Here is a 224132-nt window from a genome sequence, read left to right as displayed (position 1 = left end):
GCATCCCGGCGCTGTGCTACGGGCCCTACGGCATCGGTCCGCACGCGTTCGACGAGCGCGTCGATCTCGACAGCGTGCGCAAGACCACGCTGTCGATCGCGATGTTCGTCGCGCAATGGTGCGGACTGCGGCCGGCATGATCACGGTCGCGCTTCTCAGCCGTCCCGGGCTGATGGATCCGATGCGGGCGCTGCTCGCGCGCGAGCTGCCGGGCGTGACCGTCGCGTCATGGCCGGAAGCCGCGGCGCGCGACGCCGAGCTTGCCGTGTGCTGGAAGCCGGAGCCCGGTGCGCTGGCGGCGATGCCGAAGCTGAAGCTGATCCATTCGATCGCGGCCGGCGTTGACAATATCCTGTCCGATTCCACCGTGCCGGATGTGCCGCTGTGCCGGATCGTCGATCCCGACATCTCGGCGGCCATGACCGAGTTCGTGCTGTGGGGGACGCTGTATTTCCACCGCGATTTCGATCGCGCCGTCGGCAACGCGCGGAACGGCGTGTGGCGGCGCTACGAGCAGCGTGCCGCCAGGGACCGTCGGGTCGGCATTCTCGGGCTCGGAGAGCTCGGCTCCGCGGCCGCGATCCGTCTGGTCGAGCTGGGCTTCGCGGTGAGCGCGTGGTCGCGCTCGCCCAAGGCGCTCGCCGGCGTGCGGACCCATTGCGGCGCCGCTGCGCTCGACGACTTCCTGGGCGAGACGGAGATCCTGGTCTCGCTGCTGCCGCTGACGGCCTCGACCGTGGGGCTGCTCGATGCCGAGCGTCTGGGCCGGCTGCCCAAGGGCGCCGCGCTGATCCTGTGCAGCCGCGGCGAGCACCTGGTGACGGAGGATCTGGTTGCGCTGCTGCGCAGCGGCCATCTGCGCGGCGCCGTGCTCGACGTCTTCGCGCATGAGCCGTTGCCCGCGGACCATGCGCTGTGGCGCGAGCCGGGCGTGCTGGTGACGCCGCACATGGCGGCGATCGCATCCTGGGAGGTGATCGCGCAGCAGGTCGCGGAGAATGCCCGGCGGCTGCTGCGCGGCGAGCCGTTGCTAAACGTCGTCGATCGCGCCCGCGGCTACTGATTAGTCAGCTACTCGAGTGTCTGCACCGGGGGCGCCACCGGACCGCGCGGTGCCGGCGGTGCGACAGCGACGGTCCGTGCAGGCGATGGTGCGCTGCGCGGCGCGGCCTGCGGTTGCTGCTGAGACTCGGTCATCGCAGCCTGGCTGTCCCTGACCGGACGCCGGACCTGCTGTGACCGCGCCGCGCGCGAGCGGCGGAAGCCCCAGGAGCGCGCGATCGAGGGACCTGCCGTGTAGCCGACAACGGCGCCGGCAACCGCTCCAACCGGTCCGAACACGACGGCGCCCGACAAGGCGCCCAGCGCGGCATCGCCGCCGCGGTGCTCGTCGGCCATCGCCGCCGATGCCGTCAGTGTCAGCGCCAAGGCCGCGGTCGCCAGCAGTCTGGTCATGAGATGTCCCCTCCGTCGCAACAGCGCCGAAATGGCGGACAAATGTGGCGAGAAGAATGCGGGGAGTGGAACCTGTCAGGGAACCGGTAACCCTAATGCGGACACAATGTCTCAGCGCCGCGGCATGGCGCGCAGCGTCGTTCAATGCATCGCGCCGAGCACCGACGTGAACGGCATGGCGATGATTTCCTCGCCGAGATCATCGGAGATGTGGAGTACCCAGTCGCGCCAATCCTCGTCGCTTTCGGAGGAAATCAGCGAATGCATGACGCGCTCGGCGTGATCGCAGGCCTCGGCGAGATCGACGACCGCGGTTCCACGCCGATCGACGAGAAACTCCTCGGGATTGGAGCAGTGGAAGAAGACCTGCGTCATGTCCGTCTCCTCAATCGCCATCCGGCGAATCTCAGCCAGGAGTAACAGTATGGCGGCGCACGCGAAATCGGATTGATCACGTAAGGTAAATTACGGGGAGAAGTCTAAGCCTGGGGAACCGGGCCCGCAGTGATCCATCTCACGGAACGCATCGGTATGGAGAAAGTTGACTTGGGTTATTCGATCCGGCGACAGGAGCTCGACATGATGTCTGAAGTCCAGATCCACGCGATCGCCCGGCAGATGCTCGAGATGCACGGCGCCTCGGCCGTCGCGCAGGCTGCGCAGAAGGCGCAGCAATGCGAAGCCAGCGGCGAGGCCGAGGAGGCCCGCGAATGGCGCCACATCTCGGATGCGATGCGGATGATGCGCGGCCCGCACCAGAGCTGACATCGGTTTCCATTTTACCGAATATTGCCGCGCGTTCCGCCGGATCGACCGACTCTGCTCCGCAGCAGCCGGCGGTGGATACGTTCCGTCAAGGGAAACGTGTGCCGCATCTCATCCTGGTTTCCGACCCATTTTCCACGCAAGAATCGGGCAACATGATTCGGCGGTGGATTCGCCGACCAACGTTTGCCGGCGCGCCCGCCGTCCAGGGATTATTGCCATGGTCTTCTTCAAGCGTGAGCTGAGCCCCGTCGAGATCTTCGAGCGTGCGCTGAAGGACAAGCAGGCCGCGCGGCAACGGCTGACGGATCGCCTCCGCGTGGCCGAGGCGGCGCTGGACGAGAAGAAGGTTGCCGCAGAGCGGCTCGCCAAGGCCGGCGCCAGCAACGGGCAGCTCGATCGTGCCGAATCCAAGATGCAGGCCGTCGAGCAGAAGGCCAAGGCGCTGCGCTCAGCAGTCGCCGAATGCGATGAGCAGATCATCCTGGCCGAACGCGCCTTCGCCGACGCGGTGGCGCAGCGCGACCGCGACCGCGCCGCCAACGACATCGAGGCCGTCGCCACCGCGATCGAGCAGGCGGTTCCGCGCTTCGAGATCGGTGCGGCGGCGCTCGTCGATGCGGTGACGCGCGGCCGCGCGGCGCTGAGCGAGGCCAGCCGCTTCGCGTCCGATGTCGACGACATCCGGCGCGAGGTGATGTCCGCCGCGGAGCTGATCTGCTGGGAGCTGCGCGCGGCCGCGAGCCGCACGCGGGCCGGCAACATCAACGTGGCCCTGCTGGCGCCGCCCGAGATGCGGCAACTGCCGGCGCCCGAGACCGACCGCCAGATGATCTATACGCTGAGCCCGCTGACCTGGCGTGAGGGCGAGGAGGTGAAGCGCGTCGCCGCCTTTACCATGACCGCGCTGCCCAAGGCCCTGCTGCCGCTGGCGCTGGCGCATCAGCACGTCGACTATCTCAACGCGCGCCGGGTGCAGACGCTGATGCACGTCCATGGCGGCGGACAGCAGCAGAGCGAGCCGATGCCCGACGATCCGGCGCTGGTCGATCTCGATGCGCTGGGTACGCAGGCCGAGGAAAGCCCGCAGGCTGATGTCGCCTGAGCGCGTCCCTGCGCGCAGGCGCGCCGGAGCGCAGCTGGGGCTTGTTGGATCGGCCGTGCTGCTGCTGATTATCATCAGCGGTGCACGGGCGGAAAATCTCGATGCCGGTAAATCCGGCGCGCGGCTGTTTGCGGACAGCTGCGCCACCTGTCATCGCTCGGCACGTGGGCTCGCCAAGGGACGCTTCCGCCTGACGCTCTATTTGTTCCTGCAGAAGCACTACACCAGCAGCGACGACGCCGCGTCGGCCTTGAGCACCTATCTGCAGTCGGTCGATGCGCCGGCAGCCGCGCCGGCCCGTCGTCCTGCTGCGCGGCGACGGGATTATCGCGGTGAGACGCGACCGCCGCGGCCGCCGCTGCCGGTCCGGGGACGCTAGTCCGGCGGGCCGCACGACGATCTCCGCTCGCTTCGTCCTGCGAGGGGAACGGGCCGCGGCGAGTGAACGTGAGCTGCTCAGGTTCAGCCGCTCGGCCCGCAGTTTTCCGGTGTGCGCTCGTCCGGGTGTGGCCGATATCCGCAACCTGGGCTATGCTCGTCGGCCAAGGTGCTCGACGCCCCGGGGGTGCCGATCTCGTGCGTGTCCGTGCGAAGCTGGCCGCCCCGAGCCGTATCGTGACGTCTCAGTCGTTCCACGAGCCGCGTTATCGTGATTGTGTTTTCGGGCGTTATGTCTTTTGACGTTGTGTTAGGGCTGTCTGAGGCAGGGCAGCGGCGATGATGACCTTACCGGAGCTCGCGGCAGCGGCGTTGGAGCGTTTCCTCAGCTCCTATATGCGACGCCGTTTCGGATCGTCTCATACCCAGTTGACGGAGATGCTTCCGGCGGCTGCGCGCATTGCACTGGAATGCATCGGCAACAGCGATGCGCTGTATCACAACGTCGAGCACACCTTGCTGGTGACGCTGGCCGGCCACGAGATCCTGCGCGGCCGTGCGCTGCACAGCCACATGACGGCGGACGACTACGTCCACGTCATCCTGGCCTGCCTGCTTCACGACATCGGCTATGTCCGCGGCCTGTTCAGGGAAGACGATGTCAACGGCTTCGTCGTCGATCGCGGCGGCCGCAAGATCTGCCTGCCGCGCGGCTCCTCCGATGCCAGCCTGATGCCGTATCACGTCGACCGCTCGAAGCTGTACGTGATCAACCGCATCGAAGGCATGGCGCCGCTGGACAAGGACCGCATCGCCCGCGCCATCGAAGGCACGCGCTTTCCGCCGCTCGCCGGCCAGCACTTCGACGAAGAGCAGTCGATCGTGCGCGCCGCCGACCTGATCGGACAGCTCGGCGACCCCAACTACATCCGCAAGGCCAACGCGCTGTATCACGAGTTCGAGGAGGTCGGCATCAACCGGCAGCTCGGCTATGAGTCGCCGGCCGACATCGTCAACCGCTATCCGCAGTTCTATTGGAACAGCGTCGCGCCGCACATCCAGACCGAGATCCGCTATCTCAACATGACCTCGACCGGGCGCCAGTGGATCGCAAACCTCTACGCCAACGTGTTCCGCGCCGAACGCGACATCTCGCTGTCGGGCCCGCAGAGTTGACTGGCGGGAGTTAGCGCCGGCCGCCGACCTCGTCGATGTGGTCGAACAGGTCGGCCGGATCCTCGTAGACTCGGATGGCGCCGGACTGGCGCAATTCCTCCGAGCCATAGCCGCCGCTCAACAGGCCGACTCCGAGCGCCCGGCAGCGGGTTGCGGCGAGCATGTCCCAGATGCTGTCGCCGACCACGACCGCGCGCTCGATCGGCATGTCGAGGCGGGCGGCGGCGGCGAGAAACAGATCGGGATCCGGCTTGGCGTAGCGGACCTCGTCACGGGTCACGACGGCGCTGGTCTTGGGATCGACGCCGAGCGCGGCGAGATTGACGGCCGCCGTTTCCATTCTGCCGCTGGTCGCGATCGCCCAGGGGATGCCGGCATCGGTCAGGAAGCCGAGCAGCTCGCGGGCGCCGGGCAGGGGGCGGACCTGGCCTCCGAGCTTCTGATAGGCAGCCGCATGCGCCTTCCGCAGCCGCTCGATCCGCTCGGGCTCGATGGCATAGCCGGTCTCGCGCAGCAGCTGGTTGGTGAACAGGCCGCCGCTCATCCCGATCTTGCGGTGGATGCGCCAGACCGAGAGCTCGATGCTCTCGGCATCCAGCGCCGTCTTCCAGGCCAGCACATGCTGGTAGACGCTGTCGACCAGCGTGCCGTCGAGGTCGAACAGGAAAGCGGTTTCGATGCGCATGGCTCGCTCCGGGCTGGACATCTGCTACGCAGCAGCCGCTACGGCCAAGCGCCAGCGGCCATTCTGGTTCCTGGCCGCTGCGAGAGCTGTGCTGTGCCTGCGCCGCGAGCCCGGCTCAGCCCTTGGGACGGATGAAGCCGGCCAGCGTCTTCTTCTGCTCCTCGCACCAGTTCGTCATGCCGAGGCGGCGCTGATCCATATCGATGGCCTGCGTGGCGACGGCGACCTCCGCCATCAGATCATCGTCCTGCTTCTCGCCCATCTTGCCGCCGGTGTGCATATAGGCGATCGCCTTGCGTACCTTCTCGGTCGTTCCGTCAGGCATCTTCATGTCCTGCGCCTTCTGGACCAGATCCTGATAGACGACATCGACGCCGGGACATTCGACCTTGGTGGCGAACGCCTCCAGCACCATGGTCGTATACATGTGGCGTGGCTCGGCGCTGCCCGGTGTCAGCGCCGCCAGCAATGCCGCAATGGTCAATGTCGCAAGGGTTGACGTGTAGAGCAGACCGTTTCGCATCCTCTGGCTACCTCCCGCTTGTTTTCGGCGAGGCTAGCCTGTGACCGAAGCCCGGGCAACAACGAGCGCAGTGCAGCACGCGCGAATTGATCGAAGGGGCCGCCGGCTACTTGTTCAGCCGCCGCTCCTGCTCCTTGAGCAGAACGTCGAGCTCCTCGCTCTGCTGCGCGAGGCGGTCGGCGTTGCGCTCCTCGTCGGCGGCACCCGACTGCGAGGCGGCCTGCTCGGTGATCTGGCGGATGTTGTCGCGCAGGATCGCGATGCGGTCTGCGAGGTCGGAGGCGGACAGGATGGTCGGATCGGTCAGGCTCATGAACCCCTCGGGATGCGCATTGTCAGGCGCAGCTCCTTAGCTCGGAAAGCCGCGTCGCGACAAGTGGATCGACGACATCGATCACCCCCGCGCCAATCGGCGCGGACCGGCGCGGGCGCCTGTGCGGATCCCTCAGCGCACCGGCATTGGCGGACGCACCACGGGCTGGTCCGGATCGACCGGCGCCGACGGCAGCGGCATCGGAGCGGGCGGCGGGGGTACCATGTTGGCTGCAGCCGGCGGCGGCATGCGCGGCCGGTGCGGCACCGCTGCTCCGGGCTGTGCCGGGGTCACGGCCGCCGTCGCAGGGCGCGCGGCCGGGCGCGGCCGGATCGTCTGCTCGATGGCGCGCGGATCGAACGACCGTGCTTCCGCGGTCCGCTCGCTCGGCCGCTCGGCGGGCCTGTCGCTGGATTTGGCCTCGGCGACCCGCGCCATGTCGCGGACCATCTGCTCCTGCCCGGCCTTCAACTGTGCGAGGCTCGTCTTCAGCTCGCCGATCTGCTGGCTCAAGGCAGCCAGGTCGTGGGCCATCGATTGCAGCAACTGCGCCTGCTCCTGCGACTCGGTCGCGCCAGCCACGCTCGTTGCGTGCTCCTGCGCCTCAGCCGGCGCTTCTGCGGCCGTCTGCTGGGGCGCGGTCGCGGCTGGCTGTGCCGCGGCATCCTTGTCGGTGTTCGATGCCAGCGAGATCCGCGGCATCCAATGCGCGATCATCTCCTGGGCCTGGTCTCCGTAGCTCTGCCAGGCGGCTGCGGCGACCGCGCTGCCGACCGCGAACAGCACCGCCAGAATGGTGCGCACGGCCCAGGTGGCGAACGTGCTGCGCTCTCCGGTGACCGCGAAGTCGCTCGTCGCCTGCGTCCTGTAGTCAGGGTCGATCTTCGGCGAGGGCACATCCGGTGGCCGTTGCGAGCTGCGCCTGTCCGCTTCGGCGGCGGTGCGATCGGCGCGGGCCGCCAGCACGATCTCGGGATCGATCATGGCATGAGGCTGCTGATCGCCGTCTTTGGTCGTCGTTGCAAGCATTGACGCTCCGTCCTCCGTTGTCGTCCGCCTCGCAGGCGGCGCTCGGCTCTGTTCCGATGCGTCGTCCTACCAACGCCTCGTGCACCAACGCTTCGCGTACTCACGCCGCATCGTACTGACGCCTCGTGACACCAACGTCGGATGACGACTGCGCCACGGGACGTTCGGCCTCTCCGGCCGCATCAGCACAGAACCTGGATACCGGTTGTCCCTCGTGCCCACGCATCTGCATGTTCACGGTCATCCATCTTGGCCAGAGCCGCATGCTCAGGAACGTCCCATCATCGTTCCGTCGCGACGCTCGGCTGATTCCTAATCTCATCGACACTTGGTCATATCCGCCCGAACCAAGGCGAAGACATGGCGGTTGCGCGACCCATGCGACCTCCACCTCAGGCCGCAGGCGGAGCATACCCCGAATGCACCGCGAAGGCTATGCCGACGGCGTTCGCCGTGCCGGCGAGATCCCCGGCCGTTGTGACCGACCGGTGCCGCGGAACGAAGCTTCGATCGGCCCGTCAACGCTTGAGAATGTCGCGTGTGGGCAACCGGATTTGGCAGCAGAGGCCGCTCGGCTCAAAGCGCCGGACGACGCGGGCACCGACCTCGTACGGCAGCATCTGTTCCAGCAGTACGGTTCCAAAGCCCTGGCGCTGCGCAGCCAGCGGACGGCCGGACATGCCGGTCTCGGTCCAGTCGATGACCAGCCAGTCGGCCGCGTCGCGCTCATCGAGCCGCCATTCGATCCTGATGAAGCCCCGCGGCACGGTCAGCGCGCCGTATTTCAGCGCATTGGTCGCGAGCTCGTGCATGGCAAGCCCGATGCTCTCGGCCGCCTTCGGCCTCAGTCGCACCTGGGGGCCCGACAGCGAGAATTGCCTGTCCTCGCGCGCGGCTCCGGCGCGCAGCTCATCGGCGATCAGCTCCGCCAGATCGAAACCGGCGAGGGGATCGCGCGTGACGACCGCCTGGATGCGCGACAGCGCCGTGATGCGGCCTTCGAGGTGACTGGCGAAATCCTCGACGCTGTCGCTCGAGTCGCCCGTGCGGCGGATGATCGAGCGGATCACGGCGAGCATGTTGCGGACGCGGTGCTGCAGCTCGGCGAGCAGCAGCTTCTGGTGCTCGGAGGCCGAGACCAGCGCCGTGATGTCTTGGGTGATGCCGCCGATGCGCTGCACCCGTCCCAGCTCGTCGACCATGGGAAAACTACGGATGCGCAGCCAGCGCGCGACGTCGTCCGGCTGCGTGACGATACGGACATCCAGGCTGTCGCGCTGGCCGCGCCGGGCGCGCTCGAGGCTCTCGACGGCGCGGGGCCGGTCCTCCGGCAGCATGAGCTCGGTCCACGATGCGAGATGGTCGCCGCGGAGCACAGCGGTGCGCGGCACGCCATAGATGGTCTCGAATGCGGGGCTGAGATATTCCCAGTGCAGGGTCTCGGCATCGCGGATCCACACCACGTCGGAGGATGCTTCGCCGAACTGGCGGAAACGCGCCTCGCTGTCGCGTAGCGCGGCCTCGGTGCGCTTGCGGTCGTCGATGTTCATCGCGAGCTCGACCAGGGTGCCGTCGCCGAGGTCCCGGCCGGCGAACATCATCCAGGCGCGTTCGCCGTCCTTGCGAAAATACTGCTTCTCATAGGGACCGATCCGGCCGGTCTGCCGCAGCAGCTCGATCTGGTCGCTCGATGTACCCATCCATTCCGGGGGGGTCAGGCTCTTCCAGGTCAGCTGGCCGCTGTCGATGTCCTGACGCGAATAGCCTGTCATCGCCAAGAAGGCCTCGTTGGCGTCGACCAGGGTGCCGGCGGCATGATCGAAGAACAGCACGCCGACCGAATCGATCTCGAGGAGGCGGCGCAGCCGATGATCGCTGGCATCGCTGCCGTTCGAATGCGGCTGCGGTGCGGACGGCCCGGCCTCCGGCAGCTCGCTGCAGCCGAGGCAGACGGCGAGCTCGGGATCTGTCCGTGCGAGGGCAAGCACGTCCGAATCGATCGCGAGCAGGTGTGCATCGGCCCAGAAGTGGGCTGTGCGCAGATAGGCGAGGAAGGCCGCCAGCAGATCGAACCTGGTGTCGCCGAAGGCATGTCGGATTGCGCGCCGCGAGCGGTCGAAATCAGCACGCTGCATGAACAGCACCGACGCGGCCTCGAACAGGTCCGCCTCACCGTCGCTGCCCGGCTCCGGGATGTCGAGCGGGGGCTGGATGAGTTCGAGCCGGTCGAGCGCCGCCGCGGTGCGCGCGGGATCCGCGAGCGGCCGCGCGAGCAGGTGACGCGCCCGATCGATCGGCTCCGGGCGGGACGTCGAGTCACCCGCGGGCTTGCCCGATCCAACCAGAAATCCGAAATGCCGGGTCAGACAATAAGGCGAACGGTTGAGGCGCGACAGATGGACGGCGAGCCGCTCCTTGAAAAGGGCCGGAAGCGGGGTGTCGAGATAGGCGCATTTGGCGAACTGCCAGAGCTGTCGGGTCGCCTCAGGCGCAGACGGCGCCGACCTGAACAGGTTGGGCATCAGCCCGAGGCGCTGCACGATCTCCTGCTCGAAGGGTCCGTCCACCATGCGCTGTTCGACCATCGCCGTTTCCCCGGCAGAGTGCCGAGACAGTCAGCATAGCGCAAGCGCCAGCGCTCCGAACCTCTCACTCATTCGCATCGAGCTGACGGCCTTCGCGGTCCAAATGCAAGTAATTCGCGTTGAACAGGCCGGCGCTCATCAAGCGCTCGAGGTCCGGAAGTACCAGCATCTTGCCCTTGAGCACGATCAGGTTGCTGGCGCGCAGTTCCTGCAGCGTGCGGTTGACGTGGACCTTCGACAGGCCTGTCGCCTCGGCGAGATCGGCCTGAGTGAGCGGGAAGCTGCAGCTGCTGTCGTCGGCCAGGCCCGCCAGGCGTAGCCGGAAGAACAGTTCGCACAACAGGTGAGCCATGCGTTCGGACGCCGTGCGTTGCCCGAGATTCATGGTCCATTCGCGCTGGATTGCGGCGTTGACCAGTGTCTCCCACCAGAACGCCGTTGCAATGCGCGGATAGCCGGCGCTGATCTCGTCGAAGAACTCGCGCGGCAGATCGGCGATCGACACCGGCGTGATGGTGCCGATCGAATGGTCCATCTCGCGCAGGATGAAGATGTTGAGATCACAGATATCGCCGGGCAGGAAGAACGAGACGATCTGGCGGCGGCCGTCCTCGAGCTGCTTGTAGCGGCAGGCCCAGCCGTTCAGGATCAGATGCACGTCCTTGGGCTTCTCGCCTTCGCGCGCGATGTCGGTGCGTGGCGCGAAGGTCCTTACCCGTTGAGCCGCAGCGCGGTTGAGCATCAGGCGGTCGGCCGCAGAAAGGCGGACGAAATTCTCAAGCTTGCGGACCAGATGACTCAAAGAGTGGTTCCCCCGAATTAGTTTATTGGGGTTCCAAGCGGCGCGACTTCAATAACTTATGTTAGCATGATACCGCGTTGACCGCTGATCTTTCTGCACCTGCGCAAGGAACCAACGCGTTGTTGGTGTGCGTGGGTCTGCTGCCGCAATCTCGGTGATGATTTCGCCATCGCGCGATGGTCGGAGCATGAGCGACATCGCGCGAGTCAGACCTGCACTGCGCGCTTCTGTCGTCGAACTCTCATGAAAGTCGATGATGAATCACTGTCGAGGCCCGTGAAAATACGGGAATCGACGTGCGGCCGCGACGATTTGCCCTCGGCAGCGTGCCTGCGCAAGTTAATAGCCTCTTAGACTGCGCTTCCTAAGTTGACCGAAACAATCAACTGGAAATGCACGATGCGAGTCGGTCAGCTCTTTGCGGTATCGATGCTCTCGGTCACGGCGCTTGCCTGTGTTCTCGGGGGCGAGGTGCTGGTATCTCACTATCGCGCCTACGCGAGCAGAACCGAAGCGATCAAGTCAGTCGACGCGTTCGCTGCCGTGCTCCTTGCAGGCCAGGCCGTCGCGGGATTGCGGGCGCCGTTCGTCACGCCGATGTTCCAGGACGTTCCGGCCACTCCTGTGCAGCTGGACGCCGTCGACAAGGCCGGGCAGCAGGCCGACGCCGCCTTCGCCAAGGCGAAAGCGGCCGTTGAGACGCTCTCCGACAGCCAAGCCATCTTCGACGGACTGAACGCCGCCAAGGCAAAGCTCACCGACGTGCGCACGATGGTCGACCGCGCCGTGAGATTGCCGCTGAATGCGCGCGACCCGGCTGCGATGAAGGGATTCCTGCCCGGCTTGACCGACGTGCTGAAATCGGTCGAGCCGCTGCTCAACCGCCTCGAGAACCGCGTCGCGACCGCCGATGCATCGCTGACGCCGCTGCTGTCGATTGCGCGCATCACGCAGGATCTGCGGATCACGGCCGGCGGCCGCGCCGCGATGCTGGCCCCGGCGCTCGGTGCCAAGCGTCCGCTGGCTCCGGCCGAGTATTCCAACATCGATCGTGCGCAAGGCCGGATCGAGGTCGATCGCGAACGGATCGAGTCGAGCATCGATCAACTCGGCAATCCTCCGAAGGTCGCGCAGGCGATGTCGGAGGCGGTCGAAGCGTATTTCAACAACGCTGCGGGACTGATCGAAAAGGAGATCGCGGCGTCGCGCAGCAATGCCGGCTACACGCTGTCACCGGAGCAGTTGGGCGGCACCGTCGTGCCGCCGATCGGAAAATTCCTGACCGTTCGCGACAATGCGCTGGCCGAGGCACGGACGCGCGCCGAGACGGCGCGGGACGATGCACTGGTGATGTTCGGGATCGGCAGCGGCGCGGTGCTCGCGCTGCTCGGCATGCTCGGCGTCGTGACCTTCATGCTGCGCCGTCGCGTGATCGCGCCGCTGGCTGCGCTGACCGGCGTGGTCGGCGACCTCGCGGCTGGCCGTGACGACGTCGTCGTTCCGGCCAGCGATCGGCAGGACGAGATCGGCACGCTCGCCGCCTCGCTGCAGGTCTTCAAGGATGCGCTGCTGGCGAAGAAGGCGGCAGACCGGGCCGCAGCGAGCGAGGCGGAGGCCAAGATCCAGCGTGGACAGCGGGTGGATACGATCACCCGCGAGTTCGAGGCCGTCATCAGCGAGATCGTCGATGTCGTGTCCTCGGCGTCGACGGCGCTCGAGAGTTCGGCAGGAACGCTCACCACCACGGCCGAGCAGTCCGAGCGGCTCGCCACCACCGTCGCTTCGGCGTCCGAGGAGGCCTCGACCAACGTGCAGTCGGTGGCATCAGCGACGGAGGAAATGTCATCGTCGGTGACGGAGATCGGCCGCCAGGTTCAGGATTCGGCGCGCGTCGCCAATGAGGCCGTGCAGCAGGCGCAGCGTACCAACGACCGTGTCGGCGAGCTTGCCAAGGCCGCAGCCCGCATCGGCGACGTCGTGGAGCTCATCAACTCGATCGCCGGCCAGACCAACCTGCTGGCGCTCAACGCCACCATCGAGGCGGCACGCGCAGGCGAGGCGGGGCGCGGCTTCGCCGTCGTGGCCTCCGAGGTGAAGGCGCTGGCCGAGCAGACCGCGAAGGCCACCGACGAGATCAGCCAGCAGATCAACGGCATCCAGGCAGCCACGCAGGAGTCGGTGAACGCGATCCGCGATATCGGCGAAACCATCGAGAAAATGTCGGAGATCGCCTCGACGATCGCATCCGCGGTGGAAGAGCAGGGCGCGGCGACGCAGGAGATCTCGCGCAGCATCCAACAGGCGGCCCGTGGCACGCAGGAGGTCTCGGCCAACATCACGGATGTGCAGCGCGGCTCCAGCGCCACCGGCCAGGCGTCGGCGCAGGTGCTGAATGCGGCGCAATCGCTGGCCGGTGAAAGCACACGCCTGAAGCGCGAGGTCGCGCGCTTCCTGGGCTCCGTGCGCGCTGCCTGACGACGGGACTGCACGGCACTGCATCTGAGCATCATGAGCGCCGGCTCGGACCGGCGCTCATATCGTTCGCTCACTTGCCCTTGTCGAGGGTCTGCGCCATCTCGAGATGATGCTGCAGGGCCGGCAGGGTCTTGCCGGCCCAGTCCTCGGTGGCGGATCGTCGCCGCCCTTCGCATAGCGCTCGAACAGCGACACCGGGTCGCAAACCTAAACCGAGAGATGTGCACGATGTCCCGACGAACTGGCGCGCGCGGCGCGGCGTGCCTGGTGAGAAGATGCCGCGAGCAGCCGGCGTAGCCGCAGAGCGTCGGCGGGCGCCGCGCTCTTCTGGTCGTTGTCGAAATAGACGTAGACGTCGATGCCGTGCGACGCCCAGGCGCGAATGCGCTTGGCCCAGGCTTCGAGTGTCGCGTCCGGATAGTTGTCCTTGTAGCGGCCGCCCGGGCCATGGCCGCGCACATAGACGAAATCGGCCGTCCGCCTCCACGGCGCCGGCGCGTCGTGATGGTCCGACAGGCAGAGCGAGATGTTCGCGTCCCTCAGCAGGCGCATGATCGCCGGTGTGTACCAGCTCGGGTGACGGAATTCGAAGCTGTAGCGCCGGTGCGTCGGCAGCAGCGGGAGAAACGACTCGAGCCGTTCTCGATTCGCTTCGAATTGCGGCGGCAGCTGGAACAGCACGGGGCCAGCCTTGTCGCCGAGCAGCGACAGCCGGCTCTCCATCAGCGCGATGCTGTTGACCGAGCGCGCAGACAGGCGCTTCCAATGCGTGATGAATTTGGAGGCCTTCCAGGCGAAAACGAAATCGAGCCCGGTCTGATCGCGCCAGCCACGGACGGCAGCTTCCGTCGGCGTCCTGTAGAACACGCCATTCAGCTCGGTGGTCTCGAACTGGCTGGCGTAGTAGGGCAGCTGATGTCTGATCAGCAGTCCCGGCGGAAAGAACGCGCCGCGCCAGGACCCGTAGTGCCATCCCGATGTGCCGATCACGACCCGGGTCATCATCGTCCTCTCGCCGAGACCAGACCTCGAAAGCAAAGCGTCGTGAGGGCGTTCGGGTTCCTTTCAAAGCCGCAGCAGACGATACGGCGCGCGCTCTAGCGCTCGGCGGCGTGCAGCACCGGGGCGCTCAACAGCTCGTTGATATGCGCCGCCGTCTCCGCCTGCATCGCCTTCTTCAGCATGATGTCGCGCTCGGGGCCTACGGGAAGACGTGCTGCCGCTTCGCGGGCAGCTGTTGCAGCCTGCTGCAGCCGCTGGCCGAACGACACTGTCTGCTTACGCCGGTTCCGGGTGACGCTCATGGCGAACTCCTGTTGCTTCAAACAGGAGTCTGCGAGCCTGCCGGCCTTGTGTCGCTAACACACGTTAGCGTGCAGTTCACTATCCCTGGAGGTCCTGTTGGAACAAGACGACAGCGTCGTGGTGCTGATTAGTTGTTCGATCGATCTGGGTCATTGCCCGGAACGCTGAGATGCACCTCGTGGCCTTGCTTGATGGCCAGCGTCGCGGCTGATGCAGCGGATTCGAACGCAGCCTCCTTGGTCGCGTAGTCGCCATGGGCGTTGCCGTCATGCAGAACGCTCCAATGATCGTCGACCGCGACGATGGCGTATTGAGCCAGTCCCATGTCCTCCTCCATTCTTCGCGTCATTGGGTCGAAACGCTCCTGGCTGCCCGATGCCGTGCCGCGGGCGCGGCTCGTCTCGGCGGGCACGAGACCAACCAGAGCAGGTTGCATCCGTTCCTGTGCATGCGGACCAACCCTGGCCGGATGCGCCCGCTTCCCGATGCCGGCGAACCGCGGGGCAGCCGGCCCGTTCTCAGCCCTTGCGTTGGGTCTACCCCGCGGGCCGATAGCCTGTTAAGCAACGGCGCAGGACGGGGCGGTCCCCGCGGAAGAGACTGAGAGGAAACGGCAATGATTCAGACGGTCGGCATCATCGGAGCAGGCACCATGGGCAACGGCATCGCGCAGGTTTGCGCGGCCGCGGGCGTGCCGGTCGTCATGGTCGACATCTCCGAGCAGGCGGTGGCGCGCGGGCTCGCCACGGTGGGCTCCAGCCTCGATCGCCTGGTCAAGAAGGAGAAAATGACGGCCGCCGACAAGGACAAGGCGCTGTCGCTGATCACCGGCACTGCCGACAAGGCGAAGCTGTCGAGCTGCGACCTCGTCATCGAGGCCGCCACGGAGAACGAGGAGCTGAAGCTCAAGATCCTCAAGGACCTCTGTGCCGGCCTGAAGCCCGAGGCGCTGATCGCGACCAACACCTCCTCGATCTCGATCACCAAGCTGGCCACCGCCACCGATCGGCCCGACCGGTTCATCGGCATGCACTTCTTCAATCCGGTGCCGATGATGGCGCTGCTCGAGCTGATCCGCGGCCTGCAGACCTCGGATGCGACCCATGCGGCCGCCGCCGATTTCGCCAAGCGGATCGGCAAGGTCGCGATCACCGCGAAGAACAGCCCGGGCTTTGCCGTGAACCGCATCCTGTGCCCGATGATCAACGAGGCGATCTTCGCGTATTCGGAAGGCATTGCGACCGCGGCGGACATCGACGAGGGCATGAAGCTCGGCTGCAATCATCCCATCGGTCCGCTGGCGCTGGCCGATCTGATCGGACTCGACACGATGCTGTCGGTGATGGAGGTGTTCTACAATGGCTTCAACGATCCGAAGTATCGGCCGGCGCCGTTGCTGAAGGAAATGGTGGCCGCAGGCCAGCTCGGCCGCAAGACCGGCAAGGGCTTCTACGACTACGGCAAGTAGCTACGGCCAAGTAGCTACGGCCAAGTAGCTACGGCATTGTGCGACGCGAGCGGCGGGTGGCCCATGCGCCCGCCGTGCCTCGGTTGACGATCGACTACGCGGACGACGGATTGGCTGACGACGGATTGCGTTGACGACGGATTGCGTTGACGACGGATTGCGTTGACGATGGATTGCGTTGACGATGGATTGCGTTTCGAGGCGCGTGGGAGGACTACAGAACCACAGCTCCCCAAATGAGAGCTGCCGAGTTCGCACTGATCCGATGATCCAGATTCACGGCACAGCGCCGGGTGGGCAAGGGGCCATGCCTCGCTGATGCAGCCCACAAAGCCGCGACCCGGCGTGCCGTTCGTGATTTGCCGCTATGCGATGGTCCGAGCGATTACCGTCGCACTCAGCGGGCCTGGTACGGAGGTGGAGTCATTGAACCTCCCTGCAATCAGATGGATCGTCGTCGTTCCAACATCATCGGCACCATGAACGGCTACCGCAATGGACGACGGCAACGATCGTCCTCCCGGCGGCCGGCGCTGTCAAGGCGCAACATGACGCATTGATGAATTCGGCGTGACGGGTCCGGTCGATCCTGCGCGCGCGGAGAGACTGTGGTTCGCCTTGGAGTGATGACAAACCCGTGCAAATCATTACATGAGGGCAGCCGGTCGATGAGGCTATGCGGTTACGTCTTGCTCGAGCTCGTGTAGGCCGCATCGGCCGACATAAGGATCTGCAGCGGCGATTCACAGAGTGTGGCTCGGGTTGCGGCCTTTCGGGGAACCAAAGAATTCGTGGTGTTTTGTTTGCCGCGAAAAGCAAGGCAGGAGAACAGCGATGAGAGCAGTTGGCATCATTCTGACGACGGTCGCCATGTTTGTGGGAACTCTGCCCGCTCTGGCAGCTGAGCAGGGTACGGCGGGCATGGTCACGGGGATCAACCGTCTCAACGGCACGATCGCGATCAAGCGCATTCCCGATGGAACCGTCGGCGCCAACACGGCCGGGGCAGCCCAGGAGTTCAAGATCAAGGACAACGCCATGATCGAGAACATCCACGCCGGCGATCGCGTGACGTTCTCGACGTCTGACGCCGCCACACCCACGATCGTCAAGCTCGATCGGCAGAAATAGCCGTCATAGCCGGATCGAGGGGCGCGATGAGACAGTGCGGTGCTCTCCGCGGACGGGGCGTATGGCGTCTCGGGCTCTGGATGATGATGGTCGTCGGGAACTGCACTATTGCGACTGCGGCCCCGACCGACCTGTACCAGGCGCAGACGGTCGTGACCGGTCAGGGCGAGGACAATCGTCGGGCGGCCTTTGCAGCATGTCTGGAAGACGTGCTGATCAAGGTGTCCGGTGCATTTCAGCTCAGAAACGATGCAAGGCTCGCACCACCCGAGGCGCGGGCCGCGGAGTTCGTCACCGGCTTCGATTATCACGATCAGATGTCGGGCAAGCCGAAGCATGACGAGCAGGGCACGCGCGACCGTCCATATGACCTGACCGTGTCATTCGATCGCGCGCGGATCGATCAGTTGCTTGCGAGCTTGAACATCAAGCCGTGGCCGGCGCCGCGCCCGTCGATTGCCCTGATCGTGACGATGACGTCGGGCGGTCGTACTTTCTTCGTTGCATCCGACGACCGGAGGTCCGATCTGCAGCGGGACGCGCTGCGCGCAGCGGCCGTCAAGCGTGGGCTCGAGATCGTTCTGCCAAGCGCCTCCGAGGTCTCGAAGGCCGCTATTGAGCGCACCAAGTCGAACGATGTCCAGCCCGCGGCGGTCGCGTCGTGGTTTCCCGGAGCCGATGTCATGCTCTTTGGCGATCTCACCTGGGACGATGCCGAACTGGGCTGGGTCACGCAATGGCGCCTCGATCGCGCTGGCAAGCAAGATCGGTGGCAATTCCGTGGCGTGACGTTCGACGAAGCATTTCGCCGCGCTCTCGGTGGAGCAGCGCAACTCCTCTCCGACAACGGAGCGCCGTGAGGTTGCCGCGATAATCTGCAACCATTCCTGTGGATCGGAGGCGTGAGCCGCGCATGCGGGCGCGAGAGTCTCGCGCCCGAGCTCGCTCCGGCAAACAGACAGGAGGGTGCCCGTGGTGAAACTCAGAACGTGTCTCGTTGCTGCGCTGTTGATTGCCACGCCCGCCTCGCTGGCGGTGGCTGCGCCGGGCCTGGTGCGTACTGCGGCCACCATGCGCGCAGGACCGGGCCCAGGTTTTCCCGTCGTCGAGCGCATTCCGGCCGGTGCCAGGATCACCATCCATGGCTGCATTCAAGGCGGCGCGTGGTGCGATGTCAGCTTCGGAGGCGAACGCGGCTGGGTCGCGGCGCGGACGCTCGCCTATCTGTATCGTGAGCAGTACGTTGAGCTGCCAGAATATGTCGAGTACGTGCCGACTGTCGGCTTCACGCTGACCACCTATTGGAGCAGCTTCTATTTCGGCCGGCCTTGGTATCATCGGCATGCGTTCTGGAATCGCTACTGGCATCGCCATCCGCCGGTCATGGCGCAAAATCCGCCTCAGCCTGGCATGACCCCGGGGATGCCGGGGCGCGGTCCCGGCGGGGTGATCCAGCCGGGCGCGGTCGCCGGCACAGGCCAACGATCCGGACCGCCTTCGGGCATGCAAGGTCGTGTGCCGCCTGCGACGGCCGCCGGCCCCGCCGCACCTCCGGTCGTGGCTGGTGGTCCCGCGCGAGTTGCAACGCCACCCATGGTGCAGCCGTTGATGAGCCGAAGCAGCGGTGCGCCGCAGAGCGCCCGCGCGCAGATGGGCGGCATGCGCATGATCGGGACTTCGCCGCAAATCGGTTTGGCGCATATTGGGGGCGGCCCCGCCATGGGTGCTGCGCGTGTGGGCGTCAGCGGCCCTCGCGGTGGCGGGCGTTCCGGCCCGGGCGGTGGTTTCCGCCGGCACTGAGTCTTCAGCACTGGCGTGGTGTCCGGATTGTGAAGGCGGCGTGCAGGCCGGCGCTGGCGACGGCGGGTGCGATGACTACATGGATGTCATTCCTCGATGCCTCCCCATTGTTCTCGCCTATCGTGAAAAAGCCCGTGCTCGCTTTCCTGCTGCTCATCTTCGTGCCCATCTCGCTGTCGGCCGCGAACTATCTGCGCGGCGATCGCCGCGGCAGCTGGCAGACCGCGGACCGTTCGAGCGCGGGCCTGCTGCCATCGCCAGCTCAGCATGCCGACGCGGTGGTCCGCGTATTCGCTGCGCGCACGGTGCGTTGGCGTGGCATCTTCGCGGTCCACACTTGGATCGTCGTGAAGGAGAAGGGCGGCCCGCGCTATACCCGCTACGACTACACCGCGTGGGGTGAGCCGATCCGGGTCGATGGCTTCGCGCCCGATGGTCGCTGGTTCGGTGCGTTGCCGGAGACAGTGCTGGCCGTCGACGGCGAAGAAGCCGAGCGGGTGATTCCGAGGATCCGCAGCGTGATCGAGAACTACCGCTTCCGCGCCTATGGCGACTACAATGCCTGGCCGGGACCGAATTCGAACACCTTCGTGCAGGCGGCGCTGCACGCGGTTCCTGAGCTGAACGCCGTGCTGCCGCCGACCGCAATCGGCAAGGACTTCCCTTTTGACGGCTGGTGGGGGCGCACGGCGTCCGGGACCGGTCTGTTCGTATCGCTCGGTGGCTATCTCGGTGTCACCGTCGGCTGGATCGAGGGCGTCGAGCTGAACTTCTTCGGGGGAGTTCTCGGCGTCGATCTGCGCCGGCCGGCGCTGAAATTTCCCGGGATCGGCCGCCTCGGCATGCCACCGGCCTGAGGCCCACGATCTGCCTGTCAGGCACTGGCTGGCATGCTGCTTGCTGCGAGCCTCTTCAGCGCGCCTGCGATGTCGCGGATGCGCCAAAACGCCAAGCGAGGCGAGAAGAGGCGGACGATGAGCACGCTGTTTGCGATCTGCGCGACCTATGAGGTGGACGATGGCGCGGCGCGTGGCTTTGTTCTCCAGCGCCGCGAGCCCGACGGCAGCGCCAAGCCTTGGCCGATCCTGGTCACGCGCAAGGGCAACAACTTCTACGGCTTCGAGAATGCCTGCCCGCATCAGGGCGCCCGCCTCGACAAGCATCCGGGCGAGTTCATGGACGAGGAAGGTAATTTCCTCGTTTGTGGCGAGCATGGTGCCCAGTTCGACCTCGATACCGGACAATGCTTCATTGGGCCCTGTCAGGGCCGGACGTTGTCTGTGGTCGAGCTTGTGATCGACGACGGTGACATCTGCCTCTCCGGGATCGATCTGGACGAGGAGGACGGCCTCGACATCGACGATCCCGAGGATGACGTGCCGGAGGTGCAGATCACATCGGATTGAGGCTGAGCGCCGGCCCCCGACCGGGTCAGCGTTTCTTCCGTTCAGCGCGGCTGTAGTTGCTGAAGTGCCCCTCGCGTGCTGCCTGGCTGCGAGCGGCCTTGATCAGGCCGGGGCTGCGCGCCGGCGGCGCCGGCAGCGAGGGAAGGCGGGTCAGCTTGCGACTGCCGCAGGTCGGACAGACAGGCCTTTCAGAAATCCCGATCAGCAACTCGACATCCTCTGCGCAGGCCGCGCAATGGAAGCTATAGAACGGCATGACGTCATCCCCTCATTGTCGCTGAGGGGCGTTGCACGAAGCGGGCCAGCTCCATTGCGCATCGAATTCGCCGATTCAGGGCTCGTTTGCATGCGAACGGCAGCAGTTTTTTGCTGCGGTGTCCCGAATGCGACGCGGCTGGGGGCGAACATTCGACAGCCGTGCAGAGCTCCTCCGTCCGGCCGGCCCCGGATATCCGGTCGCCGGCCGGACGGACAAAGCGGATCAGGCGCTGGTTTTCGGCACGTACTTGCCGGCGACACACTTGTAACTCTGCAGATGCCACTCGTGATAGGGACTCTTGGACATCCAGTCTGCGATTCCGATCTGCGCGCTGACGGCGCAGGATGTCATCGTGATGCCGGACATCTCGCTGTTGGTGACGACCTTCTCCATGCAGAGCTGGCCGTTGCATAGCATTGCGACGAGAGTGACGAGCACGTTGATTCTGCCTCCAAAGAGTGGGACCCGGTCAGGATCGAGAAAGCAGAGTTCATGCCAAGTTATGAATCCAGGTCGTGCTGCTACGGGACGGATTGCTACGGGTGTCACTTCATGGCGACAGAAGCGTGATGGATTCACTGCTTGGATCACGCAGCGTTCGGCAACTGGCCCGTGTTTGCTGCTCGATCATTTGGCGATTTGCTCGTGTTGCGTGGTTCGGCCTGAGTGCCGAGGCTGAGCGGGGCCTATTGCGTCAAATAACAGGCAGCGCCTGCGCAGTCCTGCGGCGCTCGCGGACATTGGCTTCGGGGGCTTCGGGCGGAGTATCGCCGTTCATTGGCTGAATCAGAGTTCGGTTCGCACGGGCGTCCGCAGACGAACCGTCGATCCCCAGGATGATATCCGGCCTGATGCCAGACTTCCGGTGGCGCTGATATAGACGCCCCGACGCCCGGTGCTGGGAGCCTCCGCGTCGTCAGGCCTCGTTCAATCCGGCACCTCGATCGGTCAGTATCTTCTGCCCCTTCGCCGTCAGCTCGTAGATGTCGCCGTCCTTGGCGACATAACCCTCGCGGATCAGTCCATCGAGTTCGTCCTGCCGGTCGGGTGAGAAGGCGATTGCCTGGCCGATATCCGAAAGCATCGCGATCTGGTCGTCCGTCAGCATGGCCATCCTCCCGTTGTTGATCCGAACGCCATGGCGTCGCGAATGTTCCGGGAGCACGAGACCCTACGCCTTGCGCACGAACTCCGACTTCAGGTTCATCTGGCCGATGCCGTCGATCTTGCAGGCGATGTTGTGGCCGTCGCTCGCCTCCTGCAGGCGGATGTTGCGCACCTTGGTGCCGCCCTTCACGACGGACGACGATCCCTTCACTTTCAGGTCCTTGATGACGATGACGCTGTCACCGTCGGCCAGAACGTTGCCGTTGGCGTCGCGGATGCTGGCGTCGTCGCCGGCCGCTGCCGCAAGGGCGGCGTCGCCGCTCCATTCATGGCCGCATTCGGGACAGACCCACAGCGCGCCGTCCTGATAGGCGTGCTCGGAGCGGCATTGCGGGCAGGTCATTGCGTCGGTCATCTCATCCTCGGGCGCGGCAGAAGCATGGCGCAGCGTTAGAGGCTCGGATGGAACCGGGCAAGAAAAATCCCGGGGGAGGGCAGCGCGCGGCTCAGATCGGCTGCGCGCCGCCTTCGTCGGTCGGCAGCGTCACGCCGCCTTGCGCTCGGGGGTCTTGCTGGCCGGCCCGGTCTCGGCCGCTTCCATCGCCCGGAGATAGGTGTCGAGCAGCGTCTCGTGCTCGTCGCGCTCGTCCTGGTCCTGCTTCCTGAGCTTGATGATCTCCTTCAGGATCTTGACGTCGAAGCCTTCGCCCTTGGCCTCGGCGAACACTTCCTTCTTCTGCTCGTTCAGCTCCGCCAATTCGCCGTCGAGGTGCTCGATCCGCTCGATGAAGGACCGGATGCGCGCGCCGGGAATGCCGATCTCTGACATGGTGACTCCTGTACTAATGGGACGGAGAAAATGCGCGGCAGTTCGTTGCCAATGTCTTAACGGGCGCGCTTTGCCCACATCAGTGAATCCGACGTGCTTAACGCGGAACCGGGCCGGCTCTCGATGTCGCCGAGCGGGCGCCATGCGCTAGCTCCGCTCCGCCGCCGAGAGCTTCTGAAACTGCTTCTTCATCGCATTGACGCGGCCGAGATAGCCCGCGACCGAATGGTCGCCGCAGCGCTCGCCATCCGCCGGCTTGAAGCCGCGCCGCGCGAATCCGGCCGCCGGCCCGGCGCCGCACAGATGAATGACGGCTGCGAGATCCTGCCGCTGCTGCGCGCTCGGCTTGGCGCTAGGCTGCCGTGCGAGCACGGCGGCGACCTGGCGGTCGAGCGAGATCACCGTCAGCGCCACCGCATGCGCCGGCCATGCGCGGACGTACAGGCTCGGCGACCCGCAGCCGTCGCTGACCACCTCGTGCTCCCGGATGCAGAACCGTGCGGCGTCGGCAAAGGCGCCGTCGGTCATCTGGAACAAGCCGACGGCGCTGGAAGCCGGCTGATACAGCGCGAACGGATTCCACGCGAGGCGCCAGCGCCAATAGGTGCGCGCCACCGGATTGCCCGAGCTCTCGGTCTGCGCCAGGGCGGCGAGCAGCTCCGGCGTGATCGATCCTGTCGAGCTCTCACGGAACAGCGCGCCATATTGGCGCCACGTCTCCTCCGGCTCCTTGTCGAGCGAATGACCGGTCACCACGAACAGCTCGGTCGGCTTGCGCAGGACGTGATAGGCCAGATTGACCAGCGCGAAGGTCAGGAGCAGCACCAAGGCGCCGCAGGTGATCTTGATCCACCGCGGCGCCGCGCCCACCGTCCGGCCCAGCCGCTGCGCACCGCGCCCTGCGATTCGCTTCGCATCGCGCCGCAGCGCGCGCCAACGTCTGCCGCGTTGCGGCTTGCGCATTTTTTGTTGGCGTGGAGCAGGGGATTTCGGCAACTGATTACCTCGGGCGCCGGTGTGCCGGTCCATGGTTAAGGAAGAATTTGTGCAATCGCGTCATCCTGCCACTTTCTGGTGTGGGGCGGCGCGTGATGAAGAAATCGGTCAGTACTCTGCTGATGGTGCTGTTGTCGGTGCTGGCGGCGGGCATCCTGGTGTCCACGGCGATCCTGATGAGCGGCGCCGCGGGCCGCTATCGCGAGAGCGTCGCGACCGAGCATTTGACCGCGGCCGACAAGGCGATCTTCCAGAACGTGCTGGTCATGCGCGCCCACCGCGGCGACATCCAGAGCGTGCTGCTGAGCGAGGACGATCCGCGCGCCAAGCTCACCGAATATCAGGGCATCGAGGCCAAGGGCTATGACGGCATCGTCGCCGCGCTCGCCGGCGTCGACATGCCCGAGCGCGACGACCTCCTGGCCGGGTTGAAATCGAGCTGGGACGCCACGGTTCCGCAGTTCAAGCTGCTGTTCGATGAAGCCGCGAAGCCGCGTGCCGAACGCGTGCTGGCGCGTACGCAGGCCTGGTACCAGGCAATGACCAAGACGCTGGACGTCGCCAACGCCGCCTCGCTCGCCGTCTCGAACCGCGCCTGGATGACCGATCCGGCGATCGCCAAGATGGTGCAGGCGCGGCGGCTGGCCTGGCAGGTCCGCGACCGCTACGGCCTGCAATGCTCGGCGCTGCGTCCCAACATCAACGCCTCCAAGCCGCTCGACGACACCCAGAAGGGCGCGGTCGCGCAATGGCGCGGCACCGTCGCGGCCGGCTGGTCCGGGCTTGACGACCTCTTGGCGGGGGGCGGCAGCACCGCGCTCGCCGGGGCCGTGAAGACCTCGCGCACCGAGGTCGAGGCCGCCCATCAGCGCATGGACCAGCTCACCAAGGGGTTTGACGGCAGCGGCAAGCCGGCGATGCCGGCGCCGGAATGGAACGCGTTCTGCCAGGGCCCGTTCGCCGGCATCATCGCCGTCGGCATGACCGCGCTCGACGGCTCGATCGCGCGCGCCGAGGAGATCAGGACCGCCGCGCTGAGCAGCCTGGTCGTCCAGTCGCTCGCCTTCCTGGCCGCGCTCGCGGTGGCCGGCCTGGCGCTGCGCGCGGTGCGCGTCCGCCTGATGCGCCCGGTCGGCGTGCTGATGCAGGCGATCCAGCGCATCGGCCAGCGCGACTACCAGACCCCGGTGCCGCAATTCGCTCATGCCGATGAGTTCGGCGCCATGGCTGCCGCCCTCGAGGGCCTGCGCGAGAGCGCCGCCACCGCCGACCGGCTGTCGCGCGAGCGCGAGCTCGACCAGGGCCGCCGGCTGGAGCGCTCGCAGGCGATCGACAGCGCCTGCAAGAGCTTCGACGACACCGTGCAGGCGGTCATCGTCAGCATGGGCAACTCGACCGGCCAGCTCGATTCCAGCGCCGGCGACGTCCGCAAGCTGGTCGACGAGTCCACCGAGCAGACCGCCGCGGTCGCCAGCGCCGCGGAGACCGCGACCAGCAATCTCGAGACCATCGCCGCCGCCACCGAGGAGCTGACCGCATCGGTCTCCGAGATCGCCGCGCAAGTGCAGGCCTCCGCGGCCGATGCGCGCCAGGCGGTGGAGAAGGCGGCGCAGACCAACGCCACCGTCGAGATGCTCGACCGCGCCGCCAACCGCATCGGCGAGGTGGTCAAGATGATCACCGCGATCGCCGCGCAGACCAACCTGCTGGCGCTCAACGCCACCATCGAAGCGGCGCGCGCCGGCGAAGCCGGCCGCGGCTTCGCCGTGGTCGCCGGCGAGGTCAAGAACCTCGCGGCGCAGACCGCGACCGCGACCGACGACATCACCCGCCAGATCGCCGAGATCCAGGCCGCCACCGGCGAGTCGGTCGAGGCGATCCGCGCCATCAGCCACAACATCTCCAGCATCGACGAGAAGATGACGGCGATCGCCGCGGCGGTCGAAGAGCAGCGCGCCGCCACCACCGAGATCTCGCGCAACTTCCAGCATGCCGCCCAGGGCACCCGCGCCGTGACCGACACGATCGGCTCGGTCGCAGCGCTCAACCGCCAGACCGGCAATGCGGGCGCGGCCATGGTCGACTCCGTCCGCCGCATGTCGACCGATGCCGATCGTTTCCGCGTGGCGGTGGAGGGCTTCCTCGGCACCGTGCGCAAGGCCTAGCATCGGCCAAGCGGGCGCGAGCCCGCGGCGCAGATGGCGCCCGAGCCTTGCCGGTCGTCGGCCCTCTGAAGGGAGAGGGCGCGGGGAATGCCGGGCGCTGGCCGCACCCATGGCCCGCCTGCAGAAGATAAGCAGGCGGCAGTCACCACAGGTTCAGCCGAGGCATCCCGGCATTCCCCGCGCGATGGTTTTCACGCTTATAACGCGATCTCCCCGGTGTCCGGCTTGTAGCCACCGTCGCACGGCGGGATCATCGTCACCGCCGCACTTGGCGCCAGCTTCGGGGCGCCAGGACCACGCGTCTTCACGTCCGCAAGCGTGCCGTTCGTCGGCGGGCCTGAAGCCCGCTGCGGCACGTCCGCGGCCACCGCATCTCCGGCCCACGTCTCGTGACGATCGCGATGCGCCCCTCTCGGCGGGCCGGGATGGGCGTAGACAATCATAAATTCAGAAAAATAGAAAGCAATTTATTTTTATCGGAAGGTCTGGACACGACCGATCAGCCTGATGGCGTTGGCGAAATCAGCCGCGAGGCGCAGCAGGATTTCGCCGCGCATGACGCTGTCGGAGGGGGGGGCCAAGCGACGCCGCTGGCGGCGCGTGCCCACCATCGGCGCCGGCGGGTGCGGACGGTGGGCACGGCGCGCGAACGATGTTGCGCGACGAGATCGAGCCGGGCGGGCCTTTGCCCACCCTGCGGCTGCGTCTGCGCGGAGGCGCGTCGCGGAACACATCTCCCATCCGCCGGTTGAAGCTGCTTCCACATCAGCCACGGAGCACCCGCGCCATGCAGGACATCAGGGAACACATGGAAGTCATCGGCGCCGACGGCGCGCATGTCGGCACCGTCGACCGCGTCGACGGCAACCGCATCAAGCTGACCAAAAAGGACAGCGGCGAGGGCAGCCACAAGGGGCATCATCACTTCATCGACAAGGGCCTCGTCGCCGGCGTCGAAGGCGACAAGGTGCGGCTGTCGGCCATCGGCGCCGTCGCGGTGACGATGGAGGAGGAGAAGTAGGGGCGGGGATACTCCTGTCTCCGTCCTCCGCTCGCAGTGATGCGCCCTTGCTCTCCTACGCGACCGGCCCGTGACGTGTAGGGTGGGCAAAGCGGCGCCGTCAGGCGGCGCGTGCCCACCATCGACGGCAGGCACGGTGGCGTGCGCATTTGCTCCAAAGCTTGTCATTGCGCGGTGGCGTCGAACCAATCATCGGATGCCGACGACACATGAAGATGTGATCGACGCGTGACCACGCGGAACTTGTGATGGCCAGGCGAGACAGCTACTCCCTGCGGAGCACATCAGCGCGAACGCACAGAATGGACGAACGTCGACGTCATGGACGGTGCAGACCTTATCGGCTTGCTGATTGCGTTCCTGCTGCCGCAACCGATGTCCCACGCCGAGCTGGCGCCCACCGGCATCTTCAAGTCGCCCTTGTACTACACCTATAACGGCCTTCTGCTGGCGCTGTTCGCGCTGATCTTCACGCCCATGTTCGTCCGCTTTCCGTCCGCTGCGCTCAAGGCCGATTTGATCGCTTTGGCCATCGTCGCGGTGGCCGCCTTCTTCGCCCGTCGCGCGCTGAAATGGCGCTATCCAATCTGACCTAACGGCTGCGCTCGCATGACAGTGAACCGTAGGGTGGGCAAAGCGGCGCCGTCAGGCGGCGCGTGCCCACCATCGACGCTGGCGGGTGCGGGCGGTGGGCACGGCGCGCGCAAAATGGTGCCCGACAAAACCGACGCTGGCGCGCCTTTGCCCCGCCCTACGTTTCGGCTACTCCGCGTAGCCCAGAATCGTCTTTAACAATTTCGGGAACCGGGCATTGAGGTCGGCCTCGCGCACGACGTTGCGATGCTCGACGCCCTGCTTGGTGGTGTGGATCAGGCCGGCCTCGCGCAACACCCGGAAATGGTTCGACAGCGTCGATTTGGCGATGCCGGGGCAGGGCGCGGCCTCGGTGCAGGACATGCAGTCCTTCCGTTCCATCAGGCTCCTGACGATGCGCAGCCGCAAGGGATCGGCGAGTGCGGCCAGCACTCCCGCTAATGTGATGTCCTCGCGCGACGGGTGAAACAGCTGCGCCATGAAAAACATATAGCGACGGCCTTGCGCGCGTTCAATAGTTCACTAGTTCTGAACGATTGAACCGAACGCCGCAGGCGGCGCAATGTGGAGAGCAAGATGAGCAAGCGACTTGAGGGCAAGGTGACGCTGGTGACCGGCGCGTCCAAGGGGATCGGCGCCGCGATCGCGGCCCGGCTGGCCGAGGAAGGCGCCGCTGTCGCCGTCAACTACAGCTCCAGCCGGGAGGGCGCCGACCGCGTCGTGGCGGGGATCACCGGCAAGGGCGGCAAGGCGGTGGCCGTGCGCGGCAACCTCGCCAATGCCGGCGACGTCAAGACCATCGTCGCCGAGACGGTGAAGGCGCTCGGCCCGATCGACATCCTCGTCAACAATGCCGGCGTCTACGCCTTCGCGCCGCTCGACGGCATCACGCCGGAGCACTTCCACAGCCAGTTCGACGTCAACGTGCTCGGCCTGCTGCTGGTGTCGCAGGAGGCCACGCGGCATTTCAATCCGGCCGGCGGCAGCATCGTCAACATCTCCTCCGGCGTGTCCACCCTGACGCCGCCGAACACCGCCGTCTACACCGCGACCAAGGCCGCCGTCGACGCCATCTCTTCGGTGCTGTCAAAGGAGCTGGCGCCGCGCAAGATCCGCGTCAACACCATCAATCCCGGCATGATCGTGACCGAGGGCGTCGTCGCCGCCGGCCTGCACGAGGGCGACATGCGCAACTGGATCGAAACGGCCACGCCGCTCGCGCGCGTCGGCAAGGCCGAGGAGATCGCCGCCGCGGTGGCATTCTTCGCCTCGGACGATGCGTCCTACGTGACCGGCGAGACGCTGCACGTGACCGGCGGGCTGCGCTGAGCGATCACGTCACTTCGGTCGCAGTCGCGAGCGGTGAACCGTAGGGTGGGCAAAGCGCCGCCGCAAGGCGGCGCGTGCCCACCGTTCCGGTGTTTGGACGAAGCCAAATTCCCGTCTCGCCCCCCGGCGCCTATCGCGCTATGATGACAGCCGCGGGAAAGGAAGGCAGCCATGACCATCAAGGTCGCCGTCAGGTCAGAGGTCGTTCGTGATCCGACGGTCATGAGCGGCGATCCGGTGGTTCGCGGGACACGGGTGCCCGCCGAAACCATCCTGGCCTACCTGCGCGCCGGCTATCCGGCGCAGGAGATCTTCGCCGACTATCCGAGCCTGCCGATCGATGGCATCGACGCGGTGATCCGCTGGGCCGAGGTCACCTATGGTGCCGATTGGCGATCGGCGGAGAACGCGGCAGCCACCCGTTGAGCGAACGATTCCTGATCGACGAGTGCCTGAGCGGCGCCTTGGTGGGAGTGGCAAAGGCGCGCGGCTATCAGGCGGACTACGTCACCCATCTGGGCAAGAGCGGCTGGCAGGACTGGAATCTGGTGCGGTTCGCAAGCGCGAACGACTACATCATCGTCACCGACAATCGCAGAGATTTCCTGAAGGAATATGCCAAGCTCGACGTACATGCCGGGCTGGTGATCCTGATCCCGAAGGGCACGCGGGATGAGCAGATGAGTCTGTTTCAGAAGGCGCTCGATCTCTATTCCGTCCGCAACGCCGATCTCGTGAACAAGCTCATCGAAGTCGCGCGCGACGGCTCGGTCCATATCCGCGAGTGGACCGCCGACGATCACGACATCAACCATATCAACGATCCGAAGTGGCGGTGACCGTAGCCCGGATGAGCGAAGCGATATCCGGGGTCTGCCGCAGCGCCAGCGATGAACCCGGATGTCGCTTCGCTCATCCGGGCTACGCGGCAACGGTGATTTTTGGCAACTATAGGTTGATGAATCGTCCGATATAGGATCAAATCGGGCTTGCCGAATCCGTGATGCGCGCATCGCGGACGAGCTGCGTTTCAACCCACCGGTCGGGCGCATGGCGTTTTGCCATGGCGCAGTCCTGGCCGGCTGAATTTCAAATCACCAAAGGAGTTTCTCATGCGCATCGGTTTTGCATTGTCGACCATGTCTGTCGTCGCCGCATCGGTAGCCCTCGGCTGGGGCCTGACCGCGCCGCGCCCCGCGCACGCGTTCCTGGAGGACATCTGCATCCCGCGCGTGAAGGACGGGCTGAAGAATTGTCTCGCGCCGGCGAGCGCCTGCAAGGATCCGGCGGAGGCGCTGAACCGCGGCTGCCTGCTCGAGGCGGTGCAGTTCGCCGTCATTCCGCCCGGCCGCAGCATGATCCATGCGGACTCGACCTATTTCATCGCCCAGGCGCTCGGCTACCGCGCCGACGTCGCCTATTGGATCGCCGCCTACAACGAGAATTCCGACTACGCGCAATATGCGCCGATCGACCAGTGCGGCGGGCAGGCGACCTCGACCAATTCCGGCGCCAGCTACATCACCGCCAAGTTCAACGGCTTCCAGCGCACCAACAACACCACCGACGGGCCGCTGTATCACTATCTGCTGAACTTCTCGCCGAACGGGCAGGGCACCGACGTGCACGGCGCCAGCGGCGTGCAGGCGGTGTATCCGTTCCACTATCCGCCGCCCGGCTATCCCATCACCATCGACAGCGTCTATCAGGGCACGCTGTACGACCTCCGGCAATGGGCGATGAAGCCCGACGACGGCCCGGGCCTGCTGTGCACCGCCGGATACACCACGCCGAACGGCTCGTCGAACTTCAGCGGCCCGCAATGCCTGGCGAACGTCCCGATCAGCGGCAACGTGCCGCTCTTGGAGAACTACGCCATCGGACCGGCCATCAACATCACCTCGGGGCCGAAGGTGCTCGACAACAGCAATGGCAACGTCGACTATACCCAGCTGAAGTCCTGGCTGGACGACAAGAGCCGGACCACCGGCGTGCTGTTCGACGACCCCAAAAAGCCGCCGGTGCCGGTGCAGATCGCCAGGATCGGGCTCTATCTGCACTCCCTGCAGGATGCCTCCTCGCACGGCACCTTCTGCGGCGACGACGCACCGTCGCCCCCGGGCGGCTCGGATGTCGGCAGCTACATGGTCATGAGCTCGGGCAGCATCAAGCTCAGCTTCGGCACCTATTGCGCGACGGGGCCGCATCTGGCGAGCCACGTGCAGGAGACCGGCACCGGTGACGCCAGCCTGCCGCTGCGCGACTATGTGGCGCTGAACAACACGGTGGACGAGCTGATCCTGTTCGGCAACAATGTCGCCAAGCCGCGCGGCTGGATCGTCAACCCCAGCCTGCTGCCGCCTGATGTCGTCGGGGCTAAGAGCGCCGCCGGCGACAGCGCCGCCGATTTGAAATCGCGTCTCGTCGGCCGCATCGTGCAGGGCGTGCAATGGTCGCGTGCCGAGGTCTACAACTCCGGCGTCATCACCGCGCCCCTGCAACGCACCGAGGCGCAGGATCGGCTGAACACGATGAATGCGGCGCTCGGCGCCTATTCGAAGCGTCTGCTGGCCGCCAATTCCAAGCTGACGCCGCTGCGGCCGATGCCGGGGAACTCGTTCGCGCCGGGCGACAAGTCGGTGTGCTTCAAGTAGGGCCGCGGGCTGAGTTGGTGTGATGACGCCAGCTCTCTCCCCACGTCATTCCGGGGCGCGCGAAGCGCGAGCCCGGAATCCATACCCACAGGCTGTTGTTGGCCGACGCGCTCGTCGTGGCCTCATCTCTCAACTCGTAGCCGCTCGTGGTTATGGATTCCGGGCTCGCGCTTTCGCGCGCCCCGGAATGACGGAGGAGAGAGACGTCCCAGCCGCTCCCAGTCGTAGGGTGGGCAAAGCGCCGCCATCAGGCGCGTGCGCCCACCGTCACCCTCAGCTGAATTAACGCTCCTCGTCCCTCGGCGGCCGAACATGCGCTCGGTACGCCGGATCAGAGGCGCCGCAGTCCTTGAAATTCCGCCGTGCATCATGCTCGTCCTGCCCATCATCCTCCCAGTAGCACACGGGGCACATCTCAAAGCCGCCGCGTTCGCGTAACGTAAGGAAGCGGCAGCATGGACAGCGGTAGCCGGAGTCGGACGGCGGCTCGTTGATGTCAGGGAATGTCATGGGTTGGAGAATGCTGGGCGGGGTCAATCACGTCAACGTCACGATCGCGCGTGCTCATCCTTGCCACCGCAGCAAGATGCGGTGGTCACGTTACGACGCGGCTTTGCCTACGGAGCTGTCCCGCTCATTCGAGCCTGCTGATGTCTTGTGCGCCGTTCTAGGAGGCTTCCGTCGTCGAAAGCGTCTTCCAGAGCAGATATCCGCCCAGCACGATCAGGATCATCGGCATGAGCGGCAACGGCAAGGCAAGAAGATCCCACAGGCCGGCCGCAAGAATGATGACCCCGATGACCACGCCGAACCGGTCGACCTTGAGGCTCCGTTGCGTCCGCACCATCTGTGCGCCCAGGATGAGGACGCCGACGCCCACCAGGAACCAGCCCCAGGGAAGCCCGGCGAGCATGACGACGCCGAGCCATATGAAGAAGACGGCCCAAGCGGCTGAATCGATTTGACGGTGCGGATCGGGTGTGTCGTGGGATGGGACGAGAGACGCTTGCGTATCGGCCATAGTGCTGCCTCGTGCTGCCTCCGCTTCTCTGACGGCGACAGTCTGATGCGGATCCACCTCGATGCTGTTGATGCAAGTCAACCAAGGCGCCCCGGGATGGGCGGAGTCGCATAGTGGAACAAACGGCCTTCGGTCGAGGGCGCAGCCCGGATGAGGGCAGCGATATCCGGGGTCTCCCGCGCCACAGTGATGAACCCGGATGTCGCTATCGCTTACGCCACTACGCCGAGATGGTGGCGTGGGGCTATCCGTGTGGCAGTAAGTCTGTGACGTCAGACATGATCAGATCAGCTAAGTCGTCGTACTGGGAAATAAGCGCGACCGGTCGGACGGGTACCTGAGGGTAGCGAGCGTAATGGACGATATGAAGCTCCGAAATATGGGGAAGTTCGTCGAGGATTTGCTGACGGGGCTTTAATCCATAGGCCACCGCATAGGCATACAGCGCGTTCAGATCGTGATTGCCCGGCTCCGACCCCGAGGGCTTTTCCTTGCCAAGTTCTCCGTAGAATATTATGGCCGCCTTAAGGGCTAACTCGATGGCATGGAACAATAGAGTGTACTTCGGCCAGTTCGGGCGTCCATTGATGATGTCGACCATCGGGAGTGCCGCGCCGCGATATTGTCGTGCTCGGGCGAGCAATTCTTGCGATTGCATCGGCAATCTGGATTCCCCGAACGGCGTAGGCGTGATCATGGCAAGCAACCCACTATGTTTTCGCCAGCCGGTCGTGGGCCAAATAGGGCGCGTTAACCAATGACGCGCGGACCGTCGAACGGCGCACTATGCTCCGTCAATCTGCCCTGCGCTTTTCGACACAGATCCGGCAGGCCGGTCGCTATTGTTAAGGATACGCAACAGTTCAGTTACTCCTGCCGCGCCTCCAGCAATTGCTCTCGCCGCGGGCAAAGGACAAGGGGCAAATGGCCGACACTCATCCAGGATCTCTATGAGGGCGCGATCCGCTGAGATGACGAGGTCCGTATCAAGGAAATAAGTGAATAGTTGCGAGTCTGCTGGCGAGCCTGGCGTTACTTTGCGGAAGCGCTGGGCAAACGAATGTGCCCATCGCATCCACTGCCTTGGCACGTTACGGCTTTCGACGGAATAAAGCCAGAATTCCACCCAATCCGTGCTTCTGAGTAACCCGCGGTCCAACTCGATGAATGGGCCGAGCCAGTCACGATAGGGATCGCCGCGTATGCCAAGACTATAACTCAGGGCGGCCAATGCATCAACTCGCCAAGCCTCAATGTCGTCGCCCCGCCAACCGGGAACTGGGTGGCTGAACCTCACCAAGGTTTTGTCCATTGGCGGATTTGTTTTCCACCCAGCTTCAATCATTTCCTTGCGAGCAAACTGAGCTTGGCCCCGCGCGTTGTCCATCATCGGTCCTTCGAGCCGCTGAATAAATTGTGCTTCGCTCTGCGGAGACCGTGCGCACCTTACCCAAAATCCTCCGGTTTTTCGCGTCCAATCTTTCTCGAGGCGGCGGATAAGCGTCAGCTGTGGACTGGTACGAAGCCAATCTGGTCTGAGGCGCTCAACTTCGTGCAATATCTCGACACTTTCAGAATATGCCTCGGGCATAAGGCGCCGGAAGCGCAAGTCGGTCATCAGCTTTATCAGGGCAGATCGTAAAGCACTGTCACCTATTCTAAAGGCCTCATACAGAACTGCTGGTGCAATTTGAATTGCGTACCCGCCGGTGCGGGCCACTCGAAGAAGGGCTCCTTGACATTTGCTATCGATAACATATCGCCATACGTTGCTGTCGAGCAGCACACGTTGCTTACCAGCGAATTTGGCTGTCTCGGTGTCAGCCACCATTCCCGTCCGATCGCTCTACTTGATGGAGGCAACGCTATGCCGAACAGCCACATGATAGTAGAGCGACGCAAAATCAATTGTAAAGCAATCATCCGATGATTGATAGGTATCACCCTTCATTTCTGTGCAGGGCGGGCCATCTTTGGCGCGTTCCTGTAGATCACGTCAAGTGGCGGATTGCGCTACGCTAATCCGCTCTACGCTTGCTCGCTAGTCCGCCTGCCGCCCTTGCTACTTCAGAACATCGGTAGCTGGACGGGCGGTCAGTAGATCATTTGAGGGTTGCAGTTGATGCCAGCCTGTCCAGACGCCGCTCGGGGCTAAGCTTTTAACTTGCTCTGCGTAGGGTCCACCAGGGTCGATCATTGCGTTGTTCAACCAGCCCGCCAAGTTGTCTGCTAACAGATCACCAGAGAAATCGTCGCTGACTTTCGATCGGGTAATAGTGACTTGTACGGCGTTATTTTCAGGATCAATGAGGTTTCGTAAATTCGCCTCGCTTTTGTGGCGAAGATCATCATCTCCGCTAAGCTTATCGGACACGACAGTTAAACGTAACTCGTCAAAACCGCATGTTCCGCACGTGACTAGTTGGTGGTAGTAAAAGCGGTATTGATCGGCAATGAACCAAGCCATGAATAAGAGAACGAGTATCTGATTTTCAAGCCCTTCAATCTCGTGATAACCAGTGCGCCAGTGCACGAAGGAATGTTTGAGGCGTCTTCGGCCTCTATCGTCAAAGGACTCTTCGAATCCGATGCCGCGACCTTCTATGCCTCCGAGGTGGCGATTGTAAGATGCCATCAGCGCTTGCTTGGAGGATCTAAGAGTGCGTTCCTGAAATGAGCAGGCTGAGATCATAGGCGTTGATTTAGTTAAAACACCCGCAAATGCGCGGCAGAACCGCGCCTTGTATTGGGGGCCTGTGTTCCACTTTCTTAGCGTGTGAGACGGCAAGCCTGACGAAATCGATTCAATGATCGTGTTGTAGAAGGGGTCTTGTGGCAAGAGTTCTTCGTGAGACGTGCCACGTTTGATGTCTTCGATACGAGCGGGATCCGATTGAACAACTAGATTGGCGATCGTGTGCCAACGCTCATCAAGCCCGTCGACGAGCCAGTCTTCAGGGCTACCATCGCTAAAGATGTAAAGATGGGCGGCTGGCAACGACGCACTCTGGCGAAAATGTCTGCTACGACGGTAGGTGCCCGAGCCGCTGACGGCTCGGGCACAAGAATAAGACAATCCCTGCCGTTCCTACGAACACCCCGTCGTGCTGCCGCACGTATCGCACTTCATGCAGGTGCCGTTCCGCACCAGCGTGAAATTCCCGCACTCCGAGCACATCTCGCCTTCGTAGCCCTTGGCCTTGGCTTCGGCGCGGCGTTCGGCCTTGGAGGCGACTTGCGCGTTGGCGGTGCCGGCCTTGCTCCATTGCAGGGCCTCGAGCTTCTCGGTGGGCGAGAGGTCGTGCTGCGCTTCCTGCTTCAGGGCGACGGCGCCGTCGATGGCGTCGCCGGCGCGGGAGCCGGAGAGGGCGGTGACGCGGCCCGAGGGGCCGGCGTCATGCGGGGCGGAGACCGCCGCCGTGCTCGACGACGTGCCGCCGCGCATGACGACGAGGTTGTCGGTGCGCGAGCGGGTCAGGCCACGCGAGACGTATTTCGCCGCCTGCTGGCCGGGGCCGTCCTCCGCCATCTTGCCTTCGTCGACGCCGCGGCCGAGCGCATCGAAATTGCTCTCCGAGGGGTCGACATGGGCGAGGTCGAAGCGCGACATGTAGCTGACGGCGAGCTCGCGGAACACGTAGTCGAGGATCGACGTCGCGTATTTGATCGAGTCGTTGCCCTGCACAGGGCCGGCCGGCTCGAAGCGGGTGAAGGTGAAGGCGTCGACATACTCCTCCAGCGGCACGCCGTACTGGAGACCCAGCGACACCGCGATGGCGAAGTTGTTGATGAAGGAGCGCAGCGCCGCGCCCTCCTTGTGCATGTCGATGAAGATCTCGCCGAGGCGGCCGTCATCATACTCGCCGGTGCGCAAGTACACCTTGTGGCCGCCGACGACCGCCTTCTGGGTGTAGCCCTTGCGGCGATCCGGCATCTTCTCGCGCTCGCGCATCACCACGATGCGCTCGACCAGCTTCTCGACGATCTTCTCCGAGACCTGGGTGGCGCGCGCCGCCATCGGCTTCTCGTAGAAGGACTCGACCGCATCGTCCTCGTCCTCGTCGTCGGAGATGAGCTGCGAGTTGAGCGGCTGCGACAGCTTCGAGCCGTCGCGGTACAGCGCGTTGGCCTTCAGCGCGAGCTTCCAGGACAAGAGATACGCCGCCTTGCAGTCCTCGACCGTGGCGTCGTTCGGCATGTTGATGGTCTTCGAGATCGCGCCCGAGATGAACGGCTGCGCCGCCGCCATCATGCGGATGTGGCTCTCGACCGAGAGATAGCGCTTGCCGATCTTGCCGCAGGGATTGGCGCAATCGAACACCGAATAGTGCTCCGCCTTCAGATGCGGGGCACCCTCGACCGTCATCGCGCCGCAGATGTGGACGTTGGCAGCCTCGATCTCGCGCTTGGTGAAGCCGATCGCGGCGAGCAGCTCGAAGGCCGGCTGGACCAGCGCCTCGGCCGAGACGCCGAGCTGCTTCGTGATGAAGTCCTCGCCCAGGGTCCACTTGTTGAACACGAACTTGATGTCGAACGCGGTCGGCAAGGCCTTCTCGACCTTGGCGATGGCCTCGTCGGTGAAGCCCTTCGCTTTCAGGGTCGAGGCGTTGATGCCCGGCGCGTTGGACAGCGAGCCGTGACCGACGGCATAGGCCTCGATCTCGGCGATCTCGCTCTCGCGATAGCCGAGCGCGCGCAGTGCCTCAGGGACAGCGCGGTTGATGATCTTGAAGTAGCCGCCGCCGGCCAGCTTCTTGAACTTCACCAGCGCGAAATCCGGCTCGATGCCGGTGGTGTCGCAATCCATGACCAGGCCGATGGTGCCGGTGGGGGCGACCACGGTGACCTGGGCGTTGCGATAGCCGTTGGTCTCGCCGAGCGCGAGCGCGTCGTCCCAGGCCTGGATGGCGTGGCTGACGAGCGAGACCTGCGGGCAGTGGGCGTGGTCGAGCGGCACCGGGGCGACCGAGAGCGCCTCATAGCCGGTCGCTTCGCCGCGTGCGGCGCGGCGATGGTTGCGGATGACGCGCAGCATGTGCGCGGCGTTCTTCTTGTAGCCGGGGAAGGAGCCGAGCTCGCCGGCCATCTCCGCCGAGGTCTTGTAGGCGATGCCGGTCATGATCGCGCTGAGCGCGCCGCACAGCGCGCGGCCTTCCTTCGAGTCGTAGGACAGGCCCATGGTCATCAAGAGGCCGCCGATATTGGCATAGCCGAGGCCGAGCGTGCGGAACTCGTAGGACAGTTCGGCGATCGCCTTCGACGGGAACTGCGCCATCAGCACGGAGATCTCGAGCACGACCGTCCAGAGCCGGCAGAGATGCTCGTAGGCGCCGACGTCGAAGTGCTTGGTCTGGGTGTTGTAGAACGTCAGCAGGTTGGCGGAAGCCAGGTTGCACGCCGTGTCATCCAGGAACATGTATTCCGAGCACGGATTGGACGCGCGGATGTCGCCGGACGCCTTGCAGGTGTGCCAGTCGTTCATCGTGGTGTTGAAGTGCAGGCCGGGATCGGCCGAGGCCCAGGCGGCGTGGCCAATCTTTTCCCAGAGGTCGCGCGCCTTCAGCGTCTTGACGACCTTCTTGTTGGTGCGGCCGATCAGGCTCCAGTCACCGTCGGTCTCGACCGCGCGGAGGAAGTCGTCCTTCAGCGACACCGAGTTGTTGGAGTTCTGGCCGGACACGGTCAGATACGCCTCGGAATCCCAGTCCGTGTCGTAGATCGGGAAGTCGATGTCCTTGTAGCCCTGCTTGGCGAACTGGATCACCCGCTTGATGTAGTTGTCGGGCACCAGCGCGCGGCGCGCGAGCTTGATCTCGCGGCGCAGCGCCGGGTTCTTCTCGGGGTCGAAGCAGTCGTCGCCGGAGCCCTCGCAATTGACGCAGGCCTTCATCACGGCCTTCAGGTGCTTCTGGTTGATCTTGGAGCCGGTGACCAGGGCGGCGACCTTCTGCTCCTCCTTCACCTTCCAGTCGATATAGGCCTCGATGTCCGGATGGTCGGCGTCGACCACCACCATCTTGGCGGCGCGGCGGGTGGTGCCGCCCGACTTGATGGCGCCGGCGGCGCGGTCGCCGATCTTGAGGAAGCTCATCAGGCCGGACGAGCGGCCGCCGCCCGACAGCCGCTCCCCTTCGCCGCGCAGCCGCGAGAAGTTGGAGCCGGTGCCGGAGCCGTATTTGAACAGGCGCGCCTCGCGCACCCACAGGTCCATGATGCCGCCGTCATTGACGAGGTCGTCCTCGACGCCCTGGATGAAGCAGGCGTGCGGCTGCGGATGCTCGTAGGACGATTTCGACTTGGTCAGCTTGCCGGTCTTGTAGTCGACGTAATAATGGCCCTGGCCGGGGCCGTCGATGCCATAGGCCCAGTGCAGACCGGTGTTGAACCATTGCGGCGAGTTCGGTGCGACCATCTGCTTGGCGAGCATGAAGCGCAGCTCGTCGTAGAACGCCACCGCATCCTCCTCCGAGGAGAAGTAGTTGCCCTTCCAGCCCCAATAGGTCCAGCAGCCGGCGAGGCGGTCGAACACCTGCTTGGCGGAGCGCTCGCTGCCGTAGCGCTCGTTCTCGGGCAGAGCGGCCAGCGCGTCGGTGTCGGGCACCGCGCGCCACAGCCAGGACGGCACGGTCTCTTCCTCGACCTTCTTCAGCTTGGCGGCGACGCCGGCTTTGCGGAAATATTTCTGCGCCAGCACGTCGGAGGCGACCTGCGACCAGAACTCGGGCACTTCGACATTCTCGAGCCGGAACACCACGGAGCCATCCGGATTCTTGATCTCGGACGTGGTCAGGCGGAAGTCGATCCCCTGATAGGGCGACTGTCCTTCGGTGGTGTTGCGCCGTTCAATCCGCATCGCGAGCCCCAATAGTTCTTGCCGGACCGCGTCGTTGGCGGCCGGGATCATTGCATCCAAGGGCGGCGGCTGGAAGTCCCCGGACGCTGCCGGGAAACTCGTCTGCCGCCGCAGTTCAACCGGTTGCCCGGTCCGCATCTGTTCAGCCTCGAAGCCGAAGGCCTTGCGCCGTTGTCCGGCGTCTCGCCCCGTCTTCCTGCGCGGCGCGTGCAGCCCGTCCGCTGCCTGCGCCGCCTGTTCTCAACGCGTCACTTCCGCCGCTCTGCTCCGTCGTCCCTGCAGGGGAGACCCCACATCTAGTGGGTTCCCCGCCGGAGCGCGGCGGCGCAGCGATGGTACACAGGGCAGACGGCGACCCACGCCCGCAGCCGTACGGACGGCGGCGTGGTCGTCTTCGAACCCTCTCGAGGGAAGCGGCCGGCCAGACCCGAAACATGACTGTGCGCCGAACCGGGCCGGAAGCTAGGACGACTCCGCTTCCCCCGTCAAGGACTAGTGGGGGTTCCCTAACCAAACACTAAATATGGGGGAAAGTACGGGATAACCAGGGCGTGTGCCGGTATCGTGATGGCCGTAACTATCGGCGAGTCCTCGCGGATTCGAAACCGGAAAAATTTGTTCGGAGCGCTGTCCACAGGGCTTCGTCCCGCTGTTCACAGGGGCAGATTTATTCGCGTGCAAACGACGTGTTTTGCTTGCATCAGCGGGACTCACGGGCGCCTACGGAGCGTTCGCGGGGCAGGCATGCCCCACAATCCCTGGTGTGGCCGGGAAAACGCCGGCAAGGTCGTCCTCCCACGGACGGCGCCGGTGATTCCATGACAGACAAGCCAGTGGCCAGCGGGCGGATCACGCCCGCCGGGCTGATGTTCCTCGCCATCACCTCGCTCGGCTGGGGCTTCAACTGGCCGGTCACCAAGCACCTGGTGGGCGTGCTGCCGCCCTTGACCCTGCGCGGCACCACCGGGGTGGTCGGCGCGCTTCTCCTGGCTCTGCTGGCCGTCATCCGCAGCCAGAGTCTTTACGTGCCGCGCGAGGTCTGGCCGAGGCTGATCCTGGCCGGGATGCTCAACGTCACCGCCTGGATGGTGCTGATGGGGCTGGCGCTGCTGTGGCTGCCGGCGGGCGAGGCGGCGCTGATCGCCTACACCATGCCGGTGTGGGCCTCGCTGCTGGCCTGGCCGATCCTCGGCGAGCGGCCGACGCTCTTGCGCGTGCTGGCGCTGGTGCTGGCGTTCGCGGGGCTGGCCGCGATCATGGGCAGCAACGGGCTGAACGCGAGCCGCGACAAGCTGCCGGGCATCCTGATGGTGCTCGGCGGCGCGTTCGGCTTCGCGCTCGGCACGGTGATGGCCAAGAAGCTCCCGATCAGGCTGCCGCCTTTGTCGGCCGCGGCCTGGCAGATCGGCATCGGCTGCGTGCCGATCGTGATCGTGGGCTTCGCGGTCGAGCATTCCGACTGGACGAAGCTCGATCGGCTCGACTGGGCGCTGATGTTCTATTCCACCGTGATCCAGTTCTGCGTCGCCTATGTCGCCTGGTTCGCGGCGCTGTCACGGCTGCCGGCGTCCGTGGCGGCGATCGGCACGATGGCGGTGCCGGTGATCGGCGTCGTCGCCTCCGCGATCGCGCTGCGCGAGCCGCTCGGGGCAGGGCAGGTGGCCGCGCTGGCCTTCACGCTGGCCGCGGTGGCGATGGCGACCCGCGGCTAGCGCCAGCCGGCTTGCCGTCCAGCGCGCGTCGCACCATCTGCGCAAGCTCGGCGCGGCGATAGGGCTTGGTCAGCAGCAGCGCGTCCGGCACGAGCTGCTGGTTCTCGACCATCTCATCGCCGGTATAGCCGGAGGTGTAGAGCACGGGGAGCGCGGGGCGCGTCGTCATGATGGTTTCGGCGAGCTGCCGGCCGCTGATGCCGCCGGGCATGATGACGTCGGTGAACAAGAGGTCGAAGGGCTGGTTCTGCGCGGCGATCGCCAGCGCCTCCGAGGCCTGCGAGGCGACGAGGGTGGCGTAGCCGAGGCCTTGCAGCTGGGCGAGCACGAAGTCGCGCACCAGCGGATCGTCCTCGACCACCAGGATCGTCTCACGGCCATGCGGCAGTGCCTGCTCGTGCTCCGGCTCGGTCTGTTGCGCCGCCTGCGCCGCCGGCAGATAGAGCCGGATCGTCGTGCCGCGGTTCTGCTCGCTCTGAAGCCTGACGTGGCCGCCGGACTGCCTGACGAAGCCATAGACCATGCTGAGGCCGAGACCGGAGCCCTTGCCGGCGTCCTTGGTGGTGAAGAACGGCTCGAAGGCGCGATCCTTCACCTCGGCCGGCATGCCGCTGCCGGTGTCGCTGACCGCGACCATGACGTAGGAGCCCGGCACGACGCCGGGATTGGCCGCTGCATCGGCCGCGTCGAGCGTGGTCTTCGCCGTCTCCAGCAGCAGTCTGCCGCCGTCGGGCATCGCATCCCGCGCATTAATCGCCATGTTGACCAGCGCGTTCGCGAGCTGCGCGGAGTCGACATGGGCGATGAGATCCCCCTCGGCGAGAACGGTCCTGATCTCGACCTGCTCGCCGAGCGTCGGCCGCAGCAGCTTGGCGATGTCCTCCACCGTGGCGTTGACGTCGATGTCGCGTGGACGCAGCGGCTGCTTGCGGGCGAAGGCGAGCAGATGCCGGATCAGCTCGGTGCAGCGATCGGTGGCCCTGCCGATCAGGGCCGCGAACTCGGCCGCCGCCGGCCGGTCCTGCACCGCGTCGATCAGGACCTCGATCGACCCGGTGATGATCGTCAGCATGTTGTTGAAGTCGTGCGCGACGCCGCCGGTGAGCTTGCCGATGGCATCGAGCTTCTGCGCCTGCTGCAGCAGGCGCTCGGTCTCGTGCACGTCCGTGACGTCGTGATACACCAGCGCCGCGCCGCTGATCGCGCCTGCGGAGTTGCGCAGCGGCCGCCCGCTGACCATCAGGCGGAACTGCGGCCGGCCGTCGGTCGGCTTGACCACGACCTCGCGGCGGTCGAACGACCGCCCGCACAAGGCGCGCGCGATCGGGAGCTCCTCGTCGACAATGCGGGTGGCGGCGTCGCTCTCGTAGAACTGGTTGGCGGCCAGCATCTCGGCGAAGGTCTTGCCCACATTCGTTCCCAGGAAACGTCCCATCGCCTGGTTCGACAGCATGATGGTCCCTTCGGGATCGACGACGAGGACGCCCTCGGCCATGCTGTTGAAGGTGTTCGTGAGAATGGCGGAGAAGCGGCGCAGCTCGTCATAGGCGGCGGCGAGATCGCTGCGCTGCTGCACGGCCTGGGCTTCCAGCGAGGTCGCGGTCTCCCGTGACAGGGTGAGGGACGAGCGCAGCGCCCGGTCGGAAAGACGAGCGCGCCGGACGAGATAGGCCGACATCAGGAGCAGCAGGCCGACGCCGGCGAGGTCGACCGCCAGCAGCCAGGACCCGGTTCGTCGCGAGATCGTGGCGCGGTCCGCCAGCAGCCGGCGCTCGTCGTCGGTAAAGGCGTCGAGCGTCTGGTTGATCGTCGTCATCGCCGCCGGACCGGCCGCGCTCGCCGCCAGCGCCTGCAGGCCGTCGCGATCGTTCGCCGCGTGGCGACGGATCAGCTCGCCGGCAAGCTGGATGCGCCGCTGCACGATGCCATAAATTGCTCGCAGCCGCTCGCTCTGCGAGGAATTGTCCCGGACGAGCCCTCGCAGGTCGGCCCAGGCCGCAGGGATGAGTCCGCTTGTCTCCTGAAACTCTGCGATGAACCGGTCGGCTCCGGACAAGGCGAAGCCGCGCGAGGCCGCTTCTGACTGACGCAGCAGGACGCGGAGCTCGGAGGATTTCTCCAGCACCTCCATCGTGTGCTCGACGAGGGCGGTATCGTTGCGCGCCTTGATGTCCAGTGCCGTCGACGCGGCGCCGATCGCGAGCAGAGTTCCAAGGCCGAGCCCCAGCACCACGCGCCGGCGGATCATCGGTGGCCTCCAATGGCGCGGGATGCCGTCGTGTCCTGCCAACTGCATGGGAAGGTTTCCATCGGAATTTTTTGGCGCCGAGCTCCGGGACGATCGCAGTTCCGATCCGCGCGATGGTCGAGTCAGGAGAAGTGAGCGCGCGTCGGCACGTCCTCGGAAAAGGCATTCTCGGCCAACGCATCATCGGCCAGGGCGTCATCCGCGGGGCCCGCCAGCGCGAGCCGCACCATCTTGGCGAGCTCCGACTTGCGATAGGGCTTGGTGAGCAGGAGCGCCGCCTGGTCGAGGCGGCCGTGCTCGACCATCGCGTTGTCGGTATAGCCGGAGGTGTACAGCACCTTGGTGCCGGGCCGCTGCCGCAGCGCCTCCTCGGCGAGCTCCTTGCCGTTGACGCCGCCGGGCATGATGACGTCGGTGAAAAGGAGATCGAAGCTTTGGCCGGAGTCGATCTTGGCCAGCGCCTCGACCCCGGTCGATGCGGTGATGGTCTTGTAGCCGAGGCTCTGCAACTGTGAGACGACGAAATCCTGCACGAGTGGATCGTCCTCGACGATAAAGATCGTCTCCTCGCCGCGCGGCGGCGGCGGCTCGGGCGGAGCAGGGCTCGCAGCCTGTCCCTTGGGCACGGGGATGTAGAGCCGGATCGTCGTGCCCCGTCCTTCCTCGCTGTAGATCTTGATGTGGCCGCCGGATTGCTTGACGAAGCCGTAGACCATGCTGAGGCCGAGGCCGGAGCCCTTGCCGGCTTCCTTCGTCGTGAAGAACGGCTCGAAGGCGCGGTCGCGGACCTCCGGCAACATGCCAGTGCCCGTGTCGCTGACGGCGACCATGACATAGGGCCCGGGCGTCACGCCGGCGTTGGCTGAGGCATAGGCCTCATCGAGCACCACCCGGCGCGATTCCAGCAGCAGCTTGCCGCCATTGGGCATCGCGTCGCGGGCGTTGATCGCCATGTTGACCAGCGAGTTGGCGAGCTGCGCCGAATCGATGTGCGTGATCAGCGTCTCGTCTTCGAGGATCGAGTTGATCTCGATCTGCTCGCCGAGCGTCGGACGCAGCAGCTTTGCGATGTCGAGAATCGTGCTGTTGACGTCGCTGTCGCGCGGATGCAGCGGCTGCTTGCGGGCAAAGGCGAGCAGATGCCGGATCAGCTCGGTGCAGCGGTCTGCCGCCTGTCCGATCAGCGCTGCGGTCGCCGCAGCGGCGGGGCGGTCTTTCACCTCGTCGGCCAGCGTCTCGATGGTGCCGGTAATGATCGTCAGCATGTTGTTGAAGTCGTGTGCGACGCCGCCGGTGAGCTTGCCGATCGCATCCAGCTTCTGCGCCTGCTGCAGCAGCCGCTCGGTCTCGTGCGCCGTGGTGATGTCGTGATAGACCATCGCCGCGCCGGTAATGCCGCCCGCGGCGTCGCGCAGCGGGCGGCCGGAGATCATCAGTCGCAGCGTCTCGTCCCGGTCGGGCCGGTAGACGATCAGCTCGCGGCGGTCGAAGCTCTCGCCCCGCAAGGCTCGCGGCGTCGGCAGGTCGTGGGCTGCGACAGGCGTCACGCCGTCGCTTTCGTAGACGCGGAGGCGCGCGCGGACGTCGGCCAGATTCTTTTCCGGGCTGTAGCCAAGCAGATGTTCGACCGCGGGGTTCGAGAATACCACGGTGTCCGCGGCATCGATGACGAGCACGCCCTCTGCCATGCTGTTGAACGTGTTCTGCAGGATCTCGGCGGAATGGCGCAGCTTCTCATGGGCGGCGATCAGGTCGAGATGCTGCTGCTCGGCCTTTTCCGCCAGCGAGATGGCCTCGGCTTCGGACCGGACCAGCGACGCGCGCAGCGCACGATCGTGGAGATAGGTCCGCCGGATGAGGTAGAAGGCGATGATCAGCAGCAGCGCGAGGCCGCACAGGTCGATCGTGAGCAACAGCGATCCGGTGGCCTTCGACGTCATCGAACGCTGCGTCAGCAGCTCGCGCTGATCGGCAACGAAACGGTCGAGATGGGCCGTGATCTCGCTCATGGTCGCCGGGCCTTCGGCGCGGCTTCTGAGCGCTTCGAGCCCCGCACGATCGGAGGCGGCGCGCAACCGGATCAGCTCCGCGGCGAGCTCGACCCTGCGGGCAACCAGGGCTTCGGTCTCGGTCAGAAGCTTCAGCGGTTCGGGATTGTCGGCCACGGCGCGCCGCAACTCGGCCATGGCGACCGGAATTTTCGTGCTGACATCGGCAAACTCCGTCCTGAACTGATCTTCACCGACGAGTGCGTAGCCGCGAGAGGCCGCTTCCGCTTCGCGTAGCAGCAGGCGCAGATCGGAGGTTTTCTGCAGGATGTCGAGCGATGAATTCACCCAGGCCGCGTCGTGGCGCGACTTGATGTCGAGCGCCGTGGACGCGGCGCCGATCGCCAGCAGCGTTCCAAGACCGAGCCCCAATGCGAGGCGCTGATAGGTCATCTGCGTTTCTCAATCATCGACATGTCCGCCAGCTGGGCCGGGGATCATCGCGGCCAGCCACATGCATCCGAGTTTCGATGCAGCTGCTTCCAAGCAGTGAAGATATGTCGGCAAGGCGCGCCTCCTTGTTCCAAGTTCTTGGCGCGCTCGCGGGCGGCAGGCCCAAGCCGCTCACCCGCGGCGTTTGCACTGCGCGAGTCCCGCGAAAATCCATGTGTCCATCAACTGCTATCAACCAAGCCTGCGAAGCGGCCAAACGGGCAGAATCACGAGCTGAAACGATATTGGACCGGAACGGGGCGATCATCTGCACGTCGCGGGGCACATTTTGAAATATGGGCGAAAATCAGCCTGCAACGTGGCGCATTAGACACAAAACAAACAATAATACGGCACGAAAAAGGCGGCGAGGATAGCCTCGCCGCCTTCTGTTGTCGTAGCTACGATGTCAGACTCTTACGGGCATGGGTGGCGAATGCCATCATAGCCAAGATAAGTTCCCGAAGCCGGATCATACGAGCGGTACCTGCGTGCGCAGTAGCTCGGGTCGACGCCTTCGGTTCCAACGACGGCGACAGGCGCGGAGTCGTCATAGTACGAGTAGTCGGAGTAATAGTCGGGTCCGTAATAATACGGATCATTGTAGTAGGCATAGCTGCTGCCCAACCCGATTCCGACGCCAACGCCGACGCCCGGCCAGAAGCCGCCGCCGCGGTGATGCCAGCCGCCACGGTGGCCGCCATGCCAGCCGCCGCCACTCCAATTGCCGCCGCTCCAATTGCCGCGGGCGCCACCCGTGTTGACGGCGACGTTGGCGCCGGCCGCCGGACCGCGACCCGCCAGCGCTGCACCGCCAACGGCTGCGCGTCCCGCGAAGCTGCCGCCGCTCATGCCGCCGCCACCCGGACCGGCCGCAAAGCCGCCGCGTCCGCCGCCGCCGATCGCACCGCCACCGCCCCCGCCGATGGCGGCACCACCGCCGCCGCCCGGACCACGACCGCCGCCGCCCGGACCCTGGGCAAAGCTCGTCGTCGCTGCCGCCAGCGGCAGAATCAGCGCCACTGCCGCCGCCGTGCTCCACGTCTTCAGTCTGGTCATCGTTATCGCTCCATCAGGGGGAAAATGACCTAACCGCAGGCCGCGGATGTCGTTCCCCGCCGTGAACCGATACATCGTCGCGGGCGGAGGCGGTGCAACACTGGACAAGATGCGGGCGGGGTGGCATCAGAACCGGGACCTTCACAGAACCGGCCCCAAGCCCATGAAACAGTTCTTTCTCAAGCTCTTCACGTGGTGGAACGGCCAGACTTTCGGCACCCAATTGTGGACCTGGCGCTTCGGCGAGCTCGTGGGGCAGGATGCACAGGGCAACCGCTATTATCGGACCGCCGGCGGCAAGATCGATCCGGTGCTGCATTTCGAGCGGCGCTGGGTGATCTATAACGGCCTGGCCGAAGCGAGCCGTATTCCGCCCGAATGGCACGGCTGGATGCATCACATGGTCGACGTGCCGCCGACTCAGGACGGCTACAAGCCGCGCGAGTGGGAAAAGCCGCATCAGCCGAACCTGACGGGGACCGCGCTGGCGTATCGCCCGGCCGGCTCGACCTTGGGCAGCGGTCGCAGGCCAAAGGCCACCGGTGATTATCAGCCCTGGACTCCTGGCGGCTGATTCGATTTCGCGCGAGATGACCCGATCGGAAGAGGCCGCCCGAACTCCGGGCGGCCGCTTTGCTTTCGGGAGCTTGGCAAGCCTGCGCTACGACGGGTTGGTCCGGAGGGCGGCCGCCGCATGCTCCGCCGCCTCGATTCGCCGCTTCCGGAACGGCGCGATCCGCTCCAGCATGCGTGACACCACCTCCGGCGGCGCCGTGTCAGGGGAACCAGCGGTGAAAGGGGGCGCCGGATTGTATTCGAGCCTGAGCTGGATGGCCTCCGCCGTCTGACGATCGACCAACTGCGCCACCAGGGTCAGCGCGAAGTCGATGCCGGCCGTGACACCGCCGCCGGTGATCCGGTTACGGTCGATGCAGACGCGCTCTGTGCTGACGGTGGCGCCGAACAGCGGCAGGCACTCGCGCGCGCTCCAATGGGTCGCCGCGCGATAGCCGTTCAGCAGGCCGGCGGCGCCGAGCGCCAGCGAGCCCGTGCACACCGACGTGACGTATCTAGCCCCTTCGGCCTGGCGGCGGATGAAGCCGATGACCTCGGCGTCGTCGAGGAGGGCGTCGACGCCGAAGCCGCCGGGAATGCAGATCACGTCCGCCTGCGGACAGTCGGTAAAGGTCGTCGTCGGCAGGAGTGTGAGAACTGAGTCGGTCGGGATCGGCTCGATCTTCTTCCAGACCAGGTGCAGCGTCGCACCGGGCACGCTCGAGAACACCTGTACCGGTCCGGTGAGATCGAGCTGGGTCACCTGGGGAAACAGAACGAGAGCGATCGAAATCGGTTGGTGCATGGCGGTGCTCGCAGGTCTGGTGCTTGACGGCGGTCATTCTGCATGGTCCGTTGGATGGCTCATATGCCAAAGTTCCCTCGTTTCCGGACAGATTTGAGATTCCATACTTGAGGTCTCAAACTTAGGATCACGGACTTGGGATCACCGACTTGGGATCACGGAGCCATCCACCATGATCGGCGTGCTCATCTATCCCGATTTTCAGTTGCTCGACGCTGCCGGGCCGATCTCGGTGTTCGAGATCGCTTCGCGCTATGCGCGCGCCGTGCCATCGATCAGGGTCATCGCCGCCACGCCCGGACCCGTGCGGTCGTCATCGGGGGCTGAGATGCTGGCGCGCAAATTCGGTCCGGTGTCGGCGCTGACCACGCTGCTGATCGCCGGCGGCGAGGGTGTGGAAGCCGCGAGCCGCAACACATGCACGCTGAACTTCGTTCGCAAGGTCGCGCAGCGCGGCACCCGGCTTGCCAGCATCTGTTCCGGCGCCTTCGTGCTGGCCGAAGCGGGCCTGCTGGACGGGCGGCGCGCGACCACACATTGGCAGCGCACGCGGCAGTTCCTGCGCGCCTACCCCCATGTGAAGCTCGAGCCTGACAGCATCTATGTCCGCGACGGCAACGTCTGGAGCTCGGCTGGGATCACTGCCGGCATCGATCTCGCACTCGCCATGGTCGCCGACGATCACGGCGAGGAGATCGCGCAGAAGACCGCACGTCAGCTCGTGCTGTACCATCGCCGCAGCGGCGGGCAGTCGCAGTTCTCCTCGCTGCTGGAGCTGAAGGCGCCGAGCGGCCGCTTCGCCGAACTCCTGACCTGGGCGCGCGAGCATCTCGATGCGCCGCTGACGGTCGACGACCTTGCCGAGCGTGCCGGCATGAGCACGCGGCATTTCACCCGCGCCTTCGTGGCCGAGACCGGCACGACGCCGTCGAAGGCGATCGAGCGTCTCAGGCTGGAGGTGGCGCGCGATCGGGTGCAGGCTTCGCATCAGCCGATCGAGTTGGTGGCCGAGGCGACCGGCTTTCGCGATCCTGAGCGGATGCGTCGCGCCTTCATTCGCGCCTTCGGCCAGCCGCCGCAGGCCCTGCGGCGCGCGGCACGCCTCACCGGCTGATCTGCATCAGTGGATGAGCGGTCGTGGGCGACGATCGTCGATGGCAATTGAAACAATTTAAAGTTGTGTCTCGCGCGTAGAGTGCGCATACTGAATGTATTGCCATTGTTCATGGAGGATACGATGCGCGTATTTTTGTCCCTGATTTTGTTTGCTGCTGCCGCGGTCGGCGGTGTCGACAGCGCCTTTGCGGCAAAAGCCGAAGTCACCGGAATGTGCGTCTGCAAGAAAGGCGCCAGCACGATCGAGACCTATAGCGAGACGATCTGCGTGAAGAACGATCATGCGGGCTGCACATCCGCGAAGGTCGCCTGCGTGAATGCCTATGCCGCCACCTGCAGCGGCAAGGGCGGCACGATTTCCCAGTCGACCAACAAGTGCAGTGTCGGCGCCAAATGCTGAACAGCTGATCAGCTAGACGTTTCCGAACGTCTGTGACACGCAGACCCGCGCGGCGGACATCGGTGCATGTCCGTCCGCGTGTTGGCATCGGCAGGTGTGAGACCTATAGTCCGCCCCGCGAAACCGAGGGGTAGACTAGGCACGATGCGTGTCACCATCATCACCGGCAGCGGAGCCGGCATCGGCGCGGCCGTGGCGCGCCGCCTCTCCGCGCCGGGACAGGCCGTGATGCTGCACGGGCAGGGGGCCAACGAAGCGGGTCTGGCGCGTCTGCGGGACGTCGCCGCGGCGTGCCGAGAGGCCGGTGCCGAAGTCGAATTTCACTGCGGCGACTTGGCCAGACAGGGCGTTGCCACCGAGCTGGCGGCTGCGGCCCGAACGCGGTTCGGCCGGATCGACGCGGTGGTGCATGCCGCCGGCTTTGCCGACCGCCGCAGCTTTCGCGATCTGCCGCGCGACGGGCTCGACCGCTCGCTCGCCGTGATGCCGGCGGCTTTTCATGAGCTCGCCAGCGCCGCACTCCCCGACCTCATGCGTAGCGCGGACGCGCGCGTCGTCGCGATCTCCAGCTTCGTCGCGCATCGCTTCGTGCCGGGCGGCACCTTTCCCGCCTCGGCCGCCGCCAAGGCGGCGCTGGAGGCGCTGGTGAAATGTCTCGCCATCGAGCTGGCTGCGTGCGGCGGCACGGCGAATGTCGTCGTGCCCGGCTACACCCGCAAGGATGCGGGGCGGCTCGGCTCGCTCGACCCGGCCGCGTGGCAGACGGCGGCGGCGGCCAATCCGCAACAGCGCCTCGCTGAGCCCGATGACATCGCCGCGGCCGTGACCTTCCTGCTGGCGAAAGACGCCGGCCACGTCACCGGCGCGGTGCTGCCGGTCGATGGCGGCCTGACCCTGATGTAAGCAGCAGATGGATCGAGTGACGATGGAGAGCGTGCAGCAGACAGCCGACGTGGTCGTGCTGGGAGCGGGGATCGTCGGCGTCTCCTCCGCCTACGCCATTCGGGAGCGCGGGCTTTCGGTGATGCTGGTCGACCGCAAGGCGCCGGGCGAGGAGACATCGTACGGCAATGCCGGCATTCTGTCCTCCGGCTCGATCCTGCCGCTCAACAGACCCTCGCTGTTCTCAGCGCTGCCGTCCTATTTCGGCAACCGGAGTGCAGCCCTGCGCTGGGATCCGGCATGGACTCTACGTAACGTCGAATGGGTGCTGCGCTTCCTCGCCAATGCCGTGGAGTCCCGCGTCAGGCCGCGTGCCACCGCCCTGCACGGCCTGATTGGCGCGTCGCTGAAGCTGCATCGCGACTGGATCGTCAGGTCGGGCGAGCCGCAGCGCATCCGCGAGACCGGCTGGCTCAAGGCCTGGCGCAGCGACGCCGTCGGAGCGGCCAAGGCGGAGCAGGCTTTCCTGGCCGAATACGGCATCGAGAGCGAGCTGCTCGACCGCCAGGGCATTTCGGCGCTCGAGCCGAACATGCTGCCGGTCTACAAGGTCGGCCTGCTGCACAGCCAGACGGCGTCGGTCGACTCGCCCGGCAACGTGACAAAGGCCTATGCGCGGATGTTCGAGGGCGCGGGCGGCGTGCTGCGGCAGTCCGAGATCAGGGCCCTGCTGTCGGACGGCGACGGCTGGCGCGTCGTGCTCGGCGACGGCGAGATCCGCGCCCGCCATGTCGTGGTCGCGCTCGGACCGTGGTCGCCCGACATTCTCAGGTCGCTGGGCTACCGGGTGCCGATGGCGTTCGAGCGCGGCTACCACCAGGAGTTCACGCCCAATCCGGCGCGCATGCTGCATCGTCCGATCCACGACGCCGAGGGCAGCTTCCTGATGACGCCGATGGAGAACGGCGTGCGGGTCACGAGCGGCGTCGAGCTGACCGATCGCGATGCACGCTCGAATTTCGCCCAGCTCGAGCAGGTGGTGCCGCTGGCGCGCGGCGTGGTCGAGTTCGGCGAGGCCGTGGCGCAGCCCTGGCGCGGGTCGCGGCCGACCTTGCCGGATTCGCTGCCGATGATCGGGCCGGCGCCGCGGCATTCCGGCCTGTGGCTTGCATTCGGCAACCAGCATATCGGCTTCACCACGGGGCCGGCCACGGGCGCGGCGATCGCCGCGATGATCGCGGGCGAGGCGCCGCCGTTCGACGCCTCCGCCTTTGCTCCGAGCCGGTATCTGTGAGGGGCCGCGACCGCGTCACGCCGGAGCTGCGATGAACTACACCTGGGATTTCGCCATCCTCGCCAAGTACAGCCATCTGTTCTGGGTGGGGCTCGGCTGGACCATGGCCTACACGCTCGGCACCATCCTGCTCGGCTCGGTGATCGGGCTCGTCGTCGGCATCGTCAGGCTGCGCCGCCCGGTCGTGATCGACTGGCTGCTGATCGGCTATATCGAGCTGTTCCGCTGCACCCCGCTGCTGGTGCAGATCATCTGGTTCTACTACGCGTTCCCGGTCGTGATCGGCGTCAACATTCCGGCGCATGTCGCCGCGGTCACCGTGCTGTCGCTCTATGCCGGGGCGTTCTATGCCGAGATCGTGCGCGGCAGCATCGAGAGCGTGCCGCGCGGGCAGTGGGATGCGGCGCGCGCGCTCGGTCTGCGTCCGTGGCGGATGATGCGGCTCGTGATCCTGCCGCAGGCCTTGAAGCCGATGCTGGCGCCCTACGTCAACCAGTCGGTGACGCAGTTGAAGAACACCTCGCTGGTGTCGGTGATCGCGGTGCCGGATCTCGTCTACAACGCGACCTTGATCAACGCCGACACCTACCGGCCGCTCGAGGTCTACACCATCATCGCGCTGATCTACTTCGCGATCCTGTTTCCGGCCACCCTGCTGGGCCGCCGGTTCGAGCGCGGTATGAGCTACGACAAGGCGTGAGAGGCTCGGCGTAGCAACATCCTCTCCGTCATTGCGAGCGCAGCGACTTGTCCGCCATAGCCTGAAGGGCGACGGAGGAAGCAATCCAGGGCGGCACGCGTAGGCCTGGATTGCTTCGTCGCTGCGCTCCTCGCAATGACGGCGGAGAGAGCGCAGCTTCGCTTAGATATTCACCTCGACCGGCACGTCCTCGGCCTTGACGCCGGCCAGCCCGAGGCCCTTGACGAACCATTCGCGCATCTGGCCGATGCCGCGATTGTAGTCGATCCACACCGCGAGGAAGTCGCGCCAGCGCTTGTCGGCCTCGCGGCGCACGCCCATGCTGGAGGGGATCGCGACCGACGGCGACTGCAGGATCTTGTAGGTGCCGAGGTTGGGGTTCTTGGCGATCGCGGTGAGGCCGAGGATCAGTGCGTTGACGACGACGTCGACGCGGCCCGATGCCATCTCCAGCATCACCTCGTCGCGCGACTTCAGCGACTTGATCGTCGCGTTCGGCGCAAAGCGCCGCGCCACCGCCTCATTGGCCGAGCCGACGTCGACGGCGATCTTGACCTCGGGCTTGTTGATGTCGGCCCAGGTCTTCGCTTCCAGGCCCTTTTTCAGCATCGCGCCGAACGGATGCGGAAACACCGTGCCGCAGAAGTCGATGACCAGCGCGCGCTGCGGCGTCGGGTTGAGCGCGAAGCCGAGATCGATCTTGCCGGCCTGCAAATCGAGCACCGAATTGCCGTAGGTCGACTCGACATATTCGAGCTTCACGTCGAGCAGCTTGGCGATGTCGTTGGCCATCTCGATCGAGAAGCCCGACCACGTGCCGGAGGCGAGATCCTTGTTGAAATAGGGCAGCTCGCCCGGCAGCACGGCGATGCGCAGCACCTTGTTGGCGCGGACGCGGTCGAGCGTGTTGTCGGCGGCCGCCTGCGCCGAAGCCGGCGTCGTCGTCATGGCGGACGCGAGCGCGGCACCGGAGCCGATCGCGAGCGCGTAGCGCAGCGCCTCGCGGCGGTCTTCGGAAATTGTCTGATCGTCTGATGGGGTCACATCATCCTCCTGCACCAACAGGCGCGGAGCGTAGCGCCGGCCATGCACGCCAGCAACAACGATGTCGGCCTTGATAGTAAGCGGCTGGCCGTCGTCATGCCGGCTCGGCCAAACGCCGCTGCCTCATTCCGATGCAGGACTGATCAAGCCGTGATCGGTCCCGCCAGATGGAAGCGGCCTCGGGCGCAGGCGCTCGGCGACCGGCCGCAACAATTGTGGGGCCAGGTGAATCGGGAACTGGCTCATCGCGAAATACAGCCAGGTCGTGCCGGGGATCGCGCCCTCGGTCGCCGCGAGCATCAGCCCCATGTTGCGCAGCGACACCATCATGCCGAGCGCCATCGCGCGTTCGCGTCCCGCGCGGCGAAACAACAGCATCGTGGTACCAAGCAGCAGGAAGAACACCGCGAAGGCGAGCAGCGCCAGTCCCAGCATGCGGAACGGGCTCGCCGCCAGGTCGGCAAGAAAATGCGCCATGATGGCGGAGGCGAACACGAACAGGATGAGGACGTTGAAGCCGTCGATCGGCGCGCGGTGGCGGCGGATCGCAGCGATACCGAAGGCAAGGCGGATCGCGGTGGCCGCAGCCAGTGCGCCCGCAAGGATGGCGGCGAGCTTCAGCCCGAGTGCCGCCGGCGACAATGACAGCGTCTCGCCCAGGAACACATAGGCGAACAGCGGCGCCGTCAGCGGCACCAGCGCGGTCGACGTCACAAGCGTGATCAGAACGAGCGTCGCATCCAGCCCCATCAGCGCGGCGAGCGCGGGCGAGGCCATCATCGGCGAGGCCGTCGCCTGCAGCATCAGCGCGAGATGGAGGTCGGGCGCGGCGGCATCGACGCCCGTGGCGCGCGCGATCGTGCCGACCAGTGCCGGCACGGCGACCGTGGTCCAGGCCGTCGCGGCCACCACCAGCAGAGGCCGGCGCAGATGCGCGCGCAGCATCGCGACGTCGACGCGCATGAACGAGATGCAGAGCAGCAGGAAGATCGCATGCGTGACGTAGGGGCGCGTGAGCTCGCCGAGCGGCGGCACTGCGATTGCCGCGATCAGCACCGCCACGATGGCGCGGGTGCCCTGATCGCCGAGCCAGCTCAGGGCCTGCACGGGAAGAGCGAGAGGCCTGAAGGACGGCATCTTCATTCCGGACGATGTGAATCAATGAACGCGCGAACCATGCGTTGGCCGCGCGTTCATGCAAAGTCACATCTGGTTACGGACGATGTCGGCGCCCGCGCGTCATTGCGCGCTGGAGCCGCCGACCACGATCTTCTCGTTGAGCTTGAAGTCGACCGTCTGCACTGTCTGATCGATCTCGGGGTTGGGCATGCCGAGCTGCTGCGAGATCAGCTTCACCAGAAGGTCGACGCGCTCGATGAAGGGCGCGCCGGCGGCGACGGCGCGCGCGGCCGACGACGGCTTGAGCAGGCTTTCCGCCGCCTTGGCGTATTTCTCGAACGGCACCTGGTCGCTCGGATCGGCGCCGAGCTTGCGCGCGATGGCGTCGACGTGCTCGTATATCGATTTCGACTGGGCGAGGTTGCCGTGCACGGCGTCGCGGATCGCCTGCGGCTCGCCGCGGGTGATGCAGCGGTAGTTGCCGGTCAGCAGCATCGACCACTTCGCCAGCGGCACGAACAGCGAGTCGAACACCTTCAGCTTCACGGGCACGTCCTGGCCGTCGAGCCTGACCGCGTCGATGTCGCGCTCGAGCTCGCGCAGCAGCGCGTTGTGCGTTTCGTCCTCGAACGCAGCGGCCTTGAAGTTGGTCGGCAGGCCGACATGCAGCACGTTGGCGCCTTCCTCCGGCGGACGGAAGGCCTGCGGATCCGGCGAGCACAGCGTCACCAGTCCGGGCGTGAATCGTTCCCAGACCGCGGGATTGGTGTAGGCCTCGTCGAGGTCGACATTGGCGAGCGCCGGAATGCGCTTGAGATAGGGCAGCGGCGGCATGTTCATGATCGAGAGGCACGGCAGCCTGGCCTCGGCGATCTTCACCATCAGCACGCGAATGGTGTGGTTGGTGTATTGCGGCTCCTGCATCGCCAGGCCGACCAGGTCGTAGCGCGACAGGTCGACACTGTCCGGCGTGGCGGCGTCGAGCTTGCCCGGCAGGTCGCGCGAGAAGATCGAGCGGTGCGTCGGCTCGTCGCGCAGCTTGATGCGGACTTCGGTGCCGTCGCGGTTGATCAGCTCCGCCGTTTTCTTGCGGCAGACCAGCGTCACGTTGTGACCGGCCATCAGCAGCTTGGTGCCGAGGAGGGAGCCGTAGGAGGCCCCGAGAATCAGGATGTTGCGTGCCATGCCTTGGTCGTCCCCAGAGATCGGTTCGAGATTTCGCGTTCGCGTTTCTTATTGGTGATCCAGCCGGACCGAAGAGTCCGTCAGGCGCCCCGCAGGGGCGGACGGAGGCGGTAACCCATTGCCTCGGTTGCTGGCATACCAGAGCTTTCATCCCATGGAATGCGCCGTCTGGCAAGGTGCAGCGCACCCATGCGGCACCCGGCGCGTGTCGCGGCCGAGCCGGCCAGGCGCGATCGACCTTGCGCTTGGAAATCCGGCGGCTCAGCTCAGCGCCATATAGCGCCCGGGCTTGTGGTTGATCGCGATGATGACGTTGACGATCACGATGCCCAGGATCGACAGCGCCAGACGGTTGACCGGGATGACGAAGAACGCGGCGATCATGATGAGGAAGTCGACGGCGAGCTGGAAATAGCCGGCGCGGATCTTCCAGTGCTCCTGCAGATACAGCGCCAGGATGTTGATCCCGCCGAGCCCGGTGCGATGCCGGAACAGCATCAGCAGGCCGGTCCCGGTCAGGCCGGCGCCGATCACCGTGGCATAGATCGGATCGATATGGCTGATTTCGATCCATGACGTCGTCAGCCGTGAGAACAGCGCGACGAGCCCGACCGCGACGAAGGTGCGGATCGTGAACGGCCAGCCCATGCGCCGGACGGCCAACGCATAGAACGGCAGATTGATCAGGAAGAAGCTGAGCCCGAAGCCATAGCCGCTGATGTAGCTCAACAGCAGCGACAGGCCGGCGGTGCTGCCGACCAGCAGCACCGTCTTGCTGTAGATGAGCATGCCGAGCGACACGAACAGCGTGCCCAGCGTCAGCGCCATCGCGTCCTCGTAGAGCTTGTGCCGCTCCTGAGCGACGATCTCGGTCACGGCCTTGATCCTTGCAGGCGATGGCTCAAAGCGACTTGAACAGGCCGGCGACGCGCGCGACGTCGGCGAGCTTCAGGCCTGCGATGTTGATGCGGCCCGAGGTCGGCATGTACACGCCGTGCTTTTCGCGCAAAGCCATGACCTCGGCCGGCGTCACCGGCAGCAGCGAGAACATGCCTTCCTGGACGCCGATCGCGATCGTGTTGGACCAGCGCCCGCCGAGCGCCTCGGCAAAGCCGCGCCGCAGGCTCGCCAGGCGGAGCCGCATCGACTCGAGCTCCTCGCTCCAGTCGCGTCGCAGATCGGAGCTGTCGAGAATGGTCTTCACGATCGCCGAACCATGGTCCGGCGGCATCGAGTAGCTGGTGCGCGCGATCGCGACGAGATTGGAGCGCGCGGTGTCGGCGGCTGCCTGCGACGTCGCGACGGCATAGAGCGCGCCGGTGCGCTCACGATAGAGCCCGAAGGACTTCGAGCACGACACGGCCACGAGCGCCTCGGGGACGGCCGCGATCATCGTCCGCAGGCCGGCGGCGTCACCTTCGAGCCCGGCGCCGAATCCCTGGTAGGCGGAATCGATCAGCGGCACGAGCCCGCGCGCGGCGATCACGGCGGTGATGCGCGCCCAATCCTCCGCGCGCAGCGGGGCACCGGTGGGATTGTGGCAGGAGGCGTGGATCAGGACGGCGTCGCCGGGCGCGGCGCGCTGCAGTGCCTCCAGCATGCGGTCGAGCTGCAGCGTCTGCGAGGGCACGTCGAAGTAGGGATAGGTCTCGATCTCGAGCCCGGCCGCGGCGAAGATGCCGGCATGGTTGGGCCAGCTCGGCAGGCCGAGCCAGATCTTGCCGGTGCCGGCCTGGCGAACCAGATCGGCTGCGAGGCGCAAGGCGCCGGAGCCGCCCGGCGTCTGCACGCCGGCGGCGTGGACCGGCAAGGCCGTGCCGCCGACCATCGACCACAGCAGGTCGAGGAATGCCTGGTCGCCTTCCGGCGCCACATAGCTCTTGCTGTCCTGGCTCTCCCAGATGATGCGCTCGGCAGCTTTCACAGCGCGGAAGATCGGCGAATGGCCGGCCTCGTCACGATACACGCCGACGCCCAGATCGACCTTGTCCGCTCTCGGATCAGCCTTGAAGATGCCGATCAGAGCGAGCAGGGGGTCATCGGGTTGGTGGGTCAAGCGGTCGAACATCGGGGCGATCCTATTGGAGGATGGTCTCGCCAGACGGCCATGGGCCGTCCTTGCGGGCGACGGGACACTATCTTGGTTGCAGCGCAAAAACAGCGGACATTTCGGCGATGCTCCGCTTCGTCAGCTGCATGGGCGGCCGTTGCGCCCTCAGAACTGGCCCTGGCCTGCCTGAGCGTACTGAGCGACAAGCGTCAGCGACTGCCGTCTGAGCCAGAACGAGGCTCGGGAGACGGCTGTGGGGACTCGTTGCGGATCCTGCTCGCGCGCTTGGCGGCAAGCTGGGAGCGAACCCTGCCATCGACTTTGCGTCCGGTCGCACGCTGCCATGTCCGAAGCTCGGCGGCGGTCAGGATCACCTTCACGACACGCTGGTCTGGACGATCGCCGATCGTGTCGATGACCTCCTGAACGCTGGTCAGCCATTCTTCGTAGGTATCGTGCAGATCTGGGCAGATACGCCTGATATCATCCCACTCCTCGGGCTTGAACCAAGCCAGCGCAATCTCCAGAGTTGGCTCCATGTTCATCCTGCTCACCTGTCCGCTCCGAATGATATCTCAAACTCGCGGAGTCCCGAAGCTCTGACGTCTTTCGGCGAGTCAGATGCGCGGCTTGGGCGCGGGCACCCGGTCGGAGTCGCCTGAGTTCGGTTCGCCCTTGGGTTCGATCAGGAGCACCTTGACCTCTTTGGCCGCGCGCGGCCGATGGACGACGCCTCTGGGAACAACGAACAACTCGCCGGCCTTCACCGTTCGCGAGGGCTGACCTTCGATATCCATTTCCATCTCGCCTTCCAGGACGAGGAAGAAGTCATCCGTCGTGTCATGCTTGTGGAACGGGAATTCTCCCATGAACTTCACGACCATCACGTCATTGTCGTTGTAGTCCGCGACCACGTGCGGGTCCCAATGGCCTGAGAATTGGCTCAGCTTGTCGGCGAGGTTCACGGTCTTCATGCGCGAGTCTCCTGCTGCGAGGAATGAGATGTGGCTGTCCAGTCGTCCCGGCTGGTTTGCACGGGATGTAGCTGTTGCTCGAGCGCGAGCAAGCCGATCTCACACGAGACGACTTCGACCGCATGTGAGCGCGACCCGCGAACTCGCGGGTCGTTGTGTTCCGAGCTCAGCGCGGTAACGGCTCAGATGCCGCCGGGCCGATCGAGCTGCTTCAGCCAGACGCCGATGTCGCGCGCCGCGACATTGGCCTGGTCGAGCAGCTTGCCCATGGTGAAGAAGCCGTGGAACTGGCCGGGATGCGTCCGATAGGTCACCGGCACGCCGGCCTCGCGCAAGCGCCGCGCGTAATCGTCGCCTTCGTCGCGCAGCGGATCGGCGCCTGCGGTGAGCACATAAGCCGGCGGGAGCCCGACCAGGGTTTCCGCCTTTGCCGGCGAGGCCCGCCAATCATGGATGTCGGCGGCACTGTTGAGATAATGGTCGCGAAACCAGCGGATCACCGAATGCGTCAGCAGCACGCTGGTCTCGGGCTCGCTGTGCGAGGGATGGCTCATCGAAAAGTCGGTGGCCGGATAGATCAGCACCTGGCCTGAGAGCTTCGGGCCCTTGCCGTCACGCGCCGAGAGCGCGACGACGGCGGCGAGATTGCCGCCGGCGGAATCGCCGCCGACGCTGAGCCTGGCTGCATCGATGCCGAGCGCGGCGGCATTGTCGGCGATCCATCGTATGGCCGCGGCGGCGTCGTCGACCGCGGCCGGAAACTTGTGCTCGGGCGCGAGGCGGTAATCGACAGAGATCACGATCAGTTCGCCTTCGTGCGCCAGCGCGCGGCAGACCACGTCGTGCGAGTCCAGATTGCCGATCACCCAGCCGCCGCCGTGATAGAACACCAATCCCGGCGCAAGACCGTTGGTCTGCCGCACCGTTTTTGGCCGATAGAGCCGGGCCGGGATTGCGCCATGCGGGGCAGGGATGGCGAGGTCCTTGACCTCCGCAAGCTCGGGCGGCTCGGGATTGCTGACGACGCGCGCGGCCAGGTAGTAGTCCCGCGCCTCCTGCGGCGTCAGCGTCTCATAGGCCGGCCGACCGGCCTCCTGAAATGCCTTGTAGACGGCAGCGGCATCGGCATCGAGTTGCACGGGCATTGCAAAAACCTGTCGGGTTGAAAAGACGGTCGAGTGGAAGGGACGTCAGGCGGCGGTGCGGCCGCCATCGACGGTGTAGGCTGCGCCGGAGACGTAGCTCGCATCATCGGAGGCGAGGAAGGCGACGATCGCGGCGACCTCCGCGCCCTGGCCGAGCCGGCGCGCGGGGACGCGGTCGACGACCTTGTCGGCCGGCACGGGAGCGCCGCTGCGCCCTTCGATGATCGCGCTCAGCATGCGGCTCTCGATCAGCCCGGGGCAGATGCAGTTCACGCGCACATTGGTGCCGGTGCATTCCCACGATGCGCTCTTGGTCAGGCCGATCACCGCGTGCTTGCTGGCGCTGTAGACCGCGATCTGTGGCGAGCCGATCAGGCCGGCGATCGAGGCGGTGTTGATGATCGAGCCGCGGTTCTGGTTCAGCATCACCGGCAGCACGTGCTTGAGGCCGAGAAAGACCCCGACCACGTTGACGTCGAGCACGCGGCGGAACGCCTCCAGCGGATACGCCGTGATCGGCTTGATCTCGCCTTCGATGCCGGCATTGTTGAAGAACACGTCGATGGTGCCGAACCGATTGCAGGCCTGTCGGACATAGGCCGCGACCTGGTCCTCGTCGGTGACGTCGGCGGCCACGGCGAAGGTCTCGGCGCTTGCGGGCAGGCCGGCCGTCGCGGCGGCGAGATCGGCCTCGCGCCGGTCGACGGCGACGATGCGGGCGCCCCGCGCGGCCAGCAGCCGCATGGTCGCGGCGCCGATGACGCCGGCCGCGCCGGTAACGACGGCCACCCGGCCGTCGAGACGGATCGAATCAGACATCGGTTTCCTTCCCTTTGACGCCGGTTCCGTCCGGCTCTTGATCACGACTATCTCATTGGATGAACCGGCTGACCAGCACGCGGCGTGCTGGCAGCTCGCCCTTTCCCCGCCGTATTCGGCATGTTAACGGGAGGGCTGATCGAGAGCGGCGGATGGGTCATGACGCGATTTGATTGTCCCGAACCCCGATTCGCCTGATAAAGCCGCGCGAGATGCACCGAACAATCGTCCTGACCGGTATCGCGGCATTGCTGGCCGCCACATCCCTCACGCTGTCCGTGCCGGCGCGCGCGCAGATCGGTACCATTTTCTCCGATCCGGTTCCGCGCCCGCCGGGCAACATTCCGCGCCGTGGCGAGCCGATTCCGCCTCCCGAGGAAGAGGAGGAGATCCCCGAGCTGCCGCAGGGCCGGGTGCTGCCGGCGCCGACCCGGCCGCCGCCAGGGCAGGGCGCCGCCCTGCCGGGTCCGGTCCAATCCCAGCCGCTGGCGCCGCCGCCGGGAACGACGATCCTGCCACAGAACAATCCTCCGGTCGCGGCCGTGCCGCCGCCCGGCCAGCCGGGGGCTGCGCCCGGTCAGCGGCAGGCGCCGCCACGCGGCGCACCCCAGAATGCGGCGATCCCGCCGAACGGCGCGGTACCGCAAACCCCGGCCACCATCCAGCCGGGCGACGAGGTCGTGACCGAACCGCCGGCGCAGAAGATCGTCAACAAGAAGGCGAGCTTCTCCGGGCTCGACAAGATCACCGGCCGCATCATCAATTTCGACGAGGAAATCGGCGAGACCGTGCAGTTCGGCGCCCTGCGGGTGAAAACCGATGCCTGCTACACGCGGCCGGCCACCGAGGCCGCCAACACCGACGCATTCGTGGAGGTCGACGAGATCACCTTGCAGGGCGAGGTGAAGCGCATCTTCTCGGGCTGGATGTTCGCGGCCAGCCCCGGCCTGCACGGCGTCGAGCACCCGATCTACGACATCTGGCTGGTCGACTGCAAAGAGCCGCAGACCACGGTCGTCAGCGCCGCGCCGGATCAGAAGCCGGCCGCGGCGCCGCAGCCTGCGCAAAAGCGTCCGCCGCAGCAGCGGCAGGCGGCGCCCAGGTCGCCACCGCCGCCGCAGCAGTATCAGACCCAGCAGGTGCCGCCACCACCGCCGCCGCCCCAGGCGGGCGGACCGTTCGGCGGAGTGTTCAGATAACCGGCGCTCAGCCGCGCGCGGCGATGATCGCGAGTGCCTCGGCGCCTGAGATCGGCCGATCAACCGCCAGCCTGGCGAAATTGGCGGCCGGCCCCCTCAGGGCCTTTTCGAGCAGCACGGTGTAGCGCCGGCGCGGGATCTCGAGGGCGCCGAAGGTCTTGAGGTGCTCGGTGACGTATTGGGTGTCGAGCAGCTCGAAGCCGCCGGCGATCAGCCGCGCGACGAGATGCACCAGCGCGACCTTCGAGGCGTCGCGGGTGCGGTGAAACATGCTCTCGCCGAAGAAGGCGCGGCCCAGGCTGACGCCGTAGAGGCCGCCGACCAGCTCGCCATCCTGCCAGCATTCGACGCTGTGGCAATGGCCGAGCGCGTGGAGGCCGCTATAGAGCTCGCGGATGCGCTTGTTGATCCAGGTGTCCTCGCGGCCGGGCTGCGGCGCGGCGCAGCCATCCATCACCGCCTTGAAGGCCTGGTTCACCGTCACGGTGAAGGCATCCGACCGGACCGTGCGCGCCAGGCGCGAGGCGACGCGAAAGCCGTCGAGCGGAATGACGCCGCGCAGCTCCGGCTCGACCCAGAACAAGGTCGGGTCGTCGGCGCTTTCGGCCATCGGGAAGATGCCGCAGGCATAGGCACGCAGCAGGACCTCGGGCGTGATCTCTGACGCTGCGGAGTCGCGCGTATTCATGAGATCAGCATAGCAGGCCGACGTCGGCCGCGCGATGGTCGCGTTCCGTCCGCGCCAGCTCAACCGACCGCGGCAGAAGCGGGCTTGGGAGCATGCTTTTCGAAGCGGAATCGGACGACGATCTTGGTGCCGGCATGGTTCGGGTCCGGGCCGACGCTGGCATCGAGCTTGGTCGCCATGGCGCTGACGATGCGCTGGCCCATGCCGGTCGAGCGCGGGTCGCTGGTCGCGTTGAGGCCGACCCCGTTGTCGGCGATCGACAGCATGATGTCCTCACCCGCGAGCTTCAGCTCGACATGGATCGGGCCAGGGCCGTCGGGATAGGCGTATTTGACCGCGTTCATGACCAGCTCGTTGACGACGATGCCGATCGCGACCGCGCGATCCGGGTCGATCTCGACCGGCTCCGCCTTCAGGGTCAGCCGCGACATCCGGTTGCCCTCGGCCGAGCGGCGGAGGTCGTCGAGCAGCGAATCCAGGTACTGGTTGAGCAGCACGCTCTTGAGGTCCTGGGACGTGTAGAGGCGGCGATGCACCTGTGCCACGGCGGCGACGCGGCCCATGGCGTTGGTCAGCGCCGCCTTGACGTCGTCCTGATTGCTGGAGTTGGCCTGAAGATGCAGCAGCGAGGCGATGATCTGGAGCGAATTGCCGACGCGGTGATTGACCTCGCGCAGCAGGACCTCGCGCTCGGCGGCCAGCGCCGCGTAGCGGTCGCGTGACGCCCGCACCTCGGCCTCGGCCTCGTCGCGCGCCTTCTGCAGCCGTGCCTGCCGCACCGCGCCTTCGGCTGCGACCTGCAGCAGCGGGATGAACTCGCCCTGCACGTCCTTGACGAGGTAGTCGGCCGCGCCCGCCTTCAGGGCCGTGACCGCGATCTTGGAATCCTGTGAGGCGGTGACGAACACCACCGGCGGTGGTTCGGGCAGCGCCATGATGCGCTCCAGCGTCTCGAGCCCGTCGAAGCCTGGCATGTACTGGTCGAGCGCCACGACGTCGATGCCGCCGCGCTCCAGCCGCTGCAAGCCCGCGCTGCCGTCGCTCGCGTGTTCCACCGTGAAGCCCAGGCGCTTGAGCCCGCGCTCCACCAGCCGCGCCAGCGCCGCGTCGTCGTCAATGTAGAGCAGCGTGGGGGCGGCGGAGCTCATGCGGCGGGCGGAACCTGGATGACGGAGAAGAACAGGCCGAGTTGGCGAATGGCGTTGGCGAAGCTTTCGTAGTTGACCGGCTTGGTGATGTAGACGTTGCAGCCGAGTTCGTAGCACCGCTTGATCTCCTGCGAGTCGTCGGTCGTGGTGAGGATGACCACGGGCGCGCTCTTCAGGAAGCTGTTCTGCTTGACCATCTTCAGGATGTCGATGCCGGTCATGTCCGGCAGGTTCAGGTCGAGCAGGATCAGCAATGCGTGCCCCTTGTGATCGAGGCCGGTGCCGTCAGCACCCAGCAGATACTTCACGGCATCTGTACCGTTGGTGAACGGCTTGATTTCGTTGTTGACGCCGGAGCGGCGGATGTTGCGCTCGATCAGGCGGGCGTGGCCTTCGTCGTCCTCGATCATGATGATCGTCACGGGCATGGTCATCGGTCTGAATTCCGGTTTGAGGCGTTCCAGTTGATCGGGAGCGTGATGGTGAACGTGCTGCCCTGGTCGAGCTCCGATGCGACCGACATGGTTCCGCCGAGCCGGCGCACCAGGGCACGGACATGCGCCAATCCGATCCCCTGACCCGGACGGTCCTGGGTCCCGGCGCGGCGGAACAGATCAAAGATACGTTGGTGATCCCGGGGATCAATCCCCCGGCCGTTGTCCGTGATCTCGAAAATGGCGAAACCGAGCTTGGTGCGGGCGCGAATGGCGATGTCGCCGGGAACGCCCGGCTTGAGATATTTGATGGCGTTGTCGATCAGGTTGGAGAAGATCTGCTCCAGAGCCAGGCGGTCGCTGACGATGGCCGGCAGCGGTTCCAGGCGAATGGTGGTGTCGGTTTCGGCCGCCTGATGCGCCAGGGTCGAGACGATGCCCTCGATCAGCTCGCGCGTATCGACCCGCACCGGCACGAACTCGCGGCGGCCCTCGCGGGTCAGGTTGAGGATGGCCGAGATCAGCCGGTCCATCTTGGCGATCGAGGATTTGATGAAGCCGAGCGCCTCGGTGAAATCCTCCGACAGCTGCTGGTCGGCGCCTTCGAGCTCGGGCTCGGTGCCTTCCGCCGGCGGCGGCGCGTCGGAGGCCGCCCGCGCCAGCGTCGCGATGCGCCGGAAGATATCGTTGCGCAGTTCGTCGAGCTCGCTGGTGAAGCCCATGATGTTGACCAGCGGCGAGCGCAGGTCGTGGCTCACGATATAGGCGAAGCGCTGGATCTCCTCATTGGCCTCGCGCAGATCGGCAGTGCGCTCGTCGACGGTGGCTTCCAGATTGAGATTGCTCTCGCGCAGCTGTGCCTCGGCATCGTCGCGCGCGCGGGTCGAGCGGCGCACCAGCAGCACCGAGATGATGGCGAGCACGACGACCAGCGCCGAGCCGGTGATGGTGACGATGGCGGCGAGCTGCTGGCTGGCATCGGCATTGGCGGTCCGCAGCGCCAGCAGCCGCTCCTCCTCGAGACGCATCGCCTCGGCGGTGTCGCGCATGGTCTTGCTGCTGCTGGTCGAGCCCGCGTCGCGGACCAGGGCGATCGCGGCGGCGAGGTCGCCGCGCGCGACCAGCAGCTTTTCGCGGTCGAATTGCGACAGCCGGGTCTCGATCACGCTGCGCAGCGTGGCGAGATTTTCAACCTGGGCGGGGTTGTCCGCGACCAGCCCATGGAGCTTCTCGAGCACCGGCCCGATCGCCGCGACGGCCGCCTCGTGGTCGTTGAGGAACTCCTGTCCCTGGGTGAGAAGGTAGGCCCGCGCCGCGCTCTCGGCGCGCCGCACCTCGAGCAGCAGGGCGTTGATCTGGTTCTCGGCCTCGACGGTGTGCACCACCCAGGCGCTGTCGCTGCGGGCCTTGTTGACCAGCAGAACCGACGCCGTGCTGACCGCGACAAGCACGAGGAAGCCCGCTGACAGCAGCAGGACCTGTCCCAGCGTGCGCCTTCGTCTCACCTCAGGCGCCACCGCATACTCGCACGTCGTTGAAAATCACTGCCCCCTGGCGGAACTGATCCGACCCACCAGAACGCGGCTGCGGCCGGATGGTTCCGCTTCGGATGACAGTTTTCTGAATGCGGCCGCTCAGTCGGTCTTCTGGCCGGCCAGATACTGCTCGAGCCAGTGGATGTGATAGTCGCCGTCGATGATCGCGGGCTCGCGGACCAGGGCGCGGAACAGCGGCAGCGTGGTCTCGATGCCGTCGACCACCATCTCGTCCAGCGCGCGCCGCAGCCGCATCAGGCACTCGACCCGGCTCTTGCCGTGGACGATGAGCTTTCCGACCAGCGAGTCGTAATAGGGCGGGATCACATAGCCCTGGTAGACGGCGGAATCGATGCGGACCCCGAGGCCGCCGGGCGGATGGTACTGCTGGATCTTGCCGGGCGAGGGCCGGAAGCTGACCGGGTTCTCTGCGTTGACGCGGCACTCGATCGAGTGGCCGTTGATGACGACCTGGTCCTGGCTCATCGGCAGGTCGCCGCCGGCGGCGATGCGGATCTGTTCCAGCACGAGGTCGATCCCGGTGATCATCTCGGTGACGGGATGCTCGACCTGGATGCGCGTGTTCATTTCGATGAAATAGAACTCGCCGTCCTCGTAGAGGAATTCGATGGTGCCGACGCCGATATATTTCAGCTCCTGCATCGCCTTGGCGACGGTATTGCCGATCTTGGCGCGTGCGGCCGCATCGAGCACCGGGGAGGGGCCTTCCTCCCAGACCTTCTGGTGGCGGCGCTGCAGCGAGCAGTCGCGCTCGCCGAGATGGATGGCGCCGCCGCGGCCGTCGCCGAGCACCTGGATCTCGATGTGGCGCGGCTTCTGCAGATACTTCTCCAGATAGACCGAGGCGTCGCCGAACGCCGATCTCGCCTCGTTGGCCGCTGTGGTCAGCGCCAGCTGCAGATCGGCCTCGGTGTGGGCGACCTTCATGCCGCGGCCGCCGCCGCCGGCGGCAGCCTTGACCAGCACCGGGAAGCCGATCTCCTTGGCGATCGCCATCGCGTCCTGGTCGGGCGTCACCGCACCGTCGGAGCCGGGCACCACCGGAATACCCAACCGCTTGGCCGTCTTCTTGGCCTCGATCTTGTCGCCCATCAGGCGGATGTGCTCCGCCTTCGGCCCGATGAAATGCAGATTGTGGTCCGCAAGAATCTCGGCGAAGCGCGCGTTCTCCGACAGGAAGCCGTAGCCGGGATGCACGGCGTCGGCGCCGGTGATCTCGCAGGCGGCGAGCAGGGCGGGGATGTTGAGATAGCTGTCCTTCGACGGCGGCGGCCCGATGCAGACGCTTTCATCGGCGAGACGGACATGCATCGCATCGGCGTCGGCGGTGGAATGCACCGCGACGGTGGAGATGCCGAGCTCCTTGCAGGCCCTGAGGATGCGAAGGGCGATTTCGCCGCGATTGGCGATGAGGATCTTGTCGAACATTGTGCCTCGGGCGCGAGTGGCGAGTAGTGAGCGGCGGACGTGGAATGGCGGACCATTCGCTCGTCGCCGTCCGCTAGTCGCGCTTATTCGATGATGACGAGCGGCTCGCCGAACTCCACGGGCTGGCCGTCCTCGACCAGGATCTGCGTCACCGTGCCGGCGCGCGGCGACGGGATCTGGTTCATCGTCTTCATGGCCTCGATGATCATCAGGGTCTGGCCGACCGAGACCTTGGAGCCGACCTCGACGAACGGCTTGGCGCCGGGCTCGGGCGCCCAGTAGGCGGTGCCGACCATGGGCGAGGGCACCACGCCGGGATGTTTTGACAAGTCCGCGCCGGCGGCTGCCGCGGTGGCGGCCGCGACCACGGGAACGCCAGCGGTGGCGGCTCCGATGGCCGAATGGACGGCCGCCGCAACGGTCACGTTGCGGGCAACGCGGATGCGAAGGCCGGCACGCTCCAGCTCGATCTCGGTCAGGCTGGTCTCATCCAGCAGCGCTGCGAGCTCGCGAATGAGCTGGCTGTCTTCGGATTTCGCGATGGTCTTGTCGTCGGGCTGGGGCGCCATGATCTGATCCGGAACGTTGGGATGCGTGAGGACTGTGACGTCAGGCTTGCGCTAGATGTCGGTCTGCGTGACGGCTTTGGCGCCGATCTTGGCGGCGAGGCCGGTAATCGCCAGCCGGTAGCCGTCGATGCCGAAGCCGCAGATCGAGGCAAACGCGGCCTTCGCGGTGAAAGAATGGTGCCGGAAGCTCTCGCGGGCGTGGATGTTGCTGATGTGCACTTCGACGGTGGGAATCTTCACCCCCATCAGCGCGTCGTGCAGGGCAATGGAGGTATGAGAGTAGGCGCCGGCATTGAGGATGATTCCGACCACACCGCGGCTGCGGGCCTCATGGATGTGATCGACGAGCACACCCTCATGGTTCGACTGCCGGCACTCCGCCGTCAGGCCGAAGCGGGCGGCCGTCTCGACGCACAGCCGTTCCACGTCTGCCAGGGTGGCATGGCCGTAGGTCTCCGGCTCGCGGGTGCCCAACAGGTTGAGGTTGGGTCCGTTGAGGACATAGATCGTGTTGTGCGCGGCGTCGGCCATTCCCATCCCGGCGGTGTGGCGGCAGTGGGCGGCGTTATAGGTAACAAAGCCGCCAAGGGGAAGCCTTTCGGCAGCCGGGTAGACTGACCGAGGCTTGGTCCGTCACACGAAAAAACCGTCTTAAGAGTACGAAATTGCTGAACAACCGGCTTTGTCCACGGGACTGCACGCGTTGCGTGTGATGGCTCCCGCGCGCGCTTTGCGCAATAGGTTGGGGCGGGCATTGCTGCCCGCCCCTCGTTCTCGTCGCCTGCCTGGTCGGGATCAGACGTTGAGAACCGCGACGATCTCGTAGGTGTGAGGATCGATCACGACGATCTGCTCGCGAACCAGGATGAAGTCATATCCGCGCCACTCCGGATAGATCGTCACGACTTCGGTCGGCAGCGGGTGGAAGTGAACCTCGCGCGGCACCCTTGTGCCGACGGAAATGTTGAAGTTGACGTTGGTCACCGGCTCGACGCGCTGGCTGCGGATCACCGTGGTGATCTTGGTGCGCTGCTCGGTGGTGAGCTTGGCAGCGGCGCCGGCCTGTCCGGTGGTGGTCTGCGAACGCTCGGTGCCGGTCTTGGTTTCGGCATTGGTGCTGGTGCCGGTCTTGCTGTCGCGACCCTCGGCCTTCATGTTGTTGTCGCGACCCTCGCGACCTTCGGCCTTCATGTTCTTGGCGCCGCCCTTGCTGTCGCTCTCGGTGCTCGCGCCCTTGGTGGCCGGGCCCTTCATGCCGTCCTCGGCGTGCTGGCTCTTGGTCGCACCGGGCTTCTGTTCCGATTGACTGGAGCGCATGTCGGACGCGCCGCCGGCCGCAGGCGAGGCGCTGTCGCGATGCATCGCGCCGCCGGGCGCGTTCATGCCGCCGCTCGATGCTCCGCCGGCAGCACCACCGGTCGCACCGCCCTGCATGGCTGCGCCGCCGGACTGTCCAGCTGCGCCGCCCGCACCGCCGGCACCTTGCGCATGAGCAAAACCTGCACCCGCCAGGAGCGCGATTGCAGCAACTGATACCATCAAGCGATTGGTCATCCTCTATCCTCCTCGTATTGGCACTGCCCGCGCCGACAACGGCAGGAAGTAGGAGTCGTTCCGTGCGTCTCCGATCGTTCCGGAAAAATGTCGCAGATCGCAACCTTATGAACGGATGCTCAGGGTCATGAACGCCGCATGACCATCGTGGCGATCAGTCGCGCTCGCATGAGCTACGCGCCGTGACGTTCGCGCGCGTAGCGGACGAGAGCCAAGAATCGATAGAGGCCGTGCACGAACTTGCCGTAGGGCATCGTGATGAAGAGCGCGAATACCGCACCGAGATGGAGCGCGAGCAGCAGGCCCATCGTGCTGGTCTCGCGTAGCAAGAGGAGGGCGAGACCGGTTGCGCCGGTGAGCACGAGCATCGCCAGGAACGCGACGTCCATGGCGAGACTGCCCGCATCCATCATCGCAGGCTCACGCCTGCGCTTGGCGGTGTAGAGTCCGAGCGGGCCGACCACGATGCCCAATCCGCCGAGCGTGCCGAGCACGACCGGCAGATCCCACAATGGATACGGCGCCTCACGGTGCAGAAGATAGTGATAGAGCGTCGCAACGCTGGTCGATGCGACGCAGAGCATGAAGCCCCAGAACGTCAGCTGGTGATAGAACCGCCTGGTGTCGCGCGGCCGCTCGTCCTCGTTGTAGCAGCCGACACCGCCGCCATCGAGATAGCGCAGGCTGGCTGCGTCGCGGACGGCGCGCAGCAGTGGACGTGGGCGCGTCAGGGTCGAGCTCGGCTCGCCGATGTCATTCCAGAAGGCCCGGGCGCCCATGATGAAGGCGATGATGGCCCACAGGAAGGCCGCGCCGAACAACAGTGCCAACGCGTTGTGGGGCATGAGCGCGTAGAACGAGCCGGGGCCGTGCCGGCCTGCAAACACCGCGGCCGGATCGTTGAAGGCCACGATGCCGAGGATGGACGCGGCCATGCTGATCACCGCGATGAGCGACACCGCGAGGCCGTTGCGCCTGAACAGCGGCGCCAGCGCGCGCGGCCAGGCATAGTCGGCATAGCTCTCGTGCCGCACCCGGGCCAAGACGGAGGGGACGCGAACATCGAACTCGTGCGGTGGCGCGAACTGGCAGTCGACGTAGCAGGCGCCGCAGGCATGGCAGAGATTGGCGAGATAGTTGAGGTCGCCGCCCGTGAAGGCGCGGCGCATCTCCATCGCCGGAAACACGGCGCAGAGTCCCTCGCAATAGCGGCAGGAATTGCAGATCGTCATCAGCCGATCCGCCTCGGTCAACGCCTCACTGCGCTGCATGTGTCGCTGCTCCCCGGCCGGCGATGCGCCCGAACACGCTGCCGATCGTCATGCCGATTCCTGCGGCGTAGCCGCGGCCGAGCACGTTGCCCGCCATGATCTCGCCTGCGGCATACATGTTGTCGGCGGGACCGCCGGACTTCATCATCATTTTTGCGGCGTGATCGACCCGCACGCCGAGATAGGTGAAGGTAATGCCGGGCCGAACCGGATAGGCGTAGTAGGGGCCGCTGTCGATGCGGCGCGCCCAATGCGATTTCGGGGGGATCAGGTTCTCGGTGCGGCAATCGTCGAGGATGTCGGGATTGAATTGTCCGTCGCGCACCGCCGCGTTGAAATAAGCGACGGTGGCGGTCAGCCTGTCCGGATCGAGGCCGAGCTTGCCAGCGAGCTCGGCGATGCTGGCCGCCTCGATCGCGGGGTAGAGCGACGGCATGAACAGGTTCGCCGATTTCGTGTCGAAGATGATGTAGGCGATCTGGTCCGGCTGCGCAGCCACCAGGCGTCCCCAGATCGCGTAGCGCTTCGGCCAGACGTCCTCGCCTTCGTCGTAGAAGCGCTCGGCGTTGTTGTTGACGACGATGCCGAACACGACGCAGTCGAGCCGCGTGATGATGCCGCCGTCATATTTGGGGGCGCGCGCATCGATCGCCACCGCGTGGCACTGGGTCGGATCGCCGATGCTGTCGACGCCGGCGCCGAGCAGCATGTCGAGCACCGTGCCGCGATTGTTGGGCGTGCCGCGGATCAGGAAGTTGCGCGCGATCTCGCCCCAGCCCTCGACCAGCTTGTCGATATTGGCTTCGAAGCCGCCCGCAGCCGCCACCAGCGCTCTGCCGGCGATGCGCATCCGGCCATCGCCGTGCCGCACGATCGCCGCGCGGAAGCGGTTGCCGTCGATCTCCAGCCCCACCACCTCGGCCTCGTAGCGCACCTCGACGCCGAGCCGCTCGGCGGTCAGATACAGCGCATTGAGCATGGCCCGGCCGCCGCCCAGGAAGAACGAGTTGGTCCGTCCTAAGCTCAGCGTGCCGCCGAGCGAGGGCTGGAAACGCACGCCCTGTTCGACGATCCAGTCGAGCATGTCCTTGGACTCGCGGATCATCAGGCGCGCCAGTTGCTCGCTGGTCTGGCCCTCGGTGACCCGCAGGAGATCGTCCCAGAACTCGTCCTCGGTGTAGGGGCCGCTCAACGTCGTGGTTGCCGCGTCATGGGCGCAGCGCATGTTGCGGGTGTGGCGCGTATTGCCGCCGCGATAGAACTTCGAGGCGGCCTCCAGCACGATGACCGAGGCCCCGCCGCGCCGTGCCGCAATGGCGGCGCAGAGGGCCGCGTTGCCGCCGCCGACCACGACGACGTCGTAGGTCTGGGGATGGTCGGCGATATCGCTCTGATCAGTCATCGCAGGCCCTCGCGGACGCAAGGCGGCAGGCCCTGGATCGGCTTTGGTCGCACAGCCACGCCATCGGCCGACCGGCAATAGAGGGTACGGAAGTGCGGGCTACAGTGGGCATGGAAATCGTATACTATTGTATACAAAAATATGCAAGATATGCTGTTGTTCGGAGCGAGGTTGTGAGATCGTGACCCCCATGTCCTCGGAAGCGCCATCGCTCACCATCGATCGTGACAACGTCTCTCTCGGCGAAGCGGTATTTCGTGCGCTGTGCCATGCGCTGGAGAACGGTTTCTATCGCTCCGGCGATCGGCTGCGGGAGGACGAGGTCGCCCAGAAGCTGAACGTCAGCCGGACGCCGGTCCGTGAGGCCTTCGGCAAGCTGGTGGCCAAGGGGTGGGTGCAGCCGGCCGGTGGACGCGGCCTGATCGTGCGCAGTCTCGACGAGAACGAAGTCCTCGAGCTGTACGCGATGCGGGAAATTCTCGAAGGCGCCGCGGCCCGGCTCGCCGCGCAATATGCCGTGCCGGCCGAGGTCGCGGCGCTCCGCGACATTCATGCGAGCTTTGTCAGCGCGGGGGACGCCGCCGAGCTGGCGCGGCTGAACCGGCTGATGCACGGTGCGATCCAGCGCGCCGCGCGCAACCGCTATCTCGACGCCGCCCTCGAGGACATGCATGTCGCGACGGCGCTGCTGGGAACCACGACGTTTGCGGCCGAAGGACGTGCTGCAACAGCCGCGGCCGAGCATGGTGAGCTGATCGAGGCGATCGCGATCCGCGATCCCGATCGGGCAGAGGCGATTGCACGCGGGCACATCCGCGAGGCACTTCGAACCCGGCTCGGCATGAGGCTGAAGGGATAGGCGAGGGCGCTGCCGCCACCGGTCTGTCGCTTCTTCACCGGCTCACGGCAAAGAAGAAGGCCGGCTGAGACAGCCGGCCTTCGATTGATCCCATGATGGCGAGACGCTTTGGCAGATATGCTCAGCAGCTCGCCTTGCCGCAGCGGGCCGTGCTGATCTTCTCGCGCAGGCCCTCGACGCCGACGGCGCCGATCACGACCTGCTTGCCGATCACGTAGCTCGGCGTCCCGTTCATGCCCATCTCCTCGGCGAGCTTGAAGTTTTCCTCGATCGTCGCCTTGGCCTCGGGGCTCGCCATGTCCTTCTCGATGCGCGCCATGTCGAGCCCGAGATCCTTGGCGACGGCGAGCGCATGGGCCTTGTCGGCTTGGCCGCGGCCGCCCAGCAGCTTCTGGTGGAAGTCGAGATATTTCTGCGGGGCCTGCATGCGAACGGCAACCGCGACCTGTGCGGCCTCGACGGAGCCCTGGCTCAGCACGGGAAATTCCTTGAGCACGACCTTCAGCTTCGGGTCGCTCTTCATCAGCTCCATCATGTCGGCCATCGCGCGCTTGCAGTAGCCGCAATTGTAATCGAAGAACTCGACGAAGGTGACGTCGCCATCCTTGTTGCCGAGCACGACGCCGCGCGGCGAGTTGAAGATGGTCTCGGCGTTCTTGCTGACGCTGGCCTCGTGCTTGGCCGCCTCGGCCGCCGTCTGACGCTTCTGCAGCTCGGCCATCGCCTCTTCGAGCACCTCGGGATGCGCGATCAAATAGTTTCGGACGATGGTCTCGATCTCGCCCCGCTGGCTGTCGGAGAAGCTCTCCGCCGACGCGAGCTGAGGCACGCCGCAGAGCGAAAGCGCGAGCAACATCGCGGGAATGAGCGTGCGGACTGACGGCATGAAGGAGGTCCTCTGGGTCAAATGATCGGGTCCTTGTCGATGGTCGTGACGGTATTCTGATATTCTGGATCGGATGATAGCAGTAGTTCAAACCTTCAGCGGGCGCCAACCCCCCGCTGTCCGACACCCTACTGGCCGGAAAGCGGCTTTGCCGTGACGATGTCGTCGGCCCTGACCCAGCCCGGCGAGCCGACCGCGAAGCGGGTTTTTGCACGCGAGGCAAGCTCGCGCGCCGTCTTGTTGTCGCCACGCAGGAAGGCGGCCTGCGCCGAGGCCAGATCCGCCTCCGCATAATCGCCCTTGCGACCGTAGGCCATCGCGAGCTGGGAATAGCCGAGCGGCGCCTCGGATTCGCGCGCGACCGCCGCGCGCAAGATCGAGATCGCCTCGTCAGTGTAGGCTTTGTTCTCGGATGCCACCAAGGCCTGACCAAGTAACATCTCGATGAGCGGGGCGTTATTGGACAGGTGCACCGCCTTGCGCAGCGGGGCGATCGCCTCAGTGGGGCGGCCGCCCTCCAGCAGGGCCTGGCCGCGGACCTCGTAGAAATAGGGGTTGTTGGGCTGCACCTGGATCAGGCCATCGATCTGGCTCAGGGCGCTGCGCAGGTCGCCATGCAGGTAGGTGGAGATTGCCCTGGCGTAGCGGGCGGGCAGGCCGGTGTCCGACAATGGATAGCGCCGTGCCACCGTGTCCGGCCGTTCCATGAAGGCCGAGATCTTGGCACGGACCATGTCGTGGCGGAGCTGCAGTGCGGGGTCGTCCTTCTTGTCCCAATAGGGGCTTTGGCGCGCGAGGCCCTCGAGCGCCTCGACGCGATCGGCCGGCATCGGATGTGATTGCAGATAGGGGTCGGCGCCGCGCGCGGCGAACAGGCTCTCATTGGTGAAGCGCTTGAACGTCTCGTACATGCCCTTCGGCGATTGCGCTGTCGCGGTGAGGAATTTCACCCCGGCACGGTCGGCGTTCTCCTCCTGCTGGCGCTGATACGACAACAGCGATCGGCGGATGACCTCGCCCGGGGCCGACAGCGTCGCGGCGCCGGCATTGGCCAGGCCGCTGCCGCCGCCGCGCGCGCCAACGGCGAGGGCGCCGGCCCCGAGAATGGTGGCGATGATCATCTGGGTCTGCGCGGTGGCGAGCTGCTGGCGCAGCTTGGCGAGATGACCGCCGGCGAGATGGCCCGTCTCGTGCGCGAGCACGCCGATCAGCTGATTCGGATTTTCCGACTGCAGGATCGCGCCGTAATTGACGAAGATGCGGCGGCCGTCGGCAACGAACGCGTTGAAGGACGCATCGTTGATGATGACCATCTGGATGTTCTGCTTTTCGAGCCCAGCGACGCGCAGGATCGGCCGCGTATATTCGCGCAGCAGCACCTCGGTCTCGGTGTCGCGCAGGATCGGCGGTCCCTTGCCCTGCTGCGCCGACGCAGGCGCGAGCGGCGCCAGCGTCACGGCCGCCGCGACGACCGCGGCAAGCCCGCCGGACAGTTTCTTGCGAAGAACGATACGGAGCGACATCAGGCGATCTTTGCAATTGGCGCGAGGCGCGAGACGGGCTATTGCCCACCAAACGGCGGAATGCGGCTCATCTGCGGCGAACGAGGCCCATGGGCTGACCTCGACCGGTTCACGGAGCGGGTCCGGACAGCCGGGGTCAATAGCAGATATCGATGGTGGATGCGACAGTGATACCGACATTGGAACAGCGGATCGCCAACCTGACGGCGCCGTCCGCGCGCAGCAATGTTCCACCGTTCATGGTGATGGACGTGATGGCTGCGGCCGAGCGGATCGAGTCGGGCGGCGGACATGTCATCCACATGGAGGTCGGCCAACCGGCGGCGGCTGCGCCACGAGCGGCCATCGCGGCCGCGCATGCCGCGCTCGATCAGGCCCGCATCGACTACACCTCGGCGCTGGGTTTGCTGTCGCTGCGGCAGCGAATCGCACGGCACTATCGCGAGACGCATGCTTGCGAGATCGATCCGGCGCGGATCGTGATCACGACGGGATCCTCCGCCGGATTCATCCTGGCGTTCCTGGCGATGTTCGAGCCCGGTGACCGCGTGGCCGTGACCGTGCCGGGCTATCCGCCCTATCGCCACATCCTGACGGCGCTGGGCTGCGAGCCGGTGCTGATCGAGACCACGGCGGAGAACCGTCACGCTTTGACCGGCGAGGCGCTGCTCGCCGCGCACCGCAAGACGCCGCTGAAGGGCGTGCTGGTGGCAAGCCCTGCCAATCCGACCGGCACCATGATGTCGCGCGAGGCGCTGGGCGGCGTCATTGCAGCCGCACGCGATGCCGGCATCCGCTTCATCTCCGACGAGATCTATCACGGTCTGGACTACGCGTTTCCGGCGGTGACGGCGGCGGAGCTGTCGAGCGAGGCCCTGATCATCAACTCGTTCTCGAAGTACTTCTGCATGACGGGCTGGCGCATCGGCTGGATGGTGGTGCCGGATGCGCTGGTGCGGCCGATCGAGCGTCTGCAGCAGAACCTCGCGATCTCGGTTCCGACCCTGTCGCAGATCGCGGCGGAAGCGGCGTTCGACGGCCGGGCCGAGATGGAGGCCATCAAGCACGGTTACCAGGAGAACCGCCGCATCCTGATCGAGGGTTTCCCGAAGGCCGGCCTGACCCGGTTCCTGCCGGCCGACGGCGCCTTCTACCTCTATGCCGACGTGTCCGACTTCACCTCCGACAGTTTCGACTTCGCCAAGCGGATGCTGGAGGAGACCCATGTGGCCGCCACGCCGGGCGTCGACTTCGATCCGATCCACGGCCGCAGCTTCGTGCGCTTTTCCTATGCGCGTTCGGCCGAGGACATGCGCGAGGCGGTGGCCCGGATCGCGCGCTGGCTAGGCTAGGGCGCGGATGAGGTCGGTTGTGCACCCTTCGTCATTGAAGGGCACGAGCGGCGTTGACGTTGCCGTCTTCGTCACCTTGGCCGCAACGCTGTCGGTCGTGAAGCCGGCCCTGGTTCCGGGCATGGCGATCGTGTGCTCGACCGACGAGTTCATGCGCGAGCCGCGTGCGCCGACCAACATCACCGGCAACGGCACGGCCGCCGTGTTCGCCTCGTGGCGGGAAGACGAACGCGACCATGATCTCCTGCAGAGACGGCTCAATCAGCAGATCGATCCGTCGGATGTCGAGACGGCCGTGACGTGGCTTGAGCGGCCTCCGGTCGTCACGGCCAGGAACGATCGCCATACGCCATATGAAAAACGCCCGGCCATCTGGCCGGGCGTTTTGCATTGAAGCGTCGGAGAGCGGGGGCTACTGCCCGCCACCGAAACGGCGGGACCACCAGCCGGCCCGGCGCGGGGCCGCAGGGGACGAGGAATCGGTGGCCGCCGGCTCGGTGGCAACCGGTTCGGACGCCGCGACGTCGGCAGCCGGAGCGGGCGTGCTGCTCTCGGCGACGTTGACGGCCGAAACCGCGCTCTCCGGCCTGGGCTCGGTGAGGAAGCTGACCTTCTCGCGAACCGTCGAACGCCGCGGGGTCTTCTCGGATTCCGTCTTCGGAGCCTCGGTCTGCTGCACTTCGGGTTGACCGGGAGCAGCCTGGGGCATTGGCGCGGAGGCGCCAGCGAGGGGCTCATCGGCCTCGGTTGCGGCCGACGCCTGGACCGGCGCCGCGGGTTCTGCCGGCTCTTCCTCGTCGTGGTGGGAAGCGCCGTTGCCGTCGAAATCGGCCACGGCGGCTTCTGCCTCCGATGCCGAAGCTGGCGCGAGCTCGTCGCCGATCGACGCGGCGAGACCTTCTTCCGCGCCACCGCGCCGACGGCGACCGCCGCGACGTCCACGCCGGCGCGGACGCCGCTCGCCGCCAGGCTGATCCGTCTGCTCGCCCTGGGCGAACGCAGGCTGTTCCTCCGACTCGTCGTCTTCGCCGTCGGAGTCCTCGGCTGACTGGTCGGCGGCAGGGCCCGGCTCCGCGGGCTGCAGTCCGGCCGTTCCTTCAGGCAGCGCGCCCTCGCGGGTCTCGCCGCCGCGGCCGCGCCGGCGCCGGCGCCGCTTGCGACGCGCGCCGTCCCGCTCGCCTTCGACAGCGCTGCCGTCGGCCGTGTCCTCGGACAGGCCTTCGGTCTCCTCGGTCTCGAGCTCGGATTCCGTCTCGATGTCGAACGGTTCTTCCTCGTCGTAGATGTCCTCGGCCACCAGCGGCGGGGCTGAGGCCTGCGCCGCGAGCAGCGCCTTGGCGGCCTCGAGCGTATGCACCTGCTCGCCGCGATCGATGATGAAGGATTGCTGGCCGCTCACGCTCGGGTCGGCGATGACGGCGAGCGAGACCTTGAAGCTGTTCTCGAGGTCGCGCAGATGGCCGCGCTTGTGGTTGAGCACGTAGAGCGCCACCTCGGTGCGGGTGCGGACCACGAGGTTGTGGGTCGCGCCCTTCATCAGCGTTTCTTCGAGGCTGCGCAGCAGCTGCAGCGCCACCGAGGATACCGAGCGCACATGGCCGGTGCCGCCGCAATGCGCGCACGGCTCGGTCGAGCTTTCCAGCACGCTGGCACGGATGCGCTGGCGCGACATCTCCAACAGGCCGAAGTGCGAGATCCGGCCGACCTGGATGCGCGCGCGATCCTGCCGCAGGCAGTCCGACAGCTTGCGCTCGACGGAGCGGTTGTTGCGCTTCTCGTCCATGTCGATGAAGTCGATGACGATCAGCCCGGCGAGGTCGCGCAAACGGAGCTGCCGCGCCACTTCCTCGGCCGCCTCCATATTGGTCTTGAGCGCGGTGTCCTCGATGTGATGCTCGCGCGTGGCGCGGCCGGAGTTCACGTCGATCGAGACCAGCGCCTCGGTCTGGTTGAGCACGATATAGCCGCCGGAGCGCAGCTGCACGGTCGGAGAGAACATCGCGTCGAGCTGGCTCTCGACGCCCATCCGCGAGAACAGCGGCTGGCCGTCGCGATACTGTTTCACCGCCCGGACGTTGGTCGGCATCAGCATCTTCATGAAGTCGTGCGCCTCGCGGTAGCCGTCTTCACCGGCCACCAGGATCTCGTCGATCTCCTTGTTGTAGAGGTCGCGCAGCGAGCGCTTGATCAGCGAGCCTTCCTCGTAGACCAGCGTCGGCGCCTGCGACTTCAAGGTCATGTCGCGGACCGTTTCCCACAGCCGCAGCAGATATTCGAAGTCGCGCTTGATCTCGGGCTTGGTGCGGTTGGCGCCGGCGGTGCGCAGGATCACGCCCATGCCCTCGGGCACGTCGAGGTCCTGCACCACTTCCTTCAAGCGCGAGCGGTCCTGCGCGGAGGTGATCTTGCGGCTTATGCCGCCGCCGCGGGCGGTGTTGGGCATCAGCACGGCGTAGCGGCCGGCGAGCGACAGATAGGTCGTCAGCGCGGCGCCCTTGTTGCCGCGCTCCTCCTTCACGACCTGCACCAGCATCACCTGGCGGCGCTTGATGACCTCCTGGATCTTGTACTGCCGGCGCGGACGGAAGGTGCGCTCCGGCACTTCTTCCAGCACGTCGTCGCCGCCGACGGATTCGACGAGCTCTTCCTCGATCTCCTCGCCGTCGTCCTCGTCGTCCTCGTGGTCGCCGGACACGGCCTCAGAGCCGTTCTCGTCGCCGGGCACGATGGTGACGCCGTGATCCGCGTGCTCGGCCATGGGAGCGACGTCATCGTCGTGATCGTGCTCATCGTGATCATGCTCGTGATGGTCGTGCTCGTGATGATCGAGCTCATCATGCTCGTGCTCGCCATCATGATGCTCGTCATGACCGTGGCTCTCATGGTCATGCTCGTCGGCGTGCTCGTCCGCTCCGAGGACGGGGCTGGCTGCCTCGGTGGCGGGCGCGTCGCCGGTCTGCGCGACTTCGCCAGTGGGCTGCTCGGCGGCGGCGTCGTGGGCCTGCGCGGCGACGGCATCATGCGGTTCTTCGGCATGGCCGTGCGATTCGTCGGCTGCGCCTTGTTGAGCTTCGCCCGGCGCGTCCTGGTCGTGGGTCTCGACCGGGCCCTCGGAGAAGCCTTGCGCCTCGGTCGCGTCGGCGTGCGGCTGATCGTCCTGCGCATAGGCGTGGTGCTCAGGCGCCTCGTGGTCGGCCTCATGCCCCTCGGTCTGGGCAGGGAGGCCCGCCTCGGCGGCCTCGACGATCTCGCTCTGGACGCGTTCGCCGCTGCCGCGGCGCCGTGAACTGCGGTGCCGGTTGCGGCGGCGATTGGAGCGGTTCTCGCTTTCCTCTTCGGCTTCGCGGTGCGCGCGCTCCTCGGCTTCGATCAGAGCCTGCCGGTCGGCGACTGGGATCTGATAGTAGTCCGGATGGATTTCGCTGAAGGCGAGGAAGCCGTGGCGGTTGCCGCCATACTCGACGAAGGCGGCCTGCAGCGAGGGCTCAACGCGGGTAACCTTGGCGAGGTAGATGTTGCCGCGGAGCTGCTTGCGTTGGGCCGTTTCGAAATCAAATTCCTCGACGCGGTTGCCGCGGACGACAACGACCCGGGTCTCTTCCGGGTGGGTAGCATCGATCAACATTTTGTTGGGCATATTGGAACTCTTGGAGGCGACGGGCGCGATTGGCCGCGAGCGCGTGGCGCGCTGTCGGATGACGCGACGGTCCACCTGATTCGGGGGTGAGGGGAAGGCCTAAACGCAGCTGGTCGCGCCGCGCCAACCCTGATGCCGGCGGGGCGATTGGCCGGGCGGGGGTCTGGCCCCGCATCGGCGCGGATCGTCCGCTGGTCATGGTTGGCAACTCAGTCTGGCGCATCAAGCGTCGGCCCGTCTGGAATATGTGGGCGGCAGCGGGTGCCGCCTTCTCTGTTGCCGAAGGCCAGATTGCGCCGAAACGCTTGCCTGGATCGAATACCCACCCTGTCACAGGCGCGGTATCAGGCTATACCGTGTCTGACCTGGTGCCCGGGCGGTCTCTGCGAGGAGGCGCCCTGACAGGCGCCACTCGGCTCGTGACCGGCTCTCCGTTGCGGCCGCGCGGGATCGCGCAGGCTTTGGTGGAGCGTCGGAAAGGCGCTGGAATCTCCGCCACGATCAAGGACTCGATACCGAGCACCCCGATCACGAAGCTTCCGGCGTTTCACCGGAGGTTGAACGCGACACAACCGGCAGTAAGGATTAGCCTTCAGCCCTTCGTACATACGAGGAATGGTCAGGTCGCGCAAGCGAAGCGTCGCGGAACCGCAACAATCGGTGGCCTTTAACGAAAATGACAAAATTTGGCGATTAACCCCTGGGATTGGTTGCGGTAAGACGATCCCGCGGAGGCATCGATTTGGCAGTTGGCCGGGCGAATTACCTTTCCTTGCTGGGATGCGCGTCACTGTGCGTCACGCAAATGTTATGCGCGGCCGCCATTCCGGCCCGCGCCCAGAGCGGGCCGGTCGGCCAGGTTCCGCCTGCCGTAGTCGGGCCCGGGTTCCCGATCGCCACCGATGCACGGGTCGCCGGCGATTCCCGACAGACCCGATTCGTGCTCGATCTCGACCGGACGGTGCCGTTTCGAGCCTTCCTGCTCAGCGAACCCTATCGCGTCGTCGTCGACCTGCCCCAGGTCAGCTTTCATCTGCCCACGGGAGCCGGGACCAGCGGCCGTGGTCTGGTGAAGGCGTTCCGCTATGGGATGGTGATGCCTGGTGGGTCCCGCATCGTCTTCGATCTCACCGGCCCGGCCCGAATCGCCAACTCCACGGTGCTGGATGCCGCCAACGGCCAGCCGCCGCGGCTGGTGCTCGAACTGGAGGAGGTCGACGAGGCGACTTTCGCCCGCGCCATCGGCAGCGACAGCCGGGCCAGGCCTGCCGATTCGGGTTCCGCGACGGCGTCCGTCGCGGTCGCAGGGAACCCCGCGCCGGCAGTCCGGCCGCCGCCGACGACGGTCGCCATCGCCACCCCTCCGACGGATGGCCCGCCGGACACCCGGCCCGTGGTCGTGATCGACCCCGGTCATGGAGGTATCGACTACGGCACGCAGGGCGGCGAGGTGCCGGAGAAGAATCTGGTGCTCGCCTTCGGCCAGGCGCTGCGCGACCGGCTGGAACGGTCGGGCAAGTTCCGCGTGGTCATGACCCGCGACGACGACACCTTCATCCCGCTCGGAGACCGGGTCCGCATCGCCCAGAAGCAATCGGCGGCTCTGTTCGTCTCCATCCACGCCGACGCGCTGCCGCGGGGTGAGGGCACTGCGCAGGGCGCGACCATCTACACGCTGTCGGACAAGGCGTCCGACGTCGAGGCGGAACGGCTGGCCGAGACCGAGAACCGCGCCGACCAGATCGGCGGGGTCAATCTGACAGAGGAGCCGGCCGACGTCGCCGACATCCTGATCGATCTGGCCCGCCGGGAAACACGCACGTTTTCCAACAGGTTCGCCCGTGTGCTGATGAACGACATGAAGACGGCGGTGCATATGCATAAGCGCCCGCTGAAATCGGCCGGTTTCCGCGTCCTCAAGGCGCCCGACGTGCCATCCGTGCTGGTCGAACTCGGCTATGTCTCCAATAAGGGCGATATGGGGAACCTGGTCTCCGACGCATGGCGGTCGCGCACGGCGGACGCAATGGCGCGGGCGATCGATGCCTTTCTGGCCAAGCGCATTGCCAATGCGGGCCCCGAGAGGCCGGACAAGCCGGTGGCGGTCCGCGCAAAGCCCTAGTTTGGCCACAGCAACATCCGTATAAACGTGCTGCGAGGCACCCGGAATCAGTGAGGATTCCTTCTCGGCAGACTTGTGATAGGCTTGACCGCTGATAGGCTTGACCATGCGTTTCTCTGGCATGGGTCACGCGGCATTGCAGCCGACCGTGTGATTTTTGGCGGTAGCGCCCGTGGGTGCGCCGCGTCCGAGCCGAGAGACGAAACAAGAGTTGGAACGGATATTCGCCGATGCGCTTTCTGGTGCGGTTTTTGGGCTTCCTGTTCGCGGCCGGTACCGTCTTGTTCCTGGTCGGTGTGGCAGCAGCGGCCGGCCTGATCTGGCATTTTTCCAAGGATCTGCCTGACTACTCCCAGCTGCAGGATTATGAGCCGCCGGTGATGACGCGCGTGCACGCGGTCGACGGCTCGCTGGTCGGTGAATATGCCCGGGAGCGCCGGCTGTACCTGCCGATCCAGGCGGTTCCCAAGCTCGTGATCAACGCCTTCCTCGCCGCCGAGGACAAGAACTTCTATGAGCATGGCGGCATCGATTTCACCGGCATGGCGCGCGCTGCCGTGGTCTACGCCCAGAACTTCGGTTCGAATCGCCGGCCGCAGGGCGCCTCCACCATCACCCAGCAGGTCGCCAAGAACTTCCTGTTGACCAACGAGGTGTCGTTCGCCCGCAAGATCAAGGAAGCGCTGCTGGCGATGCGCATCGAGCGCACCTACTCGAAGGACAAGATTCTCGAGCTCTATCTCAACGAGATCTATCTCGGCTCCGGCGCCTACGGCATCGCCGCGGCGTCGCTGGTCTATTTCGACAAGTCGGTCAACGAACTGACGGTGGCCGAGGCCGCCTATCTGGCGGCTCTGCCGAAGATGCCGGGCAGCCTGCATCCGATCCGGAACCGCGACCGTGCCATCGAGCGCCGCAACTACGTCGTCGATCGTCTGCTCGAGAACGGCTGGATCAAGCAGGCCGACGCCGACAAGGCGCGCAAGGATCCGCTGACGATCGCGAGCCGCAACACCGGCGCCCACATCTTCGCGGGTGAATATTTCGCCGAGGAAGTGCGCCGTGACATCTTCGAGCGCTATGGCGAGAAGAAGCTCTACGAGGGCGGCCTGTCGGTCCGGACGACGCTCGATCCGAAGATCCAGGTCATGGCGCGCAAGGCCATGGTCGCCGGACTCGTGAGGTACGACCAGGAGCAGGGCTATCGCGGAGCTGTCTCCAAGCTCGACACGTCGGGTGATTGGGGTGTGAAGCTCGCCGACATCAAGTCGCTCTCCGACATCTCGCCCTGGCGGATGGCCGTAGTGCTCGAGACCAGTGACCAGTCCGCCCGCATCGGCTTCCAGCCGCCGCGCGAACTCGGCGGCGCCGTCAGCAAGGAGCGCCAGACCGGCCTGATCACGCTTGACGGCGTGAAATGGGCGCGGGCTGCGACGGCCAACGGCCGCGGCAAGGTGCCGACGTCGGTCGCCCAGGTGCTGCAGCCGGGCGACGTGATCTATGCCGATCCGCTGTACAAGGAAGGCAATCCGGTCGAAGGCCAGTATCGCCTCGAGCAACTGCCCGAAGTGTCCGGCGCGATGGTTGCCATGGACCCGAACACCGGCCGTGTGCTCGCGATGGTCGGCGGCTTCTCCTTCGACCAGAGCCAGTTCAACCGCGCAACGCAGGCCTACCGGCAGCCCGGATCGTCATTCAAGCCGATCGTCTATTCTTCGGCGCTCGACAACGGCTATACGCCGTCGACCCAGGTCGTCGACGCACCGATCGAGATCGACCAGGGGCAGGGCGGGCAGGTCTGGCGCCCCGACAACTTCTCCAACGGGAAATATCTCGGGCCCACGACCTTGCGCAACGCGCTGCGTCTGTCGCTGAACACGGTGACCGTGCGTCTCGCGCAGGACGTCGGCATGCCGCTGATTTCCGAATACGCCAAGCGGTTCGGAGTCTATGACGAGCTGCCGAATTACTTGTCCTACGCCCTCGGCGCCGGCGAAACCACGGCCATGCGCATGGTCACCGCCTATTCGATGATCGCCAATGGCGGCCGTCGGGTGAAGCCGACCTTGATCGACCGCATCCAGGACCGCTACGGCCACACCATCTTCAAGCATGATGCCCGGGAGTGCCGTGGCTGCGACGCCCCGGACGGCTGGAAGAACCAGAGCGAGCCGCAGCTGGTCGACCGCCGGGAGCAGGTTCTGGATACGATGACGGCCTACCAGATCACCTCGATGCTCGAGGGCGTGGTGCAGGCGGGCACGGCGACCGTGCTGAAGGAGGTCGGCAAGCCGATCGCCGGCAAGACCGGCACCACCAACGAGGCCAAGGACGCATGGTTCGTCGGCTTCTCGCCCGACCTCGCCGTCGCGATCTACATGGGTTACGACAAGCCGCGGCCGCTCGGTCGGGGTAACGCTGCGACCGGCGGTCATCTGGCCGCACCGATCGCAAAAGACTTCATGAAGCTCGCGCTGGCCGACAAGCCGGCCACGCCCTTCAAGATCCCGGCCGGCATCAAGCTGGTCCGTGTCGATGCCAAGACGGGCATGCGCGCAAGCCCTGGCGACGGCGGCCGCACGATCATGGAAGCATTCAAGCCGGGTACGGCGCCGCCGGACAACTACTCCGTCATCGGTGTCGCCGACGCCGATGGACGCGTGATGCCGTCGCAGAGCGGCGGCCAGCCTGATGCTGGCAGCTTCATCATCCGTCCAGGCACGGGAAGCCTCTATTAGGCTATTGGGCCGGCTGAAACTGATGCCGTTGCGGCGCGGAGCGATTGCGCTTTGCGCCGAGCGCCGTTACATCCCCCTGTGAGAGACGATGCTGCGGCGCTTGGAGCCGCGGCCTGAAGAGAGCGACATGCGCGCGGAAATCGAGAAAATCGTAGAAGAGATCAAGCAGTCGGTCGGGCTGCTGAGGAGGCATCTTTGACGTCGAGACATCGACGGCAAGGCTGGCCGAGCTGAACAAGCTCGCCGAAGACCCCAATCTCTGGAACGACCCCCAAAAAGCTCAGCGGCTGATGCAGGAGCGGACCTCGCTGGAGGACTCGCTGACCGGCATCGGCAAGGTCGAGCGTGAGCTCAGCGACAACATCGAGATGATCGAGCTTGGCGAGGCCGAGAACGATCCCGGCGTCGTCACTGAAGCCGAGAATGCGCTGAAGGAGCTGAAGAAGGAGGTCGCGCGGCGCGAGCTCGAGGCGCTCCTGTCCGGCGAGGCCGACAAGTTCGACACCTATCTCGAGGTCCATGCCGGCGCCGGCGGCACCGAGAGCCAGGACTGGGCGCAGATGCTGCTGCGCATGTACACACGCTGGGCCGAGACCCACGGCTTCAAGGTCGAGTATCTCGAGGAATCGCTGGGTGAAGAGGCGGGCATCAAGTCCGCGACCATCCAGATCTCCGGGCACAACGCTTATGGCTGGCTGAAGACGGAAGCCGGCGTGCATCGCCTGGTCCGGATCTCGCCGTTCGATTCGAATGCGCGGCGCCACACCTCGTTCTCTTCGGTGCAGATCTTCCCGGTCATCGATGACAGCATCAAGATCGACATCAAGGAGTCCGACGTCCGTGTCGACACGATGCGGTCGGGCGGCGCCGGCGGCCAGCACGTCAACAAGACCGAATCGGCGGTGCGGCTGACGCACATCCCGACCGGTGTCGCGGTGGTCTGCCAGGCCGGCCGCTCACAGCACAAGAACCGGGCCCAGGCCTGGGACATGTTGCGCGCGCGGCTCTACGAGATCGAGCTGAAGAAGCGCGAGGAGAAGGCGGCGGCGGATCAGGCGGCCAAGACCGAGATCGGCTGGGGCCACCAGATCCGCTCCTACGTGCTGCAGCCCTATCAGATGGTGAAGGATCTGCGCACCGGCGTGCAGACGTCGGACACCGCGGGCGTGCTCGACGGCGATCTCGACGAGTTCATGGCCGCGACCCTGGCACAGCGCGCGTTCGGCACGACGCCGGGTGCCGCGATCGAGGACGTGGATTGAGCGTGGCGCGCGTCGCCTTCATCGGGCTCGGGCGGATGGGCCACGGCATGGCCGGCCGCTATCTCGATGCCGGCTATTCCGTGGCGGTCTGGAATCGGAGCAAGGCAAAGGCCGAGGATCTGATCGCGCGCGGCGCGCGCTGGTCGACCTCGCCGGCCGATGCGGCGATCGATGCCGTCGCCGTCGTCACCATGGTTGCGGATGACGACGCCTCGCGCGCGGTGTGGCTCGGGCCGGATGGCGCTGCCGCCACCATGCGGGTCGGCACGATTGCGATCGAATGTTCGACCGTATCGCGTGATCATACGCTGCGCCTGTCGCGCGAGCTGAATGCGCGCGGCGTGACATATCTCGACTGTCCGGTGACCGGGCTGCCCGACGCGGCCGCAAGCGGCAAGCTGACCCTGCTGATCGGCGCCGACGCCGCCGATCTCGACCGCGCCCGGCCCTATCTGGCGCCGATCGGCTCGACCATTCGCCATTTCGGACCGGTGGGCACCGGGACCGTCTACAAGCTGATCAACAACCTGCTTGGCGCGATGCAGATCGCGGGTCTCGCCGAAGGGCTCGCGATCGCCGAGCAGGCCGGGCTCGACATGAATCTCGTGCTCGAGGCGATCCAGGGCGGCGTCGCGGCGAGCCCGCAGGTGCTGCGCCATGCGCCGCGCATGATCGCGCGCAACTTCGCCAATGCGAGCTTTACCGCAGCACTCCGTCACAAGGATGCAGCCTATGCGCTGCAGCTCGCCGAGGAACTGCTCGGTGAGCGCCCCGTCATGGCCCAGGCGGCCGTCGATGCCTATGCACGGGCGAAGGCTGCGATGCCGGATGAGGACGAAGGCCGGATGATCGAGCTGATCTCGCGGCCGGGATCCGTGCCGTAGACCTTCGTACGCCGGCAACGGAAAGCGGGTGGACGGCGCGAGGCTTCGCCTGCAACGCTCGCGCGGATGAAACGGCGGTTTGCGGCGATGACATCCCAGAACGAGAGAATGGACGCGCGGGACTGGTCGTTGCTCGGCCTGCTGTCGCTGCTGTGGAGCGGGTCGTTCATCTTCAACGGCCTCGCCTTGAAGGAATTGCCGCCGCTGACGCTGGTGCTGCTGCGCATCGTGCTGGCGGCTGCGATTCTGCTGCCGGTGGCGCGCCTGCGCGGGCTCGGTTTTCCCAGGGGGATTGTCGGTTGGCTGCCGTTCCTCGCCGTGGCGCTGTTCAACAATGTCGTGCCGTTCTGCTTGATCGTGATCGGCCAGACGTTCATCACCTCCGGTCTTGCCGCGGTGCTCAACGCGACCACGCCGCTGTTCACCATCGTGGTAATGGCTGCCGCGGGGGAGGAAAGGCTGTCGGTCCGGCGGGCTGCGGGCCTGATCGTGGGCCTCGTCGGCGTCGTGATCCTGCGAGGCGGATCGGGGCTCGGCGGCTCGGCCGGCGGCTACGGCATTCTGTTCGGTCTTGGCGCATCGCTCAGCTACGGCATCGCCGCGCTGCTGGTGCGCCGCCATCTCGCCCAATCGCCGCCGCTCGCAACCGCCACCTTCCAGCTCTCGGCTTCGAGCGTGATGATGCTGGTCATCGCCGGCACGGTCGACCAGCCCTGGCGTCTCCCGCTTCCCGGGCTGCAGACGTGGCTCGCGGTCATCGGCCTTGCGGCGCTGTCGACGGCATTCGCCTATATCGTGTTCTTCCAGATACTGCGCCGCTCCGGGGCGACCAACGTGATGCTGGTGACCTTGTTGATTCCGTTGACGACGATCCTGCTCGGGTCGCTGGTGCTCGGCGAAAGCATCTCGTTGCGGGAGATCAGCGGTGCGCTGGTGATCGGGAGCGCGCTGCTGGTGATCGATGGTCGCATCCTCAGTGTCATTCGCCTTTCACCGCGACCGTCCTGCTGAACCGTTCACGATCACTTCGTGCCGAACATCCGATCGCCGGCATCGCCGAGACCGGGCACGATGTAGGCGTGGTCATTCAGCTTCTCGTCGATCGCTGCGGTCCAGATCGGGATGTCCGGATGCTCCTTCTCGAACTTGGCGATGCCTTCTGGTGCCGCCAGCAGGCAGACGAAACGGATGTCGCGGGCGCCGCGCGTCTTGAGCAGCTCGGCAGCCGCGCAGGCGGAGTTGCCGGTCGCGAGCATCGGGTCCATCAGGATCACGGTGCGGTCGCTCAGATCCTGGGGCGCCTTGAAGTAGTACTCGACGGCCTGCAGCGTGTTGGGATCGCGGTAGAGCCCGATATGGGCGATGCGCGCGGACGGCATCAGCGCCAGCATGCCGTCGAGGAAGCCGACGCCGGCGCGCAGGATCGGCGCCAGGGTGAGCTTCTTGCCGGCGATCTTCGGCGCCTTCATCGGCGCGATCGGCGTTTCGATGTCGACGAGCTCGAGCGGCAGGTCGCGCGTGACCTCATAGGCCAGCAGCATGCCGATCTCGTTCAGGAGCTCGCGGAAGCCCTTGGTCGAGCGGTCACGCTCGCGCATCAAGGAGAGCTTGTGCTGGACCAGCGGGTGATCGACGACGTGAACGCTCGTGTTTGCCATGATTCAAGTCCAGCGGGATCAGAGATTGTGTCGGAGATGGATACGCGCCCGGCTCATGGCAGCACCTCGCGGCGGTCGGCGAGCATCGCCTCGGCCTGGCTGCGGCGCTCGGAGAGGAGCCCGGCGCTGGCGTCCTGGATCAGGTTGAGCAGCACCTGCGCATCGCTGAGCCGCGGCACGGTCACATAGTCGGCGCCGGCATCGTAGAGGTCGTTGACGTCGGCGAGCAGGTCGGCGGTCGCGACGATCTTGGCCGTTGCATTGATGCTGCGCACGTGGCGCACCAGCTTCTCGTTGTTGGCGCCCTTGAGCAGCGAGTCCGGGATGCTCAGGATGATCAACTCGGCCTGGCCGACCCCCGCGTGAATCAGCGTGTCGACATTGCTGATGTCGCCATAGGTCACCTGGATGCCGCGATCGGACAGGGTGCGGAAGACCACCGGGTTGAAATCGACCACGCCGATCTGTTCCAGCAGCGCCGGCTCGTTGCGCTCGATCTCGCTGAGGAGGGCGCTGGCCGTGCGGAAGAAACCGAGGAGAACGATCGGCCGTCCGGCGCCGTGCCCGCCCTCATGGCCGGCCTCGCCGTCCTTGCTCGAATCGAGGTCGCGCAGCCCGAGCCGCTTGAGCAGCGGGATGCTTCGCCGCGCGATCGGGTCGGAGCGCACGATGACGAAGGTCGAGAGCACCGCGAGCAGCACGAAGGCGAAGGACGCCGCGCTCGACGTGCCGTTCTTGAGGTGGCCGGCGGCGGCGCCGGTCTGGATCACCACCAGCGAGAATTCGCTGATCTGGGCAAGGTTGAGCGCCGGCAGCAGGCTGGCGCGCAGGCCCTGCCGCATCATGTAGAGCGGCGTAAAGGTGGTGAGCAGCCGGCTCGCCACCGTGAAGAGCGCGATCACCAGCGCCAGCCCGACCACGGACAGCGTCGGGATCGGGATGGTCATGCCGAGCGCGACGAAGAACAGCGTGATGAAGAAATCGCGCAGGGTCGTGACCTTGGCGGTGACGTCGAGCGCATAGGGGAAGGTCGAGAGCGAGACGCCCGCAACCAGTGAGCCCATCTCGCGCGACAGGTGCAGCCTTTCTGCGATCTCGCCGATCAGGAAGCACCAGGCCAGCGCGCCGAGCAGGATCAGCTCGGGGGTGCGCGCGATGCGGTGGAACACCGGCGGCAAGACGTAGCGGCTGAGCAACAGGGCGATCGCGACCAGCGTGCCGGCGCGGGCGAAAGACAGCAGGATCACGCTGACATGGAGGTCGTCGAGGCTCGGCTGCACCGCCAGAAACAGGATCGCGAACACGTCCTGCAGAACTAGCACGCCGAGCGTGATGCGGCCGGGCAGGGTGTCGAGCTCGCGCTTCTCGTACAGCACCTTGACGATGATCACGGTCGAGGACAGCGCGCAGGCGACGCAGAGATAGAGCGCGTCGTAGCTTTCGGCACCCATCCGCATGCCGATCGCGACGAAGAACAGGATGCCGAGCGCGGCACCGCCGAGCAGCTGGACGCCGCCGGCAATCAGAATCACCGGGCCGGCGCGGATGATCTTCTTGAGGTCGATCTCGAGCCCGATCATGAACAGCATGAAGATCAGGCCGAGTTCCGAGATCACGGAAATCGACTCCTGGGACTTGACCCAGCCGGTGCCGAAGGGGCCAATGGCGAAGCCCGCGACCAGATAAGCGAGAATCGAGGGCTGGCGCCATCTGTGCGCCGCCAGTCCAAGCACCCACGCAAACAGGATGCAGAGCGTGATGTCGCCGATCAGTTCATGCATGAAGCAACCCCCGAGGCGGCAACTTATGTCGGGCCGCCGCGCAAGGAAACCCGCAATCTGTCACATCCGGACCGGCGCATTCGCGCTGCTGCTCATCGCAGCTGTTGCGGCCGGCGCGGCGCAGGCGGCCGACGACGTGACCACGACTTTCGCGAGCTCGCTGACGCCAGTTCCGGCGCAGCCCGTCACGGTCACGGGCGCCGTCTACGTCCCCGTCTATTCCAGCGTCGCGATGACCCCGGGCCGGGTCCAGGCCGATTTCTCGGTGACGCTGAGCATCCACAACGCCTCCGAGCAGCGGCCTCTGATCGTCCGGCGCATCAACTATTACGACACGGCCGGCACGCTGGTGGAGGCGCATCTGCGCGAGCCCGTCGCCTTGAGGCCGTTCGCGACCGTCGAGATCTTCGTGCCCGTCAAGGACACCCGCGGCGGCACCGGCGCCAATTTCGTCATCGACTGGGCCGCGACCGGTGAGATCGCCGAGCCCGTCGTCGAGGCGCTGATGGTCGGCGGCATCGGCGCCGGCCACTACGCCTTCATCAGTCAGGGTCGCCCGATCCGGCTGACCGGGCGATGAGAGCGGGGCGGCTCAGGCCGCCCGCACGTTGTCGAGGAATCTGTCGACCTCCTGCCGCAGCCGGTCGCTCTCCTGCGACAGCGACTGCGCCGCCGACAGCACGCTTCCCGACGCGGAGCCGGTCTGCGAGGCGCCGCGCTGGACGTCGACGATGTTGGTGTTGACCTCGGTGGTGCCCCGCGACGCCTCCTGGATGTTGCGCGAGATCTCCTGCGTCGCCGCGCCCTGCTGCTCGACGGCGGCGGCGATGGTCGAGGAGATTTCCGACAGCCGCTCGATGGTCGTGCTGATCTCCCGGATCGCCGACACCGATTCCTGCGTCGCCGCCTGGATGCCCGAGATCTGCTGGGCGATCTCGCCGGTCGCCTTCGAGGTCTGCTCGGCGAGCGCCTTGACCTCGGACGCAACCACCGCGAAGCCGCGGCCGGCATCGCCGGCGCGCGCCGCCTCGATGGTGGCGTTCAGCGCCAGCAGGTTGGTCTGGCCGGCGATGGTGTTGATCAGCTCGACCACGTCGCCGATCCGCGCGGCCGCCTTCGACAGCTCGTTGACGCGGTCGTTGGTGGTGCGCGCCTGATCGACGGCGCCGTTGGCGATGCGCGCCGATTCCTGGACTTGCCGGCTGATCTCGGTCACCGACGAGGTCAGCTCCTCGGTGGCCGAGGCGACCGACTGCACGTTCGTCGCGGCCTGCTCGGACGCGGCGGCCACGGTGGTGGCGAGCTCCTGCGAGCGCGTCGCGTTCGAGGTCAGCGTGCCGGCGGACGTCTCGAGCTGGGACGAGGCCGAGGACACCGTCTGCACGATGCCGCCGATCGCGCTTTCGAATTCGCTGGCGAGCTTGTTCATTCCGGCCTTGCGCTTGACCTCGGCCGAGTGCTGCACAGCCTTCACTTCCTCGCTGTTGAAGCGGACGATGGCCTGCACGGTCTGCAGGTTGCGCAGCGCCTCGCCGATCTCGTCGTCGCGCTCTACCGGAATGCGGTTGTCGAGCTTGCCCTGGCTGATGTTCTGCATCGCGTCGTTGAGCACCTTGAGCGGCCGCAGCACCGCGCGGATGCTCTGCAGGCTGAACGTGGCGCCGATTCCGATGCCCGCCAGGATCATCACCGAAATGATCGCGAGCACCACCAGATATTGACTCTCGGCCTCCTCGTAGAGCGCCTTGCCTTCCTTCACCTGGATCTCGACGAGCTTGTCGAGCTCGTGCTTGGCGGCCTCGAACAGATCATGCCCCTTGGTGGCGATATGCTGGCTCGCTTCGTCGAACTTGCCCTGCTCGAGCAGAGCCAGGCCTGGCCTGATGCCTTCCTCCAGATAGGCCTTGCGCCTGATCGCGAAGGCATCGGCGACAATCTTCTCCTCCGGGGTCAGGTAGCTCGCCATGTAGTCGGCCCAGACCTTGGTGATCCTGGCGCTGTTTCCGTCCACCAGCGCCCTGATGCCGTCAATCGGCTTTCCGGCCTTGCCGTTCGCCGCCGCGGACTGTTGCGACGACATGTTCTGCAAGGTGCGATCGTTGATCTCGAACAATTGCGCCAGCGGAATCGTGCGATCCTCGTACAGCGACTTCATGGCGACATTGGTGGAGCGGGTCGAAATCAGGCCGGCTGCGCCGATGATCAACATGAACACGCCCAGCACCGCGGCCAAGGTCGTCAGGCGCGCTTTGAGCGTACCCGTGAACAGCGACAGGCGGTCGAACACCGAGCGGCGGCGGATGATGCCCGCGCTGATGGTGTAGTCCTGCGCCTTGTTCTGGTTGAGAAGCCCGTACACCTTCTCGGCCTCGGCGCGCTGCTCAGCCGGCAGCTTGGTGCGGATCGAGGTGTAGCCGGTGATCTCGCCATTCTCGCGGATGGCCGACGCGGTCGCCTGCACCCAGTAGAAGTCACCGTTCTTGCGGCGGTTCTTGACGGCGCCGGCCCACGGCTTTCCTTGCTTCAGCGTGTCCCAGAGGTTGGCGAAAGCCGCCTCCGGCATGTCGGGATGGCGGATGATGTTGTGCGGCTGGCCCATCAGCTCGTCGGGAGTGAAGCCGGCGGCATCGACGAACTGCTCGTTGAAATAGGTCAGCTTGCCCTTCAGATCGGTGCGCGAGACGATCAGCGTCTCATCGGTGATCGGGTATTCATGGGTCGTGACGGGTAGATTCTTGCGCACGGTATGAACTCCATCTGCCCATTGAATCGGATTCGGAATTTGAACTTCGGACAATCGCGAGAAGGCGGTCCAATCGTTAAATGTTGCGTAAAAGATAGGCACCGTAGGACTACGCGTTGTGCGTTGCGATCGTTGGAGGGCCGGATACCGGCTCAAACAATCAGCAATAGAGCATGCGAAATCCCTCGTGACGCACGGGCGTCCGAGCTTTCGGCAGCGAGCCCTCGAGACGAGGGCGCAGGGAATGCCGGGTGAAGGCCTCACCCATGGCCCGCCTGCGAAAAAAATGCAGGCGGCAGGTACCACAGGCAAAGCCGTAACCGGCATTCCCTGCGCGATGGTTTTAACGATTTATACGCGATCTCCCCGGGGACCGGGCTTTCTTGCCCCCGTCATCCGCACCAGCGCATCTGCACCGGCACGAACTTGGCCTCAGCATCGGGAGGTCAGGACCACGCGACTTCATCGTTCGCGGCCGCCATGCCCGTCGTGCATCGCAGCCCACGTCCACCGCATCCCGCCCCAACGTCCGTGACGACGCGTACGCCCCTCGCAACGAGGCGGGATGCGCGGATCATACACGACTTCTGGAAAAAAGAAATAGGAAAGTTTGTGATTGTCGGGCTCTGCCGCATTCTCAGACATGCTCTGCAACGGGGGCCTGGTTCGACACTGCGGGCTCGCGGCTGATTGGCGCTTTGCCGATGCGCGGGGAAGTCACACCTCGCAAGTTGACTGGGAAGTTGGGCGGCTCGATCGCTGCCCCCAGCCGCGGGGGCAATGGCATTCCGCCCTGTATGATGCTATGTGCAAAGCAAGATTCCCGCTGACGGAGCCGTCGTCTCCGCGCCTCGTTTGCACAGGACGGATCACCGCATGAGCATCGGAAACGGCGGACGATTGATCTGGGGTGGCGGCGCCGTTGCGGCGCTCGCGATCGCGGGCCTGGCCATTGCGTTCGCGCAGGGCTTCGGTCTCGACCTCCCGATCTTCAAGCGTGAGGGGACGTCTGCGAGCCGGACTGGCGCGACCCTGCCTAGCGCTCCGACAGACGGTCCGCCCGCTGCTCCGCAGCGCGCTGCGGCGGCTGAGCCGGGTGCGGCAGACAAGGGCGGCGCGAGCCAAGCCGCGGCAGCGCTCGCCAGCGCGCAGCAACAGGCCAGCGGACTGGCTTCGCTGCTGGCGCCGGTGGCGCCGCCGGCGGCCGAGAGCGATGGGCCGTCGTTCGACGTCGTCAGCGTGGAGCCGTCGGGCGACACCGTCGTTGCCGGCCGTGCGGCGCCCGGCGCCACTGTCGAGTTGCTGCGCAACGGCGAGCCGCATGCGCGAGTGGTGGCCGATCGCTCGGGGCAATTTTCCATGGTGCCGCCGCCGCTGCCCGCCGGGACGTTCGAGTTGACGTTGCGGGCCAAGCAGCCGGACGGCCGCGAGATCTCGTCCAAGCAGAGCGTCGCGGTGGTGGTCGAGGCCGGCAAGCGCCCGGCCACCGTCGCGGTGATCGCGCCGGACCAGCCGACACGCGTGCTGTCGAAGCCGGCCGCATCGGTGCCGCTGGCGGTCGCGGTCGAGGCCGTCGACTTCGAGCCGAACGGCAATCTGCGCGTCGGCGGCCGCGCACGGCCCGGGGCCACCGTCCGGATCTATCTCAACGACCGGCTGGTCGACACCGCGACGGCCGGTGCAGATGGCCGCGTCGCGACGACCATCAAGGATGCCGCCTGGGCCGGCAAGGACCGGCTGCGGCTCGACGAGGTGGATGCCAAGACCGGCGCCGTGCAGGCGCGGGCCGAGGTGCCGTTGAAGGTGCCGGAGGCGCTGACTACGGCCTCGCTGCCAGCGGCCGCGGGCCAGGGGCAGGGGCAGGGGCAGGGAAGCGGCGGTGCTCCCGGCGCGCGCACGCAGCTTGCGTCCGCGTCGCCGGCCGACCTGAAGGACGTTGCCGCTTCACCCGCGCGCAGCGGCGCGAGGACGATCACCGTGTCGCGCGGCGACAGCCTGTGGCACATCAGCCGCCGTCTCCTCGGCGAAGGTACGCGCTACGCAGTCATCTACCGCGCCAATCGCGAGCAGATCCGCCGGCCGGATCTGATCTATCCGGGCCAGGTGTTCGTGCTGCCGGCGAAGCGCTAGCTGCGCAGCACAAAGGATTTTGACTTCTGTACGTGCTTGCACCTGAGCGCGCTGCTCGCGCCGTTGCGCTAAGATGGCCGTCAGCATTGTCTCACGAGGTTTCCATGCACGATCTCACCCGCTGCGTTCAGCACCCCGCCGTGTCGCACGACGGCTTCAAGTCGCTGGCGGTTCCGACCCATCGCGCCTCGACGATCGTCTATGACGAGCCGCAGGACTTTGCGCGGCGCGCCGAGCGTGGTCTCGACGGTTACACTTATGGCCTGCATGGCACGCCGACGACGCGGACCCTGGAGGCGCAGATCAGCGCGCTGCATGGTGGCGAGCGCACCGTGCTGGTCCCGTCTGGACAGGCCGCGGTCGCGATCACGATGCTCGCCGTGCTCAAGCCCGGCGACAAGGTGCTGATCCCCGATCACGTCTATCCGCCGGTGCGTCATCTGTGCGCGAACTATCTCGCCGCGCGCGGGATCTCGCATGAGGTCTACGACCCGCTGATCGGCGGCGGCATCAGCGATCTCATCGATGCCAGCACGAAGCTGATCTGGCTGGAATCGCCGGGCTCGGGAACGATGGAGGTGCAGGACGTTCCGGCCATCGCGCGGGCCGCAAAGGTGCGCGGCGTGCTCACCGGCTGCGACAACACCTGGGCGAGCCCGCTGTTGTTCAAGCCGCTGGCGCATGGCGTCGATTTCGCGGTGGAGGCGCTGACCAAATATGTCGGCGGTCATTCCGACCTGCTGCTCGGCTCGATCACCGTCAAGGACCTGAGCTTGCGCAAGGCGCTCAAGGACGTGCTGGGCGTGCTCGGTATCGGCGTGTCGCCGGATGAGGCGGCGCTGGCGCTGCGCGGCATCGAGACCATGGGAGTCCGCATGGCGCATTCGGGACGCGTCGCGCGTGAGTTTGCCGAGCTGCTGCAACAGTCGCCGGCGGTCGCGCGCGTGCTGCATCCGGCGTTGCCGTCCTGTCCCGGCCACGAAATCTTCGCGCGCGACTTCAAGGCTGCGAGCACGGTGTTCAGCGTCGTCATCAGGCCGGAGTTTACCGCGCGGATCTATCCGGCGCTCGGACATCTCAGTCTGTTCGCCATCGGCGCCTCCTGGGGCGGCACCCACAGCCTGATTGCGCCGATGGATGTCACGGCCGATCGCACGGTGCGCGCATGGAATGCCGCGGAGGGATTGGTGCGGCTGAGCATCGGGCTGGAGGAGCCGGGCGATCTGTGGGAGGACCTGTCGCGATTCCTCGACGCGCTCGAAACCTCCTGAGACATGCCGGCCCGCGGTGTTCGCGCCGCGGGCCGGCACGTCGTCAGAAGTTCACGCTAAGCCGCGCATTCAGCGACCGGCCAGGGCCCTTGACGGCGTAGCCGTAGGCCGCGGATGAGCCCATCATCGACACCACTTGATAGTCGACCAGATCGGCGCCGCCGAGCGGCAGGTCATAGGTCCGGTTGAACAGGTTGTCGACGCCGAGATCGAGCCGCACGTGCTGCCACTGGTAGCCGGTGCGCAGGTTGACCAGCGCGTAGGACGGCGTGGTCAGCTCGTTGCGGACCTGGCTCACGACATTCTTGGAGCCGACGAGCTGCAGCTCGACCGAATTGGTCCAGCCGCCGAGATGATGATCGAGCGCGAGCTTCGCGTTGACCGGCATCATGTGGTAGAGGTCGACGCCGTCGGTGCGGTAGCCCCTGACGTAGCCGATCAGGCCACGGATCTGGCCGTGGCCGTAGGTCAGGTCGTCCCAGACCGTCAGGCGCCCTTCGACATTGACGCCGACCAGCGTGGCGTCGTGGTTGGCGAACTGCAGATAGACGAAGCCGGTATTTGTCGTCAGGTTGGCGGGGTTGCTGGCGAGGCAGCTCGCCGTTTTGCAGCGGTCGACGTCGATGTAGTCCTGCACGTAGCTGGCATAGGGCGTCACCTTGACGTCCCACAGCTTCTGCGCCGGATCGTGCCAGCCGGCGGTGAAGCTCACGGTGTGCGCCTTCTCAGGCTTGAGGTCGAGGTTGCCGACATAGCCGTTGCCGTCGCCGAACCAGCCGATCATCTGCATCGCCATCGCATTGGTCGACCAGGCGTAGCGCTCATACAGGTTCGGCGAGCGCGTCTTGCGCGCGAAGCCGAGCTCGAACTGGCTGATCGCGTCGGGCTCGTAGCGGACGAGCGCGGAGCCGTCGAGATGCACGTCGGTCCGGGCATGGTCGGCGGCGTTGAACGCCGCGGCATCGGCGCCGTACATCATCGCGTTGTAGCCCGAGACGTTGCCGGTGTTCATCCGCACGATGTCGTTGCGCAGGCCGACGATCGACGTCCACTGCCGATCCCAGTGCCGCTCCCATTCGACGAAGGTGCCGATGCGGTCGCGCTGTCCGCCGTTGATGTTGATGAAGCTGTTCGGCCCCATCATCATCGACCCGGCAACCGGGCTCCACCAGTCGTCGAGCCGGTTGAGCGCAAGCTCGTTGCCGACGCGCAGGAGGTCCTGGCCCGACACCGGCAGCGTCGCCTTGATCGCGTAGCCGCCGTCGAGGCCCTTGGTGTCCATCGGCATCGAGGCGACCTTGTCGGGCGCGATGAAGCCCATCGTGTGCCGGATCTGATGCACGAAGGCGGACGCCTCGATCAGGCCCCAGTCGAACGTGCCTTCGTAGCGGCCGTTGGCGAACAGGCCGCGGTTGTAGACCATGTCCATGTACTGGTTCACATAGCCCTGGTAGGGGATGAACTGGCCGCCCACCTGGAACGTGAACAGGTTGCCGAAGCTGCGCTTGGAGATGCTGATGGCGTGGTTCTGCGTCTCGTACAGCGTCGACTTCACGGTGGTGCCGTCGCCGGCCTTGTAGTTGCCGGACCTGACCCAGCCACCGGTGTAGGTGACGCTGGTGTCGCGGTTGGCGGCCGTGGCCGTCGCATCGACGCCATAGTCGTTGCCGTTGCTGCGGAAGAAGCTGGCGATTCGGGTGCTGGCGATCCAGCCGTCGGTCGCCGCGAAGGCGGGCGGTGCGGTGGTGACATCGATGCGGCTGCCGATGTAGTCGCCGCCGACCGAGGCCGGGCCGATGCCGAGATAGGCGCGCATCTTTGCGATCATCGCCGGATTGACGAAGGACAGCGGCGGATTCATCTCGTTCGGGCAGGCCGGCGAGATCAGCATCGAGTTGATCGCGACCTGGAGCCGGTCGGCGCCCATGCCGTTGATCGCGGGCAGGCTGGAGACGCCGCCGGCGCCCCAGGCTGCGCCGCCCGGCAGGTCGGTGACGAGGCCTGCCGAATCGCTCGAGGAGAGACCGCGCTCGAAGCCGGCCTGCGGCGGCAGCGTGCGGCTTGCAGCTGTTGGGCCGGTGTCTTTCTGCTGCGTGGCGGCTTCCGTGGCGTGTGGGGCCGGTGCGTGAGTCTCGCGGCTTGCCGCAGGCCGGGGACGAGGCTTGGCCGTGTGCTGACGCGCGGGGTCGACGGTGACGGTCGGCAGCGACGCCGCGGGGCGCGCGCTGGCGGGTTCAGCGGCGGAGCACAGCAAGGCTGTCGCCGCGAGCAGCGCCGACGACATCGGTCGCGGAGGTAAAGAGGCAGTGGGCGGCTTTGAGCCTGAAAGGACGTTCGACATGGAGAACTCTGGAGGATGCTGCGCAGATATCTGCGGATGAGATCGGGAACTGGGCACGCGCCAACGGCGCCCGGCTGATGATGCCAAGATGTGCGTGCCATCACGCTGCGGCTCCGTGAGAGCGGAGGCGGCATGTGGCGCAGCGATGTGTCTGAAGATGCGGCGACCGCCGCTCAGGCGAGCCGAGGTGGCGCGCGCGCCCGGTGCCCGGCGTCGACCTCGGCAGTCGCGCGCCACAAGGGCGCGATCGGTTCGAACGCAACGCCAAGGACGCGCCGGAGGCTGACCGTGGGTGCGTCGGGCGGCGGCAGCAGTGCGAAAGCCGGGGTGACGCAGAGCGGACAATGCGCCGCTGACGCCGCAGCCGGCGCTTCCGAGCTGTCGGCGCCCCCTCGAGCGTTGTCGATTCGCTCGTGACAGATCTCACCGAATACGAAGGCGAAGCTCGGCGGCAGCCAGGCGTTCAGGCTCACCGCCAGCGTGACCTGCAGCGCCAGCACATAGGCCATCGCACAGGCGACGGCGCCCGTCAGATGTTTGCTGTGTGATGAAATGCGACGCACGGCCCTGAAATCCCCGCAGCATGCTTAGCATGTCTGCGGAACAGCACCAATTGCGATCGCGCAATGCCGTTGCGCGTTGGTCGCGCGTCGGCTTGCCGGATGAGCGATCTTACCCGGCGCTCAGCCGCACGCCGGCGCGCAGGAATTTCTGCGGGTCGACGGCTTCGCCGTCGATGCGGGTCTCGTAGTGCAGATGCGGGCCGGTCGAACGGCCGGTCGAGCCGACCTCGCCGATGATGTCGCCGATCTTCACCTGCTGGCCGACCTTGACGTTGATTTCGGAGAGATGGCCGTAGCGGGTGGAGAGGCCGTTGCCGTGATCGACCTCGACCATGCGGCCGTAGCCGCCGGCCCAGCCGGCATTCACCACCTTGCCGTTGGCGGTGACGCGGACCGGATCGCCGGTGGCAGCACGGAAGTCGAGGCCGGTGTGCATCGCGGGGCGGCCGAGGAATGGATCGGAGCGCACGCCGAAGCCGGAGGTGAACTCGACCTCGCCGATCACCGGCTTGCGATAGGGCACCAGCGACAGCGTGCGGTTCATCTTCTCGACCTGCGCGCGGGTGATGTTGATGCGGTAGAGCTGGCGTTCGAACGGACCGGATTCGGCGCCGAGCTTGACCGGAACGAACGGGCCGCCCATGCCGCCCTTTGGCGCGGCCGCTTCGAGCTGGCCCATGTCCAGGCCGAGATCGATGATGACGCCGCGCATCCGGCGCAGCTTCGATTCCAGCGTCTCCTCGGCCGAGGACAGCATCGCGACCTGCCGCGCCTCGACCTGGTCGAGCGAGCGCGTCAGCCGCGTCAGCACGTTGTCGACACCGGCGAGCTTGGTCGATGGGTTGGGCTGCGCATTCGCCATCACGGGGCTGCGCGATTCGAGCCGGGCCTCGCGGTCCGGCGGCGCGGTGAAGATCACGGTGTCGCTGATCGGCGACGGTTTTGGCGCGGCTGTCGCCGATGGCGGCTCGATCGCGACCGGCGCACGCGCCGGGGCGCGGATCGAGCCGGTGATGTCGGGCATGCTGCCGAGCGCGGTGGCACGTCCCTCGAGCGCGGTCTGGCGCTTGAGGATCTGGTCGAGCTTCTGGTCGAACTGCTCCTGGTCGAGCAGTTGCCGGCTGGTGGCGCGGTCGACCTTGGCGCGCAGCTCGGCGATGCGGTCCTCATAGGCGTATTGCATCTCGGCCTGGCGCGCGATCAGCCGCGTCAACACGTCGTCGCGGAACGCGAAATAGGTCGCAGTCGCCGCCGACCACAGCCCGAGCAGGCTGACAGTGCCGACCACGATCCAGAACACCACCGGGCCGATGCGCACCTGCTTGCCGGCATGCACCAGCGTGTAGTCGCTCTGCGATGCGGCCGCGACCGGCGCCGGATGGCTGGCGGGTGCGCGCCGATGATGGTGGGCGTGCCCGCGGTCATGAGGATGGTGCTGGGGATATTCGGCGTGATGGCCGGAACGATACGACATCGGCACTCCCGCGCCGGCTGGAGATCGTCGTTCCAGCGGCGTCATTTACGGGAGCGATTTGACCCCTGCATGGTTAATTTTCCCCCAACGCTCTCCGGCGCATTCTCAGAGCGCGCGCGCCGCCGCCAGCACCGCGTCGGCGTGGCCGTCGACCTTGACGTTGCGCCACACCTTGGCGACGCGGCCGTCGGCGCCGATCAAGACGGTGCTTCGGATGATGCCGAGAAACTTGCGGCCATAGAGCGACTTCTCGCCCCAGGCGCCGTAGGCCTCCAGCATCTCATGCTTCTCGTCCGAGATCAGGGGTACCGCGAGATCGTGCTTGTCGCGGAAATTGTCCTGCGCCTTGACCGAATCGGCGGAGACGCCGAGCACTGCGGCGCCGGCAGCGGCGAAGTCCTTCGACAGGCGGGTGAAGTCGATCGCCTCCTTGGTGCAGCCGGGCGTATTGGCCTTGGGATAGAAGAACAGCACGAGCTTCTGGCCGCTGTAGTCCGCCAGCGAGACGGTTCCGCCGCCATCGCGCGGCAGCTTGAACGCGGGTGCCTTGGCGCCCTCGGCAAGGCCCGTTCCGCTGGCAGCCGGCGCCGCGGGCTTGGCCTTCGCAGCGGCGGCCTTCGTGGTCGGCGTCTTGGTGGTCGGCGTCTTGGCGGAGGTCGTCTTGGCGGCTTTCGTCACGGCCGGTTTGGCCGTCTTCTTGGTGGCCTTCTTGGCCGCGGTGGCGAGCCGGTTCCCGTCAATCGTCCCGTAGGACGCCGGGTTGGAGGATTTCTTTCGTGATTCCTTCGACATACGCCTTCCTTTCGTCGCTTTCGGCGGCTCAAAAATGAAAGTATCTCGGTTCTTGTCCGGTGTCCCGGGATCGATCTGGCATCCGTGCTTCGCGGCGCGCAGGGGATTGCGCCTCTTGCGATGAAGCGAAGATCATGGCTACCAGCAGGCGTGAGCACCAGCGCAGTTGAGCACAGTGCAATGACGACTCTCGTACCGTCTCCGGATCAGACGTCCCCGCCACAAATTTCGTCCGGCGGTGGAGAGGCGCCGGTCCGCTGGCGCGAGCAGGTGGGCAAACCTGACGGCGGCGGGGTATAGTGACGAGGATTCCGCGCGTCGTCCGCGCCGCCGGCGAAGCGCCAGCGGGCGTGTTGACAGCACCCGCCGAAGCGTGACGGGATCATTGGGGCATCGACTCCTGCCGGCAGTGAGCACGCGCGCTGCGTGAACGGGCGGGGCCACACCGGCGACCAATCTGGCCGAGGCCAGATTGGCACGACTATTTCGGACACGAGGGGCCGGCACCGAGAGGCAATGGCAAGACAGACATCACCCCAGCGGCCCCATCTGCAAGCGGACACCCAGGGCCAGCAGTGGGATGAGGCCGACTGGGATGTGGCCGACCAGTATGAGGCTGCCGCCGAGCACGACGAGATGGTCGGGCAGCGCGCCCGGAGCCTGTTGTCGCGGCCCGATTCGAGCGGGAGCACCGGTCGATTCGGCGGGGCGCGCCCGCGTCTGCCGGGCGGCCGGGTGGCCAAGCGGGTCGTCATCACGCTGGCATCGCTCATGCTGCTCGTCGGGCTCGGATTTGCCGGCCTGTGGCTGCGGCTCGGTGCGGGCCCGATCAGCCTCGACATAGCGACGCCATGGCTCGCGGCGGCGATCGAGGACAATATCGGCCACGGCAACACCGTCGAGGTCGGCGGCACTCAGATCGAGCGCGCCGGCCGGATCAGGATCGCGGTCCGGATCCGCGACATCATCGTGCGCGATCAGGATCACGCCATCGTCGCCAGCGCGCCCAAAGCCGAGGTGCGGCTGTCCGGCGCCGCGCTGCTGATGGGCCAGCTGCGTGCCGAAAGCCTCAAGCTGGTCGACGCCGAGCTCGCGATTCGCATCACGCCGGACGGCACCGTCACGGTGTCGACGGGTGAGACCAACAAGCCGCTGGCGACGGGCGTCGCCTCCAAGCGCGATGCCGGCCTGCCGCCGACATTCCCGCGGCCGGGACAGGCCGCGCCATCGCCTGGTGCACCGGGACCGCAGGCCGGCCCGCTGCCGTCGGCGGCCACTTCGACTTTGCCGGCGACCGCCGCGCCGAACGGCCTGCTCGCCGGCCTGGACTGGCTCGACAGCCTCAGCCTGACCGGGCTCGATGGCCAGAACCTGAACGAGATCGGGTTGAAGAACGGCGTGCTGGTCGTCGACGACCAGCAGCGCGGCAACAAATGGACGTTCGAGAACATCAGCCTCAGCCTCCGCCGGCCGTCCGGCGGCGGGGTGGCGCTGAGCCTCGGCGAAGAGGGCGCCAGGCCGTGGTCGCTGCGCATTCTGGTCGGGCCCCAGGCCAACGGCGTGCGCACGGTGGACATCAAGGCTGACAAGGTTTCCACCAGCAACATCCTGCTGGCGATGCGACTCAAGGATCTCACCTACATGGCGGACCTGCCCATGACCGGCGAGATCAAGGGCGAGCTCGCGCGCGACGGGCTGCCGACCTATCTGCGCGGCAAGATCAACATCGGCGCGGGCAAGATCATCGACACCGATACGCCCGACTATCCGATGGCGATCGATTCCGCCGAGATCAGCATGGAATGGGACGCCGGACGCCGCGTGCTGATCGCGCCGTTGAAGGTGATCTCTGGCGCCAACCGCATCACGCTCAACGCCAATCTCGAGCCGCCGAACGACACCGCGAACGACTGGCGGCTGGGTCTCAACGGCGGCACCATTCTGCTCGGCGCCATCGAAAACGAGCCACCGCTGATCTTCAACCGCATCTCGATCAACTTCCGCTTCGACACCGAGGGCAAGCGCGTGCTGCTGACGCAGGCCGAGGTGTCCAACGGTGAAATCGGCGTCGCCGGCACCGGCAGCGTCGAGTATGCCGGAGAGCCGCGGCTGAAGCTCGGCTTCGCCGCGACGCCGATGCCCGCGCTGGCGATGAAACGGATCTGGCCGGCGCTGATCGTGCCGGAGGTGCGGGCCTGGATCATCGAGCGCATCGAGCGCGGCTCGGTGCAGCGGATCGACGTCGCGGTCAATTCGCCGACGCGCAACCTGCCGCGCAAGGGGCCGCCGATTCCCGACGATGGTCTCGACGTCAACATCGTCGCCACCAATGTCACCGTGCATCCGGTCGACGGCCTGCCGTCGGTGCGCGATGCCGACGTGAAGGCGCATGTCACCGGCCGCACCGCGACGGTGACGATCGGGCAGGGCGTCGCGGATACGCCGGCCGGGCGCAAGCTTAACTTCTCCGACGTGGTGTTCGAAGTGCCGGACATGGCGCCGAAGCCGTCGCCGTCGCGGGTGCGCATGCGCGTCGAGGGCCAGGTCGCCGCGGCCGCCGAGATCCTCGCCTCCGACCGGCTCAACGATCTGTCGTCGATGCCGATCGATCCCAACCAGACCAAGGGAACGTTCCAGGCCAGCGTCAATCTCGCGATGCCGGTCAAGGGCGAACTGACCAAGGCCGACACCAGCTACGCGGTCACGGCCGATCTCAACGGCTTTGCCGCCGACAAGCTGGTGATGAACCAGAAGCTGGAGGCCAACACGCTCAAGATCGTGGCCAACACGGCCGGCTATCAGGTGAAGGGCGACGTCAAGATCAACGGCCAGCCGGCCACGCTCGACTATCGCAAGCCGACCGAGGGCGACGCCGACATCAAGATGCAGGCGATCCTCGATGATGCGAGCCGCGCCCGGCTCGGCATGGATCTGGGCACCGCGATCACCGGCAACGTGCCGCTCAAGCTCAACGGCAAGATCGCGGGCTCCGCCGATCGTGACAGCCGGCTCGGTGTCGAGGCCGATCTGACCCAGCTCAAGCTCGACAATTTGCTGCCGGGCTGGGTGAAGAATCCGGGCAAGGCGAGCAAGGCCACCTTCAACGTGGTCGCCAAGCAGCAGTCGACCCGCTTCGAGGACATCAACATCGAAGGCGGTGGCGTCTCCATCAAGGGCTCGCTGGAAGTCGACCAGAACGGCGACCTGATGAACGCCAACTTCCCGACCTATTCGCCGTCGGAAGGCGACAAGACGCAGCTCAAGGCCGAGCGCGGCCAGGACGGCGTGCTGAAGCTGTCGATGCGCGGCGACGTGTTCGACGGCCGCGGCTTCCTGAAGTCCGCCATCTCCGGGACCAACAAGGACGCCGACAAGAACAAGGCGCGCTCGAACCTCGACTTCGACGCCGAGGTCAAGCTCGGCGCCGTCGCCGGCTTCAACGGCGAGGCGCTGCGCAGCGTCGACGTCAAGCTCTCCCGGCGCGGCGGCGCCTTCAAGAGCTTCAACCTGACCGGCAAGGTCGGCCGCGACACGCCGGTCACCGCCGACATCCGCGTCGGCCGCGAGGCGCCCAGCTCTGATCCGCGTGCGCGCCGTCAGGGCCGCGAGGTGATCTATCTCGTGACCAACGATGCAGGTGCGCTGCTGCGCTTTGCCGACACCTATTCCAAGATGGCCGGCGGCGAGCTGGAGCTGGCGATGGAGCCGCCGACGGCCGATTCCAGCCCCAAGGAAGGCCTCGCGATCGTTCGCAACTTCACCGTCAGGGGTGAGCAGGCGCTGGACCGCGCCGCTTCCGGTGCGGCCCAGGGCGCGTCACAGGGCATCGCCTTCACGATGCTGCGCGCAGAGTTCACGCGGCAGAACGGGCTGCTCTCGATCCGCGACGGCGTGGTCAAGGGGCCGACGCTCGGCCTGACCATCGAGGGCAGCATCGACTACAACGTCAACCAGGTCCGCGCCTCCGGCACGATCGTGCCGCTGTACGGGCTGAACAACATGTTCAACCAGATCCCGATCGTCGGCCTGTTCCTCGGCGGCAGCAATGAAGGTCTGTTCGGCGTGACCTACGAGGTCGTCGGCACGCCGAGCCAGCCGGTGGTGCGCATCAATCCGATCTCGGCCATGCTGCCGGGCGTGACGCGCAAGATCATGGATTTCAATACCGGCAAGCAGCAATACCCGCCGGCGGAGCTGCCGCCGAACAATTGATGCTGCCGGCCGTCGCGTCGGCGACGTCAACAGAGCGGATCGATGCGGTCAGGCCGCTCTGACGCCAGCAAGGAAGGTGTCGACCTCGCGGGAGAGCTGCTCGGCCTGCTTGGAGAGGTTGCCGGCGGCGATCAGCACGTGGCTCGCGGCGCCGCCGGTCTCGTTGGCTGCGGTCGAGACGCCGCCGATATTAGCGGTGACCTCACGGGTGGCCTGCGCGGTCTGGGTGACGTTGCGCGCGATCTCCGCGGTGGCCGTTCCCTGTTCCTCGATCGCAGATCCGATCGTGGCCGCGATCGCGGACACTTCCTCGATGGTCAGGGTGATGCCGTCGAGCGCGCCGACCGCTTCCCGCGTCGCGTTCTGGATCTGGGCGATGCGGTCGCCGATCTCCTGCGTGGCCTGTGCGGTCTGGCTGGCCAGGCTCTTCACCTCCGCTGCGACCACCGCGAAGCCGCGCCCGGCTTCGCCGGCGCGCGCGGCCTCGATCGTGGCGTTGAGCGCCAGCAGGTTGGTCTGGCCCGCGATGCTGGAGATCAGCTCGGCGACGTGCTCGATCTGCTTGGCGCCGTCGGCCAGGGCGCGGACGATCCCGTCGGTATGGCGCGCGCTTTCGACGGCGCGTCCGGTAACCTCGGCCGATTGGGCGACCTGACGGCTGATCTCGGTGATCGACGAGGTCAATTCCTCGGCGGCGGTGGCGACCGTCTGGACGCGCGAGCTCGCTTCAGTCGCGGCGGAGCTGACGGCGGTCGCGCGCGCATTGGTGCTCTCGGCGGTGCCGGTCATCGATTTCGCCGTGGCCTCGAGCTCTCCGGCGCCGGACGCCATCAGGGCCACGAGCTGGCCGACGGAGGCATCGAAGCGGTCGGCCATCGCGATCAGCGCGTCGCGCTTGTCCGCTTCGCTGCGCTGCTTGGATGCGGCCTGCTCATGCTCCAGCATGCGGGCGGTGATCGCGGTCTTGCGCAGTACCTCCAGGGTCTCGGCCATGCGGCCGATCTCGTCGCCGCGTTCGGTCTCGGCGACCGGCTGCTCGAGCCGCCCGCCGGCGATGTCCTGCATGCGATCCTTCAGCCGATGCAGCCCGCCGACCACGTTGTGCGAGATCAGGAAGGACAGGATGCCGAGCAGCACGAGCAGCGCCGCGCCGATGCCGGCGAGCCGCATCAGCAGCGCATAGACGTCCGCCTCGATGTCGTCGACATAGAGCCCGTAGCTCATGACGATGTTCCACGGCGCGAAGGCGCGGACGAAGACGACCTTCCGCAGCGGCTCGGTCTGGCCGGGCCGCGGATAGAGGTAGGAGGTCGTGCTGCCTTCGGGTCTCTGCTGCGCGGCCTTGATCTGCGCATCGGCGATCATGACGCCGTTGGCGTCCTTGGTGCCGAGGATCTTGCCCTCCAGTTTCTCGTTGGCGGCATTCAGCAGAAGCGCCGAATCTGCCGCGTTGTAGGCGATCGGATAGCCCTGGCCGTTGTTGAACGTCATTCGTCGCGCAAGATAGCGGAACTTGTTCTTGGCCTCGTCCACCGACATCTTTCCTGCCGCGACCTCCGTCTGCAGCGTCTCTGCGAGACCGTAGACGAGGTCCACCGCGGTGTGCATCTGGGTGATGCGGTCTTCCAGCATCCGCGCGCGGCTGAGCCAGCCGGAAACGGCCACGATCGCGATCACCGTCGCGATCGCAAGGATCACCATGCTTGCGAGCTTGGTACGGAACTTCATGCGGCTGAGCAGTGTCACGGCGTCCTCTTCGTTCTTGTTGCCGAAACAACTATCATCAAGCTGCTTACTAATCATGAATGCGTGGTCGTTGCGCGCCGTCCACTATGTGGACGGGCGGCACTCGGCGCGCGCAAGCACACCGTATTTGGACCGTGCGCCAACTACGTGCGAAGGGCGGGAACGACCAGGAACGGGACCATGCCGATGACGACGCTGACGAGCGCGAGCAGAATGACGGCATCATAGCCGTGAGTGAGATCGTGGATGACGCCGCCGCTCCACGATCCCAGCGCCGAGCCGAGCCCGCTGCCGATCGTGATCGTGCCGTAGATGGTGCCGAGTCGCCTGCCGCGGAAGATCTTCATCGCGGTGGCCGACAACAGCGGCCCGCGCGAGCCGATCATGCTGCCGAAGCAGACGACGAAGCCGGTGAGCAGGAAGATGTTCGGCGCAAATTGCAGCGCCCACAGCATCAGGATTCCTGCGATCGATACGGCGTAGGAGAACAGCACGGATGGCCGCCGCCCGATCAGCCCGTCGAGCGCGGAGACGCCGAGCATGCCGAACAGCAGCACCACGCCCGAGAAGCCCCAGGCGGTGGCCGCCTGCAGCGGCGCAAAGCCCGCATCGATCAGATAGGCGACGACCTGCGGCGCGATCGCATACATGCCGATGGCGGTGAAGAAGAAGGTCGAGAACAGCGCCCAGAAGGCGTGGTGGCGCAGCGCGCGCGACAACGTCCAGGCGTCATCAGCGAGCTCGTCGCTGATCGGCCTGGTGATGTGAGGCGCGCCGGCGGCGAACAGCCGCCACGGTAGCAACGCCAGCGGCACCAGCAGAATGAAGGCTGCAGCGCCGAACGCCTGATAGGTGCTGCGCCAGCCGATGGCGTCGATCAGCAGTTGCGAGCCCGGCAGCAGGATCAGCACGCCGGCGCCGGTCGCCGAATAGATCACCGCCATCGCGGTCGGCAGCTTCTTGCCGAACCAGCGGCCGAGCAGGATCGAGTTGGGGACGTTGCCGATCAGCGCGATGCCGATGCCGACGCACAGGCCGATGCTGATCTGGAACTGCCACAGCGCCCGCGCGTGCGCCGCGGCCGTGAAGGCTGTGCCGAGCAGCAGGAGGCCGAGCGCATAGACGGCGCGCGGCCCGGTGTGGTCGAACAGCCGTCCGATCAGCGGCGCGGCGAGGCCGCCGGCGAGCGCCGTCAGCGAATAGATCGAGACCACCTCGGAGCGGTCCCAGCCGAAGCCGTCGGAGATCGGCTTGAGGAAGACGGTAAAGCTTTCTCCCAGCCCGCGGCCGAGCACCGACAGCGCGAAGCACAGGCCCAGCACCACGAACGCCAAGTGCGTTCGTGGTCGAGCTGTCGGGCTTTCCTCGGCTTGCGCAGGCTCTTGCGGCGCGCTGATCGTCATACCGTCAGGGAGCGCCTTTCGGCGTTCCCTGACAAGCAGGCAAAAACGAATGCGGCTATGCAGGCTTGACCAGCACGTGGCGCTTCTTGCCCAGCGACAGCTTGATCACGCCCTCGCTGGTCAGCGCCGCCGGCGTCAGTGCCATCTTTTCGTCGGTCACCGCGACGTCGTTGACGCGCAGGCCGCCGCCCTTGATCTGCCGCCGCGCCTCGCCGTTGGAGGCGACGAGGCCGGCCTTGACGAAGGCATTGAGCACGCCGAGGCCCGCGTCGAGCTCAGCCTTTGCGACCTCGACGGTCGGCAGGTTCTCGGCGATCGCGCCTTCCTCGAAGGTGCGGCGCGCGGTCTCGGCCGCGGTCCGCGCCGCTTCTTCGCCGTGCAGCAGCGTGGTCGCCGCATCCGCCAGCGCCTTCTTGGCCTCGTTGATCTCGGCGCCCTGGAGCGCGCCGAGCTTTTCGATCTCCGACAGCGGCAGCGTCGTGAACAGCTTGAGGAACTTGACGACGTCGGCGTCCTCGGTGTTGCGCCAGTACTGCCAGAAATCATACGGGCTGCACTGGTCGGCATTGAGCCAGATCGCCCCCTGCGCGGTCTTGCCCATCTTGGCGCCCGAGGCGGTGGTCAGCAGCGGTGTCGTCAGCGCGAAGAGCTGTTCGGTGCCCATGCGGCGGCCGAGCTCGACACCGTTGACGATGTTGCCCCACTGGTCCGAGCCGCCCATCTGGAGCCGGCAGCCGGTGCGGCGCGCCAGCTCGACGAAGTCGTAGGCCTGGCAGACCATGTAGTTGAACTCGATGAAGCTCATCTCCTGCTCGCGCTCGAGCCGCAGCTTCACCGAGTCCATGGTCAGCATGCGGTTGACCGAGAAGTGCCGGCCGATGTCGCGCAGCATCTCGATCCACTTGAGCTGGGTCAGCCATTCGGCGTTGTCGAGCATGATGGCATCTGTCGCGCCGTCGCCGTAGCGCAGCACCTTGGCGAACACGCCGCGGATCGAGGCCTTGTTGGCCTCGATCTCCTCGACCGTGCGCATCGCGCGGGTCTCGTCCTTGCCGGAGGGATCTCCGACCATGGTCGTGCCGCCGCCCATCAGGGTGATCGGCTTGTTCCCGGTCTGCTGCAGCCAGTACAGCATCATCATGGTCAGGAAGTTGCCGATGTGCAGCGAGCGTGCGGTGCAGTCATAGCCGACATAGGCGGTCGCCTGGCCCTTGGCGGCGAGCGCATCCAGGCCCTCGAAATCCGAGCACTGATGGATGAATCCGCGGCTCTGCAGCACGTTCAGGAAATCAGACTTGAAGCCAGTCATTGTCGGCGACTCTGAGCATTTGTTTACGGTATTGACCGCTTGTCGCGGCGGGGTGCGGTAGGGCACATGCCGCGGATACGGGCGTTGTGGCATTATAAGATGCGCCGGGCTTGTACAAGCATGGGCGCGGCCCGGGCGGGACCTCAAATCGGCCGTACTTGGCAAGCAGGGCAGGGTTTTCGGGTTCGACTGCAATGATTCTGACCGCACTTGGCCTCATGAGTGGCACCTCGCTCGACGGGGTGGACGTGGCCCTGATCGAGACCGACGGGCGGCAGATCAAGAGGCTCGGCCCCACGGGCTACCGGGCCTATGGCGCCGCCGAGCGCAGCCTGCTGCGCGAGGCGCTCGCCGATGCGGTGCAGATCGAGCGGCGCGAGGCGCGTCCCGGGCGGGTACGCGATGCCGAGCGCGCCGTGACGGTGGCGCACGCCGAGGCGATCGCCGCGTTCCTGGCGCAGCACCGGCTCAAGCCTGAGGACATCGACATCATCGGCTTCCATGGGCAGACCGTGCTGCACCGCCCGGAACGCCGCCTGACGGTGCAGATCGGCGATGCCGCCGCGCTCGCCAAGTCCGTCCATATCCCGGTGATGCACGATTTCCGCGCCGCCGACGTCGATTTCGGCGGGCAGGGCGCGCCGTTCGTGCCGGTCTATCACCGTGCCCTGGCGCAATCGCTGTCACGCCCCGGGCCGATCGCCGTGGTCAATATCGGCGGCGTCTCCAACATCACCTATATCGATGGCGACGACGTGCTGATCGCCTGCGACACCGGTCCGGGCAATGCGCTGCTCGACGACTTCATGCACCGCACGACCGGCCAGGCGTTCGATCAGGATGGCCGCGTGGCGGAGCAGGGCAGGCCGGACGAGGCCTGGATCACGAGCGCGCTCGACATGCCCTTCTTCGCGCTGCCGCCGCCGAAATCGCTCGACCGCAACGATTTCGCCGCGCTGAAGCTCGGCGATGTGACGCCGGCGGACGGGGCCGCGACCCTGACGGCGTTCACGGCGGCTGCGATCGCCCGCGTCGTTCCGCTGCTGCCGAAGCCGCCGGCGAGCTGGATCGTGTGCGGCGGCGGGGCCCGCAACCATACCATGATGCGGATGCTGCGGGAGCGCGTCGCGCCGGCGAGCGTCGAATCGGCCGATGCGCTGGGCTGGTCGGCTGACGCGATCGAGGCCCAGGCATTCGGCTTCCTGGCGGTGCGCGGCATGAAGGGCCTGCCGCTGAGCTATCCCACCACCACCGGGGTGCCGTTTCCGATGACCGGCGGAGTGATCGCGCGTCCGTGATCCATGCAATTGCATGAATCTTGACAGTTCCATGCGTGTGCATCTAGTTTGATGCATCTGCATCAAACTGCCGAGGATGTCATGTCGCCCTCCCTGAAGCTGATCAGCCACAAGCTCTGCCCCTATGTGCAACGCGCCGTCATCGCGCTCACCGAGAAGGGTGTCGCGTTCGAGCGGATCGACATCGATCTTGCCGACAAGCCCGACTGGTTCCTGAAGATCTCGCCGCTCGGCAAGGTGCCGGTGCTGGTGGTGCCGACGGCGCAGGGCGAGGTGGCGGTGTTCGAGAGCAACGTGATCTGCGAGTACATCGAGGACGCGCAGCCGGCTGTGAGGCTGCATCCCGAGGACGCGCTGGCCCGCGCGCAGCATCGCGCCTGGATGGAGTTCGGCTCGGCGATCCTCGGTGATCTCTGGGGCCTGGAGACGACGCAGGATGCCGCCGTCTTCGCGGCCAAGCGTGAGGCGCTGACGGCGAAGTTCGCGCGCGTCGAGGACGCGCTGGGCGAGGGGCCGTATTTCAACGGTGCGCGTTTCAGCCTGGTCGACGCGGTGTTTGCGCCGGTCTTCCGCTATTTCGATGTGTTCGATGGCTATGCCGATCTCGGCATCTTTGCTTCAACGCCGAAGGTTCGGGCCTGGCGTGATCAGTTGGCGCAGCGGCCGAGTGTGAGGACGGCGGTCGGCGCCGATTATCCGACGCTGTTGCGCGCGTTCCTTGTGAGGCACGACGCTTATTTGTTGAAGCAGGCTGCTTGAGAAAGTACGCGAGGCGTAGGGTAGGCCAAGCGATCAGATCGGTGCAAAGCGCTGATCTGATCGCGTGCCCACCATTGGCTCAGCATGCACACATGAAGTCGGTGGGCACGGCGCGTTGGACTCGCCTTTGCCCAACCTACAGAACATCGCCCGGCCTCACCTCACATTGGCGAGGCGCATGTCCAGATAGGCCGTGATCGTCTCCATGAGCGGCTCGAGCTTGCCGTCGAAGAAGTGGTTGGCACCGGGGATGACCTGCTGGTCGATCACGATGCCCTTTTGCGTCTTCAGCTTCTCGACCAGCGTGTTGACGTCCTTGGGCGGCACCACCGCATCGCGCTCGCCGTGCACGATCAGGCCGGAGGACGGGCAGGGCGCCAGGAACGAGAAGTCGTAGAGGTTGGCGGGCGGCGCGATCGAGATGAAGCCCTCGACCTCCGGGCGGCGCATCAGGAGCTGCATGCCGATCCAGGCGCCGAACGAGAAGCCGGCGACCCAGCAGGCGCGAGCCTCGGGGTTGATGGTCTGCGCCCAATCGAGCGCGGAGGCCGCATCGGACAGCTCGCCGGTGCCGTGGTCGAACGAGCCTTGGCTGCGGCCGACGCCGCGGAAATTGAAGCGCAGCACCGAGAAGCCGCGATGCGCGAAGGCGTAGTAGCACTGGTACACGATCTGATGGTTCATCGTGCCGTGGAACTGCGGATGCGGATGCAGGATCATCGCGATCGGCGCGTTCTTCTGCTTCGCCGGATGGTAACGGCCTTCGAGGCGGCCGGCCGGACCGTTGAAGATGACTTCAGGCATCAGAGAATCCTTGGCAGAGCGTCGACCGACTTCGTCCATGCTTCATCTGGCGCCTCGCCGAAGAGTCAGCAGGGGACATCAGCAGGAAAAGTGGTGATCGAGCGCCATCCGTTCGCTTGGACGGAGCGGCGCTGGCGTGACTGGAAGTTGGCCTTCTAGCATGGAGCGCAGGGCAAAAAGCAAGGATTTTCAACGCCCGGCGAGGCGGCTGCGGCGGGGATGCCGAGCGTGCCATCGAAGCGGCTGCGGGGCGAGGCGGCCGCGGAGCGTGCCCCGAATGCGCCTGCAATCTGATGAAAATACAGGCGTTTTCGTCACCAGCCGCGGCCGCTTCAGCGCGCCGCCACCACCGTCTGCTCCAATGGCGCAACCGCGCTGCGATAGCGGCGGCTGCCCTGGACGGATTGGCCGCCGTCGAAGGTCAGGTCGAACTCGCCTGATGGCAGAACCGAAAGCGCGGTGACCCTGGTCATGTTGACGAGCCGGCCGCGGTGGATGCGCACCAGCGCGAAGCGGGCGAGTTCGGCTTCGGCGGCCGACAAGGTGCCGCGGATCAGATGTCGCCTGCCGTCGGCCATGGCGTATTCCACGTAGTTGCCGGCCGCAGCGACCCACAGGATGTCGGCCGGCGCGACGCGGATGCGGCTCGCGCCGTCGCGCAGCCAGAGCGTGGCAGGGGCAGGAGGCTCGGATCGCCGTGTCGGCTCTTGGAGGGCGCTCGCGCGATAGCCGTCATATAGCCAGAGCGTGGCACCGATGAGCAGCGCCGTCATGACGTCCTTGCGGAACTCGTACACGATGGTGGCGAGCGAGAACCGGAAGTCGTAGGCGCCGCCAGCGCCCCACATCAGCAGCTTGCGCAGCATCACCATGCCGGTGATGTGGAGCAGGGAGAAGACGATGACGGCGGCAACGGCGAGCGCGATGAGACGGACAGGGGCGGCCGGGCCCCGCCGGATCAATCGAACGGTGACGACCAGCAGCGGCGCCAGCAGGATGATGACGATGATGCTCGTCATCTCCCACAGCAGCTGCTTTTCCAGATCATAGGCGGCTCCCCGCCTGACGGCATCGTGGGCGGCCGAGAGGGCGTTGACGACGCCGATGCCGAGCGAGAGCCCGGCCATGATGGCGTAGAAGCTCCGATCATTCGGACGCAGCATCGAGCCGACAAGCTTGTTCATGGCACCGGACCCGCTATCTCAATCTCGCGCCCGACGATACCACGCTGGCCGTCGCGCATCATCATGGTGCCGACGAGCCATGGTCGTTCGTGGCCCGAGTTGATATGAACGGACCGATGGCCGACAGGATCTATCTCGACTGGAACGCGACGACCCCGCTTCGACCGCAAGCGCGCGCGGCGGTGATCGCCGCCATGGACCTGGTCGGCAATCCCTCGTCGGTTCATGCCGAAGGTCGCAAGGCGCGGCGGCTGATGGAGGAGGCCCGCGAGGTCATCGCCCGCGGGCTCGGCACCGTCGCGCGCCGCGTGATGTTCACCTCCGGCGGAACCGAGGCCAATGTGCTCGCTTTGAGCCCGGGTCTGCGCGCGCCGGCCGGCCCGGTCGAGCGGCTGCTGGTGTCGGCGATCGAGCATGCCTCGGTGCTGGCCGGCGGCCGGTTCGCGCCATCGGCGGTGCAGACGATCCCGGTCGATGCCTCGGGCGTGGTCGATCCCGGCCGCCTGGAAGCCCTGCTGGCCGGGGGACCGCTGGCGCTTGTGTCCGTCATGGCCGCCAACAACGAGACCGGGGTGCTTCAACCGGTTTCGAAAGTTGCTGAGATCGTGTACCAGGCGGGCGGCCTGCTGCATGTCGACGCGGTCCAGGCATTTGGGAAAATACCCCTCGATATCAAACAGATGGGCGCGGACCTTGTGACCATCTCTGCGCACAAGATCGGCGGACCGAAGGGCGTCGGCGCGCTGGTTCTGGGCGCCGGCGTGGAGGAGCCGATTCCGGTTCTCCGCGGTGGCGGCCAGGAGCGCGGTCGCCGGGCTGGAACCGAAAACATGGCCGGAATTGCCGGATTTGGCGCCGCAGCCGGCGCTGCCCTGGCTGAGCTCGAGGTCGACCTGCCCCGGATCACGGCGCTGCGCGACCGGCTGGAAACGGGCCTTCGTCAGACCGCCGGCGTGACGGTATTTTCCTCCGAAGCGGCGCGGCTTCCGAATACGACGCTGTTCACGGCGCCGGGGCTCAAGGCCGAGACGGCCGTGATCGGGTTCGATCTCGAAGGGATCGCGGTGTCTTCCGGCTCGGCCTGCTCGTCTGGCAAGGTCCAGCCGTCGCACGTCCTGGAGGCCATGGGCGTTGGTTCCGCGGCGGCGCAGGGAGCGGTGCGCCTCAGTCTGGGCTGGTCCACGACCGAGGCGGATGTCGACCGGTGCCTGCAGGCTTGGCGAAAGCTGTCATTGACCCTACTTAAAGGTGGCGACGAAACCGTGCTTGAGCGATTCTAAGGGCGTGATTTCGTCCGCGAAACGTCGTAAGACGGTTCCAGAACGTGTCCACCGCGGTCCTTGAAACCGCGAGCGGAGGATGGAATGCCAGCCGTACAAGAGACGGTCGACCGCGTCAGGCGGATCGACGTCGACCAATATCGTTATGGGTTCGAGACACTCATCGAATCCGAGAAGGCTCCCAAGGGGCTTTCCGAAGACACGATCCGCTTCATCTCGGGCAAGAAGAACGAGCCCGCCTGGATGCTCGAATGGCGGCTGGAGGCCTATCGCCGCTGGCTGACAATGCAGGAGCCGACCTGGGCGCGCGTCGACTACCCCAAGATCGACTTCCAGGATCTGTATTATTACGCCGCGCCCAAGCCGAAGAAGCAGCTCTCCTCGATCGACGAGATCGACCCGGAGATTCTGAAGACCTACGAGAAGCTCGGCATTCCGCTCCGCGAGGTCGCGATCCTCGAGGGCGTCGAGCCGGTGCCCGGCGCTGGCAGCCCCGAGAGCCGCAAGATCGCGGTCGACGCCGTGTTCGATTCGGTGTCGGTGGCGACGACGTTCAAGGAGGAGCTGAAGAAGGCGGGCGTGATCTTCATGCCGATCTCGGAAGCGATCCGCGAGCATCCCGAGCTGGTGCAGAAATATCTCGGCAGCGTGGTGCCGACCTCCGACAATTTCTACGCGACCTTGAACTCGGCCGTCTTCTCCGACGGCTCGTTCGTCTATATCCCGCCGGGCGTGCGCTGCCCGATGGAGCTGTCGACCTATTTCCGCATCAACGAGCGCAACACCGGCCAGTTCGAGCGCACGCTGATCGTCGCCGACAAGGGCGCCTACGTGTCCTATCTCGAGGGCTGCACCGCGCCGCAGCGCGACGAGAACCAGCTGCACGCGGCGGTGGTCGAGCTGGTCGCGCTGGATGATGCCGAGATCAAGTACTCGACGGTGCAGAACTGGTATCCGGGCAACTCGGAAGGCAAGGGCGGCATCTACAACTTCGTCACCAAACGTGGCGACTGCCGTGGCGCCAACTCCAAGATCTCCTGGACCCAGGTCGAGACGGGATCTGCGATCACCTGGAAGTATCCGAGCTGCATCCTGCGTGGCGATAACTCTCGCGGTGAATTTTATTCGATTGCGATCTCGAACGGCTATCAGCAGGTCGACTCGGGCACCAAGATGATTCACCTCGGCAAGAACACGTCGAGCCGCATCATTTCCAAGGGCATCGCCGCGGGCCGCTCGCAGAACACCTATCGTGGTCTGGTCACGGCGCATCGCAAGGCGACCGGCGCGCGCAACTTCACTGCCTGCGATTCGCTGCTGATCGGCGACAAATGCGGTGCGCATACCGTGCCGTATATCGAGGCCAAGAACTCCTCGGCCACCTTCGAGCACGAGGCGACCACGTCCAAGATCTCCGAAGACGTGCTGTTCTACTGCATCCAGCGCGGTCTTTCGCAGGAGGAGGCGGTTGGCCTGGTCGTCAACGGCTTCGTCAAGGACGTGCTGCAGCAGCTCCCGATGGAGTTCGCAGTCGAGGCGCAGAAGCTGATCTCGATCAGCCTCGAAGGTTCGGTCGGCTGAGGCCATATTGCAGCAGGGCCGCGGCGCGGCCCGCTCGTGCTGATATCGATATCATACGTCCTTGGACCCGATGGAATCGGTGCCGCCAGGGCAAGCGTTGAGCGGAAACAGATCATGGCACTACTCGAAATCAACAACCTGCAGGTCCGCGTCGAGGAGCGCGAGATTCTCCACGGCCTGACGCTGTCGATCGACGCCGGCAAGGTGCATGCGATCATGGGGCCGAACGGCTCCGGCAAGTCGACGCTGTCCCACGTCATCGCCGGCAAGCCGGGCTATGAGGTGACCGGCGGCGAGATCCTGTTCAAGGGCGAGGATCTGCTCGCCATGGCACCGGACGAGCGTGCCGCCAAGGGCGTGTTCCTGGCGTTCCAGTACCCGGTGGAGATCCCCGGCGTCGCGACCATGACCTTCCTGCGGACAGCGCTGAACGCGCAGCGCAAGGCGCGCGGCGAGGAGGAATATTCGACGCCGGACTTCCTCAGGAAGGTGCGCGAGATCTCGAAATCGCTCAGCATTCCGCAGGACATGCTCAAGCGCGGCGTCAATGTCGGCTTTTCCGGCGGCGAGAAGAAGCGCAACGAGGTGCTGCAGATGGCGCTGTTCCAGCCGTCGCTCTGCATCCTCGACGAGATGGATTCCGGCCTCGACATCGACGCGCTGCGCATCGCCGCCGACGGCGTCAACGCGCTGCGCGCAGCCGATCGCTCGATGATCGTGATCACCCACTATCAGCGGCTGCTGAACTACATCGTCCCCGACGTCGTTCATGTGATGTCGAAGGGGCGCGTCGTGAAGAGCGGCGGCAAGGAGCTCGCGCTCGAGCTGGAGGCGTCCGGCTACGCCCAGTTCGAAGACGCGGCCTGAGCTCGCGAATGGATCTGTGATGAACGTAGCTTTGGTCAAGAACGACAGCGGTCCGGCGGCGAGCAGCTTGCTCTCTGCCGCTCTGGGCCGTCTGCCCGGCACCGGCAAGGTGGTCGATATCCGGCGCGAAGCCTTCTCGGCCTTCGAGCGCACCGGCCTGCCGCACCGTCGTATCGAGGAATGGAAGTACACCGATCTGCGTGCGCTGATGCGCGAGGTGCTGCCGCTGGCAGGCGCGCCGGACGCGGCGGCGCTGGCGCGGGCAAAAACCGTGCTGGCTTCTGTTGCCGTCGACGGTGCTCGGAAGCTGGTGCTGGTCGACGGCGTGTTCGTGGCGGAGCTCTCGGACATCTCGGCCTCCGAAGATGGTGTCAAGGTTCACACGCTGCGCGAGGCGCTGCAGAGCGCCGGCAGCGAGCGGCTGCTGGAGACGACCGTCAACGATGCGATGGTCCTGTTGAACGGTGCGCTCGCGACCGACGGAGTCCTGATCTCCGTGGCGGATGGTGCAAAGCTCTCGCATCCGCTGCAGATCATTCACATCGCGACGGCATCGCAGGCATCGCGTGCCAGTCGCTCGCATCTTTCGGTGGGGAACGGCGCGCAGGCCACCTTGATCGAAAGCGCGATCGCTGCCGATGGCGCCTCGGGCTATCAGGCCAATGACGCCGTGGTCGTCTCCGTCGGTGACGACGCTGCGCTGTCCACCATTCGCCTGATGCGCGATGCCAGGGATGCCGTTAACATCACGTCCGCCAAGTACGAGGTCGGTGCGCGGTCGAAACTCAATCTCTTCAACATGACGACCGGCGGCGCCGTCAGTCGTCTGCAGGGCTTCATCACTCTCAAGGGCGAAGGCAGCGAGCTGATCATCAACGGCGTCAACCTGCTGCGCGACAAGCAGCATGGCGACCTGACGCTGGTGGTCGATCACGCGGTGCCCGGCTGCACCAGCCGCGAGAACTTTCGCGCGGTGCTCGACGATCGCGCCCATTCGGTGTTCCAGGGCCGCATCATCGTCCGCCCCGACGCGCAGCAGACCGACGGCAAGATGATGACGCGGGCGCTGCTGTTGTCCGACGAGGCCGAGGCCGACAGCAAGCCCGAACTCGAGATCTTCGCCGACGACGTCTCCTGCGGCCATGGCGCCACCGCCGGCGCGCTCGACGACAGCCTGTTGTTCTATCTGCAGGCCCGCGGCCTGCCGGAGAAGCAGGCCCAGGCGCTGCTGATCCAGGCCTTCGTCGGCGAAGCCATCGAGGCGATCGAGGACGATTCCTTGCGCGAGCGCGTCATCGCGGCCGCCCAGGACTGGATGGAGGCGCGCGCATGAGCACGCATCCCGCCGTCTCCAACGGATCCTACGACGTCGCCCGCATCCGCGAGGACTTTCCGGCGCTGGCGCTGCAGGTCTACGGCAAGAAGCTCGTCTATCTCGACAATGCCGCCTCGGCACAGAAGCCGCGCGCGGTGCTCGACCGCATGACGCAGGCCTATACCAGCGAATATGCCAACGTGCATCGCGGCCTGCATTATCTCGCCAATGCCGCCACGGAAGCTTATGAGGGCGGCCGGGAGCGGGTCACGCGCTTCCTCAATGCGCGCCGCAGCGAGGAGATCATCTTCACCCGCAACGCGACCGAGGCGATCAATCTGGTCGCGTCGTCGTGGGGCGGGCCGAACATCGGCGAGGGCGACGAGATCGTGCTCTCGATCATGGAGCACCATTCCAACATCGTCCCCTGGCATTTCCTCAGGGAGCGGCAGGGCGCGGTGATCAAGTGGGCCCCGGTCGACGATGAGGGCAACTTCCTGATCGACGAGTTCGAGAAGCTGCTGACGCCCAGGACCAAGCTGGTCGCGATCACGCAGATGTCGAACATGCTGGGCACGCTCGTGCCGGTGAAGGAGGTCGTTCGGATTGCGCATGCGCGCGGCATCCCGGTGCTGGTCGACGGCAGCCAGGCCGCCGTGCATCTCGCCATCGACGTCCAGGACATCGACTGCGACTTCTACGTCTTCACCGGCCACAAGCTGTACGGGCCGACCGGGATCGGCGTGCTCTACGCCAAATACGACCACCTCGTTGCCATGCGCCCCTACAATGGCGGCGGCGAGATGATCCGCGAGGTTGCGCGCGACTGGGTCACCTATGGCGATCCGCCGCACAAGTTCGAGGCGGGCACCCCGATGATCGTCGAGGCGGTCGGGCTGGGCGCCGCGATCGATTACGTCAACTCGGTCGGCAAGGAGCGCATCGCCGCGCATGAGCACGACCTGCTCACCTATGCCCAGGATCGGCTGCGCGAGATCAACTCGCTGCGGCTGATCGGCACCGCCAAGGGCAAGGGGCCGGTGATCTCGTTCGAGATGAAGGGGGCGCATGCTCATGACATCGCGACCGTGATCGACCGCCAGGGCGTCGCGGTGCGTGCGGGCACGCACTGCGTGATGCCGCTTTTGGAGAGATTCAACGTCACGGCGACCTGCAGGGCCTCGTTTGGCATGTACAATACGAGGGAAGAGGTCGATCAGCTTGCACAGGCATTGATCAAGGCGCGGGAATTGTTTGCATGACCGACACGGCCGACGTCAAAACTCAGACTGTCGAAACCCATTCGGCGCTGCCGCCGGAGGAGACCGAGCGGCTTTCCACCGAGATCATCGCGGCGCTGAAGACGGTGTTCGACCCGGAGATCCCGGCCGACATCTATGAGCTCGGCCTGATCTACAAGGTCGACATCAAGGACGACCGCAGCGTCGACGTGATGATGACCTTGACGACGCCGAACTGTCCGGCGGCCGGCGAGTTGCCGACCATGGTGGAGAACGCGATCGCCAGCGTCCCGGGCGTCGGCGTAGTGAATGTGAGCATTGTCTGGGAGCCGCAATGGACGCCGGACCGGATGAGCGACGAGGCGCGCCTCGTCCTCAACATGTGGTGAGGCACGACGTTTGAATGGCGGTCGGGATTGATCGAACGCCGGGATTGACCAGATGACCGATATGACCAACACGCCAGTCGCCAGCAAGCCGAAGCCGCGGCCCCGTCCGCAGGTCATGCGGCTGACCGATGCCGCGGCCACGCGCATCCGCGAACTGACCGCACGCGCGGAATCCGAGATCATCGGATTGCGCGTCGGGGTCAAGAACGGTGGCTGCGCCGGACAGTCCTACACGGTCGAATATGCCCACGATATCCGGCCGACCGACGAGGTGGTCGAGGACAAGGGCGTGAAGATCCTGGTCGATCCCAAGGCCGTGCTGTTTCTGCTCGGGACCGAGATGGACTATCAGGCCGACAAGATGCAGGCGCAATTCGTGTTCAACAACCCGAACCAGATCAGCGCCTGCGGCTGCGGCGAGTCGGTTCAGCTCAAGCCGGCCGAGGTCTGATCGTCGGCTTTCCGCCGGGACGGCACCGGACCCTGTCGCGTTCCGGACATTGACACACGCCCCCCTCCCGACCGAAAACTCCAGGCGAGCAACTGGGTGTTGGCGGGAGCTGGTGCGATGGACCGCGAATTCCTGACCGATCTGTTCGCCGGCTTCGGTCCGGTCACGATCCGGCGGATGTTCTCCGGCTTCGGCATCTCTGCCGACGGCATCAACTTTGCGCTCGCGCTGCGCAGCGGTCTCTACCTGCGCGCCGATGAGGCCAGCTTTGCCAGGTTCGAGGAGGCCGGATCCAAGCCGTTCTCCTACGAGACGCGCGCGCGGACCATGACGGTGCGCTCGTATTGGCAGGTGCCGGCGCATCTGTTCGACGACACCGATGAGTTCGCGGCATGGGCGAGAGATGCGTTTGCGGCGGCGCAGAGGGCCGCCTTGAGCAAGCGAACCAGCAAGAAACGGGCTGCGCCGCGCAGCGAGGCGGTACCGGCGCGTGGTCGGAGCAAGTCCGGAGCGACCAAGACAGCAGCGAAAAAGACCAAGTCGGTCAAGACGGGGAAGGTGGCCAAGAACGTTGCCAAGAGCGTTGGCAAGGGCGCGGAAACGGCGCCCGCCGGCCGCAAGGCTCGCAGCGCGACGGCGGTGCGGGGCCGGACGTCGCGCACAGCATCATCGCGGACGCGCTGATGCTCTCGACGCTCGGCTGGCCACCTGGCCCTCAGGCAACCTGGCCGCGCGTGGCTGCCGCATATTCGGGATCGTTCTCGCACACCACCTTGTTGCGCCCGCTGCGCTTGGCGGCATAGAGGCAGGCGTCGGCGCGTTCGATCAGCGTATCCGTATCGTCACCGGCCCGCAGCAGGGACAGGCCGACCGAGATCGTCACACGTCCGAGGATCTCCCCGGTCGACTTCTTCTTCAGCTCCTTTGCCGTGACGGCGCGGCGGATGTGATCGGCCACTGTCAGTGCGTGCTGCAGCGTGGTGTTCGGCAGAACGACAGCGAACTCCTCGCCGCCGTAGCGCGCGGCGATGTCCTGGCCCTTGATGGCATGCTTCAGGGTCATCCCGACGAGCCGCAGCACCTGGTCTCCGGTGAGATGTCCGTAGGAGTCGTTGAAGGACTTGAAATGGTCGATGTCGAACATCAGCAGCGACAGCGGCTGCCGGGTCGCGAGCCCCGACTGCACCGTCGTCTCGAGCATCCGGTCGAAATATTTGCGGTTGCCGAGCCCTGTGAGCGGATCGGTCAGGCTCTCGGCCCGGATCACCTCCAGGCTGTGTTGCAGCCCGCTGATCTCGTCCTTCGACAGCGTCAGCCGCTCTTCGAGGATGCGGTTGGTTTCGCGCATCTGCTTGGTCGAATGGGCTAGCGCCTCGATGATGTCGACCAGTTGCTCGCGGCTGGTGGCCGATGCAAGCCGCAGATCGGCGCCCGCGAGGGTCGCATCGTAGCTCGCCGTCCTGCCGAGAGCATCGCTGAGCATGTTCATCAGGTCGTCGATCTCGCCGACCACGCGCGCGCCGACCTTGTCGATGCGATCCGAGGTCTTGAGATGCGCGAGGTAGGAGTCGTAGAGCTGATCCAGATCGGACTGCGACAGCTTGCCGTTGCGCGACAGCGTCTCGTTGATGATCTCGTTCAGCGGTGCGTTGTAGCCCGTCGCGTAGACGTACCAGATCTCGTAGTTGCGCGGATTGGCCGAATGGCGAAGCGTTCTGATCTGGCTGAGCGCGACTTCGGCGAAGCCTATCGTGCGTTCGTGTTCGTCAAGCGCATTGACCACCACAGGTTCTCCCCCAATCGCCCGCGTCGCCGTCGTCGTCACAGCAATGAAATAAACAATGCCGGCCAAGCTAAAGGACGTTTGTGAACCAGGGGTAAATACGGCCGTAGAGTCCCGGATATGCGCACGAGCCGTTCATCTGGGACCGGCACCGCATATGTTCAATGAGCTGCATAGGATGCTGCGGGAACTTGCTGGCGCGAGCTGGAACTATTCGCGCACGCGCGCATTCGCCGAGGGCTCGGCGATGTCGACTCCAGTCAAGTACGACGAATGCAGCAACTGATCATCGCGGACGCGACAGTCCGGGCGGCCGCATGTCGCGCAGCCCGGAATCTTGTACTCGCTCAGGGAAGCGGGGCCCGCACCGGGCGAAGCAGGAACGCCGGCAGATGTGAATGATCGGCAGGCTCGTTGTCGTGGTCGCGCCGCGGCCGCCGCGCTTCATTGCGAGGCTGTTCGTTACGCGGTTGTTCCTTGCGGGCGCTCGGCGCAGCAGGCCGGGGAGAAGCTGCCTGGGCGGCGCGCGGCGCTGCTGGCCGCGGCTCACGATCGCGCTCGCGCGGAGCTGCATCACGATCACGCGATCCCGCATCGCGCTCCCGCGCCTTGCCGCGGCTGCCGCGACGCGCGGCGTCGCGCGGACGCCGCTCACGGCTGTCCTCGTCGCCCGAGGATTCCTGCACCTCGTAGTCGCCTTCGATGGTGGGAATGCCTTGTCCGATCAGCTTCTCGATCGCGACCATCGACTTCTGGTCGGCCGGAGCCACGATCGAGATTGCAGTGCCGGTCCGTCCGGCGCGGCCGGTACGGCCGATGCGGTGAACGTAGTCGTCCGAATGATGCGGCACGTCGAAATTGAAGACGTGGCTGACTTCGGGAATGTCGAGGCCGCGTGCGGCGACGTCGGAGGCGACGAGCAATGGCAGTTCGCCCTTGCGGAATTGATCGAGCGCGGCGGTGCGGGCCGACTGGTCCATGTCGCCGTGCAGGGCGCCGACGCTGAAGCCATGCTTCTGCAGCGACTTGTGAACGATGGCGACATCACGCTTGCGGTTGCAGAAGATGATCGCGTTGTTGAGATCCTTGGCGTCCCGCAACAGCCTGCGCAGCACCTCGCGCTTCTGATGCGCCTCGCGTCCCGAGGGCACCTGCAACTGGGTCACCGTGACGGCTGTCGTCGCCGGCTTGGAGACCTCGACCTTCTGCGGATTGTGCAGGAAGGCTTCGGTGATGCGCCGGATTTCCGGCGGCATGGTCGCGGTGAAGAACAGGGTCTGGCGGGTGAAGGGAACGAGCTTGCAGATGCGTTCGATGTCGGGAATGAAGCCCATGTCGAGCATGCGGTCGGCTTCGTCGATGACCAGCAACTCGACGCCAGTGAGGAGAAGGCCGCCGCGCTCGGTATGATCGAGCAGTCGGCCCGGCGTGGCGATCAGCACGTCGACCCCGCGGGTCAGCTTGGCGTCCTGGTCGCCGAAGGAGACGCCGCCGATCAGCAGGGCGACATTGAGCTTCTGTCCGGCGCCGTAGCGATCGAAGTTCTCTTTGACCTGGGCCGCCAGCTCGCGGGTCGGCTCCAGGATCAGGGTGCGTGGCATTCGCGCGCGGGCGCGGCCCTTTTCGAGGATCGTGAGCATCGGCAGGACGAAAGCGGCGGTCTTGCCGGTACCGGTCTGGGCGATGCCGAGCACGTCGCGGCGCGCCAGCACATGAGGAATCGCCTGTTCCTGAATGGGGGTCGGGTTGGTGTAGCCGGTGGCCGCAACTGCAGCCAACACCTTGTCGGACAAGCCGAGATTGGAAAAAGACATCGAGCCTCTATGTCACGCGCCGATAGGCGACGGGGCCTCTATTCGACGCCGCCGTTAGGAATCGAGGGTAAAAGGCTGTGGTCGCGCTCAACCCCGAAACGGCATGCTCTAAGGAAGCTGGGGGTTTTCTGACTAGCGCCGGCCCGCGGTCAATTTCTCAGGAATCGGATGCGATCCGGCCGCGCTGCTGCGGAAGATAGGGGCGAATCCTGCAAAGTCAATGGAAGAGGGGGGCGAAGTACCGAAAAAGCTTAATGTTTTTGCATTATTTGCAGGCAACCTGTCGTCGAGCTGTCGCATTCGGGTGCTCCGAAGCACTGGCGGCCGGTCGCGGAAAGCGCTCCGGTCGAATTGTCGACGGAATTGCGGCGTGTGTTCGGCAGGGGGAGCAGCCGCGTGTGCCCCGGGGATGAACCGGTGGCGGCGTGCCGTCGACTATCCGAGGGCGGCAGCCCACGCGATGAGTGCAGGGACGGACGATGAGATCGATGCGGATGTGGCTGGCGTGCGGGCTGGCGATGCTGGCGGTGGTTCTGGCGCCGGCCGCGCATGCCGAGAAGCGCGTCGCGCTCGTGATCGGCAATAACGACTACCGGTTCGTGCCGAAGCTGCAGAAGGCCGTCAACGACGCGCGGACGATGGGCGACACGCTGAAGCAGCTCGGCTTCAACGTCATGGTCGCGGAGAATCTCAATCGCCAGCAGTTCAGCCAGACGCTGCTGGCGTTCGACAACGCCGTCGAGCCGGGCGACACCGCGTTCTTCTTCTATGCCGGTCATGGCTTCGAGATCGCGGGCCAGAACTTCCTGTTGCCGACCGACGTGCCCGCGGCCACCGAAGGCCAGGAAGAGCTGGTGCGCGACGCCTCGATCCTCGCGGACCGCGTCATCGAGCGGCTGCAGAACAAGAAGGCGCGCACCTCGATCCTGGTGTTCGATGCCTGCCGCAACAATCCGTTCGAGCGCTCGGGCACGCGCGCGGTGGCGGGCGGGGGCGGCCTGGCGCCGATGACGCAGTTGCCCGAAGGCGTATTCTCGGTGTTCTCGGCCGGCCCACGCCAGACCGCGCTCGACCGTCTCTCCAACGATGACGCCAATCCGAACTCGGTGTTCACGCGCACCTTCGCCAAGGAGCTGACGCAGCCCGGCGTCAATCTGGTGCAGGTCGCGCAGCGCACCCGCCGCGTGGTCAGCGAGCTCGCCGAGACCGTGCGGCACAAGCAGATCCCGGTCTATTTCGACCAGATGGTCGACGATGTCTTTCTCAACGGCATGGCGAAGGGGCCGGCTGCGGCCGACAAGCCGGCCGAGCCGCAGCAGAAGCTTGCGGCGCTGCCTCCCGTCTCCGCGCCGCGCATTCCGCCGGCGAACGAGAGCCTGAACGCACCGATCGCGATGTTCTCGCGCCACAATGGCGGCTGGACCGTCACCTTCTCGATCGCCGATCCGACGCTCGGCATTTCCTGGCGCATGGGCGACGCAGGAGAGTTTCGCGAGACAGGCTTCATGGACGTGCTCGATCCGCGCACGCGCAAGCGCATGCCCAATCCCTCGATCCAGCTGCCGGCGGATGCGCCCGCGGGCACCATCCAGGTCCGCTATGTCGATGCATCCGGCGAGATGCAGGGACCGTTCCCGATCCGCTTCGAGCCGGAGGCCGCGCTGGTGCACGATCAGCGCAAGATCCTCGACATGACCGCGACGAGCTGGCTGTCGTTCCGCGAGTTCAACGGCCTCCTGGTCTACTACACGCACCTGATGTCGTATCGCTGCGCCATCCGCGAGGTCCGCATCGGCATCGACACGGCGGTGCCGGACAAGGTCCTCAACATGCCCGGCTGCGACATGCGCGATCCCATTGCGATTCCCTCCAACGCCACGCCCTATTTGAAGCTGCCGCCGGCGACGAAGTTCGTCTCGGTGGAGTTGACCTATCGCGACGGCAGCGTCTCCGAGATCAAGAGCTTTCGACGCTGAGGCGTCGGCTACGCCATGATCGAATAGCCACCATCGACGGGAATCGCGGTACCGGTGACGAAGTCGGAGGCCGGCGAGCTCAGGAACGTCGCGATGCCGGCGAAGTCGTCGATGTCGCCCCACCGTGCCGCGGGCGTGCGCGCCAGCACGCGGTCGTGCAGGCCGTCGATCTGGCTACGCGCCGCGCGCGTCAGGTCGGTGTCGATCCAGCCCGGCAGAATCGCGTTGACCTGGATGTTGTCGGGCGCCCAGGCGCAGGCACAGGCGCGCGTGTACTGCACGATGCCGCCTTTGCTGGCCGCGTAGGCCGGCGCGAAGCTGGCGCCGAAGATCGACAGCATCGAGCCGATGTTGATGATTTTGCCGCCGCCGCTCGCCTTGAGGGCCGGGTAGGCGGCCTTCGAGCACAGGAACGCGCTGGTGAGATTGGTGTCGATCACCTGCTGCCACTCCTCCAGCTCGAGCACGTGCGGCGGCTTGCGAATGCTCATGCCGGCATTGTTGATGAGGATGTCGATACGACCGAGCTCGCTGGCCACGCGCGCGACCATGGCGGCGACGTCGTCCTTGTCGCTGACGTCGGCTGTGACGGCGATGGCACGGCCGCCGCGACCGGCGAGATCAGCCACCGCCGCCTGTGACTTGGCTTCGTTGCGGCCGACCACGGCAATGTCGGCGCCGGCATCGGCAAGCCCGCGCGCCATCCCCAGGCCGATTCCGCCGTTGCCTCCTGTCACGATCGCAACCTTGCCACTCAGGTCGAAGCGGCCCGCCATGTCGTGTCTCCATGTTGTTGTCAGACGTCAGCAGGTGCCCTGCCAGATCATCACCAGGCCGAGTGCACCCATGCCGACGCCGTAGCCGGCCCATTGCAGCTGGTTGATCATGAAGCTCGTCCGCGGCCATGCCACCACCCCGGTGCCCTGGCCGACCCAGAGCAGGCCGACGGCGAGCAGAAGCAGGCCGCCGATCATCAGGAATCTCCGCATGGCCACTTCCTCCCTCATCGACCGCGTCACAGCATCGGAGACGCTGCTGCCGTCTTTTTTGTGAAGTTTTATGACGAGGAGGCTAGCGGCCGCCGCGGCAGATGACCAGCGGCTCCAGCCGCCAATATCCGAGCCGAAAACAAAAAGCCCCGGATCAACCGGGGCTTTTCGCAGAATGATCGAACGACCGAGTGCGGTCTGCTCAGTACTTGACGGCCGGGCCGGTCCAGTTGAAGCGGTAGACCAGCGAGGTGCTGATGGTCTGCACCCACGGCTTGAAGCTGACCGAGTCGGTCGTCGCGAGGTTGCCGACGTCAGTACGGACCGCGATGTCCTTGCGGTCGTAGTAGGCGGCGCGATATTCGGTCTTCATGAACCAGCCCGGCGCCGAGATGCCGAAGATGTTCAGGTTGTTCTCGACGCCGCCACCGACGAACCAGCCGTTGCGGTTGAACGAGTCGGTGTGGAAGCCGGACGCCGCGCCCGTGAGGGTGGTCAGGCCAGTGCCCGACCAGTGCGAACCGGAGTAGCCGGCGTTGACGTAGGACAGCACGTTCGGCGCAACCAGGTAGCCGACGCGGGCGCCCGCGGCCCAGGCGGTTTCCATCTTGATGCGGCCGGTCAGGGCAGCGAACTGATCCTGCAGGGTGCCGCGCAGGCTGCCGAACTGGCCGTCAGCGAACAGGCCGAAAACCCAGGTCGGGTTGACCTGCCAGTCATAACCCGCACCGACCGTGCCGAGGAAGCCGTCGCCGCCGACGCGCTGATCGATCGTCACCGGCACGCCGTTGAAGTTGGTGTGCGAGTCCGCATCCCAGAGGCCGCCACCAGCGCCACCGAAGATGTAGAACCCGGTCCAGCTCGGCGCCACCGGCATCATCGGAGCCTTCACATAGGGGCGAGCCGCCAGATCAGCAGCCGAAGCGGCACCCGTGATCGCAACCAGCGCAGTGGCAGCAAGCAAAAGCTTTTTCATATTCAATTCCCCAAGATCGTCGTGTCGCAGGTGCCGGGTTGCGGCGGCGATTCCCTCGCCAGATGTGCCCGAACTATAGCCGATTGGTGCCCAAAAGCTGTTGCAGGTTGAGCACACCGGAGGGGAAAGTGCGCTGCGGGATGCGCGCGGCCCTCGTAAGTCTCTGATCAAACTAGGTGATTGCAGGTTCGCGCGAGTGAATGGAACCTGCAATCGAGGCGTGAAATCGGGTCAAAAGCTAGACGTCGAGCAGCTCGTCGCTGGCGAATTCGGCCTTTTCCGAAATGAAGGCAAAGCGGGCCTCCGCCTTGGTCCCCATCAGCCGCTCGACCGAGTCGGCGGTGCCGTCGCGATCTTCGGCGAGCAGCATCACGCGCAGCAGGGTGCGCTTGGCCGGATCCATGGTGGTTTCCTTCAATTGCGCCGGCATCATCTCGCCGAGACCTTTGAAGCGGCCGATCTCGACCTTGGCGTTGGCGTTGAACTCGCGCTTGAGGAGCTCGTCCCGGTGGGCATCGTCGCGCGCGTAGAACGTCTTGCTGCCATGGGTCAGTCGGTAGAGCGGCGGCACGGCGAGGTAGAGGTGGCCCTCGTCGATCAGCGGTCTCATCTGCCTGTAGAAGAACGTGATCAGCAGCGAGGCGATGTGGGCGCCGTCCACGTCGGCATCGGTCATGATGATGATACGCTGGTAGCGCAGATCCTCTTCGCGATACGACGTGCCCGTGCCAGCGCCGATCGCCATCACGAGGTCGGCGAGCTGGGCATTCGCCGTCAGCTTGTCCTTGCCGGCCGAGGCCACGTTGAGGATCTTGCCGCGCAGCGGCAGCACCGCCTGCTTCTTGCGGTCGCGCGCCTGCTTGGCGCTGCCGCCGGCCGAATCGCCCTCGACGATGAACAGCTCGGAGCCCTCGGTGCCGGCATCGGTGCAATCGGCAAGCTTGCCCGGCAGGCGCAGCTTCTTGGTCGCGGTCTTGCGCGCCGTCTCCTTCTCTTGGCGACGGCGGATGCGCTCCTCGGCGCGCTCGATGACGAAATCGAGCAGCCGGTTGGCCTGCACCGGATTGCCGGACAGCCAGTGGTCGAACGGGTCCTTGACGGCCTGCTCGACGATGCGCTGGGCTTCGGCGGTGGCGAGGCGGTCCTTGGTCTGGCCCTGGAATTCCGGCTCGCGCACGAACACCGAGAGCATGATGGCGGCGCCCGCCATGATGTCCTCGGAGGTGATGTTGGCCGAGCGCTTGCCCTGGCCGACGCGCTCGGCGTGGTCCTTCAGGCCGCGCAGCAGCGCGCTGCGGATGCCGGATTCGTGCGTGCCGCCGTCGGGTGTCGGAATCGTGTTGCAGTAGGACGACAGGAAGCCGTCGGCATCAGCGGTCCAGGCGACCGCCCATTCGCAGCCGCCATGGCCGCCGGTGCGGCCCGACTTGCCGGCGAAGATATCCGGGTGGACCAGCGTGTCGGCATGGATCGCCGCGGCCAGATAGTCCTTCAGGCCGCCCGGGAAGTGGAACGTCGCCTCGGGCTGGACGTCCTCGATGCCCTTCAGCAGCGACGGATCGCATTTCCAGCGGATCTCGACGCCGCCGAACAGATAGGCTTTCGAGCGCGCCATCTTGAACAGGCGCTGCGGCTTGAACGTCGCCTTGGCGCCGAAGATGGTCGGGTCGGGCTGGAAGCGCACCTTGGTGCCGCGCCGGTTGGCGACCTTGCCGACCTCCTCGAGCTTGCCCTTGGGGTGGCCGCGCTCGAAGATCATGCGGTAGAGCTTCTGGTTGCGTGCGACCTCGACCTCGAGCCGGGTCGACAGCGCGTTCACCACGGAGATGCCGACGCCGTGCAGACCGCCCGAGGTCTCGTAGACCTTGGAGTCGAACTTGCCGCCCGCGTGCAGGGTGCACATGATGATCTCGAGCGCCGACTTCTTGGGAAACTTCGGATGTGGATCGATCGGAATGCCGCGGCCGTTGTCGGTCACGGTGAGGAAGCCTTCGGCATCGAGCTCGACCTCGATGAAGGTGGCGTGGCCGGCCAGCGCCTCGTCCATCGAGTTGTCGATGACCTCGGCGAACAGGTGGTGCAGCGCCTTTTCGTCGGTGCCGCCGATATACATGCCGGGGCGGCGCCGCACCGGCTCCAGGCCCTCGAGGACCTCGATGTCACGGGCGGTGTAATCGCCCTCGGCGCTGCCTGCGCGAGCGGCTGGCTTGGCCGGAGCCTTGCCCTTGGCGGCGAACGCCGCCAAGGGGTCCGTGACGCCCTTGGCCTTGGCTTTTGCAGCTGATTTCAACGGCTTACCCATGGAATTGGATGTTGCGTGCAAGATGGAACGAATCGTTGGGCCTGACTATGCCATGGACCGGCATAAAACAATGACCCCGGGAAACAACGACGTTCACCAGCCCGCCATGTTTTGGCCGGTTCCGATCGCCGGATCGCCGCTGTTCACGCGGTTCAGCCGGTTGTTGTGACTTGAAGTGGGCGGGTTCGGTGGCGTACCAGTCTGAGCCATGGAACCGCGAAGGCCTTCAAGCACTTAAGCGCCGCGGAGCAGAAAGGCGTCGAGCAGATGGAAGATTTTGGCCGCGCGGTTGCCGACTTCGTGCGCGACCACCAGGCCTGGGCTGCTCCGATCGTCCTGCTGCTTGCCTTTGGCGAGTCCCTGGCCTTCGTCTCGCTCCTGATTCCCGCCTGGGGCGCCCTGGTCGCGATCGGCGCCCTGATCGGCGCCACCGGGATCAGCTTCTGGCCGATATGGCTGGCCGGCGGAATCGGCGCCGCGCTCGGCGACTGGGTCTCCTACTGGTTCGGCTACCGCTACAAGGACCGCGTCGCCCAGATGTGGCCGCTGTCGCGATACCCGGAGCTGCTGCCGCGCGGCGAGGCCTTCGTGCGCGATTGGGGCGTGCCGAGCATCTTCATCGGCCGGTTCTTCGGCCCGTTGCGCGCGTCGGTGCCGCTGGCGGCGGGCATTTTCGAGATGCCCTACATGGTGTTCCAGATCGCCAACTTCGTGTCGGCGCTGGTGTGGTCGGCGGTGCTGCTGTTGTTCGGCGACATCATCGGGCGCACCATGGAATGGCTGTGGCATGCGGTCTGACGCCAGCCCCGAACGGGCCGGGCCGACGTGCGAGCTTGACGCAGGAACCCTGCGGCCCTATAGGCCTGCCCCCATGATCAACGCAGCGACCAACATGATCGCCGAAATGCGCCGTCGTACCTCCGCGGTACGGGCGATGATCTGCGTCTAGATCACAGCCCCTGCCGCCGGATCCGTCCCGCGGCAAACTTTCTCCTTGCAGCGCGATCGATCAGGCGGCTCCTTCGTCCAGCAGGAGTTTTCCGATGTACACGCCACCGCCCTTCAAGCCCGATCGCGCCGCGAGCCTCGGCTTTGCGGAGGCGCGCGGCTTCGGCACGGTCTGCGCGTGGGACGGCACTAGGCCGATTGCGTCCTCCGTGCCGTTTCACCTGGGGGCGCTGAACGACGGCACGCCGCAGGCGTTCTTCCACGTCGCCCGCGGCAATCCGCTGGCGAAGCTCGCCGACGGCGCGACGCGGTGGCTGCTCGCCGTCAACGGCGCCGATGCCTATGTGTCGGCCGACTGGTACGTCTCGCCCGATCAGGTGCCGACCTGGCTTTATCAGGCGGTGCATCTGACCGGCCCGGCGCGCATCCTGTCGGAGGCGGAGCTTGCAGAGCAGGTGGATGCGGTCAGCGCCAAGTTCGAGCAATGGCTGTTGCCGAAGGCGCCGTGGACCTCGGGCAAGATGAGCGCTGGCCGGCTCGAGGCGATGCGCAAGGCGATCGTCGGCATCGTGATGACGATCGACGAGGTCGAGGGCAGCTTCAAGCTCAACCAGCATAAGTCGGAAGCCGATTATGCGGCAGTCGCGACCCGGCTCGGGGAGCGGCCCGACATCGGCTCGCAACAGATATCGTCTCTCATGCGGCAGGCGCGGCCCCAGGCCTTTGCCGGCGAAACCCAGACCTAAGGAGCGTGCCATGACCGTGATCGACAGCAATTTGCCGAAAGCTCACATCACCTCCGGGACTGCGACACGCGCCGTGTTCGTCGACGGCGGCTCGGGCACGACCGGCCTGGGAATCGCCGAGCGGCTCCGGCACCAGCCGGATATCGTCGTGAAGACGATCGCCGAGGACAAGCGCAAGGATCCGGCAGCCAAGCGGGCGCTGATGGCCGAGGTCGATCTCGTCATCCTTTGCCTGCCCGATGACGCCGCCAAGGAGACGGTGGCGCTGATCGACGGCATGGGCAGCTCTGCGCCGAAGGTGCTGGACGCGTCGACCGCCTATCGCGTCGCGCCGGACTGGGCCTATGGCTTTCCCGAGCTCGCCGCCGATCAGGCCGACAAGATCCGCAATGCACGCAAGGTCTCCAACCCCGGCTGCTATCCCACCGGTGGCATCGCGCTGTTGCGGCCATTGGTCGATGCCGGCCTGCTGCCGCAGGACTATCCGGTGACGGTGAATGCCGTCAGCGGCTATTCCGGCGGCGGCAAGACCATGATCGCGGCCTTCGAGAACGGCACCGCGCCGAGCTTCGAGCTGTACGGCCTCGGCCTCGAGCACAAGCATCTGCCCGAATTGCAGCTCTATTCGCGGCTGACCCGGCGGCCGATCTTCATTCCCTCGGTCGGCAACTACCGGCAGGGCATGCTGGTCTCCGTGCCGCTGCAGCTCGACGCCCTGCCGGGCAGGCCGTCGGGCTCGGACCTGCAGGCGGCCCTGGCGAAGCACTATGCCGGCAGCCAATACGTCTCGGTGATGCCGCTCGACGGCGCGGCGGCCAAGAGCGGCCGGCTCGAGCCGGAGGCGCTGAACGAGACCAACGAGCTCGAGCTCTACGTCTTCTCCAGCGACAAGCATCATCAGGCGGTGCTGGTGGCGCGGCTCGACAATCTCGGCAAGGGCGCATCGGGCGCGGCCGTGCAGAACATGCGGCTGATGCTCGGACTGCCCGATCTCGTGAGCTGAGATCGATCTGGATCATCCGGTCGCGGAAGCGCCGGGCACGATCGGCAACATCATGCGACGGCCTGCGTTCCGCCGGCCGCGCTGTGCAATGACGCACGCTGAGGAATGGGCAGACCCATGACCGCCACCGATTTGAACGCGCTGCCCGTCACCGTCAACGACGTGCGCGCCGCCGCGGAAACCATCGGCGGCGCCGTGCTCGCGACGGCCTGCAACCAGAGCAGGACGCTCGGCGAGATCTGCGGCTGCAACGTCTGGCTCAAATTCGAGAACCTGCAGTTCACCTCCTCGTTCAAGGAGCGCGGCGCGCTGAACCGGCTGAATGCGCTGTCCGCCGGGCAGCGCGAACGCGGCGTGATCGCGATGTCGGCCGGCAACCACGCGCAGGGCGTCGCCTACAATGCGCGGCGTCTCGGCATTCCCGCGACCATCGTGATGCCGGTGGGCACGCCGATGGTGAAGGTGGAGAACACCAAGCGGCACGGCGCCGAGGTCGTGATTTCCGGCGCCACCCTGGAAGAGGCGGGGGCATTTGCCAGGGAGCACGGTGCGGCCAAGGGCATGACCATGATCCACCCGTACGACGATCCGCTGATCATCGCCGGGCAGGGCACGGTGGCGCTGGAGATGCTCGCGGTGGTCCCCGAGCTCGATACGCTCGTGGTGCCGATCGGGGGCGGCGGGCTGATCTCTGGCATGGCGGTCGCGGCGCGCGCCATCAAGCCGGGCCTGCGCATCGTCGGCGTGCAGGCCGAACTCTATCCCTCCATGTACAACGCCGTCCGCAACAGCCAGCTGCCGATGCGCGGTGATACGCTGGCCGAGGGCATCGCGGTGAAGTCGCCGGGCCGGATCACGACCGAGATCATCCGACAGCTCGTCGATGACATATTGCTGGTCACCGAGCCGCAGATCGAGCGTGCGCTGGCGACCTTGATCTCGATCGAGAAGACAGTGGTCGAAGGCGCCGGCGCCGTCGGTCTCGCCGCCGTGCTCGCGCATCCTGCGCAGTTTGCCGGACGCAATGTCGGCCTGGTGCTGAGCGGCGGCAACATCGATACCCGGTTGATCGCCTCGGTCCTGACCCGCGAGCTGGCGCGTGAGGGGCGGCTGACGCAGTTGTCGATCGACATCGTCGACCGCCCGGGACAGCTCGCGGCCGTCTCCACCCTGCTTGCGGATGCGGGCGCCAACATCATCGAGGTCTCGCACCAGCGCACCTTCTCGGACCTGCCGGCGAAGGCGACCCTGCTGGAGCTGGTGATCGAGACGCGCGACCAGGCCCACCTCAACGACGTGATGGCAAAACTCGTCGCCGCCGATTTCAAGGCACGGTGCACCTGAGCGTCATACGGTCCACGGCATATTCTCTTGCGCAGTCGGCGCCAGCTCGCGCCGGTCGGTCCCCGCCTTCCCAGCTCAGCTAGCCGTCTCTCCCGCCTGCAATACGTATCGCAAACGCGAACACCTCATCCTTGAGGTTCTCACTGTCAGAATTTCAGTTGCGCACCTCAGAAAATGAGGACAGGATTACCGCAACAAAGAAGACGGTTGGGAGGATTCCGATGGGACTGCTCGCGAAGCTGGGACTCGCCGCTGCCGCATGCCTGCTTGGTGCGACCGCCGCAAGCGCCGACACCACGGTGAAATGGCTGCATATCGAGGTCAATCCGGCCCAGGTGAAGATCTGGGAGGAGGTGGCCCGCGCCTACGAGGCGTCGCATCCCGGCACCAAGATCGAGATGCAGTTCCTCGAGAACGAGGCCTACAAGGCCAAGCTGCCGACCATCCTGCAATCCAAGGACCGGCCGAACATCATCTACAGCTGGGCCGGCGGCGTGCTGAAGGCGCAGATCGAGGCCGGCGTCCTCGAGGACATCACCGACCAGGTGAAGGGTTACAGCGACAGCGTGACGCCGGCAGCGCTCGCGGCCTTCACCGACAACGGCCATGTCTACGGCCTGCCGATCTCGCTGTCGCAGGTCGGCTTCGTCTGCAACAAGGAGCTGATGGCCAAGGCGAAGGTCGATCCGGCTGCCATCAAGAGCTGGGATGATCTGCTGGCGGCCGTGAAGGCGTTGAAGGCCGCGGGCGTGACCCCGATCGTCGTCGGCGGCGCCGACAAATGGCCGCTGCATTTCTACTGGACGCATCTGGCGGTGCGCATCGGCGGCAAGCCGGCATTCGACGCGGCGTTGCGCGGCGAGAATGGCGGCTTTGCTGGCGATACCTTCGTCAAGTCCGGCGAGCTGTTCAAGCAGCTCGTCGATCTCCAGCCGTTCCAGAACGGCTTTCTTGGCTTCAAGAATCCGCAGGCCGTCGGCTATTTCGGCGACGGCAAGGCGGCCATGACGCTCGCGATCAGCTCCGTCTACAACCTGCAGCGGGCGCTCGCCGCCGACAAGGTGGGCCTCAGCGAAGACAAGATCTGCTGGTTCGATTTTCCGGTCGTGCAAGGCGGCAAGGGCGCGCCGACGGATACGCTCGGCGGCATCACCGGCTGGCTGGTCACCAAGGGCTCGCCCAAGGAAGCGGTCGATTTCCTGAAGTACTTCATCTCCAAGGACGTCCAGACCCGGCTGGCGGCAGGGAATTTCATCATTCCGGTGGTGCAGGGCGCCGACGCCGGCCTCAACAATTCCTTCATGAAGCTGATCGCGTCCAATCTGGCAAAATCGAACTATCACCAGAACTTCTATGACCAGAGCCTGGGTCCCTCCGTCGGCCGTGTCGTGAATGACGTCTCCGCGGAGATTGCCGGCGGCAGCATGACCCCGCAGGACGCCGCCCAGGCGATCGAGGCGGCGCGGAAGCAGGGCAACTGACGTGGCGCGGCCGATCGCGGGCTCGCCGGCGATGGTGTCGCCGGCATCGCTCTCCGCGCGCGCGGTGCGCGGCCCGAGCTGGGACGGCCGCTTCACCGTCCTGGTCCTGTTCCTGCCGCCGGCGCTGCTGCTGTTCACGCTGTTCGTGGTGCTGCCGATCGGCGAGGCCGCCTGGTACTCCGGCTTCAACTGGAACGGATTCGGACGGCCGACCCATTGGATCGGCTTCGACAACTACCGCTTCGTGCTGGAGACGCGCGCCTTCTGGCTCGCGCTGCGCAACAACGGCCTGATCATTGCGGTCTCGCTCTGCGTCCAGCTGCCGCTGGCGTTGACACTGGCCCTGATGCTCGCGGAGCGGTTTCGCGGCGCGGTCGCGCTGCGCATGCTGTTCTTCATGCCCTATATCCTCGCCGAGATCGCGACCGGGCTGATCTTCAGCTTCGTCTATGACGGCGATTACGGCCTGGTCGCGTCGATCTGGCGCAGCTTCGGCGCCGAGCCGCCGCATCTGCTGGCCTCGACCGACACGGCGATGCTGGCGGTGCTGATCGTGATCGTCTGGAAGTATTTCGGCTTCCACATGATGCTGTTCATCGCGGCGCTGCAAAGCATCGACAAGAGCCTGATCGAGGCGGCACGGATCGACGGAGCCACCCGGACGCAGAGCCTGCGCCATGTCGTCATCCCCTTGCTCTATCCGACGATCCGGCTGTCGGTGTTCTTCGCCATCGTCGGCTCGCTGCAGCTGTTCGATCTCGTGATGCCGCTGACCCGCGGTGGCCCCGCCGACTCCTCGAACACGATGGTGAGCTTCCTCTACAACAACGGCATCTCCCGCATGCGGGTCGGCTATGGCAGCGCCATCGGTGTCATCCTGTTCGTGATCTGTGTGACATTTGCCTTCACCTACAAGCGATGGTTCATGCGCGATGAATAGTGCCGAGACGAGCCAAGCGCCGTTCGATCCCGCCGTGCTGTTCAAGGCGGTGTTCCTCGCGATCGTCGCCATCTTCGTGCTGGTGCCGCTGCTCGCGACGCTGCTGGGCGGCTTCAAGTCGCTCGGGGAACTGCGCGTCAATCCGTTTGGCCTGCCGCAGCGCTGGGAGTGGCAGAATTATGCCGACATCCTGTTCTCCGGGCGCTACTGGCAGCTGCTGCGCAACTCGCTGATCATCTCCACGCTGACGGTGGTCCTGACTCTCATCGTCGCGTCGATGGCGGCCTTCACCTTTGCTCATGTCCGATTCTACGGCAGCTCGATGCTGTTGAGCTATCTGACGCTCGGCCTGCTGTTTCCGGCGGCGACCGCGGTGTTGCCGCTGTTCATCAAGGTGCGCGATCTCGGGCTGCTGGACACCTATTTCGGCGTCGCGCTGCCGCAGGTCGCCTTCAGCCTTGCGATGAGCGTGCTGCTGCTGCGCCGCTTCTTCAAGGACATCCCCTACGAGCTGCTCGAGGCCGCGCTGGTCGACGGCTGCAGCTACGTCAAATTCTTCCGCTATGTGACGCTGCCATTGTCGCGCCCGATCCTGGCGACCGTGGGCACCATCACTTTCGTGAACAGCTGGAACGCCTATCTGTTGCCGCTCGTGATGCTCAACACCGACGCGCTGTATCCCTGGCCGCTCGGCATCATGGTCTATCAGGGCGAATATTCCTCCGAGTGGCACCTGATCCTCGCCTTCATCACCCTGACCATCCTGCCCACGATCGTCCTTTTCCTCCTGGCGCAGAAGCACATCGTTGCCGGCCTGACATCGGGCGCGGTCAAGGGATGAACGAGACCTCACGGAGACCCCAATGAGAAAAGTCGGCATCGGCATCATCGGCTGCGGCAACATCAGCACGGCGTATCTGAAGGCCGCGCAGCGCTTTCCCGTTCTGGACATCAAGGCGCTCGCCGACATGCGCAGCGACGCCGCCGAGCGGCAGGGCGCGGCCTTCGGCCTGCCGGCGATGCGGGTCGATCAATTGCTGAAGCGCGATGACGTCGAGATCGTCATCAATCTCACCGTGCCGCTCGCCCATACCGACGTCAGTCTCGCCGTGCTGAACGCCGGCAAGCACGTGCATTCCGAGAAGCCGCTGGGCATCGACGTCGCCGAGGCCCGCAAGGTGATCGAGCTTGCCGCGCAGAAGAATCTCCGCGTCGGCTGCGCGCCCGACACCTTCCTGGGCGGCGGACACCAGACCGCACGCAAGCTGATCGACGACGGCGCGATCGGCACACCCGTGGCCGGTAGCGCCTTCTTCGGCTGCCCCGGCCATGAGCGCTGGCATCCCGCGCCGGGCTTCTATTATCTGCGCGGCGGCGGGCCGATGCTCGACATGGGGCCGTACTACATCACCGATCTCGTGCAACTGCTCGGCCCGGTGGCGAGCGTGATGGGCTCGACCGCGCGCCCGCGAGCGGAGCGCCTCGTCACCAGCCAGCCGATGAGCGGCACGCTGATTCCGGTCGAGGTGCAGACGCACGTCGCAGGCACGCTCGAATTCGAAAGCGGTGCAGTGGTCTCGGTCACGATGAGCTTCGACGTCCCGAAGCACCGGCACGCCCCCATCGAGATCTATGGCGACGAGGGCAGCATGCTGGTGCCGGACCCCAACCGCTTCGGCGGCGAGGTCCAGGTCGCCAGGACCGGCGGCGACTGGCAGACGATGCCGTTGACGCATGGTCACATCGACGGCGAGTTCCGCTCCATCGGCGTCGCCGACATGGCGACCGCGATCCTGAACGACCGGCCGCATCGCGCCAGCGGCGCGCTCGCGTTCCACGTGCTGGAGGTCATGGAAGCGTTCCAGACCTCCGCAAACGAAGGCCGGCGGGTCAAGATCGAGAGCCGCGTGGAGCGGCCGGCGATGTTGCCGGTTGGACGCGACACCGGACAGATCGACTGAGGACAGAGACATGCGCAAGGCAATGATTGTGTGGGGCGGCTGGCCGGGACATGACCCCGATCTCTGTGCCTCGATGATCCGCGGCTGGCTCAAGGCGGAAGGCTTCGAGGTGCGGATCGAGACCACGACGGCTGCATTCGCAGATCCTGCGATCCACGATCTGTCGCTGATCATCCCGATCTACACGATGTCCAAGATCGAGAAGGCGGAAGCGCTCAATCTCTGCGCGGCGGTGCGCAGCGGCGTTGGGCTCGCCGGCCATCATGGCGGCATGTGCGATGCCTTCCGCGATTCGGTCGACTACCAGTTCCTGTGCGGCGGGCAATGGGTCGCCCATCCCGGCAATATCATCGACTACCGGGTCGACTTGACCCGGCCGGACGATCCCATCATGAAGGGCCTGACAAGTTTCGAGCACCGTTCCGAGCAGTATTACATGCACGTCGACCCGGCCAACGAGGTGTTGGCGACCACGACCTTCACCGGAGAGCACGCCCCGTGGATCGAGGGGGTGGTGATGCCGGTGGTCTGGAAGAAGCGCTACGGCGCGGGCAGGGTGTTCTATTCCTCGCTCGGCCACCGCGCTTACGAGCTCGACGTGCCGGAGATCCGGACGTTGATGACCCGCGGCATGTTATGGGCGGCGCGCGAGTGACGGCTGACGCGAACCCGTTGCCGGTCCGGGCCACGCTGGAGGACGTCGCGCGGACGGCGGGCGTGTCGCTCGCCACCGTCGACCGCGTCATCAACCGGCGCGAGGGCGTGCGTGCCAAGACCGTTGCCCGGGTGGAGGCCGCTGTTGCCAAGCTGGGTTATCGCGCCGACGTCGCCGCGGCACGGCTCGCGCGCGGCCAGAGCTTCCGCTTTGCCTTCGTGCTGCCGACCGGTGGCAACAGCTTCATGACCGTCCTGACCGAGCAGGTCCAGCGCACGGCGGAGTGGCTGGCCGGCCAGCGCGGCTTCATCGATATCCTCCACGTCGACGTGTTCGATCCTGACGTGCTGGCCGGTGCGCTGGAGAACCTGTCGCCGGCCTATCAGGGCGTTGCGGTCATCGCGCTCGATCACCCCAGAGTGCGCGCCGCGATCGACGAGCTCACCGCGCGCGGTGTCGCGGTGGTGACCCTGGTCTCGGACGCGCCCAGCTCGCGCCGCCTGCATTATGTCGGGATCGACAATCCGGCCGCGGGGCGAACCGCCGCCACCCTGATGGGACGCTATCTCGGCGGTCGCGAGGGAACGGTCGCGGTGATCGCGGGCTCTCTGTCGCTGCGCGATCATGCCGAGCGGCAGTTCGGCTTCAACCAGATCCTCTCCAGCGAATATCCGAACCTGCGGGCGCTGCCCGTGATCGAGGGCCGCGACGACAGCGAGCGCACGCGGGAGCTGACCGCGGCGCTGCTCGCGCGCCATGCGGATCTGCTCGGCATCTATTGCTGCGGCGCCGGCAATCGCGGCATCGCCGATGCCCTGGAGGCCTCAGGGCGGGCTCGCGAGGTGGTGTGGATCACGCATGAGCTGACCCAGCACACCAGGAGGTTCCTGGTCCGCGGCACGTGCGACGCCATCATCAACCAGGATCCCGGCCACGAGGCGCGCTCGGCGGCGCGCGTCCTGCTCGCGCACTGCTCGGGGGAGCCGATCAGTCCCGATCAGGAGCGCATCCGCATCGATATCTTCCTGCGGGACAATCTGCCCTAGCGGATCGCTAGAGCCAGCCGAAGATCGCGACCGCGAGCACAGCCTGTGCCGCGAAGCCGACCACGAACGCCAGCGTCCGGAACACCGGCAGGCCGATCGCGTAGACGATGACGTGAGCGACGCGCGACCAGAAATAGACGGCGCAGGCCAGCACGGTCCATTTGGTCGAATAGTCGATCGCATTGAGGATCAGCACCAGCGGCGCGAAGATCACGAGGTTCTCGACCGCATTGTCGTGCGCGAACATCAGCCGCGTGGCCCACGGTGCGTGCGGCTTGTCGTTGCGGGAGGGATTGGCCATGGCGCCCGTGAGGCCGCGGACCTGGCAGCGGTTCAGGATGTAGGGAACCCACAGCAGGCCGGTCAGAATGACCGTGAGCGTCAGCCAGAACAGTTCGCGCGTCATCGAGATCCCCTCAACTGATTCCCGTCCCGTCCCGGCGGGACGGAGCGGTTATAGTCAATCGCGGCGGATCACGCTATGCGCGGACGCGGACATAGGAGCCCGGCGCATCCTCGAGCGGTGGATAGGCCTCGCTGCCGACGTCGCGTGCGGGAACTTCTTCCGGATCCAGCTGGCTCAGCCATTCGCGCCAGTCCGGCCACCACGAGCCCTTGTGCTCCTGCGCGCCCTTCATCCAGTCCTTCAGCGAGATGTCGTGGATCTGGTCATTGGTCCAGTACTGATACTTGCCGGAGGAGGGCGGGTTGACGACGCCGGCGATGTGGCCCGAGCCCGACAGCACGTACTTTACCGGACCGCCGAAGAATTGCGATCCGTACAGCACGGAGTCGGCCGGCGCGATGTGGTCCTCGCGGGTGGCGAGATTGTAGACCGGCACCTTCACCTTGGAGAGGTCGAGCAGCGTGTTGTCGAGCACCATGGTGCCCTGCGTCAGCCGGTTCTCCAGATAGCAGTTGCGCAGATAGTAGGAATGGTTCGCCGCCGACATCCGCGTGGCGTCCGAATTCCAGTGCAGCAGGTCAAACGCCTGCGGCGCCTGGCCCTTCAGGTAATTGTTGACGACGTAGGACCAGATCAGGTCGTTCGAGCGCAGCATGTTGAAGGCCATCGCCATCTTGCTGCCTTCGAGCACGCCCGAGGCCTGCATGTCGCGTTCCAGCGCCGAGATCTGGGTCTCGTCGACGAACACCAGGAGATCGCCGGCATGGGTGAAGTCGACCTGTGCGGCCAGGAAGGTCGCGGAGGTCACGCGCTGGCGGCGCTTGTCGGCGAGCCAGGCCAGCGTCGTCGCCAGCATGGTGCCGCCGACGCAATAGCCCATCGTGTGCACCTTCATCTCGCCCGTCACCTTCTCGATGACGTCCATCGCGGTGAGCGGACCTTCCTTCATGTAGTCCTCCCAGGTCTTGGTCCCGAGCTTCTTGTCGGGATTGACCCAGGAGATCACGAACACCGTGAGGCCCTGATCGACGCACCATTTGATGAAGGATTTCTCGGGGCGCAGATCGAGGATGTAGAACTTGTTGATCCAGGGCGGCACGATCAGCAGCGGCGTGCGCAGCACGTTCTCCGTCGACGGCGCGTACTGGATCAGTTGCATCATGTCGTTCTGGAAGATGACCTTGCCCGGCGTCGTCGCCATGTTGACGCCGACCTCGAGATTGGCCGGGTCGGACTGGCGAATCTTGAGCGAGCCCTTGCCGGCCTCGATGTCCTCCGCGAGCATCTGCATGCCACGCACCAGGTTATCGCCGCTCGACGCCACCGTCTGCCGCAGCACCTCGGGATTGGTCAGAACGAAATTCGAGGGCGCCAGCGCATTGGTGATCTGGTTGACGTAGAACTCGGCCTTCTTGCGCGTGTGCGGATCGAGGCCTTCGGCATTGTGGACGAGGTCCTGCGCCCATTGCGTCGTCAGCAGATAGGCCTGCATCACGAAATCGAAGAACTGGTTCGACTTCCATTCCGGATCGGCGAAGCGCTTGTCGCGCGGCGAGGGCGAAATGGCCGGGGGCGCGTCTTCGCCGGCGAGACGGCGCGCGGCCGAGCCCCACAAATCGAGATAGCCCTTGGCGATCTTGGTCTGGACGTCGCTGGCGCGATCCTTGTCCGACAGCCAGTAGTCGGCGACCGCGGTGAAGGATTTGACGACCTCGGTCAATTCGGTCGGTGGCCGGTCCTGAACCTCGCCGGTCTCGCGCGGCTTCAGATAGGCGGACAGCGCCTTGCCGCTGCTTTCCATGGCCTTCGCGATGTTCATCGCGAACGCTTCCGCATCGAATGTTTTTTCTGGATTGCTGCTGTTCTGAACGTCGGTCATGGCTCGATCACACTATCGCGTCGGGATCGTTTCGTCACCGCGCGAGATCAATAATCCGCGAGTTTGCGGCAAATTCGATTTCTGATTGTTGCGGTGCGAAAAAATCTCTCGCTTCCGACATCATGATCACGTAGCTGGATGAAATTCCTGTTCAAGCCGGTCACGTTTCGAGTGACAATTGGTTGTGCTGCGGCAAAATGCGCCGCGCTGCGGTCGGGCCGGGGACCGTCGACTGGAAGTTGGGGGCTGAGGGACGTGCGCGTGGGGACGCAGGGGCGAGGTTGGAGGTCGGGACGGCGCGCCCTTGTTGCGGGGCTCGTCGTGTTCGGCGCGCTCGCGCTTGCCGGGTGCTCCAGTCCAATCGCGGACATGCCTTCGCTCGACGCGGATGCCGTCGCTCGACCCAAGGAGCCGGGTGGGTATCTGCCCGTCAACGACGTGCCGCGCGACCGCGATGCGCCGATCATCTCGCCGCAGGAGCGCGACAAGATCGAAAAGGAGCTGCTCGCGGCGCGCGACCGCCAGGCTTCGGCGGGGACCAGCGTCAGGCCCAAATGACCGGCCCGGGACAAAGGCTGGGCGATCGGCCGCGTGGCGCGGCGTAATTGTCTGGCGCGGCGCGGCGGCCATGATAAAACAACCGGAATCAACACCTCCGCGTGTCGTTGCCAGCCAAGCCGCGAGCCCGTGCTAAACTCCTGATCCAGCACCGGTTTCAAGGCATGGCGAACGCCGCCGCAGCGCCAGCCCTGCTGGCGAATCCGCCCCCGGTTGCCGGAGCCGAGAGACCCATGGAAGATTTTTACCGCATCCGCCGTTTGCCGCCTTACGTGTTCGAGCAGGTCAACCGGGCCAAGGCGGCCGCGCGGAATGCCGGGGCCGACATCATCGATCTCGGCATGGGCAATCCGGATCTGCCGGCGCCGCCGCACGTGCTGGAGAAGCTCAAGGAGACCCTGGGCAAGCCGCGGACCGACCGCTATTCGGCCTCGCGCGGCATCGTCGGACTGCGCCGGGCGCAGGCCGGCTATTACGACCGCCGTTTCGGGGTGAAGCTCAATCCCGACACTCAGATCGTGGCGACCTTGGGCTCGAAGGAAGGTTTTGCCAACGTCGCGCAGGCGATCACCGCACCGGGCGATGTCATCCTCTGCCCGAATCCGAGCTATCCGATTCACGCCTTCGGTTTCCTGATGGCGGGCGGCGTGATCCGCTCGGTGCCGTCCGAGCCGACCCCGCAATTCTTCGAGGCGGCCGAGCGCGCGATCATCCATTCCATTCCGAAGCCGCTGGCGCTGATCGTCTGCTATCCGAGCAACCCGACCGCCTATGTCGCGAGCCTCGACTTCTATCGCGACCTCGTCGCATTCGCGAAGAAGCACGAGATCCTGATCCTCTCGGACCTCGCTTATGCCGAGGTGTATTTCGACGACAAGAACCCGCCGCCGTCGGTGCTGCAGGTGCCCGGCGCGATGGATGTCGCCGTCGAATTCACCTCGATGTCTAAGACCTATTCGATGGCCGGCTGGCGCATGGGCTTTGCCGTCGGCAACGAGCGCATCATCGCGGCGCTCGCGCGCGTCAAATCGTACCTCGACTACGGCGCGTTCACGCCGGTCCAGGTGGCGGCCACCGCTGCGCTCAACGGCCCCGACGACTGCATCCGCGAGATGCGCGACGTCTATCGCAAGCGCCGCGACACGCTGGTCGAGTCGTTCGGCCGGGCCGGCTGGGAGATCCCGTCGCCCGAGGCCTCGATGTTCGCCTGGGCGCCGCTGCCGGAGAAGTTCAAGAGCCTCGGCAGCATGCAGTTCGCGACGCTCATGGTCGAGAAGTCCGGCGTCGCGGTGTCGCCGGGCGTCGGCTTCGGCGAGCATGGCGAGGGCTATGTCCGCATCGCGATGGTCGAGAACGAGCAGCGCATTCGGCAGGCCGCGCGCGGTGTCCGCCGCTTCCTTGAAAGCGGGATCGAAACGTTGCACAACGTCGTTCCCATCGCCAACCGGCGCTGAGCCCTCCCGTACTTTCCTTTCGACAGGTTCTTTGATTCCATGGTCGCACCCCTGAGAGTGGGCATCGCGGGCCTCGGCACCGTGGGTGTCGAGGTCGTTCGTCTCATCGAGCGTCAGGCGCGCGTGCTGACCGAGCGGACGGGGCGCCCGGTCAAGGTTGTCGCCGTGACGGCGCGGTCGAAGGCCAAGAAGCGCGGCATCGATCTGTCCGGCATCACCTGGGCCAAGGATGCGCTGGCGCTTGCCTCGGATCCGGAGGTCGATTGCCTGGTCGAGCTGATGGGCGGCGCCGGCGATCCTGCGCTGTCGGCGATCGACACCGCGCTGAAGGCCGGCAAGTCGGTGGTGACCGCCAACAAGGCGCTGATCGCAAAGCACGGTCTGAAGCTCGCCAAGGCGGCCGAGAAGCATGGCGGCGCGCTGAATTTCGAGGCGGCCGTCTGCGCCGCCATTCCGGTGATCAAGACCCTGCGCGAGGGTCTCGCCGGCACCGGCATCAGCCGCGTCTATGGCATCCTCAACGGCACCTGCAACTACATCCTGACCCGGATGGAGCAGGAAGGGCTGTCGTTCGACGAGTGCCTGAAGGACGCCCAGCGCCTCGGCTATGCCGAGGCCGATCCGTCGTTCGACATTCATGGCCACGACACCGCGCAGAAGCTCGCGATCCTCGCGAGCCTCGCCTTCGGCACCCAGGTGGCGGAGAAATCCATCTATGTGGAAGGCATCTCCTCGATCGCCCCGGAGGACCTGAAGGCGGCGGCCGAGCTCGGCTACCGCGTCAAGCTGCTCGGCGTCGCCGTGCGGACCGCCAAGGGCATCGAGCAGCGGGTGCATCCGACGATGGTGCCGAAATCCTCCTCGATCGCCCAGGTGATGGGCGTCACCAACGCGGTCACGATCGACGGCGACGGTATCCCGCCGATCACGCTGGTCGGTCCGGGAGCAGGGGGCGCCGCGACGGCCTCCGCGGTCGTGGCCGATATCGCCGATGTCGCGCGCGGCATCCGCGCCGCGCCGTTCGGCCGCCCGGTCGAGAAGCTGCAGGCGACCGAGAAGGCGCCGATGGAGCGGCACGAGGGTGGCTATTACATCCGCCTGATGGCGCGTGACCATGCCGGCACCGCCGCCACCATCGCCACCCGGCTGGCCGAGCAGAAGATCTCGATCGAATCGATCGTGCAGCGCCATCCCAACGGCAGCGAGCCGGCGAAGACGGCCGGCAAGTCGGCGCCGGTGCCGGTCATCCTGATCACCTATGCGACACACGAGGATGCCGTGCATCGCGCGCTCCAGGCGGTGCAGCGCGACAAGGTCATCAGCGGCAAGCCCCAGGTGATCCGGATCGAGAAGAACTAGCGCGTGATGCCCAGGGAACCGCTTGTCCCTGCTCAAACAAACGCGTGGCGTTTGGTATAGGTTCATGCTCAAACCGGGACAGTAGACAGGCGGGGAGCGGCCTTTCGTGCCGTCCGCCTGACCCGGATGCCGCCCTTGGGGGGCGGCGTGCGAGCGGTAGATTTTGATGGCGGATGTCCGCCTTGACGTCTTGAGGAGTTGATCGATGTCGACGCAGATTTCTGTCCCGCAACAATTGCTGCTCGAGCGCATCCTGACGCTGGAGCTGGTGCGCGTGACCGAACGGGCGGCGGTGTCGGCGGCGCGGCTGCGCGGCCACGGCCAGGAGAAGCCGGCCGACCAGGCGGCCGTGGATGCGATGCGCCGCGAGCTCAACAAGCTGCCGATCGAAGGCACGGTCGTGATCGGCGAGGGCGAGCGCGACGAAGCGCCGATGCTCTACATCGGCGAGAAGGTCGGCCTCAATGCCGGCCCCAAGGTCGACATCGCGGTCGATCCGCTCGAGGGGACGACCTTGTGCGCCAAGAACATGCCGGGCGCGATCGCGACCATGGCGATGGCCGATGGCGGCACCTTGCTGCACGCCCCCGACGTCTACATGCAGAAGATCGCGGTCGGCCCCGGCTACGCCAAGGGCGTCGTCGACATCGACGCGACGCCGGCCGACAACGTGCGCCGGCTCGCCAAGGCCAAGGGCGTCGAGCCCGGCGCGATCACGGTGCTGGTGCTCGACCGTCCACGCCATGCCGACATCATCCAGGGCGTCCGCTCGACCGGCGCCGCGGTGCGCCTGATCACCGACGGCGACGTCGCCGGCGTGATCCACTGCGCCGACCCGGACAATACCGGCGTCGACATGTATCTCGGCACCGGCGGCGCGCCTGAGGGCGTGCTGGCCGCGGTGGCGCTGCGCTGCATCGGCGGCCAGATGCAGTGCCGCCTGATCCTCGACACCGAGGAGAAGCGCGAGCGCGCCCACAAGATGGGCGTTGGTGATCCCAAGATGATCTACGGCATCGAGGACATGGCCCGCGGCGACTGCCTGTTCGCGGCGACCGGCGTCACCACCGGCTCGCTGCTCTCCGGCGTCAAGTTCCGCAAGGACGGCGTCATCGAGACCGAGACCGTCGTGATGCGCTCGGTCACTGGCACGGTGCGCTACATCCGCGCCGAGCACCGCCAGTTGGCGAAGTTCCACCTCGACTAATCCAACCCTGTCATTCCGGGGCACGCGACTTGTCCGCCGAAGCTCGTAGAGCGACGGCGAAAGCGTGAACCCGGAATCCCGAGCTCGCAGATCGAGATTCCGGGTCTGCGCGCTTCGCAGGCATCCCGGAATGACGAAGTCGGGGAGCGATTCAGCATGTCCGATCTGTCCATGGTCAAGGCGCTGGTGTTCGACGTGTTCGGCACCGTCGTCGACTGGCGCACCAGCCTGATCAACGACTTCACCGCGTGGTCGAAGACCCGCGGCATCCAGGGCGACTGGACCGCGCTGGTCGATGGCTGGCGCGGGCTCTATGTCGGCTCGATGGACGAGGTCCGCAAGCACCCCGAGCGCGGCTACGTCATCCTCGACGTCCTGCATCGCCGTTCGCTGGAGACGCTGGTCGCCAAGCTCGGCATCACCGGGCTCACCGAAGCCGATCTCGATCATCTCACCCGCGGCTGGCACCGGCTGCATCCGTGGGCCGACAGTGTCGCCGGCCTGACCCGGCTGAAGTCCAAATACATCATCGCGCCGCTCTCCAACGGCAACGTCGCGCTCCTCACCAACATGGCGAAGTTCGCAGGCCTTCCGTGGGACCTGATCCTCTCCGCCGAGCTGTTCGCGCACTACAAGCCCGACCCCGAGACCTATCTCGGCGCCGCGCGTCTGCTGGGTCTTGCGCCCGGCGAGGTGATGATGGTCGCCGCGCACAACAACGATCTCGAGGCGGCACAACGTTACGGCCTGAAGACCGCCTTCGTCGCCCGTCCCACTGAATACGGCCCGCTGCAGAGCCGCGACTTCGACGCCACCGGGGCCTGGGACATCGTTGCCGATGATTTCAACGGCATCGCCGACCGCTTGGGCTGCTGATCCTCCCGCCTCACGCGCCCGACACGATCACGCCGTACCAGCCGAGCCCCTTGTAGGTCTCGTAGCCGGGCGTGGCGTGGAACGCGACCAATCGTCCGGACGCATCCTGATAGAAGCCGCTGCGCTTGCCATCGAGCTTCAGCGACACGCGCTCGCTGAGAATGCCCTGACCGTCCGAGGATGCGATCACGCGCAGATTGGAGTCCACCAGCAGCACACGCGCCTTGTCGCTTTCGCTGACGCGCACGCCCTGGACGATCGCGCGCGCCTGCGCCTCCCAGTCGAAATGGATGGCGAGCACGCCGAGCGGCTTGCCATGCGCCTTGCCGTCCTCTCGGACCGAGGCGCAATAGGTCGCGACCTGGGCGTTGCCGAGCAGCGGCTGGCACTCAACGTCGCCGGCGACGTAGTCGTCGCCCGAGCGCAATCCACGCGCCTCGCGAAACCATTTGGTGTCGGCGACGCTCTGGCCGACGACGTTGAAGCGGTCGGCGCGGCCGTTGGCGATGACCTTGCCGCTGGGATCGCACAGCCACAGATCGAGATAGACCGTGTAGGCCGAGAGAATCACCGCGAGCCGTTCGGAGACATGAGCGACACGCGCCGCGTCCGGAGCGGCGGCGCAATCGACCACGGCGGAGTCGGTTGCCCACCAGCGCACGTCGCAGGTTCGCTCATAGAGATTGCGGTCGATCAGCTCGATCGCGTTCAGCGCCAGATCGACCATGCGCTCCCCGCGCGCACGTTCGGTCATGCGCTCGATCGAGCTCTTGAGATTGCCGGTGCGCGTCGTGAGCTGGCCCTCCAGCTCGCGCGCGATGGTCTCGACGAGTTGGCCGACGGCGCGCACCTCCTGGGCCACCACGGCGAAGCCTGCGCCTTGCGCGCCGACCCGCGAGCTCTCGATCAGCGCGTTCAGCGCCAGCATCTTCATCTGGTTGGTGATCTGCTGGATCGATTTGGTCTTCTCGCAGGCGATCTGATTGACCTCGCCGGTGAGCCGCGCGATCAGCGCCGAGACGTCGGTCTCGTCATCCTTGGGAGTCGTTTGTGCCGGAGCGGCGGAGGGCTGCGTCTTCGACTCGGGCGCGGTCAGCATCGGCAATGAACTCCATGTTGCCGCGCCTCCTGGTCGGCACGAAGAGGGCGGACAAATCGGACGTAATAATTGATTGAAATGTTACGGAGTTCGCCTAACGGCTGTTTAATGCACTCCATTGAACGCAGCTCGAATTTTAGGCAACCAGGCGTATATGGGCGGCATTTCCCGGATTTCCTGTGAGTTCCGCCAAGTTCTGGGACGATTCTGGTGGGTTTCATGGATGGAACCTGCTGTGGCAGGCCAGTTGCTGTAGATTCGATTGCGTCCGTTTCGAATCGCTGCGCTGCAAGCGAGGCCCTGCGCATCATGGCACCATCCGCCCTTGCACTGCCCCTGAGCGCCCCGCCGGCGTTCCTGGGTGTGCGGCTGTCGCTGACCAACAAATTGTGGCGCGACCGGCTGGATGCGCGCGGCGCGGCGCGCGCGCTTGCGATGGTGCAGCGCTATCAGTTGCCCGAGATGCTGGCGCGCGTGCTCGCCGGGCGTGACGTCGAGATCGACGCGGTCAACGACTTCCTCGATCCGACCATCCGCAAGCTGATGCCGGATCCGTTCACGGTGACGCAGATGGAGGCGGCGGCGCAGCGCATTGCCGACGCCGCAGTCAAGGGCGAGACGGTCGCGATCTTCGGCGACTACGATGTCGACGGCGCGACCTCGGCGGCGCTGCTCGCCTGGCATCTGCGCCATTGCGGGCTCGATCCGCTGATCCACATTCCTGACCGCATCTTCGAAGGCTATGGCCCGAACGTCGAGGCGATCCGCGCGCTGGCAAGCAAAGGCGCGACGCTGCTCGTGACGGTCGACTGCGGCACCACCAGCCTCGAGCCGCTGGCGGAGGCGCGGCGGCTCGGCATGTCCGTGGTGGTGATCGATCACCATCAATGCGGCGAGGAGCTGCCGGAGGTCGAGGCGCTGGTCAATCCGAACCGGCCGGATGATCTTTCCGGCCTCGGCTATCTCGCCGCGGTCGGGCTGACGCTGGTCACGCTGGTTGCGGTCAATCGCGAACTGCGCGGCCGCGGCTTCTGGAGCAGCACGCGCCCGGAGCCGGATCTGCTCAGCATGCTGCATCACGTCGCGCTCGGCACCGTCGCCGACGTCGCGCCGCTGATCGCGCTCAACCGCGCCTTCGTCGCCAAGGGCCTGATCGCGATGCGCCGGCGCGACCATGTCGGGCACACCGCGCTGATGGATGTCGCCCGGCTCAACGGTCCGCCCGAAGCCTGGCATCTCGGCTTCATGCTGGGACCGCGCATCAATGCCGGCGGGCGCATCGGCCGCGCCGATCTCGGCGTGCGCCTGCTCCTGGAAAGCGATATCTCCGAGGCCGCGCGCATCGCCGCCGAGCTCGACCGGCTCAACAGCGAGCGCCGGATCATCGAGCAGCAGGCCGAAGCGCAGGCCGAAGCGGAGGCGCTGGCCTCGCTCGGGCTGGAGGACAAGGGCGCCGTCATCGTGACCGCGTCCGAAGGCTGGCATCCCGGCGTGGTCGGGCTGGTCGCGTCCAGGCTCAAGGAAAAGTTTGCCCGGCCGGCGTTTGCGATCGCGCTCGAGCCGGGCGGCATCGGCACCGGGTCGGGCCGCTCGATTCCGGGCGTCGATCTTGGCAAGGCCGTCCGCCACGCCGTGGAGCAGGGCATCCTGATGAAGGGCGGCGGGCACGCGATGGCCGCCGGCGTCACCTTGCGCAAGGAGCGGTTGGCCGAGTTTCGCGCCTTTCTCGAAAGCGCGCTCGCCGCCGACGTCGCCGACGCACGTCACGTCAACGAGATCCTGATCGACGGCGCCATCAGCGCGCGCGCCGCGACGCCCGAGCTGGTCGCGACGCTCAATCGCGCCGGTCCCTTCGGCAGCGGCAATCCCGAGCCGATCGTGGCGCTGCCGTCGCATCAGCTGGTTTACGCCGACGAGGTCGGGCAGGCGCATCTCAAGCTGCGCTTCAAGTCCGGCGACGGCGCCGCCGTGAATGCGATCGCATTCCGCTCGGTCGGCCAGAAGCTCGGCAACGCCCTGGTTCAGCATCGCGGCCAGGTCCTGCACGTCGCCGGCACCCTCACCGTCGACCGCTACCAGGGCGTCGAGCGCGTGCAACTGCGCGTGCTGGACGTCGCCGTGCCGGACCACGGGCCGGCGATGATCAGGTAGCAGCTCCACGTCGACTGTCATCCCGGACAAGCTTAGCCGACGCTCGCGTCGGCGAAGCGCCGATCCGGGAGCCATACGCCGCAGCCGTTGTTGTGAGGACGAGATGCCTGCGCCGATCGTGCCTCACATTGCGCCCTCTGGGTTTGGGTCCCGGCGCGGAGGCCGGGACGACAGCGGAATGTGTGGGACGCATCGTGCCTCGCATGACCGCTCGATCTCGCCGCGCATTCGCGCCCGAGTGATGCATCGTCAAAGCCCCCTCTTGATAGGAGAGGGCGCAGGGAATGCCGGGTGAAGGCCTCACCCATGGCCCGCCTGCAAACAAAAAGCAGGCGGCAGTCACCACAGGTAGGCCGATCAACCGGCATTCCCTGCGCGATGGTTTTCACGCTTATACGCGATCTCCCCGGTGTCCGGCTTGTTAGCCACCGTCGCCCTCAGGGCTCATCATCACCCGAAGGCTTGGCGCCAGCTTCGGGGCGCCAGGACCACGCGATTTCACGTCCGCAACCTTGCCGTTCGTCCGCGCGCTATCCAAGCACGCTGCGACACGATCGCGGCCACCGCATCCCGCCCTCCACGTTCGTGACGATCGCGAAGCGCCCCTCTCATGAGGACGGGACAACGGCATGATTTCTGATTTTCTGAATAATAGCAAGCGGAAATTTCCCGTCGGTGCTGGTTGTGGCGGGCATCTGATTGATGCCGCGGGTGAAATTAAAAATGCGCGGCGGAGAATTTGGCGTCATCGGGCGCGGCGGCCCCCCGGGGCCGCGCAGATAGGAGGAGACAGCGATGATCGGTAACCTCTGTACCATCTGCCGGTCTTGCTCTAGCATCCTCGACGTCGGGTTTGTCGAGACGCCGGAATGAAAGTGCCAATGCGACGTCTGCTTGCGGTGCTCGCAATCCTTCCGGTGGGATGGTCGTGGGCTCAGGCCGAGCCAGGACTGCATTGGCGGACGGCAAGCCCGGACAACACGCCCTGGTCTGCGTCGATCGCACGCGAGGTGCAGGAGTTTGCGGCCGAACAGAAGCCGGCGGCAATCATGGTCGTCAGGGACGACGACATCGTCGCCTCGTTCGGGGATCTTGGTGCGAAGGTCAATGTCCGGTCCGTCCGCAAGAGTCTGCTGAGCGCGCTCTATGGCATCGCAATCGAAGACGGCCGGATCAACCTCGACAGCACGCTTGCCGCCCTCGAGATCGACGACGTTCCACGAGCGCTTTCGGCGGCCGAGAAGTCCGCGACGGTCCGACAGTTGCTGATGGCGCGCTCCGGGGTCTACCATCCCGCGTCGTACGAGACGGGGCAGATGAAGCAGGGGCGGCCGGTGCGGGAGAGCCATCCGCCGGGCAGTTTCTGGTACTACAACAACTGGGACTTCAACGCGCTCGGCACGATCTACCGTCAGTCCGTCGACGACGTGTTTGCGAGCTTCGAGAAGCAGATCGGCCGGCCGATCGGCATGGAGGATTTCTCCGCCGCGGATGGTGTATATGTGAAGGAAGCCTCCTCGTCGCATCCGGCCTATGTGTTTCGGATGAGTGCGCGAGACCTGGCGAGGTTTGGCCTGCTGTTCCTGAACGGCGGCCGCTGGAATGGGGCTCAGCTGATCCCGTCGAAATGGGTGACGGATTCGACGAGCCGTTTCTCGGATGCCGAGCAGCCTGGACGGGGCTACGGCTATCTCTGGTGGACCTTCAGCAGCGAACGATCGCGTTTGAGCGGGTTTTTTGCCTCCGGCTACGGCGGGCAGCAGATGGTGGTCGTTCCCTCGAAGCACCTGGTGTTCGTCGAGTTGGTCGATCTGGCTGTGAACCGGGAAGGTGTCCGAACGCAACGCTTCCTCGATCTCGTCGGCAAGATCAGCGCGTCGGTCCCTTGAGCAGGACGTCGATGGCCATAGCGATCAATCTCAGATCCGATGACGCCTCTTCGGGCGAGATCGAGCGTCTGTGGGATCAGGTCGCGGCGTTCGAGGACGAGCCGTCGATGCGCGGTCTCGGCTATCGACCGCATTTTACCCTCGCCATCTATGATGCGCCTGAGATCGACGTCGAGACTGCTTCGCGCGTCATGCGCGCGGCCGTTGAGAATGCCCCGGCCTTGCAGCTGGAGTTCAACCGTATCAACTGGTTTTCGGCTCCGCGATTCGTGCTCTGGGCCGAGCCGGAAATGAACGAGGGCTTGCTCAGGTGGCACGCCGCGATCGCAGCGGCGATCGACACGGCGCATTGTCGTGATCACTATCGCCCCGGCGTATGGGTGCCTCACTGCACGCTGGGCACGCGGATCTTGAAGGCGTGTCGCGACGACGCCATGGCGTTTGCGCGTTCGTTCGACCGGCATTTCACCGTCGCCTTCGATGTCATCGATTGCGTCGTGTTTCCGCCGGTGCAGATCGTGGCGGAGCGTAAACTGACGTCAGCCATCCGCCAGCTCTGCGATCACAATAGCAGCGACGTTAAGCCATGACGTGGAGCCCATTAGCTCGGCGAGCCCTCAAGGCGCGTTGTCGGTCCTGCTAAATCCGAACGCTTTTTCAACCTCTCGACATCGATCAGTACTTCGCAACCACCGGCGGACCTCCGAAATTGAACCGGTAGTTGATGCCCGCCTTTACCAGGTGAATCCTATTGCCGCGATCGAAATCGATCTGGTTCGTAGCTCCGCCGAACGCCGGCGTATTGACGACCGCGGTCGCAGTTGTCTTCCGGCCGAGGTCAATGTAGTCATATTCTAGTTTTGCCGACCAGTTGTTCGAAAAGGCGTACTCGGTACCTGCGCCCACAGTCCAGCCGGTCCCTGTCCCTGAGGGGGAGGTCGTCGCGACCAAAACCCCGAGGGCAGTAAAATGTTCCGATCCTCCCTTCGAATGGGCCCAAGCAGCGCCGCCTTTCCCGTAAAATAGCCAATTGTCGGCTGCGAATCCCAGACGGGCCGTAAGCGTCGCGATCCAATCAAATCGGGTGTGGAGGTCGGAATATCGTCCCGCAAGCAACGGGCTGAACGCTCGCACGCTGCCATTCATATCCGTTGCGGATCCATCTCCTTCGATGCCAATGACCCAACGCTGAATCTGGAAATTGTAACCGATCTGACCGCCTCCGATGAGGCCGTTGAGATGAGAAGTCGGAAAAACAAAACCGGCTGGATAGGCTTGGCTCCCGGTCACCTCAGTGACGTCGTGATCACTCCAGCCGTAACCAACATGAGCTCCCAAGTACAATCCACTCCAGTCAAAGACGGCTGGAACAGCGACGGGGGACTTCACTGGCATCCTGGCGGGAAGATCCGCGCCAAGAACGGGCCACGAGGCGCACATCAGCGCCAGGGCAGCAACAGCGGGCACCCGAGCAATTGCCATCTGAGATCCTCTCGGAGAGTATACCTAGGTCACGTCTGATAAAAGAAAAACTACTTTAAGTGGTGATCTAAAAGTCACAGCGAAAAACAACTTTGAGTTGTTATCTTAACGGGGCGACTGATCGCCGGCACTACGCCTCAACGCCAGATCGGCTTCGGCAGTTCGAACGACTCGCACGTCCTGATAGGACGCGGGGCGGGAGCGACGTTGTCGGCGATCGAGAACAAAAGCGTCGCCTCGAACGGCACGTCGGGAGCTTCCGCGGCATAGCCGGAGCAGGTGACGGGCGTGCCTCGGCAGCACCCTTCGAGGCTGAGCGTCAGCTCGTCCGGGCCGAACAGCGACGGCTGTCCCGGGGCATGGCGCTTGGTCTTGATGATGGCGGTGAAACGATCGCCATGGGCCTCGTAGCTGCCGGCATAGCTCAGCACTGTATCGCCGCCGCAGATCCTGCCACCGACCAGCTCGACGATGCCCGTTCCCTGGCCCTTGGGGGTCCTGAACCAGGCTGAATAGGTGCCTTCTTTCATCATCTGCCGTAGATCCCACCGTTGGGTCGCGCGCATCGTTGTGCGACGCAAATTAAGGGAAGGTGAAAACGATCGTCAGAACAGGCCGGGAACCCGGAATTTGTTCGTGTACGAATGGTGGGGAGCGCTGCAGACCGTCTCCGCTCGCTACGCCCCTGGGGCCGTGCCAGGTCGCGCATCCCGTGGCCGTGCCGTTCGTCTCAAGAAAATCATCCGGCTGGATGCCGGCCCGCGTATAAGGGAATGAGAACAGGGCCTACCTTGAGGACTATCCGATGCCGTCTGAACCTCGCTCGCCGCGTCTTGCCGTTCTGATCGATGCCGACAATGCGTCGGCGAAGATCGCGGACGGGCTGTTCGAGGAGATCGCCAAGATCGGCGAGGCGAGCGTGCGCCGGATCTATGGCGACTTCTCCAGCCCGCGCTCGAAGCCGTGGGCCGATACGCTGGCGCGTCACGCGATCGTGCCGCAGCAGCAGTTCGCCTATACGACCGGCAAGAACGCCTCCGACATCACGCTGGTGATCGACGCGATGGACCTGCTGCACAGCGGACGGTTCGACGGCTTCTGCCTGGTGTCGTCGGACAGCGACTTCACCCGGCTCGCCGCGCGCATCCGCGAGCAAGGCACCGACGTGTTCGGCTTCGGCGAGCAGAAGACGCCGGAGAGCTTTCGGCAGGCCTGCCGCAGGTTCATCTACACGGAGAATTTGCGCAGCGACGCGGCGGGCAGCAAGGATGCGGACAGCGCCGCGGCGCCGAAGTCGCTGCTGCCGATCAGCGCGGCGACGCCGATGATCAAGAAGGTCATCACGCAGATGGAGAGCGAGGACGGCTGGGTCGCGCTCGGCGAGGTCGGCAAGCAGCTCTCCAACCTGGTCTCCGACTTCGATCCGCGCACCTATGGCTGTCGCAAGCTCAGCGATCTCGTTCGCAAGACCGGCGCCTTCGAGATCGAGGAGCAGGCCAAGGGCGGCGGCTCGGTGCGCATCCGGGTGAAGGCTGCCAGCGCGTCGCAGCCCAAGGCGCGGGCGTCGAGGTCCGGCCACCGCGAGGCGGCCGCCAAGACGTGATCACTCCGGCGCGAGGCTCGCGATGGCCGGAGCGTTGCGCTACTCGCCATGACGGCGAACTCGTAGGGTGGCCGAAGCAGCCGCCGAAGGAGGCCGCGTGCCCACCGTCGGGCCGCGTGCTCAACCGCGGGATGGTGGGCACGGCGCCACCGCGATTTCGATCGTTGAGAGAGCACGGCAGCGCCTTTGCCCACTCTACTTGTTGGTCACACGGCAGCGACCGTACCGCTCAACCGCCCTGTCTGAGCTTCGCCAGCACCTTCAGCCCACCATAGCCGTCGGCCGGCGTGAGGCCCGCTTTGGCCTGGAAGTCGCGGATCGCCTTCATGGTGTCGTTGCCGACGCGGCCATCGGTGCCGCCGGTGTCGAAGCCGGCGGCGGTCAGGCGCTTCTGCATCTCCTGCACCTCGGCCAAGGTCAGCGCGCGCTCCGAGCCGGGGAAGGGCTGCAGGAAGGGCGGGGCGCCCAGAATGCGGTCGCCGAGATGGCAGATCGCGAGCGCGTAGCTCATGGCCGGATTGTAGGACTTCACCGAGTAGAAGTTCGGGCCGAGCAGGAAGGCGGGGCCGCCCGCGACCGGAATCCAGAGCTGCGCTGACGCATTGGGCTGCGGGAACGGCTGGCCGTCGGCGCGGGTGACGCCGGCCGCCTGCCACGCCGCATAGCTGCGGCTGCCAGACATGTTGCCGGGCGCGCGCACCTCGTAGCCCCAGTGCTCGCCGCGGTGATATTTGCCGCGGTTGACGAGATAGCGCGCGGTCGAGCCGAGCGCGTCGTCGGGGCGGCCGAACGGGTTGATCTTGCCATCGCCGTCATAGTCGAAGCCGACATTGAGCCAGACCTCGGGCATCCATTGCGTATGACCCATGGCGCCGGCCCAGGAGCCGCGCATCTCCTCCGGCGTGCTCCAGCCGCGATCGACGATTTTCAGCGCATTGGTGAGCTCGGTCTCCCAATAGGCCTTGCGGCGCGGCTCGTTCCAGGCGAGCGCGGCGAGCGCCGGAAACACCGGGCGCATGTGGTTCTGCTGCACCAGCGGATCGCCGAACGCGGATTCGACGCCCCACAGCGCGAGAAGCGTGCCGCGCTCGACGCCAAAATCCTTCTCGATGCGCGTGAACAGCGCCTCGTTCTTCTGCAGCGCGATCTTGCCGTTGATGACGCGCCAGTCGGAGACGCGGCGGTTGATGTATTGCCAGAGCTGCTCCTTGAACTCGGGCTGGTTGCGCATCTCCTTGAACACGGTCATGTCCGGCTCGAGCCGTGCCATGACCCGCGTCCAGGTCGCCTGCGAGATGCCCTTGGCGAGCGCGCGGTTGCGGAAGCCGTCGCGCCAGGCCTCGAACTCGGCCGGCGCCGCGGACGCCGGCAGGGCCGGGACGAGCAGCGCGGCGGCGCCGAGGCCGGAGCGGAGCAGGGCGCGGCGGGTCATCGGATGAGGTCGTGAATCGGACTGGGTCATGGCCGCCAGTCTACCCGGTCAGGGCGGTGCGCGGCAAAGCCTTGGCAGCGCCGGGAACCCGCTAGGCGCCGTGGAGATCGGCGGCGATGTGCGCGAGCCAGCGCCGGATGGTCGCGAGCTCACTCCGTTTCAAGCCGCGGGCAAGCCTGCGTTCGATGGCGGTCGCCTGCCGGCGCGCCGTGGCGAGCAGCGCGAGGCCACGGCGCGTCAGGCTCCATTGCAGCACCCGGCCATGGACCGGATGCGGCGTCCGCCGGACGGCGCCGTCCCGCTCGAGGTTGCCGATGATGACGTTGACAGTCTGCGGCGTCAGCAGCGCGACGCGGGCGCAGTCGGCGCCGGACAGGCCGGGATAGGCCTTGAGCATCGTCAGCACCACGAATTGCGGATGGGTCAGGCCGGTGGCGACGAGCGCGCGGTCGAGCGAGAGCCGCGCCGCGGCCTGCGCCTGGCGCAGCAGATAGGCGAGGTGGCCGTCCTCGCCGCGCTTGCCCTCGCCGGGCGACGGCGGACGGGCCGCCGTCTTAGGCTGACTCTTGGGTTGAGACTTGGGTTGTGTCTTGGATTGCGCTTTGGGCCGACGCGCGGGGCCGGCCTTTCGCGAGGCTCGCGAGTTCGTCAATGCCGGTGCCTTGCGCATGTCATCAGAGCCCTGATAAGTTGTCAGACACCTGATAACATGAGAGACGGATAATGTCACATGCGCGCAGCGAATACACCGCGTTCCGGAGCCAGGCGCCGGAGCTGTACGAGGCCATCGTGGCGGTGAGCCAGCAGGCGGCCAAGGCCGGCCTCGACAAGCAGTTGCTCGAGCTCGTCAAGATCAGGGCGTCGCAGATCAATGGCTGCGCATTCTGCGTGCAGCATCACGTGCTGCTGGCCGAGAAGCTCGGCATCTCCGCCGACAAGATCAACCTGGTCGTCGTGTGGCGCGAGGCGCCGCAATTCTCGGCCCGCGAGCGCGCGGCGCTGGCGTTCACCGAGGCGCTGACCACGCTGCACGGCGGCGTCAGCGACGAGGTCTACACCCAGGCGCGGGCCGAATTTTCCGAAACGGAGCTGGTGTTCCTGACGTCGGCGATCGGCGTGATCAATCTCTGGAATCGCTATGGCGTCGCGTTCCGTTGGACGCCGGCGGAGCGGCCGGCACGGGCGCCGTCCTGAGCTGCCTGGAACCGCAGCGGGGCCGGGCGGGTTATGCGTGCAACTCGGAGGAGGCGCGCATGACCGGGACGGACGAACCGCTCAAGCCGGAGGATTTCCCGCTGGAAGCCGATAAGCAGCACGTGCAGCGCCAGGACGGCAAGCCGATCGCCACGACGAAGAACGAGGCGATGGCGCACGAGATCGCCGAGCGTCTCAATGCCGAGGAGCAACGCCGCGAAGAGGACAAGTGGTCGGCGTGACCGACGACAACGAGCTCATGAGTTGCCTTGCGAGACGGCGAGCCGCGCGATGTGAACGATGATCTCGCGGCTTGCGCCATGCACCTCGCCGGGAGAGGTCGGATCGAGGGTGACAGGTCTACCACTCATAATTCCCGTGCGGCTGCCCCTCACGCCAACCCTCTCCCCGTAAGAACAGGGCGAGGGAGCACACCGGTGATGGCGGGCAAGCTTGTGTCTCTCTGAAAGCCGCGGGAGACAGATACCGGCTGCAAGCTAATAAGTATGTCGCGCTCAGAACGGATTGGCCGGCTGCGCGCGCTTGGGGCCTTCCGGCTTGGGCTCGACCGCGAGGCTAGGGTCGGTCGGCATCACGCGCGCGCCGGCAGCGCGGGCGACCTGGCCGGTGGTCGAATGACGCGCTTCGTCGGCCGACTTGATCTCGGGCGGATGCCAGCGGTCGCGCACCAGCATCGTCAGCGCGCCGACACAGACCAGCGCAATCGCCGCTGAAACGAGCGCCGGGCCGGCTCTGCGATGTGGGTTGGCTGTCACCGTCTGCGATCCTCCGCGCAGACAACCCGGAACGGTGGGCCGCGGTTCCAGCCGCGCCGGCGATCAGTTCCGGTCGCGCCCGGCGGCAGCATCGGCCGCAGGTCCGGGCGGCGAGGGTCCGAGCGCGCCGGTGGTCAACGGCGGCTGCGACGCGGTGATCTCCTCCAGCCCGACCTCGCGGCCGCGGCCGCCGATCAGGCGCTCATAGGCCGCGATCAGCGTCATGTAGGGATTGACCCAGATCCAGCCATCGCGCGTGAACAGCTGGACGTCGAAATGCAGATGGCGCGTGGTGCCGTTGGGATGGTCGAGATAGTTCGAGACCACGCCGATCGGCTCGCCCTCGCGCAAGCGCCGGCCGTTGAGCAGGCCGTCGGCATCCATCGCCGAAGGGTTCATGTGCATGTAGCGGAAGCGGATGTGCTCGGTGCCGCTGTTGACCTGCACCGTCACGGCCTGCTGCCGGGTCGAGCGGATCACGACGCCGTCGCGCGCGGCGAGCACGCGCTGCCGCCACGGATTGCAGCCCTCGGCGCCGTCGCGCCGCACCGGGCAGGCCCCCGGCCTGAGATCCTGGCCCTGATGGCCGAAGCCGCTGGCGCACTGGCCGACGTTGAAGCTGCGCGCCTCGCAGAAATTGTCGCGCCAGGGATACTGGCTCCACGGCTGGTCGAATTTGTCGCTCGCGCGCCGGCGGCCGAACGACTGCGAGTGCACATAGGCCGGCGCATCCAGGGGATAGCGGATCTGCGAATAGACGGTGCGGTCGGCCCGCCCGCTCCGGCCGCGTCCGCCGCTGTTGGCGACGATGTCGCCAACAGGCCGATAGGTGAAATCGGCATCGAACGTGACCGGACGCTCGGCTGTGAGCGGCGCGATCTCCGGCGGGATGCGCGACGGCTGCCCGCCGGCGATGCGCAGCGCCTTCAGGAAACGCTCGGCGATGGGATAGGCCTCGCGGCAGGCGAGGCGCCGCGGCCGCGGCGCGCTGTCGAGACACTGGATCGAGACCACGTAGGGCACGCCGAAGCGGGTGAAGGCGTAGCGGACATAGCCCTCGCGAATGAAGCGGCGCAGATCTGGATATTGCGCTGACAGCGCCTTGACGCTTTCGCCCTTGCCGCCGGCGGGATCGGCGACCTCGTAGGTGAGGAGTGAGCCGGTGATCTGGATCTCGACCGGCTTGGCGAAGACGCGCGACGGCAGGCCGGAGGTCACCTCCGGCGGCAGCGAGAACACGGCGTCGTAGCCGGACGGGCCGGCATCGAACAGGTCGGTCTGGAAGTCGGCCTGATAGCGCGACAGGTCGCGCGCCGCGATGGCGGCGCTGCGGCGCGCAGCGAGATAGGCGATGGTGTCGAACGGCAGCAAAACGGGGACCGGACTGCGTCCGATCCCCGTGAAGATGGTCGAGGTTACGCCGTTGAGCTGGACCAGTGCGGGCCTGCGCCGCGCATCGCCCGCGGAAACACCGCTCCGGCGCGCGGACAGAGCGAAGTCGGCGGCGACCTCGGGCGCCGCGTTGAGCTCGGAGCGGAGCTGGTCCAGCGCCGCGCGCCAGTCGGCGCGGTTGATGGTGAGGGCTGGCGGCGCGAAGTCATCGGCCGCGCGCGTCGTGGAGGACGCGGCCAGCGTGATGATCGCCGCCAGGGCGGCGATGAGCGTGATGACCCGTGCCCCCAAATTCCCCCACGCCCCCCGGCGTCAGATCCTCGAGATGCCTCAGTCCTTGGCGCGCTCGCAGTAGGAGCCGTCCTCGGTCATGACGACGATGCGGGTGCCGACAGTGATATGCGCCGGCACGCCGGTGCGGACGCCGTTGGAGAGCACCGCCGGCTTGTAGGACGACGACGCGGTCTGGCCCTTGGTGACCGGCTCGGTCTCGACAACCTCGAGCGTGACCCGCTGCGGCAGGGTGATCGCCACCGGCACCACGTCGTGCATCGACAGCTTGACCGTCATGTTCTCCTGGAGATAGGCGGCCTGGTTGCCGACCACGTCCTTCGGCACCTGGACCTGGTCGTAGGTCTCCGGGTTCATGAAGTGGAAGCCGTCGGCATCCTCGTAGAGGAACGTGAAGTTGCGCTCCTCGATCGTCGCCTTCTCGACCTGGTCGGTGGTCTTGAAGCGCTCCGAGATCTTCACGCCATCGCTGATTCGGCGCATTTCGATCTGGCTGACCGGGGTGCCCTTGCCGGGATGGATGTTCTCGGCGGTCACGACGACATAGAGCTTTCCATCTTGCTCAATGACGTTACCCTTGCGAATAGAGCTGGCGATGACTTTCAAAGCTGTTTTCCTGACACTGAAAAGGGGGCGCCGGCCCAAGCCGGGGCGCCACGCGACGCGGAATGCGGTTTCGGGCGGCAACATACTGATTTTGTCCGGGGTTGCCAGTCTTTTGCGGCCCGAACGGACGACCCTCTGATGTCCCGGGAGCCCGCGCCTTCGCCGTGGTGGTCGCCGCAGCGGCACGCCGATGTCAGGCCGTTCCTGCTCGCCCGGGCCGCGATCACCCGGGCGTTGCGAGCCTGGTTCGACGAGCAGGGCTTCACCGAGGTCGAGACCGGCATCCTGCAGGTGTCGCCGGGCAACGAGACCCATCTGCACGCACCACGCACCGACCTGACGAGCCCGGATGGAACCCGCTACCGGCGGTTTTTTCGAACCTCACCGGAATTCGCCTGCAAGAAGCTGCTGGCGGCCGGGGAGCGGCGGATCTTCGAGTTCGCCCGGGTGTTCCGCGACCGCGAGCGCGGCGACCTGCACCTGCCGGAATTCACCATGCTGGAATGGTATCGGGCGGAGGCGCCTTACGACGCGATCATGGCCGACACTGTCGTGGTAATCGCCCACGCCGCCCGGACCACCGGAATCCGGCAGTTCGCGTTCCGTGGCCGCACCGCGGATCCCTTCGCCGAGCCGGAGCTGCTGACGGTTGCCGGCGCGTTCGCGCGCCATGCCGGGATCGACCTGCTCGCGACCATCCGCGACGGCGCGGGCGACCGTGCGGCGCTGGCCCAGGCCGCCGCCGGCAAGATCCGGATCAGCGACGACGACACCTGGTCGGACCTGTTCAGCAAGGTGCTGGTCGAGCATGTCGAGCCGCATCTCGGGCAGGGTCGGCTCACCGTGCTCTATGAATATCCGGCGCCGGAGGCCGCGCTGGCACGGGTGGCCGCCGACCCCCGCGTCGCCGAGCGGTTCGAGGTCTATGCCTGCGGCGTCGAGCTCGCCAATGGCTTCGGCGAGCTCACCGACGCCGCCGAGCAGCGCCGCCGCTTCGAGCAGGAGATGGCCGAGAAGGAGCGCCGCTATGGCGAGCGCTATCCGCTCGACGACGACTTCCTCGCCGCCGTGACCGAGATGCCGCAGGCGAGCGGCGTTGCGCTCGGCTTCGACCGCCTGGTGATGCTGGCGGCCGGCGCCATCAGGATCGACCAGGTGGTGTGGACGCCGCCGGCAGGTGAGCGATGAACAGGATCGAACGTCCGACGACATTGCGCAGCGCCGAGGATCTCGTCGCGCAGGGACTGGCCGACCCGGCGGAGCAGCCGGCGCTGGCGCGCGTGGCGCAGCGCTACGCCGTGGCGGTGACGACGCATCTCGCCGACCTGATCGACGCCGACGATCCCAACGATCCGATCGCGCGCCAGTTCGTGCCCAGCCCGGACGAGCTGACGGCCGCGCCCGGCGAGCGCGGCGATCCGATCGGGGACGACGCGCATGCGCCGGTGCCCGGCGTCGTGCACCGCTATCCCGATCGGGTGCTGCTCAAGCTGGTGCATGTCTGCGCGGTGTATTGCCGCTTCTGCTTCCGCCGCGAGATGGTCGGGCCCGGCAAGGACAATGCGCTGTCGGAGGAGGCCTATCGCGGCGCGCTCGACTACATCCGCGGCCATCGCGAGATCTGGGAGGTGATCCTCACCGGCGGCGATCCGCTGATGCTGTCACCGCGGCGGCTGAAGGAGATCATGGCCGATCTCGCCGGCATCGAGCACGTCAGGATCATCCGTATCCACACCCGTTTGCCGGTCGCCGATCCCCAGCGCATCACGCCAGCGCTGGTCGACGCGCTGAAGGTGCCGGGCGCAACGACCTGGATCGCGCTGCACGCCAATCATCCGCGCGAGCTCAGTCCTCCAGTTCAGGCGGCCTGCGGGCGGCTGATCGATGCCGGCATTCCCATGGTCAGCCAGTCGGTGCTGCTGCGCGGCGTCAATGATGACGCGGCGACCCTGGAGGCGCTGATGCGCGCCTTCGTGGAGATCCGCATCAAGCCATATTACCTGCACCATGGCGACCTCGCGCCGGGCACGGCGCATCTGCGGACCACGCTGGCGCAAGGTCAGGCGCTGATTCGGACGCTGCGCGGCCGGGTGTCCGGGCTGTGCCAGCCCGACTACGTGCTCGACATTCCCGGCGGCTACGGCAAGGCGCCGGTGGGGCCGCAATACCTCACTGCCGATGAAACTGTTGAGCAGGATCATGCGGCAGGTGCGCAAACGCGCTATCGTGTGATTGACTATTGCGGTGAGGCGCACCTCTATCCGCCCGCCGCGGGATGAAGTGTCCTGCTGATTCCGCTGACACGGAGGAGCAACATGAAGAGACTTGCGATCGCGATGGGGCTCCTGATGGCCGCGACTGACGGCATCGCGCTGGCGCAGAGCGGCAGCGGCTCCTCCGCCGGCACCGGATCGAAGAGCGGCATGCCGCCGCAGGCGCCGATCGGCCATCGCCAGGTGCGTCCCAGCGACCTGCCGAAGGCCGAGCAGACCGAAGACAATTCGATGAGCGGCATGACCAAGGAAGACCGCGACCTCGATCGCAAGATCAAGGGCATCTGCCGCGGCTGCTGAGTCCGACCAGCGGCGCGCCCGACGCGCGCCGCCTTATTGGTTCGTGAGCGTTACGCCGAGCGCTCGCGTGGGGAGTTGCGAAGCGCCGCACGCCGGGCGGCGACGGCTTCGGCGAGCTGCTCCAGCACCTCCACCGTCGTGTCCCAGCCGATACAGCCGTCGGTGATGCTCTGGCCGTAGGTCAGCGGCACGCCCGGCTTGACGTCCTGCCGTCCCGCGACGAGGTGGCTCTCGATCATCACGCCCATGATGCGCTGCTCGCCTGCGGCGAGCTGGCGGCCTACGTCGGCGGCGACCAGCGGCTGGTTCTCCGGCTTCTTGCTCGAATTGGCGTGGCTGGTGTCGATCATCAGCCGCGCCGGCAATCCGGACTTGATCAGCTCGGCCGCGGCCTGCTCGACATGGGCGGCGTCGTAATTGGGGCCGCTGCCGCCGCGCAGGATGATGTGGCAGTCCTCGTTGCCCGTGGTCGCCGCGATGCCCGAGCGGCCGCCTTTGGTCACCGCCATGAAATGATGCGGATGGGCGGCCGACTTCACCGCATCCGCGGCGATGCGGATGTTGCCGTCGGTGCCGTTCTTGAAGCCGACCGGGCACGACAGGCCTGAGGCCAGCTCGCGGTGGATCTGGCTCTCGGTGGTGCGCGCGCCGATCGCAGCCCAGGCGACGAGGTCGGCGATGTATTGCGGGGTCGTCATGTCGAGGAATTCGCATCCCGCCGGCAGGCCGAGATTGTTGACGGCAGACAGCACGCTGCGCGCGAGCCGCAGGCCCTTGTTGATGTCGAAGGAATTGTCCAGGCCGGGATCGTTGATCAGGCCTTTCCAGCCGACGGTCGTGCGCGGCTTCTCGAAATAGACCCGCATCACGATCTCCAGGCGGTCGGCGAGGCGCTCGCGCAGGGCAGCGAGGCGGCCGGCGTAGTCGATCGCGGCGGCGGGATCGTGGATGGAGCAGGGGCCGACGATGACCAGCAGGCGGTCGTCGCTGCCGGTCAGGATGGCGTGGATCGCATTGCGCGCGGCCATCACCACACGGGTGGCAGTGAGGGTGCGGGGGATTTCACCCATCACCTCCGCCGGCAGGCTCAATTCCTTGATTTCCTTGATACGAAGATCGTCTGTGGTGCTCAGCACGGCGGGCTCCTGGGTCTCTTGGGTGGGCACCTGCCGGCAATAAAAAAGCCGCCAGGTCTGGCGGCTCGTTCGGATATCTTGCTGCAATGTGTCAGATTGAGCGCGATCCTCCCGCCGCCAGCGAGCTGTCGTAGCTAAAGTACCAATAGTAGCTGGTGGCGGCGTTGATCATGGTCGCTCTATAGCGGCCGCGCGGCCGCTTGTCATCTCGAAAATCGCAACCCTCGGACTCAGGCGTTGCGGGCGGCGAGCGCCATGCCGATCATCGACAGCCCGCCGAACAGCAGGTTGATGCCGACCAGCAGACCGATCGCCCACATCGCCGTGCCGGGCAGGCCCGAAATGATGATTCCGGCGATCGCGATGTCGACGACGCCCGAGATTGCCAGCCACGACCAGCGCCCGGACAGCTCGCGGCGGTGCTCCAGCGCATACATGATGGTGGCGACGCCCTCGGCGAGGAAATAGACGCCAATCACGATCGTCAGCGTCACCGTCCCCTGGACCGGCTGCGCCACCAGGATGATTCCGGCGACGATGGCGAGCACGGCCGACAACAGCGACCACCAGAAGCCGGGCATGCCGCGCGCCCAGAAGGTAAGCGCGAGCCCGGCGATGCCCGAGATCAGGAACATCCAGCCGAGGAAGATCGTGACCGCGAGGCTTGCCAGCGGGGTGAGGATCATCGCAAGCAGGCCGAGCACCGCGAGCAGGATGCCCTCGATCAGGAAGGCCTTCCAATGTGCGCGCACGGCTGCGCCCATTTGCGACCTCATGCGCTCGAGCTCGGGCGGAATCGTATCCTGGGGAAGGGTCATGATCGTCACTCCGGGCAAGGTCACGCGCTCAACGCCGCGGCCGCCTGTCCACGCACATGGTGAGGACCTGCGGCCCGGACAAGCGCGCGATGCGCGTTTCGTTGCTCTGCCGGCCGCAGCAGGCCGGGACTAGGCCGTCGTCCGCATCCGGTTGCGGCCGAAAACATAGACCGTCGTTGTGACAATCAGAAGGGCCATGCCGACGATGATCGCGGTGAGACCGAGTGGAACCAGCACGGCGGCGACGTTGCGGTCGGGGTTGAGCAGCCAGTGCCGAATGGAGGTCAGCACGAATCCGAGCCCGACGAAGCCGGCGGCGCCGCCGAACAGCAGCAGCGCCCACATCCTGCGCAGCTGGCTCAGCCTTGCCCGCGCTACCTCGGTGCGCGGCGTGTGGTGATGGGCGACCCGGCGCACCAGCCGCACGGCAAGACCGATCGAGGAGAACCCGATCAGCACGCTGACGCCGCCGAGCCAGAGGCGCGCGGCGGCGTCGAGGGTCGACGCCCGCTGCAGCAGCAGCAACGGATAGTCGAAGGCCGCATGCAGCATCACCGGAGCGGCCAGCACCAGTGCCCAGCTCGACAGCCGCGCCCCTTCGCGATTGTGGCGGTTGGCGCCGAGCGCCGTACTGGTGCGAGCGATCGCGAGATAGGCACCGGCAATGATGCCGAGCGCGCCATGAAACGGCACGGTGAGCACGCTGCGCAGCACCGCCAGCGAGCGCCACATCTCGGCATGCTGGACGAGATAAGCCAGGTTCTCGTAAGCCGCGAAGCCGAGCCCAACGGCGGCGCCGTAGAACACCGTGTCCATGGCATTGCCGACCTGCCGGCGCCGCGACCAGAGCGCGGCGATCACCGCGACCTTGGCGAGCTCTTCCGGCAAGGCGACGCCGAACAGAGCCCGGACCGCTTGCGCGATCCAGGGATTCTCCAGCGTCAGCCCGACATGCTGGAACGGGATCCGGACGATGCCGAGCAGCAGCACGCTGGCGGCACCCAGCAGGAAGGCGGTCCAGATCTTGAGCGGGGGGCCTGAATTGTCACCCGCGGCGACCACCAGCCAGAGGATCAGCAGCGCGGGCGCGATCGCGGCGGTGCCGATCACGGTCGCGAGGGCTTCGAGCAGGTTCATTTGCGATGGCAAGTAAGCCATGGTCTCCGATCATCCAATGCGGCGGGGCCGAACCGGCCGCCACCACCCGCACGGGGGATGGATTTGACATCGGTCCGTGGCCGCACGGCAAGATCTACATGTCGGAAGAATGAGCCGCCCTTCAAGGGAAAGAACCCCGTCCGGATGCTCGATTGGGGAGGGACCGCTGTGCGGCCGCAGTCCGCGGCCGCACGGCAGGGCTCAACGGGGCCGGGGTCCTCTTGGCGTCGCCGTATCGCTGTCGCGCGCCGGCGCCTCCTGGCGCGGCTCGCCCGGGGTCCAGGCGTCGGTGCGGGAGGGGCTCGGCGCCTGGGCGGTCGTCGGCGTTTCCACGCAGCTCAAGCGCGGCGTCGGGTCGGCTACGCGCCGGCACTCCAGACCCTCAGCAAAAGCGGTCTGGCTGATGGCGCACGCAACCAGGACAATCGAAAGAACAACTCTCATGGTGCCCCTCGGAGCAGGCTCGGCTCGCCCGTGATGCAGGCTCGACTCGGTCGTATTGGCCGATCATCTCCAGCTTGGTCGCAAAAGCGTGCATTTGTTTGACCATTCTCGCCGTCATTCAAAAAAACTTCCGAAAATCGCTTGCATTATCGGAAGGTTGCAAGTCGTGCGCGAGTTCTGGCCGGCGGAATGAATGCGCGGTTGCGCTCGCTCTCGAACGGCGCCAAGTGCGCGGCCGGCGCCGAGCCGCTGCCGGACCATTTGCCCCCAGCTTGCGCGGCATGAACGGTCGGCCGGGCTTGATGTGGCGGATGGATCATGGTCGGTTGCCGCGATGAATTCGCCGCCTTGGTCAGCTTCCGACAGAGCCTGTGGTCCACGCTATCGCCGTGGCTGGGTCGACGACGCCGTAGCGGCCATCGAGGCCGACCAGTGCCGGACCGCCGACACGCATCTGATCCGGCTGATCGTGCCCGCGCTCGCCGGCATCGACATCTACCTGAAGGACGAATCGACCCACCCGACCGGGAGCCTCAAGCATCGGCTGGCCCGATCGCTGTTTCTCTATGCGCTGTGCAACGGCCATATCCGGGAAGGCACGCCGGTGGTCGAGGCCTCCTCCGGGTCGACAGCGGTCTCGGAGGCCTATTTCGCGCAGATGATCGGCGTGCCGTTCTACGCGGTGATGCCGCGCACCACCTCGGAAGAGAAGATCGCCGCGATCACGCATTACGGCGGCAATTGCCACCTCATCGACGACGGCCGGTTTCTCTATGCCGAGGCGGCCGCGCTCGCAGGCCGGCTCGGTGGCCATTACATGGACCAGTTCACCTTCGCCGAGCGCGCCACCGATTGGCGCGGCAACAACAACATCGCCGAGTCGATCTTCAACCAGTTGCAGGGCGAGCGCTGTCCGCTGCCGGAATGGATCGTGATGGGCGCAGGGACCGGCGGCACGTCGGCGACGATGGGCCGCTATCTGCGCTACCGCCGCCACCCGACGCGGCTGTGCGTCGCCGATGTCGAGCATTCGGCCTTCTTCGACGCCTTCTGCAACGGCGACAGCGCCCGGACTTGCGAACGGCCGTCATTGATCGAAGGCGTCGGCCGTCCGCGCTGCGAGCCGTCCTTCGTGCCTGGCGTGGTGGACCGGATGATGAAGGTGCCGGATGCCGCGTCCGTGGCGGCCATGAACGTGCTGACGCGGCGGCTGCGGCGGCCGGTCGGCGGCTCGACCGGAACCAACTTCCTGGCGCTGTGCCGGCTGGCGGCGGAGATGCGGCAGCAGGGACAGACGGGGTCGCTGGTCACGCTGATCTGCGATTCCGGGGAGCGCTACCGCCAGACCTATTACGAGCCGCAATGGCTGTCCGCGCGTGGTCTCGACCCCGCGCCGTACGAGGCCGCTCTGTCCGCCTTTCTTGATAGCGGGGCGCCGCTACGGCTCGATATTGCCGATGCGGGGAATCCGCTGCCCGCCTGAATGCCTCCGCGCGCGTCGTGGTGAGAGCCGCGGCGAGCGGTGTCCGGATGCCCGGCAATGTGCGCGATCCCTGATCTGGATCAACGAAGAAGGCGCCGGATTGCGCTTTGGTCCGACCCCGAGCAGGGCTCCAAGGGCGCGCCGGAACGCAGGTTCGGGACGCGGGCAGGGGAAGGACGGATCAGGTGATGAACTACGACAGCTATTTCGACCGTGCCCTCGACCAGTTGCACCAGGAGCGGCGCTATCGCGTCTTTGCCGATCTGGAGCGCCTCGCCGGCCGCTTCCCGCGCGCGATCTGGCATTCGCCGGAGGGGCCGAAGGATGTCGTGATCTGGTGCTCCAATGACTATCTCGGCATGGGCCAGCATCCGAAGGTGATCGGCGCCATGGTCGACGTGGCCGCGCGCATGGGCACCGGCGCCGGCGGCACCCGCAACATCGCCGGCACCAACCATCCGCTGATCGAGCTCGAGCGCGAGCTCGCCGATCTCCACGGCAAGCAAGCGGCGCTGGTGTTCACCTCGGGCTACGTCTCCAACGAGACCGGCATCTCGACCATCGCAAAACTGCTGCCGAACTGTCTGCTGCTGTCGGACGCGCTCAACCACAATTCGATGATCGAGGGCGTCCGCAAGGCCGGGAGCGAGAAGCAGGTCTGGCGGCACAACGACCTCGCCCATCTCGAAGAGCTGCTGCGGGCGGCCGATCCCGACCGTCCCAAGCTGATCGTCTGCGAGAGCCTGTATTCGATGGACGGCGACGTGGCGCCGTTGCACCGGATCTGCGATCTCGCCGAGCGTTATGGCGCGCTGACTTACGTCGACGAGGTCCATGCGGTCGGCATGTACGGCCCGCGCGGCGGCGGCATCGCCGAGCGCGACGGCGCGATGGCCCGCATCGACATCCTCGAGGGCACGCTCGCCAAGGCCTTTGGCTGCCTCGGCGGCTACATCGCTGCCAATGCCAATCTGATCGATGCCGTACGCTCCTATGCGCCGGGCTTCATCTTCACCACCGCCTTGCCGCCGCCGGTTTGCGCCGCGGCGACCGCCGCGATCCGCCACCTCAAGACCTCGCAATGGGAGCGTGACCGGCACCAGGATCGGGCGGCGCGGCTCAAGGCCGTGCTGAACGCCTCGGGGCTGCCGGTCATGCCGTCCGACACCCACATCGTGCCGGTGCATGTCGGCGATCCCGAGAAGTGCAAGACGGCGTCCGACCTGCTCCTGTCCGAGCACGGCATCTACATCCAGCCGATCAACTATCCGACCGTGCCGCGCGGCCTGGAGCGGCTGCGGATCACGCCATCGCCCTACCATGATGACGGCCTGATCGACGCCCTGGCCGAGGCGCTGGTCGACGTCTGGGACCGGCTCGGCCTTGCACGGGCGCCGCAGGCGCTGGCCGCGGAGTGAGCCCGTTCCGCTGACCTGTCACATCGGCCTGTCAGTTTGATCTGCCGCAATGCCGCCCGCGCCCGCGCGGGCGTAGTCTTTTGCGTTCAGGGAAAATGCCGGTTCGGCAAGGCCCGGCCGGCGCACAGGCGAGGGCGGCCATGGCAAGGATCATCGAAGCGCTGCTGCAGGAGCACGAGAATCTCGAGAAGCTTCTCTCGGTGCTCGAGCATGAACTGGAGCTGTTCGATCACAATCGGCGGCCGGACTACGACATTCTGCAGAGCATCATCGCCTATTTCGAGGACTATCCGCAGCGCTGTCATCATCCCAAGGAGGAGATGATCTTCGGCAAGCTGCGCGAGCGCGATCCAGCCGCGGCCGCGGCCTATGGCGACGTCGACGACGAGCACGAGACCGAGGCGCGGCGGCTGCGCGGCTTTGCCGACGCCGTGAACGCGGTGCTGTCGGACCAGGAGATCCTGCGCGAACGCTTCCACGCCGCCGTGCATGAGTTCATCGACAGCCAGCGCGAGCATCTGCGCAAGGAGGAGACCCTGCTGTTTCCCGCGGCGCTGCGTACCCTCCAGGCGGAGGATTGGGCCGACATCGACGCCCGCATGTCCGACCGCAAGGACCCGCTGTTCGACGGCGACGTCGCCGAGAAATTCCACAATCTCGAGCGGACCATCCTGCGCTGGGAACAGGAGGCGGAGCAGGCGCGCGCCACGGCCGGCTGATGGCATTTTGCCCAATTGCGCCCCGCGAGCCGTGGACTATAGTTTCAGCTCGGGGGCAGGCACTCGTCTCGGAGTTGGCTATGACCGCTTTGAACACAGGGCTCGAACCGGCCCGAGGTTCGCAGGATGCAGGTGCCGTCGACGCGACGGGCAGGCCTGCGCAGGTCCCGATGGCGCAGCAGAACGCCTTCGGCAGCCACGGCTATGACATGTATCCGCAGAAGCTCATCCGGCTGTCGGGCTGTCAGGAGCGCGCGCTCCGTCGCGAGAAGAAGCTCCCGTTGCTGCTGAGCTGACGGTGCTGCCCCGTAAGCATACGGTTGGCTGGCTTGTATTAAGACATCGTTAACCAGGCCGCGCGACCCTGTTCGCATGCTCCCCCAGGAGTGCGACGGAACCGGACGGCCGGAGCCGGCAGTCGCGACAAGAGGCCGGCGGCGTAACGCCCGCCGGCCTTTTTGCGTGGGCGGGGTGTCTTGGAATCCCCCTCGATCAGTTGCGTCGCGCCAGCGAGCGCAGGAAGCCCTGATATTCCTCGTTCAGCTCCATATCGACGGCGGGTGCGAGCCGCAGCAGCACGTTGGCGATGAACGCCTGATCGTTGCGGGGGTCCGCCAGCACCTCGCGCAGCACCGGGACGTTGTCCTCGATGTGGTGCAGGAAGGCGACGCCTTTCTCCGCCGTCTCGGTCCAGCGCGCCCGCGTCCATTTCGCCAGCGGATACATGATCTCGTGGACGAAGTTCGACTTGCGCGCCTTCTCGAAGAAGCGCAGTCCGGCGCTCCAATTTTCCTTGGCGCGCAGCGGCGGTGGCGGCAGATCGCCGGTCAGCATCTTCCTGCCGGCCTGGCCGACGAAATCGTCCAGCGTGGTCGGCGCATCGATCGTGGCGCGGAAGTGCCACAGCGCGAACGAGCCGGGAAAATCCTTGCCCATGCCGTCGAGCAGGGCCGTCTCGACCGTGTCGACCGCCGCCTTGTCGCCCTTGAGCGACGCCGTCATCGCGAAGGCGAACAGCGCGTCGTTGCCGACCTCATGGACGCCGCCGTTCTTCAATTGCGCCGCCGACAATGCGGGCGTCTTGCCGTCGGCAGGCACCGTGGCCTCGCCGGCGCGCTGCGCCTTGATGAAGGCGGTGATCTCGAGCCAAGCCGTGAGGTTGGCGATGAAGGCGTCGGGATCGACATGCACGATGGCGAGATTGAGCGGCTCCTTGCGCGTTCTCAGCTCGGTCATGTCGGTCATGTCGCACTCCGCAGCAGCTCGCCGCCGAACGGTCTGTCGCCTTTGCGACATGATGGCTCGTTCGACGAAGATGCCGGGAAGGGCAGCAAGAAGGGTGCCACGGTCTTGTCGGGCTCGCGGGCACGGCGCGATCCTCGGAACGAGTCTTGCTCGGGCTGCTTCGCGTGCGATGTTCGCAACGGAAAGCATGAGGCCAGTGAATGTTCACCCGTGTCTGCAAGGCCGACACCATCGACGAAGGCGGCATGCGCCTCGTGATCGCCGATGCCCAGCTCATCATCCTGGCCTGGCCCGACGATGGCGAGCTCAAGGCGTTCCAGGGCGTCTGCCCGCACACCGCGGCGCCGATGGAGGAGGCCGGCTTCGACGGCCGCGTGCTCAGTTGCCCCGTGCACAATTGGACGTGGGATGCCCGTACCGGCGCACCGCTCCACCCTCCGGAGAGTGCGTTGGCCGCGTATCCGGTGAAGGTCGAGGACGGCGTGGTCTACATCGACACGGACGGCATCTCTCCGCTGTTTGCGGCCCGTTGAGCATGCGGGACCAGACTGGAAAGACCGGCACGGGGTGGCTTGCCCGGCCGGCGAAACGCCTCTATACGTTCGGCGCGCGGCACGGAATCACCGTCGGTGGTTCAGCCGACCTCGCAGATCATCGCCTCAAGCGGCTGATTTGCTGAAGGTTTTGCCGAAACGTGCAAGCGGCGATGGCACCGGGGCCTCGTGCCCTCTGGCATCGTGCGTATTGCTCCCTTCGTCTATCGGTCAGGACGCCACCCTTTCACGGTGGAGAGAGCGGTTCGATTCCGCTAGGGAGCGCCATTCCGCGCCGGCTTTCCTTCCATCTCCGATCTTGAAACGGACGGTTTGCGCCGAGACGTGTCGGCGCGGGGTCCTGCATCCATGAATCGCACGCCCAGTACGTGATCCGGTCAACCGTCCATTAGGGTCCTTGCCGTACTGCAGCGGGCGAGCAGGAGCAGGATGATGGCCGCGCCCAAGAAGCGGGAAGCCCGCAAATCGATGAAGCAGCCGGCGTGGATCACGCTGGATGGCGGGTTCGCCGTGCGCCATTGCCTGGTTCAGGACATTTCCAGCGCCGGCGCCAAGCTGACCTTGCAGGACGCGGCGGCGCTGCCGGCGACCATCCGGCTCGCCTTCGCGCGCGACGCAAGAACCGGCCGGCAGTGCCAGGTGGTGTGGCGCCGCGGCGCCTCGGTCGGCGTCAAGTTCATCGGCAAATAGACCAGTATCGCTTCACTGCCGCAGACGCGCTAACAAGCGGCATGTGTCGATCTCTCATCCTGGGCGTCCTCGCGGCGTTCGCCGCCGTGACCGTTGCGGCCGCCGGCTCGCCGGGGTCATCGCTTCTTGTGCCATCGCTTCCCGGGCCGAATAAGGCTGGGCCGAATAAGGCCGCACCCCGTTCAGGCGCCGCCACCAACAATCCCTGCGCGTCCTACGGTGCGAACTTCGTACGCGTCGAGGGAACCGATACCTGCGTGAAGGTCGGCGGCGCCCTGGGCGTCGAGATGGGCACCTCGGCCGGCCGCTGAGGCGCTCACGACAGCGGCGGCGCGATGTGGCGGATGAAGGCCGGGCGTTGCGCGATCTGTCCGTACCAGCGCGCGAGACTCGGCAGCTCCGGCTTGTCGACACCTTCGACTCCGAACCAGCGCCGCGCATAGGCGCCGAGCGCGATGTCGGCGAGCGTGAAGCGCTCGGCCTCGACATGGCTGCGCGTGGCCAGATGCGCGTCGAAGATGCGCCACATCGCCGCGGCGTCGTCGGCCGCCTTCTGCAAGGCGGGCATGTCGCGCTGCTCCGGTGGCGTACGCACCAATCCCCAGAACAGCGGACGCTCGATCGGCTGCACCGTCGACAGCGTCCAGTCCAGCCAGCGCTCCACCGCGGCGCGGTGCCGCGGCGTCGTCGGGTAGAGCGGCGTGCCGTCGCCATGAGCGAGGCAGAGGTAGCGCATGATCGCGTTGCTCTCCCACAGCACGAAATCACCCTCGACCAGGGTCGGGATGCGGCCGTTCGGATTCATCGCGAGATAGTCCGCTTCGTTGTTGCGGCCGTACTGCATGCCGGCGTCGATCCGGTCATAAGCGATCTCGAGCTCGGCGAGACACCAGAGCACCTTCTGCACGTTCACCGAATTGGGGCGGCCCCAGATCGTCAGTCTGTTGTCGGCGGACACGTTCGGCTCCTCTCTGGCGAGCGTCATCATTAGCGCATGTTACGCAAAAAGCCCCGCTCGTTGGCGGGGCTTTTCGGTCGAGCACGTCGTTCGCGGGATCAGCGGCCGAAGAACAGCCACAGCAGAATGATCACCGGAATCGGCACGCCCAACAACCACAATAGAATTCCACGACCCATCTCGGCCTCCTCGTATCCTCACCGTCAATCGGAGCGACAACGCGAGGGTGGCCTCGATGTTCCGGCCGGAATCACGCGGGCAGATGACTCACCAATGTCCGGTGTTCGGCATCGACAGCCAGGGCTCGGCGGGCGCCTTCGGCTCTCCCTTCTGCAACAGCTCGATCGAGTGCAGGTCGGGCGAGCGGACGAACGCCATGTTGCCGTCGCGCGGCGGCCGGTTGATGGTGATGCCGAGCTTCATCAGCCGGTCGCAGGTGGCGTAGATGTCGTCGACCTCATAGGCGAGATGGCCGAAGAAGCGGTCCTCGCCATAGCTCTCCTCGTCCCAATTGTAGGTGAGCTCGACCAGCGGGGCGCCGCGCGTCGGCGGCAGGCTCTTCAGCAGGTGTTCATCCTCGGGTGCGCAGAGAAACACCAGTGTGAAGCGACCCTTGTCGTTGTCGATCCGGCGCACCTCCTTGAGGCCGAGCGCATCGGAATAGAATTTGAGCGCGGCGTCGAGATTGCGCACGCGCAGCATGGTGTGGAGATAACGCATCGTTTCTTCTCTCCCTGAACTCGAAGCGGATGGTCAACGGCCGCCTGCGGACGCCGATCCATAGCAGCAATTCGTCCGCCCGTGTATCGAGCCCGATGCTGCGGCGATGCCGGCTCGCGCGGATGTGCGGTGCGCGCGGCGACGCATTCGATGGGCTGCGCGGTGTTGCGAAAGCCTCTCCGCATGCCCGCGAATCGCTGTTTTGGCAGTGATTCGCGGCATGGATGAACGGGCGCGATGCGACCGCATGCAGGTATTTCAGCGTGTTTCGCCTGCAATGTGCGGCCAAAATCACGCAGGACCGTCGAAAATGCCTAGAAATATAGGGGAAAATGAATCGCATGCTCCGTTCGATCGCCAACGCAGCTTGACTTCTGCGCGCTCCGTTGGAATTTTGGCGCCGCTGTGGGTGCTTCGGGGCCCCTTGAAATGCAGGAGAATCCCGAAAATCGCGGGGTGATACGCCACCAGACGACTGAAGTCCCGGCTGTGCAATGCAGCCAGAAAGCCCCGACCAGTCTGCGCAGCAATGCGCTGATAGCCGCGCAGTCGTCACGTCATTCACCAGTATCAATCACAAGGAGATACGATGGCTACCCAACTTTCCAAGTCGCAACTGATCGAGAAGATTGCGACCTCGACCGAGCTGTCCAAGCGCGACGTCAAGAACGTCATGGAGACGCTCACCGACGTCGGCCACAAGGAGCTGAAGAAGAACGGCGTGTTCCTGGTGCCGGGCTTCGCCAAGTTCGTCGTCGTCAAGAAGCCCGCCGTGAAGGCGCGCAAGGGCACCAACCCCTTCACCGGCGAAGAGATGATGTTCAAGGCCAAGCCGGCCCGCAAGATCGTGCGCGCGCGCCCGGTCAAGGCCGCCAAGGACGCGGTTGCCTGATCTGACCGTCAGTCACGGTCGTGATCACGTCAAAGGCCTCCCGGAAGGGAGGCCTTTTTCGTTGCGGCTATGTGGTTGCAGCGCGGCTGAGCGTTGCGGTCGCCGAAGCGCCGCCGTCCCCGGATCGCGAAGGTTGGCACCGCGGGGGCCCGAAAAACGACAGCAGCGCCAGCGCGACGGAATATCTTCGTCGCGTGGCGCCACCCTCGAGCACTGGGCCCTGAAATCCCCAGTACTGATCTGTCTCGGGGGGGCGCAGGCAGGTTCAAAGGATTTTGCGGGAAAATTGACCGGCCCCTGCGACCTCCGGCCCGCGCAGGAGCGCCGTCGCGCGTGCTGGGGAGAAGCCGGTGGATATGGCGCAGCAAGCCGTTGATCAGCAATCCGGAGAGTCCAGGCGAGGAGCTGTGGACAAGCGTTGGATCGACTGTGGATGAAGGCCCGGCGATCGCCGCAAAGCTCGGCTCTAGCGGCGCTCGCCGTTCAGATCCGCGCCGTCGTCCGCTCCTGTTTCAGGCGCTACACCGGCCGCCTCGGTCCTGGGATGACAGGACGCAAGCACGACGAATCCGCCATAGCCGATGATGTTGAACAGAAGTTCCAGCCAGGATGCCATCGCGGATTCCCCCCATGGCAGTGAACGTGTGGCGACGGTGACGGTTCCAGACGCGCGCGGCGGTGAGCCTGCCTGCAACCAACTCCCCAGCATCTGCGTTGTTTGGACGCACGGGAATTGGAGGACATTCGATCATGAGAAAGACATTGGCTGTTCTGGCGACCGCGGGCGCCGTCGCCATCACCGCACTGGCGGCACCCGCTCCGGCACAGGCGCGCGGCATCGGCCCGGGTCTCGCATTCGGCCTCGCGGCGGGAGCGCTGACCGCCGGCGCGATCGCGGCTTCGCACCCGTATTACTATGGTCCGGGCTACGGCTACTACGACTACGGCCCGCGTTACGTCTACGCGCCCGGGCCGTATGCCTATTACGGCGGACCGTACTATCATCGCTACCACCACTGGCGTCATCACTGGTAAGCGCCAGTCGTAAGGAGGAGGGCCCGGATGGCGAAAGCTTCCGGGCTCTTCTCTCATCCCTGCTATTCCGCGGCCTCGCCGCGCTGTGCCTTCTTCCACGCCAAGCGGGCATATTCCTCGCGTTCGCGCGCGAACTTCTCCTGGGTCGACTTGAACCGTGCAATCCTTGCGGTGATGTCGGCGCGCTCCTTCGCGCGGCGGTCGTCCTGCGTCTCGTTCTGCCTCACGGATCCTCTCTGCTCCGGTCGCTATCCGGCGAGCCTCGCCCTGAGACGCGTGACAAACTTCCTGGCGAATCGCTGGCGCGATGTGGATGTCCGATTGAGGCGTGATTGCGGACGCCCGGCCCCGCTGCAGGCGGCTCGCGCGTTTTGCTGGGGACAGAAGGCGAGCACCGCCAACGTCTTCAGGTAGAACGGAACGATCCGACTCGTCTTGCTTGCGGTCGCGTCGTTCACGGCTGGTTCCGGAGGATGCGGAGTGGCGCAACGACGCAGCCGGGCCGGACATGCTCGGAGGCGGGAGCCAGCTTGCCGTGCTATGAAGGGAGGACAATGATGGTGCGAGGTTTCATGGTTCGGGGCCGCCGCTGATGATTGCATCCGATCTGCACGACGGGGTGAACCGCCTGGGAGACATGATCGCTGCGGCGCGTGTGATCGTGCCCTTCACCGGTGCTGGAATATCGACCGAGACGGGCATTCCGGATTTCCGGTCTCCCGGCGGTCTATGGACGCGCAACCGGCCGATCCATTTCGACGAATTCGTCGCCAGCCAGGAGGCGCGGGACGAGGCCTGGCGGCGGCGCTTCGCGATGCAGGAGACGTTTGCCGCGGCGCGGCCCGGCCGCGGACATCTGGCGCTTTCGTCGCTCTACCGTGCGGGGAAAATTCCGGCCGTGATCACTCAGAACATCGACAACCTGCACCAGGACTCCGGTTTCGCGCCGGATCACGTCATCGAGCTGCACGGCAACACCACCTACGCGCGATGCATCGGATGCGGGCAGCGCTATGAGCTCACCTGGGTGCGCGAGCGCTTCGAGGCCGACGGGGCCGCGCCGGATTGCCCCGATTGCGCGGAGCCGGTGAAGACCGCGACGGTATCCTTTGGTCAGTCGATGCCGGAGCATGAAATGCAGCGCGCCACCGAGCTCGCGCAGCACTGTGATCTGTTCGTCGCGATCGGCTCGTCGCTGGTTGTGTGGCCGGCCGCTGGCTTTCCATTGATGGCAAAGCGGGCTGGCGCGCGACTCGTGATCATCAACCGGGAACCGACCGATCAGGACGACGTTGCCGACCTCGTTGTCCACCACGAGATCGGCGAAGTACTCGGATCGTTCGTCCGTAATTGAACGGAAATTGATGCATTTTTGTCGGCATCTCTGTTCATATGCCTCAGTGAAACCGATTTTTATCTATGCGCGGCACGAGGGAATGTTATCTTTGATTCGAGAGATTCGCGTGACTCATCGTGGGTATAGGTGGTGAGCACGTGTATGAGGGCGCCGTTGCAGGGGTGGCGGCTCACAATTCATATGTGAGGTCCGGGGTTATGGGGTCGGACGGATTTGAGTCCAAGAAGCTTGGGGTGCCGGTCGTTGGTGGTTCGACACCAACCCGGCTCGGGGCGGAATATCAAACCGGCGTCGCGCGCGACTCGGCAATCGATGCGATGACCGGTCTTGGCGAGAACCTCGTCGAAATCAGCGGCGTCATCAAATGGTTCGACGCCTCGAAGGGATACGGTTTCATCGTTCCCGACAATGGCTGGCCGGACGTGCTGCTGCACGTCACGGTGCTCAGGCGCGACGGCTACCAGACCGCCTATGAAGGGGCTCGCCTGGTGGTGGAGTGCGTGCAGCGCTCCAAGGGCTACCAGGCCTTCCGCATCGTCTCGATGGACGAGTCGACGGCGATCCATCCGGCGCAGATGCTGCCGCCGCGCACCCATGTCACGGTGACGCCGACCAGCGGGCTGGAGCGAGCCCAGGTCAAGTGGTTCAACCGCCTGCGCGGCTTCGGCTTCGTGACCTGCGGGGAAGGGAGCCCGGACATCTTCGTCCACATGGAGACCCTGCGCCGCTACGGCATGACCGAGCTGCGCCCCGGCCAATGGGTGCTGGTCCGCTACGGGCCCGGCTCCAAGGGCATGATGGCGGCCGAGATCCACCCCGAGACGGGCTCGCCGGCATTGTCCTCGCACTGAGTTGCTTGCGATCACTGCACTTGACGGCCCTGGAAAGGTGCTTTCCGGGGCCGTTTTCATGTCGGCTTCATCTTCACGGCCAGGCCGCGGTCTTGCTGCCGAGGCCGCGACCGTGTAGTGACGGGTTCGTCGAGGACAATCGTCCCTTGAGAACATCGGGGTATAGCGCAGCCTGGTAGCGCGGCAGTTTTGGGTACTGCAGGTCGTTGGTTCGAATCCAGCTGCCCCGACCAAAACAGAAAGAAAATCAGCGATTTACGAAACGTTGTCGATTTTTGGCGCGGCAGCACTTGGTACTGCAGGTCGTGCGCAGAATCCCCCCGCAAATTGCAGTGCTTTTCCTGGATGAGCATTAGGCGGTAACTCGGAGGTCCACCTGCGATCCTTTTAGATCAGGATGTGCGGAGTGCGAGCGCGCGCACAGGCTCTGTCGGTCGATTTCATTCTGGATGCGGTCGGCGTGCCATTGGAGCAGATCGTCCCGAAGGAAGCCGACGCGCAACGGAGCGAGAGGTCGCGCGAGATCGATCGGGCCTATCCGAACAGCCTTGAACGTGGACTTGAGAATCCTACTGTTGCGGTATTCGAAAAGCCGGGCCAGGGGCTTTCGATCCCTATCGCGAACCTTTCGGGCGCCGTCGCGGGGAGGGGGTGGGCGCCCCCCTTTGACATTGCTTGGGTCGTATAAGCTAAAGACGATGTTGCAACATGCGATTGACTCAGGCATTAGACTAAAACAACAACCTATACTTGCTGCACTTGGCCTGATACCAAATCGGTGGATTTCTGGTGATCGATTTCCTGACACAGCATGCATCGACGATTGGCAGCTTTTTAGCCGGCTTTGTTGGAGGCGGAGCGGTTGGCTCCTTGGTCACGCTTCGCATCAAAGGGCGCAACCAGTTGCCCGGCAAAGGCTCGATTGTTGATCAAAGCAGATCACGCGCCGGAGGCGATATTGTCGGGGGTAATAATGTCCGGAATGGTGGGCGTCGGTGAACCATGGAACGAACTAGGTTTCAATGACGACCTCCGTTGTTCAGACGGGAGCCAAGGCAGGTGGGGATGTCGTTGGCGGCCACAAGGTAGTTGAGACTCACTATCACCTTCCCGGCGAACCAGCAGGCATCGTTGGACAACTCCTCGTAAAGTTACAAGGCGAGATCAAGAACAACGAACGTGTTCGCCACACGATCGAAGATTTGGCGCGATTTCATACCAAGAGATCGATCGACGGCATCGAAGGCTTGGAGGCGAAGCTAGAAGCCGGAGGGCGTGCCAATGAATATCTCGCGGCTCTCGAAAAGAAGGAGATGTTCGTCAAGCTCCTAGAGCGGTGGTCTTTGTACGCCTCAGCGCAAGAGATATTTGTCTATTTGCTCGCGCAAGCGGAGCATCACTTCAATCTAACTATCCATCCGCAAATTGAGCAACTGAGCCCCGTTCAAGTAAATGCACTGATCAACCAGCTTATTATCACGCCAACGATTAATCAGGTCGGCGCTGACGTGTTTGTCCTCAATCACAATGTCTGCATGGGGATGATCTACTGGCTGGCCGAGCAGTGCTTCGTGAGGTGGCATCAATGATCCAACTCACATACGAGCCCGCGTTCGACTCGTTTCACGCGGCCTTCAGAGCTTTGCGGCTGCGAACCATTCTCTCCGTCGATAAACCGCTGCACCGCGATCATTTTAGAATACTTGACTACTATCAACTATTTCCTCACCGCATCGATGGGATTCGCCTCAAGCCTGAGCATCGGCGATACAAGCGTCTCGGTCCGATTTATGAGTCCAAGAAGCCCTATGGAGAGCAACCCGACGATAGACTTGTGTTTGATCGCATGGAGCCTCTCCAGGTGACTGCCTTGGATGCGTTGGCCGTGCGCGCCTACATCGACACAGAGGCCTGGAGCAGGGGTGAGGTTATCCCGACTGAAAAGCAACCGCCGGACGAACTTGACAGGCGTGTTCGTGAGGCCAACGCTAATGACGCGGATCTCGAAGAGTTCTTGGGAATTCTCGGTTCCGAGTACGACCTAAGCGGACCGAACGGTTTGAAGGCGCGGACTGGGCTCTTGGAGTACCGACAAGATGCGGTTTGACCCAACCCTCATAGTCAAGCGCCTCGTGGTCGAGCGCAACGGGCGATCGGCTTACGACGAGATGTTCCACGAGGGCGTGAACGTTGTCCGAGGCGAAAATAGTTCGGGCAAGTCAACGATCCTCAATTTTATCTTTTATGGACTTGGTGGAGATCTGTCGGATTGGAGTGAAACCGCGTTACTTTGCTCGCGAGTGCTGCTCGAGGTCGAACTGAATGGAAAATTGGCGACTTTAAGCCGCGACATCTCGTCCACGGCGGGGCAGGGGATGGAGATCTTCGGGGGGGACTATGAATCTTCGCTAATTGCACCGAGGGCCGATTGGATTAGGTATCCTTATAGGCGGTCGCCCAGTCAGGAGAGCTTCTCGCAGGCAATATTTCGGCTTCTTGGAATACCCGAGGTCGCGATGGATGTGTCTGGAAACATCACCATCAACCAGATTTTGCGACTTTTGTATTCTGATCAACTGAGTCCCGTAGAGGAGCTGTTTCGCCACGATAGCCGATTCGACTCTCCAGCGCTGCGTGACGCAGTGGGCCGTCTACTAGCTGGAGCATACGAGTCCGCGCTTTATGACAATGAAATTAAACTTCGCGAGATGACGCGTGAGTTTGATGCAAAGAATGCTGAATTGCGAAGTCTTTTTGCGGTACTCGGGCATTCTGGTCACAATCTCACGGTCGATTGGCTGGAGGCGCAGCGACGCTCACTCGAAGAAGAGCGTCTCGCGCTGCACTCAGAAATCGAGGTGTCGGAACGTAAGTTGTATGCTAGTGCAGCGGACGATCAGCTTACTCTGACAGCTCAGAACGACGTCTATAGATTGGTCCAAGAACTCCAGTCTCGACTTGGCAAAGCACGCCAAGAGCGTGATGCCCTCATGCTGTCCGTCGCCGATTCAGCCGCCTTTATAAATTCGCTTGAGCAGAAGCTTGCGGCGCTAAATGATTCATCGCTTGCCGCGCAGCATTTGGGTGACGTTACATTTAGCGTCTGCCCAGCCTGCTATGCGCCCCTTGATGCTAAGGAAAGCGGAACGCACCATTGCCATCTGTGCAAGACACCCTTTGATGGTGAGCACGGTCGGGGCCGTATTGTTACGTTGATCAACGACACTGCGCTCCAGCTAAAGCAATCTCGTTTGCTCCAGGGAAAGCGGACAGAAAGAATTGCCAAAACGGAAGTGGACCTGAGAGAGCTCGAAGCTCAATGGAGAGGCGCCTCCGAGCGGCTCTCTTCGCTGCAAAGGCTGCCCTCATCTGAGGCTCGCGAAGAGTTGCGATCGCTTCAGCGTCGATTAGGCTATCTCGATCGCCAGATCGAGGATCTTAGCGAGAAGGCCAGAATCATCCATGTGATCGATGAAATCTCGGCGAGGAAGAACGAGCTGAATGATGCGATGAACCAGCTCAAGACACTTGCCGATAAATTGAGGTTCAGCCAGCAGCGGCGACTGGAACAGGCATACACCGAGATCGCCGACGAGGTGCGAACCCTCTTGCGTCACGATCTTAGGCGGCAAGATACGTTCGAGACGGCGAACAATATTCAGTTTGACTTCTCTACCAACAAGATAAGCGTGGACGGCCACTCGTATTTCTCGGCCAGCTCCCGAGTAATACTTAAGAGCAGCTTTGTGCTGGGTTTCTTTGCAGCTGCGACCAAGGATCCGGCCTTCCGTCATCCCAGATTCGTTATGATCGACACCACCGAGGACAAGGGAATGGAACCCGAACGAAGCCACAACTTCCAAAACCAAATCCTGCGGGTCTCGCAAGAATCGAAAGTGCAGCATCAGGTTATCTACGCAACGGCAATGATCTCGCCCGATCTCGATGACGAGGACTATACGGTCGGGAAATTCTCGACCAGGGATGATGCTACCCTTGCGATCGACTAGTGGTGGCTTGGCGCTAAACTAGAATTCGTCCGGACACGTGGAGTCTTTGGTGGACCCTAGATCCGCAATTCGTCACACCGTTTGCATTCCTATTAACATGGCCAGGAAGTCTAATAATTGGAGATGCTTAGCCATTTCAGTTTGGCCATTGCGAATAGCTGGCGCGAACTGCGCGACGAGGCCGATAAAAAATTCGGATGCTCCCGCAGCGGCAAAACCCGGGAGCATCCGAAGTGTGCGGGTGAATCCGGGGAAGGAACATCCGCTGGCCGCCAGCATCCTCTGAATCGGAATCTCGCGTCTTTGCGCTAGATCAAATCGGGCGTGGGCGGCGGTTCGCGCGTCGGCCGTGCCGAGGTCGCGGCGGGGGGATCAGCGCGCCAGCTCGTCCTGCGCCAGCCGGCCGTCGATGATGTGCACGCGCCGTTGCATCTGAGCGGCGAGGTTGAGGTCGTGCGTGACCGCGACCACCGTCTTGCCGCGCAGGGTGACGAGATCGCGCAGGATGCCGAACACCTGCGCGGTCGCGGCGGTGTCGAGGCTGCCGGTCGGCTCGTCGGCGAGGATGACGGGAGGATCGTTGGCGAGCGCGCGCGCCACCGCCACGCGCTGGCGCTGGCCGCCCGACAGCTTGTCCGGCGTCTTGCGCAGATGCTCGGCGAGGCCGAGCGAGCTCAGCAGCTCCTCGGCGCGCGTGGTGATGGCGCGCGGCGACAGCCGTGCCAGCGCGCGCATCGGCAGCGCGACGTTCTCGGTGATCGAGAATTCCGGCAGCAGGAAATGAAACTGGAAGACGAAGCCGAGCCGTGACAGCCGCACCTCGGCGCGCTCGTCCTCGTTCATGCCCGTCGTCGAGCGGCCGTCGATCAGCACGTCGCCCTGGCTCGGCAGGTCGAGCAGGCCGAGCAGATAGAGCAGCGAGGATTTTCCCGAGCCCGACGGTCCGGTGATGGCGATGAGCTCGCGCGGATGGATCACGAGATCGATGTCGGCGACCAGCGTCACCGGCACCTCGCCGGGCAGCACCTTCGTCACTTGCCGCGCCTCGATCAGGGGCGGGCTCACGTCGCGCCCCGGATGATGTCGACCGGATGCAACCGCGCCGCGGCGCGGGCCGGAAAGTAGCCGGCGACGGCGCTGGAGATCAGCGCGACCGCGCCCGCCAGCAGATAGTGCTTCAGCGAATACAGCACGGGCAGATGATTGTAGTCGGAGAACGGCGTCTTGAACTCGAGCGAGGCGAGCCCGCGGGTGAGCAGGTAGCCGAGCGCCCAGCCGAGAGCGGCACCGGTCAGGCCGATGAACAGCGCCTCGACGATGAAGATGGTGCGGACCGTGCGGTCGCGGAAGCCGAGCGACTTGAGGATGGCGATGTCGCGGGTCTTCTCGTGGGTGATGGTCGAGATGATGTTGTAGGTGCCGAAGCTCGCGACCAGCAGGATGGCCCCGACGATGGTGTACATCAGCACGTTGCGCAGCGTGATCGCCGACAACAGGTCCTCCTGCGCCTCCTGCCAGGAGACCGCCTTGTAGCCGGTCTGCTCGCCGATGCGCTCGCTGATCAGGCGCGCCTGCATCGGATCGTTGGTGCGGACGCGGATCTCGTTGATGATCCCGGTCTGGCGCTCCAGGATCTGCGCGGTGCGCAGCAGCACGTAGCCGGTGGTCTCGTCGGTGCCGCGGAAGCCGGAATGGAAGGTGCCGACGACGGTCGCGTTCATGCTGACGCCCTGGGCCGAGGCGAGCGTGATGTTGGAGTTGACCCGCGCGCCGATCTTGGCCGCGAGCCGGTCACCGAGCAGGATCGCGTGCGAGGACCGGTACAGCGAATTGAGGTTGCCCTGCCGCATGTGGCTCGCCAGCGTCGAGACCTGGCCCTCCGTGCGCGGATCGATGCCGATGATCGCGACCGTGAGGTTGCGGCCGGCGAAGCGCAGCACGGCCTTGGACTGCACCGACGCCGTCAGCGCGCCCGGCACCCAGCCCTGCAGCGAGGCGATGGTGGCCATCGGGTTCTTGATGCCGGGGCGGCGGACGTTCGGGGTCAATCGGTGGAATTCGGCTGCCGCATAGATCTGATCGGCCGGCTGACGGGTCGGCTGGCGCAGCTCGTCGGTGATCGAAATGTGCGGCAGCGCATCGACCAGCGTGCGGATGAAGTCGTCCTGGGAGCCCTCCATCATCGCCGCCATCATCACCGAAAACGCCACGCCGGTCATCACGCCCGCGATCGCGACCAGCGTCTGGCGGACGCGATGGCGCACATGGGTCCAGGCGATGGTCAGGACGAGGCTCATGGCGACGACGTCTCGGGCCCGATCACGCGGATCCGCTCGCCGTCCTTGATGTCGGCGGTCGCGGGCGCTGCGACCAGCTCGCCCTCGCGGGCGCCGTCGAGGATCTCGACCGCCGCGGAGCCGCGGATGCCGATCCGCACCGCGCGCCGCTGCACACGGCCGCCTTCGATCACCATGAGGCTGCCATTGACGATGGCATTGGCCGGCGCGAGCAGGGTGTCGGCCGTCTCCCGGCTGACGATGTTGGCCTCGACGCTCATGCCGACGCGCAGCGGCGTGTCGTCCGGCAAGCCGATCCGCACGCGGAACGTCTTGGCCACGGGATCGCCCGCCGGCGTGATCTGCTTCACCGTCCCGGGCAGGGCCTGGTTTCCGAACGCATCGGCGCGCAGCAGCGCCTTCTGCCCGACCTGGACACGGGGGATGTCCTCCTCGTTGACGTCGGCGACGACCCAGAGCGGCTTCTCCAGGCCGACGCGGTAGAGGATGGTGCCGGGATCGACCATGTCGCCGACCTCGCCGTCCTCCTTGAGGACGACGCCGTCCATCGGCGCTACCAGCTTGAAGTAGTCGAGGCGCTGGGTCTGGGCCGCGATCTGGGCACGGATGCGGGCGAGATCGCTTTCGGAGCGCTGGTAGGCTTGCGAGGTGGCCGCCCCGCGGGCCAGCAACTGCGACTGTCGCTCGAACTCGTGGCGCTGGAATTCCTCCTGTGCACGCAGATCGTTCAAGGTGGCCAGCGCCTCCTTGTCGTCGAGCCGCGCCAGCAAGTCGCCGGCCTTGACCGACTTGCCCTCGCAGCGGCAGCGCTCGATGATGCGGCCGCGGACCAGCGGCGTGCTCCGCGACCACGTCTCCGGCTCCACGGCGCCGGTCGCATACACGATCTCGGCCGCCGTGCCGCGGGTGATGCGGGCGGTCGCAATCAGCGGTCCACGCCCCCACCATGCGGCAAGCCCAGCCAGTGCGCCGGACAGCAGGATGATCGAGAGCAGGCCGCGCCACGGAAAACGACGCCGGCCGCGATCGACGGCCGGCGTGGCAGCAATGGCGTTGGATTGGTCCGGCGACAGCATGTCCATGATCGAACGGACCCTGCGACGGGAGAAAGGCTATACTTAGCCCGTAGTGCCCGTCGCCACGCGGGGCGGAGCCATCTTGAAGTGCTGCTTGGCATAGGCGACGATCTGGCGATCGGTCGGGTGATCGGCGGCTTCGACGCCGACGATGCGCTTTCCGACCGCAGGATGCTTCTCGTGCAGGTACTTGGCAAGCTCGGTCTTGGCGCCGGCCGGGCCGATGATCAGGATCTCGCCGGCGTCATCGAGCGCGTGCGCGACCTCTTCGAGGAAATTCTTGTCGGGCGCCGCGTGGCCGCTGCCGATCTCGTTGGCCTTGTGGTGCAGATGCTTGGTCTGCAGGTGCGGATGCAGCGTCAGCTCGTCGGCACCGGTCAGTCCGATGTGGAACACCTTGGCCTCGCTGTGATCGAGCCACACGACGGCATGGAAATGGGTCGGCATGATCTGGTCCTTGTCAGCAAATCACCGCTTGCGCAGCCTCGCGCGTTCGCAAGCGAACGCGCGCCGCGGGAAGCGGCTCCGTTGGTGATGCAAACCTTAGCGAGCCCGATCGGGCCCGGCTTGATGCAGGTCAACGGAGGCGGGGCGCGACCACGCGCCCCCAATGGCGCGAAGTCTACTTCGGCGCGGGCGGCTTCGGCTGCGGCTTGTCCTGCCGCTTCGACCAGGAGATGTAGTAGGCGACGGTTGTCATGATCGCGATGCCCGCCGCGCTGACCAGGATCTGCGCCAGCAGCGAGCCCGAGCTCAGCATCAGGGTGAAGTGGCCGATGAAGGACAGGAACACGCCGACGCAGAACACCGCCAGCGACTGTTGGCCGCAGACGATGAGGGGATCGAACGCCTTCCACTCCAGGCCCGGCCATTCCTTCGGCACGAACCGGATGACCAAAATGACGATCACCACGAAATGCAGGAAGCGGTACGGCGCGAGATTGGTCTTGTCGTTCGGGTTGAAGGCCGCATAGAGCCAGTTCGGAAACATCGATCCGAGCTCAGGGAAGCGGCCGGCCATCGTCATGACCAGTGCGAGCACCATGTAGGCGATGCAGAAATAGAGCGTGGCCGGCGCCATGATGATGCCCATCGAGCGGCGGGCGCCGCCGAGCGCGCACCAGGAGCCGAACACGAACAGCACCTGCCAGCAATACGGATTGAAGTACCAGGTGCCCGCCGGATAGGCCGCGAAATTCCAGCCCATCTGTCGCGCCAGGAGCCAGAGCACGATCGAGGCGATCATGGTCAGGTCGGGCTGGCGCAGCATCATCCACAGCACCGGCGGGAAGAAGCCCATCAGCACGATGTAGAGCGGCAGCACGTCGAGATTGACCGGCTTGAACTTCAGGATCAGTCCCTGGGCCAGCGTATCGCTGGCGTGGTCGACGAGGCCTGCGACGTTGAACTCGTCGATGATCTCGGAGACGCCGAACCGCGTCGCCAGATAGCTGATGGCCACGATATAGATCACGAACAGCACGATGTGGGCGACGTAGAGCTGCCACACCCGCTTGAACAGCCGGGTGGCGCCGACGATGAAGCCGCGGTCGATCATCATGCGCGCATAGACGAACGAGGCGGTATAGCCGGAGATGAAGACGAACAGGTCGGCGGCGTCGCTGAAGCCGTAATTCCGCGTGGTGATCCAGTTCACCACATTGTCCGGGATGTGATCGAGAAAGATCGCCCAGTTGGCGATTCCGCGAAACAGGTCGAGCCGCAGGTCGCGCCCGCGCTCGGGCAGCGTGGCATTGATTTTCATGGCCGCTTCAACGCACTGTTTTGAATGGAAAACGTTCGGGGAGCAGAGGGCGCCGTGGCAGTCGACCGAGATTGTCACGGGACGGCAGAATGACTATACGGGGCACGATAGACGGTCACGTCCTGGATGGGAATCACCGTTCCGTGCTGGATCTTGCCTGTACCCCATCCCTGCCGTTTCCGCCAAACGCATGACGACCTCAGCTTCCAGGGGCTCTTCCAGCCATGACCGCACGCATTTTCAAGCCCGCCAAGAACGCGATGCAATCGGGCAAGGCCAAGACCAGGGACTGGCAGTTGGATTATGAGCCGGAGCAGCCGCGTTCGGTCGAGCCGCTGATGGGCTGGACGTCCTCCTCGGACATGAAGCAGCAGGTCACCTTGCGCTTCGATACCAGGGACGAGGCGATCGCCTATTGCGAGCGCAAGGGCATTCCCTACCAGGTGATCGAGCCGAAGGAGCCGGTGAAGCGGCAGATCGCCTATGCCGACAATTTCTCGTTCCGCCGCGGTGAGCCGTGGACGCACTGATTTGGACGCATTGAGGGGCCGGCTCGGCCGTCATCCGTTCAACCTGTTTGAGGCGGCCCGCCGGAGATGGGCAGCGGGGCGTCCTTGGACAGGCCGAGCACCGGGAAGCTCCTGATGGCCCGGACGCCGGGCAGGGCGGCGAACTGGCGCAGCTGGCGGCTCATGCCTTCGACGCCGGTCGACACGCATTTCAGCAGGAAATCCGCATCTCCCGACAGCCGCCAGCATTGCTGGACCCAGGGCAACGTCACGATCGCGGCCTCGAACGACTCCAGTGCCGTCTGGTGCTGGCTGTCGAGCTGAATCGACACGAACGCGACCACCTCATAGCCCAGCGACCGTTCATCGATGCTGGCGCGGATGGATTTGATCACGCCGCTGCTGCGCAGCGTCCGCACCCGGCGCAGGCAGTTCGGATGCGAGATCCCGACCCGGTCGGCGAGCTCGTTGATGCGGATCCGGCCATCGGCCTGGAGCTCCGCCAGGATCCTGCGATCGATCGCGTCGAGCTCCGGGCTGCCAGCCATCGGCGCGGCCCGTTCAGCCGGTCGGGCGATCAGGCCGGCCACCGCCGGCCGGATCAGGCTCGGCGGTGCGCGGCATGACGCCCGAGAGCACGAGCTTCTCGTGGGCCGCGATGATCGCCTCCCTGGTGAGCCGGCCGCCGGGACGGTACCAGCTGCACAGCCCGGTCAGGAGCGCGATGATGGCAAAGGTCGCGACCTGGATGTCGTCGACGTCGAACACGCCTTGCGCCACGCCGTCGCTGAGGATGTCGGCCAGCCGGCGCTCATAGGCGCCGCGCAGCGCCACCACCGCCTCGTAGTTGCGGGGATCGAGGCTGCGCAGCTCCGAATTGGCGATGAAGACCTCGCGCTTCCGGGTCATGTGATAGCTGACGTGGAAGGCGACGAATGCCCGGAGGCGTTCGACCGGACCCTGGGTGTCGCGGAGCGCCTGCTCGAGCTCGTGCAGCAGGTCGTTGATGTGGTCCTGGATCAGCTCTGCCAGCAGCTCCTGCTTGGTGCTGATGTGATTGTAGAGCGAGCCCGGCTGGATGCCGACCTCGGCGGCGAGCTGGCGCAGGCTCATGGCCTCATAGCCGTGCTGGAAGATCAGCCGCAGGCCGGCCCTGCGGATCGCCTCCATCGTCGTCGGACCATGTGACCCGATCGTGCGCGCCATCTCGTCCTCGCTGGACCGTCCCGATGCCGATCGCGGCGGATCCGCCACGGTAGGGGGTCCCGTAGTGAAGTCTGAAAATTCCGTGGTCTCAAGCAAATGCTGCTCGCCCCGGACCCTACAATAATCCGCTTGAGAATAGAATTTAAAAACGTATGATCGTTTAATTCGAGAAGGACCGATGGCCGCAAACCGGGCCGCCGGCGGGCAGGGAGGACAGCATGCGGGCAAAGATGGTACACCCGGGCTCGCAGCGGCCTGAACGGCCGCGACCGCTCTGACGCGTGCTCCCACGGCTTCCCCCTCCAGCCCCGCAACGAAGACGCCGGTCATGACGCTTCACTCCACGATCGATCCATCGTCCTCCAATTTCGCCCGCAATGCCGACGCCATGCGCGCGCTGGTCGCCGACCTCAGAACGAAGCTGGGGCAGGTCGCCGAGGGCGGCGGCGAGGCCTCGCGCAAGCGGCATTTGTCGCGCGGCAAGATGCTGGCGCGCCAGCGCGTCGACCTGCTGCTCGACCCCGGAACGGCGTTCCTGGAGCTGTCGCCATTGGCCGCGCACGGGCTCTATGGCGGCGACGTCCATTCGGCGAGCATCGTGACCGGCATCGGCCGCATCGCGGGGCGCGAATGCGTCGTCGTCGCCAACGACGCCACCATCAAGGGCGGCACCTACTACCCGATGACGGTGAAGAAGCATCTGCGCGCCCAGGACATCGCGCGGCAGAACAATCTGCCCTGCGTCTACATGGTCGATTCCGGCGGCGCGTTCCTGCCGCTGCAGGACGAGATCTTCCCGGACGAGCGGCATTTCGGCCGGATCTTCTACAACCAGGCGCAGATGTCGGCGCAGGGCATTCCGCAGATCGCGATCGTGATGGGCTCGTGTACGGCAGGCGGCGCCTATGTGCCGGCGATGTCGGACGAGAGCATCATCGTGCGCAACCAGGGCACGATCTTCCTCGGCGGTCCGCCGCTGGTGAAGGCGGCGACCGGCGAGGTCGTCAGCGCCGAGGAGCTCGGCGGTGCCGACGTGCATTCGCGACAGTCGGGCGTGACCGATCACTACGCGCAGAACGATGCCCATGCGATCGGCATCGCCCGCCGCATCGTCGGCACCCTGAAGCCGCCGGGCGCGCGCACCGTGCTGAACATGCGCGAGGTGCGCGAGCCGCGCTATGCCGCGGAAGAGATCTATGGCGTCGTGCCGGTCGACGGCCGCAAGCCGTTCGACGTGCGCGACATCATCGCGCGGGTGGTCGACGGCTCGGAGTTCGACGAGTTCAAGAAGCTCTACGGTCAGACGCTGGTGTGCGGCTTCGCCCACATCTGGGGCCATCCGGTCGGTATTATCGCCAACAACGGCATCCTGTTCAGCGAGAGCTCGCTGAAGGGCGCGCACTTCATCGAGCTGTGCTGCCAGCGCAACATTCCGCTGGTGTTCCTGCAGAACATCACCGGCTTCATGGTCGGCAAGAAATACGAGGCCGGCGGCATTGCCCGCGACGGCGCCAAGCTGGTGACGGCGGTCGCGACCGCGTCGGTGCCGAAGTTCACCGTCGTGATCGGCGGCTCCTACGGCGCCGGCAATTACGGCATGTGCGGCCGCGCCTATGCGCCGCGCTTCCTGTGGATGTGGCCGAACGCGCGCATCTCGGTGATGGGCGGCGAGCAGGCCGCGATGGTGCTGAGCCAGGTCCGGCGCGACGGCATCGAGGCCAAGGGCGAGAGCTGGCCGGCGGAAGAGGAAGAGAAATTCCGCAGCCCCATCCGCGCGCAATACGAGGCGCAGGGCAATCCGTACTACGCGACCGCGCGGCTGTGGGACGACGGCGTGATCGATCCCGCCGATACCCGCCTCGTGCTCGGCCTTGGATTGTCTGCTGCCGCCAATGCCCCGGTCGAGCCGACCAAGTTCGGCCTGTTCAGGATGTGATCATGGCTCGTCCCGGATTGTATCGTCGTTTTCGCAAGCTCCTGATCGCCAACCGCGGCGAGATCGCCGTGCGCGTCATCCGCACGGCGCGCGCCATGGGATTGAAGACCGTCGCGGTCTATTCGGAGGCCGACCGCAACGCGCTGCACGTCGCGCTGGCCGACGAAGCGGTCCTGCTCGGCCCTGCGCGCGCCCGCGACTCCTATCTCAACATCGAGCGGCTGATCGAGGCCGCCAAGCAGACCGGTGCCGAGGCCGTTCATCCCGGCTATGGCTTCCTGTCCGAGAGTGCCGAGTTCGCACAGGCCTGTCTCGATGCGGGGCTGGTGTTCGTCGGGCCGACCGCGGCGATGATCACGGCGATGGGGTCGAAGTCCGGCTCGAAGTTTCTGATGGAGCAGGCGGGCGTGCCGCTGGTGCCCGGCTATCACGGCGAGGCGCAGGATGACGCCACGCTCGCCAATGAAGCCGCGCGGATCGGCTTTCCCGTGCTGATCAAGGCGTCCGCCGGCGGCGGCGGCCGCGGCATGCGCGTGGTTCACGCGGCCGGCGACCTCACTGATGCCGTCACCAGCGCCAAGCGCGAGGCCAAGGCGGCGTTCGGCGACGACCGCGTGCTGATCGAGAAGTTCGTCGAGAGCCCGCGTCACATCGAGGTGCAGATCGTCGGCGACAGCCACGGCAATCTGGTCTCGCTGTTCGAGCGCGAATGCACCCTGCAGCGCCGGCACCAGAAGGTGATCGAGGAGGCGCCGTCGCCGACGTTGACGCCGGCGCAACGGGACACGGTGTGCGCTGCGGCGCGTCGCGCGGCGGGCGCGGTGAACTATGTCGGCGCCGGCACCATCGAGTTCGTCTCCGACGGCCGCGACGTGTTCTTCATCGAGATGAACACGCGTCTGCAGGTCGAGCATCCCGTCACCGAGTTGATCACCGGGGTCGATCTCGTCGAATGGCAGTTGCGCGTCGCCTTCGGCGAAGAGCTGCCGCTGACGCAGGACCAGATCCGGTTGCATGGCCATGCCATCGAGGCGCGCGTCTACGCGGAGAATCCCGCCAAGAACTTCATGCCCTCAGTCGGCACGATCAAGACCTGGCGGCTTCCCGCTGAAACCGGCGGCCTGCGCATCGATGCCGGCTATCGCGAGGGCGATGCGGTCTCGCCCTATTACGACGCGATGCTCGCCAAGATGATCGCCTGGGCGCCGACCCGCGAGGTCGCGATCGAGCGGCTCAACCGCGGCCTTGACGACACCGACGTCCGAGGCATCGTCAGCAACATCCCGTTCCTGTCGTCGCTGCTGACGCATCCCGACGTCGTGGCGAACGCGATCGACACCGGTTTCATCGAGCGCCATCTGACGCATTTGACCCAGTCAGGAGCGGTGGCCGGCGACCTCGAGCTCTGTGCCGCGGTTGGGGCCATTCTCATCGGCGAGCAGATCGCGGCTGCGAAGGAGCAAGGCTCGCCGTGGCGCGCATCCGGCTGGATGCCGGTGGGACTGCGACAGCGCGTGTTCTCGTTCCGCCAAAGCGCGGGTAATGAACCGCGGACCGCCACGCTGGCCTATGGTCCCGGCGTGCAGCGCCTGTCGATCGCGGGCCGTGAGACCTCGTTCTCGGCTATCCCGACTGATGACGGCGGCTTCGACCTTGTGTGCGACGGCGTCAAATCCCATGTGGTGGCCGTCATCGAGGGCCATGAGCTGTACCTGCGGACCCGCAACGGTCGTTTCGACCTGCATTGGATCGATCCGTTCGGCGGAGACGACGAGGAGCAGGCCGGCGAGGACAAGATCGTGGCGCCGTTGCCGGGGACCGTCGTGGCGCTGCTTGCGCAGGAAGGCGCCGTCCTGGAGAAGGGTGCGGCGATCCTGACGCTCGAAGTCATGAAGATGGAGCAGACCCTGCGGGCGCCGTTCGCAGGCCGGCTCACGGCGATCAAGTGCAAGGTCGGCGACATCGTGCAGGAAGGCGTCGAACTGGCGGACCTCGAACCGTCCGCCTGATCCTCGAACCGGAGAGGTCGGCATGAGCGAGAGCGTGCGCATCATCGAAATGGGCCCGCGCGACGGCCTGCAGAACGAGAAGACGTTGGTCGGCGTGGCCGATCGCATCGCCTTTGTCCGCGCGCTGGTGAACGCCGGCCTGGCGACCGTCGAGGTCGGCGCCTTCGTCTCGCCCAAGGCGATCCCGCAGATGGTGGGATCGGATGAGGTGATGCGCAGCGTGTCTGCGCTGCCCGGCGAATTCCATGTGCTGGTGCCCAATGTGAAGGGCTATGAGGCCGCGCGCGCTGCGGGCGCCAGGGTGATTTCCGTATTCACGGCGGCCTCTGAGAGCTTCTCCCGCGCCAACATCAACTGTTCAATCGCGGAGTCGCTGGAGCGCTTCAAGCCGGTGATCGCCCACGCCAGGACCGACGGCGTCAAGGTGCGCGGCTACGTCTCCTGCGCGCTCGGCTGTCCCTATGAAGGCGAGATCAAGCCGCAGGCGGTAGCCGGCGTGGCGAAGGCGCTGTGGGACCTGGGCTGCTACGAGGTCTCGCTGGGCGACACGATCGGCGTCGGCACGCCGCTCAAGGCCAAGCAGATGCTGCGCGCCGTCTGCGACGATGTGCCGGTGATGCATCTTGCGATGCATTTCCACGACACCTACGGCCAGGCGCTGGCCAATCTCTATGCGGGCATGGAGGAGGGCGTCCGCGTCATCGATGCCGCCGCCGGCGGCCTCGGCGGCTGCCCGTTCGCTCCGGGCGCGACGGGAAATGTCGCGACCGAGGACGTCGTCTACATGCTCGAAGGCATGGGCATCCGCACCGGCGTCGACATGACGAAACTGCTGGCCGCCACCAACGAGATCAGCCGGCTGCTCGGCCGGCCCCCGGTCAGCCGCGTTGCCGGCGCGCTGAATGCGAAGAACAGGCGAGCAGCGAATGGCGAATAGCGAACGGGGGCTGAACCTATCGCCAATCCCTATTCGCTACGTCCTAGTCGCCATTCGCCGCTGCGTCAGCGGCTGAGATCCGGCCCCATCACGAGATCCGGCAGCGCCGTCGAGATCTGCGGCACGAAGCAGAGCAGCAGCACGGCGGCCATCATCAGCAGGACGAACGGCAGCGTGCCCCAGATCACCTCGCGCAGCGGGATGTCCGGCGCGACGTTCCTGATGACGAAGATGTTGAGACCCACCGGCGGGTGAATCAGGCCCATCTCCATCACGATCGTCATCACCACGCCGAACCAGATGATGTCGAAGTTTGCTGCCCGCAACGGCGGCAGGATGATCGGCGCCGTCATCAGGATGATCGATACCGGCGGCAGGAAGAAGCCGAGCACGACCACCATCAGCAGGATCGCGAACAACAGTTCCCAGCGCGGCAGGTGCATCGCCACGATGGACTCCGCCACCGACTGCGAGATGTGCAGGTAGCTCATCACGTAGGAGTACAGCAGCGACATGCCGATGATCAGCATCAGCATGGTCGATTCGCGCAGCGTCGCCTTCATGATGGGCGCGAGATCGGCCGGGCTCCACACGCGGTAGATGATCGCGATCAGCACGAGCGCGAGGATGCCGCCGAGACCGGCTGTTTCCGATGGCGTGGCGAGGCCGCCATAGAGCGCGACCATGACGCCGGTCAGGAGCAGCACGAACGGAATCACGCGTGGCAGCACGGAGAAGCGCTGCGCCATCGTAAAATCGTCCTTGGTCAGGATGTCCGACCACGCGCCCGACTTCTCATAGACGGCTTTCGCGCGCGCATATTCCTGCCGGAAGCGCACCACCGAATAGACGCCGAACAGGGTCACCAGCAGCAGCCCGGGGCCGATACCGGCCAGGAACAGCCGTCCCAGCGATTTCTCCGCCGCGATCGCGAACAGGATCATCGTAATCGAGGGCGGAAGCAGAATACCGAGCGTGCCGCCGGCGGCGATGATGCCTGCGGCGAAGCCGCCGGAATAGCCGCGCTTGCGCATCTCGGGAATTCCGGCCGAACCGATCGCCGAGCAGGTCGCGGGGGACGATCCCGCCATCGCCGCGAACAGCGCGCAGGCGAACACGTTGGCGACGCCCAATCCGCCGGGCACGCGATGCAGCCACGCGTGCAGCGCCGAGTAGAGATCCTGGCCTGCGCGGGAGCGGCCGATCGCCGCGCCCTTGAGGATGAACAGCGGGATCGACAGCAGCGTGATCGACGCCATTTCCTCGTAGACGTTCTGCGTCACCGTATCGAGCGACGCGGTCGGCATGTAGATGGCCATGAACACGACGGCGACGGCGCCGAGCGCGAACGCGATCGGCATGCCCGCGAACATCGCAAACAGGGTCGAGAGTCCGTAGGCAACCCCAATTCCGAACACGCTCATCGACGCGCTCCGGTCAGCGGAGCCACGATCTGCAGCAGCATCTGCAGGCACAGCAGGGTCATTCCCGCGGCCATCAGGCCGTAGGGAATCGCCAGCGGCGGCGACCACATCGAATTCGAGACCTGACCATCGACCCAGGCCTCATGTGTCAGGGTCCAGGATTTCCAGGTGAAGAAGGCACAAAACAAAAAGCTCGCGACGTCGACCAGCCAGAGCCTGATCTTGTTGGCGAGCGGCGACATCAGCCCAACGAAGGCTTCGATGCTGACGTGGCCGCGATGCTCCTGCACATAGGCTGCAGTCATGAAGGTTGCGCCGACGAGCAAGAACACGGCGGCTTCGTCCTGCCAGTAGTTGGCGGCCTTGAACAGTGCACGGCCCGCCACGCTGTAGCTCAGGATGAGGCAGGCCGCGACCAGTGCGAACGCGGCCAGAACGACGATGATACGATTGAGCAGCGAGACAACACGCTGGAGCGGCGCCAGCGGACCGCTGGCGCCGATGGCTGTCGTGGCCTCGGTATCGAGAACGGGCGCGTGCATCAATCAGGCCGCGACGTCGGAGGCGAGTTTGAGGAGCTTGGCGCAGTTCGCGGACCTGCCGCCATAGTCCTTCCAGGCCGTGTCACGGGCAATGTCGCGCCATTTGTTGACGGTCTCGACATCGAGCTCCGTAACCTTGGCGCCGGCCTTTTCGTAGACCTTGGCGACTTCGATGTCGTCGTCCTGCGCGCCCTTGCGCCCGAACGCCTCCATCTCCGCGCCGACCGCGAGGATGATGTCCTGTTGGTTCTTCGGCAGCTTGTCGAACGAGGCCTTGGACATCATCAGCGGCTCGAGCATGAACCAGTACGACGCCTTGGCTCCGGAGGTGAGGGCCTTCGACACCTCTTCCAGCCGGAACGAGATCAGGCTGGTCGACGAGGTAATGCCGGCATCGCAGGCACCGGTCTGCATCGCGGTGTAGATTTCGTTCGATGGAACCGACAGCACCGAGGCGCCGGCGGTCTGCAGCACCATGTCCATCTCGCGCGAGCCGCCGCGCACCTTCATGCCTTTGGCATCCTCGGGCGTAACCAGCGGCCGCGATCGGCTGGCGACGCCGCCCGCCTGCCAGACCCAGGTGAGCAGCATGATGCCCTTGTCGGCCAGAAAATCGCTCAGCGTCTTGCCAACCGGCTCGTTCTTCCAGCGCATGCCCTGGTCGTAGGTGGTGACCAGACCCGGCATCAGCCCGATGTTGGTCTCGGGCACCTCGCCGCCGGCGTAAGGCATCGGATACAGGCTGATGTCGAGCGCGCCCTTCCGCATGGCCGAGAATTGCGCGACGGTCTTGATGAGCGAGGAGTTCGGATAGATCTCGGTCGCGATCTCGCCGCCAGAGCGCTTCGCAACCTCCTCGGAGAACACCCGGCAGAGCCGGTCGCGGAAATCGCCCTTGTCGATGGTGCCGCCGGGAAACTGGTGGGAGATCTTCAGCGTCGTTGCGGCGTGAGCCGTACCGGTCCCAAAACGCAGAATGGCCGGCGCAGCGAGCGCGGATGCGATGACATGACGGCGTGTGAGCATGAGATTTCCCCTGGACAACTTCTGGTTGGGTTCCCGACCCGGGTTCGTTGGCGTGACTTATACCAGCCAATCTACCGGACTTACCTCTAGCCGAACTAGACAGTTCGTTCGAGGCCAAATGCATGGGAAGCGACATATTGCTGCGGCGCACGTACCGGCCTGTGAATCCCTTGCGCGGGTTGTACTAACATGATCTTGCCGGGCAAAATTGTGTCCTCGATTCCGGAACGCGACGCATTCGAGTCAAATTTGATCGAACAAAATTCTCGCTCGCGCTCGTAACAATCGCCTTCATCGGAACGTCGATATCCAGGAACGGCGCGTCCGTCGCCGTCGAACCCTGTCATACGAAGGAGCGATCATCATGACCAATCGTAGCCGCCTCATCCTCGGAATCTCCGCCGCCGCCCTCGCGTTCAACATGGCCGCCGCGCCGGCGGCCTTCGCGGAGGACAAGATGAGCAAGGACGATGGGATGAAGAAGGGCGCGATGTCCCACGACGGCATGAAGAAGGACTCGATGGCGAAGGACTCCATGAAGAAGGACGACGCCATGTCCAAGGACGGGATGAAGAAGGACGACGGCATGATGAAGAAATAAGTCGTCTCGCCCGGCATCGTGCGATGGGACGACCGTATCAGTCCCATCGCCGATGAAGTGAGGAGTCGCGCGATGCCGGCCGCGACGGCACGTAGGGCTCGTGGCGGCGTCGCTGCTTACTTCTTCTTTCCGCGGGCCTTGCGCGCGGCGTAGCGCGCATCGCGCTTCGCCTTCTGCTCGGCCTCCATCTCGGCCAGGCGAGCGGCTTCGTCTTCCGCCTCGCGCGCGAGCCGGGCAATCTCGGCAGCTTTGGCCTCTTCTTCGAGGCGCTTCTGCTCCGCCTTGGCGGCCTCGCGCTCCAATCGCTGCTGCTCGCGGCGGGCGGCGGCAGCTTCGCGCTCCTGCCGTCGCTTCACGACTTCGGGATCGTCCGGTCCCGGCTGCGATTTGAACTTCTGCACGATGCTCTGGCGGGCCTGCTGCGCGGCCTTCTGCCGATCGGCAAATCCAGGTTCCTTGAATCCTCTCATGGAGACGTCGTCACTTCGCTATTTGGGTGTTCGATCAGGGTGTGGTCGGTCAGGGGCTGCACGCGCCGCCAGGCAATTCTTCCACGAGATCGTGAACACGAGCGGAGGCCGACGCGAGCCCGTGTGTATAGGATCGCATGCGTCGATGACAAATGCTTTATCGCCGCTCCTCCACATCCGACCTGCCTGGCGCTTGCATGGCGCTCGCCGTAGGCTATGTAAGCACCCCCGTCGCTGACGCAGGTCGGCCGGCTGTGAGTCGCTTCACGCCTCGCGGGCACCAGCGCACCGCCTGGGTGCGACGTCCAACGGAGTTGACCGGCATGATCTCTGTTCGCCGCGGGCGCATGGCGCTCGGCCTCGCGCTCGTCGCTCTCGTGGTCAGCGCATGCGTGATGACCGCGGTCCTCGCCCGCCCGCGGCCCGTTTCGGCCGGTGTGCTGGGTTCCGAATGGGAATGCGGGCAGCTGTTCTGGGTGACGAGCTGCACCCGTATCGAATCGATCTCGCCGGCATCGCGCCAGCAGCAGCAACCGCACGGTGAGGCCGCTGGCCTGCGTGCCGCCTAGGCGCACCGGCGATGAGTACGCAGGGGCCGGATAGACGCGGTGCCATGGCGGCACTGGTGTTCGCGGCGCTCGTCGTGGCCTTCGGCGTGTGGCTGGCTCGCAGCCTGACCTCGGCAAGCCAGATGCAGGATTGCCTGATGTCGGGACGAACCAACTGCAATGTGATCGTGCCCGACCGGTGACCGCCGATCAGCTCGTACCGGATCAGCAAGACCGCGCCAGCAAGGTTGCATGATCGGAGCGGCGAATCAGCCGGCATCTCGGTTAACCTGACGGCAGCAGGTTGACCTAGCCGCAAAATAGTCGGGATTTTACCCGTTTGTCGCGGAAACTATGGTGCGCCCGGACCATACGCGCCAAAGCCGGCGATCCGGGATCATCAATCCGCATCACACCTCGCGTGCGCGGCAACCGGCGGGCGATCAAGGGTAGGAGAGAATGACGTTGTCCAACCAGAGCACACGGTGGCTGCCCGCGATCGCAATCCTGACCGCAGTCGTGATCCCCGCCCAAGCCTGGGCGCAAACTCAGGACCAGGCTGGTCCCGGCGCCGGGCATTCGCCCCAGGCCCGCCCGCCCGGTGTCATTCGCCAGGCGCCGGCCCAGGGTGGGCAGCCGGGCGGCCAGCCCCATGTCCAGATTCCGCGGCAAGCCGGTCCCATGGCCGGCCAGCCGCAGGGAGCACAGCCGGGCGCACCGCCGCGGGCTGCCATTGTCCCTCAGGGACGTCAGCCTGCGCCGGTGGCGCAGCAGGGACGTCCGCCGGGAGCCGGTCAGGGCTATGCAGCGGGCCACGGCCCGGGCCCTGGTCCGGCGATGGCCGGGCGGGGACCGGATGCGCGTTATGCGCACGGCCGGGTCGCGGTGCGCGACTATGGTGGGCAGTCTTATCGCGGCCGGGTCGGCTGGGAGGGTGGCCGATGGCGGCACGAGGTTCACAATGGCCGTCCGGGCTGGTGGTGGGACGTCGGTGGCGTCTGGTACTATTATCCCGAGCCCATGGAAGGACCGCCGACCTACGTGTCGGAGGACTATGCTGACGATGTGGTCTATGCGCCGTCGGCGGCCTACGAGGCGCCCCCGCCGGTCGCCTACGAGCCGGCGCCGCCTCCGGCCGAAGTCGATCCGGGCGCCAGCGCGCTCGGGGGCGCGATCATCGGCGGGGTGCTCGGCGGTATCCTCACCGGCAAGGCGGGCGGTGCCGCGGCGGGCGCCGTGCTTGGTGGTGCCACCGGGGCGATCGCCGGCGCTACGGCTGCGGCGCGACCGGGCTATTATCTGTCGCAGGGCAATTGCTACTATCGATATCCGTCGGGAGAGTATGTCGCGGTCGATCCGCGCTCCTGCTACTGAGCCGCCGCCGGCGGTCGGAGCGCTGCGCTGAGCTTGGTTGGCCGCTGCGGAGTTGTGGCCGAATCTCCGCAAAGCTCCGGAGCAGGAGTGGGAGCGAATCTTGATAGACTCCGCTTCATCGTTCGAGAGGTGAGAGCTCCTGGGCCATGACCAAGGCGTCCAAGCTGGTTGCCGCCAAGGGCGGAAGGGTTCTCCTGGTCCGGCGCCGGGCCGACGGGCGCTGGATGTTTCCGGGTGGCCGCAAACGCGCGCAGGAGACGGCGAAGGACTGCCTGAAGCGCGAGATCAAGGAGGAGCTTCCCAAGCTCAAGCTCGGCCGGCTGCGGCTATGGAAGGAAGTCACCGCCAAGAACAAGCGCTCGGGTCGCAAGATGAGCGATGCCATCTTCATCGCCAAGCATGCCAAAGGGCGCCTGGAGATCGGAGACAAGAAGGAGATCGACCGCGCGGTGTGGCAAAAGCCCTACGGACTCAGCCTGACGCCGACGTCGCGCTACATCCGCGACCAGCTGTTTCCACGAAAGCCGGACTGAACCGTCGCGGGCCGGGAACATCCCGGCCGCCTGGGCGTTATCTGCCCATGCCTTACGATAACACAGACAGACAGCCTCGCGTCCTCACGCCGGAAGAGCGTCGAGCGCGTGACGCCAGCCGCAGGGCTGATGCCGAACAAGCCATGCGCGAGCATGAGGCGGCCCAGCGCGCCTTTTACGCCAACCGCGAGCGGCTCCGGGCCGAGCGTCTGGCCCGGGAGGCTGCCGCCAAGTCGGGCTGACGGGAGTTCCTGTCAGCTCGCCTTGCGGCTCCGGAATGCGTTCGCCATCCGCAGAAACGCTTGATCCAGCAACGCATACATGTCGCCCGTGATGTCGCAATCGAACATCGCGCGGCGCATGCACGTCATCCATTCGTCGCGCTCGGCGTCGCCGATCGGATACGGACGGTGCGCGGACATGATGCAGCGATGTTCGGCCCGCTCGAAATAAAGCGCCGGCCCGCCCAACCAGCCACTGAGAAATTCGAACAGCAACTGCTTGATCGGACCAAGATCGGCGTCGTGCATCGCGCGGATGCGGCTGGCGCCGGGCTCCTGGTCCATGATGGTGTAAAAGCGCTCCGCCAGACGGCGCACGCCGGCCTCGCCGCCTACGAGATCATAGGGCGTCGCCTCGTTCACAACTGCTTCTGCTTCGTTAGCCGAATTCGCTGCCGTCATCGCATCTCGTTTCCGCTCGCCCCTCTGCAGCCAACAAGCGGCAGAGGTATGGCGCCTTGATCTGGATCAAGCGGGAAAACGCGCGTGCGTTCGGGCTAGCGGATGCTGGCTTTGACGAGGCGCTGCCGGTCGGTGTCGGCGGCGATCTGGCGCAGCGTCTGTCGGAGCAGAGCGAGATCGACCGGCTTCGAGAACGGCGGATAGACGTTCAGGCCGAGGATCTTGCCGGCGCGGACCGTGACGTCGCGGGTCTGATCGTCGGAGCCGCTGATGATCAGCACCGGCGTGCGGGACTTGATGTCCGCCAACAGCTGCAACACCTCGGTGCCGGAGCGCTCACCGAGATTGAGGTCGAGCGTGATGCATTCGAAGTTGCGCCGGCGCAGCACGTTCATCGCGCCGTCGACCGAGTTCACGCCGGTCGTCGCAAAGCCCGCCTGCACGGCGATCTTGCGCAGGATCGACAGATGAACGTCGGCATCTTCGATCACGAGAAGTTCGTTCAGCATGGTCCCCGCGCGGCTGGTGTGTCGGCTCCAGATGGACCTGCGGAACTTAAGAGGGGGTTTCTGATTTCCTCGTAAACATCGGGTCCCGTAGAACAACGGAAAATCTGCACGCTATCCGTCATTGCCGGCGCCCGCGCGGAACAGCTCAGAACGGCCGACGGCTCGGCATGGCTTTGGAGGAGCCCCGCAGATCGGTCATCTCTGCCGAATCGGCCGGGGGCAGGCGACCGCCCGGCCGGCGCCAGTGCTCGACATGCAGAAGGATGCCGGCCACCAGCAGCGGCGCGACGGCGGCCACCGCCAGCAGCGGCGACAGCGGCTTGGGCGTGATCATCTCCATCGTCATCTCGCAGACCATCCAGATGGCTGCGGACGCCAGCACAAAGTCGCGGGAGGGGATGCGGAGCCAGTACAGGAAGCCGGCGATGATCGCGGCCGGCGCAATGATCGGGCCGATCATGTAGAAGTTCAGCTCGGGCGGCGTCACGGCGTCGAGGACCATCGATGCCAGCAGCCACAGGCTGAGGAACATCACTACGCCGTCGACGTATCTCATGGCCAACCTCCGCCGCGACATTTTGGCGCAATCTTTGTCCGGTTTATGGCTGTTCCGTCAAGGGCCATGGTGTCCAGGGCCGATTTGCAGCCCGATCCGGCGGATTTTCGCCTGTGGCCCGGATCCCGGCGAGTTCCTGGTTCCACGGCCATCCGCTGCTCAATCCGCCGAAAACCCGAACGGAACCGACGACGTCCTGAAATCGTCCGGCAGGATCTCGCGCCCGATCGGCGGCGCCGAGCGTGCCGCGCATTTCGGGCGGTGGCAGACCCGGCAGGCGACCCCGATCGGGGTCGGATCGTCGGCATCAGGCCCGTGGCCGTCGCGGGTGTAGATCAGCTGCCCCGCATGCTCGGCAGCGCAGCCGACCGCGATCGCCCGCTCGACGCGCACCGCGCCATAGGAGCCGCCACCGGCGGTCACGGTGCGGGCGATCGAGAAGAACCGGCGGCCGTCGGGCAGCTCCAGCCATTGCGTCACGATCTGGCGCGGCGTCTTGAAGATGCCGTGCACCGACCACAGCGGGCAGGCGCCGCCATGGCGCGCGAATGGGAAGCCGGCGCCGTCGAGCAGCTTTGAGACGTTGCCGGCGGGATCGACCCGGATCAGGAAGAACGGGATCCGCTCCGCGCCCGGCTTCTGCAGGGTGGTGACGCGATGCGCGGTCTGCTCGAAGCTGGTGCCGAACTGGCGCGCCAGTGCCTCCAGATCATACGCCCGCGCATCGACCGCTTTCGCAAAGATCGAATAGGGCATGATGATCGCCGCCGCCGCGTAGGCCGCGAGCGCGCGGCGCGCCAGCAGCTCGGCGGTCTTGCTGGCGAACTTGCCGTCCTCCAAGGCCGCGCCGATCTCGGTGTCGAGCTCGAGATAGGCGAGCTGCCGGGCGAGCTCGAATTTCAGGCTCGCGCTGTCCAGTGAATCCTCGATCAGTAGCTGCCGGCGGTGCAGGTCGAGCCGCCTGAGCGAGCCGAGCATCACGTTCGGCGGCATGTAGCGGACCTGCAGATTGTGCCGCGCGCGGAACCGCTCGATGAAGCCGGCCGGTCCGGCGGAGACCTGCGGAGCCCCCGTCGGCGCCCCCTGGAAGATCGCCTGCGCCAGCCGCTCGGCGGCATCGTCGAGCTGGGCAAAGTTGTTGCGGCGGGCGGCGAGGAAGCGGCGGACGTCGGCGACGGGATCGTTGGCGTCGAAGCCGTCATTGCCGACGCGCGGCGCGCTGCCTGCCGGCGCCGGGGCGCGCTGCTCGGCCAGCGCGAGCTGCTCCTCGCGATACGCCGTGTAGAGGCGCAGGAACGCCTCGGCCATGCCGGGATAGCTGACGGCGAGGTCGGAGATCTCCAGCGCGGGAATGTCGATGTCTGAGAACATCGGGTCCTTGAGCACCGACTGCATCCGCGCGGTATGGTCGGCGCCGCCGTCGCCGGCGAGATCGGCCAGGTCGATCTTGTAGGTCCGCGCCAGCCGCAGCAGCATGTCGGCGGTGACCGGCCTCTGGTTCCGCTCCAGGAGCGCGACGTAAGGCGCTGAAATTTCGAGGTCCGCGGCCATGTCGGCCTGGGTCAGGCCGAGCTCGCGGCGCAGGCGGCGCAGGCGCGGGCCCATGAAGATCGATCGTGCCGTGGCGGTGGTCATGGCCATATCCCGGTCCTGTAATCTCCTTACAGCTATACACGAGAAGTGTGTAAAGTGTGACAAGTTTTCCGCGCAATGTCTGGTCCGCCGCCCCAGGCTGCTTACAACAGGTCCCAGGTTGTCCTTAACCAAGGGATCACGGACATGAACTTCCAACCGCGTGGACTGAACGACCAGGCCCTCCAGGGCCCCGCGTCCTACCAGGCCGAGGTCGAGGCGGCGCGCGCGCTGCTCGAGACCCAGCCGACCTGGAACGGCGTCACCGCCGAGGCCGTGGCGCGCATGCGCCTGCAGAACCGCTTCAAGACCGGTCTCGACGTTGCCCGCTACACCGCGGCCGTGATGCGCGCCGACATGGCCGCCTATGACGAGGACAGCACCAAGTACACCCAGTCGCTCGGCTGCTGGCACGGCTTCATCGCGCAGCAGAAGCTGATCTCGATCAAGAAGCACTTCGGCAAGACCGACCGCCGCTACCTCTATCTCTCCGGCTGGATGATCGCGGCGCTGCGCTCGGAGTTCGGCCCGCTGCCGGACCAGTCGATGCACGAGAAGACCTCGGTGCCCGCGCTGATCGAGGAGCTCTACACCTTCCTGCGCCAGGCCGACTCGCGTGAGCTCAACGATCTCTTCCGCACGCTCGACGCGGCCCGCAAGGCCGGCGACAAGGCGAAGGAAGCTGAGATCATCGGCAAGATCGACGGCTTCCAGACCCACGTCGTCCCTGTGATCGCCGACATCGACGCCGGCTTCGGCAATGCCGAGGCGACCTATCTGCTCGCCAAGAAGATGATCGAGGCGGGCGCCTGCGCGCTGCAGATCGAAAACCAAGTCTCGGACGAGAAGCAGTGCGGCCATCAGGACGGCAAGGTCACCGTGCCGCATGACGTCTTCCTGGCCAAGATCCGCGCCTGCCGCCACGCCTTCCTGGAGCTCGGCGTCGAGGACGGCATCATCGTCACCCGCACCGACTCGCTCGGCGCCGGCCTGACGCAGCAGATCGCCTTCTCCAGCCAGCCCGGCGATCTCGGCGACCAGTACAACAGCTTCCTCGATTGCGAGGAAGTGACGCCCGCGACCGCGCGCAGCGGCGATGTCATCATCACCCAGAACGGCAAGATGATGCGGCCGAAGCGGCTGCCCTCGAACCTCTACCAGTTCCGTCCCGGCACCGGCGAGGACCGCTGCGTGCTCGACTGCATCACCTCGCTGCAGAACGGTGCTGATCTCCTGTGGATCGAGACCGAGAAGCCGCATATCGAGCAGATCGCCAAGATGGTCGACCGCATCCGCAAGGTGATCCCGAACGCCAAGCTCGCCTACAACAACTCGCCGTCGTTCAACTGGACCCTCAACTTCCGTTGGCAGGTCTATGACGCGATGAAGGAGGCGGGCCAGGACGTCAGCAAGTACAACCGCGCCGAGCTGATGAAGGCGGAGTACGACGACACCCCGCTGGCGAAGGAAGCCGACGAGCGCATCCGCACCTTCCAGGCGGATTCGGCCAAGCGCGCCGGCATCTTCCACCACCTGATCACCTTGCCGACCTACCACACGGCGGCGCTGTCGACCGACAATCTGGCCCGCGAGTACTTTGGCGAGCAGGGCATGCTGGGCTACGTCAAGAACGTCCAGCGCGCCGAGATCCGCCAGGGCATCGCCTGCGTCAAGCACCAGAACATGGCCGGCTCCGACATCGGCGACGACCACAAGGAGTACTTCGCCGGCGAGAAGGCGCTGAAGGCTGGCGGCGCGCACAACACGATGAACCAGTTCGGCTGATTTCCGCCGGGTGAATCGCTGAACTGACAGGACCCGTCTGGAGCTGACAGCTTCAGGCGGGTCTCGCTTTTTGGGGACGCGCCTTGTAGCTGTCGCCGATCGTGAGCCTGGAAGCTTGAGGTCGCCTCTCTCCACGCCGTCATGGCCGGGCTTGTCCCACGGCTGTCCGGTTCAGACAGACTGGACATGGTGCATGGCGTGGATTCTTCTGCGGTCTTGAGCATCGCCAAATGTTCGAGACACACCAGGAAGGTCCCGCCATGCCGCATCAGAATACAGTATTCCGAGACATTCTGAAGTTGGTCCCCTGGCATCGCTTCGAGGCGCTTGTGGACGAGCATGGCACGGACGCGCGGATTCGACGGCTTTCCACCAAAGACCAATTTGTGGCGCTGCTGTACGGCCAGCTTTCGGGGGCTTCCAGTCTGCGTGAGATTGTCACCGGGCTGTCGAGCCACACCGCGCGGCTTTATCACCTGGGTGGGGGCCCTGTCCGCCGCTCGACTTTCGCGGACGCCAATATGAATCGGCCTGCGGAGATGTTTGCCGCCCTGTTGGCCATCATGATGAAGCAGGCCCATCGCCGGTTACGCCGCAAGCTTGCCGAGACGACGTATTTGATTGATTCGACCAGCGTACGGCTGACAGAAGCCAGCGCTGGCTGGGCACGGTTCTCTACCGGTGTCTGCGGTGCCAAGGTGCATGTGATCTATGATGCCGACGCCGACCGGCCGATTTATGCGGCAATCAGCGGAGCCAACGTCAACGACAATACTGCAGCGCATCAGATGCCCATCGAGCCGGGAGCAACCTACGTCTTCGATCTCGGCTATTATGAATATGCTTGGTGGGCTCAACTGGACGCCGCCGGTTGTCGAATCGTGACCCGGTTCAAATCCAATACGCCGCTGCGGGTCGTGGAGGAGTTGCCTGTCATCGCGGATGGCAACATCCTCTCCGACCGCATCGGCTTCCTTCCACAACGCCAAGCCTACAGCCGCCGCAATCCAATGCAGACTGCGGTGCGCGAAGTGCGCGTCACCTTGGAAACGGGAAAGATCCTGCGCATCCTGTCGAACGACCTCGATGCCAGCGCTCAAGAGATCGCCGACCTCTATCGTCGCCGCTGGGCCATCGAGTTGTTCTTTCGTTGGGTCAAGCAGACCCTCAAGATCACCAGGTTCCTCGGGACTTCTGAGAACGCCGTTCGTATCCAGATCGCCGTTGCCCTGATCGCCTTCCTCTTGCTTCGCCTCGCGCAAGACCTTCAGAAGGCAATCCAAAGCCCCTTGGTCTTTGCCAGATTGGTCCGCACCAACCTCATGCATCGCCGCCCCATCGATCAATTGCTCACGGGGCCACCCCAACTTGCCAAAAACCCACAACAGTTGAGCCTCGCAATATGCGGAAGCTGAACCGGACAGCCGTGGGACAAGCCCGGGCATGACGAGCAACAAATTGGTGCCGGACCGTCTGGCTGAGGACGTCATTCTCCTACGCGACCCTCTCGCCCCGTCGCGCGGTACCCTCAGCGCTCCGCCAGCGCCAGCCGCGCACCAAGCAACGCAAAGCCGCCGGCAAAGGCGCGGCGCAGCCAGGTCCTGACGCGGGGGCGGCTGACGACGCGGTCGCGCACGGCGGCGGCGAACAGGCCGTAGAGCACGAACACCGCGAACGTCATCGCCATGAACGCGGCCGACAGCTCCAGCATCAGCGCCAGCGGATGGGCGGCATCGGCGGCGATGAACTGCGGCAGGAAGGCCAGGAAGAAGATCGACAGCTTTGGATTGAGGATGTTGATCAGGAATCCCGTCAGCACCACCCGCCAGGCCGAGCGCGCATCCGCATCGTCCTTGCCCTCGACCGACAGCGCGCCGCGCTCGCGAAGCGTCTGCCACGCCATGTAAAGCAGATAGGCGACGCCGCAATATTTCAGCGCCGCAAATGCCAGCGCGCTGGTGTGCAGGACAGCCGCGAGCCCGACGATCGCGGCCAGCATCGCCGGCAGGATGCCGAGCGTACAGCCGAACGCCGCCGCGATGCTCATCCGCGATCCCTTGGTCAGCGCCACCGCCAGCGTATACAGCACGCCGGTGCCGGGCGAGACGACCACGATCAGCGAGGTCAGCAGGAAGGCGGTGGACATTGGCGGTCTCCCAGGTTCGCGGCCTTCCAGGCAAAAGGCGATCGGCGCGCTTCACGTCGGCTCCATCATTCCACGGCATAGCGGCGGACGATAGCCAAGCGCGGGACACGGCTCGGTGACGAAGCGATCGGCGGGCAGGGGACGTGCACATCCATCGTCGCGACGCGGTCCGCGTCCGAGCTTTGCGAGATCGTTCGCCCTCATCAAACAGAGGGCGCGGGGAATGCCGGGTGAGGGCCTCACCCATGGCCCGCCTGCAGAAGAAAAAGCAGGCGGCAGTCACCACAGGTTCAGCCGGATCAACCCGGCATTCCCCGCGCGATGGTCTTCACGCTTATACGCGATCTCCCCGGTGTCCGGCTTGATAGCCACCGTCGCCCGTGGGGGTCATCATCCCCCAGGACTTGGCGCCAGCGTCGGGGCGCCAGGACCACGCGATTTCACGTCCGCAAGGAGCCGTTCGTCCGCGCACTATCCAAGCACGCTGCGACCCGCCTGCGGCCACCGCATCCTGCGCCCAACGTCCGTGACGATCGCGAAGCGCCCCTCTCGAGGAGCACGGGATGGGGACAGTCAATCATGAGTTTCGGAAAAAGGGAAGAGGAATATTTTTGCGCCGATGACTGGACAGGGGTGATCGTCTTGAGCGGCCTGCTGAAATAAGTTTCGCCGCGCATCCTCACGGCTCATGCTGCCGGCAAGCGCAGCGCCGTCGCGCCATGATCCGGTTTCTGCGCCGTGAGGACCTCCCGGACACTGCAACCTGTGCGGGTACTGAACGCATCGCCCTGCCAACGACCTGCTTGATGCCGGGGACGGCAACGGCTGTGTCCTGCCCGCAACGTGGTCGGTTTTTGATAGTTCCACCATTCCCCTCGAGGTTGCGGCTATTGTTCCCCAGATCGGCCCCTGCTACCGCTACTCAACGACAGTTGGGGATGCCGTGGGGGCTCAAATGAAGTGTTTGCGTTGGCCTGCCGGCTGGCTGGCCATCCTGGGAGTCGCGTGTCTTGGCGGGTGTGCTGCGCCGCTTGCGGTCAACCATGTAACCGACATCAGGTCGACGACGGGCAGCCGAGGGATCGACGTCTACGAGGCGAAGCGCCGGACCGATCCGAGCGTGCCCGAGTTCGCGGGCGACCAGCTCGTGGAAGTGCGGACGTTTCACAATCCCGGCGGGGGAGGCGAGGTCGAGATGGCCGGAGCGTCCTGCTCACTGGAAGCCTCCGGCTTCACGGCGACCATGACGAGCCCCGCGAAGGTGCGCGTGCCGCTCTATCGCGGACAGTCGAGCACGCTGGCCGTGTCCTGCCAAAAGCCCGGCTATCAGAAGCGGATGATCACGGTCGCGCCGATCGATGCGACGCGCCAGGCTCGTCTGGCCAGCGGCATCAATGGCGGCATCCTCGGTGCGGTCATCGTGGCAGGTATCGATGCCGCCGCCGACAACACGAAGAACGACTGGCGCTATCCCGTCGCGAAGGTCGTGCTGGAGGCCGATCCCCCGGGGTAGGTGGTGGACGGATCTTTTGGCATGGCGGTGAATGCAGTTGCGGTGACCGTGCACTTAGCTCGTTCGATCGATCGCCTGTCGAGATCAAAGGTTCGAGGGGACGCTAGTGCCGGCCACAATTGCAGAACGGTCGGTGAGCGCACGCTACGGCGGACTGCCGGTGGCACAGAGGCCATCAACCGCGGGAAATTTGAGCTGAGAGCTCGTTAAGGATTTCAACGTCGGAGTCGAATGTCATGAGAGCTCTCGCGCTGATCCCACTGATCGCCTGCCTCGCTGGCTGCGGGATGGTCGACGCCGTCCAGAACGGGCTGGCCTACAGCCGCGCCGTCGAAGCCGACCTCCTCGCCGAAACCGGCGTCAAGCCCGCCGTCGGCTTCAACTGGAACAACGGCACCCTGACGTCGGTGATGGTGACCTTTCCGAAGCTCTACACCGACAAGCCGCTGCCAGAGCTGGCGGAGAAGGTCCGGGCCGCAGTGCTCAAGGAGTTCAAGCAGAGCCCGCGGCAGCTGGTGCTTGGGTTCGCGGTCAGTGGGTGAGGGCAGCGCGGCTGCTCCAACTGACGTCCACGGAATTTCGTGCGCTGGACTGCACCCCTCAAGTGAGACACGATAATCTCAGTGACAATGGGTAAAGTCATCGCATCGTGTTTTGCTTGAACGCGGCTTCGAACTCAAGAGGAGATCGATAGCCGAGGGCCGAATGCAAGCGCTCCTTATTGTAGATCTCGGCGATGAAGCTGTTGATCCGGCGCCGGGCGTCGTTGACGTCGGCAAAGCTCTTGCCGTTGATCTCCTCGGCCTTGAGCGTCTTCATGAAGCTTTCGGCCTTGGCGTTGTCGAACGGGTTGCCGGGACTGCTCATGCTGATCTTGATGTCGCGCTTGGCCAGCCGCTCCCGATAGGCGATCGAGGAGTATTGCACGCCGCGGTCTGAGTGGTGGATCAGGCTGCCGGGCTTGGGGTTCCGAGATTGAAGCGCTTTGTCGAGAGCCGCGATCGCGAGGGAGGCGTCGAGGGTGTTGTCGAATGCCCAGCCGACCGCCTTGCGGGAGAAGCCGTCGAGAATGACGGCGAGATAGGCGAACGTCTTGGCGAGATGGACGTAGGTGATGTCAGCGACCCAGATCTGATCCGGAGCCGATGGCGCTAGGCCACGGATCAGGTTGGGGACGACGATCACGTCAGTCGGCCTTGCAGTCGGCGGCTTCAGGAAGGGCGTCTTGCGCTGCGCGAGAAGATTATCCTGACGCATGAGGCGCAGGACTTTCTTGCCATTGACGACCATTCCCAGACGCCGAAGAGCGGCGGTCACCCGTCGATAGCCGTAGAACGGATGCTTCAGGCAGATGCGCTGGAGCTGGTCGCGCAACTCGCACTCGGCTTCGGCGCGGCTACGTCGATTGAGATGCCGGTAATAAGTCGCTCGAGGCAGCCTTGCCAAAGCGCAGAGGCGCTGCACATGAGCGCTGGAGTCGGCTGTCTCCGCGGTCATGCTTTTGATGACTTCGATGATGCGGATACGGGTTTGCCTTGCGCTGCCGGCCGCTCCAGTGCGCGCAAGGCTTGCCGAAAAAAATCGAGGTCCATCTGCTGACGGCCGACCAGCCCTTCGAGCTCGGCAATGCGAGCATTGGCCCGTGCCAGTGCGGACCGCTTATCGTCATAGGTCGCCACAGATTTGAGCTTCCGGGGACCAGGCTTCGGTCCCGGCTTGCGGTTCAACCCGTCCGGCCCTTGCGCCCTCCAGGCCTTGATCCAGTCATGAAGGATCTTGCGCGATATCCCAAGGTCCCGAGCCACAGGCAGAACGCCTTCGCCTCGTTCGACACGCTTGATCGCCTTCAGTTTATAAGCCGTCGGAAACCGACGGGTCTTCCCTCTTGCTGCCACAGGTCATCCTCGGAATGCCTGTCACTGAGATTATCGTGTCTCACTTGAGGGGTGCAGTCCAGCACTGTCACCGTAATCTCCTAGGCTTCAGTGCAGAAGTGAATAGAGGCCGTCGGGAGGTTACCTTTAGGCGGGCAACGCCCTAGGTGATAATTGAGGTGGCCTTGATGGCCACCTGCGAATAGATGAACGCCGGGATCATCGCAACCGTCGCACATGAACTGTCTCTCCCTCGTCTACATTGATGATCGTGAAATCACACACGACCACATCTGAGGGCGCAAGCCACAAAGCAGAATCCACTGTGTCTGCAGGGTCAACCTTCCACATGCTGCCGTCTTCGAGCTTTAGGATTTGCCCGTCAGCAAGCACTTCCTCTATCCAATGACCGTCCTCGCAGGCGAATGCGTGACCAAGCGTCCCGGCGAGTAGGAACAATGCAGTTGGGTAGATGCGTATCATAGACGCTCCCTTTCCTCACCAGTTCCGGTCCAAATGGTTAGCCTAGACGGCTTTGAAGATCGCAAATGAAGTTTGCTCAATTGCGTCGGTCAGGCAATCGGTCAGTCGTGAACGGCACGGCACCCGATTAACTTGATGATCCGATAATGCTCTTGCGCTGCAGGTCGTCGAAAATTGCAGCAACTGAGCTGGAAGCGTTTGCGCCGTCGCCGACGAAGAGAAGACCGCCGGCATTGACCTGACCATTGCCGACCCAGAGAGTCCGGCCGGTACTTGCCTCCAGAAGCCGGGCCGTAAACGTGGTCTGACGTCTGTAGCGGTAGGTCGGAGTGGCGGTGGCGACCATCGTGCCAGACGTTGTGCCATTCATGGATATGGTCGAGGTGTTGCCGAACGTATTGACGGTCCCGCTCGCGCTGGATGTTCCGGAGTATTGGCCCGAGAAGATCGTCCCGGCGTATTGTTGCTGCACACCGCTATCGCCCACGCCGATGACCAGGACGCCTTCGATGGCGTCGCGCGCAAGGCCCTGTTGGACTTCGGCGTTGGTGTAGGTCCGTGTTGGAGGAAACAGCATCAGCGCGTCGTCAGCGACTACGCCGCGTTTCCGGGCCTCCTCAGCGATGTTGGCCTGAATGCTTGATACGAGGGGGCCGGGTCCGGAGACATAAGCGACCATGCGGCCGATCGGTTTTGTCGGCAGTTGTCGGTCTGCATATCCCTGCATTGACGTCGTGATGCAGCCCGACAAGGCAATGGCGGCCAACACAACGCCGACGACTGTTCTTGCCCAACTCATCGAAGCGCCCCGCAAAAAAATCTGCAACGCCCGATTGTGCCTTGGATTCAGTAAGCACGCCAGCAGGCATGTGGACAAACTGGTCGTCCAAGCGATCCGGCAACAATGATCGACGATCTCTCGTAGGTAGAGCAGTATTGATCTGATCTTGGTGAGCGCGCCGGGACTCGAACCCGGGACCCCATGATTAAAAGTCACGTGCTCTACCGGCTGAGCTACGCGCTCGCTCCCAAGGAAGCGGTGTGACGGCTGGACCGTCACTGTCCGGATCGTCGACAGGATACCATCAGAACGCTTGCGGCGTGGCCGTGGTTCACTGCGGGCTGCGGGAACGGGGGTGAACCCCTGGCCCGTGGGCCGCATGCTGTCGTGCGGGGTGTGTAGGGGGTGGGTGCGGTCGGGTCAATAGGGCGGAAGGGGCAAACCACAGCGGGGTGGGATCATGGCGGACGCGTCAGCGGCCCGACCGAACGCAATTTGAGGCACGTCATGCCTGGGCTCGTCCCGGGCATCCACGTTTGGCGTCGTGCGCTGCCATTCCGACGTGGATGGCCGGGACAAGCCCGGCCATGACGGTGTGTGGGGGGAGCAGCCGGGCAAAAACGAAGTCCGCGCGCCCGCCGGTCTCGGACCTACACCTTCTCCGCCACCTTCGTCGCCGCGGCGCTCAACGGGGCGGGCTGCATGCCGGGGCCTGCCAGCTCCGGCACCCAGACCGGGCGCAGGCCGATCAGCTCGGCGGTGCGGACGGTGGCGTGGCGCCAGAACTCGAAGGAGTTGATGCGCGACATCTCCAGCAGCGCGATCGCGACCGCGGACAGGAACGGCAGGCTCTCCAGGATCAGGACGGCGGCGAAGATGTAGAGCTCGGTGATCTGCAACGTGTTGGTCACGATCAGGATGGTGGCGCCGATCAGGAGCAGGGCGCCGATCACGGCCTCCCAGAACGCCTGGAACTCGATCGACATCCGCGACAGGCCGCCCTTGGAGGTGCGGGCGAATGCCAGGTGCTCGGTGATCAGGCCCTGCGCCACGGCGCGGCTGACGGTCCATTGCACTGACATCGCCGCGACCATCGCGCCCAGCATCTGCCACGGCTTCACCGCCACCCGCAGCCGGTAGAGGATCAGGAAGTGGGCGAGCGAGACCACGAAGGCGGCGAGGATCGGGATGGTCAGGATCTTGTCGGGGATGGCGATGCCGGCGAAGGCGACGATCGGCGTCCAGATCAGGTTGAGGATCGCGACCACGACGCCGAGGCTCTCGGCGCCCAGCCAGTTGAGCCAGCCGAGCGAGAACTCGCGCTTCTGGTCCGCCGTCAGCCGGCTCCTGCCGGGCAGGAAGCGCTGCCAGTGCTTCTTGACGATCTGGAAGCCGCCATAGGCCCAGCGATGGCGCTGCTTCTTGAACGCCTCGTAGGTGTCGGGCAGCAGGCCCGAGCCGTAGCGGGTGGCGGTGTAGTGGGTCTGCCAGCCGAGCTCCTGGATCGCGAGGCCGAGATCGGTGTCCTCGCAGATCGTGTCGCTCGACCACCCCCCGGCCATGTCCATGGCGGCGCGGCGGATCAGGCACATCGTGCCGTGCACGATGATCGCGTTCTCCTCGTTGCGCTGGACCATGCCGATGTCGAAGAAGCCGGCATACTCGCCGTTCATGATGTAGTGCATCAGCGACAGGTCCTCGTCGCGATGCTCCTGCGGCGCCTGCACCAGGCCGACGGTGGGGTCGGCGAAGGCCGGCACGAGGTCGGAGAGCCAGTCCGGCGTCACGACGTAGTCGGCGTCGATGATGCCGATGATCTCGGCATCGACGGCGGTGCGCTCCATCGCGATGCGCAAGGCGCCGGCCTTGAAGCCCTTGACCTTCTCGGCATTGATGAACTTGAAACGCTCGCCGAGCATGCGGCAGTGATCCTGGATCGGCTGCCAGAACGCCGGATCGGGCGTGTTGTTGATGATGCAGACGACCTCGTAGTTCGGGTAGTCGAGCCGCGCCAGCGCATCCAAGGTCTGCTTCATCATCTCGACCGGCTCGAAATAGGCCGGCACGTGGATCGACACCTTCGGGCAATAGCCTTGGGGCATGGCGGCGCGGTCGCGCGCGACCTTGTCGCGGGTCAGGAGACGGCGCGGCTCGCGGCCGAAGGCGATCGCGGCGATCTCCTCGATGCGGGCCATCGCGATGAGGATCAAGGGAACCAGGAGGATCAGGCCGAGCGTCAGCGCGAAGGTCGAGCCCCAGACGAAATAGTGCACGTTCCAATAGGCGAAGACGGTGGAGACCCAGGCGCCGACACCGTGCGCCGTGATGGCGAGCATCAACGCCTGCAGCACCGTCGGCTGGCGCAGCCGCACGATCGGCAAGGACAGGAGCACGCCGACCAGGAGCGCGATGGCCGCGAGCTTCCAATAGTCGGGATTCACGATCGGGCCGGTCCAGGCGAATTTCGCCTCGCGCGCGGCGTTGAGCACGCCCCAATACGGGCCGACGCCGCCTTCGAAATATTTCCAGGGCTGATCGATCGCCTCGACGATGTTGTATTCCATGCCGATCGAGGCGGCCTGGGCGAGGAAATTGCGCAACACCTTGGCCTGCCGGAGCGGGCCCGGCACCGCGGGGCCGCGGCCGTCGCCGCTGCGGCTGTAGCCCTGGCTCGGCCAGCCGAACTCGGCGATCATGATGCGCTTGCCGGTGAACTGCTTCTTCAGGAGCTGATAGCGATCCACCGCCTGGTCGACCGCCTGGTCGTCGGTGAAGAACTCCCAATAGGGCAGGACGTGCGCGGCGACGAAGTCGACATTGGCGGCGAGCTCCGGGTTGTCGCGCCAGGTGTTCCAGACGTCGCCGGTGGTGACGGGGACGTTGACCGACTTCTTCACGCGCTTGATCTTCTCGATCAGCTCGTCGACCTTCTGCGTCGCCGTGAGGATGGTCTCGTTGCCGACCACGATGCCGATGACGTTGCTGTTGCGGCGGGCGAGGGTGATGGCCGACTGGATCTCGCGCTCGTTGCGGTCCGGATCCTTGTCGATCCAGGCGCCGAGCATCACTTTCAGCCCCGCCTCCGCGGCCAGCGGCGGCACGATCTCGAGGCCGCCGGTCGACGAGTAGAGCCGGATCGCCCGCGTGATCGTGGCGAGCTTCTTCATGTCGGCGCGGATGCGGTCCGGCGAAGCCACGGTGTTGGCGCCGGGGGCCCCGGTTCCTTCATGCGGATCGTAGGAGACGCTCTGCAGCAGGCCGGTGAAGTTGGGGGCCTCCTGCTTGTCCTGCAGCAGTCCCCAGAGGGCGGCGTGCACGGCGGTGACGAGGAGCAGGACGGCGACGACGGCACGCATGGGAGGGGCAACCATTCCTAGGATCAAGTCAGCGGTGAAGCGGAGCGGTCGATCGCCGTTCCATCTCGGGTATGCGATGCTACCGGGATCGTGTTCACGCGTGCGTTCGACGGCGAACGGCGAAGGCGATCAGTCTCACGCCGTCACAGCCGAAGGCCGCGACGTCATACGTCATCCCAACAGAGCCCAATCCTGCTGAACGCTGCCTGAACCGGGGCGAGGCTCAGGCGCGCGTCGACGGCCTCGATCGTATCACGGCCGTATCCTGCCACGTGATCGGAGCGCTGTCATGCCGCACGCCGCGCATGGCGCCCGGTCGGCGGGATCGTGCGTCCTGCCTGCCGTCAGGCGCCGGTCACTTCGCCGGAGGCTGCGCGGGCGCCGGCGAGGCCGGGGGGGCGGGCTGCTGCGCCGGCGCCGGCGAAGCCTGCGCGGCCGGGGTCGAGGCCGGGCCCGGCGCAGGCGCCGCAGCCACCTGCGGCTTGGCATCCGGATTGATCCAGCAGCCATGGACGTGGTTGTTCAGCGAGTTCGGCACCTTCGGATCGATCTGCGGGATGAAACGCGTCAGGCAGCGGAAGGCGGCCTGGACGTGGCCACCGGGGCAGCCGAAGCGGTCATAGAGATCGAGGTGGCGGAAGGCGGTATCGAGGTCGTCATTGTACATCAGCTGGACGACGCGGCGGCCGAGCCAGACGCATTCGGGATTGCCGGCCGGCCCGCCAGAGAGCGCCTGGGACGCTTCGGTGAATTCGTCGGCCTTGCGCTGGTTCTCCTTCGACACGTCGGCCGGATTGGCCGCCTGCGGCTTTTGGTCCTGGGGATGGTCGCTGCCGCTCTGGGCGAGCGCGCCGGGGGCGCCGATGAGCAGCACGAGGCCCAGAGCCGCCGACAGGCGCGAAACCGAAAACTTGGAGTGGAGCACGCGTCGACCCATAAATTCCCCGATTGTTGCCTTCGTGCCGTCCCCTGACGGACGCAGTGTTGATGCCGATCAAATCAGCCCCGATTGCGGCGGGAGATTGATTCCGACTGTCGCAGAGCGTTCCTAACGGGCGCTTGCGCAGGGGTCCAGAACCTGGGTTGCGACGGCCGGGGTCAACCGGGATTCCCAATGACCGGAATCTCGGATTTTGTCCAGCAACGTACCAACTTTCTCGCGTCATCGTAAAAGGGTGATTTGGAGCGGGTACGCCCGGTGCGCCGTCGGGCCCGATCGCCTACTTGGCAGATCGCCGCCGACCGGGTAATCGACACCACCCTGCCTGGAGAACGGAACTGAAATCCCTCCCTACGCCGCTGGCGCTTCTGCTCATATCCTTGGGTGTCATCGCCGCCGCGTGGTGGTGGCTGGCCAAGCCGATCACGCTCGCGCGCGCGCCGATCGAGCCGGCCTCGAAGCTGCAGTGCGTATCCTATGCGCCGTTCCGCGGCCAGCAGAGCCCGCTCGATCCGACCACCCATATCGACGCCGACCAGATCGAGCAGGACCTGGTGCAGCTCGCCAAGATCTCCGAATGCGTGCGCACCTATTCGATCGAGAACGGCCTCGACCAGGTGCCGGGAATCGCCGCCCGGGTCGGCATCAAGGTGATCCAGGGCATCTGGCTCGGCTCAAACAAGCTGAAGAACCAGCAGCAGATCGGCATCGCGGTCGACCTGATCAAGCGCTATCCCGGCGTCATCACGGCGGTCGTGGTCGGCAACGAGGTGCTGCTGCGCGGCGAGATGACGACCGCCGACCTCGCCGCCACCATCCGCAGCGTCAAGGCGCAGGTCACGGTTCCCGTGACCTATGCCGACGTCTGGGAGTTCTGGCTGCGCAACCGCGAGCTCTACGACATCGTCGACTTCGTCACGGTTCATATCCTGCCGTATTGGGAGGACATCCCGGTGCGCGCGAAATTCGCCGCCTCCCATGTCGACGCCATCCGCCAGCAGGTCGGCGTCGCCTTTCCGGGCAAGGAGATCCTGATCGGCGAGACCGGCTGGCCGAGCGAGGGGCGCATGCGCGAGGGCGCGCTGCCGTCGCGCGCCAACCAGGCCCGCGTGGTCTCGGAGATCCTCTCGCTCGCCAAGCGCGAGAACTTCCGCGTCAACCTGATCGAGGCCTATGACCAGCCCTGGAAGCGCAAGCTCGAAGGCACCGTCGGCGGCTATTGGGGCCTGATCAGCGACGACACCCGCGCGCTGAAATATCCGCCGGGCCAGCCCGTCAGCAACTATCCGCTGTGGAAGCTGCAGATGGGCGGCGGCATGATCCTGTCCTTCGCGGTGTTCCTCGCCGGCTGGCTGACGGTACGGCGCCGGCCCTGGCCGCCGCACATCTCGGCCTGGATCGGCGTCGGCATCTCCGCGACCGCGGCCGGCGTGCTGTTCGGCATGGCCGCCGACAAGATGTTCTACGAGAGCCTCGGCATCGGCGGTTGGCTGCAATGGGGCGCGCTGCTCGCCGCCGGCGTGCTGGCGCCGATCCTGGCCGCCAATGCGGCGATGGCCGGGCGGCCGCTGCCGACCTTCCTCGACCTGCTCGGGCCGAATGACGGCCGCAAGCAGCTGAAGATCACCTACCTGCTGGCCCTGGTCCTGGTCGTGACCGTGCTGATCGCGGCCGAGACGGCGCTCGGCTTCGTGTTCGACCCGCGCTACCGCGATTTCCCGTTCGCCAGCCTGACCATGGCGGTGGTGCCATTCGCGATGCTGCTCGGCAACCGTCCGACGCAGGGCCCGCGGCCGATCGCCGAGGCATGCTTCGCCGGACTGCTGGCGATCTCCTCGGTCTACGTGATCTACAACGAGGGCCGCGACAACTGGCAGGCGATGTGGACCTGCGCGATGTATCTGCTGCTGGCGTTCACGCTGTGGCGGGCGCGGGCCGCGCAAAGCCGAGGATGAGCAGGCCGATCGCCAGCCCCGACAGCACGATGTTGTAGAGCACGATGCCGAGGCCGGCGGCGATCAGCCCGCCGGTCAAGAGCACGATCGACGGCCGCATCACGTGCAGCACCGCGATCACCAGCGCGGTGGCGCCGAACACAGAATTCTTGAACAGCGGGGTCGCCACCGCCCGGCTCTTGCAGGCCAGCGTCTGCAGGCCGGCGTCGCAGGCGAGCGCGACGCTCGACAGCTCGATCGCCAGATAGCGCAGATAGAGGGCATAGCCGACGGTGACGAAGCCGACGATCAGGAGCCATTGCACCTGATAGGGCGAGAGGCGGAACGGGGTCTTTTTCATGCGCCGGACTATGCTGCGGAAAGGACGTGCGGACAAGCCGCAAAGCCGGTTCGCGGACTGCTTTCACAATCCGTCCCAACCGGCTTTGACCGCTCGCTGATTTGAGACTCAGGAGCGGCGGAAGAACGACGACAGCGCCGACGGCTGCTCGGGCTTGGGCGCCTCGGCCGGCGGCGGCGACGGCGCGGCTGCCGTGGGCGGCGGCTCCTCGCGCTTGCCGTGGCGCTGCTGCTGGGCCTGCGGCTGATAGGTGCGCCGGCGCTGCACCGGCTTCGGGGCGGCGGCCGCGGGAGCGCCCGGCTTGGCCGCCTCCGGCTCCTCGCGGACCGCGAGGCGCTGGCCGTCATAGACGGTGGTCTCGCAGGCGCGCTGGCTCTCGGCGAGCACCGCGCAGATCTTCGCCGCCGTCGCCGCGTCACTCAACGGACCGGCGCCGAGCCGCAGCTGCATGCCCGGACCGCCTCGGCCTTCCTTGAGAATGACGATCGGCCTGAGCGAGGCGAGGTCGGCATGGGTTCTTACGAGGTCCCGCCACAGCGCCCGCAGGCCGCCGAGCGAGTTGGCCGCGCCGAGATCGACGGCAAATTCGGTCTTCTGGACCGCCGTGACCGCGGCGTCGGTGCTGTCACTGCCCTTGGCGCCGGCGGCCTCGGCGGGTTCAGCTCTTGCGAGCTTGTCGGTGTCGGCCGGCTTGCCGGCCGGGTCCGGTGCGCCAGCGGGCAGCGGCTTGGAACCAGCTGCTGCGACCGCAGGGGCGGGCGAGGCAGATGGTGTCGGGGACGGGGCCGCAGACACAGGCGATGACGAAGCTCCCGAGGCCGGCTCCTGCTTCGTCTTGTCGGCGCTCGCGGCAGCCGACGGAGCCACCGGCTGAGCCGGATTGGGTCCGGCCGCTCCGCTGGGAATCGGCATGAACGGGGACGCGTTCGCGAATGCCGGCAGGGGGCTGGGCGCCACGGAACTCGACGGAACCGCAGCCGGGGCGAGGGATTCCACGGCTGCGATCTGCGGCGCGGGCCCGGCCCTGCTGGCGGGATTCGGGGACGCCTGGGCGCTCTGCTTGGCCAGCGCGCCGGTCACCGAGTCCAATCCCTGCTCGAGCACGGTCACGCGCGCGTACAGCCGGTCCCGGTCGGTGTTGAGCGTCTCGATGGCCGCGCCGAGCTGGCGCGCCTCGCCCTGGGTCTCACGGGCCAGCGACTGCAGCAGTTGCGCCTGGCGCGACAGGTCGGCCGCAGAAACACGGTCCTGCCGCCATCCCTGTGCGGCCTGATTGGTGAAAACGGCCAGGCCGACGGCGCCGACGGCACCAGCCCCCCACCAGCCGAGCCGCCACAGCGCGCGGCGATCGAACTCGTTCTCGTCGGCAAACAGTCCAGACAGAGTCGTGCCCGTCTTCTCAGCTGCATTTGCGCCGGCGGATTTGCGGGAGTCCTTAGCCATGAACCTGCCTTAATCGAATCACGAAGCGAACATTAACAGGAAAACCACCAGGGGCTTCAGCCGGTGCGGTTTGCCCCGCGCAGAAAACGCATTATGACAGCGCGACCTATGCGCTCCCTTCATCCCAGGTGTTTCATGACCGCTCGATCCAGTCTGACCATCGTGCTTGCGGCAGGCGAGGGCACCCGGATGCGCACGAGCGTGCCCAAGGTGTTGCATCCCGTCGCCGGCGAATCACTGCTGGCGCACGTCCTGGCGGCGGCGCCGCATGGGGATGGCGCCCG

Annotated in this window: 215 protein-coding genes, 3 tRNA genes and 3 pseudogenes (2 of these 221 running past the window's edge); 107 read left to right on the top strand and 114 right to left on the bottom strand. The window is 65.7% G+C overall.

Annotated features, from left to right (window positions below):
* Both QW845_RS03375 and QW845_RS03370 read left to right on the top strand, forming a co-directional pair.
* A protein-coding gene (locus QW845_RS03375) for an ArgE/DapE family deacylase (RefSeq protein WP_315800220.1) crosses the window boundary here: on the top strand, window positions 1–140 show its 3' end. It extends 1159 nt beyond the left edge of the window; 140 of the gene's 1299 nt are visible here — the last part of the coding sequence; the start codon falls outside the window, past its left edge; its stop codon occupies window positions 138–140.
* Entirely contained in the window at window positions 137–1063 is a 927-nt protein-coding gene (locus QW845_RS03370; RefSeq protein WP_315800441.1) for a glyoxylate/hydroxypyruvate reductase A, read from the top strand. The genes QW845_RS03375 and QW845_RS03370 overlap by 4 nt, the downstream gene beginning before the upstream one ends.
* A gap of 8 nt (window positions 1064–1071) precedes the next feature.
* Here QW845_RS03370 and QW845_RS03365 read toward each other — a convergent pair whose 3' ends face one another.
* Both QW845_RS03365 and QW845_RS03360 read right to left on the bottom strand, forming a co-directional pair.
* Window positions 1072–1455 carry a hypothetical protein gene (locus QW845_RS03365; protein ID WP_315800219.1) on the bottom strand — a complete coding sequence of 128 codons (384 nt, stop codon included), beginning with the start codon at window positions 1453–1455 and terminating at the stop codon, window positions 1072–1074.
* Window positions 1456–1596: 141 nt separating this feature from the next.
* Window positions 1597–1830, bottom strand: a complete 234-nt coding sequence (locus QW845_RS03360) for a DUF6894 family protein (protein WP_315800218.1) — start codon at window positions 1828–1830, stop codon at window positions 1597–1599.
* A 207-nt stretch (window positions 1831–2037) separates the two neighbouring features.
* Between QW845_RS03360 and QW845_RS03355 the strand changes: the two genes are divergently transcribed.
* The 4 genes from QW845_RS03355 (at window position 2038) to QW845_RS03340 (ending at window position 4879) form a co-directional block, all read left to right on the top strand.
* The gene (locus QW845_RS03355; RefSeq protein ID WP_315741166.1) at window positions 2038–2220 is read left to right on the top strand and encodes a hypothetical protein; all 183 of its coding nucleotides are present in this window, start codon (window positions 2038–2040) and stop codon (window positions 2218–2220) included.
* 220 nt (window positions 2221–2440) lie between these two features.
* Window positions 2441–3325 (top strand): hypothetical protein, encoded by an 885-nt coding sequence (locus QW845_RS03350; protein WP_315800217.1) that lies wholly within the window; start codon window positions 2441–2443, stop codon window positions 3323–3325.
* Window positions 3315–3704, top strand: a complete 390-nt coding sequence (locus QW845_RS03345; RefSeq protein ID WP_315800216.1) for a cytochrome C — start codon at window positions 3315–3317, stop codon at window positions 3702–3704. The genes QW845_RS03350 and QW845_RS03345 overlap by 11 nt, the downstream gene beginning before the upstream one ends.
* A 338-nt stretch (window positions 3705–4042) precedes the next feature.
* On the top strand, window positions 4043–4879 hold the full coding sequence (locus QW845_RS03340) for an HD domain-containing protein (protein WP_315800215.1): 837 nt from the start codon (window positions 4043–4045) through the stop codon (window positions 4877–4879).
* A 10-nt stretch (window positions 4880–4889) separates the two neighbouring features.
* On the opposite strand, the gene QW845_RS03335 is transcribed toward QW845_RS03340, so the two are convergent.
* The 6 genes from QW845_RS03335 to QW845_RS03310 all read right to left on the bottom strand — a co-directional run bounded on the left by QW845_RS03335 (window position 4890) and on the right by QW845_RS03310 (window position 10816).
* Entirely contained in the window at window positions 4890–5564 is a 675-nt protein-coding gene (locus QW845_RS03335) for an HAD family hydrolase (RefSeq protein WP_315800214.1), read from the bottom strand.
* Between the two features lie 115 nt (window positions 5565–5679).
* Window positions 5680–6087: a hypothetical protein gene (locus tag QW845_RS03330; RefSeq protein WP_315800213.1), complete on the bottom strand. Its 408-nt coding sequence runs from the start codon at window positions 6085–6087 to the stop codon at window positions 5680–5682.
* 106 nt (window positions 6088–6193) lie between these two features.
* Entirely contained in the window at window positions 6194–6400 is a 207-nt protein-coding gene (locus QW845_RS03325) for a hypothetical protein (RefSeq protein WP_315800212.1), read from the bottom strand.
* 132 nt (window positions 6401–6532) lie between these two features.
* Window positions 6533–7429, bottom strand: coding sequence for a hypothetical protein (locus QW845_RS03320; RefSeq protein ID WP_315800211.1), 897 nt, complete (start codon window positions 7427–7429; stop codon window positions 6533–6535).
* Window positions 7430–7947: 518 nt separating this feature from the next.
* On the bottom strand, window positions 7948–10014 hold the full coding sequence (locus QW845_RS03315) for a PAS domain S-box protein (protein WP_315800210.1): 2067 nt from the start codon (window positions 10012–10014) through the stop codon (window positions 7948–7950).
* 64 nt (window positions 10015–10078) lie between these two features.
* Entirely contained in the window at window positions 10079–10816 is a 738-nt protein-coding gene (locus QW845_RS03310) for a Crp/Fnr family transcriptional regulator (protein ID WP_315712288.1), read from the bottom strand.
* Window positions 10817–11215: 399 nt separating this feature from the next.
* Between QW845_RS03310 and QW845_RS03305 the strand changes: the two genes are divergently transcribed.
* Window positions 11216–13291, top strand: coding sequence for a HAMP domain-containing methyl-accepting chemotaxis protein (locus QW845_RS03305; RefSeq protein WP_315800209.1), 2076 nt, complete (start codon window positions 11216–11218; stop codon window positions 13289–13291).
* 70 nt (window positions 13292–13361) lie between these two features.
* On the opposite strand, the pseudogene QW845_RS03300 reads toward QW845_RS03305, so the two are convergent.
* The 4 genes and pseudogenes from QW845_RS03300 to QW845_RS03285 all read right to left on the bottom strand — a co-directional run.
* Window positions 13362–13492, bottom strand: a pseudogene (locus tag QW845_RS03300) (DUF4142 domain-containing protein); the annotation flags it as partial.
* 6 nt (window positions 13493–13498) lie between these two features.
* Window positions 13499–14293 carry a DUF72 domain-containing protein gene (locus QW845_RS03295; protein WP_315800440.1) on the bottom strand — a complete coding sequence of 265 codons (795 nt, stop codon included), beginning with the start codon at window positions 14291–14293 and terminating at the stop codon, window positions 13499–13501.
* A 95-nt stretch (window positions 14294–14388) separates the two neighbouring features.
* The gene (locus QW845_RS03290; protein ID WP_315800208.1) at window positions 14389–14595 is read right to left on the bottom strand and encodes a hypothetical protein; all 207 of its coding nucleotides are present in this window, start codon (window positions 14593–14595) and stop codon (window positions 14389–14391) included.
* 128 nt (window positions 14596–14723) lie between these two features.
* Window positions 14724–14921: a hypothetical protein gene (locus QW845_RS03285; protein ID WP_315755672.1), complete on the bottom strand. Its 198-nt coding sequence runs from the start codon at window positions 14919–14921 to the stop codon at window positions 14724–14726.
* A 291-nt stretch (window positions 14922–15212) separates the two neighbouring features.
* On the opposite strand from QW845_RS03285, the gene QW845_RS03280 reads away from it, so the two are divergent.
* The 6 genes from QW845_RS03280 (at window position 15213) to QW845_RS03255 (ending at window position 20401) form a co-directional block, all read left to right on the top strand.
* Window positions 15213–16064, top strand: coding sequence for a 3-hydroxybutyryl-CoA dehydrogenase (locus QW845_RS03280; protein ID WP_315800207.1), 852 nt, complete (start codon window positions 15213–15215; stop codon window positions 16062–16064).
* 834 nt (window positions 16065–16898) lie between these two features.
* Window positions 16899–17195, top strand: coding sequence for a copper-binding protein (locus tag QW845_RS03275; protein WP_315800206.1), 297 nt, complete (start codon window positions 16899–16901; stop codon window positions 17193–17195).
* A gap of 80 nt (window positions 17196–17275) precedes the next feature.
* The gene (locus QW845_RS03270; RefSeq protein WP_315800205.1) at window positions 17276–18055 is read left to right on the top strand and encodes a DUF2066 domain-containing protein; all 780 of its coding nucleotides are present in this window, start codon (window positions 17276–17278) and stop codon (window positions 18053–18055) included.
* A gap of 112 nt (window positions 18056–18167) precedes the next feature.
* Window positions 18168–18995, top strand: coding sequence for an SH3 domain-containing protein (locus QW845_RS03265; protein WP_315800439.1), 828 nt, complete (start codon window positions 18168–18170; stop codon window positions 18993–18995).
* Between the two features lie 134 nt (window positions 18996–19129).
* Window positions 19130–19852, top strand: coding sequence for a DUF3750 domain-containing protein (locus QW845_RS03260; protein ID WP_315800438.1), 723 nt, complete (start codon window positions 19130–19132; stop codon window positions 19850–19852).
* Between the two features lie 117 nt (window positions 19853–19969).
* Window positions 19970–20401, top strand: coding sequence for a Rieske (2Fe-2S) protein (locus QW845_RS03255; protein WP_315800204.1), 432 nt, complete (start codon window positions 19970–19972; stop codon window positions 20399–20401).
* Window positions 20402–20426: 25 nt separating this feature from the next.
* Here the strand turns inward: QW845_RS03255 and QW845_RS03250 are convergent, their stop codons facing one another.
* The 6 genes from QW845_RS03250 to QW845_RS03225 all read right to left on the bottom strand — a co-directional run bounded on the left by QW845_RS03250 (window position 20427) and on the right by QW845_RS03225 (window position 23559).
* Window positions 20427–20657, bottom strand: a complete 231-nt coding sequence (locus QW845_RS03250) for a zinc ribbon domain-containing protein (RefSeq protein ID WP_315800203.1) — start codon at window positions 20655–20657, stop codon at window positions 20427–20429.
* 225 nt (window positions 20658–20882) lie between these two features.
* Window positions 20883–21098: a hypothetical protein gene (locus QW845_RS03245; RefSeq protein ID WP_315800202.1), complete on the bottom strand. Its 216-nt coding sequence runs from the start codon at window positions 21096–21098 to the stop codon at window positions 20883–20885.
* Between the two features lie 478 nt (window positions 21099–21576).
* Window positions 21577–21768: a hypothetical protein gene (locus QW845_RS03240; protein WP_315800201.1), complete on the bottom strand. Its 192-nt coding sequence runs from the start codon at window positions 21766–21768 to the stop codon at window positions 21577–21579.
* 63 nt (window positions 21769–21831) lie between these two features.
* Window positions 21832–22182, bottom strand: coding sequence for a zinc ribbon domain-containing protein YjdM (locus QW845_RS03235; protein WP_315755663.1), 351 nt, complete (start codon window positions 22180–22182; stop codon window positions 21832–21834).
* A 129-nt stretch (window positions 22183–22311) separates the two neighbouring features.
* On the bottom strand, window positions 22312–22596 hold the full coding sequence (locus QW845_RS03230) for a DUF2312 domain-containing protein (protein WP_315712263.1): 285 nt from the start codon (window positions 22594–22596) through the stop codon (window positions 22312–22314).
* 147 nt (window positions 22597–22743) lie between these two features.
* Window positions 22744–23559 carry a transglycosylase SLT domain-containing protein gene (locus QW845_RS03225; protein ID WP_409997863.1) on the bottom strand — a complete coding sequence of 272 codons (816 nt, stop codon included), beginning with the start codon at window positions 23557–23559 and terminating at the stop codon, window positions 22744–22746.
* 128 nt (window positions 23560–23687) lie between these two features.
* Here QW845_RS03225 and QW845_RS03220 point away from each other — a divergent pair, with 128 nt between their 5' ends.
* The 3 genes from QW845_RS03220 to QW845_RS03210 all read left to right on the top strand — a co-directional run bounded on the left by QW845_RS03220 (window position 23688) and on the right by QW845_RS03210 (window position 27369).
* Window positions 23688–25757, top strand: a complete 2070-nt coding sequence (locus QW845_RS03220; protein WP_315800200.1) for a HAMP domain-containing methyl-accepting chemotaxis protein — start codon at window positions 23688–23690, stop codon at window positions 25755–25757.
* Window positions 25758–26544: 787 nt separating this feature from the next.
* Window positions 26545–26778 carry a DUF2171 domain-containing protein gene (locus tag QW845_RS03215; RefSeq protein ID WP_315800199.1) on the top strand — a complete coding sequence of 78 codons (234 nt, stop codon included), beginning with the start codon at window positions 26545–26547 and terminating at the stop codon, window positions 26776–26778.
* A 321-nt stretch (window positions 26779–27099) separates the two neighbouring features.
* Window positions 27100–27369 carry a hypothetical protein gene (locus QW845_RS03210; RefSeq protein WP_315800198.1) on the top strand — a complete coding sequence of 90 codons (270 nt, stop codon included), beginning with the start codon at window positions 27100–27102 and terminating at the stop codon, window positions 27367–27369.
* Window positions 27370–27540: 171 nt separating this feature from the next.
* Here QW845_RS03210 and QW845_RS03205 read toward each other — a convergent pair whose 3' ends face one another.
* A complete protein-coding gene (locus QW845_RS03205) occupies window positions 27541–27852 on the bottom strand; it encodes a helix-turn-helix domain-containing protein (RefSeq protein ID WP_315800197.1) in 312 nt (103 codons plus the stop codon).
* 96 nt (window positions 27853–27948) lie between these two features.
* Here QW845_RS03205 and QW845_RS03200 point away from each other — a divergent pair, with 96 nt between their 5' ends.
* The 4 genes from QW845_RS03200 to QW845_RS03185 all read left to right on the top strand — a co-directional run bounded on the left by QW845_RS03200 (window position 27949) and on the right by QW845_RS03185 (window position 31355).
* Complete coding sequence (locus QW845_RS03200) at window positions 27949–28701, top strand: glucose 1-dehydrogenase (protein ID WP_315800196.1); 753 nt, start codon at window positions 27949–27951, stop codon at window positions 28699–28701.
* Between the two features lie 171 nt (window positions 28702–28872).
* A complete protein-coding gene (locus tag QW845_RS03195) occupies window positions 28873–29127 on the top strand; it encodes a DUF433 domain-containing protein (protein WP_315800195.1) in 255 nt (84 codons plus the stop codon).
* Complete coding sequence (locus QW845_RS03190) at window positions 29124–29540, top strand: DUF5615 family PIN-like protein (protein ID WP_315800194.1); 417 nt, start codon at window positions 29124–29126, stop codon at window positions 29538–29540. The genes QW845_RS03195 and QW845_RS03190 overlap by 4 nt, the downstream gene beginning before the upstream one ends.
* A gap of 273 nt (window positions 29541–29813) precedes the next feature.
* Window positions 29814–31355, top strand: a complete 1542-nt coding sequence (locus QW845_RS03185) for a hypothetical protein (RefSeq protein WP_315800193.1) — start codon at window positions 29814–29816, stop codon at window positions 31353–31355.
* 282 nt (window positions 31356–31637) lie between these two features.
* On the opposite strand, the gene QW845_RS34110 is transcribed toward QW845_RS03185, so the two are convergent.
* From QW845_RS34110 to QW845_RS03160, 6 genes are all read right to left on the bottom strand, one after another.
* A complete protein-coding gene (locus QW845_RS34110; protein ID WP_409997862.1) occupies window positions 31638–31865 on the bottom strand; it encodes a CPCC family cysteine-rich protein in 228 nt (75 codons plus the stop codon).
* Window positions 31866–32022: 157 nt separating this feature from the next.
* Window positions 32023–32376 (bottom strand): hypothetical protein, encoded by a 354-nt coding sequence (locus tag QW845_RS03180; protein WP_315800192.1) that lies wholly within the window; start codon window positions 32374–32376, stop codon window positions 32023–32025.
* A gap of 244 nt (window positions 32377–32620) precedes the next feature.
* Window positions 32621–33073: a hypothetical protein gene (locus tag QW845_RS03175; protein WP_315800191.1), complete on the bottom strand. Its 453-nt coding sequence runs from the start codon at window positions 33071–33073 to the stop codon at window positions 32621–32623.
* A gap of 87 nt (window positions 33074–33160) precedes the next feature.
* The gene (locus QW845_RS03170; RefSeq protein ID WP_315800190.1) at window positions 33161–34207 is read right to left on the bottom strand and encodes a hypothetical protein; all 1047 of its coding nucleotides are present in this window, start codon (window positions 34205–34207) and stop codon (window positions 33161–33163) included.
* 231 nt (window positions 34208–34438) lie between these two features.
* Window positions 34439–35374 carry a hypothetical protein gene (locus QW845_RS03165; protein WP_315800189.1) on the bottom strand — a complete coding sequence of 312 codons (936 nt, stop codon included), beginning with the start codon at window positions 35372–35374 and terminating at the stop codon, window positions 34439–34441.
* 90 nt (window positions 35375–35464) lie between these two features.
* Entirely contained in the window at window positions 35465–39229 is a 3765-nt protein-coding gene (locus QW845_RS03160; protein WP_315800188.1) for a vitamin B12-dependent ribonucleotide reductase, read from the bottom strand.
* A gap of 818 nt (window positions 39230–40047) precedes the next feature.
* Here QW845_RS03160 and QW845_RS03155 point away from each other — a divergent pair.
* A complete protein-coding gene (locus QW845_RS03155) occupies window positions 40048–40941 on the top strand; it encodes a DMT family transporter (RefSeq protein ID WP_315800187.1) in 894 nt (297 codons plus the stop codon).
* On the opposite strand, the gene QW845_RS03150 is transcribed toward QW845_RS03155, so the two are convergent.
* From QW845_RS03150 to QW845_RS03140, 3 genes are all read right to left on the bottom strand, one after another.
* A complete protein-coding gene (locus QW845_RS03150; protein ID WP_315800186.1) occupies window positions 40904–43189 on the bottom strand; it encodes a CHASE3 domain-containing protein in 2286 nt (761 codons plus the stop codon). The two genes, QW845_RS03155 and QW845_RS03150, sit on opposite strands and share 38 nt — an antisense overlap.
* A gap of 122 nt (window positions 43190–43311) precedes the next feature.
* Window positions 43312–45630 carry a CHASE3 domain-containing protein gene (locus QW845_RS03145; protein ID WP_315800185.1) on the bottom strand — a complete coding sequence of 773 codons (2319 nt, stop codon included), beginning with the start codon at window positions 45628–45630 and terminating at the stop codon, window positions 43312–43314.
* A 456-nt stretch (window positions 45631–46086) separates the two neighbouring features.
* On the bottom strand, window positions 46087–46728 hold the full coding sequence (locus tag QW845_RS03140) for a BA14K family protein (protein WP_315800184.1): 642 nt from the start codon (window positions 46726–46728) through the stop codon (window positions 46087–46089).
* Between the two features lie 163 nt (window positions 46729–46891).
* On the opposite strand from QW845_RS03140, the gene QW845_RS03135 reads away from it, so the two are divergent.
* Window positions 46892–47302, top strand: coding sequence for an NADH:ubiquinone oxidoreductase subunit NDUFA12 (locus tag QW845_RS03135; protein ID WP_315800436.1), 411 nt, complete (start codon window positions 46892–46894; stop codon window positions 47300–47302).
* An 87-nt stretch (window positions 47303–47389) separates the two neighbouring features.
* Here QW845_RS03135 and QW845_RS03130 read toward each other — a convergent pair whose 3' ends face one another.
* A complete protein-coding gene (locus tag QW845_RS03130) occupies window positions 47390–48088 on the bottom strand; it encodes a DJ-1/PfpI family protein (RefSeq protein ID WP_315800183.1) in 699 nt (232 codons plus the stop codon).
* Between the two features lie 172 nt (window positions 48089–48260).
* Here QW845_RS03130 and QW845_RS03125 point away from each other — a divergent pair, with 172 nt between their 5' ends.
* The 5 genes from QW845_RS03125 to QW845_RS03105 all read left to right on the top strand — a co-directional run bounded on the left by QW845_RS03125 (window position 48261) and on the right by QW845_RS03105 (window position 52480).
* Window positions 48261–49202, top strand: coding sequence for a GlxA family transcriptional regulator (locus QW845_RS03125; RefSeq protein WP_315800182.1), 942 nt, complete (start codon window positions 48261–48263; stop codon window positions 49200–49202).
* A 111-nt stretch (window positions 49203–49313) separates the two neighbouring features.
* On the top strand, window positions 49314–49604 hold the full coding sequence (locus tag QW845_RS03120; protein WP_315800181.1) for a hypothetical protein: 291 nt from the start codon (window positions 49314–49316) through the stop codon (window positions 49602–49604).
* A 144-nt stretch (window positions 49605–49748) separates the two neighbouring features.
* A complete protein-coding gene (locus QW845_RS03115) occupies window positions 49749–50507 on the top strand; it encodes an SDR family oxidoreductase (RefSeq protein ID WP_315800180.1) in 759 nt (252 codons plus the stop codon).
* 22 nt (window positions 50508–50529) lie between these two features.
* On the top strand, window positions 50530–51780 hold the full coding sequence (locus QW845_RS03110) for an FAD-dependent oxidoreductase (protein WP_315800435.1): 1251 nt from the start codon (window positions 50530–50532) through the stop codon (window positions 51778–51780).
* 31 nt (window positions 51781–51811) lie between these two features.
* On the top strand, window positions 51812–52480 hold the full coding sequence (locus QW845_RS03105; protein ID WP_315800179.1) for an amino acid ABC transporter permease: 669 nt from the start codon (window positions 51812–51814) through the stop codon (window positions 52478–52480).
* 162 nt (window positions 52481–52642) lie between these two features.
* Here the strand turns inward: QW845_RS03105 and QW845_RS03100 are convergent, their stop codons facing one another.
* From QW845_RS03100 to QW845_RS03060, 9 genes are all read right to left on the bottom strand, one after another.
* On the bottom strand, window positions 52643–53524 hold the full coding sequence (locus tag QW845_RS03100; protein WP_315800178.1) for a transporter substrate-binding domain-containing protein: 882 nt from the start codon (window positions 53522–53524) through the stop codon (window positions 52643–52645).
* A gap of 123 nt (window positions 53525–53647) precedes the next feature.
* A complete protein-coding gene (locus tag QW845_RS03095) occupies window positions 53648–54661 on the bottom strand; it encodes a Na+-dependent transporter (RefSeq protein WP_315800177.1) in 1014 nt (337 codons plus the stop codon).
* Between the two features lie 102 nt (window positions 54662–54763).
* Complete coding sequence (locus QW845_RS03090; protein WP_315800176.1) at window positions 54764–55828, bottom strand: ketopantoate reductase family protein; 1065 nt, start codon at window positions 55826–55828, stop codon at window positions 54764–54766.
* Window positions 55829–56089: 261 nt separating this feature from the next.
* Window positions 56090–56704 (bottom strand): YitT family protein, encoded by a 615-nt coding sequence (locus QW845_RS03085; protein WP_315800175.1) that lies wholly within the window; start codon window positions 56702–56704, stop codon window positions 56090–56092.
* A 25-nt stretch (window positions 56705–56729) separates the two neighbouring features.
* Window positions 56730–57896 (bottom strand): amino acid aminotransferase, encoded by a 1167-nt coding sequence (locus QW845_RS03080; protein ID WP_315800174.1) that lies wholly within the window; start codon window positions 57894–57896, stop codon window positions 56730–56732.
* Window positions 57897–58087: 191 nt separating this feature from the next.
* On the bottom strand, window positions 58088–58423 hold the full coding sequence (locus QW845_RS03075) for a hypothetical protein (RefSeq protein ID WP_315800173.1): 336 nt from the start codon (window positions 58421–58423) through the stop codon (window positions 58088–58090).
* 72 nt (window positions 58424–58495) lie between these two features.
* Complete coding sequence (locus QW845_RS03070; RefSeq protein ID WP_315800172.1) at window positions 58496–58852, bottom strand: cupin domain-containing protein; 357 nt, start codon at window positions 58850–58852, stop codon at window positions 58496–58498.
* Window positions 58853–59034: 182 nt separating this feature from the next.
* The gene (locus QW845_RS03065) at window positions 59035–59997 is read right to left on the bottom strand and encodes an alpha/beta hydrolase (RefSeq protein WP_315800171.1); all 963 of its coding nucleotides are present in this window, start codon (window positions 59995–59997) and stop codon (window positions 59035–59037) included.
* A gap of 45 nt (window positions 59998–60042) precedes the next feature.
* The gene (locus tag QW845_RS03060) at window positions 60043–60816 is read right to left on the bottom strand and encodes an SDR family oxidoreductase (protein ID WP_315800170.1); all 774 of its coding nucleotides are present in this window, start codon (window positions 60814–60816) and stop codon (window positions 60043–60045) included.
* 212 nt (window positions 60817–61028) lie between these two features.
* On the opposite strand from QW845_RS03060, the gene QW845_RS03055 reads away from it, so the two are divergent.
* Window positions 61029–62015, top strand: coding sequence for a DUF2155 domain-containing protein (locus tag QW845_RS03055; RefSeq protein ID WP_315800169.1), 987 nt, complete (start codon window positions 61029–61031; stop codon window positions 62013–62015).
* A 7-nt stretch (window positions 62016–62022) separates the two neighbouring features.
* Here the strand turns inward: QW845_RS03055 and aat are convergent, their stop codons facing one another.
* The 10 genes from aat to tcuA all read right to left on the bottom strand — a co-directional run bounded on the left by aat (window position 62023) and on the right by tcuA (window position 72065).
* Window positions 62023–62703, bottom strand: coding sequence for a leucyl/phenylalanyl-tRNA--protein transferase (aat, locus tag QW845_RS03050; RefSeq protein ID WP_315800168.1), 681 nt, complete (start codon window positions 62701–62703; stop codon window positions 62023–62025).
* Window positions 62704–62762: 59 nt separating this feature from the next.
* Window positions 62763–63851 carry a sensor histidine kinase gene (locus QW845_RS03045; protein ID WP_315800167.1) on the bottom strand — a complete coding sequence of 363 codons (1089 nt, stop codon included), beginning with the start codon at window positions 63849–63851 and terminating at the stop codon, window positions 62763–62765.
* Window positions 63848–64285: a response regulator gene (locus tag QW845_RS03040; protein WP_172109443.1), complete on the bottom strand. Its 438-nt coding sequence runs from the start codon at window positions 64283–64285 to the stop codon at window positions 63848–63850. Before QW845_RS03040 ends, QW845_RS03045 begins: the two co-directional genes overlap by 4 nt.
* Window positions 64282–65802, bottom strand: coding sequence for a sensor histidine kinase (locus QW845_RS03035; RefSeq protein WP_315800166.1), 1521 nt, complete (start codon window positions 65800–65802; stop codon window positions 64282–64284). The genes QW845_RS03040 and QW845_RS03035 overlap by 4 nt, the downstream gene beginning before the upstream one ends.
* 117 nt (window positions 65803–65919) lie before the next feature.
* Window positions 65920–67269 carry an acetyl-CoA carboxylase biotin carboxylase subunit gene (gene accC / locus QW845_RS03030; protein ID WP_315800165.1) on the bottom strand — a complete coding sequence of 450 codons (1350 nt, stop codon included), beginning with the start codon at window positions 67267–67269 and terminating at the stop codon, window positions 65920–65922.
* Between the two features lie 83 nt (window positions 67270–67352).
* Window positions 67353–67838, bottom strand: a complete 486-nt coding sequence (gene accB / locus QW845_RS03025) for an acetyl-CoA carboxylase biotin carboxyl carrier protein (protein ID WP_315800164.1) — start codon at window positions 67836–67838, stop codon at window positions 67353–67355.
* 51 nt (window positions 67839–67889) lie between these two features.
* Window positions 67890–68369: a type II 3-dehydroquinate dehydratase gene (gene aroQ / locus QW845_RS03020; protein WP_315800163.1), complete on the bottom strand. Its 480-nt coding sequence runs from the start codon at window positions 68367–68369 to the stop codon at window positions 67890–67892.
* Window positions 68370–68633: 264 nt separating this feature from the next.
* Window positions 68634–69392, bottom strand: a complete 759-nt coding sequence (locus QW845_RS03015; protein ID WP_315800162.1) for a DUF1236 domain-containing protein — start codon at window positions 69390–69392, stop codon at window positions 68634–68636.
* A gap of 173 nt (window positions 69393–69565) precedes the next feature.
* On the bottom strand, window positions 69566–70663 hold the full coding sequence (gene tcuB / locus QW845_RS03010; protein WP_315800161.1) for a tricarballylate utilization 4Fe-4S protein TcuB: 1098 nt from the start codon (window positions 70661–70663) through the stop codon (window positions 69566–69568).
* Window positions 70650–72065, bottom strand: coding sequence for an FAD-dependent tricarballylate dehydrogenase TcuA (tcuA, locus tag QW845_RS03005; protein WP_315800160.1), 1416 nt, complete (start codon window positions 72063–72065; stop codon window positions 70650–70652). The genes tcuB and tcuA overlap by 14 nt, the downstream gene beginning before the upstream one ends.
* A 190-nt stretch (window positions 72066–72255) precedes the next feature.
* Here tcuA and QW845_RS03000 point away from each other — a divergent pair, with 190 nt between their 5' ends.
* The gene (locus tag QW845_RS03000) at window positions 72256–72924 is read left to right on the top strand and encodes a GntR family transcriptional regulator (protein WP_315800434.1); all 669 of its coding nucleotides are present in this window, start codon (window positions 72256–72258) and stop codon (window positions 72922–72924) included.
* Window positions 72925–73045: 121 nt separating this feature from the next.
* On the opposite strand, the gene QW845_RS02995 is transcribed toward QW845_RS03000, so the two are convergent.
* Both QW845_RS02995 and QW845_RS02990 read right to left on the bottom strand, forming a co-directional pair.
* A complete protein-coding gene (locus QW845_RS02995; protein WP_315800159.1) occupies window positions 73046–73810 on the bottom strand; it encodes a DsbA family protein in 765 nt (254 codons plus the stop codon).
* Window positions 73811–73938: 128 nt separating this feature from the next.
* The gene (locus QW845_RS02990) at window positions 73939–75333 is read right to left on the bottom strand and encodes a M48 family metalloprotease (RefSeq protein WP_315800158.1); all 1395 of its coding nucleotides are present in this window, start codon (window positions 75331–75333) and stop codon (window positions 73939–73941) included.
* Window positions 75334–75485: 152 nt separating this feature from the next.
* Here QW845_RS02990 and QW845_RS02985 point away from each other — a divergent pair, with 152 nt between their 5' ends.
* Both QW845_RS02985 and QW845_RS02980 read left to right on the top strand, forming a co-directional pair.
* Complete coding sequence (locus QW845_RS02985; protein ID WP_315800157.1) at window positions 75486–76685, top strand: pyridoxal phosphate-dependent aminotransferase; 1200 nt, start codon at window positions 75486–75488, stop codon at window positions 76683–76685.
* 37 nt (window positions 76686–76722) lie between these two features.
* Window positions 76723–76986: pseudogene (locus QW845_RS02980) on the top strand (dicarboxylate/amino acid:cation symporter); the annotation flags it as partial.
* Window positions 76987–77097: 111 nt separating this feature from the next.
* Here QW845_RS02980 and QW845_RS02975 read toward each other — a convergent pair.
* Complete coding sequence (locus QW845_RS02975) at window positions 77098–80322, bottom strand: Rne/Rng family ribonuclease (RefSeq protein WP_409997861.1); 3225 nt, start codon at window positions 80320–80322, stop codon at window positions 77098–77100.
* 805 nt (window positions 80323–81127) lie between these two features.
* Between QW845_RS02975 and QW845_RS02960 the strand changes: the two genes are divergently transcribed.
* From QW845_RS02960 to QW845_RS02940, 5 genes are all read left to right on the top strand, one after another.
* Window positions 81128–82444 carry an N-acetylmuramoyl-L-alanine amidase gene (locus QW845_RS02960; protein ID WP_315800433.1) on the top strand — a complete coding sequence of 439 codons (1317 nt, stop codon included), beginning with the start codon at window positions 81128–81130 and terminating at the stop codon, window positions 82442–82444.
* Between the two features lie 230 nt (window positions 82445–82674).
* Window positions 82675–85182: a penicillin-binding protein 1A gene (locus QW845_RS02955; protein WP_315800153.1), complete on the top strand. Its 2508-nt coding sequence runs from the start codon at window positions 82675–82677 to the stop codon at window positions 85180–85182.
* Between the two features lie 127 nt (window positions 85183–85309).
* Window positions 85310–86444 (top strand): peptide chain release factor 2 gene (gene prfB / locus QW845_RS02950; RefSeq protein ID WP_315737783.1). Its coding sequence is split into 2 segments (ribosomal slippage): window positions 85310–85378 and window positions 85380–86444, totalling 1134 coding nucleotides; the frame shifts between segments, so codons are not numbered across the junction.
* A gap of 2 nt (window positions 86445–86446) precedes the next feature.
* Window positions 86447–87328, top strand: a complete 882-nt coding sequence (locus QW845_RS02945) for an NAD(P)-dependent oxidoreductase (protein WP_315800432.1) — start codon at window positions 86447–86449, stop codon at window positions 87326–87328.
* 108 nt (window positions 87329–87436) lie between these two features.
* Window positions 87437–88339, top strand: coding sequence for a DMT family transporter (locus QW845_RS02940; RefSeq protein ID WP_409997860.1), 903 nt, complete (start codon window positions 87437–87439; stop codon window positions 88337–88339).
* Window positions 88340–88350: 11 nt separating this feature from the next.
* On the opposite strand, the gene upp is transcribed toward QW845_RS02940, so the two are convergent.
* Window positions 88351–88986, bottom strand: coding sequence for a uracil phosphoribosyltransferase (gene upp / locus QW845_RS02935; RefSeq protein ID WP_315800151.1), 636 nt, complete (start codon window positions 88984–88986; stop codon window positions 88351–88353).
* Window positions 88987–89039: 53 nt separating this feature from the next.
* Entirely contained in the window at window positions 89040–90767 is a 1728-nt protein-coding gene (locus tag QW845_RS02930; RefSeq protein ID WP_315800150.1) for a cation:proton antiporter, read from the bottom strand.
* Window positions 90768–90792: 25 nt separating this feature from the next.
* On the opposite strand from QW845_RS02930, the gene QW845_RS02925 reads away from it, so the two are divergent.
* On the top strand, window positions 90793–91347 hold the full coding sequence (locus QW845_RS02925; protein ID WP_315800149.1) for a DUF3124 domain-containing protein: 555 nt from the start codon (window positions 90793–90795) through the stop codon (window positions 91345–91347).
* Between the two features lie 12 nt (window positions 91348–91359).
* On the opposite strand, the gene QW845_RS02920 is transcribed toward QW845_RS02925, so the two are convergent.
* Window positions 91360–93510, bottom strand: a complete 2151-nt coding sequence (locus QW845_RS02920; protein WP_315800148.1) for a PAS domain-containing methyl-accepting chemotaxis protein — start codon at window positions 93508–93510, stop codon at window positions 91360–91362.
* 876 nt (window positions 93511–94386) lie between these two features.
* Between QW845_RS02920 and QW845_RS02915 the strand changes: the two genes are divergently transcribed.
* Window positions 94387–95640, top strand: coding sequence for a LysM peptidoglycan-binding domain-containing protein (locus QW845_RS02915; RefSeq protein ID WP_315800147.1), 1254 nt, complete (start codon window positions 94387–94389; stop codon window positions 95638–95640).
* A gap of 104 nt (window positions 95641–95744) precedes the next feature.
* Window positions 95745–96911: a trans-sulfuration enzyme family protein gene (locus tag QW845_RS02910; RefSeq protein ID WP_315800146.1), complete on the top strand. Its 1167-nt coding sequence runs from the start codon at window positions 95745–95747 to the stop codon at window positions 96909–96911.
* 43 nt (window positions 96912–96954) lie between these two features.
* On the opposite strand, the gene QW845_RS02905 is transcribed toward QW845_RS02910, so the two are convergent.
* From QW845_RS02905 to QW845_RS02890, 4 genes are all read right to left on the bottom strand, one after another.
* Window positions 96955–99195, bottom strand: coding sequence for a TonB-dependent receptor (locus QW845_RS02905; protein WP_315800145.1), 2241 nt, complete (start codon window positions 99193–99195; stop codon window positions 96955–96957).
* 230 nt (window positions 99196–99425) lie between these two features.
* Window positions 99426–99815, bottom strand: a complete 390-nt coding sequence (locus QW845_RS02900) for a hypothetical protein (protein ID WP_315800144.1) — start codon at window positions 99813–99815, stop codon at window positions 99426–99428.
* 109 nt (window positions 99816–99924) lie between these two features.
* Window positions 99925–101289, bottom strand: a complete 1365-nt coding sequence (locus QW845_RS02895; protein WP_315800143.1) for a M23 family metallopeptidase — start codon at window positions 101287–101289, stop codon at window positions 99925–99927.
* Between the two features lie 105 nt (window positions 101290–101394).
* Window positions 101395–102081, bottom strand: a complete 687-nt coding sequence (locus QW845_RS02890; RefSeq protein WP_315800142.1) for a peroxiredoxin — start codon at window positions 102079–102081, stop codon at window positions 101395–101397.
* 516 nt (window positions 102082–102597) lie between these two features.
* On the opposite strand from QW845_RS02890, the gene QW845_RS02885 reads away from it, so the two are divergent.
* Complete coding sequence (locus QW845_RS02885) at window positions 102598–106293, top strand: DUF3971 domain-containing protein (RefSeq protein WP_315800141.1); 3696 nt, start codon at window positions 102598–102600, stop codon at window positions 106291–106293.
* 48 nt (window positions 106294–106341) lie between these two features.
* Here QW845_RS02885 and QW845_RS02880 read toward each other — a convergent pair whose 3' ends face one another.
* From QW845_RS02880 to tyrS, 3 genes are all read right to left on the bottom strand, one after another.
* Window positions 106342–108039, bottom strand: a complete 1698-nt coding sequence (locus tag QW845_RS02880; protein ID WP_315800140.1) for a methyl-accepting chemotaxis protein — start codon at window positions 108037–108039, stop codon at window positions 106342–106344.
* A gap of 143 nt (window positions 108040–108182) precedes the next feature.
* A complete protein-coding gene (locus QW845_RS02875) occupies window positions 108183–109442 on the bottom strand; it encodes an MFS transporter (protein WP_315800139.1) in 1260 nt (419 codons plus the stop codon).
* Between the two features lie 55 nt (window positions 109443–109497).
* Window positions 109498–110751, bottom strand: coding sequence for a tyrosine--tRNA ligase (gene tyrS / locus QW845_RS02870; RefSeq protein ID WP_315800138.1), 1254 nt, complete (start codon window positions 110749–110751; stop codon window positions 109498–109500).
* Between the two features lie 194 nt (window positions 110752–110945).
* On the opposite strand from tyrS, the gene QW845_RS02865 reads away from it, so the two are divergent.
* Window positions 110946–112049, top strand: a complete 1104-nt coding sequence (locus tag QW845_RS02865; RefSeq protein ID WP_315800137.1) for an anhydro-N-acetylmuramic acid kinase — start codon at window positions 110946–110948, stop codon at window positions 112047–112049.
* Between the two features lie 81 nt (window positions 112050–112130).
* Entirely contained in the window at window positions 112131–112808 is a 678-nt protein-coding gene (locus tag QW845_RS02860; RefSeq protein WP_315800136.1) for a glutathione S-transferase family protein, read from the top strand.
* A gap of 156 nt (window positions 112809–112964) precedes the next feature.
* Here QW845_RS02860 and QW845_RS02855 read toward each other — a convergent pair whose 3' ends face one another.
* Together QW845_RS02855 and QW845_RS02850 are read right to left on the bottom strand one after the other, a co-directional pair.
* Window positions 112965–113612, bottom strand: a complete 648-nt coding sequence (locus QW845_RS02855) for an alpha/beta hydrolase (RefSeq protein WP_008971476.1) — start codon at window positions 113610–113612, stop codon at window positions 112965–112967.
* Window positions 113613–113944: 332 nt separating this feature from the next.
* A complete protein-coding gene (locus tag QW845_RS02850; RefSeq protein ID WP_315800135.1) occupies window positions 113945–114796 on the bottom strand; it encodes a LytTR family DNA-binding domain-containing protein in 852 nt (283 codons plus the stop codon).
* A gap of 116 nt (window positions 114797–114912) precedes the next feature.
* Here QW845_RS02850 and QW845_RS02845 point away from each other — a divergent pair, with 116 nt between their 5' ends.
* The 8 genes from QW845_RS02845 (at window position 114913) to QW845_RS02810 (ending at window position 122604) form a co-directional block, all read left to right on the top strand.
* Window positions 114913–116076, top strand: a complete 1164-nt coding sequence (locus QW845_RS02845; RefSeq protein ID WP_315800134.1) for a cysteine desulfurase family protein — start codon at window positions 114913–114915, stop codon at window positions 116074–116076.
* Window positions 116077–116160: 84 nt separating this feature from the next.
* A complete protein-coding gene (gene sufB, locus QW845_RS02840; protein WP_315800133.1) occupies window positions 116161–117657 on the top strand; it encodes a Fe-S cluster assembly protein SufB in 1497 nt (498 codons plus the stop codon).
* 114 nt (window positions 117658–117771) lie between these two features.
* Window positions 117772–118524 carry a Fe-S cluster assembly ATPase SufC gene (gene sufC / locus QW845_RS02835; protein WP_315800132.1) on the top strand — a complete coding sequence of 251 codons (753 nt, stop codon included), beginning with the start codon at window positions 117772–117774 and terminating at the stop codon, window positions 118522–118524.
* 19 nt (window positions 118525–118543) lie between these two features.
* Complete coding sequence (gene sufD, locus QW845_RS02830; protein WP_315800131.1) at window positions 118544–119857, top strand: Fe-S cluster assembly protein SufD; 1314 nt, start codon at window positions 118544–118546, stop codon at window positions 119855–119857.
* Window positions 119854–121101 carry a cysteine desulfurase gene (locus QW845_RS02825; protein ID WP_315800130.1) on the top strand — a complete coding sequence of 416 codons (1248 nt, stop codon included), beginning with the start codon at window positions 119854–119856 and terminating at the stop codon, window positions 121099–121101. Before sufD ends, QW845_RS02825 begins: the two co-directional genes overlap by 4 nt.
* Window positions 121098–121469, top strand: coding sequence for an SUF system Fe-S cluster assembly protein (locus QW845_RS02820; RefSeq protein WP_315800129.1), 372 nt, complete (start codon window positions 121098–121100; stop codon window positions 121467–121469). Before QW845_RS02825 ends, QW845_RS02820 begins: the two co-directional genes overlap by 4 nt.
* Before the next feature lie 61 nt (window positions 121470–121530).
* On the top strand, window positions 121531–121920 hold the full coding sequence (locus QW845_RS02815; protein ID WP_257170803.1) for a HesB/IscA family protein: 390 nt from the start codon (window positions 121531–121533) through the stop codon (window positions 121918–121920).
* A gap of 117 nt (window positions 121921–122037) precedes the next feature.
* Window positions 122038–122604 (top strand): TfoX/Sxy family protein, encoded by a 567-nt coding sequence (locus tag QW845_RS02810; protein WP_315800128.1) that lies wholly within the window; start codon window positions 122038–122040, stop codon window positions 122602–122604.
* A 31-nt stretch (window positions 122605–122635) separates the two neighbouring features.
* Here the strand turns inward: QW845_RS02810 and QW845_RS02805 are convergent, their stop codons facing one another.
* The 3 genes from QW845_RS02805 to QW845_RS02795 all read right to left on the bottom strand — a co-directional run bounded on the left by QW845_RS02805 (window position 122636) and on the right by QW845_RS02795 (window position 125817).
* Window positions 122636–123703, bottom strand: a complete 1068-nt coding sequence (locus QW845_RS02805) for a diguanylate cyclase (protein WP_315800127.1) — start codon at window positions 123701–123703, stop codon at window positions 122636–122638.
* 347 nt (window positions 123704–124050) lie between these two features.
* On the bottom strand, window positions 124051–125517 hold the full coding sequence (locus QW845_RS02800) for a DEAD/DEAH box helicase (protein WP_315800126.1): 1467 nt from the start codon (window positions 125515–125517) through the stop codon (window positions 124051–124053).
* A 132-nt stretch (window positions 125518–125649) separates the two neighbouring features.
* A complete protein-coding gene (locus QW845_RS02795; RefSeq protein WP_315800125.1) occupies window positions 125650–125817 on the bottom strand; it encodes a hypothetical protein in 168 nt (55 codons plus the stop codon).
* Between the two features lie 179 nt (window positions 125818–125996).
* On the opposite strand from QW845_RS02795, the gene QW845_RS02790 reads away from it, so the two are divergent.
* Window positions 125997–127493: a caspase domain-containing protein gene (locus QW845_RS02790; protein ID WP_409997859.1), complete on the top strand. Its 1497-nt coding sequence runs from the start codon at window positions 125997–125999 to the stop codon at window positions 127491–127493.
* An 8-nt stretch (window positions 127494–127501) separates the two neighbouring features.
* Here the strand turns inward: QW845_RS02790 and QW845_RS02785 are convergent, their stop codons facing one another.
* The 4 genes from QW845_RS02785 to parE form a co-directional block, all read right to left on the bottom strand.
* Window positions 127502–128269 (bottom strand): glucose 1-dehydrogenase, encoded by a 768-nt coding sequence (locus QW845_RS02785; protein WP_315800124.1) that lies wholly within the window; start codon window positions 128267–128269, stop codon window positions 127502–127504.
* A gap of 27 nt (window positions 128270–128296) precedes the next feature.
* Window positions 128297–128482: a hypothetical protein gene (locus QW845_RS02780; protein ID WP_009027935.1), complete on the bottom strand. Its 186-nt coding sequence runs from the start codon at window positions 128480–128482 to the stop codon at window positions 128297–128299.
* Between the two features lie 202 nt (window positions 128483–128684).
* The gene (locus QW845_RS02775; RefSeq protein WP_315800123.1) at window positions 128685–129458 is read right to left on the bottom strand and encodes a porin family protein; all 774 of its coding nucleotides are present in this window, start codon (window positions 129456–129458) and stop codon (window positions 128685–128687) included.
* A gap of 238 nt (window positions 129459–129696) precedes the next feature.
* Window positions 129697–131760, bottom strand: a complete 2064-nt coding sequence (gene parE / locus QW845_RS02770; protein WP_315800122.1) for a DNA topoisomerase IV subunit B — start codon at window positions 131758–131760, stop codon at window positions 129697–129699.
* Window positions 131761–132027: 267 nt separating this feature from the next.
* On the opposite strand from parE, the gene QW845_RS02765 reads away from it, so the two are divergent.
* From QW845_RS02765 to QW845_RS02720, 10 genes are all read left to right on the top strand, one after another.
* Window positions 132028–132558 carry a DedA family protein gene (locus tag QW845_RS02765; protein WP_315800121.1) on the top strand — a complete coding sequence of 177 codons (531 nt, stop codon included), beginning with the start codon at window positions 132028–132030 and terminating at the stop codon, window positions 132556–132558.
* Window positions 132559–132803: 245 nt separating this feature from the next.
* Window positions 132804–133454 carry an FMN-binding negative transcriptional regulator gene (locus tag QW845_RS02760; RefSeq protein ID WP_315800120.1) on the top strand — a complete coding sequence of 217 codons (651 nt, stop codon included), beginning with the start codon at window positions 132804–132806 and terminating at the stop codon, window positions 133452–133454.
* A gap of 10 nt (window positions 133455–133464) precedes the next feature.
* Complete coding sequence (argC, locus tag QW845_RS02755; RefSeq protein ID WP_315800119.1) at window positions 133465–134457, top strand: N-acetyl-gamma-glutamyl-phosphate reductase; 993 nt, start codon at window positions 133465–133467, stop codon at window positions 134455–134457.
* Between the two features lie 117 nt (window positions 134458–134574).
* Window positions 134575–135801 carry a threonine ammonia-lyase gene (locus tag QW845_RS02750; RefSeq protein WP_315800118.1) on the top strand — a complete coding sequence of 409 codons (1227 nt, stop codon included), beginning with the start codon at window positions 134575–134577 and terminating at the stop codon, window positions 135799–135801.
* Window positions 135802–136022: 221 nt separating this feature from the next.
* Window positions 136023–137282: an extracellular solute-binding protein gene (locus QW845_RS02745; protein WP_315800117.1), complete on the top strand. Its 1260-nt coding sequence runs from the start codon at window positions 136023–136025 to the stop codon at window positions 137280–137282.
* 1 nt (window position 137283) lies between these two features.
* Window positions 137284–138222: a sugar ABC transporter permease gene (locus QW845_RS02740; RefSeq protein WP_315800116.1), complete on the top strand. Its 939-nt coding sequence runs from the start codon at window positions 137284–137286 to the stop codon at window positions 138220–138222.
* Window positions 138215–139063 carry a carbohydrate ABC transporter permease gene (locus QW845_RS02735; RefSeq protein ID WP_315800115.1) on the top strand — a complete coding sequence of 283 codons (849 nt, stop codon included), beginning with the start codon at window positions 138215–138217 and terminating at the stop codon, window positions 139061–139063. The genes QW845_RS02740 and QW845_RS02735 overlap by 8 nt, the downstream gene beginning before the upstream one ends.
* A gap of 22 nt (window positions 139064–139085) precedes the next feature.
* Window positions 139086–140183: a Gfo/Idh/MocA family oxidoreductase gene (locus tag QW845_RS02730; protein WP_315800114.1), complete on the top strand. Its 1098-nt coding sequence runs from the start codon at window positions 139086–139088 to the stop codon at window positions 140181–140183.
* Between the two features lie 10 nt (window positions 140184–140193).
* Window positions 140194–140838 (top strand): ThuA domain-containing protein, encoded by a 645-nt coding sequence (locus QW845_RS02725; protein ID WP_315712128.1) that lies wholly within the window; start codon window positions 140194–140196, stop codon window positions 140836–140838.
* Window positions 140835–141884, top strand: a complete 1050-nt coding sequence (locus QW845_RS02720) for a LacI family DNA-binding transcriptional regulator (protein ID WP_315800113.1) — start codon at window positions 140835–140837, stop codon at window positions 141882–141884. Before QW845_RS02725 ends, QW845_RS02720 begins: the two co-directional genes overlap by 4 nt.
* Window positions 141885–141891: 7 nt before the next feature.
* Here QW845_RS02720 and QW845_RS02715 read toward each other — a convergent pair whose 3' ends face one another.
* Both QW845_RS02715 and QW845_RS02710 read right to left on the bottom strand, forming a co-directional pair.
* Window positions 141892–142290 carry an MAPEG family protein gene (locus tag QW845_RS02715; RefSeq protein WP_315800112.1) on the bottom strand — a complete coding sequence of 133 codons (399 nt, stop codon included), beginning with the start codon at window positions 142288–142290 and terminating at the stop codon, window positions 141892–141894.
* A gap of 73 nt (window positions 142291–142363) precedes the next feature.
* Window positions 142364–144169: a class I poly(R)-hydroxyalkanoic acid synthase gene (locus tag QW845_RS02710; RefSeq protein WP_315800111.1), complete on the bottom strand. Its 1806-nt coding sequence runs from the start codon at window positions 144167–144169 to the stop codon at window positions 142364–142366.
* A 321-nt stretch (window positions 144170–144490) separates the two neighbouring features.
* On the opposite strand from QW845_RS02710, the gene QW845_RS02705 reads away from it, so the two are divergent.
* The 5 genes from QW845_RS02705 (at window position 144491) to QW845_RS02685 (ending at window position 149623) form a co-directional block, all read left to right on the top strand.
* The gene (locus tag QW845_RS02705) at window positions 144491–144727 is read left to right on the top strand and encodes a hypothetical protein (protein WP_315800110.1); all 237 of its coding nucleotides are present in this window, start codon (window positions 144491–144493) and stop codon (window positions 144725–144727) included.
* 233 nt (window positions 144728–144960) lie between these two features.
* On the top strand, window positions 144961–146181 hold the full coding sequence (locus QW845_RS02700; RefSeq protein ID WP_315800109.1) for an LL-diaminopimelate aminotransferase: 1221 nt from the start codon (window positions 144961–144963) through the stop codon (window positions 146179–146181).
* A gap of 39 nt (window positions 146182–146220) precedes the next feature.
* Window positions 146221–147540, top strand: a complete 1320-nt coding sequence (locus QW845_RS02695; RefSeq protein ID WP_315800108.1) for a homoserine dehydrogenase — start codon at window positions 146221–146223, stop codon at window positions 147538–147540.
* Window positions 147541–147745: 205 nt separating this feature from the next.
* A complete protein-coding gene (gene glpX, locus QW845_RS02690) occupies window positions 147746–148747 on the top strand; it encodes a class II fructose-bisphosphatase (RefSeq protein WP_315712118.1) in 1002 nt (333 codons plus the stop codon).
* Between the two features lie 156 nt (window positions 148748–148903).
* Window positions 148904–149623: a haloacid dehalogenase type II gene (locus QW845_RS02685; RefSeq protein WP_315800107.1), complete on the top strand. Its 720-nt coding sequence runs from the start codon at window positions 148904–148906 to the stop codon at window positions 149621–149623.
* A 10-nt stretch (window positions 149624–149633) separates the two neighbouring features.
* Here the strand turns inward: QW845_RS02685 and QW845_RS02680 are convergent, their stop codons facing one another.
* Entirely contained in the window at window positions 149634–150722 is a 1089-nt protein-coding gene (locus QW845_RS02680) for a methyl-accepting chemotaxis protein (RefSeq protein ID WP_315800106.1), read from the bottom strand.
* Window positions 150723–151031: 309 nt separating this feature from the next.
* Between QW845_RS02680 and recJ the strand changes: the two genes are divergently transcribed.
* The 3 genes from recJ (at window position 151032) to QW845_RS02665 (ending at window position 155352) form a co-directional block, all read left to right on the top strand.
* Window positions 151032–152873, top strand: coding sequence for a single-stranded-DNA-specific exonuclease RecJ (recJ, locus tag QW845_RS02675; RefSeq protein ID WP_315800105.1), 1842 nt, complete (start codon window positions 151032–151034; stop codon window positions 152871–152873).
* Between the two features lie 881 nt (window positions 152874–153754).
* Window positions 153755–154762, top strand: a complete 1008-nt coding sequence (locus QW845_RS02670; RefSeq protein WP_315800104.1) for a serine hydrolase — start codon at window positions 153755–153757, stop codon at window positions 154760–154762.
* Between the two features lie 11 nt (window positions 154763–154773).
* Complete coding sequence (locus QW845_RS02665) at window positions 154774–155352, top strand: 2'-5' RNA ligase family protein (RefSeq protein ID WP_409997858.1); 579 nt, start codon at window positions 154774–154776, stop codon at window positions 155350–155352.
* 85 nt (window positions 155353–155437) lie between these two features.
* Here QW845_RS02665 and QW845_RS02660 read toward each other — a convergent pair whose 3' ends face one another.
* Both QW845_RS02660 and QW845_RS02655 read right to left on the bottom strand, forming a co-directional pair.
* Window positions 155438–156244 carry a porin family protein gene (locus QW845_RS02660; RefSeq protein ID WP_315800102.1) on the bottom strand — a complete coding sequence of 269 codons (807 nt, stop codon included), beginning with the start codon at window positions 156242–156244 and terminating at the stop codon, window positions 155438–155440.
* Window positions 156245–156381: 137 nt separating this feature from the next.
* Window positions 156382–156777, bottom strand: a complete 396-nt coding sequence (locus tag QW845_RS02655) for a hypothetical protein (protein ID WP_315800101.1) — start codon at window positions 156775–156777, stop codon at window positions 156382–156384.
* Window positions 156778–157049: 272 nt separating this feature from the next.
* Between QW845_RS02655 and QW845_RS02650 the strand changes: the two genes are divergently transcribed.
* Window positions 157050–157847, top strand: a complete 798-nt coding sequence (locus QW845_RS02650) for an NYN domain-containing protein (RefSeq protein ID WP_315800100.1) — start codon at window positions 157050–157052, stop codon at window positions 157845–157847.
* Between the two features lie 229 nt (window positions 157848–158076).
* Here QW845_RS02650 and QW845_RS02645 read toward each other — a convergent pair whose 3' ends face one another.
* Complete coding sequence (locus QW845_RS02645) at window positions 158077–159309, bottom strand: lytic murein transglycosylase (RefSeq protein ID WP_315800099.1); 1233 nt, start codon at window positions 159307–159309, stop codon at window positions 158077–158079.
* A 61-nt stretch (window positions 159310–159370) separates the two neighbouring features.
* The gene (locus QW845_RS02640) at window positions 159371–159949 is read right to left on the bottom strand and encodes a MarR family winged helix-turn-helix transcriptional regulator (RefSeq protein WP_315800098.1); all 579 of its coding nucleotides are present in this window, start codon (window positions 159947–159949) and stop codon (window positions 159371–159373) included.
* A 53-nt stretch (window positions 159950–160002) separates the two neighbouring features.
* Here QW845_RS02640 and QW845_RS02635 point away from each other — a divergent pair, with 53 nt between their 5' ends.
* Window positions 160003–160473 carry a carboxymuconolactone decarboxylase family protein gene (locus tag QW845_RS02635; RefSeq protein WP_315800097.1) on the top strand — a complete coding sequence of 157 codons (471 nt, stop codon included), beginning with the start codon at window positions 160003–160005 and terminating at the stop codon, window positions 160471–160473.
* Window positions 160474–160532: 59 nt separating this feature from the next.
* Entirely contained in the window at window positions 160533–160715 is a 183-nt protein-coding gene (locus QW845_RS02630; protein WP_315800096.1) for a hypothetical protein, read from the top strand.
* A 273-nt stretch (window positions 160716–160988) separates the two neighbouring features.
* Here the strand turns inward: QW845_RS02630 and QW845_RS02625 are convergent, their stop codons facing one another.
* The 3 genes from QW845_RS02625 to efp all read right to left on the bottom strand — a co-directional run bounded on the left by QW845_RS02625 (window position 160989) and on the right by efp (window position 163538).
* Window positions 160989–161249, bottom strand: coding sequence for a hypothetical protein (locus tag QW845_RS02625; RefSeq protein ID WP_315800095.1), 261 nt, complete (start codon window positions 161247–161249; stop codon window positions 160989–160991).
* 63 nt (window positions 161250–161312) lie between these two features.
* A complete protein-coding gene (locus QW845_RS02620) occupies window positions 161313–162932 on the bottom strand; it encodes a M23 family peptidase (protein WP_315800094.1) in 1620 nt (539 codons plus the stop codon).
* Window positions 162933–162971: 39 nt separating this feature from the next.
* Window positions 162972–163538, bottom strand: a complete 567-nt coding sequence (gene efp, locus QW845_RS02615) for an elongation factor P (protein WP_006614774.1) — start codon at window positions 163536–163538, stop codon at window positions 162972–162974.
* 138 nt (window positions 163539–163676) lie between these two features.
* Here efp and epmA point away from each other — a divergent pair, with 138 nt between their 5' ends.
* From epmA to QW845_RS02600, 3 genes are read left to right on the top strand one after another with little or no spacing between them, the layout of a single operon-like run.
* The gene (gene epmA, locus QW845_RS02610; RefSeq protein ID WP_315800093.1) at window positions 163677–164726 is read left to right on the top strand and encodes an EF-P lysine aminoacylase EpmA; all 1050 of its coding nucleotides are present in this window, start codon (window positions 163677–163679) and stop codon (window positions 164724–164726) included.
* Window positions 164723–165817: a lysine-2,3-aminomutase-like protein gene (locus QW845_RS02605; RefSeq protein WP_315800092.1), complete on the top strand. Its 1095-nt coding sequence runs from the start codon at window positions 164723–164725 to the stop codon at window positions 165815–165817. The genes epmA and QW845_RS02605 overlap by 4 nt, the downstream gene beginning before the upstream one ends.
* A gap of 36 nt (window positions 165818–165853) precedes the next feature.
* Complete coding sequence (locus QW845_RS02600) at window positions 165854–166111, top strand: hypothetical protein (protein WP_315800091.1); 258 nt, start codon at window positions 165854–165856, stop codon at window positions 166109–166111.
* 50 nt (window positions 166112–166161) lie between these two features.
* Here the strand turns inward: QW845_RS02600 and QW845_RS02595 are convergent, their stop codons facing one another.
* From QW845_RS02595 to QW845_RS02585, 3 genes are all read right to left on the bottom strand, one after another.
* Window positions 166162–167247 (bottom strand): 3-deoxy-7-phosphoheptulonate synthase, encoded by a 1086-nt coding sequence (locus QW845_RS02595; protein ID WP_315800090.1) that lies wholly within the window; start codon window positions 167245–167247, stop codon window positions 166162–166164.
* A 230-nt stretch (window positions 167248–167477) separates the two neighbouring features.
* Window positions 167478–168065, bottom strand: a complete 588-nt coding sequence (locus QW845_RS02590) for an HdeD family acid-resistance protein (protein ID WP_315800089.1) — start codon at window positions 168063–168065, stop codon at window positions 167478–167480.
* Window positions 168066–168194: 129 nt separating this feature from the next.
* Window positions 168195–169223 (bottom strand): PrsW family glutamic-type intramembrane protease, encoded by a 1029-nt coding sequence (locus QW845_RS02585; protein WP_315800088.1) that lies wholly within the window; start codon window positions 169221–169223, stop codon window positions 168195–168197.
* Between the two features lie 778 nt (window positions 169224–170001).
* Between QW845_RS02585 and QW845_RS02580 the strand changes: the two genes are divergently transcribed.
* From QW845_RS02580 to QW845_RS02565, 4 genes are all read left to right on the top strand, one after another.
* Window positions 170002–171150, top strand: a complete 1149-nt coding sequence (locus QW845_RS02580; RefSeq protein WP_315800087.1) for a PLP-dependent cysteine synthase family protein — start codon at window positions 170002–170004, stop codon at window positions 171148–171150.
* A gap of 188 nt (window positions 171151–171338) precedes the next feature.
* On the top strand, window positions 171339–172568 hold the full coding sequence (hemA, locus tag QW845_RS02575; RefSeq protein ID WP_315800086.1) for a 5-aminolevulinate synthase: 1230 nt from the start codon (window positions 171339–171341) through the stop codon (window positions 172566–172568).
* A gap of 140 nt (window positions 172569–172708) precedes the next feature.
* The gene (locus QW845_RS02570; RefSeq protein WP_315800085.1) at window positions 172709–173287 is read left to right on the top strand and encodes a hemerythrin domain-containing protein; all 579 of its coding nucleotides are present in this window, start codon (window positions 172709–172711) and stop codon (window positions 173285–173287) included.
* 80 nt (window positions 173288–173367) lie between these two features.
* Complete coding sequence (locus tag QW845_RS02565; protein ID WP_315800084.1) at window positions 173368–173583, top strand: hypothetical protein; 216 nt, start codon at window positions 173368–173370, stop codon at window positions 173581–173583.
* A gap of 196 nt (window positions 173584–173779) precedes the next feature.
* On the opposite strand, the gene QW845_RS02560 is transcribed toward QW845_RS02565, so the two are convergent.
* Entirely contained in the window at window positions 173780–174532 is a 753-nt protein-coding gene (locus QW845_RS02560) for a hypothetical protein (RefSeq protein ID WP_315800083.1), read from the bottom strand.
* A 200-nt stretch (window positions 174533–174732) separates the two neighbouring features.
* Between QW845_RS02560 and QW845_RS02555 the strand changes: the two genes are divergently transcribed.
* The 3 genes from QW845_RS02555 (at window position 174733) to QW845_RS02545 (ending at window position 175776) form a co-directional block, all read left to right on the top strand.
* The gene (locus tag QW845_RS02555; RefSeq protein ID WP_315800082.1) at window positions 174733–175065 is read left to right on the top strand and encodes a Rieske 2Fe-2S domain-containing protein; all 333 of its coding nucleotides are present in this window, start codon (window positions 174733–174735) and stop codon (window positions 175063–175065) included.
* Window positions 175066–175278: 213 nt separating this feature from the next.
* Window positions 175279–175353, top strand: a tRNA-Glu gene (locus QW845_RS02550).
* A 165-nt stretch (window positions 175354–175518) separates the two neighbouring features.
* Complete coding sequence (locus tag QW845_RS02545; protein WP_315712079.1) at window positions 175519–175776, top strand: PilZ domain-containing protein; 258 nt, start codon at window positions 175519–175521, stop codon at window positions 175774–175776.
* Window positions 175777–176092: 316 nt separating this feature from the next.
* Here QW845_RS02545 and QW845_RS02540 read toward each other — a convergent pair whose 3' ends face one another.
* Window positions 176093–176761 (bottom strand): glutathione S-transferase family protein, encoded by a 669-nt coding sequence (locus QW845_RS02540; protein ID WP_409997857.1) that lies wholly within the window; start codon window positions 176759–176761, stop codon window positions 176093–176095.
* 240 nt (window positions 176762–177001) lie between these two features.
* On the bottom strand, window positions 177002–177454 hold the full coding sequence (locus tag QW845_RS02535; protein WP_012044102.1) for a VOC family protein: 453 nt from the start codon (window positions 177452–177454) through the stop codon (window positions 177002–177004).
* Window positions 177455–178043: 589 nt separating this feature from the next.
* Here QW845_RS02535 and QW845_RS02530 point away from each other — a divergent pair.
* A complete protein-coding gene (locus QW845_RS02530; RefSeq protein ID WP_172109121.1) occupies window positions 178044–178346 on the top strand; it encodes an HU family DNA-binding protein in 303 nt (100 codons plus the stop codon).
* A 466-nt stretch (window positions 178347–178812) separates the two neighbouring features.
* On the opposite strand, the gene QW845_RS02525 is transcribed toward QW845_RS02530, so the two are convergent.
* A complete protein-coding gene (locus QW845_RS02525) occupies window positions 178813–178962 on the bottom strand; it encodes a hypothetical protein (RefSeq protein WP_315800080.1) in 150 nt (49 codons plus the stop codon).
* Between the two features lie 134 nt (window positions 178963–179096).
* Between QW845_RS02525 and QW845_RS02520 the strand changes: the two genes are divergently transcribed.
* Entirely contained in the window at window positions 179097–179381 is a 285-nt protein-coding gene (locus QW845_RS02520; RefSeq protein WP_315800079.1) for a hypothetical protein, read from the top strand.
* A 62-nt stretch (window positions 179382–179443) separates the two neighbouring features.
* On the opposite strand, the gene QW845_RS02515 is transcribed toward QW845_RS02520, so the two are convergent.
* A complete protein-coding gene (locus QW845_RS02515) occupies window positions 179444–179608 on the bottom strand; it encodes a hypothetical protein (protein WP_315712073.1) in 165 nt (54 codons plus the stop codon).
* Window positions 179609–179973: 365 nt separating this feature from the next.
* Between QW845_RS02515 and QW845_RS02510 the strand changes: the two genes are divergently transcribed.
* The 7 genes from QW845_RS02510 to QW845_RS02480 all read left to right on the top strand — a co-directional run bounded on the left by QW845_RS02510 (window position 179974) and on the right by QW845_RS02480 (window position 185599).
* A complete protein-coding gene (locus tag QW845_RS02510) occupies window positions 179974–180735 on the top strand; it encodes an SIR2 family NAD-dependent protein deacylase (RefSeq protein ID WP_315800078.1) in 762 nt (253 codons plus the stop codon).
* Between the two features lie 200 nt (window positions 180736–180935).
* Window positions 180936–181589 carry a cold-shock protein gene (locus QW845_RS02505; protein ID WP_315800077.1) on the top strand — a complete coding sequence of 218 codons (654 nt, stop codon included), beginning with the start codon at window positions 180936–180938 and terminating at the stop codon, window positions 181587–181589.
* A gap of 156 nt (window positions 181590–181745) precedes the next feature.
* A tRNA-Pro gene (locus tag QW845_RS02500) sits at window positions 181746–181822 on the top strand.
* Window positions 181823–182378: 556 nt separating this feature from the next.
* A complete protein-coding gene (locus tag QW845_RS02495; RefSeq protein WP_315800076.1) occupies window positions 182379–182588 on the top strand; it encodes a hypothetical protein in 210 nt (69 codons plus the stop codon).
* A 23-nt stretch (window positions 182589–182611) separates the two neighbouring features.
* Window positions 182612–183178, top strand: coding sequence for an ABC-three component system protein (locus QW845_RS02490; RefSeq protein ID WP_315800075.1), 567 nt, complete (start codon window positions 182612–182614; stop codon window positions 183176–183178).
* Window positions 183175–183696 carry an ABC-three component system middle component 5 gene (locus QW845_RS02485; protein WP_315800074.1) on the top strand — a complete coding sequence of 174 codons (522 nt, stop codon included), beginning with the start codon at window positions 183175–183177 and terminating at the stop codon, window positions 183694–183696. Before QW845_RS02490 ends, QW845_RS02485 begins: the two co-directional genes overlap by 4 nt.
* Window positions 183686–185599 (top strand): AAA family ATPase, encoded by a 1914-nt coding sequence (locus QW845_RS02480; RefSeq protein ID WP_315800073.1) that lies wholly within the window; start codon window positions 183686–183688, stop codon window positions 185597–185599. Before QW845_RS02485 ends, QW845_RS02480 begins: the two co-directional genes overlap by 11 nt.
* Before the next feature lie 72 nt (window positions 185600–185671).
* Here the strand turns inward: QW845_RS02480 and QW845_RS02475 are convergent, their stop codons facing one another.
* The 6 genes from QW845_RS02475 to QW845_RS02450 all read right to left on the bottom strand — a co-directional run bounded on the left by QW845_RS02475 (window position 185672) and on the right by QW845_RS02450 (window position 190737).
* A complete protein-coding gene (locus QW845_RS02475) occupies window positions 185672–185878 on the bottom strand; it encodes a hypothetical protein (protein ID WP_315800072.1) in 207 nt (68 codons plus the stop codon).
* 93 nt (window positions 185879–185971) lie between these two features.
* Window positions 185972–186664 carry an ABC transporter ATP-binding protein gene (locus QW845_RS02470; protein ID WP_315800071.1) on the bottom strand — a complete coding sequence of 231 codons (693 nt, stop codon included), beginning with the start codon at window positions 186662–186664 and terminating at the stop codon, window positions 185972–185974.
* Window positions 186661–187896, bottom strand: a complete 1236-nt coding sequence (locus QW845_RS02465) for an ABC transporter permease (protein ID WP_315800070.1) — start codon at window positions 187894–187896, stop codon at window positions 186661–186663. Before QW845_RS02465 ends, QW845_RS02470 begins: the two co-directional genes overlap by 4 nt.
* Window positions 187893–188972, bottom strand: a complete 1080-nt coding sequence (locus QW845_RS02460) for an efflux RND transporter periplasmic adaptor subunit (RefSeq protein ID WP_315800069.1) — start codon at window positions 188970–188972, stop codon at window positions 187893–187895. The genes QW845_RS02465 and QW845_RS02460 overlap by 4 nt, the downstream gene beginning before the upstream one ends.
* Window positions 188973–189014: 42 nt before the next feature.
* Window positions 189015–189419 carry a translational machinery protein gene (locus tag QW845_RS02455; RefSeq protein WP_315800068.1) on the bottom strand — a complete coding sequence of 135 codons (405 nt, stop codon included), beginning with the start codon at window positions 189417–189419 and terminating at the stop codon, window positions 189015–189017.
* A gap of 175 nt (window positions 189420–189594) precedes the next feature.
* On the bottom strand, window positions 189595–190737 hold the full coding sequence (locus QW845_RS02450) for an OpgC domain-containing protein (RefSeq protein WP_315800067.1): 1143 nt from the start codon (window positions 190735–190737) through the stop codon (window positions 189595–189597).
* 224 nt (window positions 190738–190961) lie between these two features.
* Here QW845_RS02450 and QW845_RS02445 point away from each other — a divergent pair, with 224 nt between their 5' ends.
* Complete coding sequence (locus QW845_RS02445; RefSeq protein WP_315800066.1) at window positions 190962–191267, top strand: ETC complex I subunit; 306 nt, start codon at window positions 190962–190964, stop codon at window positions 191265–191267.
* Between the two features lie 38 nt (window positions 191268–191305).
* On the opposite strand, the gene QW845_RS02440 is transcribed toward QW845_RS02445, so the two are convergent.
* Both QW845_RS02440 and QW845_RS02435 read right to left on the bottom strand, forming a co-directional pair.
* Window positions 191306–191794: an Lrp/AsnC family transcriptional regulator gene (locus QW845_RS02440; RefSeq protein WP_315800430.1), complete on the bottom strand. Its 489-nt coding sequence runs from the start codon at window positions 191792–191794 to the stop codon at window positions 191306–191308.
* Window positions 191795–191807: 13 nt separating this feature from the next.
* Window positions 191808–192452, bottom strand: coding sequence for a TetR/AcrR family transcriptional regulator (locus QW845_RS02435; protein ID WP_315800065.1), 645 nt, complete (start codon window positions 192450–192452; stop codon window positions 191808–191810).
* 328 nt (window positions 192453–192780) lie between these two features.
* Here QW845_RS02435 and QW845_RS02430 point away from each other — a divergent pair, with 328 nt between their 5' ends.
* From QW845_RS02430 to QW845_RS02420, 3 genes are read left to right on the top strand one after another with little or no spacing between them, the layout of a single operon-like run.
* Window positions 192781–194388 carry a carboxyl transferase domain-containing protein gene (locus QW845_RS02430; RefSeq protein WP_315800064.1) on the top strand — a complete coding sequence of 536 codons (1608 nt, stop codon included), beginning with the start codon at window positions 192781–192783 and terminating at the stop codon, window positions 194386–194388.
* A 2-nt stretch (window positions 194389–194390) separates the two neighbouring features.
* Window positions 194391–196397, top strand: a complete 2007-nt coding sequence (locus QW845_RS02425) for an acetyl/propionyl/methylcrotonyl-CoA carboxylase subunit alpha (protein ID WP_315800063.1) — start codon at window positions 194391–194393, stop codon at window positions 196395–196397.
* A 22-nt stretch (window positions 196398–196419) separates the two neighbouring features.
* Window positions 196420–197334, top strand: a complete 915-nt coding sequence (locus QW845_RS02420) for a hydroxymethylglutaryl-CoA lyase (RefSeq protein WP_315800062.1) — start codon at window positions 196420–196422, stop codon at window positions 197332–197334.
* A 65-nt stretch (window positions 197335–197399) separates the two neighbouring features.
* Here QW845_RS02420 and QW845_RS02415 read toward each other — a convergent pair whose 3' ends face one another.
* The 3 genes from QW845_RS02415 to dctP are packed head-to-tail and all read right to left on the bottom strand — an operon-like array spanning window position 197400 to window position 200326.
* Window positions 197400–198758 carry a TRAP transporter large permease gene (locus QW845_RS02415; RefSeq protein WP_315800061.1) on the bottom strand — a complete coding sequence of 453 codons (1359 nt, stop codon included), beginning with the start codon at window positions 198756–198758 and terminating at the stop codon, window positions 197400–197402.
* Window positions 198755–199300, bottom strand: a complete 546-nt coding sequence (locus QW845_RS02410; RefSeq protein ID WP_315800060.1) for a TRAP transporter small permease — start codon at window positions 199298–199300, stop codon at window positions 198755–198757. Before QW845_RS02410 ends, QW845_RS02415 begins: the two co-directional genes overlap by 4 nt.
* A 3-nt stretch (window positions 199301–199303) precedes the next feature.
* On the bottom strand, window positions 199304–200326 hold the full coding sequence (gene dctP / locus QW845_RS02405) for a TRAP transporter substrate-binding protein DctP (protein ID WP_315800059.1): 1023 nt from the start codon (window positions 200324–200326) through the stop codon (window positions 199304–199306).
* 364 nt (window positions 200327–200690) lie between these two features.
* Here dctP and QW845_RS02400 point away from each other — a divergent pair, with 364 nt between their 5' ends.
* On the top strand, window positions 200691–200927 hold the full coding sequence (locus tag QW845_RS02400) for a pentapeptide MXKDX repeat protein (RefSeq protein ID WP_315800058.1): 237 nt from the start codon (window positions 200691–200693) through the stop codon (window positions 200925–200927).
* A gap of 116 nt (window positions 200928–201043) precedes the next feature.
* Here the strand turns inward: QW845_RS02400 and QW845_RS02395 are convergent, their stop codons facing one another.
* Window positions 201044–201397 carry a DUF6481 family protein gene (locus tag QW845_RS02395; RefSeq protein ID WP_315800057.1) on the bottom strand — a complete coding sequence of 118 codons (354 nt, stop codon included), beginning with the start codon at window positions 201395–201397 and terminating at the stop codon, window positions 201044–201046.
* Between the two features lie 323 nt (window positions 201398–201720).
* Between QW845_RS02395 and QW845_RS02390 the strand changes: the two genes are divergently transcribed.
* The 5 genes from QW845_RS02390 (at window position 201721) to QW845_RS02370 (ending at window position 204094) form a co-directional block, all read left to right on the top strand.
* Window positions 201721–201966: a hypothetical protein gene (locus QW845_RS02390; RefSeq protein WP_315800056.1), complete on the top strand. Its 246-nt coding sequence runs from the start codon at window positions 201721–201723 to the stop codon at window positions 201964–201966.
* Between the two features lie 44 nt (window positions 201967–202010).
* A complete protein-coding gene (locus QW845_RS02385) occupies window positions 202011–202148 on the top strand; it encodes a hypothetical protein (RefSeq protein ID WP_315800055.1) in 138 nt (45 codons plus the stop codon).
* A 256-nt stretch (window positions 202149–202404) separates the two neighbouring features.
* On the top strand, window positions 202405–203319 hold the full coding sequence (locus QW845_RS02380; RefSeq protein ID WP_315800054.1) for a hypothetical protein: 915 nt from the start codon (window positions 202405–202407) through the stop codon (window positions 203317–203319).
* Between the two features lie 146 nt (window positions 203320–203465).
* A complete protein-coding gene (locus QW845_RS02375; protein WP_315800053.1) occupies window positions 203466–203852 on the top strand; it encodes an NUDIX hydrolase in 387 nt (128 codons plus the stop codon).
* Between the two features lie 47 nt (window positions 203853–203899).
* Complete coding sequence (locus QW845_RS02370) at window positions 203900–204094, top strand: hypothetical protein (RefSeq protein ID WP_315800052.1); 195 nt, start codon at window positions 203900–203902, stop codon at window positions 204092–204094.
* 12 nt (window positions 204095–204106) lie between these two features.
* Here the strand turns inward: QW845_RS02370 and QW845_RS02365 are convergent, their stop codons facing one another.
* The 4 genes from QW845_RS02365 to QW845_RS02350 all read right to left on the bottom strand — a co-directional run bounded on the left by QW845_RS02365 (window position 204107) and on the right by QW845_RS02350 (window position 207235).
* Window positions 204107–204535 carry a group II truncated hemoglobin gene (locus QW845_RS02365; protein ID WP_315800051.1) on the bottom strand — a complete coding sequence of 143 codons (429 nt, stop codon included), beginning with the start codon at window positions 204533–204535 and terminating at the stop codon, window positions 204107–204109.
* A gap of 95 nt (window positions 204536–204630) precedes the next feature.
* Complete coding sequence (locus QW845_RS02360; protein WP_315800050.1) at window positions 204631–205044, bottom strand: response regulator; 414 nt, start codon at window positions 205042–205044, stop codon at window positions 204631–204633.
* 145 nt (window positions 205045–205189) lie between these two features.
* Complete coding sequence (locus tag QW845_RS02355) at window positions 205190–205576, bottom strand: hypothetical protein (protein ID WP_315800049.1); 387 nt, start codon at window positions 205574–205576, stop codon at window positions 205190–205192.
* A gap of 183 nt (window positions 205577–205759) precedes the next feature.
* A complete protein-coding gene (locus QW845_RS02350; protein ID WP_315800048.1) occupies window positions 205760–207235 on the bottom strand; it encodes a short-chain fatty acyl-CoA regulator family protein in 1476 nt (491 codons plus the stop codon).
* A 144-nt stretch (window positions 207236–207379) separates the two neighbouring features.
* On the opposite strand from QW845_RS02350, the gene QW845_RS02345 reads away from it, so the two are divergent.
* Together QW845_RS02345 and QW845_RS02340 are read left to right on the top strand one after the other, a co-directional pair.
* Window positions 207380–209017 (top strand): isocitrate lyase, encoded by a 1638-nt coding sequence (locus QW845_RS02345; protein ID WP_315800047.1) that lies wholly within the window; start codon window positions 207380–207382, stop codon window positions 209015–209017.
* A gap of 260 nt (window positions 209018–209277) precedes the next feature.
* Window positions 209278–210432 carry an IS4 family transposase gene (locus QW845_RS02340; protein WP_315800429.1) on the top strand — a complete coding sequence of 385 codons (1155 nt, stop codon included), beginning with the start codon at window positions 209278–209280 and terminating at the stop codon, window positions 210430–210432.
* Between the two features lie 113 nt (window positions 210433–210545).
* Here QW845_RS02340 and QW845_RS02335 read toward each other — a convergent pair whose 3' ends face one another.
* Entirely contained in the window at window positions 210546–211163 is a 618-nt protein-coding gene (locus tag QW845_RS02335; RefSeq protein WP_315800046.1) for a LysE family translocator, read from the bottom strand.
* A gap of 955 nt (window positions 211164–212118) precedes the next feature.
* Here QW845_RS02335 and QW845_RS02330 point away from each other — a divergent pair.
* Both QW845_RS02330 and QW845_RS02325 read left to right on the top strand, forming a co-directional pair.
* On the top strand, window positions 212119–212676 hold the full coding sequence (locus QW845_RS02330; protein WP_315800045.1) for a hypothetical protein: 558 nt from the start codon (window positions 212119–212121) through the stop codon (window positions 212674–212676).
* A gap of 236 nt (window positions 212677–212912) precedes the next feature.
* Window positions 212913–213218 (top strand): hypothetical protein, encoded by a 306-nt coding sequence (locus tag QW845_RS02325; protein ID WP_315800044.1) that lies wholly within the window; start codon window positions 212913–212915, stop codon window positions 213216–213218.
* A 97-nt stretch (window positions 213219–213315) separates the two neighbouring features.
* Here QW845_RS02325 and QW845_RS02320 read toward each other — a convergent pair whose 3' ends face one another.
* The 7 genes and pseudogenes from QW845_RS02320 to QW845_RS02295 all read right to left on the bottom strand — a co-directional run bounded on the left by QW845_RS02320 (window position 213316) and on the right by QW845_RS02295 (window position 220107).
* Entirely contained in the window at window positions 213316–214173 is an 858-nt protein-coding gene (locus QW845_RS02320) for an IS3 family transposase (protein ID WP_315800043.1), read from the bottom strand.
* Complete coding sequence (locus tag QW845_RS34105) at window positions 214170–214355, bottom strand: hypothetical protein (protein ID WP_409997868.1); 186 nt, start codon at window positions 214353–214355, stop codon at window positions 214170–214172. The genes QW845_RS02320 and QW845_RS34105 overlap by 4 nt, the downstream gene beginning before the upstream one ends.
* 15 nt (window positions 214356–214370) lie before the next feature.
* Window positions 214371–214571 (bottom strand): annotated as a pseudogene (locus tag QW845_RS34100) (transposase); the annotation flags it as partial.
* 589 nt (window positions 214572–215160) lie between these two features.
* On the bottom strand, window positions 215161–215799 hold the full coding sequence (locus QW845_RS02310; protein WP_315800041.1) for a hypothetical protein: 639 nt from the start codon (window positions 215797–215799) through the stop codon (window positions 215161–215163).
* A gap of 182 nt (window positions 215800–215981) precedes the next feature.
* Window positions 215982–216057: transfer RNA gene (locus QW845_RS02305), tRNA-Lys, on the bottom strand.
* A 407-nt stretch (window positions 216058–216464) separates the two neighbouring features.
* Entirely contained in the window at window positions 216465–219170 is a 2706-nt protein-coding gene (locus tag QW845_RS02300) for a glycosyltransferase (RefSeq protein ID WP_315800040.1), read from the bottom strand.
* Window positions 219171–219525: 355 nt separating this feature from the next.
* Window positions 219526–220107 carry a beta-1-3, beta-1-6-glucan biosynthesis protein gene (locus QW845_RS02295; RefSeq protein WP_315800039.1) on the bottom strand — a complete coding sequence of 194 codons (582 nt, stop codon included), beginning with the start codon at window positions 220105–220107 and terminating at the stop codon, window positions 219526–219528.
* Window positions 220108–220484: 377 nt separating this feature from the next.
* Between QW845_RS02295 and QW845_RS02290 the strand changes: the two genes are divergently transcribed.
* Entirely contained in the window at window positions 220485–222065 is a 1581-nt protein-coding gene (locus QW845_RS02290; protein ID WP_315800428.1) for a beta-(1-6) glucans synthase, read from the top strand.
* Here QW845_RS02290 and QW845_RS02285 read toward each other — a convergent pair.
* Entirely contained in the window at window positions 222025–222405 is a 381-nt protein-coding gene (locus QW845_RS02285; protein WP_315800038.1) for a hypothetical protein, read from the bottom strand. The two genes, QW845_RS02290 and QW845_RS02285, sit on opposite strands and share 41 nt — an antisense overlap.
* 108 nt (window positions 222406–222513) lie before the next feature.
* On the bottom strand, window positions 222514–223848 hold the full coding sequence (locus tag QW845_RS02280) for a hypothetical protein (protein WP_315800037.1): 1335 nt from the start codon (window positions 223846–223848) through the stop codon (window positions 222514–222516).
* Between the two features lie 135 nt (window positions 223849–223983).
* Here QW845_RS02280 and glmU point away from each other — a divergent pair, with 135 nt between their 5' ends.
* Window positions 223984–224132 carry the 5' end (the start) of a bifunctional UDP-N-acetylglucosamine diphosphorylase/glucosamine-1-phosphate N-acetyltransferase GlmU gene (gene glmU / locus QW845_RS02275; RefSeq protein WP_315800036.1) on the top strand. 1198 nt of this gene lie beyond the right edge of the window, so only the first 149 of its 1347 coding nucleotides appear in the window; it begins with the start codon at window positions 223984–223986; its stop codon lies beyond the right edge, outside the window.

Source organism: Bradyrhizobium sp. SZCCHNS3002, assembly GCF_032377435.1.
GTDB lineage: Bacteria > Pseudomonadota > Alphaproteobacteria > Rhizobiales > Xanthobacteraceae > Bradyrhizobium.
Note: the sequence above shows the minus strand (reverse complement) of the source record. Positions and strands in the feature narration are given on the sequence as shown.

Bases quoted from the DNA above. Each gene is read 5' to 3' on its own strand.
- QW845_RS03370 (WP_315800441.1), top strand. From the start codon at position 137: ATGATCACGGTCGCGCTTCTCAGCCGTCCCGGGCTGATGGATCCGATG.
- QW845_RS03365 (WP_315800219.1), bottom strand. From the start codon at position 1,455: ATGACCAGACTGCTGGCGACCGCGGCCTTGGCGCTGACACTGACGGCA.
- QW845_RS03360 (WP_315800218.1), bottom strand. From the start codon at position 1,830: ATGACGCAGGTCTTCTTCCACTGCTCCAATCCCGAGGAGTTTCTCGTC.
- QW845_RS03355 (WP_315741166.1), top strand. From the start codon at position 2,038: ATGTCTGAAGTCCAGATCCACGCGATCGCCCGGCAGATGCTCGAGATG.
- QW845_RS03350 (WP_315800217.1), top strand. From the start codon at position 2,441: ATGGTCTTCTTCAAGCGTGAGCTGAGCCCCGTCGAGATCTTCGAGCGT.
- QW845_RS03345 (WP_315800216.1), top strand. From the start codon at position 3,315: ATGTCGCCTGAGCGCGTCCCTGCGCGCAGGCGCGCCGGAGCGCAGCTG.
- QW845_RS03340 (WP_315800215.1), top strand. From the start codon at position 4,043: ATGATGACCTTACCGGAGCTCGCGGCAGCGGCGTTGGAGCGTTTCCTC.
- QW845_RS03335 (WP_315800214.1), bottom strand. From the start codon at position 5,564: ATGCGCATCGAAACCGCTTTCCTGTTCGACCTCGACGGCACGCTGGTC.
- QW845_RS03330 (WP_315800213.1), bottom strand. From the start codon at position 6,087: ATGCGAAACGGTCTGCTCTACACGTCAACCCTTGCGACATTGACCATT.
- QW845_RS03325 (WP_315800212.1), bottom strand. From the start codon at position 6,400: ATGAGCCTGACCGATCCGACCATCCTGTCCGCCTCCGACCTCGCAGAC.
- QW845_RS03320 (WP_315800211.1), bottom strand. From the start codon at position 7,429: ATGCTTGCAACGACGACCAAAGACGGCGATCAGCAGCCTCATGCCATG.
- QW845_RS03315 (WP_315800210.1), bottom strand. From the start codon at position 10,014: ATGGTCGAACAGCGCATGGTGGACGGACCCTTCGAGCAGGAGATCGTG.
- QW845_RS03305 (WP_315800209.1), top strand. From the start codon at position 11,216: ATGCGAGTCGGTCAGCTCTTTGCGGTATCGATGCTCTCGGTCACGGCG.
- QW845_RS03295 (WP_315800440.1), bottom strand. From the start codon at position 14,293: ATGACCCGGGTCGTGATCGGCACATCGGGATGGCACTACGGGTCCTGG.
- QW845_RS03290 (WP_315800208.1), bottom strand. From the start codon at position 14,595: ATGAGCGTCACCCGGAACCGGCGTAAGCAGACAGTGTCGTTCGGCCAG.
- QW845_RS03285 (WP_315755672.1), bottom strand. From the start codon at position 14,921: ATGGGACTGGCTCAATACGCCATCGTCGCGGTCGACGATCATTGGAGC.
- QW845_RS03280 (WP_315800207.1), top strand. From the start codon at position 15,213: ATGATTCAGACGGTCGGCATCATCGGAGCAGGCACCATGGGCAACGGC.
- QW845_RS03275 (WP_315800206.1), top strand. From the start codon at position 16,899: ATGAGAGCAGTTGGCATCATTCTGACGACGGTCGCCATGTTTGTGGGA.
- QW845_RS03270 (WP_315800205.1), top strand. From the start codon at position 17,276: ATGATGATGGTCGTCGGGAACTGCACTATTGCGACTGCGGCCCCGACC.
- QW845_RS03255 (WP_315800204.1), top strand. From the start codon at position 19,970: ATGAGCACGCTGTTTGCGATCTGCGCGACCTATGAGGTGGACGATGGC.
- QW845_RS03250 (WP_315800203.1), bottom strand. From the start codon at position 20,657: ATGCCGTTCTATAGCTTCCATTGCGCGGCCTGCGCAGAGGATGTCGAG.
- QW845_RS03240 (WP_315800201.1), bottom strand. From the start codon at position 21,768: ATGCTGACGGACGACCAGATCGCGATGCTTTCGGATATCGGCCAGGCA.
- QW845_RS03235 (WP_315755663.1), bottom strand. From the start codon at position 22,182: ATGACCGACGCAATGACCTGCCCGCAATGCCGCTCCGAGCACGCCTAT.
- QW845_RS03230 (WP_315712263.1), bottom strand. From the start codon at position 22,596: ATGTCAGAGATCGGCATTCCCGGCGCGCGCATCCGGTCCTTCATCGAG.
- QW845_RS03225 (WP_409997863.1), bottom strand. From the start codon at position 23,559: ATGCGCAAGCCGCAACGCGGCAGACGTTGGCGCGCGCTGCGGCGCGAT.
- QW845_RS03220 (WP_315800200.1), top strand. From the start codon at position 23,688: ATGAAGAAATCGGTCAGTACTCTGCTGATGGTGCTGTTGTCGGTGCTG.
- QW845_RS03215 (WP_315800199.1), top strand. From the start codon at position 26,545: ATGCAGGACATCAGGGAACACATGGAAGTCATCGGCGCCGACGGCGCG.
- QW845_RS03210 (WP_315800198.1), top strand. From the start codon at position 27,100: ATGGACGGTGCAGACCTTATCGGCTTGCTGATTGCGTTCCTGCTGCCG.
- QW845_RS03205 (WP_315800197.1), bottom strand. From the start codon at position 27,852: ATGGCGCAGCTGTTTCACCCGTCGCGCGAGGACATCACATTAGCGGGA.
- QW845_RS03200 (WP_315800196.1), top strand. From the start codon at position 27,949: ATGAGCAAGCGACTTGAGGGCAAGGTGACGCTGGTGACCGGCGCGTCC.
- QW845_RS03195 (WP_315800195.1), top strand. From the start codon at position 28,873: ATGACCATCAAGGTCGCCGTCAGGTCAGAGGTCGTTCGTGATCCGACG.
- QW845_RS03185 (WP_315800193.1), top strand. From the start codon at position 29,814: ATGCGCATCGGTTTTGCATTGTCGACCATGTCTGTCGTCGCCGCATCG.
- QW845_RS34110 (WP_409997862.1), bottom strand. From the start codon at position 31,865: ATGACATTCCCTGACATCAACGAGCCGCCGTCCGACTCCGGCTACCGC.
- QW845_RS03180 (WP_315800192.1), bottom strand. From the start codon at position 32,376: ATGGCCGATACGCAAGCGTCTCTCGTCCCATCCCACGACACACCCGAT.
- QW845_RS03175 (WP_315800191.1), bottom strand. From the start codon at position 33,073: ATGATCACGCCTACGCCGTTCGGGGAATCCAGATTGCCGATGCAATCG.
- QW845_RS03170 (WP_315800190.1), bottom strand. From the start codon at position 34,207: ATGGTGGCTGACACCGAGACAGCCAAATTCGCTGGTAAGCAACGTGTG.
- QW845_RS03160 (WP_315800188.1), bottom strand. From the start codon at position 39,229: ATGCGGATTGAACGGCGCAACACCACCGAAGGACAGTCGCCCTATCAG.
- QW845_RS03155 (WP_315800187.1), top strand. From the start codon at position 40,048: ATGACAGACAAGCCAGTGGCCAGCGGGCGGATCACGCCCGCCGGGCTG.
- QW845_RS03150 (WP_315800186.1), bottom strand. From the start codon at position 43,189: ATGATCCGCCGGCGCGTGGTGCTGGGGCTCGGCCTTGGAACTCTGCTC.
- QW845_RS03145 (WP_315800185.1), bottom strand. From the start codon at position 45,630: ATGACCTATCAGCGCCTCGCATTGGGGCTCGGTCTTGGAACGCTGCTG.
- QW845_RS03140 (WP_315800184.1), bottom strand. From the start codon at position 46,728: ATGACCAGACTGAAGACGTGGAGCACGGCGGCGGCAGTGGCGCTGATT.
- QW845_RS03135 (WP_315800436.1), top strand. From the start codon at position 46,892: ATGAAACAGTTCTTTCTCAAGCTCTTCACGTGGTGGAACGGCCAGACT.
- QW845_RS03130 (WP_315800183.1), bottom strand. From the start codon at position 48,088: ATGCACCAACCGATTTCGATCGCTCTCGTTCTGTTTCCCCAGGTGACC.
- QW845_RS03125 (WP_315800182.1), top strand. From the start codon at position 48,261: ATGATCGGCGTGCTCATCTATCCCGATTTTCAGTTGCTCGACGCTGCC.
- QW845_RS03120 (WP_315800181.1), top strand. From the start codon at position 49,314: ATGGAGGATACGATGCGCGTATTTTTGTCCCTGATTTTGTTTGCTGCT.
- QW845_RS03115 (WP_315800180.1), top strand. From the start codon at position 49,749: ATGCGTGTCACCATCATCACCGGCAGCGGAGCCGGCATCGGCGCGGCC.
- QW845_RS03110 (WP_315800435.1), top strand. From the start codon at position 50,530: ATGGAGAGCGTGCAGCAGACAGCCGACGTGGTCGTGCTGGGAGCGGGG.
- QW845_RS03105 (WP_315800179.1), top strand. From the start codon at position 51,812: ATGAACTACACCTGGGATTTCGCCATCCTCGCCAAGTACAGCCATCTG.
- QW845_RS03095 (WP_315800177.1), bottom strand. From the start codon at position 54,661: ATGCCGTCCTTCAGGCCTCTCGCTCTTCCCGTGCAGGCCCTGAGCTGG.
- QW845_RS03090 (WP_315800176.1), bottom strand. From the start codon at position 55,828: ATGGCACGCAACATCCTGATTCTCGGGGCCTCCTACGGCTCCCTCCTC.
- QW845_RS03080 (WP_315800174.1), bottom strand. From the start codon at position 57,896: ATGTTCGACCGCTTGACCCACCAACCCGATGACCCCCTGCTCGCTCTG.
- QW845_RS03075 (WP_315800173.1), bottom strand. From the start codon at position 58,423: ATGAACATGGAGCCAACTCTGGAGATTGCGCTGGCTTGGTTCAAGCCC.
- QW845_RS03070 (WP_315800172.1), bottom strand. From the start codon at position 58,852: ATGAAGACCGTGAACCTCGCCGACAAGCTGAGCCAATTCTCAGGCCAT.
- QW845_RS03065 (WP_315800171.1), bottom strand. From the start codon at position 59,997: ATGCCCGTGCAACTCGATGCCGATGCCGCTGCCGTCTACAAGGCATTT.
- QW845_RS03060 (WP_315800170.1), bottom strand. From the start codon at position 60,816: ATGTCTGATTCGATCCGTCTCGACGGCCGGGTGGCCGTCGTTACCGGC.
- QW845_RS03055 (WP_315800169.1), top strand. From the start codon at position 61,029: ATGCACCGAACAATCGTCCTGACCGGTATCGCGGCATTGCTGGCCGCC.
- aat (WP_315800168.1), bottom strand. From the start codon at position 62,703: ATGAATACGCGCGACTCCGCAGCGTCAGAGATCACGCCCGAGGTCCTG.
- QW845_RS03045 (WP_315800167.1), bottom strand. From the start codon at position 63,851: ATGAGCTCCGCCGCCCCCACGCTGCTCTACATTGACGACGACGCGGCG.
- QW845_RS03040 (WP_172109443.1), bottom strand. From the start codon at position 64,285: ATGACCATGCCCGTGACGATCATCATGATCGAGGACGACGAAGGCCAC.
- accC (WP_315800165.1), bottom strand. From the start codon at position 67,269: ATGTTCGACAAGATCCTCATCGCCAATCGCGGCGAAATCGCCCTTCGC.
- accB (WP_315800164.1), bottom strand. From the start codon at position 67,838: ATGGCGCCCCAGCCCGACGACAAGACCATCGCGAAATCCGAAGACAGC.
- aroQ (WP_315800163.1), bottom strand. From the start codon at position 68,369: ATGGCCGACGCCGCGCACAACACGATCTATGTCCTCAACGGACCCAAC.
- QW845_RS03015 (WP_315800162.1), bottom strand. From the start codon at position 69,392: ATGACCAATCGCTTGATGGTATCAGTTGCTGCAATCGCGCTCCTGGCG.
- tcuB (WP_315800161.1), bottom strand. From the start codon at position 70,663: ATGCAGCGCAGTGAGGCGTTGACCGAGGCGGATCGGCTGATGACGATC.
- tcuA (WP_315800160.1), bottom strand. From the start codon at position 72,065: ATGACTGATCAGAGCGATATCGCCGACCATCCCCAGACCTACGACGTC.
- QW845_RS03000 (WP_315800434.1), top strand. From the start codon at position 72,256: ATGTCCTCGGAAGCGCCATCGCTCACCATCGATCGTGACAACGTCTCT.
- QW845_RS02995 (WP_315800159.1), bottom strand. From the start codon at position 73,810: ATGCCGTCAGTCCGCACGCTCATTCCCGCGATGTTGCTCGCGCTTTCG.
- QW845_RS02990 (WP_315800158.1), bottom strand. From the start codon at position 75,333: ATGTCGCTCCGTATCGTTCTTCGCAAGAAACTGTCCGGCGGGCTTGCC.
- QW845_RS02985 (WP_315800157.1), top strand. From the start codon at position 75,486: ATGGTGGATGCGACAGTGATACCGACATTGGAACAGCGGATCGCCAAC.
- QW845_RS02975 (WP_409997861.1), bottom strand. From the start codon at position 80,322: ATGCCCAACAAAATGTTGATCGATGCTACCCACCCGGAAGAGACCCGG.
- QW845_RS02960 (WP_315800433.1), top strand. From the start codon at position 81,128: ATGTTATGCGCGGCCGCCATTCCGGCCCGCGCCCAGAGCGGGCCGGTC.
- QW845_RS02955 (WP_315800153.1), top strand. From the start codon at position 82,675: ATGCGCTTTCTGGTGCGGTTTTTGGGCTTCCTGTTCGCGGCCGGTACC.
- QW845_RS02940 (WP_409997860.1), top strand. From the start codon at position 87,437: ATGGACGCGCGGGACTGGTCGTTGCTCGGCCTGCTGTCGCTGCTGTGG.
- upp (WP_315800151.1), bottom strand. From the start codon at position 88,986: ATGGCAAACACGAGCGTTCACGTCGTCGATCACCCGCTGGTCCAGCAC.
- QW845_RS02930 (WP_315800150.1), bottom strand. From the start codon at position 90,767: ATGCATGAACTGATCGGCGACATCACGCTCTGCATCCTGTTTGCGTGG.
- QW845_RS02925 (WP_315800149.1), top strand. From the start codon at position 90,793: ATGTCGGGCCGCCGCGCAAGGAAACCCGCAATCTGTCACATCCGGACC.
- QW845_RS02915 (WP_315800147.1), top strand. From the start codon at position 94,387: ATGAGCATCGGAAACGGCGGACGATTGATCTGGGGTGGCGGCGCCGTT.
- QW845_RS02910 (WP_315800146.1), top strand. From the start codon at position 95,745: ATGCACGATCTCACCCGCTGCGTTCAGCACCCCGCCGTGTCGCACGAC.
- QW845_RS02905 (WP_315800145.1), bottom strand. From the start codon at position 99,195: ATGTCGTCGGCGCTGCTCGCGGCGACAGCCTTGCTGTGCTCCGCCGCT.
- QW845_RS02895 (WP_315800143.1), bottom strand. From the start codon at position 101,289: ATGTCGTATCGTTCCGGCCATCACGCCGAATATCCCCAGCACCATCCT.
- QW845_RS02890 (WP_315800142.1), bottom strand. From the start codon at position 102,081: ATGTCGAAGGAATCACGAAAGAAATCCTCCAACCCGGCGTCCTACGGG.
- QW845_RS02885 (WP_315800141.1), top strand. From the start codon at position 102,598: ATGGCAAGACAGACATCACCCCAGCGGCCCCATCTGCAAGCGGACACC.
- QW845_RS02875 (WP_315800139.1), bottom strand. From the start codon at position 109,442: ATGACGATCAGCGCGCCGCAAGAGCCTGCGCAAGCCGAGGAAAGCCCG.
- tyrS (WP_315800138.1), bottom strand. From the start codon at position 110,751: ATGACTGGCTTCAAGTCTGATTTCCTGAACGTGCTGCAGAGCCGCGGA.
- QW845_RS02865 (WP_315800137.1), top strand. From the start codon at position 110,946: ATGATTCTGACCGCACTTGGCCTCATGAGTGGCACCTCGCTCGACGGG.
- QW845_RS02860 (WP_315800136.1), top strand. From the start codon at position 112,131: ATGTCGCCCTCCCTGAAGCTGATCAGCCACAAGCTCTGCCCCTATGTG.
- QW845_RS02855 (WP_008971476.1), bottom strand. From the start codon at position 113,612: ATGCCTGAAGTCATCTTCAACGGTCCGGCCGGCCGCCTCGAAGGCCGT.
- QW845_RS02850 (WP_315800135.1), bottom strand. From the start codon at position 114,796: ATGAACAAGCTTGTCGGCTCGATGCTGCGTCCGAATGATCGGAGCTTC.
- QW845_RS02845 (WP_315800134.1), top strand. From the start codon at position 114,913: ATGGCCGACAGGATCTATCTCGACTGGAACGCGACGACCCCGCTTCGA.
- sufB (WP_315800133.1), top strand. From the start codon at position 116,161: ATGCCAGCCGTACAAGAGACGGTCGACCGCGTCAGGCGGATCGACGTC.
- sufC (WP_315800132.1), top strand. From the start codon at position 117,772: ATGGCACTACTCGAAATCAACAACCTGCAGGTCCGCGTCGAGGAGCGC.
- sufD (WP_315800131.1), top strand. From the start codon at position 118,544: ATGAACGTAGCTTTGGTCAAGAACGACAGCGGTCCGGCGGCGAGCAGC.
- QW845_RS02825 (WP_315800130.1), top strand. From the start codon at position 119,854: ATGAGCACGCATCCCGCCGTCTCCAACGGATCCTACGACGTCGCCCGC.
- QW845_RS02820 (WP_315800129.1), top strand. From the start codon at position 121,098: ATGACCGACACGGCCGACGTCAAAACTCAGACTGTCGAAACCCATTCG.
- QW845_RS02815 (WP_257170803.1), top strand. From the start codon at position 121,531: ATGACCAACACGCCAGTCGCCAGCAAGCCGAAGCCGCGGCCCCGTCCG.
- QW845_RS02810 (WP_315800128.1), top strand. From the start codon at position 122,038: ATGGACCGCGAATTCCTGACCGATCTGTTCGCCGGCTTCGGTCCGGTC.
- QW845_RS02800 (WP_315800126.1), bottom strand. From the start codon at position 125,517: ATGTCTTTTTCCAATCTCGGCTTGTCCGACAAGGTGTTGGCTGCAGTT.
- QW845_RS02795 (WP_315800125.1), bottom strand. From the start codon at position 125,817: ATGCGACAGCTCGACGACAGGTTGCCTGCAAATAATGCAAAAACATTA.
- QW845_RS02790 (WP_409997859.1), top strand. From the start codon at position 125,997: ATGAGATCGATGCGGATGTGGCTGGCGTGCGGGCTGGCGATGCTGGCG.
- QW845_RS02785 (WP_315800124.1), bottom strand. From the start codon at position 128,269: ATGGCGGGCCGCTTCGACCTGAGTGGCAAGGTTGCGATCGTGACAGGA.
- QW845_RS02780 (WP_009027935.1), bottom strand. From the start codon at position 128,482: ATGCGGAGATTCCTGATGATCGGCGGCCTGCTTCTGCTCGCCGTCGGC.
- QW845_RS02775 (WP_315800123.1), bottom strand. From the start codon at position 129,458: ATGAAAAAGCTTTTGCTTGCTGCCACTGCGCTGGTTGCGATCACGGGT.
- parE (WP_315800122.1), bottom strand. From the start codon at position 131,760: ATGGGTAAGCCGTTGAAATCAGCTGCAAAAGCCAAGGCCAAGGGCGTC.
- QW845_RS02765 (WP_315800121.1), top strand. From the start codon at position 132,028: ATGGAAGATTTTGGCCGCGCGGTTGCCGACTTCGTGCGCGACCACCAG.
- QW845_RS02760 (WP_315800120.1), top strand. From the start codon at position 132,804: ATGTACACGCCACCGCCCTTCAAGCCCGATCGCGCCGCGAGCCTCGGC.
- argC (WP_315800119.1), top strand. From the start codon at position 133,465: ATGACCGTGATCGACAGCAATTTGCCGAAAGCTCACATCACCTCCGGG.
- QW845_RS02750 (WP_315800118.1), top strand. From the start codon at position 134,575: ATGACCGCCACCGATTTGAACGCGCTGCCCGTCACCGTCAACGACGTG.
- QW845_RS02745 (WP_315800117.1), top strand. From the start codon at position 136,023: ATGGGACTGCTCGCGAAGCTGGGACTCGCCGCTGCCGCATGCCTGCTT.
- QW845_RS02735 (WP_315800115.1), top strand. From the start codon at position 138,215: ATGAATAGTGCCGAGACGAGCCAAGCGCCGTTCGATCCCGCCGTGCTG.
- QW845_RS02730 (WP_315800114.1), top strand. From the start codon at position 139,086: ATGAGAAAAGTCGGCATCGGCATCATCGGCTGCGGCAACATCAGCACG.
- QW845_RS02725 (WP_315712128.1), top strand. From the start codon at position 140,194: ATGCGCAAGGCAATGATTGTGTGGGGCGGCTGGCCGGGACATGACCCC.
- QW845_RS02715 (WP_315800112.1), bottom strand. From the start codon at position 142,290: ATGACGCGCGAACTGTTCTGGCTGACGCTCACGGTCATTCTGACCGGC.
- QW845_RS02710 (WP_315800111.1), bottom strand. From the start codon at position 144,169: ATGACCGACGTTCAGAACAGCAGCAATCCAGAAAAAACATTCGATGCG.
- QW845_RS02700 (WP_315800109.1), top strand. From the start codon at position 144,961: ATGGAAGATTTTTACCGCATCCGCCGTTTGCCGCCTTACGTGTTCGAG.
- QW845_RS02695 (WP_315800108.1), top strand. From the start codon at position 146,221: ATGGTCGCACCCCTGAGAGTGGGCATCGCGGGCCTCGGCACCGTGGGT.
- glpX (WP_315712118.1), top strand. From the start codon at position 147,746: ATGTCGACGCAGATTTCTGTCCCGCAACAATTGCTGCTCGAGCGCATC.
- QW845_RS02685 (WP_315800107.1), top strand. From the start codon at position 148,904: ATGTCCGATCTGTCCATGGTCAAGGCGCTGGTGTTCGACGTGTTCGGC.
- QW845_RS02680 (WP_315800106.1), bottom strand. From the start codon at position 150,722: ATGCTGACCGCGCCCGAGTCGAAGACGCAGCCCTCCGCCGCTCCGGCA.
- recJ (WP_315800105.1), top strand. From the start codon at position 151,032: ATGGCACCATCCGCCCTTGCACTGCCCCTGAGCGCCCCGCCGGCGTTC.
- QW845_RS02670 (WP_315800104.1), top strand. From the start codon at position 153,755: ATGCGACGTCTGCTTGCGGTGCTCGCAATCCTTCCGGTGGGATGGTCG.
- QW845_RS02665 (WP_409997858.1), top strand. From the start codon at position 154,774: ATGGCCATAGCGATCAATCTCAGATCCGATGACGCCTCTTCGGGCGAG.
- QW845_RS02660 (WP_315800102.1), bottom strand. From the start codon at position 156,244: ATGGCAATTGCTCGGGTGCCCGCTGTTGCTGCCCTGGCGCTGATGTGC.
- QW845_RS02655 (WP_315800101.1), bottom strand. From the start codon at position 156,777: ATGATGAAAGAAGGCACCTATTCAGCCTGGTTCAGGACCCCCAAGGGC.
- QW845_RS02650 (WP_315800100.1), top strand. From the start codon at position 157,050: ATGCCGTCTGAACCTCGCTCGCCGCGTCTTGCCGTTCTGATCGATGCC.
- QW845_RS02645 (WP_315800099.1), bottom strand. From the start codon at position 159,309: ATGACCCAGTCCGATTCACGACCTCATCCGATGACCCGCCGCGCCCTG.
- QW845_RS02640 (WP_315800098.1), bottom strand. From the start codon at position 159,949: ATGCGCAAGGCACCGGCATTGACGAACTCGCGAGCCTCGCGAAAGGCC.
- QW845_RS02635 (WP_315800097.1), top strand. From the start codon at position 160,003: ATGTCACATGCGCGCAGCGAATACACCGCGTTCCGGAGCCAGGCGCCG.
- QW845_RS02630 (WP_315800096.1), top strand. From the start codon at position 160,533: ATGACCGGGACGGACGAACCGCTCAAGCCGGAGGATTTCCCGCTGGAA.
- epmA (WP_315800093.1), top strand. From the start codon at position 163,677: ATGTCCCGGGAGCCCGCGCCTTCGCCGTGGTGGTCGCCGCAGCGGCAC.
- QW845_RS02605 (WP_315800092.1), top strand. From the start codon at position 164,723: ATGAACAGGATCGAACGTCCGACGACATTGCGCAGCGCCGAGGATCTC.
- QW845_RS02600 (WP_315800091.1), top strand. From the start codon at position 165,854: ATGAAGAGACTTGCGATCGCGATGGGGCTCCTGATGGCCGCGACTGAC.
- QW845_RS02590 (WP_315800089.1), bottom strand. From the start codon at position 168,065: ATGACCCTTCCCCAGGATACGATTCCGCCCGAGCTCGAGCGCATGAGG.
- QW845_RS02585 (WP_315800088.1), bottom strand. From the start codon at position 169,223: ATGGCTTACTTGCCATCGCAAATGAACCTGCTCGAAGCCCTCGCGACC.
- QW845_RS02580 (WP_315800087.1), top strand. From the start codon at position 170,002: ATGAATTCGCCGCCTTGGTCAGCTTCCGACAGAGCCTGTGGTCCACGC.
- hemA (WP_315800086.1), top strand. From the start codon at position 171,339: ATGAACTACGACAGCTATTTCGACCGTGCCCTCGACCAGTTGCACCAG.
- QW845_RS02570 (WP_315800085.1), top strand. From the start codon at position 172,709: ATGGCAAGGATCATCGAAGCGCTGCTGCAGGAGCACGAGAATCTCGAG.
- QW845_RS02565 (WP_315800084.1), top strand. From the start codon at position 173,368: ATGACCGCTTTGAACACAGGGCTCGAACCGGCCCGAGGTTCGCAGGAT.
- QW845_RS02560 (WP_315800083.1), bottom strand. From the start codon at position 174,532: ATGACCGACATGACCGAGCTGAGAACGCGCAAGGAGCCGCTCAATCTC.
- QW845_RS02555 (WP_315800082.1), top strand. From the start codon at position 174,733: ATGTTCACCCGTGTCTGCAAGGCCGACACCATCGACGAAGGCGGCATG.
- QW845_RS02545 (WP_315712079.1), top strand. From the start codon at position 175,519: ATGGCCGCGCCCAAGAAGCGGGAAGCCCGCAAATCGATGAAGCAGCCG.
- QW845_RS02540 (WP_409997857.1), bottom strand. From the start codon at position 176,761: ATGACGCTCGCCAGAGAGGAGCCGAACGTGTCCGCCGACAACAGACTG.
- QW845_RS02535 (WP_012044102.1), bottom strand. From the start codon at position 177,454: ATGCGTTATCTCCACACCATGCTGCGCGTGCGCAATCTCGACGCCGCG.
- QW845_RS02530 (WP_172109121.1), top strand. From the start codon at position 178,044: ATGGCTACCCAACTTTCCAAGTCGCAACTGATCGAGAAGATTGCGACC.
- QW845_RS02525 (WP_315800080.1), bottom strand. From the start codon at position 178,962: ATGGCATCCTGGCTGGAACTTCTGTTCAACATCATCGGCTATGGCGGA.
- QW845_RS02520 (WP_315800079.1), top strand. From the start codon at position 179,097: ATGAGAAAGACATTGGCTGTTCTGGCGACCGCGGGCGCCGTCGCCATC.
- QW845_RS02510 (WP_315800078.1), top strand. From the start codon at position 179,974: ATGATTGCATCCGATCTGCACGACGGGGTGAACCGCCTGGGAGACATG.
- QW845_RS02505 (WP_315800077.1), top strand. From the start codon at position 180,936: ATGGGGTCGGACGGATTTGAGTCCAAGAAGCTTGGGGTGCCGGTCGTT.
- QW845_RS02490 (WP_315800075.1), top strand. From the start codon at position 182,612: ATGACGACCTCCGTTGTTCAGACGGGAGCCAAGGCAGGTGGGGATGTC.
- QW845_RS02485 (WP_315800074.1), top strand. From the start codon at position 183,175: ATGATCCAACTCACATACGAGCCCGCGTTCGACTCGTTTCACGCGGCC.
- QW845_RS02480 (WP_315800073.1), top strand. From the start codon at position 183,686: ATGCGGTTTGACCCAACCCTCATAGTCAAGCGCCTCGTGGTCGAGCGC.
- QW845_RS02475 (WP_315800072.1), bottom strand. From the start codon at position 185,878: ATGCTGGCGGCCAGCGGATGTTCCTTCCCCGGATTCACCCGCACACTT.
- QW845_RS02465 (WP_315800070.1), bottom strand. From the start codon at position 187,896: ATGAGCCTCGTCCTGACCATCGCCTGGACCCATGTGCGCCATCGCGTC.
- QW845_RS02460 (WP_315800069.1), bottom strand. From the start codon at position 188,972: ATGCTGTCGCCGGACCAATCCAACGCCATTGCTGCCACGCCGGCCGTC.
- QW845_RS02455 (WP_315800068.1), bottom strand. From the start codon at position 189,419: ATGCCGACCCATTTCCATGCCGTCGTGTGGCTCGATCACAGCGAGGCC.
- QW845_RS02450 (WP_315800067.1), bottom strand. From the start codon at position 190,737: ATGAAAATCAATGCCACGCTGCCCGAGCGCGGGCGCGACCTGCGGCTC.
- QW845_RS02445 (WP_315800066.1), top strand. From the start codon at position 190,962: ATGACCGCACGCATTTTCAAGCCCGCCAAGAACGCGATGCAATCGGGC.
- QW845_RS02440 (WP_315800430.1), bottom strand. From the start codon at position 191,794: ATGGCTGGCAGCCCGGAGCTCGACGCGATCGATCGCAGGATCCTGGCG.
- QW845_RS02435 (WP_315800065.1), bottom strand. From the start codon at position 192,452: ATGGCGCGCACGATCGGGTCACATGGTCCGACGACGATGGAGGCGATC.
- QW845_RS02430 (WP_315800064.1), top strand. From the start codon at position 192,781: ATGACGCTTCACTCCACGATCGATCCATCGTCCTCCAATTTCGCCCGC.
- QW845_RS02425 (WP_315800063.1), top strand. From the start codon at position 194,391: ATGGCTCGTCCCGGATTGTATCGTCGTTTTCGCAAGCTCCTGATCGCC.
- QW845_RS02420 (WP_315800062.1), top strand. From the start codon at position 196,420: ATGAGCGAGAGCGTGCGCATCATCGAAATGGGCCCGCGCGACGGCCTG.
- QW845_RS02415 (WP_315800061.1), bottom strand. From the start codon at position 198,758: ATGAGCGTGTTCGGAATTGGGGTTGCCTACGGACTCTCGACCCTGTTT.
- QW845_RS02410 (WP_315800060.1), bottom strand. From the start codon at position 199,300: ATGCACGCGCCCGTTCTCGATACCGAGGCCACGACAGCCATCGGCGCC.
- dctP (WP_315800059.1), bottom strand. From the start codon at position 200,326: ATGCTCACACGCCGTCATGTCATCGCATCCGCGCTCGCTGCGCCGGCC.
- QW845_RS02400 (WP_315800058.1), top strand. From the start codon at position 200,691: ATGACCAATCGTAGCCGCCTCATCCTCGGAATCTCCGCCGCCGCCCTC.
- QW845_RS02395 (WP_315800057.1), bottom strand. From the start codon at position 201,397: ATGAGAGGATTCAAGGAACCTGGATTTGCCGATCGGCAGAAGGCCGCG.
- QW845_RS02390 (WP_315800056.1), top strand. From the start codon at position 201,721: ATGATCTCTGTTCGCCGCGGGCGCATGGCGCTCGGCCTCGCGCTCGTC.
- QW845_RS02385 (WP_315800055.1), top strand. From the start codon at position 202,011: ATGGCGGCACTGGTGTTCGCGGCGCTCGTCGTGGCCTTCGGCGTGTGG.
- QW845_RS02380 (WP_315800054.1), top strand. From the start codon at position 202,405: ATGACGTTGTCCAACCAGAGCACACGGTGGCTGCCCGCGATCGCAATC.
- QW845_RS02375 (WP_315800053.1), top strand. From the start codon at position 203,466: ATGACCAAGGCGTCCAAGCTGGTTGCCGCCAAGGGCGGAAGGGTTCTC.
- QW845_RS02370 (WP_315800052.1), top strand. From the start codon at position 203,900: ATGCCTTACGATAACACAGACAGACAGCCTCGCGTCCTCACGCCGGAA.
- QW845_RS02365 (WP_315800051.1), bottom strand. From the start codon at position 204,535: ATGACGGCAGCGAATTCGGCTAACGAAGCAGAAGCAGTTGTGAACGAG.
- QW845_RS02360 (WP_315800050.1), bottom strand. From the start codon at position 205,044: ATGCTGAACGAACTTCTCGTGATCGAAGATGCCGACGTTCATCTGTCG.
- QW845_RS02355 (WP_315800049.1), bottom strand. From the start codon at position 205,576: ATGTTCCTCAGCCTGTGGCTGCTGGCATCGATGGTCCTCGACGCCGTG.
- QW845_RS02350 (WP_315800048.1), bottom strand. From the start codon at position 207,235: ATGACCACCGCCACGGCACGATCGATCTTCATGGGCCCGCGCCTGCGC.
- QW845_RS02345 (WP_315800047.1), top strand. From the start codon at position 207,380: ATGAACTTCCAACCGCGTGGACTGAACGACCAGGCCCTCCAGGGCCCC.
- QW845_RS02340 (WP_315800429.1), top strand. From the start codon at position 209,278: ATGCCGCATCAGAATACAGTATTCCGAGACATTCTGAAGTTGGTCCCC.
- QW845_RS02335 (WP_315800046.1), bottom strand. From the start codon at position 211,163: ATGTCCACCGCCTTCCTGCTGACCTCGCTGATCGTGGTCGTCTCGCCC.
- QW845_RS02330 (WP_315800045.1), top strand. From the start codon at position 212,119: ATGAAGTGTTTGCGTTGGCCTGCCGGCTGGCTGGCCATCCTGGGAGTC.
- QW845_RS02325 (WP_315800044.1), top strand. From the start codon at position 212,913: ATGAGAGCTCTCGCGCTGATCCCACTGATCGCCTGCCTCGCTGGCTGC.
- QW845_RS02320 (WP_315800043.1), bottom strand. From the start codon at position 214,173: ATGACCGCGGAGACAGCCGACTCCAGCGCTCATGTGCAGCGCCTCTGC.
- QW845_RS02300 (WP_315800040.1), bottom strand. From the start codon at position 219,170: ATGCGTGCCGTCGTCGCCGTCCTGCTCCTCGTCACCGCCGTGCACGCC.
- QW845_RS02295 (WP_315800039.1), bottom strand. From the start codon at position 220,107: ATGGGTCGACGCGTGCTCCACTCCAAGTTTTCGGTTTCGCGCCTGTCG.
- QW845_RS02285 (WP_315800038.1), bottom strand. From the start codon at position 222,405: ATGAAAAAGACCCCGTTCCGCCTCTCGCCCTATCAGGTGCAATGGCTC.
- QW845_RS02280 (WP_315800037.1), bottom strand. From the start codon at position 223,848: ATGGCTAAGGACTCCCGCAAATCCGCCGGCGCAAATGCAGCTGAGAAG.